213 protein-coding genes and 2 tRNA genes (2 of these 215 running past the window's edge) are annotated in these 230686 nt (G+C 62.9%); 93 read left to right on the top strand and 122 right to left on the bottom strand.

What is annotated here, in order from left to right; genetic code table 11:
- Nucleotides 1-1177 carry the 5' portion of a hypothetical protein gene (locus tag FEZ59_RS20640; RefSeq protein WP_141488671.1) on the bottom strand. 53 nt of this gene lie to the left of the window's left edge, so only the first 1177 of its 1230 coding nucleotides appear in the window; the start codon lies at nt 1175-1177; the stop codon falls past the left edge of the window.
- Between the two features lie 104 nt (nt 1178-1281).
- On the opposite strand from FEZ59_RS20640, the gene FEZ59_RS20635 reads away from it, so the two are divergent.
- On the top strand, nt 1282-2628 hold the full coding sequence (locus FEZ59_RS20635) for a DUF5691 domain-containing protein (RefSeq protein WP_141488670.1): 1347 nt from the start codon (nt 1282-1284) through the stop codon (nt 2626-2628).
- Nucleotides 2629-2685: 57 nt separating this feature from the next.
- Here FEZ59_RS20635 and FEZ59_RS20630 read toward each other — a convergent pair whose 3' ends face one another.
- The 5 genes from FEZ59_RS20630 to FEZ59_RS20610 all read right to left on the bottom strand — a co-directional run bounded on the left by FEZ59_RS20630 (nt 2686) and on the right by FEZ59_RS20610 (nt 8934).
- On the bottom strand, nt 2686-3816 hold the full coding sequence (locus FEZ59_RS20630) for an acyl-CoA dehydrogenase family protein (RefSeq protein WP_172933100.1): 1131 nt from the start codon (nt 3814-3816) through the stop codon (nt 2686-2688).
- A gap of 8 nt (nt 3817-3824) precedes the next feature.
- On the bottom strand, nt 3825-5000 hold the full coding sequence (locus FEZ59_RS20625; RefSeq protein WP_007736177.1) for an acyl-CoA dehydrogenase family protein: 1176 nt from the start codon (nt 4998-5000) through the stop codon (nt 3825-3827).
- 107 nt (nt 5001-5107) lie between these two features.
- On the bottom strand, nt 5108-5554 hold the full coding sequence (locus tag FEZ59_RS20620) for a hypothetical protein (RefSeq protein ID WP_020970172.1): 447 nt from the start codon (nt 5552-5554) through the stop codon (nt 5108-5110).
- A gap of 67 nt (nt 5555-5621) precedes the next feature.
- A complete protein-coding gene (locus FEZ59_RS20615; protein ID WP_172933099.1) occupies nt 5622-8156 on the bottom strand; it encodes an FtsX-like permease family protein in 2535 nt (844 codons plus the stop codon).
- A 4-nt stretch (nt 8157-8160) separates the two neighbouring features.
- Nucleotides 8161-8934 carry an ABC transporter ATP-binding protein gene (locus FEZ59_RS20610; RefSeq protein WP_003945134.1) on the bottom strand — a complete coding sequence of 258 codons (774 nt, stop codon included), beginning with the start codon at nt 8932-8934 and terminating at the stop codon, nt 8161-8163.
- Nucleotides 8935-9194: 260 nt separating this feature from the next.
- On the opposite strand from FEZ59_RS20610, the gene FEZ59_RS20605 reads away from it, so the two are divergent.
- The 4 genes from FEZ59_RS20605 (at nt 9195) to FEZ59_RS20590 (ending at nt 13828) form a co-directional block, all read left to right on the top strand.
- Nucleotides 9195-10757: a long-chain-fatty-acid--CoA ligase gene (locus FEZ59_RS20605; RefSeq protein ID WP_019749300.1), complete on the top strand. Its 1563-nt coding sequence runs from the start codon at nt 9195-9197 to the stop codon at nt 10755-10757.
- A 22-nt stretch (nt 10758-10779) separates the two neighbouring features.
- Nucleotides 10780-11190, top strand: a complete 411-nt coding sequence (locus tag FEZ59_RS20600; protein ID WP_021344960.1) for a YchJ family metal-binding protein — start codon at nt 10780-10782, stop codon at nt 11188-11190.
- A 56-nt stretch (nt 11191-11246) separates the two neighbouring features.
- On the top strand, nt 11247-11837 hold the full coding sequence (locus tag FEZ59_RS20595) for a hypothetical protein (protein ID WP_019749302.1): 591 nt from the start codon (nt 11247-11249) through the stop codon (nt 11835-11837).
- 92 nt (nt 11838-11929) lie between these two features.
- On the top strand, nt 11930-13828 hold the full coding sequence (locus FEZ59_RS20590) for an ABC transporter ATP-binding protein (protein ID WP_133727802.1): 1899 nt from the start codon (nt 11930-11932) through the stop codon (nt 13826-13828).
- Nucleotides 13829-13929: 101 nt separating this feature from the next.
- Here FEZ59_RS20590 and FEZ59_RS20585 read toward each other — a convergent pair whose 3' ends face one another.
- Nucleotides 13930-15705 (bottom strand): DEAD/DEAH box helicase, encoded by a 1776-nt coding sequence (locus FEZ59_RS20585; protein ID WP_003945121.1) that lies wholly within the window; start codon nt 15703-15705, stop codon nt 13930-13932.
- A gap of 102 nt (nt 15706-15807) precedes the next feature.
- On the opposite strand from FEZ59_RS20585, the gene FEZ59_RS20580 reads away from it, so the two are divergent.
- From FEZ59_RS20580 to FEZ59_RS20565, 4 genes are all read left to right on the top strand, one after another.
- Nucleotides 15808-16635 carry a carbon-nitrogen hydrolase family protein gene (locus FEZ59_RS20580; protein WP_060939475.1) on the top strand — a complete coding sequence of 276 codons (828 nt, stop codon included), beginning with the start codon at nt 15808-15810 and terminating at the stop codon, nt 16633-16635.
- A gap of 55 nt (nt 16636-16690) precedes the next feature.
- A complete protein-coding gene (locus tag FEZ59_RS20575; protein ID WP_029255786.1) occupies nt 16691-17317 on the top strand; it encodes a phosphoribosyltransferase family protein in 627 nt (208 codons plus the stop codon).
- Nucleotides 17318-17443: 126 nt separating this feature from the next.
- A complete protein-coding gene (locus FEZ59_RS20570; protein WP_019749306.1) occupies nt 17444-18142 on the top strand; it encodes a hypothetical protein in 699 nt (232 codons plus the stop codon).
- Nucleotides 18143-18281: 139 nt separating this feature from the next.
- A complete protein-coding gene (locus tag FEZ59_RS20565) occupies nt 18282-20069 on the top strand; it encodes a long-chain fatty acid--CoA ligase (protein WP_019749307.1) in 1788 nt (595 codons plus the stop codon).
- A gap of 56 nt (nt 20070-20125) precedes the next feature.
- Here FEZ59_RS20565 and FEZ59_RS20560 read toward each other — a convergent pair whose 3' ends face one another.
- The 3 genes from FEZ59_RS20560 to FEZ59_RS20550 all read right to left on the bottom strand — a co-directional run bounded on the left by FEZ59_RS20560 (nt 20126) and on the right by FEZ59_RS20550 (nt 23268).
- Nucleotides 20126-21112: an NAD-dependent epimerase/dehydratase family protein gene (locus tag FEZ59_RS20560; RefSeq protein WP_060939495.1), complete on the bottom strand. Its 987-nt coding sequence runs from the start codon at nt 21110-21112 to the stop codon at nt 20126-20128.
- Nucleotides 21113-21199: 87 nt separating this feature from the next.
- Nucleotides 21200-22570 carry an FAD-linked oxidase C-terminal domain-containing protein gene (locus FEZ59_RS20555; RefSeq protein WP_060939473.1) on the bottom strand — a complete coding sequence of 457 codons (1371 nt, stop codon included), beginning with the start codon at nt 22568-22570 and terminating at the stop codon, nt 21200-21202.
- Complete coding sequence (locus FEZ59_RS20550; RefSeq protein ID WP_172933098.1) at nt 22567-23268, bottom strand: FCD domain-containing protein; 702 nt, start codon at nt 23266-23268, stop codon at nt 22567-22569. The genes FEZ59_RS20555 and FEZ59_RS20550 overlap by 4 nt, the downstream gene beginning before the upstream one ends.
- A 92-nt stretch (nt 23269-23360) precedes the next feature.
- Between FEZ59_RS20550 and FEZ59_RS20545 the strand changes: the two genes are divergently transcribed.
- A complete protein-coding gene (locus tag FEZ59_RS20545) occupies nt 23361-23978 on the top strand; it encodes an isochorismatase family cysteine hydrolase (RefSeq protein WP_042952418.1) in 618 nt (205 codons plus the stop codon).
- Between the two features lie 5 nt (nt 23979-23983).
- Here FEZ59_RS20545 and FEZ59_RS20540 read toward each other — a convergent pair whose 3' ends face one another.
- Nucleotides 23984-24625, bottom strand: coding sequence for an alpha/beta fold hydrolase (locus tag FEZ59_RS20540; protein ID WP_029255791.1), 642 nt, complete (start codon nt 24623-24625; stop codon nt 23984-23986).
- 83 nt (nt 24626-24708) lie between these two features.
- On the opposite strand from FEZ59_RS20540, the gene FEZ59_RS20535 reads away from it, so the two are divergent.
- Nucleotides 24709-28152, top strand: coding sequence for a TM0106 family RecB-like putative nuclease (locus FEZ59_RS20535; RefSeq protein WP_172933097.1), 3444 nt, complete (start codon nt 24709-24711; stop codon nt 28150-28152).
- Between the two features lie 45 nt (nt 28153-28197).
- On the opposite strand, the gene FEZ59_RS20530 is transcribed toward FEZ59_RS20535, so the two are convergent.
- The gene (locus tag FEZ59_RS20530) at nt 28198-29373 is read right to left on the bottom strand and encodes an amino acid deaminase/aldolase (RefSeq protein WP_020970184.1); all 1176 of its coding nucleotides are present in this window, start codon (nt 29371-29373) and stop codon (nt 28198-28200) included.
- 70 nt (nt 29374-29443) lie between these two features.
- The gene (locus FEZ59_RS20525; protein ID WP_172933096.1) at nt 29444-30091 is read right to left on the bottom strand and encodes a TetR/AcrR family transcriptional regulator; all 648 of its coding nucleotides are present in this window, start codon (nt 30089-30091) and stop codon (nt 29444-29446) included.
- A 78-nt stretch (nt 30092-30169) separates the two neighbouring features.
- Here FEZ59_RS20525 and FEZ59_RS20520 point away from each other — a divergent pair, with 78 nt between their 5' ends.
- Nucleotides 30170-31483 carry a D-arabinono-1,4-lactone oxidase gene (locus FEZ59_RS20520; protein WP_019749315.1) on the top strand — a complete coding sequence of 438 codons (1314 nt, stop codon included), beginning with the start codon at nt 30170-30172 and terminating at the stop codon, nt 31481-31483.
- Nucleotides 31484-31486: 3 nt separating this feature from the next.
- Here FEZ59_RS20520 and FEZ59_RS20515 read toward each other — a convergent pair whose 3' ends face one another.
- The 4 genes from FEZ59_RS20515 to FEZ59_RS20500 all read right to left on the bottom strand — a co-directional run bounded on the left by FEZ59_RS20515 (nt 31487) and on the right by FEZ59_RS20500 (nt 35344).
- Nucleotides 31487-32452 (bottom strand): adenosine deaminase, encoded by a 966-nt coding sequence (locus FEZ59_RS20515; protein WP_019749316.1) that lies wholly within the window; start codon nt 32450-32452, stop codon nt 31487-31489.
- A gap of 7 nt (nt 32453-32459) precedes the next feature.
- Entirely contained in the window at nt 32460-33221 is a 762-nt protein-coding gene (locus FEZ59_RS20510; RefSeq protein WP_172933095.1) for a crotonase/enoyl-CoA hydratase family protein, read from the bottom strand.
- Between the two features lie 35 nt (nt 33222-33256).
- A complete protein-coding gene (locus FEZ59_RS20505) occupies nt 33257-34450 on the bottom strand; it encodes an AMP-binding protein (RefSeq protein WP_031332046.1) in 1194 nt (397 codons plus the stop codon).
- 93 nt (nt 34451-34543) lie between these two features.
- A complete protein-coding gene (locus tag FEZ59_RS20500; RefSeq protein WP_021344976.1) occupies nt 34544-35344 on the bottom strand; it encodes an enoyl-CoA hydratase/isomerase family protein in 801 nt (266 codons plus the stop codon).
- Between FEZ59_RS20500 and FEZ59_RS20495 the strand changes: the two genes are divergently transcribed.
- Nucleotides 35343-36743, top strand: coding sequence for an FAD-binding oxidoreductase (locus FEZ59_RS20495; RefSeq protein ID WP_141488664.1), 1401 nt, complete (start codon nt 35343-35345; stop codon nt 36741-36743). The genes FEZ59_RS20500 and FEZ59_RS20495 overlap by 2 nt on opposite strands.
- On the opposite strand, the gene FEZ59_RS20490 is transcribed toward FEZ59_RS20495, so the two are convergent.
- Both FEZ59_RS20490 and FEZ59_RS20485 read right to left on the bottom strand, forming a co-directional pair.
- Complete coding sequence (locus FEZ59_RS20490) at nt 36703-38187, bottom strand: DHA2 family efflux MFS transporter permease subunit (RefSeq protein WP_172933094.1); 1485 nt, start codon at nt 38185-38187, stop codon at nt 36703-36705. The two genes, FEZ59_RS20495 and FEZ59_RS20490, sit on opposite strands and share 41 nt — an antisense overlap.
- A gap of 2 nt (nt 38188-38189) precedes the next feature.
- Entirely contained in the window at nt 38190-38813 is a 624-nt protein-coding gene (locus FEZ59_RS20485) for a PadR family transcriptional regulator (RefSeq protein ID WP_019749322.1), read from the bottom strand.
- 144 nt (nt 38814-38957) lie between these two features.
- On the opposite strand from FEZ59_RS20485, the gene FEZ59_RS20480 reads away from it, so the two are divergent.
- The gene (locus FEZ59_RS20480) at nt 38958-39647 is read left to right on the top strand and encodes a GNAT family acetyltransferase (protein WP_172933093.1); all 690 of its coding nucleotides are present in this window, start codon (nt 38958-38960) and stop codon (nt 39645-39647) included.
- A gap of 35 nt (nt 39648-39682) precedes the next feature.
- Nucleotides 39683-40717, top strand: coding sequence for a glutathione S-transferase C-terminal domain-containing protein (locus FEZ59_RS20475; protein WP_029255797.1), 1035 nt, complete (start codon nt 39683-39685; stop codon nt 40715-40717).
- Between the two features lie 10 nt (nt 40718-40727).
- On the opposite strand, the gene FEZ59_RS20470 is transcribed toward FEZ59_RS20475, so the two are convergent.
- Nucleotides 40728-41138 carry a VOC family protein gene (locus FEZ59_RS20470; RefSeq protein ID WP_019749325.1) on the bottom strand — a complete coding sequence of 137 codons (411 nt, stop codon included), beginning with the start codon at nt 41136-41138 and terminating at the stop codon, nt 40728-40730.
- 154 nt (nt 41139-41292) lie between these two features.
- Between FEZ59_RS20470 and FEZ59_RS20465 the strand changes: the two genes are divergently transcribed.
- The 5 genes from FEZ59_RS20465 (at nt 41293) to FEZ59_RS20445 (ending at nt 51665) form a co-directional block, all read left to right on the top strand.
- On the top strand, nt 41293-42042 hold the full coding sequence (locus tag FEZ59_RS20465; protein ID WP_003945111.1) for a hypothetical protein: 750 nt from the start codon (nt 41293-41295) through the stop codon (nt 42040-42042).
- Between the two features lie 68 nt (nt 42043-42110).
- On the top strand, nt 42111-43112 hold the full coding sequence (locus FEZ59_RS20460; protein WP_020723663.1) for an ATP-binding cassette domain-containing protein: 1002 nt from the start codon (nt 42111-42113) through the stop codon (nt 43110-43112).
- Entirely contained in the window at nt 43109-43882 is a 774-nt protein-coding gene (locus tag FEZ59_RS20455; RefSeq protein ID WP_019749328.1) for an ABC transporter permease, read from the top strand. Before FEZ59_RS20460 ends, FEZ59_RS20455 begins: the two co-directional genes overlap by 4 nt.
- 36 nt (nt 43883-43918) lie before the next feature.
- Nucleotides 43919-47728, top strand: a complete 3810-nt coding sequence (locus FEZ59_RS20450; protein ID WP_097387138.1) for an ABC transporter ATP-binding protein — start codon at nt 43919-43921, stop codon at nt 47726-47728.
- 175 nt (nt 47729-47903) lie between these two features.
- Nucleotides 47904-51665, top strand: coding sequence for a multifunctional oxoglutarate decarboxylase/oxoglutarate dehydrogenase thiamine pyrophosphate-binding subunit/dihydrolipoyllysine-residue succinyltransferase subunit (locus FEZ59_RS20445; protein WP_019749330.1), 3762 nt, complete (start codon nt 47904-47906; stop codon nt 51663-51665).
- Between the two features lie 99 nt (nt 51666-51764).
- On the opposite strand, the gene FEZ59_RS20440 is transcribed toward FEZ59_RS20445, so the two are convergent.
- Nucleotides 51765-52394 carry a TetR/AcrR family transcriptional regulator gene (locus FEZ59_RS20440; protein ID WP_007736130.1) on the bottom strand — a complete coding sequence of 210 codons (630 nt, stop codon included), beginning with the start codon at nt 52392-52394 and terminating at the stop codon, nt 51765-51767.
- Between the two features lie 71 nt (nt 52395-52465).
- Between FEZ59_RS20440 and FEZ59_RS20435 the strand changes: the two genes are divergently transcribed.
- The 3 genes from FEZ59_RS20435 (at nt 52466) to FEZ59_RS20425 (ending at nt 55872) form a co-directional block, all read left to right on the top strand.
- The gene (locus FEZ59_RS20435; RefSeq protein WP_172933092.1) at nt 52466-54040 is read left to right on the top strand and encodes an NAD(P)/FAD-dependent oxidoreductase; all 1575 of its coding nucleotides are present in this window, start codon (nt 52466-52468) and stop codon (nt 54038-54040) included.
- Nucleotides 54037-54867 (top strand): SDR family NAD(P)-dependent oxidoreductase, encoded by an 831-nt coding sequence (locus tag FEZ59_RS20430; protein ID WP_019749333.1) that lies wholly within the window; start codon nt 54037-54039, stop codon nt 54865-54867. The genes FEZ59_RS20435 and FEZ59_RS20430 overlap by 4 nt, the downstream gene beginning before the upstream one ends.
- A gap of 63 nt (nt 54868-54930) precedes the next feature.
- Nucleotides 54931-55872 carry an alpha/beta hydrolase fold domain-containing protein gene (locus FEZ59_RS20425; RefSeq protein ID WP_019749334.1) on the top strand — a complete coding sequence of 314 codons (942 nt, stop codon included), beginning with the start codon at nt 54931-54933 and terminating at the stop codon, nt 55870-55872.
- 51 nt (nt 55873-55923) lie between these two features.
- Here the strand turns inward: FEZ59_RS20425 and FEZ59_RS20420 are convergent, their stop codons facing one another.
- Entirely contained in the window at nt 55924-56808 is an 885-nt protein-coding gene (locus FEZ59_RS20420; protein WP_070384947.1) for an ABC transporter substrate-binding protein, read from the bottom strand.
- Nucleotides 56809-57011: 203 nt separating this feature from the next.
- On the opposite strand from FEZ59_RS20420, the gene FEZ59_RS20415 reads away from it, so the two are divergent.
- From FEZ59_RS20415 to FEZ59_RS20400, 4 genes are read left to right on the top strand one after another with little or no spacing between them, the layout of a single operon-like run.
- A complete protein-coding gene (locus tag FEZ59_RS20415) occupies nt 57012-57950 on the top strand; it encodes an ABC transporter substrate-binding protein (protein WP_172933091.1) in 939 nt (312 codons plus the stop codon).
- A 4-nt stretch (nt 57951-57954) separates the two neighbouring features.
- On the top strand, nt 57955-59100 hold the full coding sequence (locus FEZ59_RS20410) for an ATP-binding cassette domain-containing protein (RefSeq protein WP_172933090.1): 1146 nt from the start codon (nt 57955-57957) through the stop codon (nt 59098-59100).
- 4 nt (nt 59101-59104) lie between these two features.
- Nucleotides 59105-59788 carry an ABC transporter permease subunit gene (locus FEZ59_RS20405; RefSeq protein ID WP_019749338.1) on the top strand — a complete coding sequence of 228 codons (684 nt, stop codon included), beginning with the start codon at nt 59105-59107 and terminating at the stop codon, nt 59786-59788.
- On the top strand, nt 59785-60474 hold the full coding sequence (locus FEZ59_RS20400; RefSeq protein ID WP_003945081.1) for an ABC transporter permease: 690 nt from the start codon (nt 59785-59787) through the stop codon (nt 60472-60474). The genes FEZ59_RS20405 and FEZ59_RS20400 overlap by 4 nt, the downstream gene beginning before the upstream one ends.
- 70 nt (nt 60475-60544) lie before the next feature.
- Here the strand turns inward: FEZ59_RS20400 and FEZ59_RS20395 are convergent, their stop codons facing one another.
- From FEZ59_RS20395 to FEZ59_RS20380, 4 genes are all read right to left on the bottom strand, one after another.
- Complete coding sequence (locus tag FEZ59_RS20395) at nt 60545-61738, bottom strand: NADP-dependent malic enzyme (RefSeq protein ID WP_003945072.1); 1194 nt, start codon at nt 61736-61738, stop codon at nt 60545-60547.
- A 432-nt stretch (nt 61739-62170) separates the two neighbouring features.
- Nucleotides 62171-62545 (bottom strand): hypothetical protein, encoded by a 375-nt coding sequence (locus FEZ59_RS20390; RefSeq protein WP_020908450.1) that lies wholly within the window; start codon nt 62543-62545, stop codon nt 62171-62173.
- A gap of 3 nt (nt 62546-62548) precedes the next feature.
- Nucleotides 62549-63160, bottom strand: a complete 612-nt coding sequence (locus tag FEZ59_RS20385) for a MarC family protein (protein ID WP_003945093.1) — start codon at nt 63158-63160, stop codon at nt 62549-62551.
- Nucleotides 63160-64014 carry a PHP domain-containing protein gene (locus tag FEZ59_RS20380; RefSeq protein ID WP_019749340.1) on the bottom strand — a complete coding sequence of 285 codons (855 nt, stop codon included), beginning with the start codon at nt 64012-64014 and terminating at the stop codon, nt 63160-63162. The genes FEZ59_RS20385 and FEZ59_RS20380 overlap by 1 nt, the downstream gene beginning before the upstream one ends.
- A gap of 158 nt (nt 64015-64172) precedes the next feature.
- On the opposite strand from FEZ59_RS20380, the gene FEZ59_RS20375 reads away from it, so the two are divergent.
- Complete coding sequence (locus FEZ59_RS20375) at nt 64173-65243, top strand: magnesium and cobalt transport protein CorA (protein WP_019749341.1); 1071 nt, start codon at nt 64173-64175, stop codon at nt 65241-65243.
- A gap of 133 nt (nt 65244-65376) precedes the next feature.
- Entirely contained in the window at nt 65377-65823 is a 447-nt protein-coding gene (locus FEZ59_RS20370; RefSeq protein ID WP_007736117.1) for an SRPBCC family protein, read from the top strand.
- A 25-nt stretch (nt 65824-65848) separates the two neighbouring features.
- Here FEZ59_RS20370 and FEZ59_RS20365 read toward each other — a convergent pair whose 3' ends face one another.
- Complete coding sequence (locus tag FEZ59_RS20365) at nt 65849-66433, bottom strand: suppressor of fused domain protein (RefSeq protein WP_019749342.1); 585 nt, start codon at nt 66431-66433, stop codon at nt 65849-65851.
- Between the two features lie 71 nt (nt 66434-66504).
- On the opposite strand from FEZ59_RS20365, the gene FEZ59_RS20360 reads away from it, so the two are divergent.
- Nucleotides 66505-67203, top strand: a complete 699-nt coding sequence (locus tag FEZ59_RS20360) for a metallophosphoesterase (RefSeq protein WP_003945097.1) — start codon at nt 66505-66507, stop codon at nt 67201-67203.
- A complete protein-coding gene (locus FEZ59_RS20355) occupies nt 67193-68056 on the top strand; it encodes a hypothetical protein (protein WP_003945080.1) in 864 nt (287 codons plus the stop codon). The genes FEZ59_RS20360 and FEZ59_RS20355 overlap by 11 nt, the downstream gene beginning before the upstream one ends.
- On the opposite strand, the gene FEZ59_RS20350 is transcribed toward FEZ59_RS20355, so the two are convergent.
- The gene (locus FEZ59_RS20350; protein WP_172933089.1) at nt 68049-69155 is read right to left on the bottom strand and encodes a winged helix DNA-binding domain-containing protein; all 1107 of its coding nucleotides are present in this window, start codon (nt 69153-69155) and stop codon (nt 68049-68051) included. The genes FEZ59_RS20355 and FEZ59_RS20350 overlap by 8 nt on opposite strands.
- Nucleotides 69156-69165: 10 nt before the next feature.
- Nucleotides 69166-70431, bottom strand: a complete 1266-nt coding sequence (locus FEZ59_RS20345; RefSeq protein ID WP_031331091.1) for an ATP-binding protein — start codon at nt 70429-70431, stop codon at nt 69166-69168.
- Nucleotides 70432-70557: 126 nt separating this feature from the next.
- Between FEZ59_RS20345 and FEZ59_RS20340 the strand changes: the two genes are divergently transcribed.
- Complete coding sequence (locus FEZ59_RS20340) at nt 70558-70794, top strand: hypothetical protein (protein ID WP_202022982.1); 237 nt, start codon at nt 70558-70560, stop codon at nt 70792-70794.
- A 3-nt stretch (nt 70795-70797) separates the two neighbouring features.
- Here FEZ59_RS20340 and ugpC read toward each other — a convergent pair whose 3' ends face one another.
- From ugpC to FEZ59_RS20310, 6 genes are all read right to left on the bottom strand, one after another.
- A complete protein-coding gene (ugpC, locus tag FEZ59_RS20335; protein WP_020908458.1) occupies nt 70798-71967 on the bottom strand; it encodes a sn-glycerol-3-phosphate ABC transporter ATP-binding protein UgpC in 1170 nt (389 codons plus the stop codon).
- Nucleotides 71968-71971: 4 nt separating this feature from the next.
- Entirely contained in the window at nt 71972-72802 is an 831-nt protein-coding gene (locus tag FEZ59_RS20330) for a carbohydrate ABC transporter permease (protein WP_019749348.1), read from the bottom strand.
- Between the two features lies 1 nt (nt 72803).
- On the bottom strand, nt 72804-73685 hold the full coding sequence (locus tag FEZ59_RS20325; RefSeq protein ID WP_044480569.1) for a sugar ABC transporter permease: 882 nt from the start codon (nt 73683-73685) through the stop codon (nt 72804-72806).
- Nucleotides 73686-73765: 80 nt separating this feature from the next.
- A complete protein-coding gene (locus FEZ59_RS20320; protein ID WP_024487780.1) occupies nt 73766-75103 on the bottom strand; it encodes an ABC transporter substrate-binding protein in 1338 nt (445 codons plus the stop codon).
- 226 nt (nt 75104-75329) lie between these two features.
- Nucleotides 75330-75824: a general stress protein gene (locus FEZ59_RS20315; protein WP_003945065.1), complete on the bottom strand. Its 495-nt coding sequence runs from the start codon at nt 75822-75824 to the stop codon at nt 75330-75332.
- A gap of 106 nt (nt 75825-75930) precedes the next feature.
- The gene (locus tag FEZ59_RS20310; protein WP_020908461.1) at nt 75931-76893 is read right to left on the bottom strand and encodes a CoA ester lyase; all 963 of its coding nucleotides are present in this window, start codon (nt 76891-76893) and stop codon (nt 75931-75933) included.
- A gap of 72 nt (nt 76894-76965) precedes the next feature.
- On the opposite strand from FEZ59_RS20310, the gene FEZ59_RS20305 reads away from it, so the two are divergent.
- The 5 genes from FEZ59_RS20305 (at nt 76966) to FEZ59_RS20285 (ending at nt 82501) form a co-directional block, all read left to right on the top strand.
- Nucleotides 76966-78252: a CBS domain-containing protein gene (locus tag FEZ59_RS20305; RefSeq protein ID WP_019749352.1), complete on the top strand. Its 1287-nt coding sequence runs from the start codon at nt 76966-76968 to the stop codon at nt 78250-78252.
- Entirely contained in the window at nt 78249-78791 is a 543-nt protein-coding gene (locus FEZ59_RS20300) for a DUF1003 domain-containing protein (protein WP_003945067.1), read from the top strand. Before FEZ59_RS20305 ends, FEZ59_RS20300 begins: the two co-directional genes overlap by 4 nt.
- A 130-nt stretch (nt 78792-78921) precedes the next feature.
- On the top strand, nt 78922-80331 hold the full coding sequence (locus FEZ59_RS20295; protein WP_052740950.1) for a lytic murein transglycosylase: 1410 nt from the start codon (nt 78922-78924) through the stop codon (nt 80329-80331).
- 145 nt (nt 80332-80476) lie between these two features.
- Nucleotides 80477-81340 (top strand): lytic murein transglycosylase, encoded by an 864-nt coding sequence (locus tag FEZ59_RS20290; protein ID WP_003945171.1) that lies wholly within the window; start codon nt 80477-80479, stop codon nt 81338-81340.
- A 24-nt stretch (nt 81341-81364) separates the two neighbouring features.
- On the top strand, nt 81365-82501 hold the full coding sequence (locus tag FEZ59_RS20285; protein ID WP_003945178.1) for an Mrp/NBP35 family ATP-binding protein: 1137 nt from the start codon (nt 81365-81367) through the stop codon (nt 82499-82501).
- Nucleotides 82502-82564: 63 nt separating this feature from the next.
- Here the strand turns inward: FEZ59_RS20285 and tatB are convergent, their stop codons facing one another.
- The 4 genes from tatB to sigE form a co-directional block, all read right to left on the bottom strand.
- Nucleotides 82565-82957: a Sec-independent protein translocase protein TatB gene (gene tatB, locus FEZ59_RS20280; RefSeq protein ID WP_003945177.1), complete on the bottom strand. Its 393-nt coding sequence runs from the start codon at nt 82955-82957 to the stop codon at nt 82565-82567.
- Between the two features lie 74 nt (nt 82958-83031).
- The gene (locus tag FEZ59_RS20275) at nt 83032-84510 is read right to left on the bottom strand and encodes a trypsin-like peptidase domain-containing protein (protein WP_029255811.1); all 1479 of its coding nucleotides are present in this window, start codon (nt 84508-84510) and stop codon (nt 83032-83034) included.
- Nucleotides 84511-84609: 99 nt separating this feature from the next.
- Nucleotides 84610-84969: a hypothetical protein gene (locus FEZ59_RS20270; protein ID WP_020970204.1), complete on the bottom strand. Its 360-nt coding sequence runs from the start codon at nt 84967-84969 to the stop codon at nt 84610-84612.
- A gap of 52 nt (nt 84970-85021) precedes the next feature.
- Nucleotides 85022-85618 (bottom strand): RNA polymerase sigma factor SigE, encoded by a 597-nt coding sequence (gene sigE, locus FEZ59_RS20265; protein WP_029255812.1) that lies wholly within the window; start codon nt 85616-85618, stop codon nt 85022-85024.
- A gap of 330 nt (nt 85619-85948) precedes the next feature.
- Here sigE and FEZ59_RS20260 point away from each other — a divergent pair, with 330 nt between their 5' ends.
- Complete coding sequence (locus FEZ59_RS20260) at nt 85949-86584, top strand: O-methyltransferase (RefSeq protein ID WP_007736091.1); 636 nt, start codon at nt 85949-85951, stop codon at nt 86582-86584.
- Here FEZ59_RS20260 and glgC read toward each other — a convergent pair.
- Entirely contained in the window at nt 86581-87795 is a 1215-nt protein-coding gene (glgC, locus tag FEZ59_RS20255) for a glucose-1-phosphate adenylyltransferase (protein WP_003945185.1), read from the bottom strand. The genes FEZ59_RS20260 and glgC overlap by 4 nt on opposite strands.
- Before the next feature lie 132 nt (nt 87796-87927).
- Here glgC and glgA point away from each other — a divergent pair, with 132 nt between their 5' ends.
- The gene (gene glgA / locus FEZ59_RS20250; RefSeq protein ID WP_070386685.1) at nt 87928-89100 is read left to right on the top strand and encodes a glycogen synthase; all 1173 of its coding nucleotides are present in this window, start codon (nt 87928-87930) and stop codon (nt 89098-89100) included.
- 6 nt (nt 89101-89106) lie between these two features.
- Here the strand turns inward: glgA and FEZ59_RS20245 are convergent, their stop codons facing one another.
- From FEZ59_RS20245 to dapE, 10 genes are all read right to left on the bottom strand, one after another.
- Nucleotides 89107-89946, bottom strand: a complete 840-nt coding sequence (locus FEZ59_RS20245; RefSeq protein WP_020970207.1) for a putative RNA methyltransferase — start codon at nt 89944-89946, stop codon at nt 89107-89109.
- Nucleotides 89947-90061: 115 nt separating this feature from the next.
- Nucleotides 90062-90229 (bottom strand): DUF3117 domain-containing protein, encoded by a 168-nt coding sequence (locus tag FEZ59_RS20240; protein ID WP_003945169.1) that lies wholly within the window; start codon nt 90227-90229, stop codon nt 90062-90064.
- A gap of 151 nt (nt 90230-90380) precedes the next feature.
- A complete protein-coding gene (locus tag FEZ59_RS20235; RefSeq protein WP_019749361.1) occupies nt 90381-90950 on the bottom strand; it encodes a DNA-3-methyladenine glycosylase I in 570 nt (189 codons plus the stop codon).
- Complete coding sequence (locus FEZ59_RS20230; protein ID WP_020970208.1) at nt 90950-91327, bottom strand: DivIVA domain-containing protein; 378 nt, start codon at nt 91325-91327, stop codon at nt 90950-90952. Before FEZ59_RS20230 ends, FEZ59_RS20235 begins: the two co-directional genes overlap by 1 nt.
- Nucleotides 91328-91359: 32 nt before the next feature.
- Nucleotides 91360-92301 (bottom strand): glucosyl-3-phosphoglycerate synthase, encoded by a 942-nt coding sequence (locus tag FEZ59_RS20225; protein ID WP_019749363.1) that lies wholly within the window; start codon nt 92299-92301, stop codon nt 91360-91362.
- Complete coding sequence (gene folP / locus FEZ59_RS20220) at nt 92298-93197, bottom strand: dihydropteroate synthase (protein WP_134999199.1); 900 nt, start codon at nt 93195-93197, stop codon at nt 92298-92300. Before folP ends, FEZ59_RS20225 begins: the two co-directional genes overlap by 4 nt.
- Nucleotides 93198-93227: 30 nt before the next feature.
- Nucleotides 93228-95000 (bottom strand): long-chain-acyl-CoA synthetase, encoded by a 1773-nt coding sequence (locus FEZ59_RS20215; RefSeq protein WP_133727821.1) that lies wholly within the window; start codon nt 94998-95000, stop codon nt 93228-93230.
- A 112-nt stretch (nt 95001-95112) separates the two neighbouring features.
- Complete coding sequence (locus tag FEZ59_RS20210) at nt 95113-95670, bottom strand: TIGR00730 family Rossman fold protein (RefSeq protein ID WP_020908470.1); 558 nt, start codon at nt 95668-95670, stop codon at nt 95113-95115.
- Nucleotides 95664-96467: a TIGR00730 family Rossman fold protein gene (locus tag FEZ59_RS20205; RefSeq protein ID WP_003945176.1), complete on the bottom strand. Its 804-nt coding sequence runs from the start codon at nt 96465-96467 to the stop codon at nt 95664-95666. Before FEZ59_RS20205 ends, FEZ59_RS20210 begins: the two co-directional genes overlap by 7 nt.
- A 16-nt stretch (nt 96468-96483) precedes the next feature.
- Complete coding sequence (dapE, locus tag FEZ59_RS20200) at nt 96484-97554, bottom strand: succinyl-diaminopimelate desuccinylase (RefSeq protein WP_021332795.1); 1071 nt, start codon at nt 97552-97554, stop codon at nt 96484-96486.
- Between the two features lie 49 nt (nt 97555-97603).
- Between dapE and dapD the strand changes: the two genes are divergently transcribed.
- Both dapD and FEZ59_RS20190 read left to right on the top strand, forming a co-directional pair.
- Nucleotides 97604-98557 (top strand): 2,3,4,5-tetrahydropyridine-2,6-dicarboxylate N-succinyltransferase, encoded by a 954-nt coding sequence (gene dapD, locus FEZ59_RS20195; RefSeq protein ID WP_019749368.1) that lies wholly within the window; start codon nt 97604-97606, stop codon nt 98555-98557.
- Nucleotides 98557-99939: an amino acid permease gene (locus tag FEZ59_RS20190; RefSeq protein WP_020908472.1), complete on the top strand. Its 1383-nt coding sequence runs from the start codon at nt 98557-98559 to the stop codon at nt 99937-99939. The genes dapD and FEZ59_RS20190 overlap by 1 nt, the downstream gene beginning before the upstream one ends.
- A 9-nt stretch (nt 99940-99948) precedes the next feature.
- On the opposite strand, the gene FEZ59_RS20185 is transcribed toward FEZ59_RS20190, so the two are convergent.
- Nucleotides 99949-100707 (bottom strand): ABC transporter permease, encoded by a 759-nt coding sequence (locus FEZ59_RS20185; RefSeq protein WP_172933088.1) that lies wholly within the window; start codon nt 100705-100707, stop codon nt 99949-99951.
- Complete coding sequence (locus FEZ59_RS20180) at nt 100707-101681, bottom strand: ATP-binding cassette domain-containing protein (RefSeq protein ID WP_172933087.1); 975 nt, start codon at nt 101679-101681, stop codon at nt 100707-100709. The genes FEZ59_RS20185 and FEZ59_RS20180 overlap by 1 nt, the downstream gene beginning before the upstream one ends.
- Before the next feature lie 211 nt (nt 101682-101892).
- Here FEZ59_RS20180 and FEZ59_RS20175 point away from each other — a divergent pair, with 211 nt between their 5' ends.
- Nucleotides 101893-103113: an HNH endonuclease signature motif containing protein gene (locus FEZ59_RS20175; RefSeq protein ID WP_242459858.1), complete on the top strand. Its 1221-nt coding sequence runs from the start codon at nt 101893-101895 to the stop codon at nt 103111-103113.
- A gap of 15 nt (nt 103114-103128) precedes the next feature.
- Here FEZ59_RS20175 and FEZ59_RS20170 read toward each other — a convergent pair whose 3' ends face one another.
- From FEZ59_RS20170 to FEZ59_RS20135, 8 genes are all read right to left on the bottom strand, one after another.
- Nucleotides 103129-104730, bottom strand: coding sequence for a substrate-binding and VWA domain-containing protein (locus tag FEZ59_RS20170; protein WP_172933085.1), 1602 nt, complete (start codon nt 104728-104730; stop codon nt 103129-103131).
- Between the two features lie 213 nt (nt 104731-104943).
- Nucleotides 104944-106356 carry an acyl-CoA synthetase gene (locus tag FEZ59_RS20165; protein WP_029536792.1) on the bottom strand — a complete coding sequence of 471 codons (1413 nt, stop codon included), beginning with the start codon at nt 106354-106356 and terminating at the stop codon, nt 104944-104946.
- Nucleotides 106357-106368: 12 nt separating this feature from the next.
- Nucleotides 106369-107049: a rhomboid family intramembrane serine protease gene (locus FEZ59_RS20160; protein WP_020908478.1), complete on the bottom strand. Its 681-nt coding sequence runs from the start codon at nt 107047-107049 to the stop codon at nt 106369-106371.
- Between the two features lie 64 nt (nt 107050-107113).
- The gene (gene dapC, locus FEZ59_RS20155; RefSeq protein ID WP_070795992.1) at nt 107114-108217 is read right to left on the bottom strand and encodes a succinyldiaminopimelate transaminase; all 1104 of its coding nucleotides are present in this window, start codon (nt 108215-108217) and stop codon (nt 107114-107116) included.
- 5 nt (nt 108218-108222) lie between these two features.
- The gene (gene fdxA, locus FEZ59_RS20150; RefSeq protein WP_003945248.1) at nt 108223-108546 is read right to left on the bottom strand and encodes a ferredoxin; all 324 of its coding nucleotides are present in this window, start codon (nt 108544-108546) and stop codon (nt 108223-108225) included.
- A 146-nt stretch (nt 108547-108692) separates the two neighbouring features.
- Nucleotides 108693-109451 (bottom strand): hypothetical protein, encoded by a 759-nt coding sequence (locus tag FEZ59_RS20145; RefSeq protein WP_172933084.1) that lies wholly within the window; start codon nt 109449-109451, stop codon nt 108693-108695.
- Nucleotides 109451-112009, bottom strand: coding sequence for a bifunctional FO biosynthesis protein CofGH (locus tag FEZ59_RS20140; protein WP_020970220.1), 2559 nt, complete (start codon nt 112007-112009; stop codon nt 109451-109453). Before FEZ59_RS20140 ends, FEZ59_RS20145 begins: the two co-directional genes overlap by 1 nt.
- A gap of 118 nt (nt 112010-112127) precedes the next feature.
- Nucleotides 112128-112316, bottom strand: coding sequence for a hypothetical protein (locus tag FEZ59_RS20135; protein WP_003945217.1), 189 nt, complete (start codon nt 112314-112316; stop codon nt 112128-112130).
- Between the two features lie 82 nt (nt 112317-112398).
- On the opposite strand from FEZ59_RS20135, the gene FEZ59_RS20130 reads away from it, so the two are divergent.
- Together FEZ59_RS20130 and FEZ59_RS20125 are read left to right on the top strand one after the other, a co-directional pair.
- Nucleotides 112399-112902, top strand: coding sequence for a PH domain-containing protein (locus FEZ59_RS20130; protein ID WP_020970221.1), 504 nt, complete (start codon nt 112399-112401; stop codon nt 112900-112902).
- Complete coding sequence (locus FEZ59_RS20125; RefSeq protein ID WP_019744519.1) at nt 112899-114470, top strand: PH domain-containing protein; 1572 nt, start codon at nt 112899-112901, stop codon at nt 114468-114470. Before FEZ59_RS20130 ends, FEZ59_RS20125 begins: the two co-directional genes overlap by 4 nt.
- On the opposite strand, the gene FEZ59_RS20120 is transcribed toward FEZ59_RS20125, so the two are convergent.
- The 6 genes from FEZ59_RS20120 to typA form a co-directional block, all read right to left on the bottom strand.
- The gene (locus FEZ59_RS20120) at nt 114430-115275 is read right to left on the bottom strand and encodes a uroporphyrinogen-III synthase (RefSeq protein WP_019744520.1); all 846 of its coding nucleotides are present in this window, start codon (nt 115273-115275) and stop codon (nt 114430-114432) included. The two genes, FEZ59_RS20125 and FEZ59_RS20120, sit on opposite strands and share 41 nt — an antisense overlap.
- Nucleotides 115276-115326: 51 nt before the next feature.
- The gene (locus tag FEZ59_RS20115; protein WP_019744521.1) at nt 115327-115743 is read right to left on the bottom strand and encodes a hypothetical protein; all 417 of its coding nucleotides are present in this window, start codon (nt 115741-115743) and stop codon (nt 115327-115329) included.
- A gap of 92 nt (nt 115744-115835) precedes the next feature.
- Complete coding sequence (locus tag FEZ59_RS20110; RefSeq protein ID WP_019744522.1) at nt 115836-115994, bottom strand: hypothetical protein; 159 nt, start codon at nt 115992-115994, stop codon at nt 115836-115838.
- Between the two features lie 107 nt (nt 115995-116101).
- Nucleotides 116102-116986 (bottom strand): N-acetyl-1-D-myo-inositol-2-amino-2-deoxy-alpha-D-glucopyranoside deacetylase, encoded by an 885-nt coding sequence (mshB, locus tag FEZ59_RS20105; protein ID WP_134999193.1) that lies wholly within the window; start codon nt 116984-116986, stop codon nt 116102-116104.
- Nucleotides 116983-118767, bottom strand: coding sequence for an ABC transporter substrate-binding protein (locus tag FEZ59_RS20100; RefSeq protein ID WP_172933083.1), 1785 nt, complete (start codon nt 118765-118767; stop codon nt 116983-116985). Before FEZ59_RS20100 ends, mshB begins: the two co-directional genes overlap by 4 nt.
- 151 nt (nt 118768-118918) lie before the next feature.
- Nucleotides 118919-120826, bottom strand: coding sequence for a translational GTPase TypA (gene typA / locus FEZ59_RS20095; protein WP_019744525.1), 1908 nt, complete (start codon nt 120824-120826; stop codon nt 118919-118921).
- Between the two features lie 324 nt (nt 120827-121150).
- Between typA and FEZ59_RS20090 the strand changes: the two genes are divergently transcribed.
- Nucleotides 121151-121327, top strand: coding sequence for a hypothetical protein (locus FEZ59_RS20090; protein WP_019744526.1), 177 nt, complete (start codon nt 121151-121153; stop codon nt 121325-121327).
- Here FEZ59_RS20090 and FEZ59_RS20085 read toward each other — a convergent pair.
- Nucleotides 121305-121730 (bottom strand): (deoxy)nucleoside triphosphate pyrophosphohydrolase, encoded by a 426-nt coding sequence (locus FEZ59_RS20085; protein ID WP_024487314.1) that lies wholly within the window; start codon nt 121728-121730, stop codon nt 121305-121307. The two genes, FEZ59_RS20090 and FEZ59_RS20085, sit on opposite strands and share 23 nt — an antisense overlap.
- A gap of 16 nt (nt 121731-121746) precedes the next feature.
- On the opposite strand from FEZ59_RS20085, the gene FEZ59_RS20080 reads away from it, so the two are divergent.
- The 3 genes from FEZ59_RS20080 to FEZ59_RS30100 all read left to right on the top strand — a co-directional run bounded on the left by FEZ59_RS20080 (nt 121747) and on the right by FEZ59_RS30100 (nt 123544).
- The gene (locus tag FEZ59_RS20080) at nt 121747-122049 is read left to right on the top strand and encodes a 4a-hydroxytetrahydrobiopterin dehydratase (RefSeq protein ID WP_029255826.1); all 303 of its coding nucleotides are present in this window, start codon (nt 121747-121749) and stop codon (nt 122047-122049) included.
- A gap of 271 nt (nt 122050-122320) precedes the next feature.
- Nucleotides 122321-123064: a hypothetical protein gene (locus tag FEZ59_RS20075; RefSeq protein WP_029255827.1), complete on the top strand. Its 744-nt coding sequence runs from the start codon at nt 122321-122323 to the stop codon at nt 123062-123064.
- A 78-nt stretch (nt 123065-123142) separates the two neighbouring features.
- A complete protein-coding gene (locus FEZ59_RS30100) occupies nt 123143-123544 on the top strand; it encodes a hypothetical protein (RefSeq protein WP_232253247.1) in 402 nt (133 codons plus the stop codon).
- Here FEZ59_RS30100 and FEZ59_RS20070 read toward each other — a convergent pair.
- Nucleotides 123535-123999: a MarR family winged helix-turn-helix transcriptional regulator gene (locus FEZ59_RS20070; RefSeq protein WP_041815101.1), complete on the bottom strand. Its 465-nt coding sequence runs from the start codon at nt 123997-123999 to the stop codon at nt 123535-123537. The two genes, FEZ59_RS30100 and FEZ59_RS20070, sit on opposite strands and share 10 nt — an antisense overlap.
- 81 nt (nt 124000-124080) lie before the next feature.
- Here FEZ59_RS20070 and FEZ59_RS20065 point away from each other — a divergent pair, with 81 nt between their 5' ends.
- Both FEZ59_RS20065 and FEZ59_RS20060 read left to right on the top strand, forming a co-directional pair.
- Nucleotides 124081-125526, top strand: coding sequence for an MFS transporter (locus tag FEZ59_RS20065; RefSeq protein WP_060939502.1), 1446 nt, complete (start codon nt 124081-124083; stop codon nt 125524-125526).
- 235 nt (nt 125527-125761) lie between these two features.
- A complete protein-coding gene (locus FEZ59_RS20060) occupies nt 125762-126262 on the top strand; it encodes a nuclear transport factor 2 family protein (RefSeq protein ID WP_007726289.1) in 501 nt (166 codons plus the stop codon).
- Here FEZ59_RS20060 and FEZ59_RS20055 read toward each other — a convergent pair.
- The gene (locus FEZ59_RS20055; protein WP_020908491.1) at nt 126249-127031 is read right to left on the bottom strand and encodes a DUF1906 domain-containing protein; all 783 of its coding nucleotides are present in this window, start codon (nt 127029-127031) and stop codon (nt 126249-126251) included. The two genes, FEZ59_RS20060 and FEZ59_RS20055, sit on opposite strands and share 14 nt — an antisense overlap.
- 888 nt (nt 127032-127919) lie before the next feature.
- Between FEZ59_RS20055 and FEZ59_RS20050 the strand changes: the two genes are divergently transcribed.
- Entirely contained in the window at nt 127920-128150 is a 231-nt protein-coding gene (locus FEZ59_RS20050) for a PLD nuclease N-terminal domain-containing protein (RefSeq protein ID WP_029536799.1), read from the top strand.
- Here FEZ59_RS20050 and FEZ59_RS20045 read toward each other — a convergent pair.
- The 8 genes from FEZ59_RS20045 to FEZ59_RS30290 all read right to left on the bottom strand — a co-directional run bounded on the left by FEZ59_RS20045 (nt 128138) and on the right by FEZ59_RS30290 (nt 135499).
- The gene (locus FEZ59_RS20045) at nt 128138-129079 is read right to left on the bottom strand and encodes an antibiotic biosynthesis monooxygenase (RefSeq protein ID WP_172933082.1); all 942 of its coding nucleotides are present in this window, start codon (nt 129077-129079) and stop codon (nt 128138-128140) included. The two genes, FEZ59_RS20050 and FEZ59_RS20045, sit on opposite strands and share 13 nt — an antisense overlap.
- A gap of 1 nt (nt 129080) precedes the next feature.
- Nucleotides 129081-130481, bottom strand: coding sequence for an amidohydrolase family protein (locus tag FEZ59_RS20040; protein ID WP_172933081.1), 1401 nt, complete (start codon nt 130479-130481; stop codon nt 129081-129083).
- A gap of 69 nt (nt 130482-130550) precedes the next feature.
- Nucleotides 130551-131249: a CPBP family intramembrane glutamic endopeptidase gene (locus tag FEZ59_RS20035; protein ID WP_060939530.1), complete on the bottom strand. Its 699-nt coding sequence runs from the start codon at nt 131247-131249 to the stop codon at nt 130551-130553.
- Nucleotides 131250-131417: 168 nt separating this feature from the next.
- Nucleotides 131418-132380, bottom strand: a complete 963-nt coding sequence (locus FEZ59_RS20030; protein WP_242459857.1) for an iron-siderophore ABC transporter substrate-binding protein — start codon at nt 132378-132380, stop codon at nt 131418-131420.
- Nucleotides 132381-132490: 110 nt separating this feature from the next.
- A complete protein-coding gene (locus FEZ59_RS20025) occupies nt 132491-132970 on the bottom strand; it encodes a VOC family protein (RefSeq protein ID WP_007726307.1) in 480 nt (159 codons plus the stop codon).
- Nucleotides 132971-133055: 85 nt separating this feature from the next.
- Nucleotides 133056-134042 (bottom strand): alpha/beta hydrolase family protein, encoded by a 987-nt coding sequence (locus FEZ59_RS20020; protein WP_241896014.1) that lies wholly within the window; start codon nt 134040-134042, stop codon nt 133056-133058.
- Nucleotides 134039-135043 (bottom strand): alpha/beta hydrolase family protein, encoded by a 1005-nt coding sequence (locus FEZ59_RS20015; protein ID WP_031331070.1) that lies wholly within the window; start codon nt 135041-135043, stop codon nt 134039-134041. Before FEZ59_RS20015 ends, FEZ59_RS20020 begins: the two co-directional genes overlap by 4 nt.
- A 330-nt stretch (nt 135044-135373) precedes the next feature.
- Nucleotides 135374-135499, bottom strand: a complete 126-nt coding sequence (locus FEZ59_RS30290) for a hypothetical protein (protein WP_019744544.1) — start codon at nt 135497-135499, stop codon at nt 135374-135376.
- A 272-nt stretch (nt 135500-135771) separates the two neighbouring features.
- Here FEZ59_RS30290 and FEZ59_RS20010 point away from each other — a divergent pair, with 272 nt between their 5' ends.
- Nucleotides 135772-136893, top strand: a complete 1122-nt coding sequence (locus tag FEZ59_RS20010; protein WP_172933079.1) for a winged helix DNA-binding domain-containing protein — start codon at nt 135772-135774, stop codon at nt 136891-136893.
- Nucleotides 136894-137007: 114 nt separating this feature from the next.
- Complete coding sequence (locus tag FEZ59_RS20005) at nt 137008-138705, top strand: fumarate hydratase (protein ID WP_003945198.1); 1698 nt, start codon at nt 137008-137010, stop codon at nt 138703-138705.
- A gap of 60 nt (nt 138706-138765) precedes the next feature.
- Here the strand turns inward: FEZ59_RS20005 and FEZ59_RS20000 are convergent, their stop codons facing one another.
- The 7 genes from FEZ59_RS20000 to FEZ59_RS19970 all read right to left on the bottom strand — a co-directional run bounded on the left by FEZ59_RS20000 (nt 138766) and on the right by FEZ59_RS19970 (nt 143439).
- Complete coding sequence (locus tag FEZ59_RS20000) at nt 138766-139116, bottom strand: hypothetical protein (RefSeq protein ID WP_020908500.1); 351 nt, start codon at nt 139114-139116, stop codon at nt 138766-138768.
- 53 nt (nt 139117-139169) lie between these two features.
- Nucleotides 139170-139733 carry a mismatch-specific DNA-glycosylase gene (locus FEZ59_RS19995; protein ID WP_019744548.1) on the bottom strand — a complete coding sequence of 188 codons (564 nt, stop codon included), beginning with the start codon at nt 139731-139733 and terminating at the stop codon, nt 139170-139172.
- A gap of 20 nt (nt 139734-139753) precedes the next feature.
- A complete protein-coding gene (locus FEZ59_RS19990) occupies nt 139754-141082 on the bottom strand; it encodes a WS/DGAT domain-containing protein (protein ID WP_172933078.1) in 1329 nt (442 codons plus the stop codon).
- A gap of 32 nt (nt 141083-141114) precedes the next feature.
- Nucleotides 141115-141609, bottom strand: coding sequence for an SRPBCC family protein (locus FEZ59_RS19985; protein WP_019744550.1), 495 nt, complete (start codon nt 141607-141609; stop codon nt 141115-141117).
- A gap of 75 nt (nt 141610-141684) precedes the next feature.
- Nucleotides 141685-142050, bottom strand: a complete 366-nt coding sequence (locus FEZ59_RS19980) for a VOC family protein (RefSeq protein WP_019744551.1) — start codon at nt 142048-142050, stop codon at nt 141685-141687.
- On the bottom strand, nt 142047-142433 hold the full coding sequence (locus FEZ59_RS19975) for a phage holin family protein (RefSeq protein WP_019744552.1): 387 nt from the start codon (nt 142431-142433) through the stop codon (nt 142047-142049). Before FEZ59_RS19975 ends, FEZ59_RS19980 begins: the two co-directional genes overlap by 4 nt.
- Nucleotides 142434-142473: 40 nt before the next feature.
- Nucleotides 142474-143439, bottom strand: coding sequence for an L-lactate dehydrogenase (locus FEZ59_RS19970; RefSeq protein WP_172933077.1), 966 nt, complete (start codon nt 143437-143439; stop codon nt 142474-142476).
- Between the two features lie 107 nt (nt 143440-143546).
- Here FEZ59_RS19970 and FEZ59_RS19965 point away from each other — a divergent pair, with 107 nt between their 5' ends.
- Both FEZ59_RS19965 and FEZ59_RS19960 read left to right on the top strand, forming a co-directional pair.
- A complete protein-coding gene (locus FEZ59_RS19965; RefSeq protein ID WP_172933076.1) occupies nt 143547-144404 on the top strand; it encodes a PE-PPE domain-containing protein in 858 nt (285 codons plus the stop codon).
- Between the two features lie 95 nt (nt 144405-144499).
- Nucleotides 144500-145564, top strand: a complete 1065-nt coding sequence (locus FEZ59_RS19960; RefSeq protein WP_346343238.1) for a glycerophosphodiester phosphodiesterase family protein — start codon at nt 144500-144502, stop codon at nt 145562-145564.
- A gap of 300 nt (nt 145565-145864) precedes the next feature.
- Here FEZ59_RS19960 and FEZ59_RS19955 read toward each other — a convergent pair.
- Nucleotides 145865-145937: transfer RNA gene (locus FEZ59_RS19955), tRNA-His, on the bottom strand.
- Nucleotides 145938-146125: 188 nt separating this feature from the next.
- Between FEZ59_RS19955 and FEZ59_RS19950 the strand changes: the two genes are divergently transcribed.
- Nucleotides 146126-147094: a pseudouridine synthase gene (locus FEZ59_RS19950; protein ID WP_031333683.1), complete on the top strand. Its 969-nt coding sequence runs from the start codon at nt 146126-146128 to the stop codon at nt 147092-147094.
- A 785-nt stretch (nt 147095-147879) separates the two neighbouring features.
- Nucleotides 147880-149637, top strand: a complete 1758-nt coding sequence (locus FEZ59_RS19945) for a DUF262 domain-containing protein (RefSeq protein WP_021345030.1) — start codon at nt 147880-147882, stop codon at nt 149635-149637.
- A 1106-nt stretch (nt 149638-150743) separates the two neighbouring features.
- Here FEZ59_RS19945 and ychF read toward each other — a convergent pair.
- Together ychF and FEZ59_RS19935 are read right to left on the bottom strand one after the other, a co-directional pair.
- Nucleotides 150744-151823, bottom strand: coding sequence for a redox-regulated ATPase YchF (gene ychF / locus FEZ59_RS19940; protein WP_019744568.1), 1080 nt, complete (start codon nt 151821-151823; stop codon nt 150744-150746).
- A gap of 70 nt (nt 151824-151893) precedes the next feature.
- Entirely contained in the window at nt 151894-152397 is a 504-nt protein-coding gene (locus FEZ59_RS19935) for a CD225/dispanin family protein (protein WP_019744569.1), read from the bottom strand.
- An 89-nt stretch (nt 152398-152486) separates the two neighbouring features.
- Between FEZ59_RS19935 and FEZ59_RS19930 the strand changes: the two genes are divergently transcribed.
- The 3 genes from FEZ59_RS19930 (at nt 152487) to FEZ59_RS19920 (ending at nt 156661) form a co-directional block, all read left to right on the top strand.
- On the top strand, nt 152487-154064 hold the full coding sequence (locus FEZ59_RS19930) for an FMN-binding glutamate synthase family protein (RefSeq protein ID WP_029255844.1): 1578 nt from the start codon (nt 152487-152489) through the stop codon (nt 154062-154064).
- 111 nt (nt 154065-154175) lie between these two features.
- Nucleotides 154176-156458, top strand: a complete 2283-nt coding sequence (locus tag FEZ59_RS19925) for a carbon starvation CstA family protein (protein WP_019744571.1) — start codon at nt 154176-154178, stop codon at nt 156456-156458.
- Nucleotides 156459-156460: 2 nt separating this feature from the next.
- Nucleotides 156461-156661, top strand: a complete 201-nt coding sequence (locus FEZ59_RS19920) for a YbdD/YjiX family protein (protein WP_019744572.1) — start codon at nt 156461-156463, stop codon at nt 156659-156661.
- Between the two features lie 6 nt (nt 156662-156667).
- Here the strand turns inward: FEZ59_RS19920 and FEZ59_RS19915 are convergent, their stop codons facing one another.
- A complete protein-coding gene (locus tag FEZ59_RS19915) occupies nt 156668-157072 on the bottom strand; it encodes a hypothetical protein (RefSeq protein WP_021345035.1) in 405 nt (134 codons plus the stop codon).
- A gap of 152 nt (nt 157073-157224) precedes the next feature.
- Here FEZ59_RS19915 and FEZ59_RS19910 point away from each other — a divergent pair, with 152 nt between their 5' ends.
- Nucleotides 157225-158418 (top strand): AI-2E family transporter, encoded by a 1194-nt coding sequence (locus FEZ59_RS19910; protein ID WP_003945249.1) that lies wholly within the window; start codon nt 157225-157227, stop codon nt 158416-158418.
- Here FEZ59_RS19910 and FEZ59_RS19905 read toward each other — a convergent pair whose 3' ends face one another.
- Together FEZ59_RS19905 and FEZ59_RS19900 are read right to left on the bottom strand one after the other, a co-directional pair.
- A complete protein-coding gene (locus FEZ59_RS19905) occupies nt 158419-161397 on the bottom strand; it encodes an AAA family ATPase (protein WP_172933074.1) in 2979 nt (992 codons plus the stop codon).
- Nucleotides 161394-162569 (bottom strand): exonuclease SbcCD subunit D, encoded by a 1176-nt coding sequence (locus FEZ59_RS19900; protein ID WP_031333684.1) that lies wholly within the window; start codon nt 162567-162569, stop codon nt 161394-161396. Before FEZ59_RS19900 ends, FEZ59_RS19905 begins: the two co-directional genes overlap by 4 nt.
- Nucleotides 162570-162786: 217 nt before the next feature.
- Between FEZ59_RS19900 and FEZ59_RS19895 the strand changes: the two genes are divergently transcribed.
- The gene (locus FEZ59_RS19895) at nt 162787-163743 is read left to right on the top strand and encodes a DUF6542 domain-containing protein (RefSeq protein ID WP_172933073.1); all 957 of its coding nucleotides are present in this window, start codon (nt 162787-162789) and stop codon (nt 163741-163743) included.
- Nucleotides 163744-163810: 67 nt separating this feature from the next.
- On the opposite strand, the gene FEZ59_RS19890 is transcribed toward FEZ59_RS19895, so the two are convergent.
- Nucleotides 163811-164824: a 4-hydroxy-3-methylbut-2-enyl diphosphate reductase gene (locus tag FEZ59_RS19890; RefSeq protein ID WP_003945273.1), complete on the bottom strand. Its 1014-nt coding sequence runs from the start codon at nt 164822-164824 to the stop codon at nt 163811-163813.
- A gap of 153 nt (nt 164825-164977) precedes the next feature.
- Between FEZ59_RS19890 and FEZ59_RS19885 the strand changes: the two genes are divergently transcribed.
- The 3 genes from FEZ59_RS19885 to FEZ59_RS19875 are packed head-to-tail and all read left to right on the top strand — an operon-like array spanning nt 164978 to nt 167060.
- Nucleotides 164978-165577: a lipid droplet-associated protein gene (locus FEZ59_RS19885; protein ID WP_141488630.1), complete on the top strand. Its 600-nt coding sequence runs from the start codon at nt 164978-164980 to the stop codon at nt 165575-165577.
- The gene (xseA, locus tag FEZ59_RS19880) at nt 165574-166839 is read left to right on the top strand and encodes an exodeoxyribonuclease VII large subunit (RefSeq protein ID WP_003945258.1); all 1266 of its coding nucleotides are present in this window, start codon (nt 165574-165576) and stop codon (nt 166837-166839) included. The genes FEZ59_RS19885 and xseA overlap by 4 nt, the downstream gene beginning before the upstream one ends.
- Entirely contained in the window at nt 166836-167060 is a 225-nt protein-coding gene (locus FEZ59_RS19875; RefSeq protein WP_019744579.1) for an exodeoxyribonuclease VII small subunit, read from the top strand. Before xseA ends, FEZ59_RS19875 begins: the two co-directional genes overlap by 4 nt.
- A 21-nt stretch (nt 167061-167081) precedes the next feature.
- Here the strand turns inward: FEZ59_RS19875 and FEZ59_RS19870 are convergent, their stop codons facing one another.
- A complete protein-coding gene (locus FEZ59_RS19870; RefSeq protein WP_029255848.1) occupies nt 167082-167651 on the bottom strand; it encodes a DUF4245 domain-containing protein in 570 nt (189 codons plus the stop codon).
- A gap of 180 nt (nt 167652-167831) precedes the next feature.
- Between FEZ59_RS19870 and glpX the strand changes: the two genes are divergently transcribed.
- Together glpX and FEZ59_RS19860 are read left to right on the top strand one after the other, a co-directional pair.
- Nucleotides 167832-168866, top strand: coding sequence for a class II fructose-bisphosphatase (gene glpX, locus FEZ59_RS19865; RefSeq protein ID WP_019744581.1), 1035 nt, complete (start codon nt 167832-167834; stop codon nt 168864-168866).
- Between the two features lie 101 nt (nt 168867-168967).
- A complete protein-coding gene (locus tag FEZ59_RS19860; RefSeq protein WP_172933072.1) occupies nt 168968-170371 on the top strand; it encodes a class II fumarate hydratase in 1404 nt (467 codons plus the stop codon).
- A 49-nt stretch (nt 170372-170420) separates the two neighbouring features.
- On the opposite strand, the gene FEZ59_RS19855 is transcribed toward FEZ59_RS19860, so the two are convergent.
- Both FEZ59_RS19855 and FEZ59_RS19850 read right to left on the bottom strand, forming a co-directional pair.
- Entirely contained in the window at nt 170421-171140 is a 720-nt protein-coding gene (locus FEZ59_RS19855) for an NAD(P)-binding domain-containing protein (protein ID WP_172933071.1), read from the bottom strand.
- Between the two features lie 59 nt (nt 171141-171199).
- Nucleotides 171200-171655, bottom strand: coding sequence for a nitroreductase family deazaflavin-dependent oxidoreductase (locus FEZ59_RS19850; protein ID WP_020908518.1), 456 nt, complete (start codon nt 171653-171655; stop codon nt 171200-171202).
- A gap of 340 nt (nt 171656-171995) precedes the next feature.
- On the opposite strand from FEZ59_RS19850, the gene FEZ59_RS19845 reads away from it, so the two are divergent.
- From FEZ59_RS19845 to FEZ59_RS19825, 5 genes are all read left to right on the top strand, one after another.
- Nucleotides 171996-172562, top strand: a complete 567-nt coding sequence (locus tag FEZ59_RS19845; RefSeq protein ID WP_003945239.1) for a TetR/AcrR family transcriptional regulator — start codon at nt 171996-171998, stop codon at nt 172560-172562.
- A gap of 97 nt (nt 172563-172659) precedes the next feature.
- A complete protein-coding gene (locus FEZ59_RS19840) occupies nt 172660-174231 on the top strand; it encodes an MFS transporter (protein ID WP_020970254.1) in 1572 nt (523 codons plus the stop codon).
- A 97-nt stretch (nt 174232-174328) separates the two neighbouring features.
- Nucleotides 174329-175942, top strand: coding sequence for a serine hydrolase (locus FEZ59_RS19835; protein WP_172933070.1), 1614 nt, complete (start codon nt 174329-174331; stop codon nt 175940-175942).
- 17 nt (nt 175943-175959) lie between these two features.
- Nucleotides 175960-176385 (top strand): limonene-1,2-epoxide hydrolase family protein, encoded by a 426-nt coding sequence (locus tag FEZ59_RS19830; RefSeq protein WP_019744587.1) that lies wholly within the window; start codon nt 175960-175962, stop codon nt 176383-176385.
- Between the two features lie 30 nt (nt 176386-176415).
- Nucleotides 176416-176820: a carboxymuconolactone decarboxylase family protein gene (locus FEZ59_RS19825; RefSeq protein ID WP_019744588.1), complete on the top strand. Its 405-nt coding sequence runs from the start codon at nt 176416-176418 to the stop codon at nt 176818-176820.
- Between the two features lie 60 nt (nt 176821-176880).
- On the opposite strand, the gene FEZ59_RS19820 is transcribed toward FEZ59_RS19825, so the two are convergent.
- The 5 genes from FEZ59_RS19820 to FEZ59_RS19800 form a co-directional block, all read right to left on the bottom strand.
- A complete protein-coding gene (locus tag FEZ59_RS19820) occupies nt 176881-178248 on the bottom strand; it encodes a PhoH family protein (RefSeq protein ID WP_003945274.1) in 1368 nt (455 codons plus the stop codon).
- Nucleotides 178249-178523: 275 nt separating this feature from the next.
- A complete protein-coding gene (locus FEZ59_RS19815) occupies nt 178524-179240 on the bottom strand; it encodes a LuxR family transcriptional regulator (RefSeq protein WP_134999181.1) in 717 nt (238 codons plus the stop codon).
- A gap of 26 nt (nt 179241-179266) precedes the next feature.
- Nucleotides 179267-180700, bottom strand: a complete 1434-nt coding sequence (locus tag FEZ59_RS19810) for an amidase family protein (protein WP_019744590.1) — start codon at nt 180698-180700, stop codon at nt 179267-179269.
- A 152-nt stretch (nt 180701-180852) separates the two neighbouring features.
- Nucleotides 180853-182160 (bottom strand): serine hydroxymethyltransferase, encoded by a 1308-nt coding sequence (glyA, locus tag FEZ59_RS19805; RefSeq protein ID WP_003945195.1) that lies wholly within the window; start codon nt 182158-182160, stop codon nt 180853-180855.
- Nucleotides 182161-182236: 76 nt separating this feature from the next.
- A complete protein-coding gene (locus tag FEZ59_RS19800; RefSeq protein WP_020970259.1) occupies nt 182237-183433 on the bottom strand; it encodes a hypothetical protein in 1197 nt (398 codons plus the stop codon).
- 172 nt (nt 183434-183605) lie between these two features.
- On the opposite strand from FEZ59_RS19800, the gene coaA reads away from it, so the two are divergent.
- Nucleotides 183606-184538, top strand: a complete 933-nt coding sequence (gene coaA, locus FEZ59_RS19795; RefSeq protein WP_003945270.1) for a type I pantothenate kinase — start codon at nt 183606-183608, stop codon at nt 184536-184538.
- A gap of 6 nt (nt 184539-184544) precedes the next feature.
- Here coaA and FEZ59_RS19790 read toward each other — a convergent pair whose 3' ends face one another.
- Nucleotides 184545-185312, bottom strand: a complete 768-nt coding sequence (locus FEZ59_RS19790; protein WP_003945211.1) for an isoprenyl transferase — start codon at nt 185310-185312, stop codon at nt 184545-184547.
- 172 nt (nt 185313-185484) lie between these two features.
- Here FEZ59_RS19790 and FEZ59_RS19785 point away from each other — a divergent pair, with 172 nt between their 5' ends.
- Nucleotides 185485-186153: a hemolysin III family protein gene (locus tag FEZ59_RS19785; RefSeq protein WP_020970260.1), complete on the top strand. Its 669-nt coding sequence runs from the start codon at nt 185485-185487 to the stop codon at nt 186151-186153.
- Here FEZ59_RS19785 and FEZ59_RS19780 read toward each other — a convergent pair.
- From FEZ59_RS19780 to mca, 3 genes are read right to left on the bottom strand one after another with little or no spacing between them, the layout of a single operon-like run.
- On the bottom strand, nt 186120-188147 hold the full coding sequence (locus FEZ59_RS19780) for a thioredoxin domain-containing protein (protein WP_172933069.1): 2028 nt from the start codon (nt 188145-188147) through the stop codon (nt 186120-186122). The genes FEZ59_RS19785 and FEZ59_RS19780 overlap by 34 nt on opposite strands.
- Before the next feature lie 19 nt (nt 188148-188166).
- Nucleotides 188167-188481 (bottom strand): hypothetical protein, encoded by a 315-nt coding sequence (locus FEZ59_RS19775; protein WP_007726381.1) that lies wholly within the window; start codon nt 188479-188481, stop codon nt 188167-188169.
- A complete protein-coding gene (gene mca, locus FEZ59_RS19770) occupies nt 188478-189356 on the bottom strand; it encodes a mycothiol conjugate amidase Mca (RefSeq protein WP_020908526.1) in 879 nt (292 codons plus the stop codon). Before mca ends, FEZ59_RS19775 begins: the two co-directional genes overlap by 4 nt.
- 303 nt (nt 189357-189659) lie before the next feature.
- Here mca and FEZ59_RS19765 point away from each other — a divergent pair, with 303 nt between their 5' ends.
- Together FEZ59_RS19765 and greA are read left to right on the top strand one after the other, a co-directional pair.
- On the top strand, nt 189660-190085 hold the full coding sequence (locus FEZ59_RS19765) for a DUF4307 domain-containing protein (protein WP_021345049.1): 426 nt from the start codon (nt 189660-189662) through the stop codon (nt 190083-190085).
- Between the two features lie 227 nt (nt 190086-190312).
- The gene (gene greA / locus FEZ59_RS19760) at nt 190313-190807 is read left to right on the top strand and encodes a transcription elongation factor GreA (RefSeq protein WP_007726385.1); all 495 of its coding nucleotides are present in this window, start codon (nt 190313-190315) and stop codon (nt 190805-190807) included.
- 86 nt (nt 190808-190893) lie between these two features.
- On the opposite strand, the gene FEZ59_RS19755 is transcribed toward greA, so the two are convergent.
- Nucleotides 190894-191994, bottom strand: a complete 1101-nt coding sequence (locus tag FEZ59_RS19755; RefSeq protein WP_051636488.1) for a C40 family peptidase — start codon at nt 191992-191994, stop codon at nt 190894-190896.
- Nucleotides 191995-192199: 205 nt separating this feature from the next.
- On the opposite strand from FEZ59_RS19755, the gene FEZ59_RS19750 reads away from it, so the two are divergent.
- Both FEZ59_RS19750 and FEZ59_RS19745 read left to right on the top strand, forming a co-directional pair.
- Nucleotides 192200-192445 carry a hypothetical protein gene (locus FEZ59_RS19750; RefSeq protein WP_153211881.1) on the top strand — a complete coding sequence of 82 codons (246 nt, stop codon included), beginning with the start codon at nt 192200-192202 and terminating at the stop codon, nt 192443-192445.
- Nucleotides 192442-193236 (top strand): FAD:protein FMN transferase, encoded by a 795-nt coding sequence (locus tag FEZ59_RS19745; RefSeq protein WP_060939517.1) that lies wholly within the window; start codon nt 192442-192444, stop codon nt 193234-193236. The genes FEZ59_RS19750 and FEZ59_RS19745 overlap by 4 nt, the downstream gene beginning before the upstream one ends.
- Nucleotides 193237-193242: 6 nt before the next feature.
- On the opposite strand, the gene ilvA is transcribed toward FEZ59_RS19745, so the two are convergent.
- The 3 genes from ilvA to FEZ59_RS19730 form a co-directional block, all read right to left on the bottom strand.
- Nucleotides 193243-194406 (bottom strand): threonine ammonia-lyase, encoded by a 1164-nt coding sequence (ilvA, locus tag FEZ59_RS19740; RefSeq protein WP_223257899.1) that lies wholly within the window; start codon nt 194404-194406, stop codon nt 193243-193245.
- Nucleotides 194407-194541: 135 nt separating this feature from the next.
- Nucleotides 194542-195714 carry a cystathionine gamma-synthase gene (locus FEZ59_RS19735; protein WP_007728802.1) on the bottom strand — a complete coding sequence of 391 codons (1173 nt, stop codon included), beginning with the start codon at nt 195712-195714 and terminating at the stop codon, nt 194542-194544.
- A gap of 44 nt (nt 195715-195758) precedes the next feature.
- Nucleotides 195759-197144, bottom strand: coding sequence for a cystathionine beta-synthase (locus FEZ59_RS19730; RefSeq protein ID WP_003943292.1), 1386 nt, complete (start codon nt 197142-197144; stop codon nt 195759-195761).
- 80 nt (nt 197145-197224) lie between these two features.
- On the opposite strand from FEZ59_RS19730, the gene FEZ59_RS19725 reads away from it, so the two are divergent.
- Together FEZ59_RS19725 and FEZ59_RS19720 are read left to right on the top strand one after the other, a co-directional pair.
- Nucleotides 197225-198187 carry an SGNH/GDSL hydrolase family protein gene (locus FEZ59_RS19725; RefSeq protein ID WP_170320380.1) on the top strand — a complete coding sequence of 321 codons (963 nt, stop codon included), beginning with the start codon at nt 197225-197227 and terminating at the stop codon, nt 198185-198187.
- Nucleotides 198188-198308: 121 nt separating this feature from the next.
- A complete protein-coding gene (locus FEZ59_RS19720; RefSeq protein ID WP_134999178.1) occupies nt 198309-199526 on the top strand; it encodes an acetyl-CoA C-acetyltransferase in 1218 nt (405 codons plus the stop codon).
- 66 nt (nt 199527-199592) lie between these two features.
- Here the strand turns inward: FEZ59_RS19720 and FEZ59_RS19715 are convergent, their stop codons facing one another.
- The 8 genes from FEZ59_RS19715 to FEZ59_RS19680 all read right to left on the bottom strand — a co-directional run bounded on the left by FEZ59_RS19715 (nt 199593) and on the right by FEZ59_RS19680 (nt 209971).
- Nucleotides 199593-200348: an enoyl-CoA hydratase/isomerase family protein gene (locus FEZ59_RS19715; RefSeq protein ID WP_172933068.1), complete on the bottom strand. Its 756-nt coding sequence runs from the start codon at nt 200346-200348 to the stop codon at nt 199593-199595.
- Nucleotides 200349-200468: 120 nt separating this feature from the next.
- Complete coding sequence (locus FEZ59_RS19710; protein ID WP_029536818.1) at nt 200469-201320, bottom strand: Bax inhibitor-1/YccA family protein; 852 nt, start codon at nt 201318-201320, stop codon at nt 200469-200471.
- Nucleotides 201321-201497: 177 nt separating this feature from the next.
- Nucleotides 201498-202634: a methyltransferase gene (locus FEZ59_RS19705; protein ID WP_046378940.1), complete on the bottom strand. Its 1137-nt coding sequence runs from the start codon at nt 202632-202634 to the stop codon at nt 201498-201500.
- Nucleotides 202635-202707: 73 nt separating this feature from the next.
- The gene (locus FEZ59_RS19700) at nt 202708-203394 is read right to left on the bottom strand and encodes a nitroreductase (protein WP_021345059.1); all 687 of its coding nucleotides are present in this window, start codon (nt 203392-203394) and stop codon (nt 202708-202710) included.
- A gap of 68 nt (nt 203395-203462) precedes the next feature.
- Nucleotides 203463-204368, bottom strand: coding sequence for a TIGR03619 family F420-dependent LLM class oxidoreductase (locus FEZ59_RS19695; RefSeq protein WP_070795961.1), 906 nt, complete (start codon nt 204366-204368; stop codon nt 203463-203465).
- Between the two features lie 3 nt (nt 204369-204371).
- On the bottom strand, nt 204372-205223 hold the full coding sequence (locus tag FEZ59_RS19690) for an SDR family NAD(P)-dependent oxidoreductase (RefSeq protein WP_070795959.1): 852 nt from the start codon (nt 205221-205223) through the stop codon (nt 204372-204374).
- Between the two features lie 46 nt (nt 205224-205269).
- Nucleotides 205270-207675 (bottom strand): EAL domain-containing protein, encoded by a 2406-nt coding sequence (locus FEZ59_RS30445; RefSeq protein ID WP_172933067.1) that lies wholly within the window; start codon nt 207673-207675, stop codon nt 205270-205272.
- Complete coding sequence (locus tag FEZ59_RS19680; protein ID WP_242459855.1) at nt 207668-209971, bottom strand: EAL domain-containing protein; 2304 nt, start codon at nt 209969-209971, stop codon at nt 207668-207670. Before FEZ59_RS19680 ends, FEZ59_RS30445 begins: the two co-directional genes overlap by 8 nt.
- A gap of 297 nt (nt 209972-210268) precedes the next feature.
- Between FEZ59_RS19680 and FEZ59_RS19675 the strand changes: the two genes are divergently transcribed.
- The 3 genes from FEZ59_RS19675 to FEZ59_RS19665 all read left to right on the top strand — a co-directional run bounded on the left by FEZ59_RS19675 (nt 210269) and on the right by FEZ59_RS19665 (nt 212666).
- Nucleotides 210269-210946: a tellurium resistance protein TerA gene (locus FEZ59_RS19675; RefSeq protein WP_007728823.1), complete on the top strand. Its 678-nt coding sequence runs from the start codon at nt 210269-210271 to the stop codon at nt 210944-210946.
- Nucleotides 210947-211236: 290 nt separating this feature from the next.
- A complete protein-coding gene (locus tag FEZ59_RS19670; RefSeq protein WP_020908540.1) occupies nt 211237-211431 on the top strand; it encodes a hypothetical protein in 195 nt (64 codons plus the stop codon).
- A gap of 548 nt (nt 211432-211979) precedes the next feature.
- Nucleotides 211980-212666, top strand: coding sequence for a hypothetical protein (locus FEZ59_RS19665; RefSeq protein WP_060939524.1), 687 nt, complete (start codon nt 211980-211982; stop codon nt 212664-212666).
- A 97-nt stretch (nt 212667-212763) separates the two neighbouring features.
- On the opposite strand, the gene FEZ59_RS19660 is transcribed toward FEZ59_RS19665, so the two are convergent.
- The 6 genes from FEZ59_RS19660 to FEZ59_RS19635 form a co-directional block, all read right to left on the bottom strand.
- A tRNA-Leu gene (locus FEZ59_RS19660) sits at nt 212764-212837 on the bottom strand.
- A gap of 34 nt (nt 212838-212871) precedes the next feature.
- Entirely contained in the window at nt 212872-213837 is a 966-nt protein-coding gene (locus FEZ59_RS19655; RefSeq protein ID WP_060939525.1) for a Ppx/GppA phosphatase family protein, read from the bottom strand.
- Nucleotides 213834-214379 (bottom strand): DUF501 domain-containing protein, encoded by a 546-nt coding sequence (locus tag FEZ59_RS19650; protein ID WP_020908542.1) that lies wholly within the window; start codon nt 214377-214379, stop codon nt 213834-213836. Before FEZ59_RS19650 ends, FEZ59_RS19655 begins: the two co-directional genes overlap by 4 nt.
- Nucleotides 214376-215107 (bottom strand): septum formation initiator family protein, encoded by a 732-nt coding sequence (locus FEZ59_RS30440; RefSeq protein WP_020908543.1) that lies wholly within the window; start codon nt 215105-215107, stop codon nt 214376-214378. Before FEZ59_RS30440 ends, FEZ59_RS19650 begins: the two co-directional genes overlap by 4 nt.
- Nucleotides 215108-215127: 20 nt before the next feature.
- A complete protein-coding gene (gene eno / locus FEZ59_RS19640; protein ID WP_019744628.1) occupies nt 215128-216414 on the bottom strand; it encodes a phosphopyruvate hydratase in 1287 nt (428 codons plus the stop codon).
- Nucleotides 216415-216628: 214 nt separating this feature from the next.
- Complete coding sequence (locus FEZ59_RS19635; RefSeq protein WP_020908544.1) at nt 216629-217441, bottom strand: lytic murein transglycosylase; 813 nt, start codon at nt 217439-217441, stop codon at nt 216629-216631.
- A gap of 140 nt (nt 217442-217581) precedes the next feature.
- On the opposite strand from FEZ59_RS19635, the gene efeU reads away from it, so the two are divergent.
- The 3 genes from efeU to efeB are packed head-to-tail and all read left to right on the top strand — an operon-like array spanning nt 217582 to nt 220910.
- Nucleotides 217582-218484 carry an iron uptake transporter permease EfeU gene (gene efeU, locus FEZ59_RS19630; RefSeq protein WP_021345071.1) on the top strand — a complete coding sequence of 301 codons (903 nt, stop codon included), beginning with the start codon at nt 217582-217584 and terminating at the stop codon, nt 218482-218484.
- Nucleotides 218485-218498: 14 nt separating this feature from the next.
- Complete coding sequence (efeO, locus tag FEZ59_RS19625) at nt 218499-219629, top strand: iron uptake system protein EfeO (protein WP_172933066.1); 1131 nt, start codon at nt 218499-218501, stop codon at nt 219627-219629.
- Nucleotides 219630-220910 carry an iron uptake transporter deferrochelatase/peroxidase subunit gene (gene efeB / locus FEZ59_RS19620; protein ID WP_019744632.1) on the top strand — a complete coding sequence of 427 codons (1281 nt, stop codon included), beginning with the start codon at nt 219630-219632 and terminating at the stop codon, nt 220908-220910.
- Here the strand turns inward: efeB and FEZ59_RS19615 are convergent.
- Nucleotides 220883-222019, bottom strand: a complete 1137-nt coding sequence (locus FEZ59_RS19615; protein ID WP_172933065.1) for a glycosyltransferase — start codon at nt 222017-222019, stop codon at nt 220883-220885. The two genes, efeB and FEZ59_RS19615, sit on opposite strands and share 28 nt — an antisense overlap.
- A 116-nt stretch (nt 222020-222135) precedes the next feature.
- On the opposite strand from FEZ59_RS19615, the gene FEZ59_RS19610 reads away from it, so the two are divergent.
- From FEZ59_RS19610 to FEZ59_RS19580, 7 genes are all read left to right on the top strand, one after another.
- Nucleotides 222136-223902: an alpha/beta fold hydrolase gene (locus tag FEZ59_RS19610; RefSeq protein ID WP_202022976.1), complete on the top strand. Its 1767-nt coding sequence runs from the start codon at nt 222136-222138 to the stop codon at nt 223900-223902.
- 11 nt (nt 223903-223913) lie between these two features.
- Nucleotides 223914-225320 carry an O-antigen ligase family protein gene (locus FEZ59_RS30090; protein ID WP_228117961.1) on the top strand — a complete coding sequence of 469 codons (1407 nt, stop codon included), beginning with the start codon at nt 223914-223916 and terminating at the stop codon, nt 225318-225320.
- Nucleotides 225248-226270 carry a glycosyltransferase family 1 protein gene (locus FEZ59_RS19600; RefSeq protein ID WP_228117960.1) on the top strand — a complete coding sequence of 341 codons (1023 nt, stop codon included), beginning with the start codon at nt 225248-225250 and terminating at the stop codon, nt 226268-226270. Before FEZ59_RS30090 ends, FEZ59_RS19600 begins: the two co-directional genes overlap by 73 nt.
- A gap of 7 nt (nt 226271-226277) precedes the next feature.
- Nucleotides 226278-227867 carry a flippase gene (locus FEZ59_RS19595; RefSeq protein WP_134999504.1) on the top strand — a complete coding sequence of 530 codons (1590 nt, stop codon included), beginning with the start codon at nt 226278-226280 and terminating at the stop codon, nt 227865-227867.
- The gene (locus tag FEZ59_RS19590) at nt 227864-228952 is read left to right on the top strand and encodes a glycosyltransferase family 4 protein (RefSeq protein WP_242459854.1); all 1089 of its coding nucleotides are present in this window, start codon (nt 227864-227866) and stop codon (nt 228950-228952) included. Before FEZ59_RS19595 ends, FEZ59_RS19590 begins: the two co-directional genes overlap by 4 nt.
- On the top strand, nt 228945-230030 hold the full coding sequence (locus tag FEZ59_RS19585) for a beta-xylosidase (protein ID WP_134999505.1): 1086 nt from the start codon (nt 228945-228947) through the stop codon (nt 230028-230030). Before FEZ59_RS19590 ends, FEZ59_RS19585 begins: the two co-directional genes overlap by 8 nt.
- Nucleotides 230031-230250: 220 nt before the next feature.
- Nucleotides 230251-230686, top strand: partial view of a cellulase family glycosylhydrolase gene (locus tag FEZ59_RS19580; protein ID WP_172933063.1) — the beginning only. 662 nt of this gene lie beyond the right edge of the window; 436 of the gene's 1098 nt are visible here — the first part of the coding sequence; the start codon lies at nt 230251-230253; its stop codon lies off the right edge, out of view.

The raw sequence follows: 230686 nt of genomic DNA, 5'->3' as shown, positions 1-230686 counted from the left end.
GAGCCGCCCGGTGAGCGAACATCAGTTCTTCCACACCGTCGAATTGATCCCCGACGTAGTGCGTGTTGGCAGCCGAAAGTTCACGTGAACCAGAGCGCGCGAGGAGGTCGTCGATCCGGCTGTCGAGGCTCGCTGCATGCGCAACCGCACGCTGCGAACTCAACTGATCCTCGGCCCGTGCGACCAGGTCACCGATCCGCGCGAGCGCCGCGACGCGCTCGACCAGCTGGTCCCAGACCGTGCCGAGCGCTTCCCTTCGCGAAGCGATTCCGGCTCGCGTTCCCTCGTCGCGTGCCAGCGCAGCCGCGTCGTCCAGCTCTGCGAGTATCGAACGCAGCGCTACGGTATCGACCGCGATCTGCGTGATCTCGTCTGCCAAGTCCAGTTGATTACGTTGAATGACGAAGTGATCGGAATGCCACGCGCTGGAACTCTCGATCCGGTCGAAAAGATTCCCGGCGAGGTAAAGCAGTGCGTCGTACTCACCGGCGCGTCCTTCGGGTTCGGAATCGACCAGTCCGTCGAGGACTTCCGCGATACGTCTTCCGGCATCGGCGACGACACCGGTTCCCTGGACCTTCCCGAACTGGGCGGCGAGTTTGTCGAGTGCTGCGTTTCCACTGCTGGCCACGACACCGAGACCCACCGGCAGCTTGGCCGGAACCGGCGTGCGGGTGAGCCCGGCAAAGAGAGCCTCGCGCTGCTCGACGTCGAGATGGAGACCGTCGCGGCGGTCCTTGCGGATGGCACGGACGCTGCTCGCGAAATGACGATTGGAATGCACGATCGCCGATCGCATCGACTGAACGCGCTTGTCCAGCGTCTGCACCCGCCGTTCGAGGACAACCTGAACGGGACCGATGCGTGTCGCGAGCAGTCGACGCCTGGTGCGGGCCAGCTCGTCGGTGAGATACCTCAACTCGGAAAATCCGCCGATCTCCGGGAACGAACGTCCGACAGTGCGCCGGTTCGCCAGGATCGACCGCGTCGACTCGTCCGCATAGCCGCCGGCGATCAGCAATGCGACATCGTCGGACAACTCCGGCCGGTTCGACTCGACGGTCCCCGCCGCACACCACTCCCTGACTCGGGTGGAGATGAGCGTTCGCCGTTCGGTCACCGACGCCACGACAAAGACGTCGCCATTTCCGTCTGCCATCTCACGGCCATCCGTCATCTCACGCCTCCTGCTGGGTGCCGGTTACCACTGTTCCAGAATCTGCCGACACGCGCCCGACCCCTGCTCCCGAAGCCGACGCACCTCTGCCATACCGTAGGCGGGTGACCTCCCTGCGATCAGACGCGCAAGCAGGTCACTCGCGCGCACCGCGGACTCCTCCAGCGGTTCAACCACTACTTCCCGATCTCGCGATCGAACAACTCCAGTCGTTGTTGCAGGTACGTTCCTGGACTCTCGCGGAATGGTTCGCGATGGCCGACCAACGCGGATTCCTCGCGCCCGCGGCCAGTGTTCCGCTCTTCATGGAAGCCGCGCTGAAGTATCCCGAGCACCGCGAGGCGCTCCTTCGCCTCGCCGGCCGACGCGGGCAGTACCTGGCGGAGCAGAATCCCGATTGGGCCCAATTGCGGCGGATCGGGTCACGCCGGGACGAACTGTGGCTATCGCCCGATCCGAACGACCGTACGGCCTGGTTCGATTACATACGTACGGTCGACCCGGAACTGGCGAGCGAGGAGCTCGAGATCGCCTGGGACGACGAGCCCACCGCAAACCGCCTGCACTTCCTCGATCACCTCGAGGTCGGACTGGGTGAACACGATCACACCCTCCTCGAGCGTGCACTCGACGATCCAGCCGTGCGGGTTCGTGAGCGTGCAATTCAACTACTACGGCAACTCCCCCGATCTCCTTTTGCCTCTCGCATGGTCACTCGGGCTAAGTCGTGGGTCCGGCTCGAGACGAAGCCGTTGCGACCGCGCCTTGCCGTCCGATTGCCGGGCTCGCTCGACGACCTCGCATTTCGTGACGGCATCGAAGACGTCCACTACAAGAACAAAGGCATCCGGCGCTGGTGGTTACGGCAAGTCGTGACCGCCACTCCACTGACGCTGTGGGAATCGATGGCCGGTTCGCCACGCGAGGCCCTCACCATCCCCATCGAGAAGCAATGGCGCACCGTGATGATCGAATCATGGACTGCTGCAACAGTTCTTCAGAAGAACACAGCGTGGGCGTCGGCATTTCTGGAGCGGGACGGGCGCACGACCGACCGGAGAATCGTCGCCATCGCAGACCCACGCGAGCGCGTCGAATACATCGTTGCCGGCCACGCGGACGAATACCTTCTGGGCGTCGACGGCAGCGCACTACTCGACGGCATCGACCGTCCATGGCCCCTCGCCGTCGCCGAAAAGTTGTTGAACGCCTTGGAGAACGAAGCGATGGAGCATGCTGCGACGGGTGAGGACTTGGGCATTCACTCGCGGCACAGTCACTTTTCCACTCTGCGAAGCGTGCAGGCGCGCTTCCCTTTCGATGCCGTACCGCTTCTGCAGGACGCGGCGGCACGAACGAGTGACCCCGGGTGGCAACAAGCATTCACCGACAGCGCCGTCAACATCGAGCAGCGTCAACTCCGCTTGGACGTCTTACGCTCTCACCGCTGAACGACGAAGGGTCGCACTCCGCGAACGGAATGCGACCCTTCGGTTGATCGTGAAAGATCAGACGACGCTGACCATCTCGTGATCAGCCACGCCGGCGGCCAACACCCGGAGATGGTCTTCGGTGCTGCCGAGGGTGTGCTCGATGGCGACGAGTCGGCTCACGTAGTGACCCACCGGGTACTCCGCGGTCATACCGATGCCACCGTGCATCTGGATCGCTTCCTGGCCGATGAGCCGAGCCGAACGCCCGATCTGCAACTTCACCCGCGAAGCGATCACCGGATCGACGACGCCGTCGGCAAGGGACATCGTTGCGTACAGACTCATGCTGCGTGCCAACTCGAGCGAGACGTACAGGTCGGCGGCGCGGTGCGTCAGCGTCTGGAACTTCGCGAGCGGAACACCGAATTGCTTACGCGTCTTGAGGTATTCGGTGGTCAGACGCAGCGCCTCTTCCATTGCTCCGACAGCCTCGGCGCACAGCGCGGCCTGCTCACGGATCTGTGCGGCCTGGATCAGAGCAGAAGCGTCTCCGCCCTCACCGAGCGCTTCGGCGGGAGTATCGGTGAACTCGATCTGCGCCCCGCGCAAACCGTCGTGAGTGGCGTAGGACTTGCATACCAAGCCGGAGGCATCGCTCTTGACGAGGAACAGTCCGACGCCACCGCCGGGGAGTGCAGCGCTCACGACCAGGATGTCCGCAGTCGCACCGTGGCCAACGGGATTCTTGATACCGGTGATGGTCCAGCCGCCGTCGACCTGCGCCGCCGCGGTGGCCCGTTCTGTTGCCGGCCAACGGATTCCGGGTTCCTGATCGGCGAACGCGAGGAACGTGGTGCCCTCGGCCACTCCGGGAAGAATCGACGAGCGCTGCTCTGCGCTGCCGCCTTCGGAGATAAGCCCGCCCGGCGTCACGACCGCGTCGAGTAACGGTTCGGGGGCCAAGCGTCGACCGATCTCGGTCATGACCGCACCGATTTCCACCGGGCCCGCGTCCATGCCGCCGTCGTCCTCGGAGAACGTCAGGCCGAGCAAGCCGACCTCGGCCAACTGCTTCCAGACCTGCGGACTCCACCCTGGATCGGAGTCGATGATCGCGTTGCGCTTTTCGGCGTCGTAGCTACGCGAGAGGAGGTCCTTGGTGGTGTCGCGGAGAAGCTTCTGTTCGTCGTTCAGTTCGAAGTCCATGCCACGCCTCACAATCCGAGGATCGAGGAGGCGATGATGCTGCGCTGCACTTCGCTCGATCCGCTGTAGATGGATACCTTGCGGTAGTTCAGGTACGTCGGGGCAGTGTGCTGTGCCCAGCTCGCGGAGGCGATGTCGCTGCCCGCGTCGTACGGCAGTGAATCAGGGCCGGCCACGTCCATCAGCAATTCGACGCTCGCCTGCTGCAATTCGGAGCCACGAAGCTTGAGCAGAGACGACGCCGGGTTCGGCTGGCCGTCAGCGGAACTGGCGACCACCCGGAGCTGAGTGAGCTCGAGGGCAAGCAATTCGTTTTCGAGTTCGGCGAGGCGAGCAGCGAAGAGCGGATCTTCGAGCAGGGTCCCGTTACCGACCTTGACCTCGGCAGCGCGGGCCTTGGCCTGGGCCAGACGAACCTTCGAGAAACCGACGCGGGTGACACCGGTGCGCTCGTTGCCGAGCAGGAACTTGGCGTAGCCCCAGCCCTGGTTCTCTTCACCGACCAGGTTCTCTCCCGGAACGCGGACGTCCTCGAAGAACACTTCGTTGACCTCGTAGCCGCCGTCGATCAGCTTGATCGGGCGGACCGTGACTCCAGGCGTCTTCAGGTCGACCAGAATGAACGAGATACCTGCCTGGCGCTTGGGCGCATCGGGATTGGTACGCACGAGGCAGAAGATCCAGTCGGCGTACTGTCCCAGCGTCGTCCAGGTCTTCTGACCGTTGATGACCCAGTCGTCGCCGTCGCGGACCGCGCGGGTCTTGAGCGAAGCGAGGTCGGAGCCGGCCTCGGGTTCGGAGAATCCCTGGCACCACCAGATGTCGAGGTTCGCGGTCGCGGGAAGGAACTTCTCCTTCTGCTCCTGCGAGCCGAAGGCTGCGATGACCGGACCGACCATGTTGGCGTTGAACGCCAACGGTTCGGGGACCGACGCTAGCTGAAGTTCGTCGAGCCAGATGTTGTGCTGGACCGGGGTCCAGTCCTTGCCGCCCCACTCGACCGGCCAGTGCGGTACCGCCAGACCGTGAGCATTGAGGATCTGCTGCGCCTCGACCATACGGTCGCGCCCCAATTCCTCGCCGTGGGCGTACGCCTCCCTGATGTCCGCGGGGATTTGCGTACGGAAGAACGTCCGCATCTCGTCGCGGAACGCTAGTTCCTCGTCGGTCAATGCCAGGTTCATCGGGATTCCTTCGCACTCGAAACCGGATTCATGTTCGGTTCGACCGTACCCCGACGACCCTGGAGGCGGAACAGGTACCGCGAAAGACGGCACTCGGAACCGAGCTACTACACGGTTTTGAGGACCAACAGGTAACCCCCACCCGCGGCGTCGATGCTCGTTTCCACGTTCAGCGACGGAGCCAAACGTGACAACCGGTCGATCAGCCAGTCCGACGCTTCCTGGGCGTCGTCCTTGCCGGGACAGCGAGCGACGGCGACGCGGCCACCCTTGCGCTCGAGTTGCTCCACGACCCCGATGATCGGGGCGGGATCCACGACGAACAGCCGATCCGGCCACTCCACAACAGGTTTGACCGCACCCTTCTTGGTGTTGCACGCGCGGTGCGCCAAGCGTTCGACGCCACCTTTGGTCTTGCCACCCTTTTTCGCGGTGTTGATGCTGTCGATACTCGGGCCGCGCGGATCGTTGACGGACATGTCGGGATCGACCGGTTCGTCACACAGCCAGCAGCGCCAGGATTCACGTTCGCCGACTTCTTGAAGGGTGCTCATGTGGCAACGGTACCGTGCGCACTTTCGGCTGCTTCCGCTACCAAAAGTGCGCACGGGGCCGAAGGCCCTACATGTCTGCAATCGCCTCCAGCGGCTTCGTCTTGGCCGCTCGGTTGGCCGGCCACAGCGCCGCCAAGACACCGACCACACCCGAGCCGATCAGCATTCCGACCACCTGACCCCACGGGATCGTGATCTTGTCGAGGCCCTGATCCGCGAGAGTGCTCACGAAGGCCCAACCGAACGCGATGCCGAGAACAACTCCGACCGCCGCGCCGTACACCGCGATGAGCACCGACTCGAGGTAGATCGTGCGTCGCATCTGTCCGCGCTGCATGCCGACAGCTCGCAGCATTCCGATTTCTCGTCGCCGCTCGACCACCGACAGTGCCAAGGTGTTGATGATGCCCAGGATTGCGATCACGACCGCGAGTGCAAGCAGTCCGTAGAGGATCGCCAACAAGGTGTTGATCTGCTGGCCCTGAGTTCCCTTGAACTCCTCACGATCCTGCACCTGGACGACGACGTACTTCTCCGTGGCCGTTTCCAGCTCGGATCGCAGCATGGTCAGATCCGCACCCGGCTTCGCCTTCACCAGCACCACGAAGTCCGGGAGACTCTCGGCCGGCATCAGTTTCCGGTACGCCTCGTCCGAGACGATCCACGAGCCGATCAGCTGGTTGTCCTCGAACACTCCCGCGACAACGGTCTGGTACTCGACGCCGCCAGGACCGGTCAACGTCTGGGTCGAGCCGACAGTCCAGCCCTTGTCATCCGCAGTCGACTTCGAGACGAGCATGTTGTTGCCGGTCAGATCGACCGTGCCCTCGAGGATCTTGTACTCGAGCACGCCTTCGATCGGTCCGTCGAACGAAGCGCCTTGCTCGTCCTCACCGTCGACCTTCGCGCGCACCCCGTGCAAGGACGTCGCGCTCTGTACGTCGGGTACCTGCCGGACCGCGTCGGCCGCACCTCGCGGCACACCGATCGCGTTGGGACCGGTCAGGATGCAGTCGGCCGAGACACCCACGTCCACAAGAGCATTGATGCTCGCCTTGGCCGAGGAACCGAACACTCCGATGACCGTCACCAGCATCAGACCGAGAGTCAGCGCGAATGCCGTTGCGGCCGTACGGCGAGGATTACGCACCGCATTGGTACGGGCCAATCGCCCGATGGCGCCGAACGGCTTGGCGAACACGGCACCGAGCGCACCGACGATCGGTCGCGACAGCGCCGGAGCCCCGAGAAGAACCGCGATGATCAACGAGAACGCACCGAGTCCGACTATCAACGCAGCCCCACCACCGGTACCGCGAGAGCCGAACACGAGCAGTGCCACACCGATCACGCCGAGAATCGCACCGATCAACGTCCGCACTCGCAGTGAGTCACCGGTAGAGGCGAACTCCTCACGCATGGCCGCTACCGGCGGGATCTTCGACGCACGACGAGCCGGGGCGTAAGCGCTGAGCGTCGTGACGACGACGCCGACCACCAACGCGACGATGATCGTGCGGGCACCCACCTGGAGCGGGCCTTCCGGCAGACCGACGTCGAATGTGTTGAGCAGACTGCGCAATCCGTAGGCGAGACCGATACCGCCGAGCAGACCGATGATGCTGCCGATGAGTCCGACCACGAGCGCCTCGGTGACCACCGAACGGCCGACCTGCGCTCGGCTCGCACCGATCGCGCGCAGCAGCGCCAGCTCACGAAGTCGCTGCGCCACGATCATCGAGAAGGTGTTGTAGATGATGAACGTTCCGACGAGCAGAGCAATCGCGCCGAACGCCAACAGGAAGTAGTTGATGAAGCTCAGCGCCGAGTCGACCTCGGCCTTGGTCTCCTCACGAACCTGGTCGCCGGTCTGCACCTTGAGATCGGGGAAAACCTGCTCGACGCGTTGCTGCAGTTCCGTCTGCGACACCCCGTCGCCCGCGACGTCGATGTACTCGACGTGTTGGCCGTCGGTGAAGAGTCCACGGGCCTGCTCGTCGGTGAAGAGCGCGCCGATGAACCCGCCGGTGTCACTGCCCGCCCCCTCGTAGATGCCGGACAACGTCACGTCCACGATTCCGCGGGCCGGTGCCAGAACCTTGGCGGAGTCCCCCACCTTCAGTCCGGCTCGCTCGGCGGCGCTGGTGTTCAGCGCGACCTGACCGGTCTGCGTCGGAGGCGCGCCCTCGACGAAGGTGTCGGGTTCGGCAATCGCCTGGCCCGGCGGTAGGTAGGACTGCCCGATACTCGGCGCGCCGCCGGTCTGAACAGCGCCGCCGTCTGCGTTGATCAGGACGATCTGTCCGCTGACGGCCGGGGCTACCGCTCGGACACCGTCGACTGCGGCAAGTTTGTCGACATCCTCGACCGGAACGCCACTGGTGTTGCGCTCTTCCATCGATACCCGGACGTCGACGCCCTGGGCGGTGTTCTCGAAGATCGAATCGAAAGTCTTCTGGAGGGTGTCGGTGAAAACGAACGACCCCGCGACAAAAGCCGTGCCAAGCACCACGGACAGAACCGTCAGCGCAAGTCGCACCTTGTGTGCCGCCAAGTTGCGCAGGGAAACCTTGCGCATCGGCGAGTTGCTTACCGAAGCCATGTGCTCAAGCCCCGGCTTCCACGTTCACGACCGCCTGCGGAGCGTCCAGACGCTTCATCCGGTCGAGGACCGAATCCGCCGTAGGTTCGCGCAATTCGTCGACGATCTTGCCGTCCGCGAGGAACACCACTCGGTCGGCATACGCCGCTGCCCGCGGATCGTGCGTCACGATCACCACGGTCTGGTTGAACTCGTCGACGGCCGCCCGCAGGATCGAGAGCACCTCCCCGGAGGACTTCGAATCGAGGTTTCCGGTCGGCTCGTCGCCGAAGATGATCTCCGGCTGACCCGCCAGCGCACGCGCACACGCCACACGCTGCTGCTGACCACCCGAGAGCTCTCCCGGCCGGTGATCGAGGCGATCCCCGAGACCCAGCTTGGTCAGGACGCTGTTCAGCCAGGTCGGGTCCGCTTTGCGTCCCGCGATGTCGAGCGGCAACGTGATGTTCTCGAGCGCCGTCAGCGTCGGCACCAGGTTGAACGCCTGGAAAACGAAACCGATGCGATCGCGTCGCAATTGGGTCATCTGTTTGTCGGAAAGCGTCGTGAGTTCCGTGTCGCCGATGAGAACGGAACCCGAACTTGCGGAATCCAGACCGGCGAGGCAATGCATCAGCGTCGACTTACCGGAACCGGACGGCCCCATGATCGCCGTGAACTCACCGCGGGCGAAATCTGCGGACACCGAACTGAGTGCGTGCACCTGGGTATCTCCGGTGCCGTAGGTCTTGGACAGGCCGACTGCGCGGGCCGCGACATCCTGGGCGTGCGAACTCATGATCGCCTTTCCTGTTCACTTCGGTACTACTTGTGGGCGTGACGGGCGCCCGTGAAAACACGGACGCCCGCAATGGTTGGTTCCATCCTGTCGGGTGTCGGGCGCGCTCGCCATCGGGGACCACCCTGATATCTGCAGCCGAGCCGGTCAGGGTCGCGGGAATGTGCTCTCTCTGCTTGTGCGCATTGACGAGAAACAGCGATACGAAGACCGGGCGCACATTAACCTTGTGACACCAATCACACGAGAGAGGCGGCCGAATGTCCGACGCCACCGCTGGAATCATTTTCGATCGGCTAGAGCACTGGGCGACGGTCAAGCCTGATCAAGCAGCGATGACCTTCCAAGGGACCGAATACACGTGGGCCCAGTGGCGAGACCGCATCTTGCGTATCGCCGCCGCCCTCGCCGAATCCGGCATCGGCGCCGGCGACACTGTCGCGTTCGTCGACAAGAATCATCTGTCCTGCCTCGAAGTCACCTACGCCGCCTCACTGCTCGGCGCCGCGAATGTCATTCCCAACTGGCGACTTTCGGGCGAAGAGCTGGATTACGTCCTCGCGGACTGTGGCGCTCGCATTCTGTTTGTCGGCAGCGAACTACTCCCCCAGATCGTCGCCATGCGCGACCGCTTGACGGCCGTCGAATCGATCTTCGCCGTCGGCGGGGAACACGACGAGTTCGAACCGTGGATCGACGAGGTCGCACCGCTGCACTCCCGCCCCGAGGTGAGCCCCGATGCCACCGCTCTGGTTCTCTACAGTTCCGGGACGACCGGTCGCCCCAAAGGCGTACAGCTCACGCATCGAAACCTGTTCGCGCACAGCAACAATGTGCTCGAAATCCTGCCGGCCCACGAGGATCACCGATTCTTGATCGCGATGCCGATGTTCCACGTCGGCGGAACGTGCTACGCCATCATGGCAATTCACACGGGAGGGCGCTGTTACTTCACGAGAGAAGCCGACGGACCGTCGATCTTCGCCGGTCTCGCCGCCGGAGCCAACATCGCCTTTCTCGTCCCACCGGTCATTGCCGGAGTCCTGGCCGCAGGCGAGCAGGCCGTCGCCGCCTTCAAGGCATTCAAACGCATTACCTACGGCGCCGCCCCCATGCCCCTTCCGTTGTTGCGAGCAGCACTCGCGGCTTGGCCGGACACCGAATTCGTCCAGGTCTACGGCATGACCGAAATGGCAGGTGTCATTACCGCGTTGATGCCGGACGTTCACCGCGACGAGTCGCAGGTCGAGCGCATGGCATCAGCAGGCACGGCGATCCCCGGCGTCGAGATGCGTGTGGTGGACCCCGTCACGCTCGAGGACGTGCCCACCGGAACGACCGGCGAACTGTGGTGGCGATCCGAACAGTGCACCCCCGGATACCTGGGCAAGCCCGAGGCGACGGCCGAAACGATTACCGCAGATGGGTGGCTGCGAAGCGGCGACATGGGCCGCGCCGACTCCGACGGCTTCGTCTTCATCGAGGACCGCCTCAAGGACATGATCATCACCGGCGGCGAGAACGTCTACTCCCCCGAGATCGAACGAGTACTGGTGGAGCATCCGGCAATCGCCGAGGTCGCGGTCATCGGCGTTCCCGACGACCGTTGGGGTGAAACCGTCAAGGCAGTCGTGGTTCTCACTGCCGAAGCGCAGATCGACGAAGCCGAACTGATCACCTACACACAGGAACGCCTCGCAAAGTTCAAGTGCCCGACCAGTATCGACGTCGTCGAGATCCTTCCCCGCAATCCCACCGGAAAGATCCTCAAGCGCGACCTCCGCAAACCGTACTGGGACAACCGCGAACACAAACTGGTCTGAGTTCGCGTGCTGTAATGGGGCGGTGACTTCGCGCCGCCCCACCACACCCAATCCGACCGATCCGTGCCCGTGCGGCAGCGGCAACGCGTTGGCCGAATGCTGCGGAAAGTACATCAGCGGCGAAGCGCACGCACCGACTGCCGAAACCCTGATGCGTTCGCGTTACACGGCCTTCGCTGTGATGGACGACGAATATCTCACGCAGACTTGGCATCCCGCCCATCGGCCCACCGAACTCGATCTCGACCCCGACCAGACATGGCTCCGGTTGGAGATCCTGGACACCGAACGGGGCGGGCTGTTCGATTCCGACGGCGTCGTGGAATTTCGCGCTCACTACACATTCGGGCGCGAGCGGGGAATGCTCCACGAACGCAGTCGATTTGCGCGAACAGAGGGTAAGTGGCTCTACGTCGACGGCGATATCGGTTAGGTAACTCCGGGCACCGCCGCCGCGGATCCCGATAACGCGAGCCCTACGATCGAGTCATGACAACGAACCGGACGAGATCATTTGCCGCTGTCGCTGCCATCGCAGTGGGCGTGAGCCTGACTGCCTGTTCGCAGGACGCGGAGACCACTCCCACGGCAGCCACCTCGGCCGTCACCTCGACCTCGAGTGCAGCAGCGTCGACCACAGAACCAGTCCCGACGGACAGCTCCGACAAGACGTCGGCTGCGGGCACCGAATCCAAGCTCACCGTCGTCGACATCCGAGTGGGCGAGCACGACGGATTCGATCGTGTCGTCTACGAAATGGGCGGAACCGGCACACCCGGATGGCGCGTCAAGTACGTCGACGCGGCGACACAGGAAGGCAGCGGTAAGCCCGTGGACATCAAGGGTGCCGCAGTGATCCAGGTCCTGATCGACGGTTCCGCCTATCCCTTCGACAGCGGAGTCGAGCAGTACTCCGGCCCCAACCCGGTCCCCGGCGTCGGCGGAGTCGTGACCGAGGTCAACGGGTCCAACGTCTTCGAGGGAGTCACCCAGTCGTTCATCGGCGTGACTGAGAAGCAGCCGTTCACGGTCACGACGCTCAGCGACCCTCCGCGAGTGGTGGTCGACGTGGCCCGCTGAGGCCGCACTTGACCTGAAGTTTGGTTGAGGTTCTACCTTCGTGTCGTACCGGCCACGTAATCTTCGTGGCCGGCGACTGGAGGGGCGAAGTCATGAGTATGGAAGTCACCGCGTGGAACGCGATGTACAACGCGATGCACGCGCAAGAAGATCGGCGCCCGTTCTCGAAGGCGACACTGAAGCGGATCGCGACGTTCGCGGTTCCGCAGAAACGTAACCTCAGCTGGTACCTCGTACTGAGCGTCGTCACCGCTGCACTTGCCGTGGCAACCCCCGTCCTGGCCGGGCGCGTGGTCAACGCGATAGTCGGCGGCGACGCCGTCGACGTGGTCGTCAAACTTGCCGCACTGATCGCACTGGTTGCACTTCTCGAAGCCGCTCTGGGCCTGTTGACCCGGTGGCTTTCGGCCAGCATCGGTGAAGATCTGATCCTGCATCTGCGCACCACCGTCTTCGATCACGTCCAGAAGATGCCCATCGCGTTCTTCACCAGAACTCGAACCGGAGCACTGGTCAGCCGGCTCAACAACGACGTCATCGGCGCACAGCGCGCCTTCAGCGACACCTTGTCCGGAGTGGTCAGCAACCTGGTCACCCTGGTGATCACGCTGATCGTCATGCTCGGGATCTCTTGGCAGATCACCGTCCTCGCGTTGTTGCTTCTCCCCATCTTCGTCATCCCCGCTCGGCGGATGGGTGCAAAACTTGCAGCACTCAATCGTGAAGCAGCCAACCATAATTCGCTTATGAGCACCCAGATGACGGAACGGTTCTCCGCTCCCGGAGCGACTCTGGTCAAGCTGTTCGGTCGCCCGTCGCAAGAGTCTGCGGAGTTCGCGGTTCGTGCCAGGCGTGTGCGCAACATCGGAGTCCGGACCGCAATGCTGCAGTCCGTCTTCGTCACAGCGCTGACACTGGTCTCGGCCCTGGCTCTTGCCCTCGTCTACGGACTCGGCGGCTTCTACGCGCTGCGCGGACAGTTGGACGCAGGCGCCGTCGTTGCGATGGCGTTGTTGTTGACGCGCCTGTACTCGCCGCTGACCGCACTGGCCAGCGCGCGGGTGGACGTCATGAGCGCTCTGGTCAGCTTCGAGCGGGTATTCGAGATTCTCGATCTGGCACCGCTCATCACCGAGAAGCCCGATGCACGCACGGTGCCGCAGGGCCCGGTGTCGGTCGAGTTCAAGAACGTCACTTTCGCGTACCCGTCAGCGGACAAGGTGTCTCTCGCCTCTCTGGAGGAAGTCGCGATCCTCGACACTCGCGGCGGCGAGGACGTGTTGCACAACCTGTCTTTCCGCACCGAAGCAGGACAGATGGTCGCCCTGGTCGGCACGTCCGGCGCCGGAAAGTCGACCGTTGCCCAGATGATTCCGCGTCTCTACGACATCGATTCCGGATCGGTCGAGTTGGGCGGCGTCGACGTCCGCGACCTCAGTGCCGATTCCATCCGCGAGACCGTCGGCATGGTCACGCAGGACGGGCACCTGTTCCACGAGAGCCTTCGATCCAACCTGCTCCTTGCGCGACCGGATGCCACCGAAGAAGATCTGCGCGAGGTTCTGGAGCGAGCACGGCTCACCGACCTGGTTGCGTCGCTGCCCGACGGACTGGAGACCGTGGTGGGTGAACGCGGTTACCGCCTCTCGGGCGGCGAGCGCCAACGCCTGACCATCGCACGACTGCTCCTGGCCCAGCCTCGCGTCGTCATCCTGGACGAGGCCACCGCGCATCTCGACTCGACGTCGGAAGCCGCGGTTCAGGAAGCACTCGGCGAAGCACTCGCCGGGCGGACTGCGGTGGTGATCGCTCACCGGTTGTCGACGATCCGTTCCGCCGACCTGATCCTCGTCGTCGAAGCAGGCCAGATCGTCGAGCGCGGCAACCATGAGGAACTGCTCGCGCACGGTGGCCGCTACGCCGAGTTGTACCGCACGCAGTTCGACACCAACGCCCGGAAGAACGGCGCCCTCGCACCGACGCCGATCTGATACCGCGCAGCGCCTTGCCCTCCACACAGAAAACAGGCGCTGTCCTCCTCGCGGAGGGCAGCGCCTGTTTCAGTCTTTATGTCAGTCGTTGAAGCTGTAGGTCAGTCGTTGTAGCGATCGCGTCCGCCACCGCGGCGGTCGTCACGTCCACCGCGATCGTCCCGGCCACCACGGTCGCCACGGCCACTCGGACGTCCCTGCGGCGGGCCGAAATCAGGCTGCAGCTGGATCAGGACGCCGGAGATGCGTGTGCGACGCAAAGCTTCGAGAGTCTCGTTGGAGAGGTCGGCCGGCAGCTCGACGATGCTGTGATCCGGGCGAATGCTGATGTGCCCGAAGTCGCTTCGACGAAGTCCACCCTCGTTGGCGATGGCACCGACGATGGCACCCGGAACGACGCGGTGACGCTTGCCGACTGCAATGCGGTATGCAGCCAACTCCTGGCCCTCGGGTCCACGCGAGCGAGGAGCCGGGCCGTCGTCGAAACGACGAGGGGGACGCGGTTCACGCGGCTCGCGCTCACGGCGCGGCGGTGCCGGCGGCTCGGGAGAAAGTAAGAATGCTTCGCCGTCGCGCGACTGCAATGCCAGAGCGGCAGCGATGTCGATGAGCGGAACATCGTGTTCCTGGTCGTAGTCCTCGATCATCTTGCGGAACATCGCGAGATTCTCCGAGGCCAGGCTCTCGGTGATGGAGTCACCGAACTTGGCCACGCGCTGGGCGTTGACGTCGTCGACACTGGGAAGCTGCATCTCCGCAAGCGGCTGACGCGTCGCCTTCTCGATGGACTTGAGCAGATGACGCTCACGCGGAGCGACGAACAGCAACGCGTCACCCTGACGACCGGCGCGGCCGGTACGACCGATGCGGTGAACGTACGACTCCGTGTCATGCGGGATGTCGTAGTTGACGACGTGGGAGATTCGATCGACGTCGAGGCCTCGAGCGGCAACGTCGGTCGCGACAAGGATGTCGAGGGCGCCGTTCTTGAGCTGACCGATGGTCCGCTCACGCTGTGCCTGGACGATGTCGCCGTTGATCGCGGCAGCCGAGTGCCCGCGGGCCCGCAGCTTCTCCGCCAGGTCTTCGGTGGCCTGCTTGGTACGGACGAAGATGATCATCGCCTCGAATGCCTCGACCTCGAGGACTCGGGTCAGTGCATCGAGCTTGCGCTGATGAGCAACCTGAATGTAGCGCTGCGTGATGTTCGAAGCGGTCGACGTCTTGGACTTGACGGTGATCTCGACCGGATTGTTCAGGTACTGCTTCGAGATCCGGCGAATCGAGCCGGGCATCGTTGCGGAGAACAGGGCAACCTGCTTGTCGCCGGGGGTGTCGCGGAGGATGCGCTCGACGTCCTCCTGGAACCCCATCTTGAGCATCTCGTCGGCCTCGTCGAGAACGAGGTACTTGAGATTGGTCAGATCCAGGGTGCCCTTTTCGAGATGGTCGATGACACGACCCGGGGTACCGACGACGACGTGTGCGCCGCGGCGCAGGCCGGACAGCTGGACGCCGTAGCTCTGGCCACCGTAGATCGGCAGCACGTTGAGTCCGGGGATGTGCGCGGAGTACTTGCCGAATGCCTCGGCAACCTGAAGCGCCAGCTCACGCGTGGGAGCAAGCACCAGCGCCTGGGTCTGCTTGATCGACGTGTCGATCCGCGACAGGACTGGAACTGCGAAAGCTGCGGTCTTGCCGGTACCGGTCTGTGCGAGACCGACGACGTCCTTGCCTTCGAGCAGCGGCGGAATGGTGGCAGCCTGAATGGGCGAGGGCGACTCGTAGCCCACGTCTGACAGTGCCTTCAGTACCCGATCATCGATGTCGAGGTCGGCAAATGTTGGGGGTTCGGGGTCACGCTCAATATCACTCATTTGACCAGCAGTTTAGCGGATAGAGTATAGACACGACGACATACCGGGGGTGCATTTACGACAGATCCACCCTCCCAGCGGGTTTCGCCTAGCGTATGGAGCATGACCGAAGCCACCGTTGCCACCCCCGCCCAGACCGTTGTCGCGATTGCCCAATTCGCCCCGGGGACGGACAAGAAAGCCAACCTCGAATCACTGCGATCACTGGCTTCCGATGCAGCAGCACGGGGCGCGAAAGTTGTCGTGGCGCCGGAATACTCGATGTTCACCGCACCGAAGACGGATGAACGACTGATCGAGTCCGCGGAGGACCTGGACGGCGAATTCGGTTCGGCATTGGCGGCGGTCGCCGCGGAGTTCGGAATCTTCCTCGTAGCGGGAATGAACGAGCGGATCGACGACGTGAGCAGAATCTCCAACACCCTCGTCGCGATGGACCCGAACGGCGAACTGGTGGCGACCTACCGGAAGCTGCATCTCTACGACGCATTCGGTTACCAGGAGTCGGCCGTGATCCGTGCCGGCAACATCACGGAACCGCAGACTTTCGGGTGCGACGGCCTGACCTTCGGCCTCCAGACCTGCTACGACCTGCGCTTCCCGGAAGTCACCCGGCGCATCGTCGACGTCGGCGCGGACATCCTGCTCCTGCCCGCCCAGTGGGTGCCCGGGCCACTCAAGGAAGACCACTGGACCACTCTCGTACGCGCCCGGGCCATCGAGAACACGATGTACATCGCAGCGGCTGACCAGAGCGCGCGCGGCGGCGCGGGTGCCAGCATGATCGTCGACCCGATGGGCGTCGTGATGTGTTCACTGGGCGAGCAGGTCGGGGTTGCCGCCGCGACTGTTTCGGCCGCTCGCATCGCCGAAGTACGCGAGAAGAATCCAGCTCTCGCGCTGCGGAGGTTCACTGTCTCGTCGCGGTGACCTGCAGCGGGTAGCGTCGAACAGGTCGGGGTTCGAGCTTCTCGAGGACAACGCAGTGACCCAGTATCGGGATCGATCTTCCGCCGGCAAATTTCTGGCCGGGCGGCTCGAGTCTTTGCGTCTCGACAAGCCTGTCGTTCTCGGACTCCCACGCGGCGGAGTACCGGTCGCAGCCGAGGTGGCTGCGGCACTGAACGCTCCGCTGGACATCGTGGTGGTGCGCAAGCTCGGCAGTCCGTACAACCCGGAACTGGCGATGGGCGCCATCGGTGAGGGTGGCGTGCGGGTCCTCAATCACGACGTCATCGCAGCGGTTCGCGTCTCGAAAAGTGAACTCGCCGCCGTCGAACGCGACGAACGAACCGAATTGGAACGGCGAGCGCGGCTCCTGCGCGAGGGACGGACCCCGGTTTCCCTCCACGGACGCACAGCAGTGATCGTCGACGACGGAATGGCCACGGGTGCGAGTGCCGCCGTTGCCTGCCGCTGCGCGCGCACCGCGGGTGCTGCCTCCGTCATCGTCGCTGTCCCAGTTGCCTCCCCTGAAGCAATGAGAGTGATCGCGTGCTCAGCCGATCGGGTCGTCTGCCCCTTCGTTCCTGCCCTGCTGGGCGGCGTCGGTGCTGCATTCGAGGACTTTCATCAACTCAGCGACGACGAAGTGCTGACCTTCCTCGCCTGAGAGGACACCCCTCCAGCCTGAGCGCAGTCCAAGAGATCTCTGAGAATTTGTGATGTGTGCAACATTTCGCTCCTCGGTGCCGATAGCCCAAATGGAACAAAAAGAATTCGGCTTTCTGGAGGAACCGTGACCATCTCGACCGATACCGTCGACGCCGTCGCAGCTGCGTGCCGTGACCGCCTGGGCGACCCTTCCGCCTGGGTTGCGTCAGACGCTTATCGACAGAGCCTCGCCCTGTGCATCATCGAATCCGTTCAGTCCACGTCGGGTCACAGCGAAGTGACCGTCGTAGATCGCTACCTGGCCTACCGGAAAGCCCGCGAAGACAAACCCGTCACGGACGGCGCACGCGAACTACTCCGCACCTTCGAGGAAGCCGGGAGTTCGGACCAGTGGGCAGGCAAGATCGGCTCGTACAAGCGTCGCTACACGGCGACGGGTGTCCCGATCGAGGCGCGTCACATCCAACAGGTCGCCGAGAAACTCCATCACTTGCGGATCAACAGCGTCGAGGACCTGCTCTCTGCTGCCGATTCCGACAACGCTCTCGATGCGGTTCACCTTGCCTGGGTGGACGCCTGCGGAGACGGTTCCGAAGTGACCTGGGCACACCTGTTGATGTTGGCCGGAATTCCACACACCGATCTGGGTACCGCTGCCGACACGTTCATCAGCGCAACACTCGGCACCACCGAGTTACCAGGAGACACCTCGGAGATCCTTGCAGCTACTGCAGAGCAACTCGGAGTGGATCCGGACCGATTGGACTACGCAATTCGCCGGTGGTTGTCCGTGCACGGCCGCATGCTCCAACACGTCGCCTGAGTACCTGTAAACAGGCGGTCACACTAAACTGCAGGTCAGCGCCCGACCAGTTCTACCGAATAGTAACGACAGTGCAAAATGACGACTAATGTGATGCAATGCACATCAGAAATGTCAGTAGTCACTGGAGGGGTCAATAGTGCGCGAGTTCTCAGTTCCACAGTCGTTCTCAATTCCGGAGAACGTATCCATGGCCGACTCCGTGTTCCGTCACGCCGAAGAAGACCCCACATTCGTGCCGTTCAAGAGGCCGTCGAACGGTGGATGGGTCGACGTCACTGCAGCTGAATTCGCGAAGCAGGTCTCCGCAGTTGCCAAGGGCCTGATCGCTTCGGGCGTCGAGCTCGGCGACCGCGTCGCTATCCTGTCAGCAACTCGCTACGAGTGGGTCGTTCTCGACTACGCCATCTGGACTGCCGGCGGATGCACCGTCGCGATCTACGAGACCTCCTCCCCTGATCAGGCGCAGTGGATCCTCGAGGATTCGGCGACAACACTTCTGGTCGTCGAAACGGCCAAGCACGCGGAAACTCACAAGGAAGTCACCGACGGTGCAGAAGCCCTCCGCGAGGTTCTGGTCATCGAGTCAGGTGCTATCGACGAGCTGTCCAGTCGCGGATCGGCAATCACCGACGAAGAACTGCACACTCGTCGTCACCAGGTCACCGCTGCCTCGCCCGCGACCCTGATCTACACCTCCGGAACCACCGGACGCCCCAAGGGTGTCCAGCTGACGCACTCCAACTTCTACGCCGAGTCCAACGCCTGCCGCCTGGCGATGCCGGAGTCGATGGTCCCCGGCAAGAAGACGCTGATGTTCCTGCCGCTCGCCCACGTATTCGCGCGAGCTATCTCCTTCGGCGCTTTCGACGCCAAGGTCACCGTCGCCCACACGTCGGATCTGACGACGCTCCTCGAGCAGTTCGCCGGTTTCAAGCCCAACTTCATCCTCTCGGTACCGCGCGTGTTCGAGAAGGTGTACAACTCGGCTCGCCAGAAGGCAGTCGACGGCGGTAAGGGCAGCATCTTCGACAAGGCTGCCGCCACTGCCATCGAATACAGCGAGTCCCTCGAAAAGGGTGGCCCCGGGCTGGCACTCAAGCTCAAGCATGCGGTATTCGACAAGCTCGTCTACTCGAAGTTGCGCGCAGCTCTGGGCGGCGAGTGCGAGCGTGCAGTCTCCGGTGGCGCCGCCCTCGGCGCGCGTCTCGGCCACTACTTCCGCGGCGTCGGCATCCCGATCTACGAGGGCTACGGACTCACCGAGACCAGCGCCGCAATCACCGTCAACACCTCGAGCGCGCAGCGCGTCGGCACCGTCGGCAAGCCGATCAACGGCCATGCAGCACGGATCGCCGAGGACGGCGAACTCCTCCTGCAGGGCCCGGTCGTCTTCGCCGGCTACTGGCACAACGACAAGGCGACGGCCGAATCGATCGTCGACGGCTGGTTCCACACCGGCGACCTCGGATCGATCGACAACGAGGGCTACGTCTCCATCACCGGGCGCAAGAAGGAAATCATCGTCACGGCCGGAGGCAAGAACGTCGCACCGGCAGGCCTCGAGGATTCCCTGCGTGCGCACGCTCTGATCAGCCAGTGCCTCGTCGTCGGCGACGGTCAGCCGTTCATCGGTGCACTGATCACCCTCGATCCGGAGACTCTGCCCGGTTGGGTCGAGCGCAACGGCCTGCCCGCCGGCACCGCGATCGCGGATCTGGTGAAGAACGCCGACCTGATCGCCGAGATCGACTCGGCCGTTGCCGACGCGAACAAGAAGGTCTCCAACCCCGAGCAGATCAAGAAGTACACGATCCTCGAGGTCGACTTCACCCAGGAGACCGGTGAATTGACGCCGACGCTCAAGCTCAAGCGCAACATCATTCACGAAGCTCACAAGACCAAGATCAGCGACCTGTACGCCTGATCGATCGTCTTTCACGAGTCTGGCCCGGTTCGAATGCGAACCGGGCCAGACTCGTTTCACTCCCCGGCGGAGAGTAGTTCCTTTTCGATCTCGGATGGAAGGCCGTGCACCGCACGATCCTCCCGCTGGGTCGGCAGAGTTTCCCGCTGCATCCACTCCCAGGTATCGCGCACGGTGTCTTCGACGGGACGGCACCGCAACCCTGCCCGCGCCGCCTTGGCAGTGTCGGCTTCGAGGAAACCCGCGAACTCGCCCTCTTGCGGGACCCAACACGGCAGTTGTGTCCACGGTTGCGCTCCCGCTACTGCAAGTCGGTCCTCGTCGATCCACACCAACTCCGCACCCGAACCGGTGGCGTCCACGCACGCCTCGAGGAGCCCGGAGGTAGTGGTGTGCCCGGACGCACTGATGACGTCGTACGTCCCGCTGATTTCGGCCGCCAGTCCGGACAGGACAAACGATGCGATGTCGCGGGCATCGACGTACTGCAACGGTCTGGTCGGCGCTCCGGGAGCAACGACGCGTCCGCCCTCAGCGATGCGCTGCAACCACCACGGCAACCGCCCGATGTCCTCGTGCGGACCGAGGATCAACCCTGCCCTCGCGAGCAGCGCGTCCGGGAAGGATTCCAGGACAGCGAGTTCGGCCCCGCGTTTGGCGGACGCGTAATCGCTGTTGTCATCGGACGTCGCAGATGCGGCAACCACCGGCGAGCCCTCGTCCACGTGCAAGCCCCATTGGTAGACGGATCCACTGGAGATGTATGCGTACCGGTCGACGTGACCGTGCAAGACGCGTGCATTCTCACCGACCACTCGGGGGCTACCCGACCAGGTGTCGACGACAAAATCCCATCGACGATCACCGAGCGCCTCAACCATCGCTCGCTGATCGGTACGATCCGCGAACAGAACCTCCGCGGTAGGTGGTGGCGCTCCGGTGAGCCCCCGATGGAGCACTGTCACTTCCCAGCCCCGCGCCAGGGCGTCGTCGACGAGGGCACGGCCGAGGAACCGTGTTCCTCCGAGCATCAGCAGCTTCATGACGGCCATCGTCACTCGAAAAGCGTCGTGCAGCAACAAGTTCGTCTGGTAGCGCAATTTCCGACGAGTGAGGGTCGGACGAAGCGCTCAGATACCCCGTCCGGGATTGAGAATGCTCTTCGGATCGAATGCGGCCTTCACCGCAAGCATCAACTGGCGTTCGGTCTGGCCGACCATATCTGCCATGTACGGCGCTTTGAGAACCCCGATACCGTGTTCACCGCTGATCGTTCCGCCCAACGCCAGTGCGCCGGCAACGATGTCGTCGAAAGCTCCGCGTGCACGATCCTGCGCTCCCGTTTCGGCAGCGTCGAACACGATGGTCGGGTGGAGATTGCCGTCGGCGGCGTGGCCGAAGGTTCCGATCGTGACACCGTGGCGATCGGCCGCTTCACGAATGCATTCCAACATGGACGGCAACGCCGGCACCGGCACCGCGACGTCGTCGAGAAGTACCGTGCCCAACGCCTCGAGAGCTGGCAACGCCATCCGGCGGGCGGCAGTGAACTCTTCACCTTCCACGGGATCGTCGGTGTGGAAAACCTCTCGAGCCCCGGCACTTTCGCACGCCGCGGCGCAGTCCGCTGCCTCGGCGGCCGCCGACCTACCGTCGCACTGGATGAGCAGCATCGCCCCGGCCGATTCGTCCAACCCCATCTTCGTCAGCCGATTGACCGCGCCGATGGTGACGTCGTCCATCAACTCCATCTGACACGGTTCGGCCACTGCCGACACGGCGAGGACGGCATCGATCGCGGACTCCGCGGAATCGAAGAAGGCGACGACGGTGGTCGCCGCAGTGGGCGCCGTACGCAATCGCATCGTGGCTTCGACGATGACCGCGAGCGTTCCCTCCGAGCCCACGAGCAGATGTGTCAGGTCCAGCCCCGCAACATTTTTGCGCGTCCGTGCACCGGTACGGACCACACGCCCGTCGGCGAGTACCGCCGTCAGGGCCGCGACGTGATCACCGGTGACGCCGTACTTGGCGCAACAGATGCCGCCTGCATTTGTCGCCAGATTGCCGCCGATACTCGAGATGGCCCGACTTCCCGGATCCGGTACGTACCAAAGACCCTGCTGTGCAGCAGCTTCCGCCAGGTCACCATTGATCACTCCGGGCTCCACCGTGGCGGTGCGCGCGGCAGGATCGATCTCGAGAATGCGATCCATGCCCGCGACGCTCAAGACGATGCACCCGTCGAGCGCATTGGCAGCGCCGGCCAACCCGGTACCTGCCCCTCGTGTCACCACCGGAACGGAGAGTTCGTGCGCCACTGTCATAACCGCGACGACGTCGTCGACCGTCTTCGCCTTGACCAGCGCGGCGGGCCTTCCGGCTGCAGTGAGCAGTGATTGATCCCGGACGTACGCGCCCATCCGGTCGGGATCGGTTGTCGCCCTGTCCCCCACCGCTTTCTGCAAGCGTTCGCCCAACAGATCGATACTCGTGGTCATTCCGTTCGTCCTTCGTAGAATCCGCGCACATGGCGCTCGACCAAATCGGCGGCCTCGTCAGCTGCGCCGCGCTCGATCGCGTCGGCGATACCCTCGTGCTCGGCCAGCAGTGAGCCAAGCGTGGCCGCCGAGTTCTCGCGCGAGTCGAGTTCGCTCAGCAGGTAGCCGGCGATGCTGTCGCGGAGAACCGTCATGACCAACCCGAACGCCTTGTTTCCGCCCGCTCCGGCGAGCGCAACGTGAAAGTCGACGTCGGCGTCGTGGAATGCGACCGAGTCGTCGGCCCGGGTTGCGATGCGCATTCGCTCGATCGCAGCCCGGGCGTCCTCTGGCACGGCGGCGACGGTTCGTAGCGCAGCAGCTTCGAGCAGCACTCGCAATTCGACAAGATCGCCGAGCGGAACCGCGCCCACTTGCAGTGCCGTACTGAGAGCGGTGGCCGCAGAATCGGCGGTGTGCTCGTGCGTCACCCGAGGCCTGGCAGTAGAGGTGGTGTCCGCGCCGGTCAACAATCCCTGTGCTTGCAGGACACGAAGTGCCTCGCGGACCGTCGATCGTCCCACCGAAAACGTCTGCGCGAGTTCCTGTTCGGTCGGCAACGCCTCGCCGACGGGAAGCGAGCCGTCGAGTATGGCAGCACGGATTCTTCCCGACACGGCAAGGCTGAGCGGCATGCGCGACAACGGAGTCGTATCCATACCGCGACGCTACCACCCCTTGCCTGCTTGTCTGACAAACTGTTTAATTGAGGAGATTCGTGACCCGGACCACAACAGACAAGGTGTCGACCATGACCGACAAGCTCGAATTGGATCCAGCAACCACAGCCGTCGTGCTCATCGAGTACCAGAACGACTTCACCACCGAGGGCGGTGTTCTTCACGAGGCCGTCGCTCCGGTCATGGAATCGAACGGACTCCTCGCGAACACCACTGCGCTGGTCGATGCGGCTCGGGCGGCAGGTGTCACCGTGATGCACGCACCGATCACCTTCGCCGAGGGATACAACGAAATCACCTCGCATCCGTACGGCATCCTCAAGGGCGTCGTCGACGGCAAGGCTTTCGTGAAGGGTTCCTGGGGAGCTGCGATCGTCGACGAACTCGCCCCGAAAAACGGCGACATCGTCATCGAGGGCAAGCGCGGACTCGACACTTTTGCCAGCACCAACCTCGATTTCATTCTGCGCAGCAAAGGAATTCGCACGATCGTTCTCGGCGGCTTCCTGACCAACTGCTGCGTCGAATCGACCATGCGCACCGGATACGAGAACGGTTACCGGGTCATCACACTCACCGATTGCGTGGCAGGCACCTCGGTCGCCGAACACGAGAACGCGATCACCTACGACTACCCGATGTTCTCGCACCCCGTCACGTCGAAAGAGGTGCTCGGCGCGCTCTCCTGAGAGGACTACCTGGAATGCGCGAGAAGGAATTCACGGCTGACGTTGGTGACACTGGCGTGAACCTTCTCGTGCAGCAGGTCGTGACCGGCGTCCTCGAACTCGCGCATTTCGACGTTGCGCAGCGTCCGCGCCCAGTCTCGGACGGGATCGACCGGGGCGATCCGGTCGTCGGTACCGTGAACGACCAGGACTGGGATGCCCGCGTCGGAGAGTTCCGCCCACCCGTGTTGCTCCACCGCGCTGCGCGGAATGCCGCACAACACCGCGGACGCGAATTCGTGATCGCGATGAGCCAGCACCGTCAGCGCAGTCACAGCACCTAACGAATGACCCATCACCGCCTGCGGAACGTCGGGCAGTTCCGCCAAGGCGATGTCAGCCAGCGCGGCTGCATCGGCAGCAAGATCGGAGAGCGGAGCCCCGACTCCCGGATCACCCTCCGACAAACCGTGCCCGGTGTGATCGATCGCCCACACGTCAATCCCCGACGCCGTCATTGCGCTCGCGAAACGGTGATACTGCCCGCTGTGCTGACCGAGGCCGTGCAGAAAGACCAAAGACACAGTGGGCACTGCGCCCCCTGCCGCCGGCCAATGCCGAAAGTGCACCTGACCGGTTCGTCCGTCGAAGAAGGGCATGCTCGTCATTCTGCACTCTCCTACGGGTATCCGCGGGCGGTGGGCGATTACTGGTGGGTTGCCTTGTCGGTGAGCGATGGCACAATCTCCGTGTGTTCCTACTCGATGATCAGATCGTCTACAGCGCCAGTGACCTCTCGGCCGCGGCCTCGTGCGAGTTCGCACTGTTGCGGCAACTCGACGCCCGAACCGGTCTGATCTCAGCCGAGGCGGCCGAGGCGGATCCGATGCTCGAGCGGACGTCGAGCCTCGGCGACTCGCACGAGCGCGAACAGCTTCAGAAGTTCATCGATCAACACGGAGACGGCGTCGTCGTCATGCCGCGACCGGAACACTCACGCGCAGGCCTGACCGCCGCCACGTTGGCCACCGTCGAGGCAGCCCGATCGGGCGCGCCAGTCATCTATCAGGGAACCTTTTTCGACGGCCGATTCCTCGGGTTCTGCGATTTCCTCGTCCGCGAAGGCGACACCTACGCGGTCTACGACAGCAAGCTCTCCCGGCACGCCAAGGTGTCGGCACTTCTACAACTCGCCGCATACGCGGATGCGTTGGAGCGCAATGCAATTGCCGCCTCCGATCAGGTTCATCTACTGCTCGGCGACGGCAGCACGTCGTCGCACGACATCGGAGACATCGCGCCGGTATTCGCAGCACGCAGAGCTGAACTCGAACGAGTCCTCGACGAGCACCGTGCTGAGGGGAAACCGACACAGTGGCTCGACGATCGGTACCTGCGTTGTGGTCGGTGCAACACCTGCAGCGTCGAAGTCGAAAGCCATCGGGACCTGCTGCTGGTTGCGGGCGTCCGCGGCCATCAGCGTGAACAACTGATCGTCTCGGGGATCACGACAATTGACGAACTCGCCGCGAGCACCGGCCCTGTCGAGGGAATTCGACGGGAAACACTCGACAAACTCCGTGCACAGGCCGCGGTTCAACTTCGTCAGGAACAATCCGGCGACGCCGAATTCGAGGTCTACGAACCCTCGGCGCTCGGCGGACTACCCGTCCCCGACGACGGCGACATCTTCTTCGACTTCGAGGGCGATCCCCTCTGGGCCGAGGACGGATCCACCGACTGGGGGTTGGAATACCTTTTCGGTGTGGTCGAAGGACCGGCGGACGACTACGTGTTCAAGCCGTTCTGGGCACACGATCGCGACGGTGAACGCCAAGCACTCCTCGACTTCCTCGACTACGTCACCGCGCGCCGAGAAGCTCACCCCGGCATGCACATCTATCACTACGCCGCGTACGAGAAATCGGCGCTGTTGCGCTTGGCCGCACGTCACGGTGTCGGCGAGCAAACGGTGGACACGCTGCTCAGCGAGAACGTGCTCGTGGACCTGTACCCGATCGTCCGTGCCTGCCTGCGGATCGGACAACGCTCGTACAGCATCAAGAAACTCGAGCCGCTCTACATGGGTGAGCACGGCCGCGACGGCGACGTGACCAATGCCGCCGCTTCGGTTGTCGCTTATGCCGACTACTGCCAATTGCGCGACGGCGGACAAGCCGACCAGGCCAGGGAACTTCTTCAGGGCATCTCCGACTACAACGAGTACGACTGCGAATCCACTCTGCGCCTGCGCGATTGGCTTGCCGAGCGCGCCGCAGAACACGGCGTCGAACTTCGTGAGCCGACCGGGCAGATCAAGATTCCACTCGAGGAGCTCACCGAATCGGAGATCGCGCTCCGCGAATTCGCAGGACACAAGGCAGGTTCGGCGCGTACCCCCGATCAGCAGGCAGCTGCTCTACTGGCTGCTGCGGTGGGGTACCACAATCGTGAGCGGAAGCCGTACTGGTGGGCCCACTTCGACCGATTGGTCACACCGATCGAAGACCTGGTGGACATCCGCGACGTCATGGTGGTCGAACAGTCCGAAATCGAGGCGGACTGGCACAAGAGCACCCCACGTCAGAAGAAGTTCCGTCGACACATTCAGCTGACCGGAAGTTTCGGCACCGGAACGTCTTTGAGCCCGGGCAGTGATCTGTTCGCTCTCTACGCAACCCCCTCCCCCGATGCTGTTGCCAGCGAGAACCCCACCCAACGCGGCACCAGCAGCGTCAAGGTCACGGCCGTGGTCAAGTCCGAAGGACTCGACGTGGTCACCGTCGAAGAACTGCTCGGCGGTGACGAATACCTCGATGCTCCAGTCGCATTGGCACCTGGTCGTCCGATTCCCACCGGACGCATGGAGAAGTCCATCGCCGCTGCCGCATCCGGCGCCAGCGAGATCCTGCCCGAACTGCCACCCGTAGCAGCGGTCGACATTCTCCGGCGCAGCACCCCGAGGACACGCTCGGGTTCACCGCTCCCGCCCGTCGGCACCGACAACAACTACGCGGACGCCATCACCGCCGCACTTCTCGACCTCGATGATTCCTACGTGGCAGTACAGGGTCCCCCTGGTACGGGCAAGACCTACACGGGTGCTCGTGTCGTCAAGACACTAATCGAACAACATCAGTGGCGAATCGGAGTCGTGGCTCAGTCACATTCGGTGGTCGAGAACATGCTCGGCGGCATTCTGAAGGCCGGCGTGGACCCTGCACTGGTCGCGAAGAAGGGCAGCCGCAGCAAGACCGCAGAATGGCAGGACATCGCATCCGAAGAATATGCGGGATTCATCGCCGAGGCCGAAGGCGTCGGCTGCGTCATCGGCGGCACTGCGTGGGACTTCGCGAACACCGATCGTGTTCCGGCGGGCAGCTTGGACCTGCTCGTGGTCGACGAGGCGGGCCAGTTCGCGCTCGCCAACACCATTGCCGTCGCGATTTCCGCGCGAAACCTGTTGCTGCTGGGCGATCCGCAGCAGTTGCCGCAGGTGAGCCAAGGTACTCACCCCGAACCTGTCGACGAATCGGCGCTCGGTTGGCTCGCCGAGGGACACGGCGCACTGCCACCCGAACTCGGCTATTTCCTCGAGAAGACTTGGCGGATGCACCCGGATCTGTGTGCGCCCGTGTCCGCACTGTCGTACGAGGGCAAGCTCCATTCTCAGGAAACCGTGAGTGCGGCAAGAAAACTCGACGGACTCGCTGCCGGAGTGCACACGGTGTTCGTCGATCACCGCGGCAATTCCACGTACTCCCCGGAAGAGTCCCAGGAAATCGTTCGCCAGATCCAGGGCCTTCTCGGTACGCCATGGACCGATCCGAGCGAGTTCGAGGGAACCCGGCCCCTGGAGCAGTCGGACATCCTCGTGGTCGCGGCATACAACGCCCAGGTCGGCACCGTCGAGCGCGATCTCACCGAAGCCGGTCTCACGGAGGTCGAGGTCGGGACCGTCGACAAGTTCCAGGGCCGCGAGGCCGCGGTGGCAATCGTGTCGATGGCCGCATCTGCCGTCGAGGACGTCCCGCGAGGAATGTCGTTCCTCCTGTCGCGGAACCGCCTCAATGTTGCTGTCTCCCGCGGCAAGTGGTGCGCGATCATCGTCCGATCACACGCGTTGACGCAGTACATGCCGAGCACGCCCGCAGGATTGGTGGAGCTGGGCGCGTTCATGAGGTTGACGAGCTAGCCGAATGTTTTCACACCCAAAGCCTGTCCTACCCGAAACACTGTCCTACCCGAAACACTGCCCTTCGCCGCGGTAGGTGGGAACCGAGGTTCGGGTGCCGTCGGCTTCGACCACATACACGCGGTCGAAGCGCTCGCACAGCTCGCCGGCTTTGGCGTGACGGAACCATACGCGGTCGCCGATCGCGATGTTTCCGGCTTCCTTCCCGGTGACCGGCGTCTGGACTTCGCCGGCTCCTTCGTTGCGGAGCAGTTTGAGACCAGCGGGCCAGACCGGTGACGGAACGCGGGTGGCTCCGGCAGGTCCCGACGCGATGTATCCGCCGCCGAAAAGGGTCGTGACCGACGGCGTCGGCTTGCGCACGGCCGACAGCGCGAAGAACAGCGCCGGATCGGGACGGAAGGCTCGGTAGCGGTCGAACAGGGTCGGTACGTACAGTCCGGAGCCTGCTGTTACCTCGGTCACCACAGGATCGGCCGAGCTGACCTCCAGCGACCCCGTACCGCCGCTGTTGACGATCTCGAGTGCACCCACGGCATCGGTGACGGCCGCGACCACAGCGCCCCTTCTGGACGCCAGTTCGCGTGCAGAGGCCTTCTTGACCCAACCGATCGGAGCGCTGGTGTCCGGGAGGCCGGCGATCTGGGCCTCGTAGAACATCACTCCGACAACTGAGAATCCGCGCTGGCGAGCACGGGCCGCGAGTGCGGCGACCGCGGCAGGTTCGCGCAGCGGCGAGCGTCGTACACCCAGATGGATCGGACCGATCCGAAGTGACGCATCGACGTCGAGACACACCCGGACAGGCGCATCTCCCGTCGACGCCGAACGAATGAGATCCAACTGCGCATCGTCGTCGACCATCAAGGTGATCGATTGGAGGGCGGTGTCATCGGCAGCGAGATCCGCGATGGCGCCACGATCGGCGGTCGGGTATCCCATCAGGATGTCCCGTGCGCCGAGCCCGACCAGCCACAGAGCCTCGCGCAGTGAGTACGCCATGATTCCGCGGAACCCGCCGGATGCAGTCAGTGTGTCACCGAGAGTTTCAGTCAGAACCGTACGACAACGAACCGATTTGCTCGCCACTCGCACCGGGGTTCCACCGGCGCGGCGCACCAGGTCGGCTGCATTACTGCGCAGTGTGGTCAGATCCAGAGCAGCCAGAGGCGGGTCGAGTTCTCGCGTGGCAGCAGTGAGTCGATCGAGGGTCCTGGTCACAGATGATCCAATCGTCGCGGCGTGCGACCAGTCAATCACCAATCCTGGACGTATGTCCAGGATGGCGGTTCTACTGAAGCGCAACCACTGCTTTATTGGCGATTACCTGAACCATTTCTCCGAACTCGGCAATGGTCGCGTCGGAGTCGCGATCGACCAGCCATCGCAGAACAAGGCCGTCGATCATTGCAAGACTCAGTCGCGCAATCGAACTCAACGGCTCCGTCCACACCGTGCCCGATATCTTGGCGCACTCTTCGAGAAACGACACCGCGAGCTCATCCATGATTCGGTACTGCTCAAATGCAACTGCCCCAGCACGTTCGGCTCCGAGATTGCGACTACGCAGTGCCTGCGCGGTAATTTCGTAGGTCAACAACTGGCGATCCGGGGTTGCTTCGATGGTCGGCCACATTCCGGTCAGGCCGATATGCAGCAATTCCCTGAGCCCCTGCACGCCACTGAGATCCGGCGCATGGCGGACCTGCGCGAACGCATACTGCATCGACGCACTGAGCTGCAGAATGAGCGTTTCACCCATTGCCGCGATCAGCGCTTCCTTGCTCTCGAAGCAGTAATGAACGACGCCGAGCGATACGCCGGCCTCCTCTGCCACCGCCCTTACCGTCACAGAACTGACACCGCGCTGTTCCGCAATAGACAAAGCGGACTCGACCAATTGTGTGCGGCGTTCGTCCGCCGGAAGCCTGTTCAGCATCCAATGATCGTAGAACGCAAATGACAAAATCTTCGCGCAATACTTGCCTGGACGACCGTCCAAGTACATTATTGCGTAATGGCTTCGGACACTTGGCAGAACTGGGCGGGCACTCAAAGTGCCGCGCCGCGTCGCTTTGCGACGCCGACAAATACCCGTGAACTTTCGTCGTTGGTCGCCGAGGCCGCGGCGCGCGGCCAACGCGTGAAGGCCGTCGGCGCCGGCCATTCGTTCACCGGTGTCGCGGTCACCGACGGTGTCCTCGTCAGCCTGGACAACTTGAGCGGAATCGACTCGATCACGCCGACCGACGACGGTGCGCTGGTCACTGTTTTTGCAGGCACTCGCCTTCATGCTCTCAACGACGCCTTGTGGCAACGCGGATATGCGATGGCCAATCTCGGCGACATCGACGTCCAGTCACTGGCCGGCGCGACGTCCACCGGCACACACGGCACCGGCGCACGATTCGGCGGTATCGCCACACAGATTCGCGGAATCGAGATCGTTCTCGCCGACGGATCCGTCGTTACCGCAAGCGCAGACGAAAACGTCGAATTGTTCGAAGCAGGCCGCCTCGGATTGGGCGCAATCGGCATCATTTCGAAGATCACTCTCGCCTGCGTCCCGCGATTCACACTTCGCGCAATCGAGGAACCCGACACGCTGTCTCACATACTGGACACCCTCGAGAGCGATCGTCTGGGCTTGGACCACTTCGAGTTCTACTGGTTTCCGCACACCGACCGTGTCCTGACGAAGAGCAATACGCGACTGCCCGGAGATACCGAACCCGATCCAGTGGGCAAGGTTCGCGCGTTCGTCGACGACGAACTCCTCTCGAACACACTCTTCGAAGGTGTCAACCGCGTTGCCACCCTGGCACCGGCCGCGATCCCGAGAATCAACAACGTGTCGTCTCGATTGCTCGGCGCCCGGGAGTTCACCGATCGCAGCTACCGAGTATTCGCGTCTTCGCGCCGGGTGAAGTTCAAGGAGATGGAATACGCGATTCCCCGCGAACACGTCACCGAGACACTCCACGAAATCGATCGCTGGATGAAGAAGTCCGGAACAAACGTCGCATTCCCCGTCGAAGTACGTTTTGCTGCCGCCGACGACCTCTGGCTCTCGACTGCTCACGGCCGCGACACCGCATACATCGCTGTACACCAGTACCACCGACGACCCGAAACCGAATACTTCGCCGCAGTGGAAGCCATCGCGCGCGCCGTCGACGGCCGGCCGCATTGGGGAAAAATGCACAACCGGACCGTCGACGACCTGCGTCCTACGTACGACCGACTCGACGACTTTGTCGCTGTGAGAGACAAGTACGACGCGAATCGTGTGTTCGACAACGAATACTTGCGTCAGGTGCTGGGCGACTGACGGTCAGCGCCGCAGCAGTTCCGCTTTTCGCGCATCGCTCGCAAACGAGGCTTTGATCGAGTTCCGGGCGAGGGTGTCTCGCTCGGCCTCGGTCAGACCCAAGGCTCGGCCCAGTTCGGTGAAATTGTCGTCGACGTATCCCCCGAAGTAGGCCGGGTCGTCGGAGTTGACCGTGACGATCAAACCCATCTCGAGCATCGATCGAAGCGGGTGATCCGACAGCGAATCGAACACCCGCAGACGAACGTTCGACAATGGGCAGACCGTCAGTGGAATCTCCTCGTCGACCAGACGCTCGATCAGGGCAGGATCCTCGAGTGCCCGGACTCCGTGGTCGATCCGCTCGGCGCCGAGAATGTCGAGCGCCTGCCAGATGTACTCGGGCGGTCCCTCCTCGCCGGCGTGAGCGACGACGTGCAAACCCTCGGCACGCGCGCGGGCGAACACGTCCTCGAACAGTGACGGCGGGTTGCCGACCTCCGCGGAGTCGAGTCCGAGCCCGACGATCGGAGCCTGCAGGCGAATTATCTCGGAGAAGATCTCCTCGGCGTCCTTGACGGGCTGATCTCGGAGGATGGCGGCGATTGCCGCGCTGCTGAGCCCGAACTCGCGCTCGCTCGATGCCACCGCATCCATGATCCCGTCCAGGACCTCGGTCAGCGGAACACCACGGACTACGTGCGCCTGTGGATTGAAGAAGAACTCGGCATGCGCGACGCCGGCCGCAGCCGCCCGGCGGAAGTACGCTCGCGTCAGGTCGGCAAAATCCTCCGCGGTGCGCAGGACGGCCATGTTGGCGAAGTAGAGATCGAGGAACGACTGCAAGTCGGTGAACTCGTACCTCGACTTCAGATCGTCGATGTCCTTGTACGGCAGATCCATTCGATTGCGCTCGGCAAGTCGGTAAATCTGTTCGGGCTCCAGAGAACCCTCGATGTGCATGTGCAGTTCTGCGACAGGTGTAGCCATGTCGGTGTTACCGCCCCTTCCAGACCGGGGCGCGCTTCTCGGCGAACGCCGTCGCACCCTCGCGTGCATCTTCGGATGCGAATACCGGCGCCATGACCTGCAACTGCTTCGCGAAAGCTTCATCGTCGGACCAACCGCCGGCCTTGACGATGATCTCCTTGGTGACCGCTACCGCGAGCGGTCCGTTGCGGGTGACTCGATCAGCCAGCTCCAGTGCGCCGTCGAGCGCCTTGCCCGGTTCGGTCAACGTGTTCACGAAGCCGTAGCGGTATGCCTCCTCGGCGGTGAAACTGTCGCCGGTCAGCGCCAGTTCCAGAGCCTTCTGGTACGGAATCCGCTTGGGCAGGCGCAACAATCCGCCGCCACCTGCAACCAGTCCTCGCTTGACCTCCGGGATACCGAACTTCGCTTCGGACGACGCCACCACCAGGTCGGTGGCAAGCACGAGTTCCGTGCCGCCTGCCAACGCGAAGCCCTCGACCGCCGAAATGATCGGCTTACGCGGTGGCCCTTCCGTGAATCCGAGACCGCGTCCCGGCACGAGGACGTTCTCGCCGGCCACGAATGCCTTCAGATCCATACCGGCACAGAAGTTTCCGCCGGCTCCTGTCAGCACGGCCAAGGACAGATCGTCGTCCGCATCGAGCTCTTCGACCGCGGCGGCCAACGCGTGACTGACCGCCGAGTTGATGGCGTTACGCGCCTCGGGCCGGTTGATGGTGATGATCAGTGTCCGCCCGCGCCGCTCGGTGAGAACCTCGTCCGCCATGATGTCCCTCTCGTTTGTCGACCACGCTCGCGTGACTACGCGACGTTGCGTTCGACAATACGGACGAAGCCATCGGGGTCGATCTGCGCGGTGTCGTGAGTGCAGAACCACCCCTGGGTGAACCTCGTCGAGGTCGCTTGCGGCGAGTTCCAATACCGACGCGTGACACTCGGTCCACGGCACAACAACTCGCCGAAACCACCTGGCGCATCCGGGCCGTACAACGCCACTTCCATTCCACCGAAAGCGATTCCGACGCTTCCGAGGTGGGTGGGCGCCGACTCGGTTGGCAGAATGAGACCAGCCCCACAGGTTTCGGTTTTACCCCACCCGATCACATGCCGAGCGGCCGGGAACAGAGTCAGCAGCTTGGATTCCTGTTCGGCCGTGATCGGCGACCCGCTGCAATCGATCCACTGCACCGACCTCGAACCGGCACGTGCCGCCGGTCCGAGCGTGAGCAACCGTGGCTCGAGCAAGTCCTCGGGCCGCCCGGTCACGATGTCGACGGTATGCACACTCTCACGCCAGAAGTCCCCGGCGAGGACCACCGTTCCACCGACCACCAACGTCGCGAGCACGTGCACGAACTGCCGCACCGACTTGAAGTCGTTGTCCACCAGCAGATTCCGCACACCTTCGACGCCGTAGTCACGCGAGTGCAGAATTCCGACGATGGCAGAAAGCACGTTCTCGTTACTCAACTCGACGCCAAGCATCTCGCCCGAAGAATCCGCGGTGTACGCGAGGATCGCCATCTCGTCCGGGGCGGCGCCGTCGTCGATGAACGGAACACCGTGCGGGAGTTCCCCGTCGAGCACCAACACCGAACCACTGTCCGCGATGACGAAGTCCGCCGCGTCATCACTCAAGTGCACACCGACGGAGACCGGAACGCCGCCGGCGAGGATGACGCCGAGGCACGCCTCCATCCATCTCACCCCAGCGGCGACACGAATGGCCACACGGTCACCGATCTCGACGCCTCGCGACTTCAGCCCTCCCGCGACCCGCGACGCCTCGGCCCACAGCTCCGCGAAGGTGACCTGCTCGCCGTCGACCTCCTCGACCGCGACGCGCGAGGAGAACCGATGGACGGCGATGTCCAGTAGTTCGGACAACGACGGGTCCAGTTGGCTGTACCGAAGCACCCCGTCACCGGCGCGGGTGACGCGGGCGTCGGCGAGGAGCTGATTCGAACACGGGTATTCCACAAGCGTCGACCGCATCGATACCTCCACGTCACTGACAACCCACCGGCCATTCGACTATATGACGTGGATCACAGTTCGTGGAGGTCTCTGGCGATAATCGTCGCAAACTTACTTTCCGGAGTAGACCGCTTTGCCCGGTCCGACGTCGAGGAAACTGCGGACAGCGCCGCGTAGGTCATCGGTGGCGAACAGCGCACCGGACACCCCGGGGGTCACCGAATCCGCGTGGGCGATCCCGCCGGAACGCCAGGCCGCGACGATCTGTTTGGTGGCGTCGTGGGCTCGCGTGGGTCCGTCCGCCAACCTGGTCGCCAGGGCACGCGCCGCAGCATCGACATCGTCGTGAACTGCATTGACGACGCCCCACGAGTGCAGGGTTACGGCGTCGTAGAGATCGCCGGTCATGACCAACTCCCGAGCCCGTCCGGAACCGGCACGCTCGGCCAAACGCTGCGGTCCACCCATGGACGGCGTCAGACCGACCACTGTCTCGACCAGTCCGAACTTCGCCTTGGGCGCCGCGAGGATGATGTCGCAAGCCAAGGAGATCTCGAATGCAGCAGTCAGCGTCAACCCGTGCGCCGCATAGATCACCGGGCACGGCAATGCCTCGAGCGGATGGCAGATCTGGGCGAACAGTTGGCGCCACAACTCCGCGCCCTGCTCCGGGTCGAGGCCGTCGAACACATGGACGTCGACGCCGGCCGAGTTGACCTTGCCCTCGGCGCGCAGAAGCACCGCGCGCGGTGGGTTTTCGGTCAGCGCCGCAACATCGGCGATGACCGCGTCGAACATGGCCTGATCGAACAGATTGAGTGGTCCGTGCGCGAACGTCAGGACAGCCACCTCGGCACCACCATCGGTGGTGAAGCGCTCGAGACGGGTGGGATGCGATTCGGGAGCAGTCATGCCGCCACACTGCCACATCGAACCGGCCTACGATCGTCGGGTGGACGGTCTGAGAAATGCGCTCGCGGACGTTGTGGGACACCGGTTCGTCGTCACCGACGCCGACGTGTTGACGACCCGTTCCACCGATCAGACAGGGCGGTACACGGGCCGTGCCTGCGCCCTGGTCCGACCGGCCGATACAGCCGAAATCGCTGCACTGCTGAACGTGTGCCGCTCCCGCGGTGTACCGGTCACCGTTCAGGGCGGGCGAACGGGCCTGGTCGCCGGCACGGTGCCCGAACACGACGACGTCCTGCTCTCCACCGAACGCCTCGCGGCGATCGGCGACGTCGATCTTGCCGCCGGGCGGATCACCGTCGGGGCGGGAGTGACACTCGCGCAGGTACATTCCGCGGCGGCCGCCGCCGGTTTGAAGTTCGGTGTCGACATAGCCTCGCGGGACACTGCGACGATCGGCGGCATGGTGTCCACCAATGCCGGTGGCCTGCACACGGTTCGATACGGGAACATGGCCGAACAGGTGCTCGGACTCGAGGTGGTACTCCCCGACGGAACTACTGTGCGCCGGTCACCGAAAGTGCTGTCGGACAACTCCGGATACAACCTGCCCGCGCTGTGGGTCGGTAGCGAAGGAACTCTAGGGGTGGTCACTTCCGTCGACCTGAAATTACGGAAGATACCGACCTACCGCGTGACGTCGCTGATCGGTTTCGACGCACTCCAGGACGTCGTCGAGGCGGGGCGAGTGTTGCGCGCTCTCGACGGCGTCGACGCACTCGAATTGTTGGACGGGCGCGGTCTCGAACTGGCCGCACGCCATTTGAACGCCGCGGTTCCGACGGGGCGACCGTGGTACCTCCTCGCCGAGGTGTCCGCGGCCCACGATCCGCTGGAAGACCTGGCCGAGCTGCTCGAACGCATCGGCCCACCGCAGACCCCGGCCGTGGCGGTCGACGCCCCCGGCTCGACGCGCTTGTGGGCGGCACGCGAATGCTTCGCCGAGGTGGTCGGATTGTTCGGTCCCCCACTGAAATTCGACGCGGCGCTACCGCTGGACTCGCTTGCCACCTTCACCGAGGACGCAACGGCGGTGATCGCGAGCCGAGCGCCCGAGGCAATTCCGATCCTGTTCGGACACGTCGCCGAGGGAAACATCCACCTCAACGTCCTGAACTGTCCGAACGCCGACACCGTGTATCGCAGTGTCCTCGAGCTGGTTCGCGATCACGGCGGAAACGTCAGTTCCGAGCACGGGGTGGGCTCGCTCAAACGCAACTATCTGGACCTGGCCCTCTCGGCGCAGGACATAGCCACGATGTGGGCGATCAAGCGAGCCCTTGACCCGAGCGACTATCTCAATCGCGCAGTGATGTTTCCCGACGCGCTTCGGCACTGACGGCCATCGCGTCGTCGTGCGCGTCCCCGCGTAAAGGCCGGGCGAAGCACACCGACGCGACGAAACCGATGAGCAGCACACCCGCAGGTAGCCAGATCGACTCCGACATCGCCGTGCTGAACGGTTCACGGACGAACTCGGGGAGGTGACCCACGCCGGCTTCCGAACTGCCGCCGGTCAGTCCCTGAGCCGCCAATCGTGCAGTGATCAGAGCGCCGATCGCAGCGCTGCCGAGAACTGCACCCACCTGCCGGGTGGTGTTGTAGACGCCGGCGCCCGCGCCCGCCTGCATCGGAGGCAGGTTGTGTGTGGCGGTGGCCGCGAGCGGAGACCAGATGCACGCGTTGGCGAAGCCGATCAGGCCGATCGGCAGGAGCAGTTCCCAGATCGCGACGTCGGGAGACATCACCAGTGCCAGCCAACCCAAGGCGACGGCGAACAGCAGGAAGCCGGTGCCGGCGATGTAGCGCGGATGTGTCTTGTCGACGAGCTTGCCGATGATCGGGGCGAAGATACCGGTCAGCACTGCCATCGGAACGAGCAGCAACGCCGACTGCGTCGGGGAGAGGGCACGAACTGCCTGTGTGTAGAACATCAGCGGAAGGACCATCGACGTGATCGCAAAGCCCATCGCGGTGATGGCGACATTGGCGAGTGAGAAGTTGCGATCCTTGAAGAGCTCCAAGGGAAGCAAGGGTTCGTTCTTGTTGCGCGACTGGTAGAACACGAACACCGCGAGCAACACCACACCGGCGCCGATCAGGCTCCAGACGAATCCGTTCCAGTCGTACGAACTGCCTTCCTGGATTCCGAACACCAGAAGGAACATGCCTGCGGCACTGAGAATCACGCCGGGGATGTCGAACTTGTGCTCGCTGGTCGGCAACGACGGAACGAGCTTCCACGCGAGCAGGAAGGCGATGACACCAACCGGGACGTTGACGATGAAGATCCATTCCCAGCCGAGATTGTCCACCAGGACGCCACCGGCAAGCGGACCCACCAGGGTGGCAACACCGGCAACGGCGCCCCACAGACCCATTGCGGCGCCACGCTTGTTCGGCGCGAACGTGCGTGTGATGACGGCCATCGTCTGAGGCGTCATCATTGCAGCACCAAGACCCTGGAAAGCCCTTGCGACGATGAGCATCTCGACGCTGCCGGACAGACCGCACCACAGTGATGCGCCGGTGAACAGTACGAGGCCGATCATGTACAGGTTCTTCGGACCGAACCTGTCACCGAGTCGGCCCGTGACGAGCAGCGGCACCGCGTACGCCAGCAGGTACGCGCTGGTGACCCAGACGACCTTGTTGATGTCGGTGCCGAGGTCCTCCATGATCGCGGGGTTGGCGACAGCGACGATGGTGCTGTCCACCAGAATCATGAAGAACCCGATACACAGCGCCCACAGCGCGTGCCAGGGATTGACCTGCTTTTCCATCTTCAGTCCTTAGGTAGTGCGGACGAGCCTGCGGAGCCGGCCAGCCGGTCGAGAAGTTCTTGTGAGAGCCAGGGCATTTCGCCGCTCTCGATGTCTGTCACCAACGCGCCGATCCACTCTCTTTCGGCGACGGTCAGTGCGTGGGCGTAGTCCGCGCCCACCGTGAAGATTCGTGGTTTCTCCGCGGCCTTCACCGCTTCGTAGTCGACCTCGAATTTCGCAATCGTCTTGTCGAGGTGCGCGAGACGGATCCGAAGCATCTGACACGCAGTCGATGCGGAGAGGTTGTGCATCTCGGCAAGAGCGAGCGGCAACCGCGGATACTCCCGCACCGGAACCGCCAACATCTCGCGTAGTTGATGTTCGAGGGCATCACGGCCGCGGGCAGTGATCTCGTACGTCGTCCGCTCCGGGCGGTTGCCCTCACGATCGGTCCCGATCGAAGCCAGAAGTTCCTGCTTCTCCAACCGGGAAACCGTGTGATAGAGCGATCCCGGCTTGATTTTCACCAGCTGATCGCCCCGCCGCACCGAGGCGAGTTGGTACATCTCGTACGGGTGCATCGAACGCTCGGACAGCAGGCCCAGCACGGTGATTCCCAAAGGCGTCAGTGACACGTCACCCATGAGTCCCCCTCCCTGACAAGCCGCAGTTGCCTGACGAAGCCTAATTGACCATTTCTTGACTATTCCACCCGAAATAGTCCACATGGAATATACGACCTCCGTCCGTCTCGATCAACCCGTTCGAATCGGACTAGCCTGTAGCGAGTGGACGATCATCACCTCGACATCATCCGACTTGCCTGGGCGCGTGAGCTGGGACTCGGCGACTCGGCACTGCGTCCGGCGCACACGGCCCGGGTCGTCGGGGACGACATCCACGTTCTCGATCTGGCAGGCTCCGGTGCGATCGTCGGGCCACAGTGGTTCATCGAGCGCGCAGAGGACATCTCCGTCGACGCACTACTGCAACCGGCGCGTCTCCTCGAGATCGCCGGCGATCACGGCGGCCGAATCACCGGTCCCGTCGATCTCGCTTTCCTCGGCGACTACACGGACGCGCCACCCGACGAGCAACTGCTGATTTCCCACGAGGTCGACGACGCCCTCGCCGTCGCTGCGCTGTGCCCACCCGACGACAGCACCACGGCCGACCTCGGGAACCGGACGCGATGGTTCACCGCCGTCACCGATTCCACCGAGGTGCTCGGATGCGCGGCGTACTCCGAATTTCAGGGATTCGTGGCAGATCTCACGACCCTGACTGCTCCTGCGCATCGCCGTCACGGAATCGGCTGCGCAGTAACGCGTCTCGCTGCGGAGGACGCTCTCGATTCCGGGTTGATCCCGCAGCTACGCACGGGTCGCGGCAGCGCGATCGCCGCGACGCTTCCACGTAAAGCCAAATTCGACGTTCTGGGGGCATACGCTCGGGTACACGTGCACCTGCCCAGTTGACACTCGAAATGACACTCGAACGAGAGGGACCGCAGATGAGTACGGAAGACGGCGCGAGCGAACCGACATTCGTCGAAGAGGGTCGTGAATTCAAACGCGACACCAACTACATCCCGACCCGGATCACCGAGGACGGTCGCGACGGTTACCCCGTCGAACCGGGGCGATACCGGTTGATCGTGGCACGTGCCTGCCCGTGGGCAAACCGCGCCATCATCGTCCGCCGTCTACTCGGCCTCGAAGACGTACTGTCGATGGGCATCTGCGGTCCGGTTCACGACAAGCGAAGCTGGACTTTCGATCTCGACCCGGGCGGCGTCGATCCCGTACTGAAGATCCCGCGACTACAGGACGCGTACTTCGCCCGAGATCCCGAATACCCCAGGGGAATCACGGTGCCCGCCATGGTGGAGATCGCGACGGGCAAGGTGGTCACGAACGACTACCCACAGATCACCCTCGACTTCTCGACGCAATGGAAGAAGTACCACCGCGAAGGCGCACCGGATCTGTACCCGGAGCCTCTGCGAAACGAAATCGACGAAGTGGCCGAGTACGTGTTCCGCGACGTCAACAACGGCGTCTACCGCTGCGGTTTCGCCGGTTCACAGCAGGCGTACGACGAGGCATACGACACGCTGTTCGCCCGCCTCGACTGGCTCACCGAACGTCTTGCCCGGCAACGCTTCCTGGTGGGAGACACCATCACCGAGGCCGATGTGCGCCTGTTCACCACGCTGGCGCGATTCGATCCCGTCTATCACGGCCACTTCAAGTGCAACAGAAGCAAACTCAGCGAGATGCCGGTGCTGTGGGACTACGCACGCGATCTGTTCCAGACTCCCGGATTCGGTGACACCATCGACTTCACACAGATCAAAGCGCACTACTACATCGTGCATTCCGAGATCAATCCCTCCGGAATCGTGCCCAAGGGACCGGAATTGACGCACTGGCTCGAACCGCACGGCCGCGAACAGTTGGGTGGCCGACCGTTCGGGGACGGCACACCGCCTCACCCGCCCATCCCCTCGGAAGTGGTTCCAGCAGAGCACTGGGCCACCAGATAGGTCGCGGCGGCTACTCCCCTGCGTACGTGCCGAAACTCCAGTACACACCTTCGGGATCACGGCAGGTGAACCCCCGCGAACCGTAGTCCTCGTCGCGCAATCCCTGCGTGATCGTGGCGCCCGCCGCGACAGCGCGTTCGTGGAGTGCATCAGCTGCGTCCGCGTCGTCCACGACGATGTACACCGAACCGATTCCAGGCGGCAGGCCGGCGATCGCCGAATCGGTGCGCGGCGAACCCAGCATGATGCCGCCACCGCCCGGCCAGTCGAGTTGGGCGTGGTCCACCACGTCTCCCTCGCCGTAGACGACCTTCTCCACGAAACCGAAGGTGCTCACCAGAAAGTGGATTGCAGCCCGGGCGTCGAGGTAGCGCAGTGTCGGCCAGATGGTCGTCGAACGAGATTCCGAAGTGGCGGTCATAACACTCGAACTCCTGCCTGGGAAAACTCACGAAGAAAACCGAGTCTCGTACGAGCCTATGGCCCCTGCGATCACCGCCGCTACCGAAAACTTCACCTATTCTCGAGATACGGTCCACCTCGCTTCAGAGGAGGACAACTGTGGAGGGGCAGCAATGAGCAAGTCGACGAACAACGACAGCGGGCGTATCGAGAAGGTCCTCGTTTCCGTTCTCGACAACGGAAGCCGCCTGCAAGCGCCCGCAGTGGCCAAATACGTCAACCACGTCCGTAAGGCGCACCCCGACGAGTCACCTGCTCAGATCGTCGAGCGGATGGAGAAGATGTTCATTCTCGCCGTGACCGGAAGCGGCAGTGCCGTCGGCGCCACGGCCGCGGTGCCGGGCGTCGGAACAGTCGCGTCCATCGCTGCAGTCGGTGCGGAATCGGCTTTCTTCCTCGAAGCGTCGGCGCTGCTCACATTGGCAATCGCGTCTGTGCACGGAATCTCCGTGCAGGATCATCAGCAACGACGCGCCCTGGTCCTGGCAGTCGCACTCGGCGAATCCGGCATGGAGATCGTCCAGAAGGCCACCGGGATCACGGCCAAGAACTGGGGAACGGCAATCACGAGCAAGATTCCCGGACCCACGATGAGGGGAATGAACAGCACCCTCGTGCGGAAATTCGTGACCAAGTACGCCGCCAAGCGCAGCGCACTGATCCTCGGCAAGCTCGTTCCCGCCGGAATCGGTGCGGTCATCGGCGGTGCGGGTAACCGTGCCATCGGCAAGGGCGTCGTCAAGAATGCGCGCGAAGCCTTCGGACCGGCACCGGCCAGGTGGACCGATCACCTGATCGTGATGCCTGCCGACGATGCCGCAGTGCTTCCCCAGACGGAGACACGCCGGGCCATCCGCAGATAGCCGTCCGGGCCGTAGGCTCGCATCACGTATTCGCCGCCGACCCGGGAGCAGCATTGACGAACACCGCAATGGGATCCTTCTCTGCCCCCATCGAAATTCGTGGGTTGACGAAGACGTTCAAAGCGGCGCGCGCGGTCAACGACCTGAGCTTCGACGTTCAGGCGGGCTCGATCACCGGGTTTCTCGGCCCGAACGGTTCGGGCAAGACGACCACGTTGCGGATGCTCCTCGGACTGGTGTCACCGACGTCGGGATCGGCCACGATCAACGGCACCCCGATGCGTTTGCTGCCCAACCCGGCCCGGACCGTCGGCGCAGTACTCGACGTCGGCAGTCTCCATCCGAAACGAACGGCGCTCGGACACCTCGAGATCTACGCGGCCGCTATCGGCATGCCGACTCAGCGCGCGGCGCAGGTGCTGGACATGGTCGGTCTGAGTTCGGTCGGAGCCCACAAGACCGGCACCTTCTCGCTCGGGATGCGCCAACGCCTGATCCTTGCCACCGCGATGCTCGGTGATCCCGAGATCCTCGTGCTCGACGAACCCGCGAACGGACTCGACCCCGAGGGCATGGCGTGGCTACGTCAGTTCCTGCAGACCTTCGCCGGTTCCGGCCGAACGGTTCTGATCTCGAGTCACGCGCTTCGTGAAGTGGAAGCGACCGTCGACAGCGTGGTCATCGTCAGCGCCGGCTCACTCGTCTACCAAGGGACCATGGACGAACTTCGTCGCTCCCAGCGCAGTCGACTGCTCGTCTCGTGTTCCAACCCAGCGCTCCTCGCCACGGCACTGGCCGCTCGGGGAATCATCGACGCCCAGATCACGCAGGACGGACGGCTCGCCGTGGGCGGCACCGACACGTCGGTGCTCCCACCGGTGGCGTCGGCGGCCGGTGTCACGATCTTCGGTGTCGCGACCGAAGGCGCAGATCTCGAGCAACTGTTCCTCGCGATGACAACACCGCAGTACGCGGTTCCCCAGGTCGGATACCACCGCCCACCCGGTCCCGGTTCCGGACCGGGCTATTACGGCCCTGCCGCATACGGACCTTCCGGAGGACACAGATGACCACGCTCGTGCGCGCGGAGACACTCAAAGTTCTCACCTTGCGCTACTGGTGGGCACTGGCCATCGCACCGGTGGTCGTGGCCGTGCTGATTGCTGCCTCGACTCGGACGTTCGTCGAAGTTGTGGCCGATTCGGCCGACACCACTTTCGACGTCGATGTCGTGTCCACCGGCGTCAGCCTCGGTGTCTCCAACACGCTTGTCCTGGTGTTCGCGGCCGTCTTCGGAGCGCTCACCGCCGGATCCGAATTCGGCTACAAGACTCTCACCACAACGTTCCTCACAGCTCGCGGCCGCGACGGAGTTCTCGGCGCAAAGCTTGCCGTCGTCGCGGTATTCGCCGTCGGCTACGCACTGGCGGTCGAAGTAGTCAGCATCGGCGCGATGTTGCTCTTCGGCCGGGACTTCAGCTTCACCACCGATCTCTTCGCCATCTGCGCCGCAGGCATTCTGGCGTGTGCGCTGTGGGCACTACTCGGCGCCGGGGTGGCCCTGCTCACCGGTTCGTCGATGGCCGGTGCCCTCTCGGTCATCCTGTGGTTCGTCTTCGGTGAATGGATCGTCCGCGCCGTGCTGCTCGCGATGGATCTCGGTGGGATCGGGGCCGCGCTTCCGGTATCGGCCACGATCGGCACGATCGTCAATGCGGCCCCGTCGATCGACGTCGACGCGTTTGCGTCCTGGCCGAGCGGCCCGATGATGCTGGCCGCTTGGGTAGTTCTGTTCTGTGGGCTCGGTTGGCTACGGACCAGGACCCGCGACATCACCTGAAAAAGCTGTCTGGGGCCGGGTCTACCGTGGATCTCGATGAACACGATCAACACGGACAGTCCGGTAGCTGGAGAGGTGGATCGAGCTCCGGGCTGGATCCGACGCTTGGCCCACGCATGCTGGTTGCACCGAAGAGTTGCGATCGGCGCGCTACTCGTTACGGTCATCGCCTCTGCGATCGACATCTCGTTTCCTCTCCTGACCCGCTATGCGCTCGACGCCGCAAGCCAGGAGAACCCGGGCAAGGTGATCGGGTTCGTCGCGTTGGCGATCGCGTTACTCGCGATCGTCCGCTTCGCGTGCCAGTACGGCCGACGGATGCTTGCCGGCCGACTCTCGCTCGACGTTCAACACGACTTGCGGCTCGCCCTGCTCGGTTCGCTGCAACGCCTCGACGGACGAGGGCAGGATCAGATCCGCACAGGCCAGGTGGTCTCCCGGTCCATCACGGATCTGCAGCTCGTCCAGGGTTTGCTCGCGATGGTGCCGATGTCCGCGGGAGCGCTCCTGCAATTCGTGCTGGCGATCGGCATCATGGCGTGGCTCTCGCCGCTGTTGACTCTCGTCGCTGTCGCCGTCATCCCAGCAGTAGGGCTGGTGGTGTTCCTGATGCGACCGATGCTCTTCGCCGCAACATGGTCCGCGCAGCAGCGTGCCGCCGACCTCGCCCAACACGTCGAGGAAACCGTCACCGGCGTTCGCGTCGTCAAGGGATTCGGGCAGGAACAACGAGCCGTCGACCAGCTGGAGGAACATAGCCGCACGCTGTACTCCGAGCGCCTTCGCGCCGCGTGGTTGAACGCGAAATTCGCGCCAACCATGGCCGCCTTGCCCCAGCTCGGGCAGGTGGGAGTGATCGCTCTCGGCGGGTATCTCGCACTGCACGACAAGATCACCGTGGGAACGTTTCTCGCGTTCGCCACCTACATCGTGACGATGACCGGAGTCACCCGAACTCTGTCGTCGGTCATCGTCATGGCGCAGCTGGCGCGCGCCGCTGTAGAGCGTGTCTACGACGTCATCAACGCTCAGCCGGACATCGCCGATCCAGACCATCCGGTGGACCTGCCCGACGGTCCTCTCGGAGTCACCTTCGACGACGTGGCATTCGGATTCGACACCGAACGCGACGTCCTGACCGGGCTGAACCTCCGCATAGAACCGGGCGAGACCGTCGCCGTCGTGGGTCCGGCCGCGTCGGGCAAGACCGCGTTGTCCTTGCTTCTCCCGCGGTTCTACGCACCGACTTCGGGTGCGGTGACAGTCGATACCGCCGGCGAGACGTTCCCCATCGGCGAACTGCGCAGTGAGCAGCTTCGTGCCGCCGTCAGCCTCGTCTTCGACGAACCGTTCCTGTTCTCGGACACCATTGCCGCCAACATCGCACTTGGCCGCGAGGACGCCTCCGACGAGGACATCCGCGACGCAGCAGCACTGGCACAGGCAGATTCGTTCATCGAGGCACTCCCGGACGGATACGACACCGTTGTCGGTGAACGAGGTCTGACGCTGTCGGGCGGCCAGCGTCAGCGCATCGCACTTGCCAGGGCACTGCTCGTCGACCCACGGATTCTAGTCCTCGACGACGCGACCTCCGCAGTCGATGCGGCTACCGAAGCCGCGATCTTCGACGCGTTCCGGGCCAGACGGCGCCAGACCACGCTCATCCTCGCTCACCGGCGGTCCACCCTGACGCTCGCAGACCGGGTCGCGGTTCTCGACGGCGGACGGATCATCGACTCCGGAACCGTGGACGAACTGGAAGCGCGATGTCCGCTCTTTCGTGCCCTGTTCTCCTCGCCGCCGGAACTACCGGCCGAACTCGACGACGTCGACTCCGATGCTTTCGGACGTGACCGCAGCGAGCCGACAACCGAGCAGTTGTGGCCGCAGGCACCGGAATCCGAAGCCGACAGCACAGCCGCTACGACGCAGGGTGCGGGCGGACCGATGGCCGGAGCGCTCAGCGGAATCGCGGTGACGCCGTCCCTGCGGGCAGCAGTCGACGCTCTCCCACCCGCACGCGAAGACCCCGGAATCGCTCCTGAGAGCCTGCGCGAATCGAATCCACAGTTCTCACTCCGACAGATCTTGACGCCGGTCCGCTGGGTTCTACTGGCGGTTGTCGTGTGCCTTGCGCTGGACTCCGCAGCGGCGATCGCATTTCCCTCCCTCGTCAGATACGCGATCGACCACGGAGTCGTGACCGCGGACAGCAGCACGCTCTGGATAGCGACGGCATTCGGCGCGCTCCTGGTCGCCGCGGACTGGGTCGTCGTCGCGGTCATGACGGTGCTCACCGCCCGGGCCGGCGAACGCGTGTTGTTCGGGCTCCGCGTACGCAGCTATGCACACCTGCAGCGCCTGGGCCTGGACTACTACGAACGTGAATTGTCCGGGCGCATCATGACGCGCATGACCACCGACGTCGACGCGCTGTCGTCGTTCATCCAAACCGGCATGTCGACGGCGATCGTGAGCGTTCTGACCGTCGGCGGAATTTCGATCGCACTCCTGGCGACCGACGTGACGCTCGGACTGGTGGCGCTGGCCGTCATCCCACCGCTCGTGGTTGCGACCGTGATCTTCCGCAAGATCTCCTCGGTTGCCTACAGCCAGTCCCGCGAACGGATCTCGCTCGTCAATGCCGACTTCCAGGAGAACATCGCCGGTCTGCGAGCGGCTCAGGCCTACCGCCGCGAAGAAGGTGCGGCGCGTAGGTTCGCAGAACGCTCCGAAAGCTACCGCCGATCGCGGATGCGGTCGCAGCGAGCCATTTCGATCTACTTCCCGTTCATCTCGTTCCTGTCCGACCTCGCGTTGGCCGCAGTGGTGTTCGTCGGCGCGCACCAGATCGCCAACGGGTCGACGTCACCCGGCGTACTGATCGCTTTCGTGCTCTACCTGGGACTGCTGTTCGGACCGATTCAGCAACTCTCACAAGTGTTCGATGGTTACCAACAGGCAAACGTCGGATTGCAACGAATCGGTGACCTTCTGCGTACTCGGAGTTCGATCGAAACAGCCGACAGCGAGGATCTGATCGCGATCTCCGGACGGCTCGACGGCGCCGTCCATCTCGACGGGGTCGGGTTCCGGTACTCGGGTGCGGACGTCGACGCCCTCTCCGATTTCGATCTGCAGATTCCGCCGGGCACGACGGTTGCCCTCGTCGGCAGAACCGGTGCCGGGAAGTCGACGGTGGTGAAGTTGCTCGCCCGCTTCTACGACCCGACGTCCGGATCCGTCGACGTGGACGGAACCGACATCCGGAACTTCCACCTCTCGCAGTACCGACGCCGCCTCGGCGTGGTCCCGCAAGAGGCGCATCTGTTCACCGGCACGGTCGCCGACAACATCGCGTACGGGAGGCCGTCGGCGTCGCACGCGGAGATCGAGGAAGCGGCGCGTTCCGTCGGCGCACTGAATTCGATAGCCGACATGCGTGGAGGCATGAATCATCCCGTCGGCGAGCGCGGCCAGGGGCTCTCGGCGGGCCAACGCCAACTGATCGCATTGGCCCGTGCCGAACTGGTCGACCCGGACCTTCTGCTCCTCGACGAGGCGACCGCGACGCTCGATCCCGCGACCGAACGAATGGTGCTCGAAGCAAGTCGGTCGGTCACCCGGAAACGGACTTCCGTCGTCGTAGCTCACCGCCTCGCGACAGCTGCCCGAGCGGACCTCGTTGTCGTAGTTGACCGGGGACGTATCGTTGAATACGGCCCGCACGATGTTCTGCGGTATGCCGGTGGTCACTACTCGGGACTCTGGGATGCATCGCAGGCGCGTGAGGGGAATAATCTGACGTCGAGAACTGTCATCGAAGGCAACCCCGTCGCGTGACAGTCGGCACGGATTTGTACCGCCGAGAGGTAGTGCGCGATCGCAAGATCACGGACTTCCGTGAGACAGCTCACAAATTGTGTGCCGCACAATTGCTCGTCACAAGCTCGGGCTAATCTCATGTATATAGGCGCTCTGATCGGGTACCGAAATAGAAACGAGGCGAACACCTGCCGTGAGCAGCAGTTCTACATCCCAATTCGGACAGAACCAGTGGCTGGTTGACGAGATGTACCAACGCTTCCAGGACGATCCGTCGTCCGTGGATCCCAGTTGGCACGAATTCTTGACCGATTACTCGCCGGACTCGGCGAACACGGGAGGTGGAAACGGGACTGCCTCGAACGGCAACGCGGCTGCACCCGCCGCTGTTGTAGCTCCGCCTGCTGCTCCCAAAGCCACGCCTCCCGCCCCCAAGACCGCACCTCCTGCGCCGCCTGCCAAGGCTGCCGCACCGGCCCCCGCGAAGACGGCAGCGCCCGCCGCGAAGGCCGCCCCGGCCAAGCCTGCAGCAGCCAAGCCCGCGGCCGCTCCCGCGAAGCCCGCTCCCGCCGGCGGAGCCGAGGAAACCAAGGTTCTCCGCGGCGCCGCAGCAGCGGTCGTCAAGAACATGTCGCTCTCGCTCGAGATTCCGACAGCAACCAGCGTGCGTGCCATCCCCGCGAAGCTGATGTTCGACAACCGCATCGTCATCAACAACCACCTCGCCCGTACCCGCGGCGGCAAGATCTCGTTCACCCACCTCCTGGGTTACGCGATCGTCCAGGCAGTCAACGCGTTCCCCAACATGAACCGGCACTTCGCCGAAATCGACGGCAAGCCGAACGCGGTCACCCCCGAGCACACCAATCTCGGACTCGCGATCGACCTTCCCGGCAAGGACGGCAACCGCTCACTGGTTGTTGCCGCCATCCGGAACACCGAGTCGATGAACTTCGTCCAGTTCCACGCGGCGTACGAGGACATCGTCCGACGCGCCCGTGAAGGCAAGCTCACCGGCGAAGACTTCACCGGCGTCACCATTTCGCTGACCAACCCGGGCGGCATCGGCACGGTTCACTCCGTTCCTCGCCTGATGAAGGGCCAGGGCGCCATCATCGGTGCCGGCGCGATGGAATACCCCGCCGAGTTCCAGGGCGCCAGCGACGAGAAGCTGGCCGAGATGGGCGTCGGCAAGTTGATGACCCTCACCTCGACCTACGATCACCGCATCATCCAGGGTGCCGAGTCGGGCGATTTCCTGCGCACGATCCACAACCTGCTGATCAGCGACGAGTTCTACGACGAGATCTTCCACGCGCTCGGCAACCCGTACGAGCCGGTGCGTTGGCGCAAGGACGTGCCGGAAGGCGCTGTCGACAAGAACACCCGTGTTCTCGAACTGATCGCTGCATACCGTGACCGCGGCCACCTCATGGCCGACACGGACCCGTTGCAGTTCGTCAAGGACAAGTTCCACAGCCACCCCGACCTCGACGTCATCAGCCACGGCCTGACGTTGTGGGATCTGGACCGCGAGTTCAAGGTCGGCGGCTTCCACGGCCAAGAGAAGATGAAGCTGCGCGACGTGTTGAGCGTGCTGCGCGACGCGTACTGCCGCCACGTCGGCGTCGAGTACACGCACATCCTCGAGACGGATCAGCGTCAGTGGATCCAGGACCGCGTCGAGGGCCATCACGCCAAGCCTTCGGTCGCTCAGCAGAAGTACATCCTGAGCAAGCTCAACGCCGCCGAGGCCTTCGAGACGTTCCTGCAGACCAAGTACGTCGGCCAGAAGCGCTTCTCGCTCGAAGGCGCCGAAGCCGTCATCCCGATGATGGACGCCGTGATCGACCAGGCCGCCGAGCACCAGCTCGACGAGGTCGTCATCGGAATGCCGCACCGTGGCCGTCTCAACGTGCTTGCCAACATCGTCGGCAAGCCGTACTCCAAGATCTTCACGGAGTTCGAGGGCAACATGAACCCGGCAGCCGCTCACGGCTCCGGCGACGTGAAGTACCACCTGGGCGCCAGCGGAACGTACATCCAGATGTTCGGTGACAACGACATCGCTGTCTCCTTGACCGCCAACCCGTCTCACCTCGAGGCCGTCGACCCGGTTCTCGAAGGCCTGGTCCGCGCAAAGCAGGACATCCTCGACAAGGGCGAAGAAGGCTTCACCGTCCTGCCGCTCATGCTGCACGGTGACGCTGCATTCGCCGGTCAGGGCGTTGTCGCCGAGACGCTGAACCTCTCGCTGCTTCGCGGCTACCGCACCGGCGGCACCGTACACATCGTCGTGAACAACCAGGTCGGCTTCACCACCGCGCCGGAACATTCACGCTCGTCCGAGTACTGCACCGACGTCGCGAAGATGATCGCCGCGCCGGTCTTCCACGTCAACGGCGACGACCCCGAGGCGTGCGTCTGGGTTGCTCAGCTGGCCGTCGACTTCCGTGAGAAGTTCGGCAAGGACGTCGTCATCGACCTCATCTGCTACCGCCGCCGCGGTCACAACGAGGGCGACGATCCGTCGATGACCCAGCCGGCGATGTACGACGTCATCGACACCAAGCGCAGCGTTCGTAAGAGCTACACCGAGTCCCTCATCGGCCGCGGTGACATCTCGCTCAAGGAAGCCGAAGACGCACTTCGCGACTACCAGGGCCAGCTCGAACGGGTCTTCAACGAGGTCCGTGAACTCGAGAAGTTCCAGCCCGAACCGTCCGAGTCCGTCGAACTCGACCAGACTCCCCCGGCTCGCCTGACCACGGCTGTCGCTCCCGAGGTCCTCGAGCGCATCGGTGATGCGTTCGTCAACGTCCCCGACGGCTTCACCGTTCACCCGCGCGTCAAGCCGGTTGCCGAGAAGCGCCGCGAAATGGCCCGTGAGGGACATGTCGACTGGGCGTTCGCAGAATTGCTCGCGTTCGGCTCGTTGGCCGAGCAGGGTGCCTTGATCCGCCTCGCCGGTCAGGACTCCAAGCGTGGAACGTTCACGCAGCGTCACTCGGTCCTCATCGACCGCAAGACCGGCAACGAGTACAGCCCGATCGCCAAGATCGCTGCCGACGCCGAAAACGGCGGCAAGTTCATGGTCTACGACTCCGCACTCACCGAGTACGCAGGTCTGGGCTTCGAGTACGGATACTCGGTGGGTAACCCCGACGCTCTGGTCCTGTGGGAAGCGCAGTTCGGTGACTTCGTCAACGGCGCGCAGACCATCATCGACGAGTTCATCTCTTCGGGTGAGGCCAAGTGGGGTCAGCTCTCCGACGTCGTGCTGCTCCTGCCACACGGTCACGAGGGTCAGGGTCCGGACCACACCTCCGGTCGCATCGAGCGTTTCCTTCAGCTGTGTGCAGAAGGCTCGATGACCGTCGCGGTTCCGTCGACTCCGGCCAGCTACTTCCACCTGCTGCGTCGCCATCACCTCGACGGCATCCGCCGTCCGCTGGTGGTCTTCACGCCCAAGTCGATGCTGCGTAACAAGGCTGCAGTCAGCAACGTCGAGGACTTCACGACGGGCAAGTTCCGTTCCGTCTTCGAGGAGCCTGCATTCGAGAGCGGCGAAAGCGCCCGCGAATCGGTCAAGCGGGTTCTGCTGGTCAGCGGCAAGCTGTACTGGGAGCTTCTGGCGAAGAAGCACAAGGACGAGCGTGACGACATCGCAATCGTGCGCATGGAGCAGCTCTACCCCGTGCCGAAGCGTCGTCTCAAGGAGACCCTGGACCGTTACCCGAATGCGGATCAGTTCCGTTGGGTTCAGGAAGAGCCCGCAAACCAGGGTGCGTGGCCGTTCCTCGGACTGGCTCTGCCGGATCTTCTGCCGGAGACCTTGACCGGCATCAAGCGCATCTCGCGTCGTCCGATGTCCGCTCCCTCTTCGGGATCGAGCAAGGTGCACGCGGTGGAGCAGCAGGAGATCTTGGACGAGGCGTTCCTGCCGACCAACTGAGCAGTGGCGTTCCTGCCGACCAAGTAAGCAGTGGCAGTACCCAAAGGCCGGGCCCCACATTCCGCAAGGAGTGTGGGGCCCGGCCTTTCTGCGTTCACGTCAATTCGATTGCAGCAGACCCAGATCCGGCCCGGCATCGAAGCCGACGGCGGCCAGTGCCAACGCGGGCAACGACTGAACCGTCAGGTCGATCAGTTCCTCGCGGGTGATTGCGGGCGCGCGGAGCCAACTGATGGTGGCTTCCTCGACAAACGCGATCCAACCTCGAACGGCCAACTCCACCTGAGGCGTTCGAGTCAGGCCGATCTTGGGGAGCTGATCGAGGGTTCTCTTGGCCATGATGTCGCGAGTCTGCTCGAACACCTCACGCATCTGCGGATCCCCGCTGGCGGTCCCCCGGAGCAGCGAGACGTAGGTATTGCGGTTCTCGGTCACGTAGTCGACGTACGACGCCAGCACCGATCGGAGGGTGAGCATCGGATCGTCCGACTCGCTCGGCTCCGTGCGCTGGAGCATCTGTTCACTGCTGTGTCGGACGATGGCGAGATGGAACTCGCTTTTCGACGCGAAGTAGTGGAACAGAAGCCCACGCGACACCCCCGCTTGATCGGCGATGTCCTCGACGGAAATCTGCTCGAGCGGCCGTTCGGCCAGCATGCGCGCCCCGAGATCGATGAGTTGCGCTCGGCGTTGCGCAGGGTCGAGCCGCGTTCGCTTTACTGCGTCCATGCCCAATAGACTACTGAATATCCGTCAATAAGCTATTGACCGTGACTCAATAAAGGCATATCGTTCCCTACATGAGTCTTCCAGTTACAGATACCTCAGCACCTGCCGCGGATACTCGCCACGTCGGCACACTGATCATCGGCAGCGGTTTCGCCGGTCTCGGTGCGGCGATCAAACTGGCACAGGCCGGCATCACCGACTATGTCGTTCTCGAGCGCGGCAACGACGTCGGTGGAACCTGGCGTGACAACAGCTACCCGGGCGCCGCGTGTGACGTGCCGTCGCATTTGTACTCGTACTCTTTTGCACTCAATCCGGAGTGGACGCGCTCCTTCTCCACCCAGCCCGAGATCTACAAGTACATCCAGTCGGTGGCCAACCGCCACAAGGTGCTCGACAAGCACATCTTCGACTGCGACGTTCTCTCAGCCCGCTGGGACGAGTCGTCGGCTCATTGGCACGTCAGCACCAACAAGGGTGAATTCGTCGCAAAGATCGTCGTCTCGGCCGTCGGCGCACTGTGTGAGCCTTCACTTCCGGACATCAAGGGCATCGACGGATTCAAGGGCGAAATCTTCCACTCCTCGCGCTGGAACCACGATGCCGATCTGACGGGCAAGCGCGTGGCCGTCATCGGAACCGGCGCCTCCGCCATCCAGATCGTGCCCGCTATCGGCAAGAAGGTCTCACACCTCGACGTGTACCAGCGCACGGCGCCGTGGATCCTGCCCCGCGCAGACCGCGAGTACACCAAGATCGAGCATCTCGCGTTCAAGTACCTCCCCGGCTTCCAGAAGTTGTGCCGCACCGGTATCTACTGGATGCGAGAGACGCAGGTCGTCGGCCTGGCCAAGGCGCCGGTCTTCATGAAGCCGCTGCAGTTCGCCGCCGAGCGTCACCTGAAGGCTCAGATCAAGGACAAGGATCTTCGTAAGAAGGTCATGCCCAACTTCCAGATCGGCTGCAAGCGCATGCTGATCTCGAACAACTACTTCCCCACCCTCGCCCAGGACAATGTCGACCTGGTGACCGAAGGCATCGAGGAGGTCACCGCCAACGGGATCGTCTCGAAGACCGGCACCACCCGTGAGATCGATGCCATCGTCGTTGCGACCGGATTCCACGTCACCGACTCCCCCACCTTCGCGGGAATCTTCGGCAAGGACGGACGCTCGCTCGCCGAGGTCTTCGAAGAGACCGGCATGCAGGGATACAAGGGCGCGGCAGTTGCCAACTTCCCCAACATGTTCTTCCTGGTCGGCCCCAACACCGGCCTCGGACATTCGTCGATGGTCTTCATGATCGAGTCGCAGATCAACTACCTGGTCGACGCGATCGCCACCATCGACAAGTACGACATCGGCACCATCGAGGTGCGCAAGGACAAGCAGGACAAGTACAACAAGGACCTGCAGGCAGCTATGTCCAAGAGCGTGTGGAACAACGGCGGTTGCGCCAGCTGGTACATGGACAAGCACGGAAACAACACCACCCTGTGGCCTGGCTTCACCTTCCAGTTCCGCAATGCCACCAAGCATTTCGACCTCGCGGCATACCGTAGCGTCGCCACCTCGGATCTCGGCGCCGTCGGCACCGCGACCACTTCACAGATCGACCTCGACGACGAGAAGGCAGTAGCACAATGAGTGATTTTGCAGGCAAGGTCGTAGTCATCACCGGAGCGGGATCGGGCATCGGTCGCGCACTCGCACTGAACCTGGCCGGCCAGGGCGCCAAGTTGGCGATCTCCGACGTGGACACCGTCGGGCTCGCCGAGACAGCCCGTCTGGTGGAGGCCATCGGCGCCGAGGTGAAGTCGGACCATCTCGACGTCACCCAGCGTGAAGCGGTTCTCGAGTACGCCGACGCGGTTGTCGCCCATTTCGGCAAGGTCAACCAGATCTACAACAACGCCGGAATCGCGTACCACGGCACCTTCGAGAAGTCCGAGTTCAAGGACTTCGAACGTGTCATGGACGTAGACTTCTGGGGAGTTGTCAACGGCACCAAGGCATTCCTTCCCCACGTCATCGCCTCCGGTGACGGGCACATCGTGAACGTGTCGAGCCTCTTCGGTCTGCTGTCGATGCCGGGTCAGAGCGCCTACAACTCGGCCAAGTTCGCCGTTCGCGGTTTCACCGAGTCGCTTCGCCAGGAAATGCTGATCGCCAAGCACCCGGTGAAGGTGACCTGTGTGCACCCGGGCGGAATCAAGACCGCCATCGCACGCAACGCCACCGCAGGTCCGGGCGAAGATCTTGCGGTCTTCTCCGAGTTCTTCGACCGCAAGCTCGCGCGCACCACTCCGGAGGACGCCGCCAAGACGATCGTCAACGGTGTTCGCAAGAGCAAGCCGCGAGTTCTCATCGGGATGGACGCAATCGCACTCGACGCCTGGGTTCGCCTCGTAGGATCGGGCTACCAGCGCATCGTCGCGATCGTCGCCGGCCGAATGATGCCCAAGTCCAGCTGAGTTCGTTTCACAGCGTCGTTCGTTTCACAGCGCAGTTCGCATAAAGAGTCAGGAGCCCTGCCGGTGAGCACGTTCACCCTTCCGCTGCCCGTGGTCGCATTCTTGTTGAAGCCGTACTTCCGTCTGGCTTTCAACTCGCGGCTGCCGTATCGGATTCAACGTCTGTTGCTCGAGGCCGGGGCACCGCTACAGCAGGTTCCAGCGGGCGCCGTCGTGCGCCCGCTGGAGCTGGCTTGCCGACCGGCTGAGAAGATCACCGTCGGCGCAACCGAGCGCCCCACCGCAGTTCTCTACCTGCATGGCGGGGCGTACACGCTGGGTTCGCTTGCCACACACCGTTCTCTCGCAGCTCATCTCGCCCGTGAGTCGTCCAGTGCGGTCTTCACCTTGGACTACCGTCTCGCGCCGGAGAATCCGTATCCCGCCGCTCTCGACGACGCGGTCTCAGCCTTCATGCAGTTGGTCACCGAGTTCGACTATTCGGAAGACCGCGTTGCCATTGCCGGCGATTCGGCCGGTGGCGGTCTGGCCGCGGCGACCGCTCTGCGTCTGATCGAGCGTCACGGCGTGACCCCCGGCGCGCTCGCACTGATCTCGCCGTGGGTCGATCCCGGCGATCGGGGTGCTACCAAAAAGGCCGACCTGGTGGTCAACACAGCTTGGTCCTTCGATGCCGCCGACGCTTACCTTGCCGGCGGCGACCGTACTGATCCTGGCTACGCGCCGATGCACGGCAAGCTCGACGGGTTGCCGCCCACCAGGATTCACGTCGGTTCCGAGGAGGTCCTCTACCCGCAGATCATGACGTTCACCGACAAGCTCTCCGCTGCCGGCGTCGACGTGTCCCTGGTGGAGTACGCACGACTGTGGCATGTGGCTCACGCACAGGCGTCACTGGTGAAGGAAGCAGCAGACGCCGTTGCCGACCTCGGCCAGTTCATCGCATCGAAACTGATTCGTGCCAAGGATGATTCGAGTTCAGCAGTGGGATCGAACAGTCACTGACGGGTGGCCCACTCCGTCCATGTCACTGACGGGTGGCCCACTCCGTCCATGTCACTGACGGGTGTCCCACCAGGTTCGTGCCACTTCCGAGGCTGACGCCTTGCCGGTCCGCACCTGCTCGATCATTGCGGCGAGATCGGTGGTGGACAGTTCACCCGCAACGACGCTGAGCGCCTTGACAGCCGAATCTCCCAGTGCGCCCGCTCGAAAGAGCGGAACGACATTCTGCGCAGCCAGAACGTGATTCGAATCAGCGAGCACTGTGACGGCATCGGATTGTGCCAGCGCTGACAGCGTCGTGGTTCCGAATACCTGTGCACCGGGTACGTCTGCCGGCGTTGCCTGATCGACACCGGCGAAGACACACTCGGCGCCCTCGGCCAACTGTTCCACTGCCCCGTCCTCGACGAATCTCGCGGAGACGAGCGGCGTCGCCGCGGCACACGAAGGAGCAAAGGCTTCTATCGTCTTCGCTCCCAACGACTGTGCGTATCCGGTGTCGAGTGCGAGGACCGCACGATCTTCGGCCATCGCATAGTCGGAGACCGAAAGACCCTCCGGCAGAGAGCGACTCAAGGCTTCGAAGACGTCGTCGGCCTTGCGGGCCGGGGATGACGGGTCGTAGTGATCGAGCAGCGCACCGGTGAACTCGGGCACCAAGGTGACTCGCGCTGCGTCCAGAGCCTCGAGTGATTGGGTTCTGCCTCCACCCACCGATTCGACGCGAGCCGACAGACCGGAGGATGAGAGCACCGTCGAATACACCTCGGCCAACACCGAACTCTCCACTGATGCGTCAGCAGCCACCACGATCTGGTCACGAGACTCCGCTCCGGCGCTCTCTACCACCGAATCACCGTTTGCGCATCCGCTGAGAATTGGCAGGACCATCAGTGCTGCAACAACAGTCGAATACTTCGTGCGTGTGCTCTTCACCGAAATCCTCACATCCAATCCCATGGATCGAAAACCGTGCCATGTCGGTACCTATCGTTACACTTGTCGGGCGATGCGCGGTAACCAGTCCTGACGCAGCCACTCGGTGGCGGCGCCGTCGAAGCCACTCGGGTGGCTTCGCCACAAGGGGATGGTTTCCGACGCCCGAAACACGGGACGCCCGAAAAACCGGAAGGACGCTCATGCGCACCTCACGATTTCGTTCCAACCGTTGGCTCGTAGCCGCGGCAACCGTTGTCTCTCTCACTGCACTGACAGCGTGCGGTAGCAGTGACGGTGACTCCAACAGCGATCCCAACGCGATCGTCGTCGGCTCCGCCAACTTCACCGAATCCGAGACTATCGCCAACATCTACGCCGAAGCACTGCGTGTCAACGGGTTCGATGTGTCCACGTCGTTCAACGTCGGCAGCCGTGAGGCGTACATTCCGGCGCTCAAGGACGGGTCGATCAGCGTCATTCCGGATTACACGGGAAATCTCCTGCAGTACTTGGATCCCGACAGCACGGCCACCAGCTCCGCTGACGTCCTCGCTGCTCTTCCCGCAGCTCTCGGGTCGGAATTGGCCATTGCGACGCCTGCATCCGCCGAGGACAAGGACGCCGTCGTCGTCACGAAGGAAACCGCTGACAAGTGGAACCTGAAGACGATCGCCGATCTGGCTCCGCATTCCGCCGAGGTCAAGTTCGGCGCTCCGGCCGAGTTCCAGGAACGTCCAGCCGGATTGCCCGGTTTGAAGTCCAATTACGGTCTCGACATCTCGGCAGCCAACTTCGTCCCGATCGCCGACGGCGGTGGACCGGCAACAGTGAAGGCTCTCTCGTCCGGCGACATCACGGCGGCAAACATCTTCACGACGTCTGCCTCCATCCCGGCAAACAACTTCGTGGTTCTCGAAGACCCGAAGAACAATTTCCCGGCTCAGAACGTGGCGCCGGTGCTGCGCGCGTCGAAGTCTTCCGACAAGTTGAAGACAGTCCTCGATGCGGTGTCCGCCAAGCTCACCACCGAAGAGTTGTTGGCACTCAACGTCCAGGTGTCCGGCGACACCAAGACGGAGCCGGCAGCGGCGGCCAAGGCGTGGGTGACGGCGCAGGGCCTCGACAAGCCGGTCTCGTAGTCACGTGATCACATTCGAGGGCGTCACCAAGCAGTATCCGGACGGCACCACCGCCGTCGACCGTCTCGATCTCACCATCGAGGCCGAGTCGTTCACGGTGTTCGTGGGGCCGTCCGGGTGCGGCAAGACGACGTCGATGCGCATGATCAACCGGATGATCACACCGACGTCGGGCAAGATCTTCGTCGACGGTCGTGACATCGCCCAGACCGACGCGGTGAAGCTGCGTCTCGGCATCGGGTACGTCATCCAGAACGCCGGCTTGCTTCCGCATCGCACCGTGATCGACAACGTCGCAACAGTTCCGGTACTGCGCGGTGAGTCCCGCCGCGCAGCGCGCAAAGCCGCGTTGGGGGTACTCGAACGAGTCGGTCTGGACATCTCCCTTGCCACCCGCTATCCCGGGCAACTCTCGGGTGGGCAGCAACAACGTGTGGGAGTTGCGCGAGCATTGGCTGCCGATCCGCCGATCCTGTTGATGGACGAGCCCTTCAGCGCCGTCGACCCGGTGGTGCGTGAGGATCTGCAGACCGAAATGCTCCGTCTTCAAAGCGAACTGAAGAAGACGATCGTCTTTGTCACCCACGACATCGACGAGGCAGTCAAACTCGGTGATCACATTGCCGTCTTCGGTCCCGGCGGGCGGCTTCAGCAGGTTGCGGCACCTCGCGACGTGTTGGCCGCACCGGCAACGGATTTTGTCGCCGGATTTGTCGGACGCGATCGCGGATATCGGGGATTGTCGTTCCGCGCTGCCGACGAGGTTCCGTTACACCCCGTACGCACGGCCGTCGAGAACGAATTGAAGGCTCTGCGTCTCGAATTGGGCGAGTGGGTTCTCGTGGTCACGGACAGCGGAAGTCCACAGGGATGGATCGACGTGACCGGCGTCGAAGGCCTGCGCTCGGGACGCACTATCGCGCAGTCGACGTCGGCCGGTGGTTCGTTGTTCTCCCCCGGCGGTGATCTACGCCAAGCACTCGATGCGGCAATCTCGTCCCCTTCCGGTATCGGCGTTGCCGTCGACGGCGAGGGAGCGGTCATCGGCGGGATCCTCGGGTCCGAAGTCGTGGCGAAATTGGCAGATCAGCGTCGACGCGAGGACGAGGAACGCAACCGAGTCGCCTTCACCGAGGGATTCGGGGCGTAGCGGCATGCGCTGGCTCATCGACAATTTCTCGACGGTCGTGGACTACTCGAAGACCCATCTGTATCTGGCGCTGCTGCCCTTGCTGATCGGTCTCCTGATTGCCGTTCCGGTCGGAACAGCGATCCGCAACGTCAGATGGCTGCGCCGAATCACGTTGACCCTGGCGAGCATTGCGTTCACGATTCCGTCGCTCGCGCTGTTCGTCACCATCCCCCAGCTGTTCGGACTCAAGACCCTTGATCCGCTCAACGTCGTGATCGCACTGAGCGTCTATGCGACAGCACTGCTCATCCGGGCCGTGCCCGAAGCACTCGATTCGGTGCCGGACAACGTCATCGACGCTTCCACCGCCGTCGGGTTCACACCGCTACGACGCGCCCTGACGGTCGAGTTGCCGTTGGCACTGCCGGTGATGATCGCGAACATCAGAGTTATTGCCGTTACCAATATTTCGCTGGTTTCGGTCGGATCGCTGATCGGAATCGGCGGGCTGGGAGTTCTGTTCAAACAGGGCTACGACCGCGACTACCCGGACCAGATCGTTGCCGGCATCATCGCGATTGTCGTGCTGGCCCTGGCGCTCGACCTGATCCTGTATCTGATCGGCCGATTCCTGACCCCGTGGACCAGAACATCGACCTCGTCGAAGGTCCCCGCCGTCGTGGCTGCCGAGGGGGAACCCGTATGAGCATCTTCACCGGAGCCTGGGACTTCATCGTCGATCCCGGAAATTGGAGCGGCGACACCGGAATCGGCACCCGCATCCTCCAGCACCTCTGGTACAGCGTTCTGGCCGTGGCGCTTTCGGCTGTGATCGCGGTGCCCATCGGATTACTCATCGGCCATCTGCGTCGCGGTGAGATCGTGGTCGTCAGTCTCGTCAACGCACTGCGGTCGCTGCCCACTCTCGGCCTGCTGACCTTCCTCGTTCTTCTCATGGGACTCGGGGTGATGCCGCCGATTCTCGCCCTCGTCATCCTCGGCATTCCCCCACTACTCGCCGGCACGTACGCCGGAATTGCCAGCGTCGACCGCGGCGTCGTCGAGGCCGCGCGGGCGATGGGTATGACCGAACTCCAAGTGCTCTTCCGCGTCGAGATACCCAATGCGCTGCCATTGATTCTCGGCGGACTGCGTAACGCGACACTGCAGGTGATTGCCACGGCAACGGTCGCCGCCTACGTCAACCTCGGCGGCCTCGGCCGGTACATCTTCGACGGTCTCGCGCTCTACAAGTACGACCGAGTGGTCGTCGGCGCAATTCTGGTCGCGGTTGTGGCTCTGGTCGTGGACGGCTTACTGGCGCTGGTGGTCTGGGCATCGGTTCCCGGGACCGGCAGGCTGCGCCGAACACCCGACCTCACTCGTCTGTAGATCGGTACATACGAAAAGCCCCGATCGGAACCTTGTGTGCGGGTCCCGATCGGGGCTTTCGTAGTCCCTCTTAGCTGGTCACGCCCTCAGCATGCGCTGCGGCCGCGACGGCTTCCGCTACTGCGGGTGCCACGCGAGGGTCGAGTGGGCTGGGGACGATTTTGTCCGCCGCCAACTCGTCGCCGACCACCGACAGGATTGCCTCGGCGGCAGCGAGCTTCATACCTTCGGTGATGCGACGGGCGCCGGCGTCGAGCGCGCCCTTGAACACACCGGGGAAGGCGAGAACATTGTTGATCTGGTTCGGGAAATCACTGCGACCCGTAGCCACGATCGCCGCGTACTTCGACGCGGTTTCGGGGTGAATCTCCGGGTCCGGGTTGGAGAGCGCGAACACGATCGACTCGGGAGCCATCGAAGCGATGAGCTCCTCGGGGATCTTGCCCGCCGAGACACCGAGGAACACGTCGGCACCTTCGAGAGCCTCGATGGCACCACCGTGCAGGTCGCGGGGATTGGTGCGGGCCGCGAGTTCTGCCTTCACGTCGTTGAGGTCGCTGCGCTCGCCCGAGATGATGCCCTTCGAGTCCAGCACGATGACGTCGCTGATTCCGGCGGCGAGCAGGATGTTCGCGCAGGCAACACCCGCAGCACCGGCGCCGGAGATGACGACCTTGAGTGTGGTGATGTCGCGGCTCTGGACCTTCACGGCGCCCTTGAGGGCAGCGAGGACCACGATGGCGGTTCCGTGCTGATCGTCGTGCATGACGGGGCAGTCGAGGGCTTCGATGACGCGCTTTTCGATCTCGAAGCAACGCGGCGCCGAAATGTCCTCGAGGTTGACCGCGCCGAAGCTCGGGCGCAGACGGATGAGCGTCTCGACGATCTCGTCGGGATCCTTGGTGTCGAGAACCAGCGGAATGGAGTTCAGTCCGGCGAAGTTCTTGAACAGTGCCGACTTGCCCTCCATGACGGGCAGCGACGCGCGGGGGCCGATATCGCCGAGTCCGAGAACCGCGGTGCCGTCGCTGACCACGACGACGAGTCGGTTGGTCCACGTGTATCGATCGGCGAGGGTTTCGTCTGCAGCGATGGCGCGGCTCACCTGAGCAACACCCGGCGTGTAGGCGATCGAGAGGGCCCGCTGCGTATCGAGCGGCGCGGTGGTCTCGACCGAGAGCTTGCCACCGACGTGAGCGGCAAAGATTTCTTCGTCGGTCAACTCGACCTTGGGTACGTTGATGGCTTCAGTCACGAGGGACACGATGACACTCCTGATTAGTCCAGCCTCAAGCGGGGCTGGGTTACTGGGAAGTAATCCTTCGGACCGCTGCGAAACTACGTTCACAACGGTCAGAGATCATTTCTTCCGCGAACGACTACTGAGAAGAAGAGCATTCGGCGTGCGCGAGAAAGTGGGCCGCAATACATCCGAAGCGTCATGGTGTGGGGCGGGTGAGCCCTGGCGTATCCATGCAATCTAGGTTTCGGGAGAAATTCTGACGAAACCTGCACTTCGGGGCCGGGCTGTGGCGCCGCCTCGAAGTAACTCCAGTTTGCCACCAGAGTCGGATCACAATCAAATCCTCCAAGCGGTCGGATTCCTCACCACACTCGAACCCGAGCCGTCATCCCCACCGTGTCATCCCACCGTGTCATCCCACCCAGTCATCCCCACCGCGTCATCCCCACCGTGTCATCCCCACCACTGCGTCACCAACAACAGCCCCGCCACCACGAGCACGACCACCGACCCGGCAACCGCCGCGATACCCCGCCTGCGGTCGCACCAGATCTGCGCGGCCAAAGCAACCACCGAGGCCGCAATGTGCGCGGTGATCGACGTTGTTCCCGGACCCGGGAATCCGCGGTTGCCGCCCAGATATGCCGAACCGATGATGACGAGTGTCAAGACCACGATTCCGGCCGCCACGGTGCCGCTCAGGGCGCGTAGAGCGCGAACCAGCAGCCATTGTCGTTTGTCGGCGGGATAGTCGTAATCGTCTTCGTACTGATAGTCCTGATAATCCTGGTACCGGTAGTCGTCCTCGTACCTGTCGTCGTATGTCATCTCTTACGCTCCCGCGACGAATCCGCGGACTGATTCCGCAATGAGTTGAACTGCGATGGCGGCGAGCAAAAGACCGGCGATGCGTGCCAGCAGGCTGATGCCACCCTCACCCAGTATCCGGATCAGTGCCGTCGAGAAGCGCAGGACCACGAACAGCACGAGGTGGATGGACAGAATCGCCAACGCGATCGCCAGATACGACGCCGCTTCACCATCGGCCTGGGCGACAAAGACGATGACAGCCGCAATTGCACCGGGACCGGCCATCATCGGCGTTCCCAGCGGAACGAGTGCGACGTTGACGTCGTCGGCTCCCTGCGGACGGTTGGAGGCCTTCCCGGTCAGCAGTTCGAGTGCGATGAGAAGCAGCAGTAATCCGCCTGCGCCCTGCAACGCCGGAATGCCGATGTGAAGGTAGTTGAGTATCGCCTGACCGCCGATGGCAAAGACCGAGATGACCGCAAGGGAGACGGCGGGGGCCTGCCATGCCGCTCGGTTGCGATCTTCACGGCTCTTGCGGCCGACCAGTGACAAGAACACCGGGATGACTCCGGGCGGGTCCATGATCACGAACAGCGTGATGAACACGGTGAGGTAGAGCGTGGTGTCGAGCATCAGCGCCCAAGTACCTCCACGCCGGTGGCAGCCGAGACGAGTTTGTCGAACTCGGCCTCGTCCGTCAGCTCGTCGCCGAGTCCGATCGTCTTGTTCTCGCCGTGGTAGTCCGAGGATCCGGTGACTGCCAAGCCCAGGTCGACGGCCAGGCTGCGCAGGACGTCACGATCGTCGCTGCGATGGTCCGGGTGATCGACTTCGAGACCCCCGAGACCCAGATCGGCCAGATCACGGATGTGGTCGAGCGCAAGCAATCCGCCGCGCGAACGGGCCCGTCCATGCGCAAGGACAGTTACTCCCCCGGCCGCTGCCACCAGTTCGACGGCGTACTCGAGCGGAGTGTCGTACTTGGGAACGTCGTATCGCCCTCGACTGGACAACAGGTCGGAGAAAGCCTCACTGATGCTCGACACCACTCCCGCTCGCATCAGGGCCGCTGCGACGTGCGGGCGTCCGACGGACGGACCGGCGTCAGCCAGGATCTGATCGGGATCGACGGGCAGACCGTCGCGCGCCATCATGGTCGTCATCACCCGGATACGTTCGACGCGTTCGGCGCGCAGTCGCTCACGTTCTTTGGCGAATTCGGGATGCGTCGGATCGAACAGGTACGCCAGAAGATGAACAGCGACCGGCCAACCACGCTCACCTCGACCTTCGCACGACATCTCCATCCCACGAACCAGGCTGACGCCGGCCGGCAAGGCGTGCGCCGCCTCGGCCCAGCCCGAAGTCGTGTCGTGATCGGTGATGGCGACGACGTCGAGTCCGGCGTCGGCTGCGGCGCGCATGAGGGCAGCCGGGGTATCGGTGCCGTCCGATGCGTTGGAGTGGGTGTGAAGGTCTATTCGCACTGTTCCAGTGTGTCAGCAATCGGCAACTTCATCGCGCTCCGGTGGGCGAGCCGGAAGCTGACGTACGATTACGCCGCAGCGGCAGCGCAATTCGATCACGTGTCGCCGCAGTGCCGTTCCCCTGCACTACAGACCGAGAAGGAGCGAGCGTGCCAACCATGCCGTCACTGCCGAATTGGTCGAACGGCAAATCGACGCAAGCCGATGCGCCCAAGATCCCCGTTCCGGCAGCCCGCGCGATCGTCGACTGCGCGGTCTACGTTGACGGCGTGCGGTTGCCGGGCAAGTACACGCACCGCGCCGCGTTGGCCGAGGTCCGTAGTCGAGACAACGCGTTCGTCTGGGTGGGCATGCATGCACCCGACGAAGGCCAGATGCAAGATGTCGCAGCAACTTTCGGACTCCACGAGTTGATGGTCGAGGATGCCGTCCATGCACACGAGCGCCCGAAACTCGAACGCTACGACGACGTCATGTTCCTGGTGCTGCGCACGGTCGTCTACGTACCGCACGAGTCCGTCGCGACGGCGAGCGAGATCGTCGAAACCGGCGAGATCATGGTGTTCGTCGGTCCCGACTTCGTGGTGACCGTCCGTCACGGGGATCACTCCGAACTGGCAAGCGTGCGCAAGTCACTCGAGCAGAATCCCGAGCGTCTCGCCATGGGCCCGTTCGCGGTGTTGCACGCGATCACCGACCACGTCGTCGACAGCTATCTCTCCGTCATTCAACTCGTCGAGCAGGACGTCGACAGCATGGAAGAGTTGGTGTTCAACCCGCGGAACACCGTTGCCGTCGAGCATATCTACCTGCTCAAACGTGAAATCGTCGAACTACGACGCTCGGTCACTCCACTCGGATTGCCACTGCTCCAGCTGACCCAGCCCGCGGGCGGCCTCGTCCCGAAGGAGATCCGGCGATACTTCCGTGACGTAAGGGATCACCACACGATCGTGGCCGAACGTATCTCGGAATACGACGAGGTGTTGAGTTCTCTGGTCGATGCCGCACTCGCGAAGATCGCGGTGCAACAGAACACCGACATGCGCAAGATCTCGGCTTGGGTCGCTATCGCCGCCGTGCCGACGGGCGTTGCCGGTATCTACGGAATGAACTTCGAGAACATGCCGGAACTCGGTTACAAGTACGGCTATCAGTCCATCCTGTTCCTCATCGCGTCGGTGTGTGTCGGCTTGTTCTTTCTCTTCCGTCGCAACAACTGGCTGTGAACCTCGCACGCTGACTCCCTGTACTTGCCACCGTCGCAGGCGGACAATGGATATGGGTACGCATTTTCATTCCGTTCCCGAAATTCATTTTGCGACAAGCAAATTCAGATCCAGGAGAGATGGAGGAACAACCATGCCTACAGTCGAGCAGTCTGTAGAGATCGCGTTGCCACCCAAGGACGTCTGGGAGTACATCGCCGTCGCCGAGAACTGGCCCAACTGGGAGAATTCGATGGTCGAGTGCAAACAGATCACCGACGGCCCGATGGGCGTGGGAAGCCGTTGGCACGGTGTCTCGAGAATCCTGGGCAAGCGTCTCGAGTGGACATCCGAATTCACCGAGTACGACCCACCGAGATCGTCGAAATCGACGTCCGTCGAAAGTCCGGTCAGCTTCTCGCAGACCACGACCTGCGAAGAAGTCGGTGACGGCACTCGGGTCACCTACCGACTCGACAGCGAAAGCGGACTCGGCGGCGTATTCGGCAAGATGGCAGACCCGATCGTGACGAAAGCATTTTCACGGACCGTTCGGGTAAGTCTCGAGAACTTGGCGGACATCCTCGTGCACGCCGAATGATCTGACGGACAAAGCGCCGGCGCAGCTAGAGCGAGGCAGCGGAACGGTGCGGATCGCGAATGTCGATCCCCGCCTCGGTCCACGCTTCCCGCAGCGCCTCCGCGCCGCGCAGACGCACCCAGGCGGCTTCGGTACCGGTCAGGGGGACCACGCCAAGGAAGCGCACCGGATCGAACGGCTCCGGCAGCGTCAGGTCGGCGATCCCGCTGTCACCGAGAAGCACCGCCGTGAACGCAGTGTCCTTCCACAGCGGCTCGCCCAGGTCCAACAGTGCGTCCTCGAGCAGCACGACCCCTTCGACGGACGGCGCCGCAGCCAGCACCGCGAGCGTCCTGGCCACACCCGACGCGACACCCGTGCCACCGCGCAGGGTGAGCACCAACTCGGCGCGAGGACCGCGTGTGGGGTCTGCGACCAGTTCGTTGGGGTCGCCCATCGGATGACGCGAGCACCCCAGTGTGACGTAGCGGACCAGGCCGTCGGGTGATTCGAAACGCAGCACGTCCAGCGGTTCGACACCGAGGAACGTCACTGAGGCCGCGGTGGGGTCCGGCCCCTCGATGCTGCTGACGAGATGGGCCCGGACGGAAGATACGACGCTGTCTGACACTCGTCCATCTAAACACCGTGCCCGCGAGGTTCGCAGCGCAGATACCTCGCGGTGGCGGTAGCGTCGTCGAAATGGTCTCCGTTCTCGCTGTCAGCGACGAGACCGTCGAATTCCTGTGGAGCAGTCAAGTTCGTTCACTCGGAGTCGACGTGATCCTGGGCGCGGGCGATCTGCCGTTTGCGTATCTGGAGTACCTGTCTGACCAACTGAATGCGCCGTGCGTGTTCGTTCCCGGAAACCACGACGTCGATCTGTCCGGATATTCGAACAAGAGATCCGGTTGGATGCGGGCAGGTATGCCGGCGCAGTGGCCCGGCCCGACCGGAGCAGTCAACGCCGACGGACGCATCGTGACCGTCGCCGGTCTGCGGATCGCGGGCCTCGGTGGTTCCATCCGATACAACACGGGTCCCAATCAGTGGTCCGAGCGCCAGCAGAGCCGACGCGCCCGCTCGCTCACCTGGCGAAACGCCTGGCAATCGAGGCTTCCCGGCGGCCGGGCGGGCGTGGATGTGCTGCTCACCCACAGCCCCGCCCGCGGTGTCGGCGACGCCGAGGATCGGCCACATCGTGGGTTCGAATGCTTCACCCCCTTGATCCGCACCCTCGATCCGACGGTCATGATTCACGGACACATCCACCCGCACGGGCGAACACCTCTCGATCTGGAGGTAGGCCGGACTATCGTGCTCAATACCGTCGGCTTCACGCTGATGGAGATTTCCCCAGGTACTCCGCCGACGATCGTGAGGCGCCGACATGGCTCGTGACACCGGATTTCCCACAGCCGACGCGGAAAACGACTTCGCTCGTCAGCGTCGACGCGCCGACGTTGCCCGTCTGGTCAGTTGGCTACGACGCGAACCGGACGACGTCAACGCGATCCTGCCGTTCGACGAGGTTGTCGCAGCACTCGGCAAGGTTGGTGAGAAGTCTCTGGGTCTACAGGTTGTCACCATCGAATCGATAGTCGGAAGTGTCGACCGCACAGGTGATTTCGACAGGTACTTCCGTCCGACGTCCACTCACTCGCGCGCTCGTTGGGAGCGACTTGCGGTGGCGCAACGACGCGGCGAATCGGTGCCACCCGTTCAGTTGTACCGTGTCGGCTCCATGCATTTCGTGATCGACGGACACCACCGAGTGTCCATTGCGTGTGCGATGCACCAGAAGACAATCGACGCGTACGTCACCGAGATCATCACGCGCATCTCGCCGGAAGGCATCACTCAGCGCGCCGATCTGCTCATCAAGGACCATCGCCGACTCTTCCTCACTCGCGTTCCGCTGCAGGGCTCGCAACGCGAAGCTGTCCAGGTCACCGACCCGTGGGAGTACGCCGAACTCAGTGAGTGCGTGGAGGCGTGGGGTTTTCGGCTCATGCAGGAAAAGGGTGAGTTCCTCGGCCGAGACACGGTCGCCCGGCGCTGGTTCGGCGAGGAGTTTCTCCCCGTCGTGCGAATGCTGAGGGGCGCCGACATGTTGCCCGAGCACACCGACGCCGAGGCGTACTTGTGGATCGCCCGGGAGCGGTACCGACTGGTGCGGCGGCACATGTGGAATGACGAGATCGTGGCCGAACTACGCGATCGAGCACCGCGAAAGCACAAGCCCGCTACGTAGCGACAGCGAACCGCACCTCTCGGGTCGGGATCTTCGGGTGCATGAACTTCAGCAACGAACGCGCTTCTTTCTCGATGGACGCGAGCGCGGTCTTCGGTTGCTGCGCAAACAGAGTCGCGCTCAACTCGACGGTCTCCTTGGCCGGCGTCACCGTCGCGAATCCCACCACCTTTCCGCGCACCAGGATGGCGGGCCTGATGATGCCGTTGACGGTGAAGACGCGAGTTCGATACTGCTCGTCCATGATTCGCGAGCGGTCGGCGTGCGAGAGCAGGATGTTGTCGAACGGAGCAAGGATTCTGACCGGCGGTGTTCCGGAGGTCGGTCGTGGCGCATCCGGCAGGTCGAAAACCTCGGCCCCTTTCGCGTTGACAAAGGTGATCAAGCCGGGACGTAGCCTCTCGAAGACTTCGGCGAGTCTCGTGAGCCCCGACCACGCTTGCGCATCCTTCACGCTCGCGGGCCCGAAGGCAGCCAGATAGCGCAGCACCATCGCGTCGGGATCTGGAGTTGAACTCACCTCTGCGCCAAGCCAATTCTCCAAGGTCGTCAGTGCCGGCGCTCCGGATCGTCCCCACAAACCTCGCGGTGGGACCTGCACCATCGGCAGTAGCCCTCGAACTCCGTGCGCCAGTCCCTCGGCCGCGTGGCCGGGAAAGCGCTCTGCCAGTATCGGTCTCATCTGCATCTGAGTAAGCGGCCCGTCCGCTACCAGGTCACGCCCCGCCTGCGCCAGCGCGTCGAGATCCAACCCGGTGAGCGCCGCACGCTGAGTGCTGTTGGTGTGGAGGTCGCGTTCCATGATCGTCTGAACCGTGGCACGGAAGGGACCCGCATCGGCGGCCGAGAGGGCAAAGACCGTGCCCCGCATGGCAACCAGCCGCACCACCTGGCGCTTCTCGACAAGGGTGGAGAGGTCTTCTGCCGCAAAGTTCTTCAGCCGCGCCCACAGTGCCAGGTAGGGCGGATTCGGCGCCTGGGCCTGCAGACCTGCCAGATGCTCGATCGCATCCAACGCGCTGACCTCGGCCCGCCGCAGCAGGAACTGCCGCGCCAGAGTCGCCAGGTTGAGCTCGCGATCGGTGATCAGTGCAGACATCGACAACTCCTCAACGATCGTGGTCAGGGGCGGTGACGATCTCGAACGGTATCTCGACTCGCGCGAGCGTTCCGGACTCTTCACCCGGTCCGACCGAGAACGAGCCACCAGCGGCAACCACACGCAGTTCGTGCGAGAGCAGTCCGATGTGCCCGGCGGCCCGTCGTTGGGCAATCCGATCGGCGCTGATCCCCCGACCGTCGTCCGAGACCACGAGCACCGCACGGTGGTCCAGTCGTGCAAGCTCGATCCGGACATTCTGCGCGCCGGCATGTTTGACGACGTTGCCCAGAAGTTCTCGGGTGGCGCCGAACAAGACCTCGTCGGCAGACGTGCGTAAATCGTCGTTCCAGCCCGAAGTGTCGACGTCGACCACCACTCCGCCGCGTCCCTGCGCCGAGCGCGCGAGGTCCCCGATCGCGCGGGCAAGGCCAACGTGGACGAGAACTGTGGGATGCAGTTCCGAGACGGACGACCTCAGCAGCGTTGTCGCTTCACCAAGCGCTTTCCCAGCTCGCGCCAATGCGACGGGTTCCGCACTGCCTGCCAATTCGTCGAGATCCATCCGCGCCGCGAGAACGTACTGGAGCGCCCCGTCGTGCAGTTGCTCGGACAGTTCTGTGCGCTCACGCTGCTCGAGCCCCATGAGTTCGGCCAGAAGACTCGTGCGGTGGCCGACGAGGTGCCCGATGGTCAACACTCGTGATCTTTGAATCCGAGTCAATCCGATTGCGCCCGCACCCACCCCGGCCAAGGCCATGGTACTCAGCAGGATCGACGGCCACGGCTCGGAATTCGAAGTCATCGTTGCCCAACTGGAAGCAAAAAACACACCGATCGTGCAGGCAACGACGCCGACACACACGTCCGTCCGCAGTTGCGTACACGCAAGAACCGGAATCACGAAGAGCCCGTTGCTCAAGATGTCGGCGGTCCAACTCTGCTCGGCTGCGAGACCGGTCAGCAATGTCAGAGTTGCGAGCACGGCGAGGTCGACGAACAAGCCGAGCCAGATCATCGTCACCGGGCCGGTGCCGCCTCTGCGGATCCACAGCGCCACGGCTGCCGACCAGAGGGCATAGGCGCCCAGAATCGCGAAACACCATCCCGCGTCGTTCATCGGCGGGACGAAGATCAGCGTCAGGGCGATGAACAGCACCAGAGCGCCGCGCACCGTCAGTTGGAGGTACGCACCGCGGTAGGCGTGTTCGCGCATGATCCGTTCGAGGTCCGGGCCGCCGGGCAGGTGCTCGGTTCGTACCGAGGATTCGTTCATCTGTCCTCCTGTGCCGCCCATCCCAGTTCCCTGTGAATGAGCTTCGCACACGAGATTTCACAATCAACCCGCAATACCGTGAATGGCACAGCATTCACCGAACCTCGAAACCACGCAGGAGTGCTCATGATCTCGACCCGAGCAAGCAAGCGCCGCATCGCCACTCGATTTGCCGTCGCCGGCGCCCTGGCAGCGGCGCCGATCGCCGTGGTGGCCGGGACAGCGCAAGCCGCCCCGGCCTCCACCCATCACGAACAATTCGGCCGCCTGATCCCCCTACCCGAGCCGGCCGACGCAGCGCCCGGCCCCGAACAGGTACCGCTCCCCTGGGGCGCGACGTATTCGGTCACCTTGCCCGGGTAACGGTCACAGCAGCAGATTGGCTCCCGTACCGCCGTCGAACACTGCGATCTTGGCGGGATCGAACCACAGATCGATAGACCTGCCCTGGGCCACGGTGGACTCGGACGAGAGCCTGGCAACCAGTTGACCGCCACCAGCGACGGCCGTTCCCGAATCGGCGGCGAGTTCCTCGAGTTCACGAGAATTGACGGCGGGGCCACCAGCGAGGAAATACGCGTACTTGTCGGAACCCATCGATTCCAGCACGTCGACGTCGACTGTGAACGTCCCACCGTGTGGCTTCTGCGATGCATCGACCAGCGCCACGTCCTCGAAATGTTCCGGCCTGATACCGACCACGACGTCCTTGCCCGAGCCGCTGCCCGAGATCTTCGACTGCGCCGCCGCGGGCAGGCGAACATCGCCGATCGGCGTGCTGACGCCGTCCGCCGTCAACTGTCCGGGGAAGAAGTTCATGGACGGGGACCCGATGAACCCCGCCACGAACAGATTGTTCGGACGATCGTAGAGTTCCTGCGGCGCACCGATCTGTTGCACGATTCCGCCGCGCAGCACGACTACCCGATCGCCGAGCGTCATCGCCTCGGTCTGGTCGTGGGTCACGTAAATCGTTGTCGTACCCAGTCGCTGCTGCAGACGGGCGATCTCCGTCCTCATCTGCACGCGCAGTTTGGCGTCCAGGTTGGAAAGCGGCTCGTCCATGAGAAACGCCTTCGGGCTGCGCACGATTGCGCGTCCCATCGCGACACGCTGACGCTGACCGCCCGACAGGTTCGCCGGTTTGCGATCGAGATGCTGGGTGAGGTCGAGCACCCGCGCTGCGTCGTCGACCTTGGCGTTGATCTCGTCCTTGGACATCTTCGCCAATGTCAGTGGGAACGCGATGTTCTGGCGCACCGTCATGTGCGGATACAGAGCATACGACTGGAACACCATCGCGATGTCGCGGTCCTTGGGGGCGCGTTCGTTGACGCGTTCACCCGCAATCCTCAGCTCGCCGGTCGAAATGTCTTCCAGCCCGGCAATCATGTTGAGGGTCGTGGATTTTCCACAACCGGACGGGCCCACGAGAATGATGAATTCTCCGTCGGCGATGGTGATGTCGACATCACTGACCGCCTTGGCTCCGTCCGGGTACAGCTTGGTCACCTTGTCCAGCACGATCTCGGCCACAGGCTTATCCCTTCACTGCGCCGGAAGTAAGCCCGGCCACGATACGACGTTGGAAGAACAGAACAAAGATGATGATCGGAATGGTGATGACCATGGCGGCCGCGGCGATCGACCCGGTGGGCTCCTCGAATTGTGAAGCGCCGGTGAAGTTCGCGATGGCCGCAGGGGCGGTGATGGAGCGTTCAGTCGACGTCAACGAGATCGCGAACAACAGATCGTTCCAGCAGAAGATGAAAACCAAGATACCCGCAGTGACGATACCGGGCGCGGCCAGTGGAGCCACCACCTTCCGGAACGCCTGACCCGGCGTCGCGCCGTCCATCTGAGCCGCCTTCTCGAGTTCCCACGGAATCTCTTTGAAGAACGCCGAGAGCGTATAGATCGCCAACGGCAACGCAAAGGTGATGTACGGCAAAATGAGTCCGGCCCAGGTGTCGAAGAGTCCGAGCCGTCGTTCGATGTCGAACAACGGGCTCACCAATGAAATCTGCGGGAACATCGCGATCAGCAGTGCAACACCCACCAGCAGCTTCTTGCCCGGAAAATCCAGGCGCGCAATGGCGTACGCCGCCATGGTCCCGATCACCACGGCGATGACCGTCGAGATGAGTCCGATACCGATGGAGTTGATCAGAGCACTGGTGAAGGCGCTGGTGTCGAAGATTCCTCGGTAGTTGTCCAGGGTCCACTTCTCCGGAATGAACTTGCCGTCCTTGATCGTTCCGGCCGGTTTGAAGGACAGGCTGGCGATCCACAGGACGGGAACCAGCGCGTACAGCAAGACCAGAAGGTTGACGACGGACCAGCTGATCTTGAGTCTGGGAGTCACGGTCATGTCAGCGTCCTTCCGTATCGGATCCGGGAGCCGAAGCACCGAAAAGTTTGATGAAGATGAACGCGATCACGGCCACACACACGAAGATCAGCACGCTGATCGCGGATCCGATGCCCAGGTTGAACGCTTTGAACAGATTGTCGTAACCCAGAATCGACACCGACCCGGTGTCGTTCGCTCCCTTCGTCAGCACGTAGATGTTGTCGAAGATGCGGAACGCGTCGAGTGTGCGGAACAGCAGAGCGACGAGGATGGCGGGCTTCATCAGCGGAAGGATGATGCGTACCAACCGGGTCCACGCGCCAGCGCCGTCCACCTGAGCCGCCTTGAGAAGGTCATCGGGCACGAGCGCCAAGCCGGCCAGCAGGAGCAGCGCCATGAACGGCGTCGTCTTCCAGACCTCGGCAAGGACGATGATCGCGAGCGACGGGATCTGGTCGGTGAGCGGCGCACTGCCGTCGGGCAGGAGATTGGCGAGGTAGCCGGTCCCCGGCGTCCACGCGTAGTACCAGCTGTATGCCGCCGCGACGGTGACGATGCCGTACGGGATGAGCACAACGGTGCGGACGAGCCCCTTGCCCACGATCGTTCGGTGCATCACCAGTGCGATGGTCAGTCCGAGAACGAACTCGATGACGACCGAGACGACAGTGATCGACGTCGTCACCGCGAACGCTTGCCACCAGTAACCGTCGGTCAGCACCGACACGTAGTTGTCGAACCACACGAACTTTCGTTGATCCGGGAAGCGCAGGTCGTAGCGCTGCAAACTCAGCCAAACGGCGTAGACCACCGGATATGCGGTCACCGCGATCATGAGAATCGCGGCCGGGGCCACCAGCCAGAGACCGAGGCGACGCTCGGCCGCCTTTCCGTCCGACATCTTCGACTTCGCGGAGTGCTTCGGCTCCGGCGAGGGCGTCGCGACTGTTGGTGCAGCTCCCGAATTTTCGCTGTCGATCGTCACGGAATCAGCCCCTCGGAATTGACTGCCTTGCGTACCTGCTCGGCAAGATCGTTCACGGTCGATTCCGGATCGATGTTTCCTACAGGGTTCAGCGTGGCAGTGATGAGCGTCGAAATACTCTGATAGGCAGGAGAAACCGGACGAACCGAAGCGGTGTCCAGGCTGTCGCGAACCTCACGCCACGCCGGGTACGCCTCCTGGAACGCCGGGTCGTCGTACAGGCTCTCGAGAGTCGGCGGAACGCCACCAGCTACCGCGTTGTTGCGCTGATTCTCCTCGTTACGCAGACAGGTGAGCGCCTCGAACGCGAGGTCCGGATGCTGGCTGGTCTTGGCCACCGCTACGTTGAAGCCGCCGATCGTGACCTCGGCCGGCTTACCCTCGATCACCGAGGGATACGGAGCGGCAAGGAAATTCCGTTCTCCGTTCACCGTGAGCACCGTGTTTCCGGTGTTCTCACTGGTGACGTTGCCCTTGTCGTCGATGTACGGCAGATCGCCCTTCTCGGCGTTCTCCATGATGCCGGGCAGCACGAACGGCCAGTTGACCTGGAAGGCAGATTTGCCGCTCTCCATACCCAGTCGCGACGACGCTTCATCCCCCTGCGAGATCGAGGGATCCGCACCCTTCGCGGTGGCGACGCGTTTCATGACGGTCAGCGCCTGCTGGGCAGCATCACCGTCGGCCACCGTCACGGTTGTTCCGTCGGGCCCCACCACCGATCCGCCGGCACTGGCGAGAAGGGTGTTGAACCAGACCATCAATCCTTCGTATTGCTTGCCCTGCACACCGATCCAGCTGGGGCGCCCCTCCGCGGCCAGGCCTTCGGAGATGTCGATCATCTGATCCCAGGTTTGGGGTGGTTGCCCGTCCGGCATCAAATCCTTTCGATACCAGAGCAATTGGGTGTTGGTGTTCAATGGCGCCGCATAGAGCTGGTCCTGCCACTTCGCCGACTCCAGCGGACCCTCGAGAGTCCCGTTGCTGACCTCGGACGCCACGTCGTCAGGAAGCGGCAATGCCCATCCGGCTTCGGCGAATTCGGCAGTCCACACCACGTCGAGCGTCATCAGATCGAGCGACTTGTCATTACCGGTCAGACGCCGGGCCAACTGAAGTCGCTGGTCGTCGGCACCCTTGGGCAGAGTTTTCTGCTCGACCCGGTACGCGCCGTTCGACGCCGCCGAGCAATTGGCGGCGGCCTCCGCATACTGCTCGGCGCCGTCGGCGGCGGTGTAGAAGGACAGCACCACGCCGTCGTCATTGTCTGATCCACACGCACTGAGCAAGGGCGCCAACAACAATGTCGCCGCGCCGAGCAGCCCCACCCTCAATTTCTTCTTCTGCCCCGCCTGCAATCTCTTGTTCTGCACAGCCGTCCTCCTCGGGCGGCGAGACGGCGCAGTCGATTCGGCTGGCCGACGCACCACACATCGGCACTTTTGCCGGAGAAGGGACCTATTTCCTTGTCCGGCAAACGGTCACGGGAAGGAGTACTGCCTCGCCCGCGTGTACATAAAGTAACCGAGATCACACAAGTTGGCAGCCCGAGCGAGAATGTCAGATGGCGAGCTTGGCGAGCAGGTCGCGCGCCGACTCCGCCGTCTTGGGCTCACACAGTACGTCGTAACGTCCGGCGACCAACTGCATCGTCGAGGCGAAGTCCCGCTGCCCACGCGTCGCGGCGTACGGGATGGTCGTGGAGATGACACCGAAGATGATGCCGCCCACGATGCCCGCGATCAGCGGAGCGAGGAACCCGCCGGTGACGATTCCGAGCACCAGGCCGAAGAAGACACCGAGCCAGGCACCGGAGACGATGCCACCACCGATCACCTTGGCCCACGTCAACCGGCCGAGAACGCGCTCGACCTGCATCAGGTTCACGCCGACGATCGTGACGTCCTGAACCGGGAATTCTTGATCGGAGAGATAATCGACTGCGCGCTGCGCCTCGGCGTAGGTGGGATACGACCCGATGGGCCATCCCGAAGGCGGTGTCGGCAACGCTCCACGGCGCGACCCATTCGACGATTGACCGAGCGGATTGGACATGGCTGGCAGCGCTCCTCTTTTCGGGCACGTCATCCACGCGGATGACGCAAGTACATCTACCCCTATTGTGCCCTTTACAGACCTGATTCGTTCGGCTATGCGAGCGTCAGGCGTGTTCGGGCGGCGTGAATTCCGACGTGCGCGTCATCCCCGCGGCGCGGCCCTTGGCCGAAATCACCAGTGCCATCTTGCGACTCGCCTCGTCGATCATCTCGTCGCCGAGCATGACGGCGCCCCGCCCTCCTCCGGCGGCCGAGGTGTGGAACGCGTACGCGTCCAAGATGAGTTCTGCACGGTCGTAATCGGATTGGCGCGGACTGAACACCTCGTTGGCCGCCTCGATCTGCGTGGGATGCAGAACCCACTTGCCGTCGAAGCCGAGCGCTGCCGTCCGCGCCGCCGACCGAGTGAAAGCCTCGACGTCGCGAATCTGGAGGTACGGACCGTCGATCGCCTGGACGCCGTGTGCACGTGCGGCCATCAAGATGGTCATCAAGATGTGGTGATACGCGTCACCGCGGTCGTAGCCGTCCGGTTGCTCACCGACGACCAGAGTTCGCATGTTCAAGCTCGCCATGAAGTCGGCCGGGCCGAACACGAGTGCCTCGACGCGGGGGCTCGCGGTGGCGATCGCGTCGATGTTGGTCAAGCCGATCGCGTTCTCGATCTGCGGCTCGATTCCGATCTTGCCGACCTCGAGACCGTTGGCCTTCTCGACCTGCGTCAACAACAAATCGAGTGCCTGGACGTGACTCGCGTCGGGAACCTTGGGCAGCAGAATGGCGTCCAGATGCGCTCCGGCGCGGCCGACCACCTCCACGACGTCGGCATACGTCCATTCGGTGGTCCAGTCGTTGACTCGGACGACCTTGACCTGTTTGCCCCACCCGTCCTCGGCCAGCGCGTCGCCGATCGACTCTCGTGCCGCCTGCTTCGCCAACGGCGCCACCGCGTCTTCGAGGTCGAGGAAGATCTCGTCGGCGGGCAATCCCTTCGCCTTGTCGATCATCTTCCGACTGCTGCCGGGAACTGCCAATACCGATCGACGGGAACGGTTGCGTGAAGTCATTGCGGACTGCCCTTCTCGATTTTCGGTGGCGCCGTTGCAGATTTTGACGCTGGACGAATTAGCCTTGCAATCATGGCAGCAGCAGGCAAGGTATTTGCAGCCAGGCTTGCCGGCCTGGTTGTACTCGGCCCGGACGGCGAATCGATCGGTCGTGTGCGCGACGTCGTCATCACGGTCCGTATCGGACGCCAGCAACCGCGGGTTCTCGGTCTGGTGATCGAAATGTTCACGCGCAAACGCATTTTCGTTCCGATGCTCCGCGTGACAGCCATCGAGCCGAGTGCGGTCACCCTGACCACGGGCAACGTCAGTTTGCGGCGCTTCAACCAGCGGCCGGGTGAAGTACTCGCGCTGGCGCAGGTACTCGATTCGCATGTGCGCGTGGACGACCCGGAACTCGAGGAGCTTCACGGCGTCGACACGATAGTCGTCGACCTCGGGATCGAATCGACGCGAACGCGAGACTGGGTCGTCTCGAAGGTCGCCGTTCGCGGCCATCGCGGACGCCTCGGTCGACGCGCGGCGATTCACATCGTCGACTGGCAGCACGTCGCCGGCCTCACCCAGAGCGATCTCTCGCTCCCCGGCCAGGGCGTAGCTCACCTCCTTCTGCAGTACGAAGGGATGCGACCCGCCGATGTGGCCAACGCCATGCGCGAACTGCCGGAGAAGCGCCGCCACGAACTGGCCGTGGCACTCGACGACGAACGCCTCGCCGACGTCGTGCAGGAACTGCCGGCGGACGACCAGACCGATCTGCTGATGCACCTGGAAGTCGAACGTGCCGCCGATCTACTCGAAGCGATGGATCCCGACGACGCCGCCGACCTGTTGGGCGAGCTGCCCGAGACCGAAGCCGAATCACTGTTGCAGTTGATGGACCCGCAGGATTCCGAACCTGTTCGACGCCTGCTCGAGCACTCCCCGGACACTGCCGGTGGTCTGATGACGCCCGAACCGGTGGTACTGACGGCCTCGACGACCGTCGCCGAGGCCCTTGCCCGCGCCCGCAACTACGACGTGACCCCGGCGCTGTCGAGCATGGTCTTCGTCGTACGTCCGCCGACGGCGACTCCGACCGGGCGGTATCTCGGCTGCGTCCACTTGCAGAAGCTTCTCCGCGAGCCTCCCGCCAGCCTGGTGGGCGGAATACTCGACACCGACATGCCCCGGTTGGCGCCGGACGACTCGCTGGCGTCGGTCACCCGATACTTCGCGACCTACAACTTGGTATGCGGGCCGGTCGTGGACGACGAGAACCACCTGATCGGGGCCGTGACAGTCGACGACGTGCTCGATCACCTCCTGCCGGAAGACTGGCGTGAGGATTACTCCGACGACGAGGAACTACTCCGATGAGCGAACGGGCGTCGAGCACGACCGCACGGCAACGACTGGAAACGCCTCGCGGAAGCCGCCGGTTCAATCTCGATTTCGACGTCGAAGCTGTCGGGCGCGTCAGTGAACGCATCGCCCGCTTCCTCGGTACCGGGCGTTATCTCGCGATCCAGACGATCATCGTGATCGTCTGGATCCTGATCAACGTGTTCGCGGTGGCGCTGCAGTGGGACCCGTATCCGTTCATCCTGCTCAACCTCGCCTTCTCCACCCAGGCCGCCTACGCGGCGCCGCTGATCCTCCTGGCCCAGAATCGTCAGGAGAATCGCGACCGGGTCTCGCTCGAGGAGGACCGCTCACGCGCCGAGCAAACCAAAGCGGACACTGAATTCCTCGCTCGCGAACTCGCAGCGCTGCGCATCGCCGTCGGCGAGGTCGCCACCCGCGACTACCTGCGGCGGGAGCTCGAGGAGATCAAGTCGATCCTTGCCGCCGACGGCGAACCGACCCCGAAGAAGAAGCACCGTGACTCGAATACTGCGAAACAAAGTCACAACTAGCTGAGCGTTCGCTGAGTTTTGCTGCACGCACCGTGACCGATATGTAACGTAAGTCACAGCAGGATGGATTATCACGGTGGGTACTCCGAGGCGGGAGCACCAGCAAAGGGGAATCGTGCGAGTACGCGGAATGATTGCAGCATCCACACTGGTGGGGGGACTGCTTGTCGTAACAGGTCCAGCAGCCCTCACGGCCGGAAGCGCACCATCCGGCGGGTCGCAGGTCCCCATCGCCCTCGCAGGCTCCGCCTCCGTTGCGCAGCCGGACTCTGTCGACTTCCTCCCGACGCCCCGCACCGTCCGAACGCAACGATCTGCCCCACCCAGCGATACGGTCGCCGGCGCTCCGGCAGCGCCCAACGCTGCGGCCGTCGTCCTCACCTCTCTGGGCATCCCCGAGATCGTTCTGAACGCGTACCGCTCCGCAGAACTGGTGATGATGACCGAGGCGCCAGGTTGCGGCATCCCCTGGCATCTCCTGGCCGGCATCGGACGCATCGAATCCGGTCACGCCAACGGCGGCAAGACGACGTCGGTGGGTACGACGGTCACCCCGATCCTCGGCCCTGTCCTCGACGGACGGCTGGCAGGCAACGAAGTCATTCGGGACACCGACAAGGGAGCGATCGACGGAGACCCGACCCACGACCGCGCTGTCGGGCCGATGCAGTTCATTCCGGCCACCTGGGCCGGTTATGCCAGCGACGGCAACGGGGACGGAATCAAGGACCCCAACAACGTCTTCGACGCGGCGCTCTCGGCAGCGAAGTACCTCTGCAGCGGCGGCCTCAACCTGCGCGATGTCGCTCAGGAAACCAAAGCTGTTCTGCGGTACAACAACTCGGCCGCCTACGCGGCAAACGTGATCATGTGGTCGACGGCATACAAGAACGGTGTCATTCCTTCCGGCCAGCTCCCGTACACCACCGGCATCAACACCGGCAGCTCGGCGATCAACGCCGCCGCCTCGGCAGACTCCGCCGCTTCGGCCGTTCTCGCCGCTGCTGCAGCTACCGACCCGGCGGCAGGTGACAAGGAATCTGCGTCGACGACGCCGACTCCGACCACCACCCCTCTCTTCCCAGGCCTGCCCGACATGCCCGCGCTCTCACCCGAGATCCAGGCACTGATCCCGCCGGGAGTAACGCCGACCAGCCCCACTCCGGGACCCAACGCCGCCCGGAACGCGGCTCCCGGTCCGATCATCCCGCTCCCCGTCCTCACCTCACGGGGTCTCGTCTGGCCGATTCTGACGGCTGAGGGATGGCGCTGGCCCGACGACATGTGCGTGATCCTTCCGGATCCAGCAGCACTCGACGCCTTGCAGGACGGCATCCTTCTGCCGTGCACGGTCCCAGGAATGGCAGTAGCCGCCACGGCACCCGCCACCACCGACGCAGCGCCCGCGGAATCTTCGCCGCCGGCTGCCCCGTCGCCTGAGCCCGCTCCGTCACCCGCACCGGCCCCCGCACCGGAACCGGCCCCGGCTCCGGCATTCGCGCCGTTCTTCCCGGGCCTTCCCGGCATGCCCGCTCTGTAACCAAAAAATCACGAAAGAACAGTGCATATGCCCCAAACTGCCCTTCCAGATCACGGTTGAATAACGGAAGCGCAACAAATCAGGTAGCCTCGACTCCGTCAGTTGAACGGAAAACCTCCTCGCGGAGGTTCAGGAGGCATACACAGTGGGTCGGCACAGCAAGAAGACAGATTCGCACATCCGTCGAAATTCGGTCATCGCGCTCACCGGACTCATCCCTATCGGACTCGTCACCGCAGCCAACACGGCCGGCGCCGCTCCCAAGGTTCCGTTCTTCAACACCAGCTCCGCCGAAACGGTGGACACTGCCGCGCAAGCCACGCAGGAACCGCAAGCGCAGATTCTGCCCGCCGTCGAAGCAATCGCCGAGCCCGCTCCCGCCCCCGCGCCGGAACCCGCGCCGTTGGCTCCCGTGCAGGCGACTCCCCCGCTCCCAGCCTCCATGGCCGAGGGTGCACTCGGAATCCCGAGCGTGAGCGTCGCCGCATACCAGAACGCCGAGCGGATCCTCGCCGTCGAGAAGCCCAACTGCAACATGCACTGGACACTCCTCGCCGGTATCGGCCGCGTCGAATCCGGCCACGCCAACGACGGCAAGGACGCCGACGCGAACGGCAACCTCTACAAGCCCGTGATCGGCCTGCCACTCAACGGCAGCCTTCCCGGCCAGGCCGTCATCATGGACACCGACGGCGGCGCCCTCGACGGCGACACCGTCTACGACCGCGCAGTCGGCCCGATGCAGTTCATCCCGTCCACCTGGAACCAGTACGCCGGCGACGGCAACGGTGACGGAATCGCCGACCCCCAGAACCTCTTCGACTCCGCACTGACCACCGGCAAGTACCTGTGCGACGGCGGACTCAACATGCAGGACGTCACCCAGGTTGCCTCCGCGATCCACCGCTACAACAACTCGGCCGCCTACGTTGCCAATGTTCTGGCCTGGTCGCTCGGGTACTCCACCGGCATCGTGCCCGCCGCATCGGACCTGCCGCGCATCCACTGACCTACCTGGACTTACCATGGAGTCATGTCTGTACTGACCGAGTCCGACGTTCGCTCCGCGCTCGCGCGAGTTCTGGACCCAGAGATCCGCAAACCCATCACCGAGCTGGGGATGGTCAAGGGGATCTCCCTCTCCAGTGACAACAGCGTCGACATCGGCATCTATCTCACGACCGCCGGTTGCCCGATGCGCACCGAGATCACCGAACGCGTCACCAAGGCCGTCGCCGACGTCGCCGGGGTCGGTGCGATCCGCGTCGAACTCGACGTCATGGACGACGCCCAGCGGACCGAGCTCCGCAAGTCGCTTCGCGGCGATTCCGCCGAACCCGTCATCCCGTTCGCCCAGCCGGGTTCACTCACCCGCGTCTACGCCGTAGCCTCCGGCAAGGGTGGCGTCGGAAAGTCCAGTGTGACAGTCAATCTCGCGGCAGCAATGGCCGCGCGCGGACTGTCTGTCGGCGTACTCGACGCGGATATCTACGGTCACTCGATCCCCCGCATGCTCGGCACCGACGCCAAGCCCACTCAGGTCGAGCGCATGATCATGCCGCCGGTTGCACACGACGTGAAGATGATCTCCATCGCGCAGTTCACCCAGGGCAACACTCCTGTCGTCTGGCGCGGACCGATGCTTCACCGCGCACTCCAGCAGTTCCTCGCCGACGTGTTCTGGGGCGATCTGGACGTGCTGCTGCTCGATCTGCCGCCCGGCACCGGTGACATCGCCATCTCGGTGGCTCAGCTCATCCCGAGCGCCGAGATCCTGGTCGTCACCACACCGCAGCAGGCCGCTGCCGAGGTCGCCGAGCGAGCGGGCGCCATCGCCCTGCAGACCCGCCAGCGCGTCGCCGGCGTCGTCGAGAACATGTCGTGGCTCGAACTTCCCGACGGCACCCGCATGGACGTCTTCGGCGAAGGCGGCGGGCAGACCGTCTCCGATCGCCTCACGAAGGCCGTCGGCGCCAAGGTTCCGCTTCTCGGACAGATTCCGCTGGACCCGTCCGTCCGCGAGGCAGGCGACGCCGGGACGCCGATCGTCCTCAGCGCTCCCGATTCACCCGCGGCCATCGCACTCAAGGACATCGCCGACAAGTTGGCCGTCCGTCAGCGCGGGCTGGCCGGAATGTCGCTCGGTATCAATACGGTTCGCAACTTGTAGAACCCCGCATGCGAAAGGGCGCCTGTCACCGATCGGTGAGAGGCGCCCTTTCGTATGTCGAATCTAGGTTGCGTCGAAGTCCACAGGAGGACGTTCGCCCGCGGTGAGTGGCTTGTCCTTCGACAGCGTCTTCGGCTCCTGCACTCCGCTCTGCGGCTTTTTGTCGAAGTTGCCTGTGAAGATGGAGTCGTCGCCGTCGAGGAGGTGCTGGGTGATCACAGCGCGCGGCGTCATTCCGCGCAGCTTGTTCAGATCTGCGAGTGGTTTACGCAGATCCTCGAAATCGGTGCCCAGTTCTTCCTTGAGCTGATTGGAAGCGCCCGAAGCATATTCGCGCACCTGCCTCAGGGACTTCGTGACCCAGGAGACCGCACCAGGAAGCCGCTCAGGTCCCAAGATGACCAGAGCTGCTACGAGGAGGATCATGAACTCGCCCCAACCGATGTTGCCAAACACAGGGTCAGCCTACTGTGTGCTCGCTCGGTGCGCGCATGTCCGGATCAACCTCACAGGAAGATCGCAGGGTCCGATCAGTCGGACACAGGCGTGACCGAAATGTCGACCTGCCGTCCGTCGCGGATCAACTGGACGTTGACCGGCTGATCGACGGTCGTCGCGTTGACCGCAACCACCAGTTCGTCGGCACTCGTCACCGGTCGGTCACCGACCTTGACGATGACGTCACCCTCGACGATCCCCGCACGCTGAGCTGGGCTGCCGTCGCGGACGTTGGCCACCGCAGCACCGCTGGTCGCGTCGTTGACCGCGGTGCGGGCATTCACGCCGATGTCGGGGTGATGAACCTTGCCGTCGCGAATGATGGTCTGCGCCACCTCGGTGACCGTATCGATCGGGATCGCGAAGCCGAGCCCGACCGAACCACCGGACTCGCTGAGCATGGCCGTGTTGATACCGATGACGCGGGCTTCGTCGTCGACGAGTGCACCACCCGAGTTGCCGTGGTTGATCGCCGCATCGGTCTGGACGGCGTCGATGACGGCGTTGGTGTCGGTGCCTTCACCCGACAAACGCAGAGGCCGGTTCAGCGCACTGACGATCCCGCGGGTGACGGTCTTGCTCAATCCGAGCGGTGAGCCGACGGCGACGACGTCGTCGCCGACCTGAACATCCTCGGATTTTCCGAGCTGAGCGACCGTCAGATTGTTGGCCGACACCTTGAGCACCGCGAGGTCTGTCTTGACGTCACGTCCGACGATCTGGGCGTCGGTCTTGGTTCCGTCGGAGAAGATCACCTGGATCTTCGCGTCCTGAGCAGGCGGTACGGCCGAGGAGATCACGTGGTTGTTGGTGACGATGTATCCGGCGCCGTCGATGACCACACCGGAACCCGTACTGCCCTGGTCACCGACGGCGACCTGAATCGACACCACGGAAGGCAACACTGCGTCGGCGACCTTCGCCACCTGCGACTCCGGCTGTTCCCCGCCGCCGGATTGAACCAGCGTGACACGTGAGCTGGTGAGTGAACTGCGGTCGGCGGTGATGACAGTGGCGAGCAAGCCACCGACAAGAGCGATGACAAGTGCCATGCCCGCAAGCGCGGCCAGTGCGGAGGGGGCGACCTTGCGACCGAACAACAGCTCACGCACGTCGAGCTTCTGGGCGGGAGGCAACCGCACCGGCGCCTCGGACTCTGCAGGCTTGCCCAGCGAGACCTCGGATTCAGGATCGCGCCACGGATCACGCGAGGGTTCTTCGTCGGGTGTGTTGTTCGCCGACGCCTCGGGATCGCGACCGATCGACTCGGTGGCGTCTGCCGGTCGACCGAACGCTTCGGCCAGAACCGGGTCCGGATTCCCGATCACGACATCGGAAGACGGGGTCGATCGCGTGGCAATCGGAGTGAACGAGCCCTCGACTCCACTCGGCCGACCGAACACCTGGCGCGAGGCCGGATCGATCTGAGGTCGGTACACCGGCCGGGGGTCGAGCACCGGCGCATCTGCCGGTCGATCCGCAGAACCGCTTGCCGAAGAATCCGCGCTCACTCCGGAGTGCCCCCTCTTTCCGTCAGTCACGTTGTCCAGTATCACTGATCCGTGCCGGGAAGCTGGCGCGCGGCGTCATTTGCGCCAGCGCGCGCGGCGTCATTTGCGCCAGCGACGGGACAACCGCTTGCTGATGGTGGAAAAGCCTGCGGGCTGATTGCCGACGGAACCGTCGGCATTTTCCGAATTGGGTCCGGTGGTCGGACTGTTGCACGAGGGAATCTGACTGAGAAGTCCAACCAGGGACAACGGCATCGTCATCTCGCCGCTTCGACGCAGCGCACCACGTGCCTGCTGCTGAGCATCGACGGCCGCAGCGCACTCGGCGCAGATCGAGATGTGATGCGAGGCCCGCAAGTAGGCCTGCATTCGGAGTTCTCCGTCGACGTAGGCAGCGATTGCCTCGCTGGCCAGATGTTCGGTCGAACCGAACTGGCGATGTGCCCGCGCCTCCGTCATTCGTCCCTCCAGGTGATTGACCACGTCCCGCTCTGTAGCTCGAACCCGACCGTCAGAAACCGACGAGTTCGGATTCGGCTGCGCGCTGCGCTGCCAGATGATCACGAATCGCCTGTCGCCCACGATGGATACGGCTACGAACCGTTCCGAGCTTCACTCCCAGTGTGGCACCGATTTCCTCGTACGACAGACCTTCGATGTCACAGAGCACAACAGCGGCGCGAAATTCAGGTGCGAGTGAGTCGAGTGCGGCCTGCAGACCTGCGTCGAGGCGCGCGTCGTGGTAGATCTGCTCGGGGTCCGGACCGGGTGAGGGAACGCGGTCGTAGTCCTCGGGCAGCGCTTCCATACGGATACGGTTGCGTCGGCGAACCATGTCGAGGAACAGGTTTGTGGTGATGCGGTGCAACCAGCCCTCGAAAGTTCCGGGCTGATAATCGGAGAGCGAGCGGAACACCCGAATGAAGGTGTCCTGCGTCAAGTCCTCGGCGTCCTGGGCATCGCCTGACAACCGGTAGGCCAGGCGGTACACCCGGTCACCGTGCTGACGCACGAGTTCGTCCCAAGACGGCATGGAGGACTTCTCACCAGTTGCATCGAACACAGCAGTGCCGATCAATTCGGAATCCACAGCCGATTCCGTCGTCAAAACTTCCGACTCTCGAGGGCGAGGCTCGTCGTTGACCTGGTAAATAAGTTGATCCTCCTGCTCGGGATCGCGTAGTTCGATCACCGCGTTGTCCGAATCACGTAGTGCGCGATATTCGGGAGAACCAGCCGTTGCTGTGATTTGTTCCCGATCACCGAGCTGCGAAAGACCAACTTGGTAAAAATCGATACCGCCGTGCGATCTTCGATCCGGCGATGTATACACCTTTTCTCATCGCGGTGTGCACGCCATATGAGGAGCCTGAGGGATTCCTGAGAATCCTGGTGACTGCGCGCCTTGCAGCGACAATCCGAACCGCCCGATAACCTCATGAGCGTGACCCACGCCGAACAGATACTCCGCCACGTCGAGGACGTAGTTTCCGAGGACGAGATTTTGACCGCGGCGCGAGATCGAGCGCTGGATCTCGGAGCCCATCCGGTGACGCCCGCCGTCGGTGCGACGCTCGCGATGTTCGCGAGGATGCTCGACGCGAAGACGGCCGTCGAGGTGGGTACCGGAGCCGGCGTGAGCAGCCTGTGGCTTCTGCACGGCATGCGCGACGACGGCGTCCTGACCACGATCGACAGTGAGCCCGAACACCAGCGGGCGGCCAAGCTGACCTTCCGCGAAAGCGGAATCGCTCCGGCACGCACTCGCCTGATCAACGGACGGGCTCTCGACGTACTTCCCCGGCTCGCAGACGGCGGCTACGACCTGGTGTTCGTCGACTGCGCCGCGATCGACCACCCCCACTACGTCCGCGAAGGTGTCCGCCTGCTGCGCTCCGGCGGTGTCATCGTTCTGCACAACGCCCTGGCCGACGGCCGCGTTGCCGACAGCTCCGCTCGCGACGCGACAACGGTTGCGGTCCGAGAAGCAGCAAAGGCCGTGACCGAGGACGAGCGACTCATTCGAGTCCTCCTCCCCCTCGGCGACGGCCTCCTCTGCGCGAGCAAGCTCTAGATCCAGACGCCCTTACCGATGGCGACGACGCCACCCTGACTGACGGCAAATCGTTCGCGGTCACGTTCGAGATCGACGCCGATGATTTCGCCGTCACCGACCACGACGTTCTTGTCGAGGATCGCGCGCCGCACGACGGCGCCCTTGCCGATGCGCACACCCGGCATCAGCACGCTGCCCTCGACGGTCGCACCGTCCTCGATCATCACGTTGGAACTGAGTACCGAATTGCGCACGGTCGCCGCGGACAGGATCGACCCCGCACCGACCACTGATTCCTGAGCGAGTCCGCCCTTCACGAACTTGGCGGGCGCGAGATTCTCGGTGGCGCCGCGGATGGGCCAGCGACGGTTGTAGAGATTGAAGATCGGGTGCACCGACACGAGGTCCATATGAGCGTCGTAGAAGGCGTCGAGGGTACCGACGTCACGCCAGTAACCGCGGTCTCGATCGGTGGCGCCGGGAACGACGTTGTCCTTGAAGTCGTAGACCGACGCCTCACCCGCGGCGACCAAGGCGGGAATGATGTCTCCGCCCATGTCGTGGTCGGAATCGGAGTTCTCGGAATCGGCGCGGATGGCGTCCACGAGCACCTTGGTGGTGAACACATAGTTACCCATGGACGCGAACGTGGAATTTGGGTCGTCCGGTGTGCCGGGAGGATGGGCGGGCTTTTCCAGGAACTGCGTGATGCGTCCGGACTCGTCACTGTCGATGCAGCCGAAAGCGAAAGCCTCACTTCGCGGTACACGAATACCCGCGACCGTCACGCCTGCCCCGGATTCGATGTGGTGCTGCACCATCTGTTCCGGATCCATCCGGTACACGTGGTCGGCACCGAAAACCACGATGTACTCGGGGTCCTCGTCGTAAACGAGATTGAGCGACTGCAGGATTGCGTCGGCACTGCCGGTGTACCAGCGCGGCCCGAGCCGCTGCTGGGCCGGGACCGGAGTGATGTACTCACCCGCGAACCCGGACAATCGCCACGTCTGCGAAATGTGACGGTCGAGTGAATGTGACTTGTATTGCGTCAACACACAAATACGCAGATATCCCGCGTTGACAAGGTTGCTCAACACGAAGTCGATAAGTCGATATGCACCTCCGAAGGGCACTGCGGGCTTCGCTCTGTCCGCGGTCAGCGGATACAAGCGTTTGCCCTCGCCCCCGGCGAGCACGATTCCAAGCACATGCGGCTGGCTTCTCACACCGCTAACCTATCCGCACTGGTGAACTCCCGCTAGCGAAGCAGTCCGAGAGGTCCGATCGTGTCCCCCTCCGAACGGTCGGGGATAACGCGATCGGTAGCCGGATCGACCACGGGCGGTTAGGTTTAGCGCGTGCGAGTCGCAATGATGACCAAGGAATACCCGCCGGAGATCTACGGCGGTGCAGGAGTACACGTAACCGAGCTCGTCGCTCAGATGAAGCGGTTGTGCGAGGTCGACGTGCACTGCATGGGCGCCCCGCGCGAAGGCGCGATCGTCCACTCTCCCGACCCCGCTCTCGCCGGATCCAACCCAGCCTTGACGACGCTCTCCACCGAGTTGCGGATGGCGGACGCCGCGGCCGGTGTCGACATCGTCCACTCCCACACCTGGTACACCGGACTGGCCGGGCATCTCGCGTCGGCTCTCTACGACGTGCCGCACATCCTCACCGCTCACTCACTCGAGCCCAGACGCCCGTGGAAGGCCGAACAGCTAGGCGGCGGCTATCGGATCTCGTCGTGGTCCGAACGCAACGCCGTCGAGCACGCAGACGCGATCATCGCCGTCAGTTCCGGTATGCGACTCGACGTCCTCGACGCGTACCCCGCCGTCGATCCGAGTCGCGTTCACGTAGTGCGCAACGGAATCGACACCGAGGTATGGCATCCCGGGGGATCTGCGCCGGGAGCGCCGTCCGCACTCGCGTCGATCGGCGTCGACCCCGCAAAACCCATCGTGGCCTTTGTCGGACGGATCACTAGGCAGAAGGGCGTCGGGCACCTCGTCGCGGCAGCACACCACTTCGACCCGGAGATTCAGCTCGTGCTGTGCGCCGGCGCTCCCGATACGCCGGAGATCGCCGCCGAAACGGAGAAGGCAGTGGCCGAACTCGCCAGACATCGGGGCAATGTCTACTGGGTGCGCGAGATGCTCCCGACCGAGCAGATCAGGGAAATACTCTCGGCAGCAACGGTATTCGTCTGCCCTTCGGTGTACGAGCCCCTCGGAATCGTCAATCTCGAAGCCATGGCGTGTGAGACCGCCGTGGTCGCTTCCGATGTCGGCGGTATCCCCGAGGTGGTCGCCGACGGCGTCACCGGTCGACTCGTGCACTACAACGCCTACGAGCCGAACGCATTCGAGGAATCACTCGCTGCCACCGTCAATGCCGTTGTCGCCGACCGAGAAGGCGCCGACGCGATGGGTCGTGCGGGCAGAATCCGTGCTATCGACGAGTTCTCCTGGGCCGAAATCGCCAAGCAGACGCTCGAGGTCTACGCGGACGCCGTCACGAGACGCTGATCCGCGTCAGATCTTGCGATAGGTCGAGACCGTCGCCGACGCGGTGACGGTGCTCGGCTGCGGCAGCTTCGCCACGGCGGCAGCCAGATCGGCCGGCGTCAGGTGCCTCGCCGACGGCCCCATCCCCACCAGGTCGAGAACGTCCTGGTGTGAGAGTGACATCGTGAACTCGACCTCGTCGCTGCTCACGCGCTCGAACAAGCCGGCCATCGACGATTCGAGACGTTCCACCTTACGATCGTCGACCTTGACCATCTCGAGAATGTCGATCAGCTCGCGCAGATGCCTGTCGGTGGGCGTCAGGACCACCAGAACGCCGTCATCGGCGAGAACTCGATGGGACTGCGGACCGTTGCGTGGAGCGAACACACAGAGCACGTGGGAGAGCACTCCGTCTCGAATCGGAAGTGGTTGCCAGACGTCCGCGACGATCGAGCCGATCCTTTCGTGGATCTTCGCCGCTCGCCGTGCCGCGAACTTGGACACGTCCAAGGCTATTGCCCGAGAATCAGGCAGCGAATCCACGACGTGTGCGAGGTATTGTCCTGTGCCTGCACCGATTTCGACGATCCGCGCAGGATCCGCCCCTGCCGTCGTCGCGCAGGCCCGGGAAACGGCATCCATCAGCGGGCCGAAGTGGCCGGCGCCGAGAAGTCGTGCACGCGCGGCGATCATCTCGGCACTGTCGCCGGTGAACTTCGTGGCACCGCCACTGATCAGGCTCACGTAACCCTGGCGAGCCACGTCGAATCGATGTCCGCGATCGCACTCGGCGGCGCCGTCCACCAATTCCAGCTCTGCGGCGCACTGCGGACAGGACAGTAGATCGACCACGGCGGCAAGCATTGATCCGTCCTTTCGGCTACCGGCGGTGCGCACACTTCAGGCCCCGTACCGAAACGGATACGGAGCCTGCGTGCAATCACGTGCTGTTGTTCGTACTGCTACAACCTGGACCCGACTAGCTGGTGACGTTCGTGAGTTCCACACCGAGCGCTGCAGCTTCATCCGGGGTCAGCTCGACGACGAGGCGTCCGCCACCCTCGAGTGGAACCCGCATGACGATTCCTCGTCCCTCTTTGGTTGCTTCGAGGGGACCGTCCCCGGTCCGGGGCTTCATGGCCGCCATCCTCTGCTCCCTCCAGATCTGCGCTGCATTGCTCTGCGCCTCGACTAACGGTGCGCCCCGCCAACAATCAGCGAGGCTCGTACCCTCCATTGTTCCCTATGGATGCAGGAACCGGGAATCTGAGTCACATTTAGGAGTGTTCAGTCGACCGTCACACCTGCGCCGGAACCCAGCAATCAGCCACGTGATCGTCGACCATTCCGGTAGCCTGCATGAGCGCATAAGCCGTGGTAGGACCCACAAACTTGAACCCGCGTCGCTTGAGTTCCTTAGCCATGGCAGTCGACTCGGGAGTGACCGCCGGAACCTCTGCAATTGATGTCAGTCGTCTGGTGCGTCGAGGCGGCGAGAACGACCAGAGTAACGAATCGAGGTCCAGATCGGGTGAATTCACGAGCACTCGGGCGTTGGAAATCGTCGCCTCGATCTTCGCGCGATTGCGGACGATCGCGGCATCGGAGAGCAATCTCTCCACATCCGCAACTCCGTACGCTGCGACCTTGTCCGGATCGAACCCGTCGAAGGCTTCGCGGAACGCCTCGCGTTTGCGCAGAATCGTGATCCAAGAAAGCCCCGATTGGAATGCTTCGAGGGCGAGCCGTTCGAACAGTTCGTCGCGCCCGTGCAGCGGACGCCCCCACTCCTCGTCGTGATAGTCGCGGTACAGCGAGTCACCGGGCGTCTCGACCACCCAGCCGCACCGAACCAGTCCGTCTGCCATCAGCCCTGGGAATCCTTCGCTTCGGATTCGGTCTCAGGCGCCTCCCGCGTTGCTTCGGCCTTGGCCGGAGCATCCGCCTTCACCAGAACCTCGGACTTCTCGTCACGGCCCAGTTGCGCACGCAGAGAATCGATTTCCAACCCGAGGCGATGCAGGGCCCAATCCACTTCACTCGCCTTGTATCCACGCAACACCTGCTGAAAACGAAGAGCGTCGACATCCGCCCCGGTGACGTCCTCTGCCGGGAGTACGGTCGCCGTCGTGCCAGGAGGCAGCGGCGGCAGCTCTTCCGAGCGCCCGAACACAGCGCTGGCGGCGAGGAAGATCATCGCGCCGACCAGTGCCATGACAATCAGGTACAGGAGGATCGTCATCATGAACCGATACTCCCATACCCGAGTGTGAGCGGTCAGACCCCCGCGGTGCGCACTATCGAATTCATCGGGGGTCGATCGAGTAGCGAAACCTCAGTGGTCTCGGGCACGAAAGAATCGCCGTCGACCAGGAATTGGGTCAACCCGGCACCCGAATCCTCGATCCCGCACCGCCGGAGCATCGTTCCGATGATCTGCCGGCTCATCACGCCGAGGTCGGCGAGCGGCCGGTTGCGATGCTTGCGCACACCGAGATTGACCTGACCGATCGCCGCCAGCCCCAACGTGTCGTACGTGTCGAGCAGAAGGCCGATCTCGACGCCGTAGCCGGGCGCAAACGGAACAGCCGACAGCAGCTCACGGGTGCCCGCGTATTCACCGCCCAATGGTTGCAGTACCGACGTGAGTTCGGGCCGCAGCGCAGCCAACATGGGCCGCGCAACCAATTCCGTGACTCGTCCGCCGCCGTTGGCGTCCTCCGTGCCGCTCACGCGCAGCGGACGGCGGTAGTAGCCCTTCACCAGATGGATGCCGTCCACCGTGAGCAGCGGCCCCAGCAGTTTCGGCACGAACGCTGGATCGGGATTGATGAGATCGGAGTCGACGAATGCGATCAGATCGCCGGTCGTTGCGGCGACCGAACGCCACAACACTTCACCCTTGCCCGCGGTCGGCGGGATGGACGGGACTGCGCTCTCACGACTGATCACCGTCGCCCCCGCCGCGCGAGCACGCTCGGCGGTACGGTCGGTCGAACCGGAATCGAGAACGATCAACTCGTCGACCAAACCACCGAGCAACGGGTGAATGGTGTCGACCACCGCAGCAACGGTGTCCTCTTCATTGAGCGCGGGCAACACCACCGAGACGGTTCGGCCACCCTTCGCCCGTTCGAGTTCGGCGACCGTCCAACTCGGATGGTCCCAACTGTTGGCTTCTGCCCATACGCGGGTCGGGCCCGCACCGGTGATGCTCATGCCAGACCTCGAACCGTACGTACCGGGGCACGGCGTCCTTGGATCGCGGCCACCATGTCGACTACTCGACGGGTGGACGCCACCTCGTGAACACGGAACACCCGGGCGCCGCCAGCCGCGGCCATTGCTGTCGCTGCCAATGTTCCCTCCAACCTCTCGGAAAGCTCCACACCAAGAGTCTCCCCGATGAAGTCCTTATTGCTCAGCGCCATCAGCACTGGCCACCCGGTGTTTACAAGAACGTCCACTTTTCGCAACAACTCGAGCCCGTGGAAGGTGTTCTTACCGAAATCGTGAGTGGGATCGATCAGAATCGCGTCACGCGGCACTCCGAGTGCCAGGGCGCGTTCTGCCGCCGGCACGACCTCGGTGACCACATCTGCGACGACGTCGTCGTAGCGGACACGGTGCGGGCGGGTGCGCGGAACCGCACCACCCGTGTGCGAGCAGACGATCCCGGCACCAGTCTCGGCGGCAACCACAACGAGTTCCGGATCCGCACCCGCCCACGTGTCGTTGATCAGGTCGGCGCCTTCGCCGCGTGCCAACCGCGCGACGCCGCTCCGCCAGGTGTCGACGCTGATGATCAGCTCGGGGTACTTGGCTCTGATCGCGGCGACAAACGGAACCACCCGCCTGACCTCTTCGTCGGCGTCGACGAGGTCACCTGGCCCGGCTTTCACTCCCCCGATGTCCACCAGATCGGCGCCCTCGTCGACGGCCCTGTCGACGGCAGCCATCGCTGCCGAATCCGAGAACGTCGCGCCCTGGTCGTAGAAGGAATCGGGAGTGCGGTTGACGATCGCCATCACCAATGCACGGTCGACCGCGACCGGACGCCCACACAGGGTGGGCGCCGGACCTGGCTGCGCGGTAGAACCGGAGAGTGAAGACATGCCACTCATACTGGCATGACGGAACTCGGTCTAGCCCTTGGGTACCGAGCCCGCCGCGACCTTTCCGACGTATTCGTCGTACGAGTCCACATAACCACCCTCGCGGCCTTCGAGAACGTGCAGAGTGTCGGCGCCGACGTCGTAACCCTCGTTGCGCAATTCCACCTTGCGCGACTTGAAAGTGCTGGTGTGTTCGAGTGAGTCGACGATGCGGATGAACAGCGGGACCGCGTAGTTGGGAAGCTTGCCGTAGAGGTGAGCTGCAACTTCGCTTCCCTCGAAGCTCTGCCCGTCCCGCAGCTTGACCGCCGCCATTCCCGCGCGACCGTCGGTGCCCGGGATCTCGACGCCGTAGACAACTGCTTCCTCGACGGCCGGGTGCGAACTCAGCGCGCCCTCGACCTCCGTGGTGGCAACGTTCTCGCCCTTCCAACGGAAGGTGTCGCCGAGACGGTCGACGAAGGCGACGTGGCCCCATCCCTGCTTGCGCACCAGGTCTCCGGTATCGAACCAGGTGTCGTCGTCCTTGAATCCGCCGCGCACCAGCTTGCTGTTGCTCGCGGCTTCGTCGGTGTAACCGTCGAAAGGCGCTCGGTCGGTGACCTTCGACAGCAGGAGCCCGACCTGACCCGTGGACACCTTGCGAAGGCGACCGTCGGCTCCACGCAACGCTTTTCCGGTGTCCTCGTCGAACTCGACGACGGCGTGCGGCAACGGACAGATCCCGGCCGTCTTGTCGACGTTGAGTGCGTTGACGAACGCGATGTTGCATTCGCTCGCACCGTAGAACTCGGCGACGCGGGGAATGCCGAAGCGCTGGGTGAATTCGGCCCAGATCTCCGGGCGCAGACCGTTACCCACCATCAGCCGAACAGCATTGTCGCCGTCGGTCGGCTTGACCGGTTGGTTGAGCAGATAGCGGCACAGTTCGCCGATGTAGGTGAACGCGGTCGCCTTGTTGAGTGCGATGTCGTCCCAGAACCGCGAGGCGGAGAACTGACGTCCGATCGCGATTGTCGCACCGGACGCGAGCACCGAGGACAACGAGACCGTCAACGCGTTGTTGTGGTAGAGCGGCAGGCAGCAGTACAGAGTGTCCGAGCCGCGCAAGCGCACGCCCATCAACCCGAGGCCCGACATCGACTTCAGCCAACGGAAGTGAGTCATCAAGCTGGCCTTGGGCATTCCCGTGGTACCCGAGGTGAAGATGTAGAACGCCTTCTCCTTCGCGAGCACCTCGGCGGTGACCGCCGGGTTGGCGGCATCAGCCGTCTTCGCCAGATCCGCGAGTTCACTGACGAGAAGTTGCTTCGGTCCGGTAAACCCCGCCGGCAAGGATTCGAGGGCCTCTTCGCACTCGTCGGCGACCACCAGGACGCGCGCGTCGAGCAGCGTAAGGCTGTGTGCCAGAACGTCGTCGCGCTGGTTGTAGTTCAACATGCCCGCAGCCGCGCCGAGTTTGACGGCGGCCAACGCGATCAGCAGGGCTTCGGGGGTGTTCTTTGCCAGCACTCCGACGACGTCTCCGCGATCGACTCCTCGTCCGCGGAGGACGTCGGCGTAGCGGTTCACCAGTTCGTTGGCCTCCGCGTAACTGGTCGCGTGGCCCTCGAACCGGATGAACGGGCGCGACGGGTGCGCGTGCGCGGCCTTCTGGAAGATCAACCCGATCGATTCCTTGGCCGAAGGCTTGCGGGTGAGCCCGGCGGCCCCCCGCGCCAGGATCGGCACCTCGGTGATCATCGACGGCAGTTTTGCCGCCAGATCCAGCAGGCCGACGGTCGAACGGGCTTCCGAACTCATGGCTCCCCTAACACGTATCCGGCGCCCATTCGGCCGCCCAGTCTGCGGCCACCTTACTGCACGGTAATAAAGCCCGCCATGCCCCAGGTCAGGGTTTCACGCAGCCGTCTGATCAGGATCTGACGCACGCGTCGAGCGCAGCCTCGACGTCCGTCCGCACCAACAGAGTGTCCAACGCCTGACGCCCGACGAAGCCGGTCCCGTCGAGCTTGTTCAACCACTCGAGCAGGCCGGTGAAGTGCCCGACGGGATCGAGCATCACCACTGGTTTCTCGTGCATTCCGAGGTAGCCGGCGGTCCACGTCTCGAACAGCTCTTCCAGCGTCCCGATTCCGCCCGGCAGCGTGATGAACGCGTCGGCGTGATCTTCCATCAGCTTCTTGCGCTCGCGCATGGTGTCCGTGACGATCAGTTCGTCGGCATCGACGTCGGCTACTTCCTTGTGCACCAGGGCCTTCGGAATGACGCCGACGGTCCAGGCGCCCGCCGCGCGAGCGGACTCGGCGACAGCGCCCATCATCGAGACGTTGCCACCGCCCGAGACCAACTGCCATCCGCGTCGACCGATCGCGGTTCCCACCTCGGCAGCCAATGCCAGGAACGATTCGTCCACCGGACCGGACGCGCAGTAGACGCAGATCGAGTACTTCTTGTCGGAATCGGTCACCATTCTTCTTCTTTCCCCAGATCTGCGGCCTCGTCGACGCCCTTGTCGGCGTTGAGGACGATTCGTACTGCTTCTTCCACGCTGTCGGTGACGTGCAGCAGATTCACGTCGCCCTCGGAAATCTTGCCGTCACGCTCGAGGGTGCCGCGAATCCAGTCGACGAGTCCGGACCAGTACTCGGTACCGAACAGGACGATCGGGAAGCGCGTGACCTTGTGGGTCTGCACCAGGGTCAGTGCCTCGAACAGCTCGTCGAGTGTTCCGAAGCCGCCGGGCAGGCAGATGAATGCCTGGGAGTACTTCACGAACATCGTCTTGCGCGCGAAGAAGTACCGGAAGTTGATTCCGAGATCCACCCACTCGTTGAGACCCTGCTCGAACGGCAGCTCGATGCCGAGACCGATCGAGTATCCGCCGGCCTCGCTGCAACCGCGGTTGGCAGCTTCCATGACTCCCGGTCCACCGCCGGTGATGACGGCGTATCCGGCTTCGGCCAACGCCGTTCCCAGCTCACGGCCGGATTGATACTCGGGATGATCGACCGTGGTGCGGGCCGAACCGAACACCGTCACCGCACGCGGGACCTCGGCGAGTGCGCCGAAACCTTCGATGAATTCGCTCTGGATACGCAGCACACGCCACGGATCGGTGTGTACCCAGTCCGTGGGTCCGCGCTTGTCGAGCAAGCGCTGATCGGTCGTGGTCTTCTCGTCTTTGCGCTTGCGTCGAAGCTGAACGGGCCCGCGGTGCTTGATCGACGAGCTCTGCTTCTTCGAAGCCGAATTCTTCTCTGGTGCCATGCGGCAAGGCTAACGGTCAGGCCGACAGATACTTCCTCAGCACGGCCGCGACGTCGGTGATCTGCTGCACCGGAACGTGCTCGTCGCGCTTGTGTGCGAGGTTCGGATCACCCGGTCCGTAGTTCACGGCAGGAATGCCGAGCGCCGAGAACCTGGACACGTCGGTCCACCCGTACTTCGCACGGAACTGACCACCGGCCGCCTCGATCAGGGCGGCAGCGGACGGGTTCGCCAAGCCAGGCAGCGCGCCGGGCGAGGAGTCGGTGACCTCGAATCCGAGGCCCAGGCCGTCGAACACTTCGCGCACGTGCGACTCGGCTTGCGCCTCGCTGCGATCGGGCGCGAATCGGAAGTTGACGTCCATCTCGGCTTCGTCCGGGACGACGTTTCCGGCGACACCGCCAGAAATCCGCACCGCCGACAAACCTTCGCGGTAGCCGCAACCGTCGATGTCGACCGAGCGCGGCTGGTAACTCGACAACCGCTCCAACGCACCGCCGAACTTGTGAATGGCGTTGTCCCCCAGCCAGGACCTGGCCGAATGTGCGCGAGTTCCCGAAGCTGTCAACCGAACCCGCATCGTGCCCTGGCATCCGGCCTCGATGAAACCGGCCGTCGGCTCACCGAGAATTGCGACGTCGGCCGCGAGCCATTCCGGGATCTCGCGTTCGATCCGTCCCAGGCCGTTGAAGGTTGCGGCGATCTCTTCGCAGTCGTAGAAAACCAGGGTCAGATCGTGGGCCAGGTTCTCGATGGTTGCCGCCAGGTGCAGAAAGACCGCGTCGCCCGACTTCATGTCCACGGTCCCGCAGCCGTGCAGGATGTCGCCGTCACGCCGCGAAGGAACATTGTCCGCGATGGGCACCGTATCCAGATGTCCGGCAAGCATGACGCGACTGGGCAAACCACGCGAGGTCCGCGCCAACACGGCGTTGCCGTTGCGGATGATCTCGAAGCCCGAAGTCTGCTCACGCAGCGCATCCTCGACGGCCTGCGCGATGACGGATTCGTCGTGCGAGACGCTGGGGATGTCGACCAGGGCGGCCGTCAAGTCGATGGGGTCCGAAGCAAGATCGAGGATGCTCACACGCACCAGCCTAGGCCGGTGCACCCACCACCCAGTAATCTCTAGTCCCGTGAGCGCACAGGGAGCAACAGCAGTAGGTATCGCCAACGTGACCGCGGACGGAACCGTCCTCGACACCTGGTTCCCGGCACCGGAGCTGGGAACATTCGACAAGACCGGTACCGAGAACGTCGAGGGAACAGACATTCCTTCCGATCTTGCACTGCTGGCAGGCACTGACGACGCTCGCGAGGTCTCGCAGGTCGTCGTCCGCACCACCATCGCCGATCTCTCCAAGGCGCCGGTCGACGCACACGACGTCTACCTGCGCCTCCACCTCCTCTCGCACCGTCTCGTCGCACCCCACGGCGTCAACCTCGACGGCCAGTTCGGCCTGCTCAGCAACGTCGTGTGGACCAACTTCGGCCCGTGCGCCGTCGAAGGCTTCGAGCAAGTTCGCTCACGTCTGCGCATCCGCGGCGTCGTGACCGTGTTCAGCGTCGACAAGTTCCCCCGCATGGTCGACTACGTCGTGCCGTCCGGAGTGCGTATCGGTGACGCGGACCGTGTCCGACTCGGTGCGCACCTCGCCAGCGGAACGACCGTCATGCACGAAGGCTTCGTCAACTTCAACGCCGGCACCCTCGGTAACTCGATGGTCGAAGGCCGCATCTCCGCGGGCGTCGTCGTCGACGACGGATCCGATGTTGGCGGCGGCGCCTCGATCATGGGCACCCTCTCCGGCGGCGGCAAGGAAACCATCTCCCTCGGCAAGCGCTGCCTCCTCGGCGCAAACGCCGGCCTCGGCATTTCACTCGGCGACGACTGCGTCCTCGAAGCGGGCCTCTATGTCACCGCGGGCACCAAGGTCACCGGCCCGGACGGAACCGTCGTCAAGGCCAAGGAACTCAGCGGCAAGTCGAACCTTCTCTTCCGTCGTAACTCGGTCTCGGGTGCCGTCGAGGTCGTGCCGTGGAAGGGCACCGGCGTCGAACTGAACGCTGCTTTGCACGCCAACGACTGATGACTGACACCGACGTCTCCGACGGAACAACCACTGCTCTCGGCCACGGTCTCAAGGTCCGCCATCTGACGATGATGGGCCTGGGCTCGGCCATCGGCGCCGGCCTGTTCCTCGGAACCGGCGTCGGTATCGCCAAGGCCGGCCCGGCCGTCCTGATCTCCTACATCCTTGCAGGCGCCGTCGTGGTGTTCGTGATGCGCATGCTCGGTGAGATGGGAGCTGCGATCCCGGCGAGCGGTTCCTTCTCTCACTACGCGCGCCTGGGGATCGGCGAGTGGGCCGGCTTCGTGATGGGCTGGCTCTACTGGTTCATGCTGATCATGGTGCTGGGCGCCGAGATCACCGGAGCCTCGGCGATCGTGAACGACTGGGTGCCGTCGATCCCGCAATGGGTTGTCGCCCTGGTCTTCGTGGTGTTCTTCGCCGTGGTGAACCTGGCGAAGGTCAGCAACTTCGGTGAGTTCGAGTTCTGGTTCGCCGCAATCAAAGTCACCGTCATCATCGCCTTCCTCGTCATCGGCGTCTTGCTGGTGTTCGGCATCCTCCCCGATACCGATCCGGTCGGTACGAGCAATCTGTTCGGGCAGGGCGGCTTCATGCCCAATGGGTTGTCCGGCATTGCCGCAGGACTGCTCGTCGTGGCGTTCGCCTTTGGTGGGATCGAGATCGTCACCATCGCCGCAGCCGAATCCGAGAATCCGGAACGCTCCATCGCCGTCGCTGTCCGCTCCGTGGTGTGGCGCATCAGTGTCTTCTACATCGGTGCCATCTCGATCATGGTTCTGGTGCTGCCCTGGAACGACCCCGAACTCGAGAGCGGCCCGTTTGTGGCCGTCTTGAACAAGGCGAACATTCCGGGTGTTGCCGGGTTCATGGAACTCGTCGTAGTGGTGGCGTTGCTTTCCGCGTTCAACGCCAACATCTACGGCACCTCTCGCATGGCGTTCTCACTTTCGCGCCGCGGCGACGGACCCGCTTTCATGGCGAAACTGTCGAGCACCGGAGTTCCGACCAATGCCGTTCTGCTGTCGGTGTTCTTCGGCTTCGTCAGCGTCCTGCTCAACTGGCTGCTCCCCGACGACCTGCTCGGCATCCTGCTCAACGCAGTCGGCGCCGCGCTGCTCGTCATCTGGATCTTCATCGTCGTCTCGCATCTGCGACTGCGCAAACAACTCGAAGCGTCGGGCAAGCTGACAGTTCGTATGTGGCTGTTCCCGTATCTGAGCTACGCGACTCTCGCGATGCTCGGCGTCTTCGTCGTCCTCATGCTCTTCGACGCCGATGCCCGTGCACAGTTGATCTCGACCACCGTGTTGTTCCTGGTGATCGCGGCATTGGGTTTCCTGAACGCCCGCTGGCGTAAGCAGAATCAGCCCGCCTGATCCGTGTGCCTATGCATCCCGCCTGTTCACGACGACGATGCTGAGGCCGAATACGACGAGCACGAAGAGGGCGAAGTAGACCAGGCTGCCCCAGGGTCCCCAGTGGAAGTCGACGCTACCGCCGGAACCGAGAAAGTTGTTGGCGTTCATGAACGGCAGGAACGGCATGATCTTCTCGCCGATACTTCCGAACAGGTTGAAAAGATTCTCGATCAGCAAGGGCCACAACAGCAGTAATGCGATCGCACCTGCAGACTGCCGGAGCAACGCGCCCACTCCTACGGCTAGAACTACGCAGAAGAACGCGTAGATCGGTGTTCCGTAGACGACCCGCCAGTTATCGTCGCCAGACAGAGTCAGGAATCTTCCGGCGTCACCTGATGTGGCCTTCGTGAGAGCGAAAGCGCCGAATGACAATACGAGAGTCAGTACCGCTCCGAAACCACCGATGAGGCCCGCTTTGGCGATGAGCACCGAAGCGCGGTTCGGAACTGCCTGGAAGGTGGTGCGGATGGTCCCGAAGCGATATTCGCTGGTGATCGCGAGAGCCGCCATGATCATCAGAACCAACACACCGAAGCCGGTCACTCCACTGAGCGCCCCCGACACTGTCGGCATCATTGCACCATTGGGGCTACTGAGCGACGACTTGGCGCTCAGTCCGAAAACCGTAGCGAGTCCCAACCCGAGCACGATGATGATGACCGAGCACCACAACGGTGATTTGGTTGTGGTGATCTTGATACGTTCAGCACTGAGAACAGCCATTACAGTGCACCTCCCATAGCCTGCTGTGTGTATGCGTTCTGAGTTTCGGGGGCTGCTTCGATACCGGATGCGTGGTACTGGACATCGTCTCCGGTCAACTTCATGAACGCATCCTCGAGCGAACCCTGCTGAGACGCCAACTCGTACAACACGATTCCCTGCGAACCAGCCAAACCACCGATCACATCAGTCGTCGAATCCACGACCACCAACGCCGGCGCAACACCGGAACCGTCCTCACGCACCGTCAACCCCTGCGAGAGCAACACACTGCGCAACGCATCGAGCTGAGGACTACGCACGCGCACCGTCGACTCCGACGAACGATCCACGAACTCCGCCACCGTCGAATCCGAGATCAACCGACCCCGACCGATCACCACCAACTGCTCCGCCGTCAACGCCATCTCCGAGAGAAGGTGACTCGACACCAGCACCGTGCGGCCCTCGGCGGCCAACCGCTGCATGAACTTACGAATCCAGACGATGCCCTCCGGATCGAGACCGTTGACCGGCTCGTCGAACAACAACACCTTCGGATCCCCCAACAACGCACCCGCCAACCCGAGACGCTGCGACATACCCAACGAGAACCCGCCGGCCTTCTTGCCCGCCACCTCGGACAATCCGACCAACCCGAGCACCTCGTCCACGCGGGACTTCGGGATCCCGTTCGAAGCAGCCATCCACTGCAGATGCGCCCGCGCACTGCGATTGGGATGCACCCACTTCGCATCCAACAACGCGCCCACCGTCCGCAGCGGTGTCTTGAGCTCGCGGTACGGCTTGCCGTCGATCAACGCCGCACCCGACGTCGGCTGATCCAAACCCAGAATCATCCGCATCGTCGTCGACTTACCCGCACCGTTGGGGCCCAGAAAGCCCGTCACGATGCCCGGCTTGACCGTGAACGACAAATCGTCCACCGCTTTCGTCGGTCCGTAAACCTTGGTCAATCCCCTCAACTCGATCATGAGGACCAGTCAACCATGAAAACCGAACTGTCGGAACTTTCGGACGCCAACAGAGAAAGCCGTTGCGTGCGTTCACCGTCGGCGCTAGTATCGAATGTATGTTCGACACTACCGGGGGGTAAAAGTGACGACGAGAGTATCTGAACAGGCGATATCCAAACAGACGATATCCGAAGAGACGATCGGACAATTCCGAGCGTCACTCGTCAGCATGGATCGTTCCATCGACAACGCAGCTCGCGTGGATCTACTACGCGCACTGGAAGAGCTGAAGGCCAGTTGCGCTGGGGCCCAGGCATTGCTGGCTGCCGATCTCGACACGGTAACCCGCAAGGACCGCGGCGAACGGGGAGTTCCGCGCTCGTACCAGGGCCGTGGAATCAACGCGCAGATTGCCCTCGCACGGCGAGAGTCGGCATGGTTCGGAACTCAGCATCTCAACCTGGCCCGCGCACTGAACGACGAGATGCCGCACACACTTCGACTACTCGTCCGTGGCTCCATCAGTGAGCATCAAGCGACAATTCTCATGCGTGAAACTGCGTGTCTCACAGTCCAGGATCGCGCTGCATTGGATCGCGAGTTCTGCTGCGACGCTGCGATCTTGGACGGATGTGGCACCCACCAACTGACAGAAAGAATCCGCGCACGCACTGCCGAAATAGACGCAGACAGTGTTGCGAGACGAGCACGCAAAGCCGTACGAGACAGACGTGTGACGTCTCGGCCTGCGCCCGACACGATGTGCTGGCTCAATGTCCTACTTCCCGCTGCCGCGGGTACCGTCGTATATGCCACGCTCGGCCGCGATGCAGATTCCGTACTTGCCGGCGGGGACGAGCGCACGCGAGCTCAGATCATGGCTGATCTCCTGGTGGAGCGGGTCACCGGAATCGGCCGCGCCACACCGACACCCGTCACGGTGAATCTGATTGTCTCCGACCAGTCGCTACTCGGCGACGGTTCCGACCCTGCCCACGTCCACGGGTACGGACCTGTTCCAGCAGCCATCGCACGTGAATGGATCACCTTGTCCGGCGAGGACTCCGAAACCATGACAACGGTTCGAAAGCTCTACGCACGCCCCGATACGGGCGCACTGACCGCAATGGAATCCACCGCGAGAACCTTCCCGAAGGGGTTGGCACGATTGATCGAACTCCGGGATCGAAGCTGCCGCACTCCGTGGTGCGACGCGCCGGTTCGCCACCGCGACCACATCCGCGATCACTCCAGGGGTGGCCTCACCAGCGCAGCCAACGGTGCCGGGTTGTGCGCGGCATGCAACTACGCGAAACAGGGCTCGGACTGGTCTGCCGAACCTGTACCAGGTACCCGGCACACCTTCACCACGACGACATCTACCGGGCACCGATATTCGTCTGAGGCTCCGCCACTTCCGACGCCCTGGGCCGGTCCCGACGCGGCCTGAGGTCCTCGGCGTGGCTCACGATCCTCGGTGAGCAAGTGCGTTCACAAACACCTCGGAAATCTCCGAGGGGTCTCGAGCGATGTACGTCGAACCGCCCGTCACGCGGGAGATATCGGCGAGTGCCGCCGCATCGGCGTCATCGGTGATGCCGATGGTGACGATGATGACCGGACGCGCCGGATCCTGCTCGCGTGCAAGAACATCGAGCAGCTGTTCACGGCTGATGCTGTCGGGATCTTCGTTGGCACCGTCGGTCAAGATGATGACGCTGTTGACCGCTCGCGGATCGTACGATTCCTGCACCTTACGGAAGGCGGCCAGAGTCGTGTCATACAAACCGGTGGCGCCACGCTTGAGCTCGGTGAGACGGTTCGCCTGATCAGCCATCAACTTTCGCTGAGTCATGCCGTCGACGATGGTGTCGTAGCGCCTGATCGGCACCAATTCCTGAAAGTCCTGGGTTCCGTTCATACCTTGGGAGAACGCCCAGAGACCGGCAGCGACACTGTCCGGGAAGACCTGATTGCCGGCGAGAGCAGCAGCAGTGGTCAACTGCATGCGCGTCTTGCCGCCTGTCGCCGGGTAGTCCATCGACGCAGACACGTCGATCGCAACGAGTGTCCGGATCGGCTTGGCCATCAGAGCCCAAGCGCCCAGCGTTTGATCGGCCACCGACTGTTCGGAGACCGTCAAGGCCGTCACGTCACCAACTCCGCCTTCGACAGCCCCACCGGCGGAGGTACGGAAACCGCTGCGTGTCAGCACTTCCTGAGCAGATTCACTGTGCAACAGCTCAGCGATGGCGTCACTCTTCTTCGCTGCCGCGTAGTGCCGATCCGGTGCCGACGCACTGACCACCAGGGGGTAATCCATGATCATGGTTCCCGTCGCCGGTACTGTCGCGGAAATCTTCGACTCGGCTTTCGTGAACTCGACTACCTGCTGCTCGGTCGAAACACCGACCTTCCCGGAGCTGACCAATTCGGTGAGCATCTTCTGCCCTACCGGCTGATCTTCGGTACGAACGCTCTCTGCTTGGGCATGGGGTACGAGTGCCGCTCGAACCGATTCGGAGGTGGCCCCGGTCTCCGCGAGGGCTCCGAGAATGGGCGCCGACGCAACCCCGGTGAACAACGGATTGCCCAGCGCGAGATCGGGAACCTGAAGCGCCGTGAGCCAACTGGCAAACTGCTCGCCACCGCCGGACGCGAGGACGACAGGCGAGGTGGCGATCGAACCGCCGGCGGCAGCGACCGGCCCCTTGGCCGTCAGTGCAGCTTTGCCAACCCACGCTGTCGAATCCGGTATCCACATGTCCGGTGCGTCCACGCCTTTGCCCAGGGTTCCCGCTACGTCGCCTGGCAACGCGGAGGTGACCGTGATCCGCGAACAGCCTGTCTGCTCCGGCGACGATTCTGCGAGGATCTCCGTGACTGCAGGCGCGATCGCAGGATCTGCTGCCAGCGAGTACTCGTCGACGCTCTCGCAGGAATCGGACTGTGTTGCCTTGAAGACCACCACCCCGGTAGCGACTACCGCGACGGCAACCAACCCACCCACTGCGTAGAACCCGATCGATCGCCCGCTGTCAGGACTCGAATGCCGTCCGCCCGCCATGAAATCTGCCCTTCCGAGGCCACTCGCACTAGGACATACCGACGGCATGCGTGCGACTGGAGCTATCCCTACCGGGCGGTAGTGTAGCCAAGAACACAGAAATTCCAACTAGCGCTGAATCGTCGGAGAACCGACGAGCCCATATTCCGGGACAGCCCGACCGAAGTCACGAACCTTCAAGCGTCGCAGCGACTTTTCAGCAAACCGCTCTTCTCAGAAGAGCTCGCGCTTCTGGACCTTGCCCATCGCGTTACGCGGCAGAGTCTCGGCGAAGCGAACCTCACGGGGACGCTTGTGCGCCGACAACTCAGCCCCGACCAACTCGACCAATTCAGCTTCGGTGACCTCGGGGCTCCCGGGCTTACGGACTACGACGGCGATGATCCGCTGACCCAGATCGGCGTCGGGGACACCGATCACCGCAACTTCGGACACCGAAGGGTGCCCGAGGATGGCGGTCTCGATCTCGCCGGCGCCGACTCTGAATCCACCGGTTTTGATCAAGTCGATGGATTCGCGGCCGACGATTCGGTGGAACCCACCCTCGTCGATGACGGCGACATCACCGGTCTTGAAGTAGCCGTCCTCCGTCCAGGACTCGGCGGTTGCGTCTGGACGGTTCAAGTAGCCGTCGAAAAGCATCGGCCCACGTACCTGTAGACCGCCGATACTCTCGCCGTCGTGTGGCACGTCGTTGCCCTTCTCGTCACGAAGACGAGTCTCGACTCCGCGCAGTGGCACGCCGACCCACCCTGGGCGTCGCTCGCCGTCGAAACGTGTGCTCAGAGTCAGCATCGTCTCACTCATGCCGTAACGCTCGATGGGCGTCAATCCTGTTCGCTCCCGCAGCTTTTCGAAGACAGGCACAGGAAGCGGTGCACTACCGGAAACCAGAAGTCGGGCACCGGACAACGCGCGGGCAGCTTCTTCGTCCTCGGCGATACGCGACCAGACAGTGGGAACACCGAAGTAGAGGGAGCCTTTCGCCCGGGCGTAATTTTCCGGCGTCGGCTTGACGGTGTGGATCACCCGGCTGCCGATCCGGAGGGGGCCGAGGATTCCGAGGATCAGTCCGTGCACGTGGAAGAGCGGAAGCCCGTGGACGAGCGTGTCTCGCCACGTCCAGTCCCAGGCCTCGGCGAGCGCGTCGATCCCGGCTGCGATGGCCGAGCGACTGAGCAGAACGCCCTTCGGTGGGCCAGTGGTTCCGGACGTGTACAGGACGAATGCTGTGGACTGCGGTGCCGGTTCGGGATAGCTGTGCCACGAGCGAGCGTGCAACCGGACGGGAACTACCGGCAGAGTGTCGCAGTGGTCGTCCGTTTCACCGAGCCACGCTTGAGCACCCGAGTCACGCAGAATGTGCTCCCGCTCAGCCTTCCCCGAGTCCGGCGGGACCGGCACAACGGTGACACCGGCAATCAATGCCCCGACGACGGCGAGAATCGTTTTTGCTGTGGGAGTTGCCAATACGGCAACCCGATCGGCCTGCGCCACTCGTTCCGCGACCGAGGTCGCGGCACCAAGAATGGCACTCCGCGAGAGAACCGTGTCACCGATCGTCACGGCGTCGTCGAGGTCGTCACCGCGGGCGACAGCAAGGGGGTTCAGTGATCTCAGCAGCACCACGACAGCATCTCACAGGGCCGATGGTCGCAAACTTTCTCCTGCCCGACGCGCGTCTATCGAGTGCGGAGGGAACAGCGTCACCAGCGCCGCCCCCAAGAGCGCCCCGGAAAGAACGGCGAATCCGTGCGCATCGTCGACCGTCACCAGGGTTGCGCCGCCGACGACAATCACGGCCGTCAGAACAATCTCAGGCATTCGCGGGCGCACCAGAACACCGATCCCCGCGGCCGCCGCTGCCAGAGCAAGTGTGGCACCGGAGTTACCTGCGCCGGTCGACGGAAAGACTGCGGTGGTGAGCAAACCGAATAACAGTTGACCGAACAGGAAGAGAGCCCAGCCACGTGCGGCGCCCCAGAGCCGGAACGCAGGCGGTGCAACCACGGCCAGCGTCACGAGATTGGTGACGGTTCCTGCGACCCCTCCGTCCTGGACGAGCACGGAGGTCAGAATGCGCCACCATTGACCGTCGCGAATCAATGCGGGATCACGACGAAACATCTCGAGTAGTCCTGGTATCAGCGCCTGCAGGATGGACGGCACTGCAACCATCAGCCAGAGGAGAGCTGCCGAGAGTGGGAACTCTCCGAAAACTCGACGACTTTTCAACCACACGAGCATCAGTGCAACCGAGGCAACAACGACAGCAAAAATCAGTACCGCGTCCAAGCCGCCGGTCCCTGAGGTGGTCACAGCGCGACCTTACATCGGACCGATACCGACATCAGGGAACCTGACACCTGGGAAAGGACACAGTTCAGGCGGAGAGGCGCTTTGCTGCCGCGGCGATTCGTTCGTCTGTTGCAGTGAGCGCGATCCGCACGTGCTTGCTCCCGCTCGGACCGTAGAACTCACCGGGGGCAACGAGAATCCCACGATCGGCGAACCAACTGACCGTCGCTCGACATTCCTCGCCGCGCGTCGCCCAGAGGTACAGACCCGCCTCGGAATTGTCGACGGTGAATCCGGCGCCTCGAACAGCTTCGATCAACACGCTGCGACGCTCGCGGTACCGCTCGCGCTGGATGTTCTCGTGTTGGTCGTCGCCCAAAGCTGCGGTCATCGCCGCCTGGATCGGCAGCGGCAGGATCATGCCCGCGTGCTTACGCACCTCGAGCAGCTCCGACACCAAAGCCGGATCACCGGTGACGAACCCCGCGCGATAGCTCGCGAGATTGGACGTCTTCGAAAGTGAGTGGACCGCAAGCAAACCGGTCAGATCGCCGTCGTTGACCCGGGGATCGAGAATGGAGAGCGCATCCGATTCCCACGTCAATCCGAGGTAGCACTCGTCGGAGACGACGATCGCGCCCCGCTCGCGCGCCCAGGCCACGACCTTCTGCAAGTGCTCGAGGCCGAGCACTTTGCCGGTGGGGTTCGACGGCGAGTTCACGAAGATCATCGCCGCCGACTCGGGACCGAGCTTGTTCAAGCCGTCGGCGCGCAGGACGCGAGCGCCTGCCAGCTTCGCCGCGACCTCGTACGTCGGATATGCCAACTCCGGAATGACCACCAGATCGTCGGCTCCGAGACCGAGCAATGTCGGCAGCCACGCGATCATTTCCTTCGTGCCGATCGCCGGCAGGACCGCTGCCGGATCGACGTCGGGAATGTTGTAACGGCGATCGAGTGACTCCGCTACGGCCTCGCGAAGTGCGAGCGTGCCGTGCGTCGTCGGATATCCGGGTATCTCGGCAACAGAAGACAAAGCCTCCTGTATCACCGGATCAACGGGATCAACCGGCGTTCCCACGGACAGGTTCACGATGCCGTCGGGATGAGAGTGCGCCTTCGCCGTGACGTCGGCGAGCGAATCCCACGGAAAATCAGGAAGCCCAGCGGCCACCGGAGTACGAGACAAGATCTCTATTCCTCACCCATGGGAGGCAGCGCCTTGATGAACGGCGTGTCGTAGTCGACCTTGCCGAGCTTGGCCGCTCCACCCGGCGAACCGAGATCGTCGAAGAAATCGACGTTCGTGCTGATGTACGCGTTCCACTGGTCCGGGACGTCGTCTTCGTAGAAGATGGCTTCGACGGGACAGACAGGCTCACACGCGCCGCAGTCGACACACTCGTCGGGGTGGATGTAAAGCATGCGTCCACCCTCGTAGATGCAGTCGACAGGGCATTCTTCGATGCACGCCTTGTCCATCACATCTACACACGGTTCAGCAATCGTGTAGGTCACTGCCGATCTCCCTGCCTTCCTGTCGTGCATCGCCGCCGCAACACGCAGTTGCAAGGGGCCGAAAATCCGATACGACTCTCACGTACCGCGGGAACAGCCTATTATCCCCCTGCCAACCGACTCTGAGCAGGCGGGGGTAACACATTTCAGCCTACTGCGGTGATGTTCCTCGACCGAATCGCGATCCACTTCTCCCCCGCGGCAGCCGCGCGGACCAAAGCGCCGCGCTCACCGAGATAATCCGCCACGACGCCGACCACCGGAATCTTGCCGAAAATCTCGTACGGTTTTGTCCGCGACGGCCGCTTGTGCAGCTCGTCCGTGATGGCACGAAAAGTCTTCGACGTGCGCCACAAGGTGCCGATGAGCGCGAACGGGCGCCAGGTCTCGTCGGCACCGCTGACCGACTTTTCGGCGAAATCCTCACCGGCGAGCAGATCTCGGGACTTGGTCTCACGCCGGCACAGCACCGACGCCAGGAGGTCCACCTGCTGATCCCGCTCCGTCGCTCCGTGTTCACGGGCAACCGCAACGAGCACAACGGCCTGATTCGCGAATGCCAAGAGGTCCTGGATCGGCAGCCGATTGAGGAGGACGCCGAAGATGCCGGGGAACGCGACGGCAACGGTGTTGAGTGCACCCAACCGAGTCGTCCACCACTTCGAGCGCTGCTCGTCGGTCATCACCGACCACGCCGCCGTCCCGGGGAACTTGACGACGTCGAGGACCCAGGCCGCCGCGTCCAACACCATCGCTGCGGCATTTCGCTCGGGATCGGTCGGCTCGAAGGTCCGACGCTTGATACCGAGCGGATCACTGTAGGCGAGATCGAGAACCGGGTTGATCCCCCACACCGCTCGATCGAGAACCTCGACGACCTTGCGGTCCCCCAGAACATCGGCCATCAGGCAATCGCTCCTTCGCGTCGTGCATGTGTGGTGGTTCGTTCGCGTGCCGGACGTCCGATTCCCTCGGCGATGGCGCGCAGTTCTGCGACGGTCTTCTCGGACCCGTGTTCGGAGCCAGCCATCCGCGAGATCGTCTCCTCCATCAGCGTCCCACCGAGGTCGTTGGCTCCGCCGTTGAGCATCATCTGCGTTCCGGTGATCCCGAGCTTGACCCAGCTGGTCTGGATGTTGGGGATACGACCGTGCAGCATGATGCGTGCCAGTGCATGCGCAGCGCGGTTGTCCCGGTTGGTCGGCCCTGGCCGTGAAGCGCCCGCCAGGTACAGCGGCGCGCTCTGGTGAACGAACGGCAGCAGCACGAACTCCGTGAATCCACCTGTACGGTCCTGAATTCCGCGAAGAACATTCAGGTGCCCGACCCAGTGGTGCGGCTGATCGACATGCCCGTACATCATCGTCGAACTCGACCGCAGCCCCACCTCGTGGGCCGTGGTGACCACTTCGATCCACTCCGCCGTCGGCAGTTTGCCCTTGGTGAGGATCCAACGCACCTCGTCGTCGAGGATCTCCGCTGCCGTACCGGGAATGGTGTCCAGGCCCGCCTCACGCAAAGCGGTCAGCCAATCCCTGATGCTTTCACCGCTGCGCGATGCACCGTTGACGATCTCCATCGGCGAGAACGCGTGGACGTGCATCGACGGCACGCGCTTCTTGACGGCCCGGACCAGGTCGGCGTAACCGGTGACGGGAAGTTCCGGATCGATACCGCCCTGCATGCACACCTCGGTCGCGCCGGCGACGTGCGCTTCCCACGCACGGTCGGCGACCTGCTCTGCCGACAGCGTGAAGGCGTCGGCGTCGCCCTTGCGCTGCGCGAATGCACAGAACCGGCAGCCCGTGTAGCAAATGTTGGTGAAGTTGATGTTCCGGTTCACCACGTAGGTGACGTCCTCGCCGACGGCATCCTTGCGTAGCGCATCCGCCAGTGCCACAACAGCTTCCAGGCCCGGGCCCTCCGCCGTGGCAAGGGCCAGGTACTCGTCGTCGGAGCATCCGGCCGGGTCGCGTTCGGCACTGCGCAGCGCAGCCAGCAGATCGGTGTCGACGCGAATCGGAGCACTCAGCTCGAGGACCTGTTCGCGCACGGTCTCCCAGTCGCCGAACGCACTGCCCAGGTCACTGCGGGTCTCGGTGTTGCGCCCGTCCGTGTCGATCTCGGTATTGAGATCGACGCGTCCGCTCGATTCCCACGACTCGTCCGGTTCCTGCCACGGCCGACCCACCGGCTTGGTGTCGGGCAGGGCGAGGCCGGTTTTGGGGTCCGCCAGTGCCTGCACGTGGCCCGCAATGCGCGGATCGATCCACGGAGCCCCGGCCAGGACATATGCCGGCTGAGCCGCAGTGCGTTCGGTCAGGGTGAAGCCGCCTTCGGCGCTGATCTCCGCCAAGGTCTCGAGATTCGGCCACGGACGCTCCGGGTTGACGTGATCGGGGGTCAACGGTGACACCCCGCCCCAGTCGTCCACACCGGCGCCGAGCAGCGCGAGGCACTCGCTGTTCGAGACGAGATTCGGCGGACTCTGAATCCGCATCGTCGGCCCGAGCAGCAGGCGTGCGACGGCGATGGCCGCGAGAAACTCGTCGAGTCCTGCATCAGGGGTATCGCGCATCGCGGTATCAGGTTTGGCCAGGAAGTTCTGGATGATCACTTCCTGGATGTGCCCGAACGCCTTCTGCGACTTGCGTATCGCCATGATCGATTCGGCACGCTCGAGGAAGTTCTCCCCGATGCCCACAAGAATTCCCGTGGTGAACGGGATGTTCAGTCGGCCTGCGTCGGTCAGGGTGCGTAGCCGAACCGCCGGGTCCTTGTCCGGGCTGCCGTAGTGGCATTCGCCCTTGTCGGTGAACAGGCGGGTTGCGGTCGTCTCGAGCATCATGCCCATCGACGGCGCAACGGGCTTGAGCCGCGAGAGTTCCTGCCAGCTCATCACACCGGGATTCAGATGCGGGAGCAGTCCGGTCTCCTCGAGTACCCGGATCGACATCGCCCGCACGTAGTCGAGGGTGGAGTCGTAGCCGCGTTCGTCCAGCCACTGCTTTGCTTCCGGCCAGCGTGCCTCGGGGCGATCACCCAGCGTGAACAACGCTTCCTTGCAGCCCAATTCGGCGCCTGCCCTGGCAATGTCCAAAACCTCGTCCGGCTCCAGGAACATGCCGTGCCCAGCGGCACGCAGTTTCCCGGGCACCGTGACGAACGTGCAGTAGTGGCACTTGTCCTGGCACAGACGGGTCAGCGGAATGAAAACCTTCCGCGAATACGTCACGGTGTTCGGCCGACCCGCTGCCAGCAGCCCGGCATCGCGAACCTTGGCTGCCGAGGAACACAGATCGGTCAGATCGGTTCCCCGCGCCTGCAGCAGCGTTGCCGCCTCGTCGACGTTCAGGGTTGCTCCATCGCGTGCGCGACGGAGAACTCGCCGCATCGCCGACGCTGACGGGCCGGGCGACGGACTGGACGAGGCGGACGCGGAAATACCTGGCATCGGAAGCATGGTGGGTTTGCCGGAGTCATCACCAGTTCGGTTCACCTAGCGATCATGCGCCATGTGGGACGACTAGTGCCACCCGGTGCCAGAAGTAGGAGGCCTTACCGCCCCGACACGGCCTCGATCACGACGGCCGGTAGTCGTCGTCGACCGCGACCTCGACTCGTTGATCCACCACGTCAGCCACTGGCGCGTCGAGTGGAATGTCGGTCAGATCGGGTTCTTCGGGGGCGTTCGGATCTACGGGTGTCGATTGTTCGAGCGCATCTGATTCCGGAGCCTCCGGGTCGAATGTCGCATCTTGTTCGGTCATCACGTGCTCCCTTCGCAGTCGCCACACTCCACGATAGGGCCGATGTCGACAGATCGCCCCTCACTCGACCAAAGTAGTGCCCATGACTGCCCCGCAACCGCTGACCATGGCCGACCCGTTATGGCGACCCAGCGCCAAAGCCCCGAGGCTGTGGGCAATCACTGCCTCGCTGTTCTGGGTACCCGTCATCGTCGCCGAAATCGTCTGTGCCGTCTTGATACCCGGAATCCCGTCCTGGGTGGTGGGCCTGGTCTTCGCAGTCACCGTCCTATTCGCGGCCACCTACATTCTGATGGTTCCGGCGTGGCGGTATCGCGTCCACAGATGGGAAATCAGTGACACTGCGGTGTACACACGCACGGGGTGGTTCACCCAGGAACGACGGATCGCACCGATATCGCGCGTGCAGACCGTGGACACCGAACGCGGACCGATCGACCGCATGTTGGGTCTGGCAACCGTGACCGTCACTACGGCGTCGTCGGCCGGGGCTGTGAAGATCTCCGCGCTCGACCAGGAAATCGCCGACCGCACAGTGGCCCAACTGACGGAGATCGCGGGCACCAACGTGGGAGACGCAACGTGAACGAGAAGCAGTTGGGCGACCCGACCGCGATCGAAATCCCGGTCGAGGCGGAAACGGCAGCTGCCGAGGCAGCCGAGGAGGAACAGCCATGGCTCCGCCTCGACCGCCGCATGCTTCTGGTCCACCCCGTCAACGAAGTCGTCAAACTGCTCCCGGTCCTGCTCGTCTCCGTAGTTCTCGGCAGCCAATCCGGAAACCACTGGTGGGGACTCGGCGTCGTCACTCTGCTCGTCGTCTTCGGTCTGTTGCGGTACTTCACCACCACGTACCGAATCGGGCCCGTTCACGTACAACTGCGCACCGGGGTATTCCAGAAAAAGCTGCTCTCCGTCCCGCGTAGCCGCATCCGATCCGTCGACGTCGAGGCCGGGGTCATGCACCGACTGCTCGGGCTGTCGATCGTGCGCATCGGGACCGGCCAGCGCGCCGGGATCGGCCACGATTCGAACAAGTTCGAACTCAATGCCCTCTCGACTGCCCTGGTTCCGGACCTACGTGCCGCACTGTTGGCCGGCGCGCAACAGGCACGGCGACTGGAAACCCCGGGCACACCGGTCGAGAACATCGCCGAACCGGTCGACACCGAGATCGGTCACTGGGAGCCCAGTTGGGTTCGCTACGCTCCCTTTTCGTTCACCGGAATCGCCATCATCGCAGCGATCATCGGCATCTCGTTCCAATACGGCATCGGCACTGCCGTCGCGAAATCGTCGGCAGTAAGCGACAGCTTCGACTCACTCGAGAGCCTGGGCATCGCGCTGATGGTCGTCATCGCACTCGTCGTGCTGCTGGTGCTGTCGAGTGCACTCGCCTGCGTCCAGTACCTGATCGCGTTCGGCAACATGAAACTCACCGACAACGGCCGCATCCTGCATGTCAGTCACGGCCTGTTGAAAACTCGGCAAACCACACTCGACCGCGCCCGCCTCCGCGGCACGACGCTCAAGGAACCGCTTCTACTGCGATTGGCCCGCGGCGCGCGGCTCGACGCCATCATGACCGGGGTCAGCGCCGAGAAGAAGGAATCTTCGCTGCTGCTCCCGCAGGGACCACGCAGGGAAGCCGAGCGAGTGATGGCCACCGTCATCGGTGATTCACGTCAGGCGTCCGCCCCGCTGATCCCGCACGGCCCGGCCGCGCGGCGTCGCCGGTACACCAGGGCACTGTTTCTCGCGACAGTGGCGTTTCTGGTCTGCGTGGCGTGCACGGCTTCTGGTCTGGATGTACCGATCTACGCGTGGTTCGGGGTCGCCGTACTCGCCATCGCTGGCGCTGCCCTCGCCTACGACCGATACAACGGCCTCGGCCACGCAGTCCTGCCGGGATGGTTGATCACCCGAAGCGGCTCGCTCGATCGCCAGCGCCACAGCCTCGAATCCGAAGGTGTCATCGGATGGACGGTGCGCGAGACGTTCTTCCAGCGACGCGCAGGCGTGGCAACCGTCATCGCCGCGACGCCAGCAGGCACCGGAAGCTACGAGGTGATCGATCTCCCCGCCGAGAACGCGTGGGCATTGATCGAAGCCGTCACTCCGGGCGGTGGCGACGTTTGGGCAGGTCGTCGATGATGAGCCTCGCCAGCGAACCGAGACGCGATCGCTCCGGCTGGATGGTCGGAACGCCGAGCAACTCCAGCGGGGCGGCCGTCACCGGTCCGACGCAGTAGGTCGGTACCGGTCCGCGCATAGCTGCGACGAACCGCTCCAGCTCGCCCATCTCTTTGGCCGTGCTGAGCATCGAGGAGACCGCGGGGGCACTGGTGAAGGTCAGTGCGTCGATTGCACCGGAACGAACTGCAGCGACCAACGCGCGGACCGGTGACTGATCCGGCGGCCGGATCCACCGATAGACCGACACCGGGGTGACAACCGCGCCGATGTCGGCGAGGGATGCGCTCAGGTCCGTCAACGGCTCCCATTCGGTGATGGTGCCGTGCAACTGGACCGCGACGCGTAAGCCTGCCACTCCCTCGCTTCCGAGGTGCGCCAGAACTTCCTCGGACGACTCACCCGAAGGCGACCATTCCTCACGCAGTCCGGCGCCCCGGATGGCGCCCGTCGCCTTGGGGCCGCGGGCGATGATGCGCGTGCGGGCCAGAGCTCCGAGGAACTCGTCGGTCAAACCCCACGACGCGACGGCGTCGAGCCAACCCCGAAAGCCGATTCCGGTGCTGATCACGACCAATTCCGGCGGATCGGCAATCAACGCGGACGTCTGAGTACGCAGGTCCCGATCGTCCACCAACGGCAGCACATGGATCACCGGTGTCCGCACGATCTCCGCGCCTCGACGTTCGAGGAGCGTCGCAAATTCTTCGACACGCCGTTCTGCGGTCAAGGCGATAGTCGCGCCCGCCAGATCATCTTCAGCCACAGGCTGAGTGTCCCTTATGGATGGGTTACTTTCCTACGCGCGCGCCGAGAACTATTGCGAACTGAGGGTGGCAAGCCTGTTGATCGCTACTTTGAAGAGGAAAACCGCGGCCGGAGCGATTGCGCCGACCAGCAGTAAGAACGTCAGAGGGGACGAGAGCACCAGCACGTCGCCGCCCGGACCGCCGACCATGCACACCAAGAACCCGACGATCCAACCGGCGAGCGGCAATGCGGCCATACCCGGCGTCGTAACCGTGCGGGCGGCAATCACCAATACGAGGTTCGCGGTCGCTGCAACGAGAATGCTGATCGGAAATGCCGTCGTACCGAGATGAGTCGGCAAGAACAGGACAGACAACACCGCGCACAAGAACCCGTCGAAAATCAGGACACCGAGGATGATGGGGTCGAGCCACGACAGCGACGTTTCTGTCGAAGCGTCTGTGTTGTTCTCGGCCGTGATCATGGTTTTGATAGTGGTCTATCGACGGCCAACGCGCGAGCGCGGGGTCCCTCCCGACAAGCACCCCGGCTCGCGCCCGAAAAGTACGAAGTCGATCAGGGAACCGGCGGGAACCCGAGCAGCGTCAGCAGATGACTTTGCTGATCTGCAAATGCGTAGAGCGATCCGTAATACATGTCGTGGTAGTAACCGGCCATCGGACGCAACGAATCGACGAAGGCGACGATCTGGTTCTGCAGGTCCCAGTTGTACATTTCTTCAGCCCCCAGGCTTTGCTGTTACCGAAAGGACCACCCATCCGGTGACACGCATCACACACCACTACGGCGTCGATCGCAATGCCTGTGAGCCGACGCCCAGGTCAGCTGTGCAGCCCGCCGAACAGATCGCGCTCGCGACCGTCCTCACCCACTGGACCGAGCGTGCCGGCGGCCAATACGAAATGCTCGACCGTCAGGATCGGTTGGACCACGTTGTTCGACAACGCGAACTCGGCTCCACTCGGGGCTACCGTCACCTGAGTGGCGTGGGCGCTCAATGCCCTCGCCTTCGCATCGATGACGCCTCGAACATCGATTGCCGTCGTCACGTCTGCGTCCTCGACGCTCGGCGATTCACCGGGCTCGGGCAGACGCCAGTTCTCCGGGAACTCGGAAATCGCCGCGATGCCGCGTTCTAGTCCGCTGCGCTCGGTCACGGTCCAGTAGAACTTCGGAGTCGACCACGGCTCGCCGGTCTCGGGATATGCGGTCGTTGCTGCAGCTTCCACGGCCGCTGTCGTGATCGCGTGTGCCTGGATGTGATCCGGGTGCCCGTAGCCTCCGTTGGGGTCGTACGTGATCACGACGTGCGGCCGAATCTCACGAATGACGGCGACCACCGCGCCGACTGCCTCGTCGAGTCGAGCATTGACAAAGGCACGGGGATTGGAGGCCGAAGGTGTGCCGATCATTCCGGAATCGCGATACCGACCGGCACCGGCGAGGAAGCGAGGAGCGGCACTGCCCAAAGCCGACAAAGCAGCGCTCAATTCGGCGATCCGGTAGCCCCCGAGTTGATCGGCCTCGGCAGCCACGAGCCCTGCCCACGCGTCACCGATCACTTCGCCTTCCTCCCCCAACGTGCAGGTGAGGACCGTGACGTCGGCGCCTTCGGACGCGTAACGCGCGATAGTGCCACCGGTGGTGATCGTTTCGTCGTCCGGATGTGCGTGCACCAACAAAAGTCGCTTCGCCGACGCGGTCACTTTGCCACCCTCACCCAGTCCGTAGCGTTTCCGAATATCCCCACCTGCACCGGCCCGTCGAGGACCACGCCCTCGACTCCGGTCCCGACTGCAACCAGCGCTCGGCTCTGCACGATCGGCAAAACCGCCGCAAGATCCCACAGCTTGGGTTCCGCATCGGCGATCAACGACCCGAGATCCCCGATGCCACTGAGCGCTTCGTCGATCCGACCTTGCAACGCCGGATCACACAGCCCGGACAGGTTGCTCGGAGCCTCGACGCTTGTCGTTCGGACAGGCTCCGGAGACTGCGACGGCGTGGGTGTGGGCACCGCCGAACCTGTCGCACGAGTGGAAGGCGCTGTAGGGCAACTGAACCGGGAGGCCAGCGAAGTTGCGGTGTCAGCGCCTGCTCGGCTCCAACCGACGATCATGTCGACGCGTCCTGTGGTCAGATCCTCGCCGTAGAGCTCCTCCGGCGGCACCGATTCGACGGTCGCCAGGATCCCCACGTCACGCAATTCGTCGGCAGCGGTGTTTGCCACGGCGATCGCGATGTCGTCGTTTTCGGGAGCGCCGATCAGCAGCGTCAACTGAGCGCCGTCCCGGACGATCGATCCGACCGTTCCAGTGCCAGTGACGATTCCGGTGGGCGGCGCTGTCAAGTAGCCGGCTGCGGTCAGCTCGCCCAGCGCCTGCTCTCTCGTCGGTTTCGGCGGCGCGGTTGGCGCATATCCCGGATCCGACGGAGCGAGGATCTGAGCTTTCACCGGGGCCGACGCCGATTCACTCCCGGCCGCCACTACGGCGAGCAGGTCCGGATCGAGCAGTCCCAGAACACCTTTACGCACCCGAACGTCCGCGAAGTTCTTACTGCGCCCATTGACGTTGATGTCGAGAGTGCGCGGAACGTAGGAGAATGCCGTACTGACACCCGGGATTGCAGAAAGCTGAATATCCGTGGCACTACCCGAATGAACTTGCGCCACTTGAGCATCGTCGGTACGCAGTGCATCCGCCAACTGCGAAGCCGTTCCTCCGCGTCGCAGAACTATCTGATCCGGATCTGAGGGCTTGCCCCAGAATCGGTCGTTGCGTTCCAGCACGATTTCGTCTCGACCACGGTCGACCGAGCGCACGTGAAAGTGGGCTCCAGACACCGGAATCCCCTCACTCAAACCGGTGCTGAAACCGCCGGGAGTGTCCTTGATCAGGTGGGACGGAAGAATATCGGTGAATAACTCTCGCCACGCCGGATACGGCGCACGCATCACGACGTTGACCGTCTTGCCACCGCCGGACGAGTTCACGTCGTCGATCATCTGATAGCCGGCGGGGTTGACCACACCGGGAACCGAGATCATCTGCTGCCAGAGATAGCGAAAGTCCTCTGCCGCAATGGGAGCGCCGTCCGACCATTGGGCTTCGTTGCGCAGTTGGTAGCGAATAGTGAACGGAGCCTCTGACGTCACTTCAGCCGAAACGAGAAAAGAATCGTCGATCGCCCACTCCGTCGCACCAGGCTGCGTCGGCGAATTGATCGGGCGAAACGCACTGGGCAACACGAGGTTGCCGACTGCGGAGTTGACCGGCGACTGATCCGCGAGCAGGTGCGGGTTGAATCCGCCTCCCACCTCGTCGATCGCCACAGTGACCTGCTTCATCGCCGGAACGACCGGAGTCGGTGTGGGCTTGACGGTTTCGGTGCTCTCGACCGGAGGCGGCGGATCGGCCGTACACGCAGTCAGCGACAACGCCGTCACTGCCACTGCCAACGCCAGGTAGCGACGTCCTGAGGCCACAGACAATTCCTTCCGTACGGGGCCGCGTCGCCCCTTCGCACTCGATTTCCGGGCAGAACTTTCGCCCGGAAACCATGAAGGCGAATGTACCTTTCCGCCGAAAACTCGGCTGAAAGGCACATCCGCCTGTCAGGTGGTAACCGACGAAAGACTACAGAGCAGCCTTGTCGCGAGACTTGCTACGCGAACGCTCGCGAGCGCGCTCGGTTGCATTGAGATGCACCTTGCGGACGCGGACGTCCTCGGGGGTGACCTCGACGCACTCGTCGCCGGAGCAGAATTCCATGGCCGCTTCGAGCTCGAGCTTGATGGGCTTCGCGAGGGTCTCCATCACGTCTGCGGACGACTGACGCATGTTGGTCAGCTTCTTCTCGCGGGTGACGTTGATGTCGAGGTCTTCCTGACGGGGATTGATACCGACGACGTGACCCTCGTAGGTGTCTGCGCCGGGCTCGACGAAGAAGGTTCCGCGGTCAGCCAGCTGGATCATGGCGAACGGCGTCACCGTGCCGGAACGGTCCGACACGAGAGAACCGGTGTGGCGTGCACGAATCTCGCCGGCCCAGGGGCCGTACCCGTCGAAGACGGCGTTGGCGATGCCGGTTCCGCGGGTATCCGTGAGGAATTCCGTACGGAAGCCGATAAGACCACGCGAAGGAACGATGAACTCCATACGAACCCAGCCCTGACCGTGGTTCGACATCTGAACCATCTTGCCCTTGCGGTTTGCCAGAAGCTGAGTGATGGCACCGAGGTACTCCTCGGGGCTGTCGATGGTCAGCTCTTCGAAAGGCTCGTGGATCTTACCGTCGACAGTCTGAGTGACCACCTGCGGCTTTCCGACGGTCAGTTCGAAGCCTTCGCGACGCATCTGCTCGACGAGGATGGCGAGCGCGAGCTCTCCACGACCCTGGACCTCCCACGCATCGGGACGTCCGATGTCGAGGACCTTGAGCGAGACGTTACCGACCAGCTCCTGGTCCAGGCGAGCCTTGACCATGCGCGAGGTGAGCTTGTGACCCTTGACGCGGCCGACCAGCGGTGAGGTGTTGGTACCGATCGTGACCGAGATAGCCGGCTGATCGACAGTGATGCGAGGCAGCGCAACCGGGTTGTCGAGGTCGGCAAGCGTGTCGCCGATCATGATGTCCGGGAAGCCCGCAACAGCGCAGATATCGCCGGCAAGCGCAACCTCGGCGGGAACACGCTCGACACCGATGGTGGTGAGCAGTTCGGTGATCTTGGTCTTGGTGATGACGGGCTCGCCGTCGACCTCGCGGCACCAGGACACGGTCTGGCCCTTGCGCAGCTCGCCGTTGTGGATGCGAACCAGCGCGAGGCGACCGAGGAATGCCGACGCGTCGAGGTTGGTGACGTGAGCCTGAAGCGGCGCGTCGACCGTGCCCTTGGGGGCCGGGACGTACTCCATCAGAACCTGGAACAGAGCGGTAAGGTCCTCGGCGTCGGGCGCCTGACCGTTCTCGGGCTGCACCGTCGAAGCCTTGCCCTCGCGGCCGGAGGCGTAGAGAACCGGCAGCCCGAGCGCAAGCTCGGCGGCTTCGGCGGCCTCGTCGGAGAGATCGGACGCGAGGTCCAGGAGCAAGTCCTGAGCCTCGGAGACAACCTCTTCGATGCGAGCATCGGGACGATCGGTCTTGTTGACAACCAAGATGACGGGCAGTGAGGCAGCAAGTGCCTTACGCAGCACGAAACGCGTCTGCGGAAGCGGGCCCTCGGACGCATCGACGAGCAGGACGACGCCGTCGACCATGGACAGACCGCGCTCGACCTCGCCACCGAAATCGGCGTGGCCCGGGGTGTCGATGACGTTGATGACGGTGACCGAACCATCCTCGTTGCGCTTGTGCACCGAGGTGTTCTTCGCGAGGATCGTGATGCCCTTCTCGCGTTCGAGGTCGCCGGAGTCCATGACGCGATCGACCAGCTCGGCGCGCTCCTCGAACGCGCCGGACTGACGAAGCATGGCGTCGACGAGGGTGGTCTTGCCGTGGTCGACGTGTGCGACGATGGCAACGTTACGGAAGCTGGTGGTGGTCACGCGATGGCTCTCCTGGCTGAGTTGATTCGGCCACGCGAAAGTCAAGTCGCACGGCTCTTCTGGTGGCCGCTGCACGAGTGTGTGATCCGAATCAGGGCACGAATCGCCTGAATAGGCACCGCGGCCTAGTAAATACTACTCGCTCCGAGCGGATACTCCTGCATTGTGCGGCCTCTATCACCGCCCCCACCAGCCAATAGTGATCTGCACCACGCTGAAGCGAGTAGGATTACGACCTGGAGAAACAGGGTGTTTAAGGGTACGCTAACCTCGTTCCAAGAGCGGGCTCTCCGCCGTAGTGAAACAGGAAAGCCGCAGCGTCACATGGGAAAAATCAAGGCAAGCAAGGTCTCGAAGCTCAAGCCGAAAAAGAAGTGCTGCCGGAAGAAGACACGGTGCATCAAGTGCCCCGTCGTCATCATGCGGATGAAGAAGCTCGAGAACGAGGGCGCATCCAAGAAGGAACTGAAAGCCGGTCTCAAGAAGGCCCGCGCGGCGTAAGCGCCCTCAACTCCTCGAGCAATTCGGGGATCCAGGCTCGATCGTTGTCGACCAGATCCATCGACAAGAGTTCTTCGGCATCGACCCATGCCAACTGAGCGTGGTCGAGCGCGACCGGTTCGCCGGACACCAACTCCGCCCGGTACGCCCGCAGGACCAACCCGGCCGACAGTTGCACGTCGACGCCGATTCTTGTTCCGCATCGAACCTCTACCGCAAGCTCCTCGCGCAACTCGCGGGCCAACGCAGCCTGCGGCGTTTCGAACTCCTCGACCTTCCCGCCCGGCAGTTCCCAGCGACCGGCCAACGCCGGCGGACTCGTCCGCTGCGCGAGGAGCAGCCTTCCCCCACGGAAGATCGCACCGGCGACAACTTCGCGATCCCTTGCAGGCACATCACTCATCGCACCATGATGGAGTATGGCCACTTTGTTGTCCGACTCCGCGATCCAAAGCGCTCTCGACGAACTGCCGGCCTGGCAGCTGTCGCCGGGCTCGATCACTCGTACCGTCGATTCCGCGACTTTCCCGGATGCGATCGCGCTTCTTCAACGCATCGCGGCTGTCGCCGAGGCCGCAGATCATCATCCTGACATCGACGTTCGCTGGCGAAAGGTCACGTACACGCTTTCGACACACTCGGCGGGCGGTCTCACGGAACTGGACTTCGACCTTGCCCGTCGAATTGACGTACTCGTCGACGATTCGGTCCGTTTCGACTGATCTCCGAGTAAACAAACCTCGCAATCTGACGTAACAGTTGCATCAACTTTCACATAGATCACTTCAGTCACAGGTATGGTCGCCGTAAATCACGATCGAGGCCGGTCATGCCATAGACTCCCCCCGGTGCGTAGCTGCTCAGCAACTGAACAGCTGTACAACCCGGGGGCTCTGTACATAGAGTGACCCCTCGAGCCGTCAAACGCGGAGCTCGCCTAGGCGCCCGCGCGGTATGACTAAGGATGGGGAAACAGTGCTTCGAACCCGAGGTATGCGAAAGGCGTTCACCGCCGTCGCTATTGCCGCAGTAGCAGGACTGGCATTGCCGGCACAGGCAATGGCCGATCCGGCAGCACCGCCCGCACCCGAAAGTGTGCCGATCGAGTTCCTCGCATCGTTTGCGCCCGCCATCATCGGCGCCGCTGCAGGTCCGGCTGACGTCGCCGGCGGCCCGCAGCAAGCGTTGCTCGACCAAGCTCGCGCGATCCTGAACTCTCCCGGCATTCCGCCCGAGATCAAAGCCACCCTCGAGAAGGTCATCACCTTCCTCGACGGCAGCGGCGGCGGCGGACCGGAAATCCCGAACGAGAACGCCCCCGTCATCGCGCAGTTCCTCTACCCGACGCTTGGCAAGGGCTGCATCTCGGCCACCGCCGATTCGGTCGGAACCGCGCTTGCTGTTCCGGGCCCGGCTCACCTGCCCCCTCCCGGCCCCGCTGCCGGTCAGGCCGGGTTCGTCTTCACCGCTCTCGGTACGGCTCCCGCCGTCGACGACCAGCCGGTGCCGATGACCGTGACGTGGGTCAACATCGACAACCAGCGCAGCGCCACCCAGAACCTGACCAACGCGTCGCGCATCAACCCGGATGGTCCCGCCACCTTGTCGGCTATTGCCGATACGGGTCCGGGACGCGTCCTCTCGGTGATCAGCGGTTCGCTGACCACCCAGCCGGAAGGCGCAGATCGCATCACCTGCAGCTTCCTCCCGACCGTGGGTATGTTCGCGGTCGCTTGATCGAAGTCTTGTGAAAGGGACCCGCCGAATTCCGGCGGGTCCCTTTTGCATCTCCGATCACCGTGATAGACCCGATAGATGGGACATCTACGAGTGGACATCACGCATGGCCGTCCAGAGCAGACGTCAAGGCCAGACGACCAGTCGATACGGTCTCACAAGTCGAGTCGATCGATACTGTCCATCCGATCCGAGGGGTCCATTCTCTCGATCGGATCGGCGTACTCGATTCTCTCGATCGGTAGCGTCGGCTCTTTCCTTTCGATCGGGAGCATCGGGTCTACGGCATCGGTGCTGAGTTCGGGCTCGTTCGCCAGCCTCGGGTCGGCACTGTCCGGACTCTCACGCTGGTCACTGCTTTCCTGGCGGGGAAATCACACCGCCCCCGAGGAACATCCGAAACTTGTTGTCATTGCGCCGGAATCGGATTCGAGCGATCCGGACCGATCACTGCGGTCCGTCTCGCACTCTCAGACCTGATTCGGTCGCGGCCATTCGCGGCCTTCCAAGGACTCGACCGAGGTATTGAATTGCCGCAGTAGGTCACCGAGCGCGAAGCGCTGCTCCGGCGTCCACTCACGCAGCGCCTTTGCGACTCCTGCTGTCGAATGTGCGCGGTCTGCACGGAGTTTCGCCAGACCCTGCGCCGTCGGCCGAACTTTTCGAGCCAGCCCACCGTCCGGATCCTCCACCCGCTCCACCAGACCCTGCCGCCTCAGAGCGCCGATCTGCCGGTTGATGGTCGAAATGTCGAGCGAGAAAGCACAAGACAGTTCCTTGAGGCTCATGGGCTGCTGCAATTCCAGTCGTCCGAGCAACAGATACGCGGACCGGTCCAGAAGAAGTTCGGCTCTTTGAGCCAGCGCGTGGTAACGCGAGAGCAGGGTCAACTCGTACTCGATGTTCACCAGTTCGGGTTCTCGATCCATACTCATATTGTGCAGAATACACACGATGTGTAGCGTGCACATTGGGGCGAACGCACCAAATCAGAAACAATCCATGGCGGGAGCCGCATGTCCGTGCACGCAGATTCGTCGAACGTCGACGAGAAATCCCCGGACAAGAAAACCACGGTCACGAACTACGCCCCTTCGGGTCCCGTGCTCACAGTCCTCGGACTGTGCGGAATCGTCGTCGCACTGATGCAGACACTGGTAGTCCCGATCATCCCGCAGTTGCCTCACCTACTGAATTCCACCCCCACCGACACCTCGTGGGCGGTCACCGCAACACTCCTCGCTGCCGCGGTGATCACGCCGATCAGCGGGCGGCTCGGCGACATGTTCGGCAAGAAGCGAATGCTGCTCGTCAGCCTCGGATTGGTCGTTCTGGGCTCGGCCATCTGCGCGATCGCACCTTCACTCGTGGTGCTCATTATCGGACGTGCACTTCAAGGAGCATCTATCGGGGCGATTCCATTGGGCATAGCCATCATTCGCGATGTACTGCCGCCGAAAAAGGTAGCCGGGGCAATGGCGGTCATGAGCGCCACCCTCGGCGTCGGTGGTGCGATCGGATTGCCCATCGCCGCGGTGATCGCTCAGCATGCCAACTGGCACTTCCTCTTCGTCACTGCGGCGGCACTCGGATTGATCTGCGTCGCACTTGTTGCGTTCGTCATTCCCGAATCAACGGTACGACGCCCGGGCCGTTTCGACTTCGTCGGAGCCCTCGGCCTCACAGTCGGCCTGATCACTCTGCTGCTGCCCATCACCAAAGGCGGGACTTGGGGATGGGGCGACGCAAAAACGCTCGGGCTCTTGGGCGTATCCGCCCTCAGCTTCCTGGTTTGGGGATGGTGGGAGCTTCGACGCAACGCACCTCTAGTGGACCTCCGAGTATCGGCCCGGCCGCAGGTTCTCTTCACCAACTTCGCGTCGATCGCCGTCGGATTTGCCATGTACGGCCACTCTTTGACGCTCCCCCAACTCCTCATGGCACCGACATCCACCGGCTACGGACTCGGATTGTCCATGGTCGCAGCAGGACTCGCGCTGGCTCCCGGTGGACTCGTCATGATGGCACTCTCACCTGTGTCCGCTCGAATTTCGGCGTGGCAAGGCCCGCGAATCACGCTGATGCTTGGCGCGCTGATAATCGGATTGGGTTACACCTTTGCGTATTTCACGGTTTCGAGCGTGTGGCAGGTCTCCGCTGCCGGAATGATCATCGGCGCAGGCGTCGGACTGGCGTACTCGGCGATGCCCGCCCTCATCATGGGCGCTGTGCCCATCACGGAATCTGCGGCCGCAAATGGACTGAACTCCTTGATGCGATCGATCGGCACGTCGACGTCTGCCGCGATCGTGAGCGTCGTTCTGGCCGGAATGACCATCACCGTCGGCACCGCAGTGATCCCCTCGTTCGAGGCGTTTCGTGCCACGTTCCTGATTTCCATCGCAGCCGCCGTTGTGACGATGGTGTTCGCCGGATTGATTCCCAAACAGAAAGTCACGTAAGGGAATCAACCCGGCAGAGGACTCACTTCTCCGAAGAGCCTTCGATGCTGCCAGTCTGCAACTTCGACAAAAGTGTGTAGATGAAACTGATGATGGTATCCACGCGTTGCCCTCTCACATATTGGGTCCCCGACCCGTCAACGACGGTACCGCAGAACTCGTCTGCATCGAATCGCCGACAATCAATTCTGCAACGTGTTCTAATTTGAGGCGACCACTACCCGAGGAGCCTTTCATGACCTGGACGCGTACCGAACTCGAAGACGCCTTCGCGGGGTACCAGAACACCGTTGTCGAGTGCACTCGTTCCGGCGATTGGAACGCCTTCGCGGACATGTTCACCGAGGACGTCGTCTACGTGGAACACGCTTTCGGCACCCTCAATGGCCGAGAGGCTGTACGCAAGTGGGTCACTCGCACAATGACAGAGTTCCCGGGGCACCGCATGACCGAATTCCCGGCCAACTGGTTCGTCGTCGACGAGCAGCGCGGATGGATCGTGTGCGAGATCGACAACCCGATGGAGGATCCGGGCGACGGATCCAAGCACGGAGCCGCCAACATCACGATCCTGCATTACGCCGGCAACGGATTGTGGTCTCGCGAAGAAGACGCCTACAACCCGATGAACTTCCTGTCGATGGCAAAAGCATGGTGCCTCGCCGCCGAAGCGGCGGGCACCCTCCCCGATGACGCCAAAGCCTGGCTCGCCAAATTCGGCGCTATGGTGCGATAGATCCTGTCGGCAACGAGGATCCGACGGGCTGGACCGGACCGACCGCACCGGCCAACGACCACTGGCCGTAGTCGCGAGTGAGGATCGAGTTCAGATCCACGCCCACGCCGTCGACCTTGCGCTTGTCGATCTCGAACTGGTGCAGGTTTGCCCTCGGGTGCACATATCCTGCGGGCGACCCCCAGTTGTGCTGCCAGAACCAGGTTCCGACGCCGGCGCTGATCATTGCGTCGATCACGCGAGTGTTTCCGTAGATACCGAGTGCTCCGTTGCCGACGACCGAGGCCCACCCCTCGAGGTACGGCGCGATCAGGGTGGTGATTTCGGTACTGGTCGGGTTGTCGTCGATCGACGCGTAAATCGGCCGACCGGACGGCCCACCGGCCGCAGCATGTAGTTCGAGGCCACGGGAAGCATGACGCTTGCCTGCCTCGCGAGCCCCGCGCCAGTCCGCCGTTCCGCCCTTGCCGAATTGATAGCAGGAAACGACTTGGAGTCCGGCCGCCGTCAACGCGTCGGTTTCCCGCGCCAGTACGGGCTTACCGACCATCCAATCGGCTCCCGGGCGCCTGTCCGAGACATATCGAATGGCGCCTGCATACCCGGCGGCCTTGATTGCCTGAGCGGACGGCACACCGGCGGCGTAATCGAGCAGGGTCCCTAGTGAACCGGCATTGGCCACCGACGTCGTACCGCTCAATGCAGCGAGTCCGGCAGCTGCCGATCCAGCAGCTGCGTACTTGAAGAGGTTTCTTCGCGAGACGTGCACAAAGCTCCGATCATCGGCGTGTCCCGCTGGAAGTGGCGGGCAGGCAAGCTATCTTCTTTCGCTCGCATTCCACCACAGTCACATCAACCCCGCCATGCACTTGGCCAACAATGCTCACATTGTCACCAAATTGGACGTTAGACAGATAGTCAGACAGACAACAGTGGCCCCCGAAGACATCGTCTTCGGGGGCCACTGAGTCGGCCTAGCGGCCGGAAGCTATCAGCTGAGCGAGGTGAAGAAGCTCAGAGCGCTGAAGAGATCAGACGCGTTGCTGAAGAAGTCGTTGAGGAAGGTGAAGGCATCCGAGAATTCTGCGCTGCTCATGCGATGTGCTCCTGTCGAAGATACGGTCCAGAGGATTGCCGCCACGTGAGTGGCTGCTGGCGATAAGAGTAGAGGTCTTCCGTTACTTCCGCGACACCAAATGTGTCCGGGACGTTACATTTCGACCCCTTCGGGACACGGACATACACACAGGTGACGCCCACCGGCAGTGATCAAACTGTCACCTACGGACGATTTATTGACGTATTCCGAACATCGTTCCCGATAACAGCTATCTCGCAGCATCAAACCTGTAGGCGGACCACAAGATTGGCAAGCCTTACTTAACAGCGAGGGCGTTGCTCCCGCTAGAGCGCGTACCAGCAGATTGGCCAAATCCCCCGCGGCAATGTGGCCACGCGAGCTTAGTCCGGGCGCAAACATTCAGCCACAGTTCGAGTTAGCGAGATCTTTACGCCGAAAACGACCATCCCGACTGACCGCGGGACCGTACCTAGCGGTCATCATGGTGACGCTATTCACACCGATTTGCGGAACTCCAGGCACCGATAGCAGCCCTATCTCGACACCAATCGGACGTTCGAGGGCACAGTGGAGTTCATGAACCTCACAAAAAAGAAATCCTGGAGTGAGCTGTCACCCGCGCAGCGCCGCGTCGCCGCCCTGCTCGCAACGATTCAGTCTCTGTTGGCAATCGCCGCGTGGACAGACCTGGCGCGACGCCCTGCCAATACGGTCAATGGCAGTAAGAAGAAGTGGGCGGCGATCATCTTCGTCAACTTCTTCGGACCGCTCACCTACTTCCGCCGAGGCCGGATTCAGTCGAAGTAGTCCCAGAACTGCAGCCACTTCACGGAGGCGAAGAGCGTCAGAGTCACGACGTACACCGCAATTACCGCTGCGACACCGCGCCAGTTGGTGCGGGGAACGGCGCCGTCGACCGGGTCGAGCCAGTGGCGGAACCACCTGGTGACCGTCGGCATCAGGAACCACGTCATCGCGCCGACGCTGACTATCTGGCTCAACCACATCGACAGCCATGGAGGCGCTCCGATCCCGTCGAGCAGCGGACCGAGAAATCGTGACAGCGTCATCACTGTCGGATAGAGAACGAGCAGGATGATCATCGCCGTTTTCCAATTCGGCGTCGCACGGGTCTGCCCGTTCTCCGTGCGCAGAATGGTGCCGAACGGTGTCGACCGCGTGGTCTCGGTGAAGTCCTCGGCCAACTCGGCTCGCAGTTTCGGCAGTGCCGCGGCCCTTTCGGGCGACCCCATCCACACCGCCAACTGCTGTTCGGTCCGAAACCTGAGGACTGACTTCCACTGGGTGGAGTCGGTGACCGACCGCAACAACATCACCGACTCGTAGCCGGAGAATCGCAAACTGAGATCGATGAGATGGCGTTGCGTTCGCAGAAACTCGTTCTCCTTACCCACGACGACGACGTGGTCGTACACGCCGATACCGGGCGGCGGCAGAACTCCGTCGACGAGGACCAGATCACTCGTCTGTGCCAGAATTCCCGTTGCCGCAGCGGCTCTTTCGAGATCGCGGCGATCACTCGACTCCAGCCAACGGTGAAGATCGTCGGCACTGTCGAATGTGACAGACATGCCGTGCGACACCGGTTCCGGTTGATCACTGATGCCACAGCTCAGGTAGCCGTCGAATCGACCGGCGGTCTCGGCCGCACGCTCGACCCACGCCCGGAATCCCGAACTCGTTCGGTGATACCCGGTGATGGCGGTTGCCGACACGTCAGCCCGACACCCGGCGCCCTTGCACGTATACGTGTGCAATCGCGGGCTCGCGCATCGCCATCAGGAGGCCGAAGAGCGTCTGGTCGCGGGCGAGTATCGGATCATCCGAACGCGTTCCGTGGTTGACGAGCCCGGCGAGCGGCGGCCACCCGGAGGGATCGATCACCAGGAAGTCGGCCTCTTTGCCCTCGTCGAAGTTGCCGATCCGGTTCTCCATGTCCAACGCGCGAGCACCGGCGAGTGTTCCGGTGAACAGCAGTTCGGCGGGGTGCATCGACACTCCGTCGTCGCCGGCTTCGGAGATATGAACCTTGAAGGCGTCGCCGAGGACTCGGGTGAGCAGGCACTCGTCGCCGCCGCCGAAGTCCGATCCGATCGCGATGTTGACCCCTGACGCAACGGTTCGTTTCCACGGCATGGTGCCTGAGCCGAGAAACTGCTGGGACGTCGGGCAATGTGCGATCGAGGTTCCGGTCTCGGCCATGCGTGCGAGTTCGGAGTCCTGGCAGTGCACCGAGTGCGCGAGTATCGCGCGCGGACCCAGAAAGCTCTTTCCGCCGACCTGTGAGCCGGGGAGGAACTTGCCGTCGTACGTGTCGAGATAGGTCTCGACCTCGTACTCGGCGAGTGTGGTTGCCACCTCGCCGGTTCCCGGCCGATTGTTCTCATTGAGGTGACTGTGGAAGTAGACGCCTCGGTCACGGATCGAGTCGTACAACTCCCCCAAGTCTTTCAGCGTCCGTGTTGTCACCGCGAGGGAGAAGCGGGGAACCACTGCAACGTGAATGAGTGCGGTGTTCACGTCGCCGGTGTCGGCCGCGTGCCACTTGTCGATCTCCTCGCGGGTGAGTCTGATCGCGTCCTCTTCCGAGGTGATCAGCGCGGCAGCGGACGCCGGGCCGGTGGTCTGAATCCCGCGGCCGCTGACCACTCGAAGGCCGCGATTCAGAGTTTCACTGAACAATGCGTCCTGCGCGTGCGGGAAGGCTGATCCGAACACCATCGCGGCCGTCGTTCCCGTGGCGATTCGGCGAGCGCAGAAGGCCTCGGCAGCGTGCTGGGCGAACTCCGGATCAGCGAATCTCGATTCGGAGGGAAAGACGCACAGGTCGAGCCACTCGAGGAGTTGGCCGCCGCCGTACGCATCGCCGGCGTAGGTCTGCGGGAAATGAATGTGGGCATCGACGAATCCGGGCAGCAGGAAACCCGGTCGATGATCGTGAGTTTCGCCGCCCGCGAGGTCTCCGGGGAGCGATTCGAATTCTCCGCAGTAGACGATCGTTCCGGCATCGTCGATCGCCAAGACGCCGTCGGGGATCGAGACGAGCGACTGCGCCGCATCCTCAACCGTCGGACGACCTGAAATGTGGAAGACATGGCCTCGATGAAGGTGCGTCACTTACTGAGCAAAGCACAAAACTACCCGGCGCCGCGCGGCGAATGCTGTCCTTTTTGTCAGATATTGGGATCAAGCAAGAGTTGCATGCCAAACAAGAGCAGCAGCCAGTGCACCTGCACCATTCAACGACCAATGCAGAGCAATCGGCGCAATCAGGCTGCCGCTGCGATGACGAAGCCAGGTGAATACGAGACCGGCCGCAGCGGTGGCGAGAACGGCTCCGAGGATGCCGGCGACCTGGCCGACCACTCCGGTACCGAGAAAGCCTGACAGCCCTTCGTTACCGCTGGTCAAACCCATCGACGACGCGATGTGCCACAGTCCGAACATCAGAGAACCGGCAGCGGCGACGCCGCGGAATCCACTGACCCGGTTCAACGTGCCGTGCAGGACGCCACGGAAAGCCAACTCTTCGGGAATGACGGTCTGCAGCGGGATCACGATCATCGACGCGATGATCGCGCCGGAAATAGTGGCGTAGCGATCCGCCATGAAGAAAGCACGTGTGAGCGGAAGCAGAGCGCCGACGGCGACAACGGTCAGGACCAGGCCGACGGCAGCAAGCGCGTACTTCGAACCTCGCCGCAGGTCACGAGGGGACAGCCCCAATTCCGCCCAACCCATTCCCCGGCGCTTGGTGAGCGCCAACAGGACGAGAGCAGAGATGGGTACCGTCGCGATGCTTGCCCAGGCGGTGGTGAAATGCGCGATCAGATTGGTTCCCACCAGCACCACGATCACAACAGCGATATCCACGTATGCATGCATCCGCGGAAAACGAGGAGCGGTCGCTTCGATCTCCACTGGAGCGATCTCCACTGGGCCGCCGCTCGTTAGCTGAAAGTTCACTTTTTCCAGTGTACTGACGCACGAGAACTGCCCGCCACTGTTTGCGAACACGCTCACAGTGACGGGCAGGTCCCGAAACACCTCTGATCAGGCGCCGAGCGTGCTCGCAAACTTCGGAACGGCGTTGTCGATTGCGTAGGTCAACCCCGGTACCGAGCCACTCGAGAACGCATTGACGAGTGCCGGATCATCGAGGATCAACAGATGTCCCTCCTGGGCCGACGGGATTGCGCGCAGCAGCGGATCGTTCGCAAACGCACTGCTGTCGAGGAAGATCGGAAACAGAACCGTGAGATCCGCGTCGAACAAGTTCAAGTTCTCGTTGGCGACCGGGATGTAGAAGTTTCCGGTGGCTTTTTCGGTGATCGCCGTCGGGATCGTGAAGCCGAGGCGCGTCATGAAGTCTGCGCGTGCGTCGCCGGGTACGTACGCGCCGTAACCATCGGAACTGTAGGCGCCGACGGCCGCTGTCTTACCCGCAAAGCTCGGATTGGCGGCAATTGCAGCATCGAACTTGGCGTCGAGGCCGGACAGTAGCGCCTTTCCTTCTGCTTCCTTGCCGAGAGCCTTCGCGACGAGTTCGGTCTGCTGCTCGACCGTCGTCCCGTACGCAGTGGCCAGACCCGGAGGCGGCCCGACCGTCGGCGCGATGGCGCTGAGCTTGTCGTAGGTGGCCTGCGTGTTGTCGGTTCTCGTCCACAAAATCAGGTCCGGGTCGAGAGCAATGACGTCCTCGATGCTCAGGTCCATGGTTCCGAGGATCTTCGGGTCCGTGGTGAACTCGTCCGCAATCCAGGGTCCGACACCCTTGCCACCGAACGCCATCCAGTCCGCGACACCGACCGGCTGTGTTCCGAGGGCAAGTGCCGTCTCGGCGTCCGACCAACCGAGCGCGACGACGCGCTGCGGGTTGGCCGGGACCTCGACGTCGCCGAACATGGTCGAGACGGTTGCTCCCGCCTCCGCGGGTGCGTCAGCGCTGTCGCTGCTGCAGCCGGCAAGCCCGGCGACGGCGAGCGAGGCCGCCAAGGCGGTGACTGCAATCTTCATTCGAGAGACTTTGATTCGCATGGTTACCAGCACTCCTCCAACGCTCCAGCGAGAATTAGGGAAGGCTAGCATCAGCTAACGAAGGCTGTCGCCCATCGGCCAGATCGTGTTCAGGACGCGTCTGCGGCCCGTTCGAGCTCCGCGATGTCGATCTTCTTCATCTTCATCATCGCGTCCGTGGCGCGTTGTGCCTTGGCCCGATCCGGATCCTTCATCAGTTCGAGAAGACGATTCGGGACTACCTGCCAGGACAATCCGAACTTGTCCTTGGCCCATCCGCACGGGCCCTCTTCCCCACCTTCGGTCAGCCTGGACCAGTAGTGATCGACCTCAGCCTGATCGACGCACGGAATCTCGAACGACACTGCTTCCGAGAACGTGAACATCGGTCCGCCGTTCAATCCGGTGAATCGCTGACCGCCGAGCTCGAAGCTGACGGTCATCACCGATCCCGCCGGCATTCCGGAAGGCGATCCCTCGACGTATCTTTCGATTCCCAGGATCTGCCCGGAACCGAACACCGAGATGTAGAAGTTCGCTGCTTCTTCTGCTTGGTTGTCGAACCACAAACAGGGAGTGATGGAAGGCATGTTCTGTCCTTGTCGATGAGGTTACGAATCAGGTGTACAGGGTTATAGACCCGGCCCGAAGCGGAAACTCATCGCAAGGAATTACTCAAGCCGACAACGCAGAGTCGAGCATCGGCCAGGAGCGAACGAGTTCGTCGCGCCAGTACGGCCAACCGTGCGTCCCCACCGGTTGAGCGCTGCGGGTGACATCGACTCCGCGATCGCGCAACACCTGCGCGATCTGGTCGGTGCACAGGTTCGATCCCAGTTCCATGACCCCGCCAACGACCAGTACCCGGCCCAGGGCAGGAGTATCGAGAGTTTCGTGCGGGCCTGGTAGTCCCGATCCCGAGGCGAGATACACCTTGGTGCCGCGCAGCTTGTCGGCATTGGCGAAAATGTCGTGCTCTTGCCAAGCCTCACTGCCGGCCGGACCCCACATCTGCTCCGAACGGGCATTTCCGTTGATGACCACAAGATCGGTCAACGCCTTGCCGAATCCTCCGACGGTTGTGTAGCAGCCGCTGTAGCCCGCGACCGCGTCGTACAACCCGGCCGAGCGTTGGGCCAGGATCAGCGCGGCCTCTGCACCCATCGAGATCCCGCCGATTGCGTTGTGCCCGTTGGTTGCGAACCTCGTGTCGATCAGTGAGGGAAGCTCTTTCGTCAGGAACGTCTCCCATTTCAGACGACCGAATTTCGGGTGGTCTTCCTGCCAATCGGTGTACATGGTGCCGGTTCCACCGATGGGGAGTACGACGTTCACGTTTTTGTCGGCAAAGAACGGGACGATATCGCCGTTAGCCGGAGCCAGCCAGTTGTTCTCTTCGATCTGCCCGGAATTGCCGTCCAGGAGATACAGCGTCCCGCGCGGTTCCGAGCGATCGGCAGGAAGCAGTACTTTCACCTGCATGGTGCGCCCCATGGCGGGACTCGCAACGTCGAGAAGAACCAAGCGCGAGGACAGTTCGGTGACACTCGTTATCTTCGGGGTCTCGTCGGCGAGCGCGGTCGAGGGCAACGCAAGTAGTGAAATCAAGGCGAGCGCGCCGACGAGAACGACGCTTCGAAGGCTTGCTCGATTGGGCCTCACACGCCGAGCGACGCGGCGATCATCGGCCACGAGTCGTGTAAGTCGTCTTCCCAGTATCCCCATGAATGCGTTCCTGCCGGCTTGAAGTTGTAGCGAATGTTGTTCATACCCAATGCGTTCGTCCTGTCCGCAAGCTGGGTGGTGCAGTAGTGAGTTGCCGCCTCGATTCCGCCACCGAGTACAAGCTGCAACGCCAAATCTGTGACGTCGTTGTCGATCCGTGGATCGGCAAGCGTGTCGTACGGACCCGGAATCCCGGTTGCGGTAGTGATGTACATCGGGATTCGAGGTAGCTTGTCCGCGTTGACAACCGGATCGTGAGCCGGCCAACCCGGGCCATCGTACGGACCCCACATGTTCTCCGCGTTGCCACCACCCACTGCGACCACGAGTTTCACGAAGTCCTGACCGATGCCTGGACTCGTCATCGCACACCCGCTGAAGGAGCCGACACTGTTGTACAGCGCGGGCGCCGCCATAGCCAGATCCAGTACCGACGTGCCTGCCATCGACAAGCCGGCAAGTGCGTTCTCGCCGGTCGTTCCGAACGTCGAATCAATGACTGGCGGTAGTTCTTCCGTCAGGAACGTGGTCCACATGTTGACCCCGTTGTTGTTGCCGGATTTCGCGAGGCCGGGGTCCGGCCGCTCCCAATCGGTGTAGTAGCTGAATGCTCCACCGAGAGGGGTGACCACGTTGACGTGCTTGTCCGCGAAGAACTTCGGTGCATCGGTCCGCACCGACCACGTCGCGTCGTCTTTTCCTCCGTCCACTCCATTGAGTAGGTAGAGCGTCGGAGCGGGCGTCGAGGTATCAGCCGGCCGCAAGACCTGCAACGGAATGTCGCGCCCCATCGACGGTGAGTACACCGAGATGTCGACCAGCCTGCTGTCCACCGACTGAGCGTGACCCGGTGCCGTGAGGACCTGGAGCCCACATACTGCCGTGGCCAACGCCACGAAGACGCGGAAAACCGTTCGCAAAGCACGAGTCTCGATCATCCGGGTCACTCTCTTCGGCAGCGGAACCTTTCGAACGGTACCGGCTGAAAGAGGCAAACCCGACGTGATCGGAAAAACTCGATCCGGTCGACCTAGTTCCGATCGACGCGGAAAGGCTCACGCACCGAGTGCGTGAGCCTTTCTCGTCAGACGACGCTTACTTGGGCGTAACCGTGCCGCCGCTGAGCGTGGTCAGTGCGTCGACGAGACGCTGACCGAGGTTGTTGACGCTTCCGATGGCTTCACCGAGAGATCCCATGAGTTTCCTCCTGCAGTTTGTCGAAATTGAAGTAACTACACCCGGAGCGGGCGTGGCAATGTCGCGCTGAATTAGGGGGTGGGGTCTTTGGAGATGGTCTCTACCGATCCCATGAAGGTCTTGAGCAGACCGTCAGCGCTGAACAGTGATCCCAGGCCCTGAACAACAGCGCCGAGAATTCCTTCCATTGAACCCATGCGAATCTCCTTGAGAGGTCAGAGGTCAGCTGCCGAAAAGCACCCGACAGTGCTGTGACAGCTGCGTCACATCTGTAATGTATCCGTGACGTGGGTAACAGTAATCATACGAACGACCAGTTGGCAAAGGATTCCGACAATGGGGTCATTATTTCGACTAATAAGGTCTGCTACTGAAAAAATTCCGGACAATCGGTCGAATTTCACCAATTCTGTCGTCGCATTGATCAACTGTCCCAAATCCTGCGGTTACCCACCAGTAAACTGAAATCATGTCTAGCGCAACCTCACTCACGCAGGTAGCTAATTTCCGGTGGCACCGCCATCAACTCGACCGAGCGGCTGCCGGTGACGCCGATCACAGCGATTGCAGCATTCTCGATCTCGGGATTCAGAACACCGGACCTGACGGAGCCGCCTGGGCCCTGCGGATCCGCGGCGTCCGCGGCGACGTCACCGAGCTCGCTCTTGCCTGGACGTTGCGCGGCGCTCCCCACTATTACCGTCGGGGCGACCTGCCTGCCATCGCCGTCGCCACGTCGCCGTTCAGCGAAGCCGATGCAGCCAAGCGCATTTACGACGCGAATCGGCCCCTGAAGGCCGCTGGCATCCCGACGCTGAGTGCCCTGCAAACAGTTGCTACTGCGATGCGGGACATCGTCTCGAAACCAACCGTCAAGGGCGAGATGTCCGCGCAATTGACCACGCGGGTCACCGAGCCCTTTCTGAGATTCTGCCGCCCGTGCAACGCCACTCATCTGTACGAGATGCCGTTCCGGCTCGCGGCACTTCAGGCAGGCCTCGAGCTACAGCCGGGCACATCTCCCCCAGTGCTCGAACGCATTCCGGGTTGGCGCCGACGCCCGTACACAGCCTCAGGTTCAGACGCCGATCCCCGCTTCGACGTGATTCGCGGGTATCTGCGCTTCTACGGCCCCGCCACTCCTGCTCACGTCGCGTCGTTTCTCGATGCCCCGGTCAAGGACGTCACAGCCCACTGGCCCGTCGATGCCGAGGAGATCGAGGTGAACGGCGAGAAGCGGTGGATTCTCGAACAAGACCGCGAAGACTTGCTCGGCTCCCCCTCCGATTCGAGTACGCGCTTGCTCGGGCCTTTCGATCCGTATGTACAGCTCAAGGATCGGGAGACCCTGGTGCCCGATCCGGCCGCTCAGAAGACGGTGTGGCCGACCCTCGGGCGACCGGGCACGGTGGTGGTCGGCGGCACGATCACCGGACTGTGGCGACCGCGGGCGTCCGGAAAAAAGCTGAAGGTCGCGATCACCCCGTGGGGAACGTGGTCACGATCGGCCCGTGCAGCAGTGGCCGAGCAGGCCGAAATACTTGCCGAATTTCGCGGCGTCGAGCTCTCCGAACTGGTCGAAGTATCTTGATCGAGCCAGTGGCATCCGGATAATTCCAGCTCACACCCGCCCCGATTCGGAGAAGGAAACCCCCAACGATAACCTGAATGCGACCTTCGCACGCACCCTTGTTCAGGAGAGATGATGGCCGACTTCCTCTATGAGGACCTGTTGCCGATCGGTGATGACACCACCGAGTACCGATTGCTCACCACCGAAGGGGTGTCGACAGTCGAGGGACCGGACGGCCGCACCTTCCTTCAGGTCGAGCCGGAAGCGATGCGCTTGCTGACCGAAACGGCGCTGCACGACATCTCTCATTACCTGCGCACGGATCACCTGACGCAGCTCGCGAGCATCCTCGACGATCCCGAAGCGTCGAACAACGACAAGTTCGTCGCGCTCGACCTGCTCAAGAACGCCAATATCGCCGCTGCCGGCGTTCTGCCGATGTGCCAGGACACCGGAACCGCCATCGTCATGGGCAAGCGTGGACAGCACGTACTCACCCCCGGCGACGACGAGAAGTCCATTGCCCGCGGTGTCTACGACGCATACACGCGTCTGAACCTGCGCTACTCGCAGAACGCCCCCATCACGATGTGGGACGAGAAGAACACTGGCAATAACTTGCCCGCGCAGATCGAGCTGTACGCCGATACTGCTGCCGGACATGAGAACTCGTACAAGTTCCTCTTCATGGCCAAGGGCGGCGGCAGCGCCAACAAGTCCTACCTGTACCAGGAAACCAAAGCGATCCTGAACCCCGACTCGATGATGCAGTTCCTCGAGGCAAAGATCCGCTCGCTCGGTACCGCTGCCTGCCCGCCGTACCACCTTGCAATCGTCGTCGGCGGCACGTCGGCCGAGTTCGCGATGAAGACAGCCAAGTACGCGTCCGCGCACTACCTCGACGAGCTCCCCACCGAAGGCGCCATTACGGGCCGCGGCTTCCGCGATCACGAACTCGAGAAGAAGGTCTTCGAGCTCACGCAGAAGATCGGCATCGGCGCACAGTTCGGCGGTAAGTACTTCTGCCACGACGTCCGCGTCGTTCGACTCCCCCGCCACGGCGCTTCATTGCCCGTCGCCATTGCGGTGTCGTGCTCGGCCGATCGACAGGCGAAGGCCAAAATCACGCCGGAGGGCGTGTTCCTGGAACAGCTCGAATTCAACCCGGGCCGTTTCCTGCCCGAGGTCACGGACGCTCAGCTCGACGAAGAGACCGATGGCATTTCGGGTACCGGCAAGGGTGCTGCGGTCAAGATCGACCTCACCAAGCCCATGGCCGAGATCCTCGCCGAGCTGTCCAAGCACCCGGTGAAGACGCGTCTGTCGCTCACCGGTCCGCTCGTCGTGGCACGCGACATCGCACACGCCAAGATCAAAGAGCGTCTCGACGCAGGTGAAGAGATGCCGCAGTACCTCAAGGATCACCCGGTGTACTACGCCGGCCCAGCCAAGACGCCCGACGGTATGGCGTCCGGTTCGTTCGGCCCGACCACGGCCGGCCGTATGGACTCGTACGTCGAGCAGTTCCAGGCCGCCGGTGGCTCGATGATCATGCTGGCCAAGGGAAACCGTTCCAAGCAGGTTACCGACGCCTGCAACACCCACGGAGGTTTCTACCTCGGATCGATCGGTGGACCGGCGGCTCGTCTGGCACTCGACTGCATCAAGAAGGTCGACATCCTCGAGTACGCCGAACTGGGTATGGAAGCCGTCTGGAAGATCGACGTCGAGGACTTCCCCGCGTTCATCGTCGTCGACGACAAGGGCAACGACTTCTTCGCCCACACCGGTGAAGTGACCCTGACGATCGGCAAGCGTCCGGGCCTGTAGACGCGTCAACAGCAAAGAGCCCCGGCGAGTTTCGATCGCCGGGGCTCTTTTGTGTCTTTGTCAGGTCCAGAGCGCGGCCACGAATACGGTTACGATCGACAACCCGCCGACGACGTGCACCAGATTCGGATTGGGTTGCCCCTTCTTCTGCTTCGCCCGGGTGATCTCGGCCAGCGCCACGATCACCAGCGAAAGCACCAGCTTCACAGCGATTTTCGCGTGAATGTAGTTCTTGTCCAGCGCGCCTTCGCCCAAGCCGACGATGATCAGGCCGGACACGAACTGCATCCTGGCACCCCACACCATGACCTCGGTGATCGAAGGAGCCTTGAGGACGGTGAAGTAGCTACCGACCAGGGCAGCCATACCGAGTAGGTGAATCACTACAAAGATGTTGTAAAGAACAGACATACGATCACTCTATCCCGTACTTCGTTCCAGGCGAACGGAACTGAGAGTTCCTGTCAGAATATCCCGGCTTCGGCTGCAGCAGAACGGTATTTGGCGGCCAACGTATCCACCGTCTCGTGTGCGTTCAGCCCACTGGGATTGGGCACGATCCACAGAGCAGCATCTTCGAAAGGCTGATCTTGCCGCCCCGCTTTGGCTCGTTTGTCAGCGAAAGCAGTGCGATAGGCGGTGATTCCGGCGAAGGCAACCACTTTCGGTTTGGTCGAACGCACGACTGCCCGCACCCGCACTCCTCCGGCGGCAAGTTCCTCTGCATTCAACTCGTCGGCTCTGGCCGTCGCGCGAACGGCGAGATTGGTGATACCGACGCCGCGATCGATCAGGTGCTGCGTATCGGCGTCCGACATACCCGCGGAAGGATCGATCGGACGCTCGATGATGCCTGCCCTCAGCAGTGCCGGGTAGAACCGATTACCCGGCCTGGCGAAATGCGCGCCGGTCGCCGCCGTCCACAGTCCCGGATTGATACCGACGAACAACAGACGACAATTCGGCCCGATCAGATCCTCGATCTCGGCGTCTCGGAACGATTCCAGTTCGGCGCGCGTGAATCCCATGCTGCCAGTACATCAGGCCGTCACGACAGCGCTTCGCGTACCTCGTCGATCGCGTCGTGCATCATCTGCTCGTACACGTCGATGTCCGCGATCGAGGCCGGACTGCTGGTGATGCTGATCGTCACCGTGTCCCCGATCCCGTGTACACCGTGGGTCAAGGACATGACCGGTGACAAACTCGGGAAGCCCGCTGTGAACCGAACGACGCCGCCTCCGAGCACCAGATCCGCGTCACCGCGCGCGACACTCGACACCACGGTGTTGCCGGTGACCTCGTCGGGCACTGCCGTGAAATCGTATTGCTGCACGCCCCAACGGACCAGCGGGCCGGGAACCGCGTTCAGCGCGAGATCCGAAGCTGCGCTGGACGGATGGGATGCCCGTGCGCGACGCTCGTCCATCGACGCCTTGATCCGTTGAGCTCGCTCACGGAGGTCATCGATATCCGGGAACAGTCCGACACCTGCATTGCGGAAGTGGTTGCGCGCCGTGGGTGTACCCGCCTTGGCGATGGTCACCTCGGCTCCCAGTTCCGGCGGTACCGAGCCGTCTCGCTCGGTGAGGTAATTCGCCATCGCTACCGAGATGGCTGTCATCGCTCCGACTGTGACGGATACGCCGTCGCCACGGAAATCTGCGCTGTCCCGCACGACCATGCGCACCAGTCGGTGAGGTCCAGGCGGGATGTTGGAGCGCACCTTGGGACGGCTCGCCGCCTGCGGCGCAACAACTCCCGATTCGGTGTCCAACTGCAGCTGTAACTGCGCTCGGTGCCCAGCCCGTCCGTCGCGGAACAGCGAAACGAGCTGACCCGGCAGGCGCAAGGCGGCGCGGCCCAGAATCTCGGCTGATCCGCTACGCCGCACGTCCGTCTTCTGCTGCGCGGGCGGTTGCGGCGAGAACAGCTGGCGAGCAATCGCCGACGCGCGTTTGCCGTCCGCCAGAGAATGAGCGACCTGCAGAACTGCGATCAGCGCCGGGCCGCTACAACGCGGCGCGCCGGTGACGCCGTGGAACAGGTGAAGCGTCCACGGGGACTCACGCGGGTCGACGTGGTTTTCGAGAAGCTTTTCGATTCCGTGAATACACGATGGCCACGAGTCATCCGGCAGCTCATGCACTCTCACCAACGAGGCATCGACCGGCATGGGATCCCAGAGCGGATAGTCGAGATGCCACGGTGATTCACGAATCCGAACATTGAGATCCGGAATGAGCGACGCTCGTTCCACCACCGAGCGTCGTAGCTCGTCGATCGACTGGCTCTGCCCGTCGAAACAGTAGAGCAGTAGTTGATCGTTGGGGATCTTCTCCGAAATCCAGAAGGTTTGGGCATCGGTGGGCGTCATCCGTAACACCGGGAGACGGTACCACCGGCTCGTCAGCCCTTTTCGGCAGCAGCTTTCAGCTGGGACAGGCCCTTCTCGAAATCCTTTCCGACGAGCTTGTCCATGCTGAAGATGAAACCGAAGATCTTGAAGAACAGATTCTTCTTTCCAGTCATCTTCCACGTCACCTGAACTTCACCGGCATTGGGAGAGGCACCGGCATTCGGAGAGATGAGAAAGGTGGTGACGTTCTGTGCCTTGAACGGCTTGAGGAAGGCCAGGTCCAAAACTACGCGTTCGTCTGGGACGGATTCGGTTATCACCATCGAACCGGAGCCTGCCTTCTTGTTTCCGGCCCAGGCGTACGAAGCCCCGACGCCCGCGTCAGGACCCGCGTACGTGCGCTGCATTGCCGGGTCGAGACCTTCCCAGGGCGACCACTGCGTCCACTGGTGGAAATCGTTGATCAACGCGAAGACGACCGATGCTTCTGCCTTGACGATCGTCGTACGTTCTACCAGGAATTCGTCGGAATTCTGCGAAGCCATCGTCGATCTCCAATTCTCGGGCGTGACAAGTGTTCGGAATTATCCACGGTCGACGAGATCGGGGCGAGTCGACACTCAGTCGCGCAGACACAGGCAGAAGTGGTGACCGACCGGGTCGCGGTAGACGCGGAAAGTCTGATGCTCCGGGATGCCGGTCACCCGCTGCGCACCCAGGCTGATCACCCAAGCCTCCGCGGGGTCGAGAGAATCGACGAGCAGATCCAGATGGATTCCGACGCCGGATGTCGGCCAGTCGACCGGAACAAAATCCGGAGCAAGCTGAAACGCGAGCCGCTCGCCGGCGGGTCCTTCGATCACGTGCCAATCATCTTCGTCCCGAACGCTTTTCCAGTCGAGGACCTGGACGTAGAAGTTGGCCAATGCAGCCGGATCCGGGCAGTCCAAGACTGAGTAGTCCATACCGATGTTCGGACGCGTCACTGAGCCTTCTTCTCCTGAACTTTCTTACGCACGAACAACAACGGAAGCACCAGCGTCGCAAGTGCTGTTACCAGCCACACGACGACTGTTCCCAGAATCCACGTCGAGACACCGGAGATCGACAGATTGGAGAAGAGCGACGCCACCAACAGAGCGACAAACGTCGACACCAATCCGATTCCGCCGAGAAATGCTGGTGCGTGGCGCTTTGCCACTGTCGCGATGAACGGCGCCAGGACCGACTGCGCTATCGCAAAGATCACGACCGCAACGATGAATCCGGATGTGGGCGCCGAGAAGCCCGAAAGAATCAACGACGCAACAAGAAGCCCGACAGCGGCAGAACCCAGGAAGATCGCGGCGCGAATCAGGAAGCTGATCATTTGTTGATCCTATATGTCGGAAATCGAGCAGAACAGATATTCACAATCCCAGAGATTCCTGCACCTCTCGCAATGTACGGGCCGAAGATCGGAGCCCCGAAGCCTCTTTTTCTGAAAGCGGTACTTCGAGGACTCGACCGGCACCCGCACGACCAACCATCGTGGGAAGGGACAGGCAAACGCGCTCGAGTCCGTGGACACCGGTCTGCAAGGTCGATACCGGAAGAACCCGTTGTTCGTCCCGCAACACGACTTCCGCGATGAATGCGCTCGACAATCCGATGGCGAGGTTGGTCGCACCCTTTCCTTCGATGATCTCGTAAGCACTCTCGACCACAGACTTCGCGACATTCGCGCGTAAGTCGGGGCCGAGGACGCCGCCCGACGGTCCCACGAACGAGGTTGCCGGCACCCCGCCGATGGTTGCGCTCGACCAGAGCGGAATCTCGGAGTCCCCGTGCTCGCCGACGATGAAGGCATGGACGTTCTCGACCGCGACTCCGAGTTCGGTGGCCAGCAGGAATCGCAATCGGGCCGTGTCGAGCACCGTCCCCGATCCGAAAATTCGGCTGCGGTACGACGGTCCCGCAGCCTGGATCGCTGCGTAGGTCGCCACGTCGACCGGGTTGGTGACGAAGAGTAGAACCGCGTCCGGTGACACCGCCAACAGTTGTTCGGTCAGAGTCTGTGCAATCTTGACGTTCACCGCGGCAAGTTCGAGCCGCGACTGGCCGGAATGCTGTTTTGCGCCCGCGGTGACGACGACCAAGTCGGATCCCGCGGTGACCGAGATGTCATCACCTCCCTCGACGGTGCACGGCGGTGTGAACTGGGTTCCGTGGTTGAGATCGAGAACTTCGGCGCGGACCTTTGCACTGTTGGTGTCGTAGAGGGCGAGCGCGTCGGCTGATCCGCGTATCAAGCACGCGTACGCAATCGCAGTGCCGACGCTTCCCGCACCGACAACGGACACTTTTCGCCTGGATGAACGATTCGGCGTCGTCATGGGTAAATGGTGCTCGCTCGATAACGATTTCGCAGCACAACGGATTGCCAGCCTCTTCTCAGGGTTTGGATGCCGGCCTCTCAGAATCGACGTGGATCATCGCTGGCATGGCTGAGGTAACCGTTCTTGCAGTTGGCGGCACCGGCGAATCCCACGTCGGCGACCACGGCACGCGTGTGCGCGGACTCCTCAGTGCCGTCACCGACGAACTCGACAGTCGATTCGATTCTCGCTGGGTCGCCTATCCCGCGTCGTATGGCCCGGTCGCCGACGGCGGCCTGAGCTTTCGGCACAGCACCGCGATGGGTGTGAAGGCCCTCTCGACCGCAATCGCAGAGACAGACGGCCCAGTCATGCTGATCGGATACTCACAGGGATGCACCGTGATCCGCGCGGCTCTTCCGACATTTACGTCTCCGACGCTGAACGGCGCCAACATCATCGGAGTCGGACTGATCTCCGATCCACAACAACCGACCGGCGTCATCGAAGGTTGCGAGGGACACGGAGTTGCCGGCGACGGACCCGAAGTCCAGCCGTGGATTCCGGTCAAGTGGATCGGGCACCCACAGGACATGATCTGTAATGCCAGCGACGACAGCTACATTCGCGACATCGCAGACTTGACGCGCTGGATGTCCTTCTCCCAGGCACGCGTGTGGGCACAAAAAGTTTGGGAACTACTTCGTAGCAATGCTTTCCAGAATGCGCAGAAGACTCGTTTCAGTCCGAAACAGTGGCGCACCGATCTACGACGCATTCGCACCGCGTTCCTCGAAGTCCTCGGCTATCTGCCGACGCGGTTGAACCTGAACCGCTTTCAGCTGGAGAACCCTCGCGGCGGTAGACACATCAGCTACGCGATCGAACCTCTCGACGAGAGCGGACTGACCGGGTGCGAGCTTCTGGCGTCGTGGATGAAGGTCCAGGCAAACGGCGTCGAGCAGCGCGTTCACGCAGCCTGACCTTTACCGTTAGTTTACCTAACGAACCCCGGCGAGCCATTCGACGCCCTTACGTCCCTTTCATGCAACTGAGCAGAATATTGTCGTGTGCCGCCGTGACCGTCGCACTCCCCCTCACCGCCCTGGCGACCCCGGCCGGCGCATCGCCAACCGGCAGTCTCGACTGGTCCGGTTCGTTCGGTAGTTCAGCACCCCAGCCGGTTTCGACGTTCGACGTCCAAGCCCACCGCGGCGGGCTCGGCCTGTACACGGAGAGCAGCCTGGCCGCGTTCTCCAATGCTCTCGAAATGGGCGTCAGCACACTGGAACTCGATACCCAGATCACCGAAGACGGGATCGCTGTCGTCACGCACGATCGTAAGATCTCGAACAAGAAATGCCTCGACACCGAGCCCGCCACTACCGGCGACCCGGAGTTCCCGTACGTCGGCAAATTCGTCAACACGCTGAACCTGCAACAGATCAAGACCATGGACTGTGGCACGCTCCCCCTTGCCGGATACCCTGAGCAGCAAAATGTTCCGGGAGCGAATATGCAGACACTCGAAGAAGTGCTCGCTCTGGTGAAGTCGTACAACGCACCCGGAATCAAGCTGAACATCGAGACCAAGGTGGAAGCGGGAGCGCCCCACGAGACCGCCCCGCGTGAGCAGTTCGTCTCTGTAGTCCTCGATACGATCCGGGCAGCCGGATTGTTGGACAGCGTCACCATTCAGAGCTTCGACTGGGGCTCGCTCATGCTCACCCGTCAACTCGCGCCGAGTGTGCCCGTGGTCGCGCTCACCAACGGTGACTTTCTCCAGGTAGGCAAGGACGGAGCGTCACCGTGGCTCGGCGGTCTGGACATCGATGATTTCGGTGGCGACGGCATCGCGGCGGTGGCAACCTTCGGCGCCTTCGCCTACTCCCCTGTCCAAGGAACTCCCCAGGGCGGAAAGGTCGGCGACCCCGGCTTCGCCTTGTACCCGACAGCCGACATGATCGCGAGCGCACATGCGCGTGGCATGAAGGTCATCCCGTGGACCGTCGATGATCCCGCCACCATGCACGCCCTCATAGACCTGGGTGTCGACGGAATCATCACCGATTACCCCGACCGTCTCCGCGCCGTCCTGTCCGAGCGCGGTACGCCGCTACCAGCGCCTGCGGTCAAGAAGTAACCTCCACCGCGCACCGAAGCAGGTACCTGAACAGGTACTTCGGCCGATGTCCGCGGGGTGTCGCCGGACGCATCCTGGACAGGTACTTGCTCGGGTGATCGGAGGTGAATTCTGATGATGTCCTTGAAGGATCAGTTGGACAACTGCGAATACCTACTTGCCGACGCGGAAATGGCGGGTGACTGGAATGCTGTTCGGCGATTCAGGGAATACCGGCTGAGGCTCGTTCGACAACTGTGCAGGCAAAGGGCTGCCGGTCTCTGCGCCTAGAGTCCTCACGTCAGCCGTATCTGAACTGAGTCCCCCTGGGCGGTTACGATCCGCCGTCGCCCGAGTCACAGTCGGGTGCTCTCACCAATTGAGCTACAGAAGGTATGGACCGCAGTGCTTTTCGACCGCGATCGTGTGTGTCGAAACCATACGGAGCCTTCCGTGGTCCGCGCTACTGATTTTCCGACTCGACGATCTCTGGTGATCACCGGTCCGAGTTGGCCCCCACGTCCCCGCGGGGACGTCTCCGGCAAGGCCGCACCGAATCACCGCTGACCAGCAGTCGATGGGATGATTACCTGTGTGTCCATGTCCCCACCGCTGCCCGTCAAGAACGGGGTTGGCCCGACGCGCCTACGCATCCCGCTCTCTGGGCCGTGGACGACGATCGCCGATTACGTCGTAGCCAAGTTCGACCATCTGGACGCCGAAAACCTGTATCGACGGTTCGACGACGGCGAGTTCGTGGGTATCGACGGCCACCCGATCTGCCGGAGCACCGAGCTCAGCGCGCACCGGTTCGTCTGGTACTACCGCGAGTTACCGGCGGAGGACCCGGTGCCGTTCCGCGAGGAGATCCTGCACCTCGACGACGATCTCGTCGTGATCGACAAACCACATTTTCTCCCGACCACCCCCAGCGGGCGTTACCTGCGCGAGTCGGCGCTCGTCCGACTGCGGGTCCGCCTCGACAACCCAGATCTGACCCCGATCCATAGACTCGACCGCGGCACCGCAGGCGTGGTGATGTTCTCGGCCCGCCCCGCGACGCGCGGCGCGTACCAGTCACTGTTCGAGAAGCGGCAGGTCACGAAGGTCTACGAGGCGGTGTCGGCGCGACCGTCCCGGTGGGACCAGGATGCGCCAGCGCTCGACGTCCCTCTCGTTTACCGCAACCACATCGAAGCTCGACGCGGCGAGTTGCGAGTCGTCGTCGACGACAGCCGTGAACCCAACTCCGAGACCATGATCGAGGCGCGAGGGACGGGCGTGAGCGCCTCCGGACGTGCTGTGCTGCACACGGTTCTACGTCCGCGCTCCGGACGGATGCACCAGTTGCGGGTGCATCTGGCAGCTCTCGGCGCCGGGATCCTGGGCGACCGGCGATACCCCGACCTGCTTCCCGACGCCCCGGACGATCATTCCCTCCCACTCCAATTGCTCGCGAGGGAACTCGAATTCACCGACCCGTTGACTGGGAGAGCGCGGCGGTTTGTGACACGTCGGACGCTCAGCGAGATGCCCTCGCCTGGCTGCTGAGCGCCCGCTGCCGTCAAGCACCTGGAGTCGTGCACTGTCCCGGCATCCAGGCGAAGTCGTGCTGGCGGATCGACGGCGACCGGACTGCTCGGGACACTCGCGAAGAACGTTCAGCTATTCACCGACGCCTTCGATAAAGCGGCGTGATTGTTCCCGGTGTGAACGGGCACCACAGATTCTCATACGCGGACGGCAAAACTCGCAGGCCTGCAGACGAACTGTTCCGTGTTTACGCGGGTTATGAACGGATGATCCAAAATGAGCTGGTGCGGTGGCATTTAGGCGTTGAACCTGAATTCAACGATGTCGCCGTTCCAACCAACCTGCTGTGGTTACGGAATGCGGATGAGTTGCCCTCCCAGTATTCCGAACCGCCAACCCACTGCCGAAAGCCTATGTTCAATTGGCCCGTCGCCGTCATCAAAGCCTGATCAGCAGTACGTTCTGTTCAGCTGCGTAAGCATTCCGCGGACAGCCCGTTGGCAACCGTACGCAAATTCACCGAGTATGCGGCGACTTCACGAGCGAGCATTCGTCCAGCACAAGCTTTTCTAGTGACACACGGCCAACGCCGGCATCTGATACGCAGGGTCCGCAGTTAAGGATAAACAATCTGGATACGCTGCTCGAGGTCGATCGGCTGCTGTCGCTATGATCCGGAGTGGGTATGGTCACTCGCAACTTGTCGGTGCCCATGGCGAGACCTCGCGCACCAATGTTCTGCAGCTTCAGCCGTAGGGCAGCAGCGCCTTGGAAGCCCCCAATCAGAGCAGGGAGCAGAGCAGTTGCAGATTGACGCGCACAAAAGGACGTTAGGCCAGGTTCTGCAGCAAGGGCAGCACATCGTGCCGCGGTATCAACGCCGATACGCATGGGAATCGCAAAACATCAAGGATTTCTGGAGTGACATCACCGACACCACCGAACCGCACTTCCTCGGCAGCATGGTGACGAGCGGCGCAACTTCCGCTCCACGAGAAGTGATTGATGGTCAACAACGACTGACCACTACGATTATCACTTTGTGCGTGCTCCGCGACCTTTATCAAGAGTTCGGAAACACAGCGCGCGTCACCGGCATTAAGGAGTATCTTGAGTACATCGACCGTGACGGCCATCGAAATCACCGCTTGAAGAACAGGGACGCAAGCGCAGCGGGCCGCCTCAATGACAATATCCTTCTGGATAGAGAGCACCGTGCAGTCGCGCCCGGCTATGATCCGGGCGCGCTGGAGTCGCAAGCGTATGACACCTTCGAGAGGCTCGCGCGCGATCTGCTGCAAAACGCACCAGACAAGATCCAACAGCTTGACGAGATTCGTGACGCAATCCTCGAATCAGAGGTCGTCTACATTAACGTGGAGGATCGCAAGAACGCATTCACTATCTTTGAGACACTGAACGATCGCGGAAAAAGCCTGACGGTGCTCGATCTCGTCAAGAATTTGCTGTTCGCGGAGATCGCATCGAGCGATGAGGACAGTTCCGAGCGCGCGTGGTCACAGATACTTGAGATGCTCGACGATCTGACATTCGAGGGAATGACACCAGACGTTTTCTTGTACTACGCATGGAATTCAAAGCATCACGCCAGAAATTCAAGCGCCGACACAGTTGAACAAGCTCGACTACGTAGATCAATAGCGGATCAAATCGAATCGTCAAATGATCGCGATGCCGCAGCCAGAGATCTGATCATCGGCCTCCAGACCGACGCTAAGATTCTGGCTGGTCTGAATCAAACGCTGTCGAGCAACGGTTCCCCCGACCCGTGGCGTGGACTCGATACCACCTGGCGGCGGGACAAGTACGAAGATATCTGTGATCGGCTTTATGGGGTGCTAGTCGCCGGATCAAGCCAACCATTCCCGCTGTTGCTATCCCTAATGCGCGCATATCTCAGCGAGCATAACGCGATTCCTCGCAAGACGCTCATTGAGTTCCTCGACGCTGTGGAGAGTTTCCAATTTCGATGGAGCATCGCGCAGAAATCTTCCACATCGACGATCCGCCGTATATACCGGCAATCTGCTTCACTAGTTTCAGCGAGTACTTCGAAGCCGGACTTCGAATCCGCTATCAAATCTTTCGTCACCGGCGCTTCCAAGATCGATGCATCCGACGCACAATTCAGGGACGGGATCAGTCGTCTCGCATATTCACGCACCCGGTCGAAAGACTCATTTAAAATTCGACATATCCTGACGCGTATCGAGAAGTCGTACCAAGAGACCAAGCTGGATCTCAGTCGACAGCTATCTATGGAGCATCTTCAGGGTTTGGAAGGCCGCTCCGAGGTCACACCGCGGAACTCATGGATCTTTAAGATCGGAAACCTTGCCCTCGTTCCGCCGGAAATCAACTCCAACCTCCCAAAGACATTTCCCGACAAGTGCGACGAATTACGCAATTGGATTAACGGCGAAGACAAGCAGTTGGTCGAAGCTATCGACAGCAAGGTCTGGAAAAGCGAGCAGGCAAACGAGCGGCATGGTGCCATCATTCATCGAGCACTTGAGCTTTGGCCCAGAACTCAGATCTGACCTGTACTGAGGGATTCGGCTGGGGCACAAGCCGGTAACAGTTCCATCGCAAAGCGCGCCCTCCTCAGAGGTGGGCAAGCGAGCCTTGTCCTCTCGACAAACTCCACACTGTAACTGCGACGCTACCCGGCCCGCGGGGGATCACCCGGCCCGCAGGCCTGCAATCCCCCGCGGGGCAATGCTCATATGTCAAAACGGAACTCCAGCTCGTCCCTGAGGCTGGCACGGAGTGCTTCCATGAGTGGCCATGGGGATCCACCGCTTTTGGTCGAAACTTCCGACAAGACATGCTCAGCCATCGCAATCTCACACCGATACCCCAAGGCACTATGTCTGATGTCGCAAGCTCCGCCCCACGAACCTAGTCCGGCGTCACGATAATCCGGTCCCCAGAATCCTCCGGCCGCCGGTAAGCATCGATGAGATATTGAACCTGAAGCGAACGCCTTTGATTTAGTGCATCCCGAGACTTCTGGGAAGAGGTTCACGAAGATTCCACCCGTGAGCGCACCAAGAAACGCAGATTCGAAAGAGTCCGCCCGAGAGGCCATATCCATGTTGCGATGCTGCACGTATTAGCGAAAGGTGAAGAGTGGCGCATCAAAGCGACCTACCCCGGAGACCTCGTCAAACGCATCGTCAACGAGCCGGCATCCCCAGGCACGGAGGACCACGCATCAATGCACGAATCCTGGTGAACGCCATCGTGTAACGCGCTGACATCGACATCCAATCGCGCGACCTGCCACCGGGGCTCGGATCGTGGCAGACGGTGTTTCGTCGGCACCGTCTGCTCGTTGCGAGCATTCAGCGGGACGAGATAGCCGAATACTGGCCGAACTCGACTCATAAGAATTACGCTCTCGCATTTGAAACAAGATGATACTTGAGTCAGGAATCTCGTTCGCAAGGACGATATATAAAGCGAATCATTGCTCCTGAGGACTCCTATTCTCGAGCAGAAGAGTTCACCTCGGCAATCCGCGCCCCCGCGCTTACCTACGATACGTCTGCCGGAGACTTGCCTCGACGTCGCTTGCAATCTAATCCAGGGTAGGAACGCGAGCTGCGTCCGCCAGATTCACAAGACGCTGGAATGTCAGGGTTTATACATTAAATCTAAATTCGACCACATCGCCGTCGGCCATGACGTATTCCTTGCCCTCCATGCGGACCTTGCCTGCAGCCTTGGCTGCGGCCATGGAACCCGCCTCGACGAGGTCGTCGAAGGACACGATTTCAGCCTTGATGAAGCCACGCTCGAAGTCGGTGTGAATGACGCCGGCAGCCTGGGGCGCGGTGTCACCCTTGTGGATGGTCCAGGCGCGAGCTTCCTTCGGACCAGCCGTCAGGTAGGTCTGCAGTCCGAGGGTGTGGAAGCCGGTGCGCGCGAGAGCGTGCAGGCCCGGCTCGGTCTGACCGATCGAGTCGAGCATTTCCTGGCGGTCTTCCTCGTCGAGCTCGAGGAGTTCCTGCTCGACCTTCGCGTCGAGGAACACAGCGTCGGCCGGTGCGACGGATGCGCGCAATTCCGCAACCTTCGCTGCGTCGGTGAGCACAGACTCGTCGGCGTTGAAGACGTAAAGGAAGGGCTTGGTGGTGAGCAGGCTCAGTTCACGCAGCAGCGAGAAGTCGAGCTTGTCCTTGACGCTGAACAGCGTCGTACCCTCGTTGAGGAAGGCCTGAGCCTTGAGTGCCTCGTCGTGCGCCGGCTTGAGCTCCTTGTTCTTGCGAGCTTCCTTGTCCAGACGCGGGAGAGCCTTCTCCAAGGTCTGCATGTCGGCGATCACGAGCTCGGTCTCGATGACTTCGATATCGGAGGCCGGGTCGACCTTGCCGTCGACGTGGATGACGTCGTCGTCGGCGAAGACGCGAACTACCTGGCAGATGGCGTCCGCTTCACGGATGTTGGCCAGGAACTTGTTGCCAAGGCCTGCGCCCTCGGACGCGCCCTTCACAATTCCCGCGATGTCGACGAACGACACGGTCGCGGGGAGGATGCGCTCGGACCCGAAGATCTCGGCGAGCTTCTGCAGCCGCGGATCGGGCAGCTCGACCAGGCCGACGTTGGGTTCGATGGTCGCGAACGGGTAGTTCGCTGCCAACACGTCGTTGTTGGTCAGTGCATTGAAAAGGGTGGACTTGCCGACGTTGGGCAGTCCGACGATTCCGAGGGTAAGGCTCACGGTCTGTGGATTCTACGGCCTCGCCGCGACGTGACGGGTACTCGCCCCACCGTCACGTCGCGGCAGGTGATCAGTTGTAGGTATACGAATCGACGGACGACACGATCGCAACCAGGAAGATGACGTAGAACGCGATGAACAGCACCCAGCAGATGACGGCTATGAGGAGCGAGATCTGACCGAGCTTCTTCACCCGCTCGGACGCGTACTGCGCGCCCTGGTGATCGCCCATCGCCCACTTCGGGTAGATGTCGTGGAGATGGTTGAACGCGGCGAACGCGATAGGCCAGAAGAAGATGATCGACGCGACGGCCCATCCCGCGTTGGACTTCGGCGGACCGTACTGAGGCGCCGCGTACGTGGGTGCGGCGCTGTACTGCTGGGTCGCGCTGTACTGCTGACCGGTCGGATACTGCTGTCCGGCTGAGTACTGCGGGTCGGTCGGGTACTGCTGGCCCGTCGGATACTCCTGGCCGGCTGAATATTGCTGACCGGCTGAATACTGCTGGCCCGCCGGATACTGCTGCTCCTTCGGATCCTGCGGGTCGGTCGGATATTGCGGTTCGGTCATCATTCCCCCAAAGAGTCGGATTCGGTTCTCTATCGCAGAACCTAGTGGAGACTTACCGCTGCCGTGTCACAGTGGGCGCCTACGCTCTCGAGGTGACTCGGATGCTGATCGTGCTCTTGATATGGATAGTGGGTCTCGGCACCGCCGCGCTCGCAATCGTCGCCTCGCCCGGATGGTGGGTGATCGCTGTCGTCACTCTCGCGCTGGCGGCGATGGGCACCTATGACCTCACTCAGAGGTCCCACAGCATCCTCCGTAACTATCCGGTCCTGGGGCACGCGCGATTCCTCCTCGAGAAGATTCGACCGGAGATCCAGCAGTACTTCGTCGAATCATCCACCGATGGAATGCCATTCGATCGCGAAACGCGAGATCTGGTTTACGAGCGGGCAAAGGGAACACTGGCGGAAGAGCCCTTCGGGACCGAGCGCGACGTCAATGCGATCGGCTACGAGTTCATGACGCATTCGATTCGCGCACGGACCGCCCCCGACACCGTTCCGCGAGTTCGCCTCGGCGGACGCGATTGCACGAAGCCGTACGACATCGCTCTCTTGAACGTCTCCGCGATGAGCTTCGGGTCGTTGTCCGCCAACGCAATCGAGGCCCTCAACGCCGGCGCCGCCAAAGGCGGCTTCGCCCACGACACCGGCGAAGGCGCGATCAGTCCGTATCACCGCAAACACGGCGGCGATCTGATCTGGGAAATTGCCTCGGGATATTTCGGATGCCGAACCGAGGACGGCCGATTCGATCCTGACCGGTTTGCCGAGCGTGCCGGCCTCGATCAGGTGAAGGCCATTTCGATCAAGCTCTCGCAAGGTGCGAAACCCGGGTTGGGTGGCGTGCTTCCCGGAGTCAAGGTCTCCCCCGAAATCGCCGAAACCCGCGGGGTACCCGTCGGCCAGACCGTGATTTCGCCACCCGCGCATACCGCGTTCAGCACCCCGGTCGAACTGGTCGATTTCATCGCGACCCTGCGAAAACTGTCGGGCGGCAAGCCAGTCGGTATGAAACTGTGCGTCGGCTCGCGTCGCGAATTCCTCGGAATCTGCAAGGCGATGATCGAACGCGGCATCACGCCGGACTTCATCATCGTCGACGGTTCCGAAGGCGGCACCGGCGCAGGTCCGGTGGAATTCGAGGACCACATGGGCATGCCGTTGACCGAAGGCCTGATGCTCGTGCACAACGCCTTGGTGGGAACCGGTCTGCGCGCTCTCGTGAAAGTCGGCGCTTCCGGAAAGGTGGCGAGCGGTTCCGACATCGTCAAACGCATCATCCAAGGCGCAGACTTCACGATGGCTGCCCGCGCAATGATGTTCGCAGTGGGCTGCATTCAGGCCCAGATGTGCCACACAAACCGCTGCCCGGTCGGCGTTGCCACTCAGGATCCGGCGCGCACCCGCGCACTCGACATCCCCGACAAGAGCGAGCGCGTCTACCGCTTCCAGAAGGCAACTGTCGCCAGCGCACAACAGATGATCGCGTCGATGGGCATCGATTCGTTCGACCAACTGCAACCGGGAATGCTCAACCGCCGCGTCGACGGTCTCACCACGCGTACCTATGCCGACCTGTTCGACTGGCTGATGCCGGGCGAACTGCTCGACTCCCCGCCGCAGAGCTGGCTCACCGATTGGATCGACGCCGACGCTCACCGATTCTGACGCCGGTCGACTCCCGCGCCACAGATCGCGCGGATTCACCCGTCTGGTCCTACAGTGACAGATGGCCCGCTGTGACGGCGGCCACACTGCACTAGTGGACGGAGTTCGACGATGAGCTTGACGACTGCGCCGGAACCAAATGTCGAGTACCTGAAAACCGATCCTGACCTGCCACCTGTCGGCGTCATCGACAAAACACCCATTTCCACCACTGCGCGCGTCGTCTTCCTCGTTCTCGGACTGGTCGGCGCGGGCTCCTGGTACATGATTGCGATCGTCCGCGGTGAACACATCAGCGCCGTGTGGTTCGTGTTGGCCGCAATCTGTACCTATCTGATCGCCTACCGCTTCTATGCGCGGTTGATCGAACGCAAGATCGTCAAGCCTCGCGACGACGTCGCAACTCCCGCCGAGATCATGGAGAACGGCGCCGACTACATGCCGACCGACCGTCGGGTGCTGTTCGGTCACCACTTCGCGGCAATCGCCGGTGCCGGTCCCCTGGTCGGACCCGTCCTGGCGGCGCAGATGGGATATCTTCCGGGAACGATCTGGATCATCGTCGGCGTGGTGTTCGCCGGGGCGGTGCAGGACTTCATGGTCCTGTGGATCTCGTCGAAGCGCCGCGGGCGCAGCCTCGGTCAGATGGCTCGCGAAGAACTCGGCCTCGTCGGCGGCGTCGCCGCATTGATCGGCGTGTTCGTCATCATGATCATCCTCATCGCCGTTCTCGGACTTGTGGTCGTCAATGCGCTCGCCGAGTCCCCGTGGGGTGTGTTCTCGATCGCGATGACCATCCCCATCGCCCTGTTCATGGGCGTGTACCTGAGGTATCTGCGGCCGGGCAAGGTTTCCGAAGTCTCCCTGATCGGCGTCGTCCTGCTTCTCCTGGCCATCGTCTCCGGTGGTTGGGTAGCCGATACCGGTTGGGGCGCAGACTGGTTCACACTCTCGAAGGTCACCATTGCGTGGCTGATGATCGCGTACGGATTCGCCGCTTCGGTGCTGCCGGTCTGGCTGCTCCTGGCACCGCGCGACTATTTGTCGACGTTCATGAAGGTCGGCACCATCGCGCTGCTGGCCATCGGAATTCTGGTCGCACGACCCGCGCTGAACATGCCTGCAGTGACGCCGTTCGCCTCCAACGGCGAAGGCCCGGCCTTTGCCGGTTCACTGTTCCCGTTCCTATTCATCACCATTGCCTGTGGCGCACTCTCGGGCTTCCACGCGCTGATCGCGTCCGGCACGACGCCGAAGCTGCTCGAGAAGGAAAGCCAGACCAAGATGATCGGTTACGGCGGCATGCTGACCGAATCGTTTGTCGCGATCATGGCTCTGGTCACCGCCTGCATCCTCGATCAGCACCTGTACTTCGCACTCAACGCTCCCGCGGCGCTGACCGGTGGAACACCGGAAACCGCAGCCGAATACGTCAACAATCTGCCCCTCGGCACCGCCCCCATCACACCGGACGTGCTGACGCAGGCAGCCGAGGCCGTCGGGGAAGAATCGATCATCTCGAGAACCGGCGGCGCCCCGACGCTCGCGTTCGGCATGTCCGAAGTGCTCAGCGACGTCTTCGGCGGCGACTCGCTGAAATCGTTCTGGTACCACTTCGCGATCATGTTCGAGGCTCTCTTCATCCTCACCACGATCGATGCCGGCACTCGCGTCGCTCGATTCATGCTCTCGGACTCGCTCGGCAACTTCGGCGGTCCGGCAAAGAAGTTCAAGGACCCGTCGTGGCGCATCGGCGCGTGGCTGTGCTCGCTGATCGTCGTCGCTGCGTGGGGCGCGATCCTGCTCATGGGTGTCACCGATCCGCTCGGCGGAATCAACACGCTCTTCCCACTCTTCGGCATCGCCAACCAACTTCTGGCCGCGATCGCACTGACGGTGGTCATGACGATCGTCATGAAGAAGGGCCTGTTCAAATGGGCCTGGATCCCCGGCGTGCCATTGGTGTGGGACCTGGTCGTGACTATGACCGCGTCGTACCAGAAGATCTTCTCCGACAACCCCGCGATCGGTTACTGGGCTCAGCACAACGTGTTCAAGGATGCGAAGGCCGCAGGTGAGACGGCGCACGGTTCTGCGAAGACTCCGGAGGCCATCGATGCCGTCATTCGCAACACCTTCATTCAGGGCACGTTGTCGATCATCTTCGCGTCACTGGTGATTGTCGTCGTCATCGCCGGGATCATCGTATGTGCCAAGGCAATCCGAGCGGGCGGGCTGCCGACCACCGAGTCCCCGGAGGAACCGTCGAAGATCTTCGGTCCCGCAAGCTTCATTCCGACGCCCGCGGAGAAGGAAATCCAGAAGGAATGGGACGAGCTCATCAAAGCCGGGAAGGTCCGAGCACCCGGCGCCGCGCACGGAGGTGGGCACTGACCATGACCATGACGGCAAAACTCACCACAGCGTTCCGCGGAACGCTGTGGTGGGTTCGCTCGGTGATGGGTGATCTCGACTATCAGCGCTACGTCGAGCACACCCGACGCCACCACGCCGACTCACCGGTGATCAGCGAACGAGAGTTCTGGCGCCGCCGGCATGCAGCAGCCGACGCCAACCCGGGCGCCCGCTGCTGCTGAATCCGGTCAGGGGCAGGTGGCCTTCGCGAGTTCGTAAATGTGGCCGGCCTGCTCGTCGGTGGGCTTGTTGCCGTTGTTCTCGGCCAGGTCGGTGATCTTGGACTTGACCTCCGCCTCGTCCGTGCCGTTGGCGACCTCCGTGCACGTGGCCGTCAAGATCTCCTCGATGTCTGCGTCGTCGCGGTTCTCCGCCAACGGTCCGTAAGCCCCACGGAAGGTGGCGACGAACAACGCCGTCTTGCCCTGGTCGATGGCGTTGCCCGCTGACTGCTTCGCCGTCTCGAGCGCCTGTTGCCCGCTCGTGACTGCCTCGCTGATCTTGTTCTGCGCGTTGTCCTGATCCTCGGTGCTACACGCGGTGAGCCCGAGAACGACGATTGCTGCTGCCCCGACTGCTGCTGCGATTCTCATGACGGAAATGTTAGTCCGGTCGGCATGCTTCAAAACACAGAATTGCATCGCAACACACGAGTTATCGCATGCAGTCGTTACGATCAGCTCAGCTAGATCACCGGATTCTCACATCGGCGAGGAGATCCCTGCGCCGACGGAAAGGACGATCAGTGAGCGAGCAAGACAAGGGGACGTCCGCAGGGGTGCGAAAGCGCGACCGCGGCGAGATCATCGGGCAAGGGGGTATGTGGCTCGCAAAGTGGTCGTTGGTGTTGGCGTCGATTTCGCTGGGCGCCTGGATTTTCGGTTGGCTGATCGAAAAGCTCTGGGTCATCATCCTGCCGGTGGCTCTGGCAATCGTCGTTGCGACAGTCATGTGGCCACCGACCCGCGGAATGATCAAGCGCGGTATGCCACCGGCCGCGGCAGCCGGCATCACCCTGGTCCTCTCGATCGGAATCTTGGCCGGTGTGATCGCAGGCATCGTTCCGTCAGTGGTCAGCCAGGCCCCCGAGCTCGCGAACAAGACCACCGAGGGCATCAATCAGGTTCAGGACTGGCTCCAGGGTCCGCCACTGAATCTGAAGGACGACCAGATCGACAACGCAGTCCATGCCGTCATCACGAAGGTGCAGGAAAGTGGAACCGCCATCGCTTCAGGCGTTTTCAGCGGTGTGAGCACGGCGAGCTCGTTGTTGGTCACGCTCGGTTTGGTCCTGATTCTCGCCTTCTTCTTCATCAAGGACGGACCGAGGTTCATCCCCTGGCTGCACGCTGTCGGCGGCGGCCGCGCCGGTCGGCATCTCGAAGAGGTCCTCACCCGCATGTGGGACACGCTCGGCGGATTCATCAGGACTCAAGCACTGGTGAGCCTGATCGACGCGGTCTTCATCGGCGCCGGACTGCTGATACTCGGGGTCCCGCTGGCACCGGTGCTGGCAATTCTGACGTTCATCGGTGGATTCATCCCGATCGTCGGTGCGTTTGTCGCCGGCGCCCTGGCCGTGTTGGTCGCGTTGGTGGCAAACGGCCTAACCACCGCCATCATCGTGCTGATCATCATCCTGGCCGTTCAGCAGATCGAAGGAAACGTCCTTCAGCCTGTGCTGCAGAGCAAGTCGATGAAACTCCACGCCGTCATCGTGCTGCTTGCCGTGGCCGCCGGTAGCTCGCTGTACGGCATCGTCGGCGCCTTCCTCGCAGTGCCCGTCGCCGCGGTGGCAGCAGTTGTCATCCGCTACATCGGAGAGCAGATCGACGAACGCGCAAGCGACAACGAGCCGATGCCCGCCGGCGATGCCTCGGACATCCTCGAAGATCAGGACGACGACGCCGAGTCAGAGGTAGAGAACAAAAAGGCCTGATCAGCCCGCGATAACCTTTACCGAGGAGCCTGCACGTCCGCGAATGACGTGCAGGCGACTCGGGATTCGCTGCCTCATCTCGTCCACGTGACTGACGATGCCCACCACTCGTCCTCCGTCGCGAAGCTCGTCCAACACAGCCATCACCGAGTCGAGGGTGTCGGCGTCGAGGGTGCCGAATCCTTCGTCGATGAACATCGTGTCGAGAACGATTCCGCCGGACTCCGCCGCAACCACATCGGCGAGTCCGAGCGCCAAAGACAATGACGCCAAGAATGATTCACCGCCCGAGAGCGTCTTCGCCGAGCGAACGACGCCCGTGAAGTCGTCCCGGATGTCGAGTCCCAGACCGCCGCGGCGACCCCGAGATCCTGCCTCGTCACTGTGCACGAACTCGTACCGTCCCCCGGACATCCGCTGCAGACGAACCGATGCCGACACGGCGATCTCTTCCAACCGCGAAGCGAGCACATACGCTCGCAGCGACATCTTGCGACTGTTCTGACCTTTACCGGCGATCACGTCTGCGAGGGCAGCGAGTTCGTCGTGCAGTTCACGCTCAGGCGCAACCGCCTCGTAGGCCTTCTCGAGTTGTCCGCTGAACCGTTCGAGATCCGACACACGGTTCTCGGCCAGGGAAGCGGCCGCAACAGTCGCGTTCACTACCTCGGCGCACTGAAGCGCGAGGCCGCGAGGGCCGTCCACGTCGACGGTCTCGACTTCACCCACCGCAACAACCTCGGGGTCGTCGAGGACAGTCCGGGCGGCAACCTCGAGGTCACGCGCCTTGGCGAGTTCCGTTTCGATCGCCGCGATTCGGGCAGGCGCTCTCACCCCTCCGATCGCAGCCTCGACCGAATCGAATCCGGCAGCGGCCGCCGCAGCGGCCAGTTTGGCCGACAGTTCCGCCGATCGGGCCTGCGCACGAACGGCGTCGTCGCGCATTTCGGACGCCGCCGTGGCAGCGGAGGCAAGGCCTTCGAACCGTGAGCGCCGAGCAGCGATGGTCGAATCTTCTCCCACCGCAGCAACGATCGCCGCTCGAATCTGCTCGACCGTCGCTGACAGAGTCGTCCTACGCTCGGCAAGGGCCGCCAATTCGGCTGTCAGAGAAGCGGATTCCTGTTGCAGTTCGGTGTCACGCCCATTGAGTTGCGCAAGTTTTTGTGCCAGCACTCCAACCTGACCGGCAGAGTGTGTCGCCTCGTCGACGGCGTTCCGTGCCTCGGCGCGGAGCCTGTCGAGTTCTTCGGAATCGCCGTCTCCGCCGCGCGCGATCACCCGGTCGATGTCACGTTCGACGGTTACCTGGCGATCGGCCACCTTGCTGAGGGCTTTCTCGGCCGCACGCTCGGCCGCTGACGCGGCTTCCAGATCGGGCTCGGTGACCGTGACGACATCCGACTGAGCCAGCGCAGGGTGTTCACGCGAACCACACACCTGGCATGGGTCACCAGGCGCGAGTGAACTCGCCAACTCCGCCGCCATGCCCTCGATACGCTTCTGTACGAGGTCGAGCCAGCGCCCGCGAGCACTCTGATGGGCGTCGCGCGCATCCAACACCTGCACACGAATCTTCTCGGCTTGCGCACGCAGAGAAACGATTTCATGGGCCGCTGCCGCAGCATCCGACGCTTTTACGAGTGCAGCCTCGAGGCCAGGCAGAGCCGCGTGAGCGCGTTGCGCATCCTCCAGTCGTTGGCCGGCCGAGCGCACCATGTCTGGCAGTTGTGTGCGTTCAACCGCGATGGCATCGATGCGCTCGGACAGAACGTCTCGCCGAACTCCGAGTTTCTCGATCTCGGCTTCTGCCGCATCGGCTCTGCGAGCGTCCTCCGCCATTGCGTCCAGGCGAACGATCTCGTCACGCCAGGTCCGGATCCGAGCTACGACGCGTTGACGCTCATCGTCGGCGGGTGGCCACACCTCCGGCACAAAAATCTCCGGACCATCGAGTGCGGAGTAGGTCGACATCGCTGTAGTCATCGATTCGAGTGCGGCAGCGAGGTGCAAGCCGGCAGCGTCCACATCGCCGGCGACAGCGGCCACCGGCAGTGCGCGCTTGGCGGTCTCGAGTTCAGCGCCGATCACAGCTCTTTGGGCGGCACCCGTATTGAATGCTGCGAGCTCAGCGGTCGCACGATTACGGCGAGCTACCAGATCTGCGGTTCGCTGCGCCGCCGACAGAACCCGATTAGCCTCGGCTGCTGCATCTTTCGCGGTCACCAGCTCCGCAAGACTTGCATCGCGGGTGTCCTGAGCCTCGGCGAGGAGTTTGCGCGACCATTCCAGTGGGTGTGCCTCGGCGCCTACCTCGAGTCCCGCAGCTGTCTCGACCTTCGCGAGCAGCAGCCGCACGGATTGCTCCCTGGCCGCGAGCGCGGTCGCACTTGCCTTTCGCTTGGCGTCGAACCATGCCTCGACGGAGACAAACCGCTTGGTGTCGAACAGACGCTCGAGCAGTTTGCCTCGCTCGTCGCTCTCGGCACGCAAGAATTTGGCGAACTCACCCTGCGGCAAGAGCACCACCTGGAAGAACTGATCAGCGCTCATGCCCATGAGGCGGTTGATTTCGTCACCGATGTCAGGGATGCGCGAAAGGTTTTCGCCGCGGCCGTCCAACCACGTCAGTGTGGCCTTTGCATTCTCTGTGATCGAACCGGTGCCACGCTTCTTCGGGCGCGAATACTCTGGACTACGAACAAGTTTGATTCTGCGACCACTGATGGTCGCTTCGAGTTCCACGCGCGGCACCGAACCGGCAGGCGCATGATCGGACAGTAGCCGTTTACCCTCGTTGCGCGCACCCGGAACCCGCCCGTACAGGGCAAAGGAAACCGCGTCGAGGATCGTGGTCTTGCCTGCACCGGTGTCGCCGTGCAGAAGGAACAGCCCGTCTGCACCCAATCGGTCGAAGTCGACCTCGACAGTGTCGGCAAAGGGCCCGAAAGAGCTGACTTCGAGTTTGTGAAGCCTCACGCGGTTTCACTCAGTTCTACCGTGGACTCCTCGGCGCGCGCGGCAGCGCTGAGCGCTTCGGCCATCAACGTGACCTCTCGCTCGGACGGGTCACTACGCACGGCCGAGACAAAGCCACGGGCGATCTCCATGTCGGTTCGACCCCGTACCGCGTCGCGATACTTGAGATCCGATTGTCCTTCCGGCCTTTGCCATTCGAGGTGAACGGCAAAGGGGAAACGTGCCTGGAGCTGCCTCATGGCATCGACGGGACGAACCGGATCAGTGAGCAAAGCGGAGACGTAGCACTGCTCGGAATCGGCGTACTTCGACTCGGTGAGAAGTTCCTCGAGAGTTCCCGTCACCTGGCTCAGCCCTCGAATCACCGGAAGATCGAGGCGCTGCGCCGACGACAGACCGGCTGCGTCGAGTTCGATCAAAAGCGCAGCCTTGCGGTGGCTGCGCTCACCGAACGAATACGGCAACGGTGAACCTGAGTAGCGAACGCTCTCCGAGAGCATCTGGGGCGAATGCAGATGCCCCAGCGCAACGTAGTCGACACCGGCAAACTCGCCCACTCCGACAGTCTCCACTCCGCCGACCGAAATGGAGCGTTCCGATTCAGACGCCTCACCGCCCACGACAAAGGCATGCGCGAGCAGTACCGACCGAGTCGACGGATCGGTAGCTGTTCGTTCGGCGAGGTCTCGCCGAACACGCGACATTGCCGCACCGAGGATGTCGGAATGAGTACGAGCCCGGGGCACGTCCAACTCGACGCGCGTGATCTCCGGCTCGAGATACGGAATCCCGTAAAACGCGACAGGTCCGAACTGATCACTGAGCGTCACCGGAGTACCGATCTGGCCGACTCGGGTGATCAAGTGCAATCCGCCGGCAGCTGCAAAGGACGCCCCGGCACCGAGCCGCACCGCGGAATCGTGGTTGCCGGACGTGGCGACGATGACCGCTCCGGCCGCCCGGATTGCCTCGAAGCCTCGATTGCACACCGTGACCGCGTCGGAACTGGGAATTGAGCGGTCGTAGATGTCACCGGGCACGACCACGACGTCAACACCGTGTTCGCGGACGGAATCCGCGATGGAACCGAGCACACTCGCCTGATCGGCCAACAGATCGACGCCGTGAAACGTGCGACCTATGTGCCAATCGGAGGTGTGCAGAATCTTCATGAATCCGACGGTAGAGCAGCCCACCGACACTGCCGATCTCCCACGCTGACGGCTTCGACGGTGTGCCCCAACCCACGAACGTCCGGTGACCCTGCACACAATCCGTCCGGTTCGTTTGGCGAAGAACCCGAAACCATCGCGCCATCGCGCCGATAAATGCGCCAGCCACGACCCGCACAAACACGGCCGACAACGCAAGAACCGCTAATGTCGTTATGTGTCTGCAACCCAACGTGCTCGCTCCGGGGTACCGCTGGACAAGCGATCGCTCATCGTGACCGTCCCCGGCCTGCCCTGGTGGGGAGTGATCCTGCTTGCTGCCGGTGTCACCGCCGTCGGCGTACTGATCGATGCAACCGGAGGCGGCGGCGAGCTCACCGCGGTGTTCTCGACGTTCTACTTCCTGGGCTGTCTCTTCGCTGTGGTTGCCGCTTCGAACAAGGCTCTTTTCACCGCGATGGCCCAACCTCCGTTGCTGCTCTTCGCTGCGGTGCCGATCGGGCACACGCTCATCGGCAAGGACAACAGCACCGCACTGCGCGACATCGCGATCAACATCGCGTACCCGTTGGTCAACCGCTTTCCGATCATGTTGGCCGCAACCGTCGTCGTGCTGATAATCGGCGGTTTCCGGTACTTCCTGCTCAATCAGCGTCCCACCGGGCCTGCGCGCTCGACCCGCTCCCGCCGCTCGGCGACCGCCACTCGAGACTCCTCTGCGGCTGCCACGCGAGAACAATCCGCACCCGAGACCGGGCGTCGCCGCAGAGTCTCGGACGCGCCCGTCCCCGGGCCCCCGCGTCGCCGCGCCCCCGAGGTGGACGAACAGCCCGCTTACCGAAGCGCTCCCCGGCGCGAACCGATCGAAGACGATCGCCCGCTGCCGCCCCGGAGAAGCCCACTGCCGCCCAGGGTCGATCGCACGCACCAACCGCCTACGCGTCGCCCTCAGCCGGACAGCAGACCGACAGCAGACGACGACTACCCGTCGTACGGTCGCCGCCGTGCGCCCGAGCCCGCTCCGTCGCCCAGGCGTGAGGAGCGGATGGAGCCCTTCTTCGCATCGGGTGACGACGTATCGCCGCCGCTGCCCCCTCGCCGCCGCCCACCCGGAGTCGATCTTCCGGCGTATCCGCCGCCGCGAGTTCGGTACCGCGATCGCGAAGAGCCCTGACAGACGAGCCCAGCAGCAAAAAATGCGGGGCACCTTCCAGATGGAAGGTGCCCCGCATTTTCTTGTTCTAGGACGTGCGCGCTGCTCGCAATTCACGGGGAAGAGCGAACACCAAGGTCTCGTTGGCTGTGGTGACGGGCTGAACGTCGTTGTATCCATGCTCGGCAAGAAGTTCGATCACGCCGCGCACGAGCACCTCGGGCACTGATGCGCCCGATGTGATGCCGACGGTCTGGACACCCTCGAGCCACGCGAGATCGACCTCACGGGCGTAGTCGACCAGGTACGACGCGGCAGCGCCCGCCCCGAGCGCGACCTCGACCAGGCGAACCGAGTTGGACGAGTTCCGTGAACCCACCACGATCACGAGATCGCACTCGGGAGCCATCGCCTTGACCGCGACCTGACGGTTCTGCGTGGCGTAGCAGATGTCGTCGGACGGCGGGTCCTGCAGATTGGGGAAGCGCTCACGCAGGCGCGCGACAGTCTGCATCGTCTCGTCGACGCTCAGTGTGGTCTGGGAAAGCCAGATGACCTTCGACTCGTCACGAACCGTGACCGCGTCGACCGAATCCGGGCCGTCGACGATCGTGACGTGATCGGGAGCCTCACCTGCGGTGCCCTCGACCTCCTCGTGGCCTTCGTGGCCGATGAGGAGAATGTCGTAATCGTCGCGAGCGAATCGCTTTGCTTCCTGGTGCACCTTCGTGACCAGGGGGCACGTAGCGTCGATCGTGCGCAGGTTCCGCTCGGCAGCCGAGTCGTGGACGGCCGGAGACACACCGTGCGCTGAGAACACGAGGAGTGATCCTTCCGGAACCTCGTCGGTTTCGTCGACGAAGATCACGCCTTGATCTTCGAGCGTCTCGACGACGTGGCGATTGTGGACGATCTCCTTACGCACGTAGATGGGTGCGCCGTGCTTCTCGAGCGCCTTCTCGACGGTCTCGACCGCGCGGTCGACGCCGGCGCAGTAGCCGCGAGGCTCGGCGAGGAGCACGCGCTTGGCGCTGCCCTTGCGGGTGGACGGCGAATCAGCCGAGTGCGCGATACCGAGATTGAGAGGAACAGCCGAAGACATGTGACCAGCCTACTGGCACCTCGAACGTGAGACACTCCGGCAAACGTGAACACCTCGGTTTCGGGCTCCGATCGAAGGTTCCGAAGTAAACGAGTACGGCCGTCACAGGCAAGTCGGCTACCGATTGTCGGAGCTTTGCGGCAAGCTGTGGGAATGATCCGACCACCGTTCGTGGCGCGCGTTGCCGCGGGACTCGCCGTCACCGCGATGGAAGAGGCAAAGAAGTTGCCCACCACCGCTGTCGCCCTGCCGATGACCGCCGTGAGCCAGATGCTGCAGACAAGCATGCGCGTGCAGCAGTCGATCACCTCGTTGGCGATCAAGGGCGATCAGGCATTTGCACTGATCAACTGGTCTTCCGAGGACGAACAGCCCGAGTGGGCGGTCTTCGACGAAGACGCCGACGCTCCCGCGGACTCGGCGTCTTCCACCGGGTCGACCACCGCTGACACCCCGACCAACGCCGGACGCTTCGCGCTCTACTCGCTCGAGCCGACTGCCCCCATCGAGGAGCCCGCACCCGGCGCCGAGTCCGAATCCGCGGCAGCTACGACGGACGGACCTGCCGATGAGCCCGAGATCGTCACCGAACTCGACTACCCCAACCTCACACTCGCACAGCTCCGTGCGCGCATCCGGACGCTCAGCATCGACGAGCTGACCGCCGTCCTGGACTACGAGAATGCGACGCTCGCCCGCGCACCGTTCCAGACCATGCTCACCAACCGCATCACCACAGCCAAGGCAAAGTGACTTCCGCAACGCCCCCCGCTTCATCGCAGCGATCGTCCGGCGCCAGCAGCGCTGAGCAGCCGTGGCCGGTCCGCACGGTTTCCGCCAAGGTCGCCGGCTGGATCGATCGACTCGGCAGCATCTGGGTCGAAGGTCAGATCACACAGATCAATGCACGCCCCGGTACCCGGACGGCCTTTCTCGTTCTGCGTGATCCGTCGGCAGACATGTCGCTGTCGATCACATGCTCACCACAGTTGTTGCACAACTCTCCGGTGCCGTTGACCGAGGGCTCGCGTGTGGTGATGTTCGGCAAGCTCTCGTTCTACACCGGACGCGGAACGGTGTCGTTGCGTGTCACCGAGATTCGCGCCGTGGGAATCGGTGAGCTGCTGGCCCGCATCGAGAGACTGCGCGCCTTGCTCGCCGCGGAGGGCTTGTTCGATCCGAGACTCAAACGGCCTCTTCCGTTTCTGCCCGGCACGATCGGCCTGATCACGGGCCGAGCCAGCGCGGCCGAAAAGGACGTCGTCTCGGTCGCCCACCGTCGCTGGCCCGCAGTGGCTATCGCGGTGCGTAACACCGCCGTGCAGGGCCCCACTGCTGTTCCCCAGATCATCGAAGCGCTGAAGGAACTCGACGCCAACCCAGTAGTCGACGTCATCATCCTCGCTCGCGGCGGCGGTAGCGTCGAGGATCTCCTGCCGTTCTCCGACGAAGCGCTGTGCCGCGCCATCGTGGCCTGCACGACGCCGATCGTCAGTGCCATCGGCCACGAGCCGGACAGCCCGCTCAGTGACCACGTCGCCGACCTGCGCGCAGCCACACCCACCGACGCGGCCAAGCGCGTCGTACCCGACGCGGTTGCGGAAGCTGCTCTGGTTGCCGATCTTCGTGACCGCAGCGCTGCGGCACTGCGCAGCTGGGTCAAGCGTGAGTCTCATCTGATCGAACAGTTGCGCACTCGACCGGTCATGGCATCACCGCTGCTCGCGGTGGACCGTCGCGCCGAAGAGGTCGAAAGGCTCCAGGCCGCCGGGCGACGCGATGTGACTCGGTTGATCGACTCCGAGTCCCGAACGATCGAGCATCTGCGCGCCCGGCTCACCACTCTCGGCCCCGCCGCGACGCTGGCCCGCGGGTACGCAGTCGTGCAACGTGTTGTCGCCGACGGCGATCCGGAGGTTCTGCGCTCGGTCGAGGACGCGCCACCCGGAACCCAGATTCGAGTTCGACTTGCAGACGGCGCCGTTCGCGCCGCAGTGATGGGAAGAGAAAAATGAGCAACGCCACCGACACCGACACCGACATCAACGAACTCGGCTACGAAGCAGCCCGCGACGAATTGGTGAGCGTCGTGAAGATTCTCGAACAGGGCGGCCTGGACCTCGACGCGTCACTCTCACTGTGGGAGCGAGGCGAAGCGTTGGCCAAGCGCTGTGAAGAGCATTTGGCCGGCGCCAGGGCTCGCGTCGAAAAGGCTCTGGCCGAAGCGGACGAGTAACGTCCGCTCCGACCGGAAATCCTATGGCGTGATCGGCTGCGCTGCGCCGACCTTCTCGGCAAGAATCCGGAACTCGTCCGGCGTCGCCGCGCCCGTGAGCAACAGGCGAACATCCCCGACGTCCGTGACCCAGATCGACTCGACACCTTCGCCGCCGAAGACGTTCCACGTATCGGCGCCGACGGTCTCGACTCCGGTCGCGAATCGCTGTCCACCGGCAACGTGTGACACCAACGGGAATTCCTCGGCGTTGCTCTGTGTCAGCTGAATGTAGCGACCGCTGGTCGTGATGAATCCCACAGTGCTCGAATCTCCGCCACCGTCGCCGGAGATGATTTTGCGACTGCCGGAGTTCGGGGTCCACCCGTCCGGAACACCGGGATTACGGATGGGAAATCCGAGTTCCTTCGCGTCGTAGTTCAGAGCAGCGTCCACGTCGACGCTCGGGATAGGCCCCTGCGTCGGGCCGCCAGGACTGAACGTGCACTGGCTGGCGATGCCCGCAATGATGATGCAGAACAGCACCAACGGTACGAGAGACCAGACCATGTCTTTGTTGTCTTCGAGAATGCGGGGTTTCTTCGATGCCACACCCCCAGTATCCAGGTACTGCGCAGTAGATACGATTCCCGGTCCCCTTCGAGCGAGACAAAACGTCGCAGCGGCGACCCGACAGCGCACGTAGCCGCTCCCATCTGGGACAATGACGCCTGAAGAAACCACTGCGTCGACACACCCCGTCGACCGCGACCGCGCCAGGAGGCACCGCACATGACGGCCAGCAGCACTCATCGTGAGACCCCGGACCGTAACCTCGCACTCGAATTGGTCCGAGTCACCGAAGCCGGTGCTATGGCTGCCGGCCGCTGGGTAGGCCGCGGCGACAAGGAAGGCGGCGACGGAGCAGCCGTCGACGCTATGCGTCAGCTCGTCTCCTCCGTCTCGATGCGCGGCATCGTCGTCATCGGTGAGGGCGAGAAGGACGAAGCGCCGATGCTGTTCAACGGCGAAGAGGTCGGAAACGGCGACGGCCCCGACTGTGACTTCGCCGTCGACCCGGTCGACGGCACCACCTTGATGTCCAAGGGCATGCCCAACGCGATCTCCGTTCTGGCTGTTGCCGAGCGCGGCGCGATGTTCGATCCGTCGGCCGTGTTCTACATGGAGAAGATCGCTGTCGGACCGGATGCTGCAGATGTCATCGACATCAGCGCACCGATCGCCGAGAACATCAAGCGCGTCGCCAAGGTCAAGAAGGCGTCGGTCTCCGACATCACGATCTGCATCCTGGACCGCCCGCGTCACAACCAGCTGATCCAGGACGTGCGCGACACCGGCGCTCGTATCCGTCTGATCTCCGACGGTGACGTTGCCGGCGCCATCGCCGCAGCGCGTCCCGAGTCCGGCACCGACATGCTCGTCGGCATCGGCGGAACGCCTGAGGGCATCATCGCCGCAGCAGCCATGCGCTGCATGGGTGGATCGCTGCAGGGCAAGCTCGCACCCACCGACGACGAAGAGCGCCAGAAGGCCATCGACGCCGGTCATGATCTCGATCGGATCCTGACCACCGAAGATCTCGTCTCCGGCGAGAACGTATTCTTCTGCGCCACGGGCGTCACCGATGGTGACCTGCTGCGCGGTGTCCGCTACTACGGCGGCGGCGCCAGCACGCAGTCCATCGTGATGCGTAGCAAGTCCGGCACCGTTCGCATGATCGACGCGTACCACCGTCTCGAGAAGCTGCGTGAGTACAGCTCCGTCGACTTCGACGGCGAAGAGGGCGCGGTTCCCCCGACGTTCTGATCGGCTCCGCCCCGTGAGCGGTTAGGGAGTCCCTGCACTCCTTAACCGCTCACGGGGGACGTAGTCCCCTACCCGCCCTCCAAAAGTGGCAATGTGGAGCCATGACGGAGAGCAACGATCAACAGTTCCGAATCGAACACGACACCATGGGCGAAGTTCGGGTGCCCATCGACGCGCTGTGGCGGGCACAGACGCAGCGTGCAGTCGAGAACTTCCCGATCAGCGGGCGCCCACTCGAGCGCACCCAGATCCGCGCAATGGGCTTGCTGAAAGCAGCGTGTGCGCAGGTCAACAAGGACCTCGGACTGCTCGACGCGGACAAGGCCGACGCAATCATCGCCGCCGCGAACGAGATCGCCGAAGGCAAGCACGACGATCAGTTCCCCATCGACGTCTTCCAGACCGGCTCGGGAACCAGCTCGAACATGAACGCCAACGAGGTCATCGCATCCATCGCGAAGGCCGCCGGTGTAGACGTACATCCCAATGATCACGTCAACATGTCGCAGTCCTCCAACGACACCTTCCCCACCGCCACGCACGTCGCAGCCACCGAAGCAGCGGTCACCGATCTTGTTCCGGCACTGGAACATCTGCACGCTGCACTCGCCACGAAGGCGACCGAGTGGAAGACCGTCGTCAAATCCGGACGCACCCACCTGATGGACGCTGTGCCGGTCACGCTCGGTCAGGAGTTCGGTGGCTACGCACGTCAGATCGAGGCCGGCATCGAGCGCGTCAACGCAACACTCCCCCGCCTCGGCGAGCTGCCGATCGGCGGAACAGCAGTCGGCACCGGTCTCAATGCTCCGGATGGATTCGGCCCCAAAGTTGTTGCCGAGCTGGTCAAATCGACAGGCGTCGACGCGCTGACTCCAGCGAAGAACAGCTTCGAAGCACAGGCCGCGCGTGACGGACTGGTCGAGGCATCGGGCGCGCTGCGGACCATCGCAGTCTCACTGACGAAGATTGCCAACGACATTCGGTGGATGGGATCGGGTCCGCTGACCGGACTCGGCGAGATCGCACTCCCCGATCTGCAGCCGGGTAGCTCGATCATGCCCGGCAAGGTGAACCCGGTCCTGCCCGAGGCAACCACTCAGGTTGCGGCTCAGGTGATCGGAAACGACGCCGCCATCGCGTGGGGCGGCGCTGCCGGAGCGTTCGAACTCAACGTCTACATCCCGGTCATGGCACGCAACCTGCTGGAGTCGTTCACCTTGCTGGCCAACGTCTCTCGACTGTTCGCCGACAAGTGTGTCAGCGGACTGGTCGCGCACGAGGAGCACCTCAAGACACTCGCCGAATCGTCACCGTCGATCGTGACGCCCCTCAACTCGGTGATCGGTTACGAGGAAGCCGCGGCCGTCGCGAAGCAGGCGCTCAAAGAGAAGAAGACGATCCGCCAGGTCGTCATCGAGCGCGGACTCGTCCCGGACAAGCTGAGCGAGGAAGAACTCGACAAGCGTCTCGACGTTCTGGCGATGGCGAAGGTCAAGGACTGAACAAACAAAAGAGTGGCGGTTTCCACTTCGGAAACCGCCACTCTTTTCCCTACACCGTAGTGGTTGCGCGCCATTCGTCGGTGCGATCGGGGCTCGCCTCGGCCAATGCCTTCAACGTCGCTTCACGATCGAAGTCCTTGCCGTACACCGGAGTTCCCGGCTGCTGACGCCAGGAATCGTCGATCGTTCCCGCATCGACAGGATCGAAGCCCAACTGATTGATCAGATCGAACACGACCTGCTTGTTCGCGTCGTCGTCGCCGGCGATGGGTAGCGCAATGCGCCCCTCTGCACCTTCGGGAAGCCCCTTCTCGAGGAGATGCTTCCACCAGATTCCGTTGAACGCCTTGAATACCGGTACACCCAGGCGCTCCTGCACCCATCCGCTTTCGGTCTGTCCGTCCTCGATGGCCGAGATCAGACCGTCACGCTGTTGCGGGTAGTAGTTGTTGGTCTCGATGACCGGGGCACCGGCGACCGCACCGCTGAGGATCCCCGCCGGTAGATCGACCACGTTCTTCTGCGGAATGCTCACGATGACCAGCTCGGCGCCCTCGGCGGCCTCGGTGCTGCGGACTGCCTTCGCGCCCGTCTCCACTTCCAGTTCTGCAAGGGTGTCCGGTGTCCGCGAATTCGAGACGCGCACGTCGTGACCGAGCGCAGCGAGCCTACGTGTGAGCGTGCCACCGATCTGACCGGCTCCGATGATTCCGATGCGCATGACCCTGCTCCTTCGTCGTGTGCAGTGGCGATCGCGCCACCGCTGCATTCGTCAACGACGAGAACGCACCGGGTCATTCCGTACCGACTACTTCAACTCCCGTTGATTCAATCGGTTGACGGATCGAGTTCGAGCCTGATGCGAACACTGACCGGATCGGTCTGCAATCCGCGAAAGGCAGAGGCCGTCAGCGCCGATCTGAACTTCCCCGACGTGAATGTCTTCACCCGCGCCGGGACGTCGTCGTCCGGCATGATCTGGGCCTGTCCGTCCACCCACTCGCCGCGGCGACGGATCCGAACCTTCGGCGTCGCAGAGATATTGGCGCCCCAACCCCTGTCGATGCCATGCTGCGCGATGACCCACGCCTCGTCGCCGTCGTAGGTGATCGCAACGGGCACTCGGCGGGTCAGACCGGTTCGGCGTCCAACCGTCTCGATCTCGGTCATCAACGACGGCATCAAACCGATCCGATTCAATCCGGTGACCAGCGGATTGGCGAAATACTTCCCGACTGCGACTTCGATTCTTCGTTTTCGTGCAACTGACGTCGGTACCGGCATGCCGTTTCCTCTCCTCCGGAGCTGGCGCTCGAAGCAACAGCTCTATACCGCACGATATAACCACTGATCCGGGAGTTTTGCCACCATGAATATCGATCAATACCCACTACCTGCACACAACACTTGACTGTGTCTGTCGGTTACATCTAGTCTCAGATTCGTTCCTATACCGATCGACATACTGGGAGGCAGTGATGAACACACCTCGAGACACCTCGTTGCCATGACCGGCCCGCAGACGCGTTGTCCGATCGCCGCAGCGCGTCGCAAGTGGGGAGTACCAAGAGAATCAGCGGCACCAGATGAATCGAACAGCTCTGCGATTGCATACGATGGCGGGATGGCCGACTCCGATTCCCGCACTCTGATGCTGGTCGGCGCCATCAATGCCTTCCGTGAACACGGGATCGCGACGACCTCGCTCACCGAGATCGTCGAACGCTCGGGAGCTCCCCGCGGGTCGGTGTACCACTACTTTCCCGAAGGCAAAGGACAGCTGGCCGGCGAAGCAGTTGCCTACTTCGGCCGAGGCGTCAGCGCCGCCATCAGTTCGATGATCGCTCAGTCTTCCCCACCGGAGATCATCGACGCGGTTGTCACAATATTTCGAAACAGCTTGGTAGAGAGCGATTTCACCTCCTCCTGTCCGGTCGCAGCCGCGGCGGTGGAGGGCGCGTCGACGCCGGCGGCATTAACTGCTGCGGGCGAATCCTTCACCTCGTGGGAATCGCTTCTCACATCGTTCTTCTGGCAGCAGGGACAGCCGTCCGAGACTGCAGCACAGTGGGCAACCGTCGTGATCGCGTCGATCGAAGGCGCGACTCTGATGGCAAAAGCTCAGCACACCACCGCGCCTCTCGATCGGATCGGCGCGCACCTCAAGGCTCTGGTCTCGGCCCCGAGCTGACCAACCCCTCTACTTCCAACCGCTGCTGCCGTCCGCGCAGGAGCAGAGATGGCGTACAAACATGTCTCACACACTTGCACCGGCGCCCTCGGCGCCTATGATGACCAAGTCCCGTCGATTCACTGCGCTGATCTTCATCTGCCTCGCCGAACTCCTTGTCGTGCTGGACAACACAGTGGTCAACGTCGCACTGCCGACGATGAGCGTCGACCTGTTCGCCAGCGTCAGTGACCTGCAATGGATCGTCGACGCGTACACGTTGACCTTCGCCGGGTTCCTACTCACTTTCGGCCACCTGGGTGACCGCTTCGGACGCCGCCGAGTGATGATCATCGGTCTGATCGGCGTCGGCGCGATGTCGCTCGTCGGCGCTTTGGCTTCCAACCTCGAACAGGTGATCATGGCGCGCGCTGCCATGGGTGTCTTTGCCGCAGCGGTCTTTCCTGCCACCCTGGCCATGATCACGAACATCTTCACCGACGCCAGAGAACGAGCCATCGCCATCGCTGCCTGGACCGCAATGGCCGGCTTCGCGATTGCCATCGGCCCGACGGCAGGCGGTTGGCTTCTCGAGCACTTCTCCTGGCACTCGGTGTTCTGGATGAACGTTCCGGCTGCGTTGCTGGTCATCGTCGGTGTGCTGCTGGTTGTTCCGGAATCGAAGGCGCTTCACGTCGGCCGATTCGATTTCGTCGGAACAATCTTGTCGCTCCTCGGCATCGTCATTCTGGTGTGGACCATCATCGACGCACCACATCGCGGATGGGTGTCGCCATTCAGCATCACGGGATACCTCTCCGCAACAGTGTTGTTGGCGGCATTCGTCGCATGGGAACTGCGCACCGATGCGCCGATCCTGAACATGAATCTCTTCCGAATCCGGCGGTTTTCATTCCCCGCCTTGGCTATTGCGGTCAGCTACTTCAGCATGTTCGGGTTCTTGTTCCTGATCACGCAGTACTTCCAGGGCGTTCGCGAATACTCGCCACTCGAATTCGGCATCCACTCTTTGCCTTTCGCCGCCGCTGTTGCGGTGGGCGCCCCAGTTGCCACCTTGGCGGCACAGAAACTCGGCACGACCGCAGTGATGGTGTTCGGCCTCCTCGTCCTCAGCGGCGGCATGTTCCTGGCCGGCCAGACGACCGTCGAGACGCCCTACCTCGGACCCGTCGTGATCTCGATGGTTCTCATGGGCTTGGGCCTCGCAATTGTCCAGGGACCGGCTACCGACTCCATCATGTCCTCGGTGCCCCTCGACGAAGCCGGCGCAGGCTCGGCAGTCAACGACACGACGCGTGAACTCGGTGGGACCCTGGGCGTCGCCGTCATCGGCTCGATCGTCGCCTCGTATTACACGTCCAAGGTGGCTCCGATCGTCGACGCCATTCCCGACGCCGTGATGTCGGCACAGGAGAAGGGCTTCGCTCGTGAGTCGGTGCTCAGCGTCATCGAGATCCGCTCGCGCGACATCAGTCCGCTCTTCGAGCAGCAGAAGGACAGTCTGATCTACACGATGAAGACCGCGTGCCTGGAAGGCTTCGCCATCGCGTCGTACTTCACGGTCGGCGCAGCACTGATCACCGCGCTGCTGGTCGCGTTGTTGCTCCCCTGGAAGCCGGTCACAGAAGGCTCCATTCTCGGCAGTCTGGCAACCAAGACCCCGAAGTAGCTACAGGGTTTCCCGATTTGTCCGTATCTCAGCCCGCCGTTCCCCGATACTGGATTGACCGAGTGGTACCGACGACAGCCCTGCTAGGGAGAATCTCGTGTCCATCACCAGTAGAAACATCTCGCGACTGTCGGCTGCGGCGGTTCCGGTAGTACTGACGGTCGCCCTGCTCGCCGGATGCTCGTCCGATTCAGACACCACCTCAGCGCCCGGGCCGGTCGTCAGCGACGCCAGCCCCGGTCTCGACGCCGGGGTGCCGATCCCGGACGGGCAAATCGACGACGCGGTCGGGAAGCTCGACGGCCTCGCGAACGATCTCATGGCAAGTTCGGGCGTCCCCGGCATGGCTGTGGCCGTGGTGCACGGCGGTAAGACTGTGTATGCAAAGGGATTCGGGGTTCGCGAGTTGGGTAAGAGCGCCACCGTCGATGCCGACACCGTGTTCCAACTGGCATCGGTGTCGAAATCGGTAGGAGCCACGGTGGTCGCCCACGAAGTCGGAATCGGGACCGTCGACTGGGACACTCCGGTGATCTCGAAACTGCCGGGGTTTGCGCTTGGCGATCCGTGGGTGACCGACCACCTCACGATCTCCGATCTCTACACGCATCGGTCGGGATTACCGGACCACGCCGGCGACGGGCTGGAGGACCTGGGCTACAACCGGGCCCAGGTGCTCGAGAAGCTTCGCCAACTACCGCTCAATCCATTCCGAATCACATACGAGTACACGAACTTCGGCGTCACAGCCGGCGCTGAGGCCGTTGCAGCTGCGGCGGGCACCGATTGGGAAACGCTGTCGCAGAACACGATCTACGGCCCGCTCGGTATGACATCGACGTCTTCGCGGTTCGCCGATTACCAGGCCCGAGAAAATCGAACAGTGGGCCACATCCTCGAAGACGGAAAGTACAAGGTAGGGCCGGTTCGGGACGCCGACGCCCAATCCCCCGCCGGTGGAGTCAGCTCCTCCGCGAACGACTTGGCCAAGTGGTTGGACATGGTGCTGTCCGGCGGTCAGTATCAGGGGCAGCAGGTCGTTCAGACGGATGCGCTCGTGCCCGCAGTGAACCCGGAGATCGTCTCGCGCCACGCGCAGGAAATCGGGGAACGCTCCGGCTTCTACGGCTACGGGTTCAACGTTTCCGACAGCGCCGCAGGCCGTGTCACCGCCAGCCACTCCGGCGCCTTCCTGGTCGGAGCCGGGACAAATTTCGTGACGATTCCCTCCGCTGACGTCGGCATCGTCGTTCTGACCAACGGCACGCCCACCGGCGTCGCGGAGACCTTGACCGCCGAGTTCGCCGATCTGGTGCAGTTCGGGAAGATCACCCGCGAGTGGCGCCCGCTGTACGAAGCGGCGTTTGCCTCACAAGCCGATCCCGAGGGCGAACTTGCCGGGAAGACACCGCCGACCTCCCCCGCGCCTGCCCCACCGACAAACCAATTGACCGGCGACTACGGCAACCCGTACTGGGGTCCCGCACTCGTGACACAGCAGAACGGTGCGCTGACCTTGACGATGGGTCCCGCGGCGGTGACGTATCCGCTGACCCACTGGGACGGAAACACCTTCACGTTCCCGCTCAGCGGCGAGAACGCACCGGCCGGGACGGTCTCGAAGGCCACCTTCGACGGAAACTCGCTAACCTTGGAGTACTTCGATCACGATCATCTCGGTACCTTCATCCGGGCAACACCGGCCGAATAATCAGCCAAGGACACCCCATGAGTAGTTCGACAGCCACGGTGAACGCAATGTTCGCGGCCCTCACCGATTTCGACGTGGACGCAGCAGCCGAATTGATGACAGACGACATCGTCTGGCAGAACGTCTCGCTCCCCACTCTGCGAGGCAAGAAGACCGTCGTGCGAGCGCTTCGTCTGGTCACCAAGCCTTCACTGAAATTCGAGGCCGAGATGCACCACATCGTCGGCGACGAGTCCACGGTGCTCACCGAACGCACCGACATCCTGACCGTCGGGCCGCTGCGCATCGAATTCTGGGTGTGCGGAACTTTCGAACTGCGCGACGGCAAGGTCTCCGTCTGGCGTGACTACTTCAGTCTGCGAGACGTCGCGTGGGGTGTGGTGACCGCGGTCGGCCGTGCAGTCGTCGGGAGCGGGACACGAAGTAGGCTTGCTCCGGCCTGAAATCACCTGCCGAAAGCGAGCGAACCTGCCATGCCCGAGAACACCACGCCTGACTCCTTCGACGCCGGCTTGGCTGTGCGCACCGAAGTCATGGGGGCCGATTTTGTCGACGCCGCCTTCGAGCGCACCCGCGGCACCGACAGCGAAGAACTGCAGAACTTCGTGACGGCCAATGTCTGGGGTTCGGTATGGACGCGTCCCGGACTGGATCGCCGCAGCCGCAGTCTGATCAATCTGGGGATGCTGATCGCGCTGCGCGCGGAGAACGAACTCAAAGGCCACGTACGCGGAGCACTACGAAACGGCTTGACGCGCACCGAGATCGTCGAAACCGTGATCCACGCGAGCGCGTACTGCGGCGCGCCGGCGGGGCTGGCGGCAATGCGTGTGGTGCAGGAAGTTCTCGACAACGAACTCGGACCGCTGCAAAACTGAACTACTGAAAACCCAAGAATCTCCCCGTGCAGACCGAAGTCCGCACGGGGAGATCGCTTCTCAGGAAGTAGGGCCGAACTCCTCGAGCATGTCGGTCACCAACTCGGCGATCGGCGACCGCTCACTGCGCGTGAGTGTGATGTGCGCAAAAAGCGGGTGCCCCTTGAGCTTCTCGATGACGGCCGCAACTCCGTCGTGCCTGCCCACACGCAGGTTGTCACGCTGCGCGACGTCGTGCGTGAGAACCACCCGCGAGCCGGTTCCCAGACGAGAAAGCACTGTCAGCAGAACATTTCGTTCGAGTGACTGCGCTTCGTCGACGATCACGAACGAATCGTGCAGCGACCGACCGCGAATGTGCGTCAGCGGCAGCACTTCCAGCATTCCGCGGGCGAGAACCTCTTCGAGAACCTCTGGCGAAGCCAACCCGTCGAGAGTGTCGAAAACGGCCTGAGCCCACGGGCCCATCTTCTCGCTCTCACTACCGGGAAGGTAGCCGAGTTCTTGTCCGCCAACGGCATACAGCGGACGGAAGACGACAACCTTGCGCTGGGTGCGGCGCTCGAGAACGGCTTCCAAACCTGCCGTCAGAGCCAAGGCCGACTTACCGGTGCCTGCCTTGCCGCCGAGAGAGATGATGCCGATGCTCTCATCCATGAGGAGATCGAGCGCAATGCGCTGCTCGGCGGAGCGGCCGTGCAGCCCGAACGCCTCACGCTCACCGCGCACCAACTGAATGCGCTTGTCGGGAGTCACCCGACCGAGGGCGCTCGACGAGCCACCGAGCAGACGAAGACCCGTGTGACACGGCAGATCTCGTGCTTCGTCAAGGTCCAGGAAACCCTCGTTGAACAGCTCGTCGATGTCCGTCGAGGCGACGTCCAGCTCGGTCATGCCCGTCCATCCGGATGGCACGACGTCGTGAGCGTGGTACTCGTCGGCAGGTAGTCCCACCGCGCCTGCCTTCACACGAAGCGGTATGTCCTTACTGACGAGGACTACGTCCTTGCCCTCCGCCGCGAGGTTCAGCGCGCACGCCAGAATCCTCGAATCGTTACTGTCCGTGCGGAATCCGACGGGTAGGACCGCAGGGTCGGTGTGATTGAGTTCGACCTGCAGTGTCCCGTTCTCGGTGCCGATCGGTACCGGACGGTCGAGGCGGCTGTATTCGATCCGGAGATCGTCGAGCATGCGGAGCGATTCTCGGGCGAACCATCCCAGTTCGTGGTGGTGTCGCTTGCCTTCGAGTTCGCTGATCACGACCAGTGGCAGTACCACGTGGTGTTCGGCGAATCGAGTGACAGCCCATGGATCGGACAGTAGTACCGAGGTATCCAAGACGTACGTGCGAAGTGCATCTCCCGAATGATTCCCGGCTGATAGATCAGCCCGGGCCGAGTGGGCAGAGACGGAGCGTGATGCAGTCACGTTGGGCTCCTAGGTCTGCGCGGCACCCGCGCAAACTCAGCTCGCTGGGCCGGACGGCTCTGGTGTCAGGTGACGCTGTGTCAGCTGAAACAAGGGCCGGGCGCCGGCCCTCTCGTACTGAGTGTTTCAGTCACGATCAGAACCTCCCGCACAAGTAACTTCTGGTTACTCGTTACTGCCGACGGTACTGCGGATCGGACACTCGCGCCACGGAACGAGCCGCACATCTGGTGAACGCCAGGTAACAAAATGCCACTCGTGTGATTCAGCGTCACTCAGGACTCGATCAGACCCCACTTCGCGGCGCGCACCGCTGCCTGAACCCGCGAATTGGTTCCGGTCTTGACGAAGATGTTCTCGAGGTGGGTGGCGACGGTGCGACGGCTGACGAACAACTCCTCGGCGATCTCGACATTGCCCGCGCCCCTGGCCACCAATTGCAGTACTTGGATCTCCCGTGGGCTCAGATGGACACGATCGAGCGCCACCTGGTCCCCCACGACGCGCGAGCAGGCCGCGCTGGACGCCGCCACCACCTCGCGCACGCGATCGACGACGCCGGAATCCGCGAAGCTCATGTGCAGCAATCCGGTCACCTCACGGCCGGAGAACCCCAGTGCGACCGACGCGCCCTCGGCGTACCCGGACGGCCGCAGAACATCGGTAACCATCTCGACCTGCTCGAATCGTGGCACGTCCTGCCAGAACACCGGCACGCCCGAAGCCTCGCGAATGATGCCGAAGAGATTGCGATCGGCGACGAAGTCGTCGAGCAGGAACTCGAGCACCCTGGCGTCGTATCCGGAACTCGCCAGAGCCCGATGCCGTCCGCTCGACGGGTCCCGGTACGTGACCGCCGCAGCCGAGTACGCGAGTCCACGTGCGCGGAGTTCTTCGGCGCACAGGCCGAGAATGCCGTATGCCCCGGCCGCCGGCGATCGCGGCGCGAACATGTCAGGTCCAGCGCCGCGATCAGGCAGTACAGGCGTCATCACACCAATCTAGCCAATCGTGTGAGCTAGGCCACCACCAGTGAATCGGCCGGCTTCCTGTCCGCCCACGGACGCACCGCTTCGAAGTTCGCGGCAGTCCGCAGAACCAGTGCGTCCTGGCGGTGGCGTGCGGCGATCTGCAGCCCCACCGGTCGACCGTCGGCGGTGAATCCAGCTGGCACGGTGATCGCGGGGTTGTTGAGCATGTTGTACGGGTAGGTGAAGAGCCAATCGAGCAACTGCTCACGCAACGACGCACCTTCGAGCCACGACGGCGCGAACTGACTGAGCGGGAACGTGGCCGAAGCCAAGGTCGGCGAGACCAACACGTCGTAGTCGTTCATGAACGTGGTCCACGTGTCCCACATGACGCCGCGGAATGCGTCGGCCCGCCCGACGTCGACACCGGTGAGCCGCTCGGCCTCGTGCATGATCTCGATCAGGTTGTCGTCGACCTCGCCGCGCTGGTTCTCCCAGTCGAGCAAGTCGTATTCGGAAGCGAAACCGGGAACCCAGATGCCGTTCCACATCGACTCCGACGGATTTCCCCACTGCGGGGTCGCCTCGGTGATCTGGGCACCCAATTCCTCGAATGCCGCCAGCGCGTCGAGGCACACTGCCAGCACCTCCGGATCAACATGGCCGAGGCCGAGATTCGTCGACCACGCGACGCGAAGCCCCTTCACGTCACCCTTCGCCGCTTCGACGTACGAGGTCTCCGCACGCTCGATCGAGAGCGGATCCGCATTGTCCGGCCCGGCCATGATGTCGAGCATGAGCGCGTTGTCGGCGACGGTCCTGGTGATCGGACCGTGGTACGCCCAGTTGTAGAACCGCCCGGCCAGAATGGTCTGCGGAATGACGCCGGTGGTCGGTTTGAGCCCGACGACCCCGCAGAGCGCCGACGGGATACGCACCGATCCGGCGCCGTCACTGCCCTCGGCCAGTGGCCCGAGGCCTGCAGCCACAGCAGCCGACGCACCGCCACTGGACCCGCCCGCGCTGTTGCCGAGCTTCCACGGGTTGTGCGTCGGCCCGTACAGGTGGTTGTCCGTGCCACCGTAGTAACCGCTTTCGGGAGTGTTCGTCTTTCCCAGGAACAGTCCGCCGGCGCCGCGCAGCCTGTCCACGACGACGGCATTTCCCGTCGCGATGTTGTCGGCCATCGGCTTCATCCCGAACGTGGTCGGCAGCCCGTCGACTGCCGTCAGATCTTTGATCGTGAATGGAACGCCGTGCAGCGGGCCGAGTTTCTCGCCCGATTCCTGTTGCCGTGAGAGTTCGGCCGCGTCGCGCGTGACCTGCTCGCGATCGAACTGCACTATCGCGTTGATCGACGGATTGACGGCGTCGACGCGCTGGATCATCGCTTCGGCAATCTCGTTGGGCGAGAGACTGTTCGACGCGACCGACGCCGCCATCTCGGTAGCGGAGAGCCAATGCAGATTCTGTTCGGTCATGGGGTTTCCTTCGCCGGAGGGGTGATGCTCTCAGGCTAGGAAGCGCCGAACTCGGCCACCATCGGTCATGTGACCGATGCCACAATCCGCGACTGGCAAAAAACCAGCGGCCCGGCCCCTCGAAAGGGACCGGGCCGTCGGTGAAGGAATACCTAGACGTTCTTGCTGAGCAGGCCCCAGTTCTCGAGACCGTCGTACAGCGGAAGGTCGAGGGCGAGCTTGGCGACGCGCGCACGCAGCGCCGGCAGATCCGCGTTGCCGGCCAGAGCGGTACCGATGATGTCGGCGACCTCGGTGAACTCGGCATCGCCGAATCCGCGGGTGGCCAACGCTGCGGTACCGATACGCAGACCGGAGGTGGTCATCGGCGGGCGGGGATCGAACGGAACAGCGTTGCGGTTGACCGTGATGCCGATTTCGTGCAGAAGGTCCTCACCCTGCTGGCCGTCGAGCTGCGAGTTACGCAGGTCCACGAGAACGAGGTGGACGTCTGTGCCGCCGGTCAGGACACTGATGCCCTGGTCTGCGACGTCCTTGTTGCCCAGACGCTCGGCAAGGATGCGCGCACCGGAAAGGGTGCGTGCCTGACGATCCTTGAACTCTTCACCGGCAGCGATCTTGAAGGTGACTGCCTTGGCCGCGATGGCGTGCATGAGCGGTCCACCCTGCTGACCCGGGAAGACAGCGGAGTTGAGCTTCTTGGCCCACTCCTTCTTCGCCAGGATCAGGCCGGAACGCGGTCCACCGAGTGTCTTGTGGACGGTCGAGGAGACGACATCCGCGTACGGGACGGGCGACGGGTGCAGGCCTGCGGCAACCAGTCCGGCGAAGTGAGCCATGTCCACCCACAGGTACGCCCCGACCTCGTCGGCGATCGCACGGAACGCCGCGAAGTCCTGCTGACGCGGGTACGCGGACCAACCGGCAACGATGACCTTCGGCTTCTCGGCGAGGGCGATCGAGCGCACCTCGTCCATGTCGATGCGGTGATCTTCCTTGCTGACGCCGTAGGACGCGACGTCGTACAACTTGCCGGAGAAGTTCAGCTTCATGCCGTGCGTGAGGTGACCACCGTGTGCAAGGTCGAGGCCGAGCAGCTTCTCACCCGGGTTCATCAGTGCCATCAGAACAGCAGCGTTGGCCTGTGCGCCCGAGTGCGGCTGAACATTCGCGAACTCTGCACCGAAGAGTTCCTTCGCACGGTTGCGCGCCAGATCCTCGATGACGTCGACGTGCTCGCAACCGCCGTAGTAACGACGTCCCGGGTAGCCCTCGGCGTACTTGTTGGTCAGGACGCTGCCCTGAGCCTGCAGAACCGAGCGGGGAACGAAGTTCTCCGACGCGATCATCTCGAGCGTGTCGCGCTGACGAGCCAATTCACCAGCCATCGCCTCGGCGACTTCGGGGTCGAGTTCGGCGAGTGATGCAGAGTTGACGTCGGAGCCGGGCACAGCGGTCATCGAGGAATCTCCAAGCTGGATGCGGAAACGAATGCGTCCAGTCTACGAAGTTCGCTCCCGCCGTCTCCACCCGGCACTAGGCAGCACGCAGAGAGCTGGGGACCAGCGGCTCGTCGAGCAGCCTGCGGAAGCGTTCGGTGCGCTCTGCGCCCACCGGCACCTCGTCCAGCCAGCCCCCGAGCAGCCGGTATCCCTCGACATACGTGCTGGTGTACGCCCGCCACAGCGGCGAAGACAGGAACTTGAGCGATTGGCGAGCGCGTTCCGGCGTCGACAGCGACCACCGTTCGAGGAACAGCGCCACGTCGTCGAGGCTGCGCCCCTCGTCGTGCAACATCAGAGCGGCATCCTGACGAACACTCAGCAGTTGCCCCGACGCGGCGGAGAGCCGTTGCGCCTTTTCCCCGTCGAAAGACAAGCCGAGATCGGCGTAGATGTCCTGCGCCCACAAGCCCCACTCCGGACCGACGATCGCTTCCAGCGCCAGATCTGCGAGGCCTTCGGCCATGATGCACTGCGGCGTGTTGACCAGGAACAGTGTCTGCTCGAGCTGACCCGAACCGACCAGACCGGCTTCCTTACGGCAATGCTCGGTGTGATGGCCGGGGTAGGACTCGTGCGCGATCAGCCGCGGCAGGTTGGCCATGAACTGCGGCAGATCCGAATTGATCGCAACCTTGGAGCGGTAGTCACCAAGGTAGTAGTTGAAGCCGGACCACGGCTTGTCCCCCACCACTTCGTATTCGACGGTTTCCGACGCCGGAAGCCCGAACGTGCCGCGGACCAGATCGCGCAGCGCACTCGACATTGCCTCGACGCACTCGTTCAGTCTCGCCGCGGGGATCTCGTCGGCCTTGCGATGCGCCTGCACTCGCTGCGCCAGCGGTCCCGGACCGGGCAGAACTTCACCCATCAACCGGTGAGCGTCGCTGTAGGCGTCCTCGTTTCCCTTTTCGATTCGTACGTCGAAGTACGCCTCCACCTCGTCCACGAAGCCGATGTCCTCACCCGCGAACTTGCGCCCGGAGCATTCCAGCGCGCGAAGGTGAACGTCGATGAAGTGAGCGCGCTCGGCATTCAGACCACTTCCGGCCAGCTCGCCCCGCAATTCACGTGCCGTGCGGGCAAGTTCACGCGGATCGGGCTTCGGGGCGCTCTCGATCTGCTTACGCAGCGCGGGGTCACCGGTGAACGCGTCGACGAACCCGTCTTCGAGACGGTCGAAACCCAGTCCGAGCAGCAGATATTGGCGAACAAGTGTGTCTGGATCCATAACGACCGAGCCTAGCCGCTCGCTCCGGAATGCCACCCGGCGAAAGTCCCGGACGTGGCACCGAGCACAATCCGACTATGCACTCGGATCGTGCGCACACGCGCCTGGCTTGCTCGCATAGCTGTTTCGTCCGCCGGGCCCCGGGTTCACTACATGCCGGTGAGCTGGGCTGATGGCGCGCACCAACGAATCGAGTCCCTACGTCGAGTTCGACCGCAAGCAGTGGCGGACACTGCGTAAGTCGACGCCGCTGGTGTTGACCGAGGACGAGTTGTACGGCCTGCGTGGTCTCGGCGAGCAGATCGATCTCGAAGAAGTTGCCGAGGTTTATCTCCCCCTCGCACGTCTGATCCACCTGCAGGTGGCGGCACGCCAACGGCTGTTCGCGGCCACCGCGACGTTCCTCGGTGAGAAGCATCCCGATCGTCAGGTGCCCTTCGTCATCGGTGTCGCCGGTTCGGTCGCGGTCGGAAAATCCACGACTGCTCGTGTGCTGCAAGCTCTCCTGGCCCGCTGGGACCACCATCCACGCGTCGACCTCGTCACCACGGACGGATTCCTCTATCCGACCAGGGAACTCCAGCGTCGGGGCATCATGCACCGCAAGGGTTTTCCCGAAAGCTACGATCGCCGCAAGCTGTTGCGCTTCGTCACCGAAGTCAAGTCCGGGGCGGAAGAGGTAGCGGCGCCGGTCTATTCGCATACGTCGTACGACATCATCCCGGGCCAGTACCACCTGATCCGCCAGCCTGACATCCTCATCATCGAGGGCCTCAACGTCCTGCAGACCGGCCCGCGTCTGATGGTTTCCGATCTGTTCGACTTCTCGATCTACGTCGACGCCCGCATCGAGGACATCGAAGCCTGGTACATCCAGCGGTTCCTCGCGCTACGCAACACGTCGTTCGCCGATCCGAACGCTCACTTTCACCACTACTCCGGCCTCTCCGACCGTGACGCGACTATCGCGGCGAAGGAAATCTGGAACTCGATCAATCACCCGAACCTGGTGGAGAACATTCTCCCCACCCGCCCCCGCGCAACCCTGGTGCTGCGCAAGGACGCCGATCACACGATCAACCGGCTCCGACTGCGCAAGCTCTGAGCCGGCTCAGGCGCCGAACCGGCGGTGCCGCGCCGCGTAGTCACGCAAGGCTCGAAGAAAGTCGACTCGACGGAACTCGGGCCAGTACGCCTCGGTGAACCAGATCTCGGAATAAGCGCTCTGCCACAACAGGAATCCGGAGAGCCGCTGCTCGCCGGAGGTGCGGATCACCAGATCCGGATCGGGCTGTCCCGACGTGTACAGATGACCGTCGATGCCGTCGACCGTGACGGCCTGGATCAGTTCGTCTCCGCTGAGACCCGCACCGATCTTGTCACGCAGGAGCGATTGGACGGCGTCGGCGATCTCCTGACGTCCGCCGTATCCGATCGCGACGTTGACATGTGTCCCGGTTCGGCCACTGGTCCCCGCCGCCGCTTCCCGCAAGCGCCTGGACTGCTCGGGGGGCAGAAGATCGAGAGCACCGACGATCTGCACACTCCAGTTCTTGCCGGGCCCGGAGATCTCTTCGACGACGTCGGTGATGATTTCGAGGAGGGTGTCGAGCTCTTCCGGCTCGCGGCGCAGGTTCTCGGTCGAGAGCAGGTAGATGGTTGCCATCTCGATTCCGGCGGCGTCGCACCACTCGAGCAATTCGGCAATTTTGAGCGCGCCCATGCGGTGCCCGTGACTGACATCGGTGAAGCCGTTCTCGCGAGCCCATCGCCGGTTTCCGTCACACATCACGGCTACGTGCCGTGGGTGCGCGAGACCGTCGAGATGACTGAGGAGCCGTCGCTCGTAGATGCTGTACAGCAGTCCGCGCAGATTCACCGTGACATCACCATGGTGTCAAAGACTACGCCCGGCAGTGACAGCCACATGCGAGCGCCGTCACGCTTTTTGTACGCGTCGAAAACCCGCAGGTAGGTTATGCTACTGGTGCGTAACCTACGGTACCGTAGGTTACGCAGTTCGCAACAGCATGGAACGAGAGGGGTTGCACATGACGGCATTCGGGCTCGACGAGCTTCCGGTCAAACCACGCATGCGCGGTTGGATCCATCTGTGGGCGCTCGGTGTCTCCGTCGTCGCGGGCATTGTTCTCGTCTCCGTAGCCGGCGCTCAGGTGGGCGCCAAGGCGGCTTGGGCAACCGCGATCTACAGCATCACGATCTGCGGCCTCTTCGGCATCAGCGCGACGTATCACCGCATCCAGTGGCAGACCGTCAAGGGCCGTACGTGGATGAAGCGTGCTGACCATTCGATGATCTTTCTCTTCATCGCCGGCAGCTACACACCGTTCGCCATGCTCGGCCTACCCACCCACACCGGCAAGATCATTCTTGCGATCGTGTGGGCAGGTGCACTGGCCGGCGTTGCCCTCAAGATGCTCTGGCCCACCGCACCGAAATGGGTAGGGGTACCGCTCTACCTTCTCCTCGGCTGGGCGATCGTTCCTGTGGTCGGTGAACTGACACACCAGGTCGGTGTGGCGCCGATGGTGCTGCTGCTCGTCGGCGGAATCTTCTACAGCGTCGGCGCAATTCTGTACGCGACAAAATGGCCCAACCCGTGGCCGACGACGTTCGGGCATCACGAGTTCTTCCACGCTGCCACTGTCATTGCAGCGATCTGCCACTACATCGCGGTATGGCTCGTCGTGTTCAACTGATTCGCCAGTTCCACCACCGTCGTCACCGGCCGATCACACACGAATCCCCGACAGATGTACGCGGCTTCACCGTCGTCGACAAGGGGGCGATCTGCAAGCAGCGGTGAAGAATCCGGCGCTCCGCCGACAACTACTGCACCACCCGGGGCAAGCCGGCGGGCATCGGCCAACAGCGAACCTTCCCCGACGACGGCCACCTGTATCGGACCACGCAACGACGCTTCCGCCACTGTGAGCCAGTGTCCCGCCGACCGGGGCGCACGCTCGAGCGGCAGCGTGGCCCTCGCCAACGCGTCCGCCGCGGCCTGGGCGTAACGAGAGGATCGACCGGCATCGGTCAACGCCGCCGCGGTCAACAGAGCCTCCGCGACGCTCGACGCACCGGACGGCGTCGCGCCGTCCAACGGGTCTCGGGGCCGTGTGACGAGGGACTCCGCGAAATCGGCCGTGTCGAACCAGCTTCCCGGCTCGGCCGGATCGGCGAAGTGGTCGAGCGTGACGTCGAGCAACTGCTGCGCCGCATCGAGCCACCGCGCGAATCCCGTTGCCTGGTAGAGAGCCAGGAGGCCGGTGGCCAACATTGCGTAATCCTCGAGCACTGCCGTCGGGGTGCCGACAGCCCCGCCGAGGGAAGCCCGACGCAAATGACCGTCCACCAGGTGAAGGTCGAGAAGAGCGCCAGCGCACTCGGCCGCCGCCGCGATCCAGTCGGGTCGATCCAGGGCAAGTCCCGCTTCCGCCAAAGCCGTGACGGTCAACCCGTTCCAGGCCGTCACCACTTTGTCGTCGCGGCCAGGCTGTGGACGCTGAGCCCGGGCGGCGCGTAGAGCGTCGGAGACCTTCTGCCAGCGCGACCAGTCGTCGGGGTCACGGAGCAATTGCAATACCGACGCACCCTCTTCGAAGGTTCCGGTATCGGTGACCCGGAACAAGTCCGCCGCCCACTGCGCGTCCTCCGCACCGAGTACCTCGACCAGCTGCGTCGGCGTCCATACGTACGTGAGGCCTTCGACGCCGTCGGTGTCGGCATCGAGAGCCGAAGCGAAGCAACCGTTCTCGGTCAGCAAATCGGAGAGCAAAAACCCTGCGGTCTCACTGGCGACGCGGGTGGCCAGGTCCGATCCGGTTCGCCGCGCCCAGTGCGCGTAGAACCGCAGGAGCAACGCATTGTCGTAGAGCATCTTCTCGAAGTGCGGAACCACCCACTCGGCATCGACCGAGTAGCGCGAGAACCCCCCGCCCAACTGGTCGTAGATACCGCCGCGTGCCATTGCTTCGGCGGTGCGCTCGATGCCGCCGAGGATCTCGCCCGCACCCGTTCGCTCGAACTGTCGGAGCAGCCCCTCCAGTAGTGCCGACGGTGGAAACTTCGGTGCCCCACCGAATCCCCCGCGCGGGATGTCCTCGTCACCGAGGATCGATCGACCCGCCGCGTTCAGCAGCTCGGCGTCGATAGGCGCTCCGCCGTACGGAATTCCGCCAGACGCGCGCTGAAGTTCCGTGACGATCGACTGTGCCGCGTTGTCGACCTCGTCGCGCCGATTCGTGAAGGTGTCGGCTATCGCTTCGAGAAGCTGTGTGAACGACGGCATTCCGCCGCGAGGCGTCGGCGGGTAGTACGTGCCGCAGTAGAACGGTGAACCGTCGGGAGTCAGAAAACAGGTCATGGGCCAGCCGCCCTGACCGGTCATCGCGACCGTCGCATTCATGTAGACGGCGTCGATGTCGGGACGTTCTTCGCGGTCCACCTTCACACAGACGAAGTTCGCGTTCATGACGGCCGCGATCTCGTCGTTCTCGAACGACTCGTGCGCCATGACGTGGCACCAGTGGCACGCCGAGTATCCGATCGAGAGAAGGATCGGCACGTTGCGCTCGCGCGCCCAGTCCATCGCCTCTTCACCCCACTGTTGCCAGTGGACCGGATTGTCGGCGTGCTGACGCAGGTAGGGGCTCGAGGACCCACCCAGGTTGTTCCGCAGCCGTGGGTCCATCGTCGCTACCTCGTTTGTCTCAGGATTCTTGCTTCGGCTTCTTCTCGGTAGAGACGTTCGGTTCCGCCGGGCTCGGAGCTGTGATCGCTCCCCGGTCGGTGCCTTCGTCTGCCTGCTGATCGAGTTCGGGATGATCCGGTTCGAACGTTTCCGGCAGCTTCTTGAGCTGGCGATTCATCGACCGAACCAAGAGGATCACACCGATGAGCAGCGCAAGAATCACCAGCAGGCCGACCGGAGACGACTTTCCGAACTCCGGACCGGATGGGTTACTCGGGGTCTGAGCAAGAAATTGTGTGGTGCCGAGAACTACCTCGGCGGACAGAGCATTCACTTCTGAGCGTCCTCTTCGAGACCTGCGAACAGGTCGGTTTCCGGAATGGACGTGGTGACCCGCGTCTTGGCGAGCTCGAATTCCTCGGTGGGCCAGATCTTCTGCTGAATATCGAGCGGCACAGCGAAGAACGAACCGTTGGGATCGATCTGCGTCGCGTGCGCACGCAGAGCGTCGTCGCGCTGGGGAAAGTAGTCGCCGCACGTGACCTGAGTGGTCACCCGGACCATCATGTCGCCGCGCTCGGTCTTCCACTTCTTGAGCCAGTCCGCCATCGGGAACGGCTCACCGCGACGCTCGTACTCCTCCTGGAAGAGTTCGAGGCGCTTACGGATGAATCCGTGCGAGTAGTAGACCTTCTTGATTTCCCACGGCTGACCGTCCTCGGGGAAGTACTCGGGATCGGCAGCGGCCTCGTAGGCAGCCATCGACACCTCGTGGCACCGGATGTGATCCGGGTGCGGGTATCCGCCGTTCTCGTCGTACGTCGTGACGACGTGGGGACGGAACTCGCGAATCACCTTGACCAGAGCGCGCGTCGACTCTTCGAGCGGAACGAGGGCGAAGCACCCTTCGGGCAGCGGAGGAAGAGGATCACCCTCAGGGAGCCCGGAATCGACGAAACCGAGCCAGCGCTGTTTCACGCCCAAGATGCGAGCGGCCTCGGCCATCTCCTCCTGGCGAACTTCGCTGATTCGATCGCGGACACCGGGAACGTCCATGGCCGGGTTGAGAATGTCGCCACGCTCACCCCCGGTGAGCGTCAGGACCATCACTTCGTGGCCTTCGGCTGCATAACGGGCGGTGGTGGCCGCACCCTTGCTCGACTCGTCGTCGGGATGGGCATGGACGGCCATGAGCCGGAATCCGCTCACGTGTTCGTTCACCTCAACTTCACCTGTAGCCGTTGCCGGCAGTTCACTTGTAGCCGTCACCGGCAGTTCACCTGTAGCCGTCACCGGCAGTCTTCGAGTCACACGCTGTGCACCGCTCGGATTACTCCGGGTGGTTGCCGTCAAACGTACCGACTGCCGACAAACCTACCGACGGCGCGACGGGACACGTCCTCTATAGTTCCACCCGAGAGTTCCTGGCGCAGCCGTGACCCCTTCGGTAATTCGGCGGGACACAGTCAGTTGCTGCACGACACGTGAACTCGAGTCTTCGAGAGCAGAGTGATGAGCAAACCGCTTCCCCAAGATCGGTACCCGAGCACAACTCGCACGAGCAGTCCCCGCAAGTGGATGGTGTGGGCTCTGACCGCACTCGTCATCGTGGTAGGCGGCGGAATCGCGTACTACGCGTACGGAAAATTTGCGGTCAAGGAAATCGAGACCGAGACCATCTCGTTCGACATCGCCAACGACTCCACGGTGAAGATTCGCTTCACCGTCACACGCGACGACTCGTCACGTGACGCGATGTGCATCGTGCGCGCTCGCTCGAAGGACGGATCCGAAACCGGACGACGTGAGGTCTACGTCCCGTCCTCCGAGCATCAGACCCTCGAGTTCAACACCGAGGTCAAGACGTCCCAGCCGCCAGGCATGGCCGACGTCTACGGCTGTAGCTTCGACGTTCCGGAGTACCTGACCAAGAGCTGACCTCGGAACGCATCCACCCTGCCGGACGTTTGGCGCCGGACAGGGCGGGTAGTCATGCGTGATAGAATTGCCCGATACACGGTTCCGGGTGGAACCGTGTATTGCTGCATTGACGCAAGGTTTGACGGCAAGGTTGCATCCCTGGTGGTGCTTCCGAGTCGTTGTTCGCTGCTGTTGCAGCGATCGTCGAGGGAGCCCCCGGCTCCGACTACTAGGGAGTGATCGAGATGACCGAGACCCAGGTGACCTGGCTTACCCAGGAATCACATGACAGGCTCAAGAACGAACTCGACCAGCTCATCGCCAATCGCCCGGTCATCGCCGCCGAGATCAACGAGCGTCGCGAAGAGGGTGACCTGAAAGAGAACGGCGGCTACCACGCTGCCCGCGAAGAGCAGGGTCAGCAGGAAGCCCGCATTCGCCAGCTCCAGGAGCTGCTGAACAGCGCAAAGGTCGGCGAGGCCCCCACTCAGTCCGGTGTTGCACTGCCCGGATCCGTAGTCAAGGTCTACTACGACGGCGACGAGAGTGACACCGAGACGTTCCTCATCGCTACCCGCGAAGAAGGCGCACGTGACGCCAAGCTCGAGGTCTACTCCCCGAACTCACCGCTGGGCGGCGCGCTGCTCGAAGCCAAGGTCGGCGACACGCGTGAGTACAACCTGCCCAACGGCAGCACCATGAAGGTCACCCTGCTGAGCGCGGAGCCTTACCACAGCTGATCGGCTGTACCAGCTCTGAAAAGAAGCGCCACCCGACTCGGTCGGGTGGCGCTTCTTGCTCTGTCGGCGTTGCAGTTCCGGCCCACTCACACCACGCGGCGAGCCTTCATGCCTGCGAAGATCGGGCCGACCTTCACCACGTCACCGAATGTGGGTGCGTGAAGCATCTGTCCGTTCCCGACATAGATCGCCACGTGGCCGGGACCGCCTGCCTGCCAGTTGCCGAACAACAGGTCACCGGGCTGCGCCTGATCCAGCGGGACCTCGACGCCGACGCCCCACTGTGTCTCCGAGGTCCGGGGCAGAGTCACTCCGGTGGCCGCGTGGATCGCGTACGACGTCAGACCCGAGCAGTCGAACCCGCCCATCGAGGGCCCGTTGATGTTTCCGCCGCCCCACACGTACGGCAATCCGAGAAACTTCAGACCGGCCTCGACGACGCCGCCAACGGCAGCGGCGAGGTTGTTGTAGTCGAAGGGTGCGAGCATCAGAGCGAACGAGTCCTGCAACGATTTGATCTGTGCGACAAACGGAGCGGCGACCGCCTGCTCCGCGGGAACCTCGCCCGCCTTGTCGGCGGGGACGCCGCCCGCTTCGCGAACTGCGTCCGGCCCGACGTCGTAGGCAGCGAGCGCGAGGTCGACGGTATCGCCCTCGACCTCACCGGACTTCTGCCAGGACTGCGCTTGCTTCACGAGATCGCACAACCGGTATCCGGTTGTCATCACCGGATCGGCAACGCCCAGGATGTCCATCTTTCCGTCGCCGTCACCGTCCTTGCCGTATGCCGTCCACGCTGCGGTGGTGAAGCGGCCAGGCCCGCGCCCACCTTCCGGTGAGATGTCGGTATCGGGTCCGTACTTGAATCCGTTCTCGACCGAGTACAGCGAAGCGATCACCGCGGGCGTGATCTCCGAGCACAGAGCACCGGCCTTCTTGATCCACGGCGCGAACACCGCCACCGCTCCAACGGGCGCCAATGTCGCTCCCGGAAAGTTGGAGGGTACGGAAGGCACGATTCCCTCAGGTGTGTCCTGAGTTCGTGCCGGTCCGTTCCAGGCTGCAAGTGAGACTGCAGCATTCGAAGACTCGTTCTTCTCGACTTGTGCGGGCGCTCCGAGAGTTCCACTCATCACGCCCAGTGCGGTGCCGATCGACACAGCGATCGCCAGGACACCGACTGCCATCCGAACCTCCGATAAACCTCTGAAAATCTACGTACGTGGTCGTACCCGAAACTTGTCGGTGCGAACATCTACCCTTTCGAACATGCATTCGACACGGCTCAGTCTCGCGACTCCTGTAACCAATGTCTCATTTATCTCGGTGGGCGTTACGCAAATGACTACAGACACCAAGGCTTTTCTCAGGTTCGGCGTGCAAGCTGAGTGCATGAGCGACGATCGGCCACGACCCGCCCGGGGACGCACTACGGTGTATCGACCCGTTCGCCTCGCCCTCGCAGCCACGGCTGTGGCGGGAGCGCTCGCAAGCGGCGGACTTTCACTCGTTTCTTCTCCCACTGCCACGGCACTCGCGCCGGACACCTCGGCTTCTCACACCAAGAATCCCGTAGCGAAGCGGCCCGTCGTGGTCGCCGGATTCGGAACCCCGGACGCCGTCTCCAACGGTTCGTGAGCACTCCGCGCTCGGCCTCCGAGTGGCTCACGTGGGGTGTGCAGGCCCGGGTTGTCGTCACCGACCCTGATGTCCTTCCCTCCGCGGCCAGCCTGGTTCGCGGATACCTCACCGCTGCCGACGCTGCCACCAATCGAGATCGTGCCGACTCCGAGATTCGTACCTATGTCAGCGCCGCGAGCAACGTCGACGGCGTCGCCGTGACTCCGATGTTCGCGCACTTCCTCGAAGACGCGTTGGCCGTCGCACGACTGACCGACGGCAAACTCACGCCGACGGCCGGGTCGGCAGACCCTCACTCCTGGTGGAAGATCCGCGTCGAGAACAACCGCGTGTACAGCCCGGACGACGTCGTTCTCGATCTGTCCGCGACGGCCCGCGCCAGTTCAGCGGACCACTGCGCGGCATCGACCGCCACGCTTCTCGGGTGCGGAGTACTGGTCGGCCTCGGCGGGGACATCGCGGTTGCCGGCCCGGCGCCGGAAGACGGCTGGCAGATTCAGGTTCAAGACCTGCCCGGCGACCCGACGTGCCAGGTAGCGCTTCCTTCCGACTGCGGGATCGCCACGGCCAGCACCGTCAAACCACTGCACCGCGAATCGACGGCGACGCCGATGTGGCGCACGGTGTCGGTGATTGCATCTTCCTGCGCCCAGGCCGCCGCATTCAGTCGGGTTGCGGTCGGCATGGGCGGTTCGGCCATCGACTGGCTACATCAACTCGACGTACCCGCCAGGCTGGTCGACCAGGAGTACCGCGTAACGGTTCTGGGCGGCTGGCCTGACGAGTAAGTCGCGTCAGTTCTGCAGTCGTACGGCGTAGCCGGCACGGTCGAAGGCGGTGAGAAGTTCCGCCTTGTTGTCCGGACCCCGCGTCTCGACGGTGAGGAAGACTTCCACTTCGTCGAGCGCGAGTTCGCCACCGGTACGGGAATGGATGACGTCGACCACGCTGGCGCCGTTCGCTCGAACCACTTCGAGCAACGAGACCAGTGCGCCCGGCCGATCGTCGATGGTGATGTGAACGCCGAGGAACCGTCCGGCCGCTCGCAGACCGTGCGAGATGACGTGCGTGAGAAGCAGCGGATCGATGTTGCCGCCGGAAAGCACGGCGCACACCGGCCCTGTCAGTCCCAGCTCCTCCGGAGAGCAGGTCATCAAGGCCGCAACGGCCGCAACGCCGGCCGGTTCGACGATGAGCTTGGCGCGTTCGAGGCACAGCAGGAGCGCTTTGGACAGCGCTTCCTCGCTGACCGTCACCACGGCATCGACATGGGCGGCAACTTCGGCGAACGGAACCTCGCCCGGGCAGCCAACGGCGATACCGTCTGCCATCGTGGACATCGACGCCAAGGCGGTCGGCTTCCCGGCTGCCAACGACGCCGGCCAGGCAGCCGCGGTCTCGGCCTGCACTCCGACGATGCGGACCTGCGGGCGTACAGCTTTGACTGCTGCGGCCACTCCGGCGATCAACCCGCCGCCGCCGGTGGGGACGAGGATAGTGCCGACCTCAGGCAGTTGCTCGAGGATTTCGAGCCCCACAGTCCCCTGCCCCGCCACGACGTCCTCGTGGTCGAAGGGGTGGACCAGAACTGCTCCCGTCCGGTCCGCGAATTCGCGAGCGGCCACGAGCGCTTCGTCGACAGTCGAACCGTGCAGGTGGACCTGAGCTCCATATGCCTTGGTGGCCACCAACTTCGGCAGCGGCGCACCCGTCGGCATGAAGACGGTCGACTTGATTCCCAGTTCTGTTGCAGACCAGGCAACTCCCTGCGCATGGTTACCGGCACTGGCCGCCACCACGCCCGCTGCCCGTTCCTCTGCGGAAAGATTGGCAATGCGGTTGTACGCACCGCGCGGTTTGAAAGAGCCGGTGCGCTGCAGGTTTTCACATTTCAAGCTCACGGCGAAGCCGGTGGTTTCGGACAACACTCGCGAGGCCACGACCGGGGTGCGTCGCATGACCGGGGCGAGCAGTTGCTGTGCAGCCTTTATCTGTTCGAGATTCACGCATGCCTCCAGAAAGTGCGCCTCCACACCCTCGTGAGGTGTGAAGGCGCACTGCAGATTCGAAGTCGAATTACTGTAGAGCGAAGATCAGGACAGCGCTTGCTCGATGTCGCCGACCAGATCGGAGGCGTCTTCGATGCCGACCGACAGGCGAACCAGATCGTCGGGAACCTCGAGAGCGGAACCGGCCGTCGAGGCGTGGGTCATCGCGCCGGGGAACTCGATGAGAGATTCGACGCCGCCGAGAGATTCTGCCAGCGTGAAGATCTCGGTGCGCGAGCACAGGTCGAGAGCTGCCGCCTTGCCGCCCTTGAGGCGGACGGAGATCATGCCGCCGAAGCGTCGCATCTGCTTGGCCGCGACCTTGTGTGACGGATGCGAAGCCAGGCCCGGGTAGATGACGCTGGCAACCGCGGGGTGGCCGTCGAGCAATTCGACGACCTTCTCCGCGTTGTCACTGTGACGCTCCATGCGCAGCGCCAATGTCTTGATTCCGCGCAACGTCAGGAACGCGTCGAACGGGCCGGGAACGCCACCGGATCCGTTCTGCAGGAACGCAAACGCGGTATCCAGTTCTTCGTCGTTGCAGACGAGAGCGCCGCCGACCACGTCGGAGTGTCCGCCGATGTACTTGGTCGTGGAGTGCAGCGCGATGTCGGCACCGAGCTGCAGCGGCTGCTGCAGGTACGGCGACGCGAAGGTGTTGTCCACCACGATCTTTGCGTTGCCCTCGTGGGCGACCTCGGCAAGGAGCTCGATGTCACCGATATTGAGCAGCGGGTTCGTGGGCGTCTCGACCCAGACCAGCTTGGTGTTGGACTTCATCGCCGCGCGCACCGCATCGACGTCGGACACCGGAGCCGGGGTGTACTCGATCCCCCACTGCGTGAACACCTTGTCGATGAGACGGAAGGTTCCGCCGTACGCGTCGTCGGGGATGACCAGGTGATCGCCCGGTCGAAGTACCGAACGGAGCAGGCAGTCGGTGGCCGCCATTCCCGAACTGAACGCTCGGCCGTAGGTTCCGGATTCGAGCGCGGCAAGGTTCGCCTCGAGCGGGCGACGGGTGGGGTTGCCCGTTCGCGCGTACTCGAAGCCACTGCGCATTCCACCGACGCCGTCTTGGGCGAAGGTGGAACTTGCGTAGATCGGCACGTTGACCGCACCGGTCAGCGGATCGGGTTCGTAACCCGCATGCACCGCTTTCGTGGAGAAACCCTGCCAGCTGATGTTGTCGGCCTTGCTGCGTTGCTCACTCATGGTCCCCAGCCTAATGGCGCCGGCACCGGCGCAGGAATCCGAACTCAGGAATCCGAACTCAGGAAACCCAGGAGATCGTGGCGCGTGATGACACCGACCGGCTTGCCGTCGTCGACGACCATGAGTGCGTCGGTGTCACCGAGCGCCTTCGTGGCAGCCGAGACCGGCTCGCCGGAACCGATGAGCGGGAACGGCTTGCTCATGTGCTTCTCGACGGAATCCGCAAGGTGCGCACGGCCTTCGAATACCGCGCTCAGCAGATCTCGCTCGGACACGCTTCCGGCGACCTCGCCTGCCATGACCGGCGGTTCCGCACCGACGACGGGCATCTGGGACACGCCGTACTCGCGCAGGATCTCGATCGCGTCGCGCAGAGTCTCCGACGGGTGAGTGTGAACGAGGTCCGGCAGCTCGCCCGACTTCCCGCGCAGGACGTCGCCGACGGTGGGGACGTTGGTCTTGCCGTCGAGTGGGGTGCGCAGGAATCCGTACGACGCCATCCACTGATCGTTGAAGATTTTGGACAGGTAGCCGCGGCCGCCGTCCGGGAGGAGGACGACGATCAGAGCGTCGGGGCCTTCGCGCTTGGCTACTTCGAGGGCAGCGACGACTGCCATACCGCAGGAACCGCCGACCAGCAGTCCCTCTTCGCGGGCGAGGCGACGCGTCATCTCGAAGGAATCGGCATCCGAGACGGCGATGATCTCGTCCGGGATGGACGGGTCGTATGCCGACGGCCAGAAGTCTTCGCCGACGCCTTCGACCAGGTACGGGCGACCGGTGCCGCCGGAGTAGACGGAGCCTTCGGGGTCTGCGCCGATGACCTTGACCTTGCCGCCCGAAACTTCCTTGAGGTAGCGGCCGGTGCCGGTGATGGTGCCGCCGGTGCCGACGCCCGCGACGAAGTGCGTGATCTTGCCGTCGGTGTCGGCCCAGATCTCGGGACCGGTGGTCTCGTAGTGGCTCTCCGGTCCGCCCGGGTTGGAGTACTGGTTGGGCTTCCAGGCGCCGGGGATCTCACGGGTGAGGCGGTCGGAGACGCTGTAGTAGCTGTTCGGGTTGTCCGGTGCGACGGCCGTGGGGCACACGACCACCTCGGCGCCGTAGGCACGCAGGACGTTGCGCTTGTCTTCGCTGACCTTGTCGGGGCAGACGAAAACGCACTTGTATCCACGCTTTTGCGCCACGAGTGCCAAGCCGATTCCGGTGTTGCCCGAAGTCGGCTCGACGATGGTGCCGCCGGGCTTCAGTTCACCCGAAGCCTCGGCTGCGTCGATCATCTTGACGGCGATGCGGTCCTTGGAGCTACCGCCAGGGTTGAGGTATTCGACCTTGGCTGCCACCGTGCCGAAGTTTTCGCCCGTGACGGACGTGAGCTTGACGAGTGGGGTGTTGCCGATGAGGTCGACGACGTGTTCCGCGATGCGCATTCGTCCATGTTCCCAGATGAAAGAAAACGGTGCGCGCGGACGTCGGGCGAAGGTGGTGCAATCCGGCTAGATTGGCAAGTGTGAGTCGAACCGGACTGAAAGCGTCGGTGGCCACGGTGGTGGCCGGATCGAGTGCAGGCACGCTCTCCTGGTTGGGCTACAACTATCTGATGTCGCAGGCGGGGGCGGCCCGTGGGGTGATCGGTCGCAATATCGCCAAGCCACCCGAGGCGGACGGGGTGTACGCACCCGGCGCCGACAACCCGGAACTCTGGTGGCGGGCCGTGCCCTTCGATCTCCACTTGATGATCTTCGGCGATTCGTCTGCGGCCGGCGTCGGCGCGCTGACGGCGTCGGAAGTTCCGGGTGTGCAGGTCGCGAAGCTGCTTGCGAGTGAAACCGGGAAGCGAATCCGTTTGAGCACCAAGGCCATCGGCGGCGCCACCTCACGCGGGTTGAGTGGGCAGGTCGACGCCATGTTCGTCGCCGGCCCTCCCCCGGATGCTGCCGTGATCCTGATCGGCGCCAACGACGTCACGGCGAAGAACGCAATTCATGCTTCGGCAAAACGCCTCGGCGACGCGGTACGACGGCTACGCGAGAGTGGCGCCGTCGTTGTTGTCGGCACCTGCCCGGATCTGGGGGTGGTCACGGCTATCCCGCAACCACTGCGCTCCGTGGTGCGTGAATGGGGTCATCGTCTCGCGCTCGCCCAGGCGTCCGCGACCAGAAACGCCGGGGGTCATCCCGTTCCACTAGCCGACCTGCTGGCCAAGGAATTCCTGGCCTCGCCCGACACGATGTTCTCGGCTGATCGTTTCCACCCGTCGGCGGCCGGCTACGAGCTCGCGGCGAAGCAGATCGTCCCGGTTCTCGCGTCGGCTCTGGGTGAGTGGCAGGGTGGCCCGCTACCCGAACTTCCCCACGTCTCGGAGGCGGCGCAAGCTCGCACCGTCGCGGCCCGACTGACGGCAGCGGCAACTCAGTGGAAAGCCTTCGCGAGACGCACCAAACCCGCAGTTCAGCGCCCCGACGTCAACTGAGTGAGACTGCGTGACCACCATCTGGGAGCGGCAACGTAAATTGTAAGTCGAAGCTGCATTCAACTTGCCCTGCTCGACGGCGTTTCAAGCCGCCCACGAGCAGTACACAAAAGGAGTTTTCATGCCCGAGGCAGTAATCGTCTCAGCAGTACGGTCGCCCATCGGCCGCGCAATGAAGGGTTCGCTCAAGGACATCCGCCCGGATGACCTCGCAACTCAGATGGTTGCCGCCGCGTTGGCAAAGATCCCCGAGCTCGACCCCACCGAGATCGACGACCTCATGCTCGGTTGCGGCCAGCCCGCCGGCCAGTCGGGCTTCAACATCGCCCGCGTCGTCGCCGTTCAGCTCGGCTACGACTTCCTCCCCGGTGTGACGGTCAACCGTTACTGTTCCTCCTCGCTGCAGACCACCCGGATGGCATTGCACGCCATCCGCGCAGGCGAGGGCGACGTCTTCATCTCCGCCGGCGTCGAGTCCGTCTCCAGTTTCATCACGGGCAACGCCGACGGCCTACCGGGCACCAAGAACCCGCTCTTCGACGCAGCGCAGGCTCGTAGCGCCAAGCTCGCCGAGGGTGGAGTCGCCTGGACCGATCCTCGCGAAGAAGGCCTGATCCCCGACGTGTACCTGGGCATGGGCCAGACCGCCGAGAACGTCGCTTCGGCCACCGGCATCACCCGCGAAGACCAGGACCGCTGGGCAGTTCGCAGCCAGAACCGCGCCGAGGAAGCCATCGCTCGCGGCTTCTTCGAGCGTGAAATCACGCCCGTCACCCTCGCCGACGGCACCGTCGTCTCCAAGGACGACGGCCCCCGCGCCGGCACCACCTACGAGGGCATCAGCGGCCTCAAGCCCGTCTTCCGCCCCGACGGCACCGTCACCGCCGGCAATGCCTGCCCGCTCAACGACGGCGCAGCCGCACTGGTGATCATGTCCGACACCAAGGCGAAGGCACTCGGCCTGACCCCGCTGGCTCGCATCGTCTCCACCGGCGTCTCGGGCCTGTCCCCCGAGATCATGGGCCTCGGCCCGATCCAGTCCGTCAAGAACGCCCTGAAGATCGCCGGCAAGTCGATCTCCGACATCGACCTGTTCGAGATCAACGAGGCATTCGCCGTGCAGGTCCTCGGATCCGCTCGCGAACTGGGCATCGAAGAGGACAAGCTCAACATCTCCGGTGGCGCGATCGCCCTGGGTCACCCCTTCGGCATGACCGGTGCCCGCATCACCAACACCCTGATCAACAACCTGCAGGAGCAGGACAAGACCTTCGGCGTCGAGACCATGTGTGTCGGCGGCGGACAGGGCATGGCAATGGTGATCGAGCGCCTCAGCTGATCCCCTGAGCACGTCGAAAGCGGCCGCCCGGCTTCTGCCGGGCGGCCGCTTTCGTGTAGTCGTGTTTCAGGTAGTCGTGAATTTCCGAGCAAAACTCCCCAACTCGCGAATCAACGCTCGTGCAGCGTCGTCCTCACGCTGCACAGCGGCGCGGGCTTCGTCGGCCCAACCGTGGCGGAGCAGTCGCTTGGCGGCAAGGACTGCCGGTCCGATGTTGGCGGCAATCTGCTCGGCACTCTCGCGGGCACGTGCCTGTACCTGGTCGGCCGGTACGGCGGCTGTCGCCAGTCCGTAGGCGGCAGCTTCGACGCCGCTGAGCCACCGGGCCGACAGGATCAGCTCGGCGGCTCGCTGCGTTCCGATCACCTTGGGCAGCAACCAACTACTGGCAGCTTCGGGAGCTGTACCCAGCGACGTGAACGGTGCCCGCAGGCGTGCGTTCTCGGCAACGTAGACGACGTCGCAGTAGAGCAGCATGGTCAGGCCGATGCCGACGGCAGCGCCGTGCACCGCGGCGATCAAGGGCTTCGGGAACTCCACCAGCGCAACGATCAGCGGCGCGAATGCGTGGCCGAAGTCGGCGTTGTCTGCGCCTGGTTCGGCGAGTGCGCGTAGGTCGACGCCACTGGAAAATGCCTTGCCTGCGCCCTCGACGATCACCACGGCCACGGCTTCGTCCGACGCCGCGTCGTCAAGCGCCTTGGTCAACGCTCGAAAGCCGGCCGCATCGAAAGCGTTCAGGCGGCTCGGATTGTTGAAGGTCAGCGTTCGCACTGCTCCGGCATCCGCCACCAGCACGGGTTCGGTGGTGTTTGTCGACATTCGCTCCCCTTCGCTCCAAACCAAGCAGTTGCTAGGTATCCAAGCACCGTAACCGCCCACAGACGACAAAAGAAGGGCCCCTCGCGGGGCCCTTCTTCGTGTTACGGAACGACTCGAGAACTAGTCGTTGTTGAAGTAGCTCAGCAGACGCAGGATCTCGACGTACAGCCAGACCAAGGTGACGGTGAGGCCGAATGCGACGCCCCAGGCTGCCTTCTCGGGCGCCTGTGCGCGGATCAGCTGATCAGCGGCATCGAAGTCGAGCAGGAAGCTGAAGGCTGCGATGCCGATGCAGACGAGGCTGAAGATGATGGCGAGCGTTCCGCCGTCACGCAGTCCCAGCCCGCCGTCGACGAAGAAGCTCGCGACGAGGTTGCCGAGCGCCAGAACGACAACGCCGATCAACGCGCCGATGATCATTCGCGTCAGACGCGGAGTCACCCGAATCGCGCCGGTCTTGTAAACAACGAGCATGCCGAAGAACACGCCGAAGGTGCCGAGGACTGCCTGCGCGATCAGTGCCGATCCGCCGACGCCACCGAATTGAATATCGGTGAACATGAACGACAGCGCACCGAGGAACAGACCTTCGGCGACGGCGTACGCCAACACGATTGCCGGGTTGTCCATCTTGCGGCCGAACGTCGCGACCAGAACCAGAACGAGGCCGACGAGACCGCCGCCGATGACCAGCGGGGTAGCGAGGTCGGCGTTGTTGTTGACGAGGAAGTACGACACCAGTGCCGAGATCGTCAGCACGCCGAGCGTGATGCCCGTCTTGGTGACGACGTCGTCGATCGTCATGGCCCGCGAGGTGGGACCGGTCTGGTACGGCTCGGCCGGAGCGTACTGCGGCTGACCGAACTGCTGGGTTGCCTGCGAGGCGCCCGCCGTCGCAGATCCGAACGAGGCGTATCCGTTGCCCTCTTGCTTGGGCAGATTGCGGAACACCGGGTTGCTGGTGGTGCGCACCGTGATCATCCCTTCATCGTGGTGGCCTACGACGGGTGCGTCGCGGGTTCGCCGTACGGATCCGAGTTTCCGACACGGTCCGTGTACCTAACTAAAAGTAAAGCACTCGTAATTTACAACGTCGAAGCGTCGGTTGTAGTTCCCGGCGCATTTCCGGAAGATCAACACTCTTCGATACTAGGACGGTTTGACCGACTTCATCACGATGAACTTCGCGTTCTTCGCCATCGCTTCGCTCGGTCCCACCGCGGCTTTCAGCGGTTCGCGATACCCCAGATGCGCGTTGTGAACAGTCCACAACTCGCCACCCGGACGCAGGACGCGACCGGCGGCTTCGAACATCTTGAGTGCTCCGCCGGTGTGCACCGCCGCGCCGACGTGGAACGGCGGGTTCAACAGAACCAGATCGGCACTCGCACTGGGCAACGAACTCACGGCGTCGTCGCGCAGGCCGCTCACCCGATCGCCGACGCCGTTAGCAGTTGCGGTCGCCAGAGCCGAAGCGACGGCTGCCGAGGACTGATCCGTTGCGATCACGTGGACATTCGGGAATTTACGCGCGATCGCCGCCGCGAGAATGCCGCTGCCACAACCCAGATCGATCACGTCGCTCAGCGGATCGACCGCAATCTTTCCGAGGTTCTCCAGGAGCAAGCGGGTGCCGATATCCAGGCTCGCACCGGCAAACACGGCGCCGTGAGCAACGACGTCGAGGTCGAACTCGTCGAGGCGTTCGGTCATCGGGAACGTGATGGCAACATCGGCCTTCGGTTCCGATGCCTTGAGTACGCGGGACTTCTGACGCCCACGCGAGGCGCTGACGTCGGAAAACGATTCGCCGAGAACCTTGTTCATCGCCGGGGTGATGTGCTTGTCACGCCCACCGGCGAAGACACGAACCGCCGGGTCGGCGTGGAGCGCGATCAGCTGAGCGATCTCGGCAAGTTCGGCGAGGCTACGCGGCAATTGCATGAGCACGACGCGGGCGCCGCTGAGCAACTCCTCGTCCAGTCCGTGGGAGGTGAAGGCGTCACTGAAACCGAGTTCGCGCGCATTGTTCGCGAGGGCCAACTCTCCGGTGAGCGGATCCTGGTGAACCCGCACGCCGGCGATTCCGTGAACGAGCGCAGCACCGGCGGTCAGCGCACCGTAGTGATCGCCGATCACGACGACGGTGCCCGCCGGTGCCACGGCAAGAGCGTCGGCGGCCTCGTCGAGGATCAGACGATCAGCCGCGTCGACGGCAAAGAGATTGGGTGCCTCGACATCGGGGAATCGGCGCAGACGATCGAACAGTTCGGGTGTGTCGGACATGCCACCAGTCTTTCAGGTGAATCAGCTCAACACTCAATCCCTGGAAGTGCAGGTGATCAGTTCGACATCCACATCAGTTCGACATCCACTGCACGACGTTGTCGACGGTTTCGCGTTCGGTGCGGAATCCGTTCACCGGGTGGTCGGTGTCGGGGTACCCGAACGAGATCGCGCACACGACCTTGCGCGTGTCGTCGATGCCGAAGTGCTCGTGAATGAACTTGGAGCTACCCGCGAGCGCCGCCTGCGGAATGGTGGCCACCCCCAGGCTCTGGGCCGCGAGCAGGAAGCTGTTCACGTACAACCCACAGTCGACGGCGCCGTAGGTGCCCAATGCCTCGTCGGTGGTGATGATCGCGACGTGGGGAGCGCCGAAGAGCTCGAAGTTCTTCATCGTCTGTGCCGCGGAACCGGCGCGGTCACCGTGCTCGATTCCGACGCTCGAATAAAGCGCCATCGCACAGTCGAACCGACGCGACTTGTAGATGCCCTGGTACTCGCGGGGGAACTCGAAGTCCGACTCCTGGGCGTTGGCCATCACGTATTCACCGAGCCCGGCGCGGAATCGCTCTGTGCCCTCCCCTTCGGTGATCGCAACCTGCCACGGTTGCGTGTTGCACCACGACGGCGTCTTCTGCGCCAGCCGAAGGATCTCCTCGATCACCTCACGTGGCACCTGACGGTCCTCGTAGGCGCGGCAGCTGATCCGGGCATCGAGCAACGCTTCCAGGCTCGTATCCACGACGATGCTCTCGGTCATGTGTTCTCTCCTCGATCAGGCTGCACTACAACACTTCGCACGATAGAACTATCGCTTCAACGCAATAGTCATCGGGTCACCTTTGCGAAGGCCGACACCAGCTCGCCGAACTCCGACATCGCCGTGTCCGGATCCGGATCAACAGCTGCCAGCGCGACCAGCACATCGGTAGCACCGGATTCGAGCAGCTGTTCGGCACCGATCATCGTCGCCGGGAGATCGATCGAACCGTCAGCCCCGCGAACAACGGTCAGTCGCCCACGGACCTGCAATTCCGCTGGATCGCGTCCGAGATCCGCCATGGCCTTCCCGATGACATCGATCCCTTCACGTAGGTCGTCGTCCGCGGCGCCCATGATCGGAATCCACCCGTCACCCCAGGTTGCGACGCGTCGTACGACGGCTTTGGAGAGCGAACCGGATACCCAGATCGGGATTCCAGCGACTGGACGGGGCGCGCAATACACGTCGTCGAACTTCAGACGAGGAGTGTCGATGCTCGCCGGCGCCGAACTCCACAGGGCCCGGCACACAGCGAGAGCGTCGTCGAGCAAGGGTCCTCGTTTACCGAAGTCCATACCGACCGCGTCGTATTCGCGTTGCTGCCAACCGGTTCCGACGCCAAGGTCGAGGCGGCCACCGGACAGCAGATCGAGTGTCGCGGCAGTCTTGGCAAGTACCGCTCCCCCGCGAAGCGCCGCGATGACGATTCCGGTCCCCAAGCGAATTGTCTTCGTCTGTCCGGCAACAAAAGCCAGGACGGTCAGCGGTTCGAGCCAGTTGGCGTCAGGCTCGGTGGGGAACGCCGACCACGTATATGCCGAGTTGTCCGAGCCCATCACCACATGATCGGTGACGAGGACCCGGTCGAAGCCGGCAGCTTCCGCGCTCTGACAGACCTGCACGAGTTTCCCGTAGGAGTTCTCCGCGAGAGTGGTGCCGAAATTAGGAACGTTCAGACTGAAAGTTGTCATGTGTCAAGCCTTTCGGGGCCGGTTGGTCCAGCCGCCTTCTTCGGTGGGGAACCAGCCTCCGGCAGCGTGCGAGCCGCCGTCGACGTGGATGACGGTTCCGGTGATGTATCTCGCCAGGTCTGAAGCCAGGAACAGCGCGGGGCCGGCAATGTCGACCGGCTGGCCCGGTCCACCCAGCGGCGCCCACCCCTGCCACTTGTCCCAGTCGTCGGCAGGGACGATCCTGCGATACGGCACCTGTACCGACTCGATCAGATCCGGGGCAATGGCGTTGACGCGCACTCCGGTTCGACCGATCTCCACACCAAGACTTCTGGTGAACTGCGTCAGCGCGGCCTTGTATGCCGAGTACATGGTGTGGCCCGGGATCGCTCGATGCGCCTCCACCGTCGTCAGGTTCACGATCGATCCACCGACTCCGCGATCGATCATGCCGGGAAGCAGGGCATGGGTCAGGCGCACGACGTGATCGAAATTGATGTTGCCCGCCTCGGACCAGAATCCTGGATCCGTACCGGTGAACGCCGTCGGCGGGTTCAGGAAATGACCCACATTGTTCACCAGAACGTCCGGCGCGAACTCGGTCAACGCGACGGGGACTTCCTGCGCACGCACGTCGTACTCGAGATGGTTGATCGAACCACCTGCAGCTGAGTCGAATTCGACCTCGCCCAGCGGTGCCATGTCCACAACCAGAACTGACGCGCCATGCGAGGCAAATGCTCGAACGATCGCTGCGCCGATTCCCTGGGAACCGCCTGTGACCACTGCCTTCTTACCCACCAACATCGGCCCTGGGAAGTACGCCGATCCGACCACCACGAAGACACCCTTCTGCAGTTCGATGTGAATCACTTCGGCGTACCGTCACACATCGATCGCCAAAACGGGCGCAAAGTTCTCACTCAGTGGTAGCCGCGACACCCAGCCTGCTCGGACCGCCTGGTCGCTCATTCAAATAGTCCGGAATCTCGGCTGCCCGTATCGGCAATCCCTCCAGGTACCCCTGGATCACGTCACATCCGCACTCCGTCACTATCGCGCGCTGCCTCTCCGTCTCCACGCCCTCGGCGACGGTGTCCAGCCCGAGAGATTTGGCAATCGCGATGACGGCTCGCAGGACAGCGAACCTCGAATTCGAGGGATCCGCGTCCAGCGGTGCGACGAACGCCCGATCGATCTTCAACCGATCGAGCGGCAGCCGGGCCAAGCTGGCAACCGAGGAGAACCCTGTACCGAAGTCGTCCATCGCAATCGCGATTCCGAGCGCCGAGAGCTGTACCAACACATCTCGGTCGGCATCGTCGATGACCAGCGATTCGGTCACCTCGATCTCGAGTCGGCTGGGGTGGAGGTTCACCTCGTTCAGTGTCTGGCGTACCGATTCGACGTATCGACTCGAACGCAGTTGCACCTGAGAAACATTGACGGCAACCCGAATGTCCTCCGGCCACGTTGTCGCTGCCGTGCAGGCAGCCCGCAAAACACCTGCACCGATCGGCACGATCAAGCCAGTTTCCTCGGCGACCGAAATGAAGTCTCCCGGCGAGACGAGACCTGAAGTCGGATGGTTCCACCGCAGCAGAGCCTCGAACCCGACAACAACTCCCGTCGCGGCTGAAACCTGCGGTTGATAGACCAACTCGAACTCTTCGTCGATCAACGCACGACGAAGATCCAACAGTGCTCTGGCCCGACCTGTCGCACGATCCCGCAAAGTCGCATCGAAGGCGCGAATCTGGTTCCGACCGCTCTCCTTTGCGTGGTAAAGCGCGAGGTCCGCAACAATCACCAGGTCTTCGAGGCTGTCGGCGTCGTCGGGCATCGAGCCGTACCCCAGACTGGCACGAATGCGAATCTGGTTGCCGACCAGTGAAAATGGTCGTTCGAATGAGTCGAGAATCGTTTGGAATCGTTCCTCAACCTCATCTGCACTCGCGATGTCGTCGAAGGCGGAGTCGTCGAAGGCGGAGTCGTCGAAGGCGATGGCAAACTCGTCACCCCCCAGTCGCCCACAGATCTCGTTCGATCGCAGAACGCTGTGCAGCCTGCTCGCAACATCGCGAAGCACGTCGTCTCCGACGTGGTGTCCCAACCGGTCGTTGATCGACTTGAAGTTGTCCAGGTCCAGAATCGCCAACCACACTCTGCGTCCGTCCCGAAGCCTCGACGAGAGCTGAGAGTTGAAGCTGTACCGATTCTTGAGCCCGGTCAGCGAATCGACTTCCGCCAGTCGCAAGATATTTTGACGCTGGTGATAAGAGTGCGTGATATCGGATCCGACACCGCGCCACCCGTAGTCCGCCCCGTCGCCGCTGGCGGGGTGACCTGACATCGACCACCAGCGAGTATCGCCCCGTACGACAACTTGCATGGTGAGGTCCCGAAACGCCGTCCCGGCTTGAAAATTCGCGGTGAGAAGATCAAGGGACTTCCTGCCCGCATCTGTTCGAGATGCGCCGATCCCGATCAGGATCTCGTGCATGGTGCGGCCCCGAATCTGCGCTGCCGGTAAACCGACCTGCTCGGCAAATCGATACGACACGGTACTGGCGATACCGCGCGAATCGGTTTCCCAGAGCCAATCCTGCGCTCCGTCTTCGAGATCGTTGAGCAACAATTCGACGAGATCTCGTTCGTCCTCGGCTACGAGTTCGGCGCGTAGCCGTCTCTCGAAGAGGTTGGCCAACAGCAAAGTTCCGCTGTAGAGCGAACCTACGAAGATGACCAGCACCCCGATCAGCACGAAACGCGATGTGCCCGGTTCCGTCCAGAACGCCCCGGCAAGCCCGACTCCCACCAGGCTGATCCAGACGACAGTGATTCCGCGAAACATCATGGTGGGAAACACGCCGACCGCGATCCCACCGATCAACGTCGAGCTCAGTACCAATTCGTCACCAGGATCGAGCATCGGGAAGAGAACGAGAGCCAAGCACGCCAGGAGCACTCCCCAGACGATGATTTCGACTGTGAGCACCACCAATTCGGTGGTCTGGGACTCTGAGACTCCCATACGCGAGCGCCGGAGCCAATAGACACTGAACCCAGCGCTCGACAACAACATGACACTCGACCAGGCGAAGCTGAACCATCCGGCATCCACCGGCAGGAGCACCACGATCGCTGACAACGCAACCGCCGCAGTCAGAAACGACCACGGAAGTACGCGCGCGGTGAACCGCAGGCGTCGATCGAGTAAGCGGCGGCGATCGTAATCCGAGAGGTTTTGTTCCGTGCCGCTGCGACCGAGCTTGCGCACAGACGTCTCGACACGACGCCTACGGAGTACCGCCGGGTCATCCACGTCGGCCTGCTACCGCCGCTGCGACCGCGTCGACCGACATGACCCCGCCGGCGATGTATCCCTGAACAGTCCTCACCCCTGCAGCGGCCACGGACTTCAAGTCCTCCTCACCGTCGACTCCCGAGACGACGACCTCCATTCCCAGCGCGTCGACCAGATCCACGACAGCTTCGAGAATCGGCCGTCCACCAGGCGCCGCACCCGAAATGGAGCGTTCTATCCGGACTCGGGTGAACGGAAGGCCGGACAGTGATGCGAGCGAGGAGAATCCGGCACCGAACTCGTCCACGGTCAGCGCGATTCCCATGTCTGCAATGGCGTGCAATGCAGACTTGGACTCGTCGGTGATCGCCGAGGATTCGTTGAGTTGAAGCTCGAGCTGATGTGCGCTGGCGTCCGATCGTCGAAGCGAATCCCCTATCGAGTCGACAAAGGAATCCGATTCGAGCTGACGCGTCGATACCGCGACGGCTACCCGCAGGTGATCAGGAAGACGCGACGCCGCCTCGCACGCCAGCTCGAAGACGGTCGTTCCTAGTGAATAAGCCAAACCGGTGTCGTCTGCGACGCTCATGAATTCGGCGGACGTCACAGCTCCGAGGCGGGCGTTGTGCCAGACCACGCGGACCTCCACGGCAACGATCTCGCGGGAGAGCACGTCGATCCTGGGCAGCAGCTCGAGTTCGAGGTCCTTCTCCGCGACGGTGTTTCCCAGATCTTCGAGCAGGCGGGCCCGCCGATCGGCCACGGACTTCATCGAGTCTCGATATTCACGCACGGCCCCGCGCCCGGATTCCTTTGCCGCGAACAACGCGAGGTCCGCAGCGCCCATCATTTCGTCGGCGGAGGACGGCAGTTCGGCGGGGAGGTAGTACCCGATGCTGCATCCGATCTCCAACCGCGTGCCGGCCACTGTGATCGGCTCATGCAGAGTTTCGATGTAGCGGCCGAGCAGAGTACGAACTTGCGAACTGTCACCTACATCGGTGAAAAGAATCGCGAACTCGTCTCCACCCAGACGTGCGAACAGCTGTGACATCCCGCCGGCCTCGGACAGGCGATCCGCGACCTCTCGCAGAACCGCGTCGCCAACGGTGTGACCCAGTGTGTCGTTGACCGATTTGAAGTTGTCGAGGTCGAGCATCGCCAACGCGAGACCACTTTCGATTGTGTACGGATCACGCAGCAGTCGCTCGAGCTCGGTCCAGAAGCTGTGCCGGTTCGGCATGCCGGTGAGTGCGTCCACCCGACCCATCCGCACGATCTCGTCACTCTGCAGTTTCACTTCCGTGACGTCGGAACCGACTCCCCGCCAGACGAACTCGTCAGGCGTGCGGCCGGGGCGCGGGCGTCCGGAGATCTGCCACCACCGGATTTCACCGTGCACTCGGACCGGAACGAGCACGTCGACGAATGCGGTCTTCGTGTGGCGGGCTTTCTGCAACTCCATGAGCGCATCGATTCCGCCGGGGATCCGTAGGGTGCCCAACTCCATGAACAGGTCCTGCCACGCCGTTCCCTGCAACTCGGTGGAGTCCAGCCCCGCTTCGACCGCGAGCCGCGTCGGGATTCGGTTGAACTTGCCTTTCTGGTCCGTCTCCCACACGAAGTCTCCCGCGTTGCCTTCGAAATCTTCGAGAAGCATCTGCACAACCGATCGTTCCGACGCGGCGCTCAATTCAGCTCGGTAGCGAGATTCCAGGTTGCCCGAGACCACTATCGTGCCGCCGATCAGAGCTGCGCCGTAGGCGATCATTCCAATGAGAATTCGTTCGAACTCGGGCCCCGGTTGAAGCCAGAATGCCACCCCGAGGATGACCATATTGGACAGGATCCAGGTGACCCCCACCATCCGCAACATCGCGGTGGCCACGGCTCCGGCACCGGTGATGGATGTGGTGACCGCTATCAGGATCAGGTCGCCGGAATCGTCCAGGATCGGGTACAGGACCAGGGCGAGCGAGGAATACAGGATCCCGACTACAGCAAATTCGACGATGAGAAACGCGTAGGACATCCGGTACGTGGGTGCGATCAGGTTGAAATGAATGGCGAGACCGACGCACATCCCCACCAACCCGATCACTCCGGACAGGAATGGCCACAGGCGCGGCAACGGTCCGCTGTCCGGCGGAATCACATACAACGTCAGCCCGAGTGTGACGACTAGGTGGACAGCAGCGGCCCACGGCAGCACGCCGAAGGTGACGGCTATCTGCTCACGAGTGACGTCATCGCGCTGCGCGGGCGTCAATCTTTCTCTCTGGTGGGGTTGCAGAAGAGACAGGACCGACATCACTTACCTCCCGCTCCCACGACTCAATTCGAATCGGACGTCCGACTCAGCAATTCTCTCGTAATTAAGCACTGCGCTGCCAACCAGTACGTCCGACCTATTTCGGAGTCAGGTCTGCCCACAGACACAGTAATCAGCAAACTACTGGTCTGCCGGTAGTTGGTGCGGCAAGTTTGATGCGGATGGGTTGAAATCAGACATGAGGGACAATGGCCGGAGATCGCCGATCACGTCGGTGGAGATTCCTCGACGGGTAACACGATCGGACTCATTCGAGTTCAGACAAGGACTATCACGATGGCAATCGACTACACCCGACGTTCCGGCGAGTCCACTCCGTCGCAAGCACCGGTCAGCCTGAGCAAGATCACGCTCACCAAATCGGCACCGACGGTCAACCTCGCGAAGGCGGGTGAACGACAAGGCAATATGCGGGTGAACCTCAACTGGTCGCAGGGAGCACCACCGAAGAAGACCGGTTTCCTCGCCAAACTCGCCGGCGCAGGTTCTGGCGCGGTCGACCTGGACCTCGGATGCCTCTACGAACTTGCCGACGGGTCCAAGGGAGTAGTTCAGGCCTTGGGCAACAGTTTCGGTTCACTGACTTCTCCGCCCTACATCTCCCTCGACGGCGATGACCGCAGTGGCGCGAACACCGGCGGCGAGAACATGCACGTCAATCTTGGTGACCCAAGCGCTTTCCGGCGAATCCTGATCTTCGCGATGATTTACGACGGCGCCCCCAACTGGGCGGCCGTGGACGGCGTCGTCACCCTGTATCCCACCAACGGCCCCGAGGTGGAAGTGCGGCTCGATTCGGCCAGCAACCAGGAGCGGTTGTGCGCAATCGCTCTCATCCAGAGTTCAGGTCAGGGCGTGACGGTGACCCGCGAAGTTCAGTACATCAACGGCAGTCAGTCAGATCTCGATCGGGCCTACAACTGGGGAATGAAATGGGCGGCTGGACGAAAGTAGGTGTCGCGGGCGGGGTGTCCCCCATCCGAATGACAATGTCCGAATCGTCCACAATGTCGCAAGTTACTGGATAGTGTCGAGAAGTGGGGTCGGACATGAGGGGTCACGCTCGACACCGATAGTGGGTCGGTGACGCTATGTGCTTGGCGACACCGACGTTCGACCGGAAAGGCCCTCGATTTCCCCCGAGATCGAGGGTCTTTTCGTATCTTGCGTCACTGTTCGGACCCGTTTTATTAGTTGATCGTTAAACTAAGCGTTCGTCCAACATGTACCGATGGAGAACGTGAATGTCCACGAATTCAGATCGACGCCCGCGCCTGCCCGTGAAAATCGCCTACCTCACCGCGGGAGTTCTCTTTGTCGCCGCCATGCTCCTGCTGGCAAGCGTCGTCAACCCTGACCGGGACCGCGATTTCTCCATGAACCACGTCCCCGCGGGGACGTCGGTGACCTCCGTCGTCGCCACCACTGACCTCGGCTAACGAAGGTACTGGTACGTAAGTGGCGCGCGTCACGAACTGTGGGTACCTTCAACGCCAATGGTTCGCCGTAGGTCGGTATTGAGAGGGACGGCCAACCACTGCCCTGCCTGGTTGCCCCACCCAAGCAGGCAGGGCACCCCTTCAACTCCATCGACTTTTCTGCGGATCCACGCCGACACACTCTGGCGTCCGGACAGTTTCACCGCAGCGCCTGCAGTAATGGGTCCGATGCCCGCCATTCTCGGTCGAGGCACACCCGCACACCTCCCAGCCGACGAGGCACGTATTGCCCGTCAGCGGGTGTCCGTTCGGGCAGCGGTCCGGGGATCGCTCGGTTAGCCGCATCTCCACATTTTCGCACACACGTTCGATGCCTTGGTGCTGCACACTGCAAATTCGATTGCACCGGCCGCTTCCGGTCAGCCCGAGCGCAACTATCCCTTCTGTCACTTCGGTCTGCTTTAATACGAAGGCTTTGTCGGGGGTTTACCAATGTCCGAAGTTGTCGAGTTTCTGCGAGCACACGCAGGCGAACACGGGGTTGAACTATGGGTTTCTTCAAGAAGGCGGCTGTGACTGCTCTAGCGGTCGCTGCAGTCGGAGCATCAACAGGGATCGCATCAGCTGATCCGTCAACCGACGTGAACTACGAAGCGAAGATCGTCGACAAGTCGATCGTCACCACTATCGACGCCGGGCTGTTCAAGGTATCCGGCGACGGCCACTCCGTCGTCTTGCAGGACAGCAAGGGAGCCGACCTTGTTTCGCTGCCTCTCGCATACAACCTCGGGGATCTGCAGTTCCCCTTCGATCGCACGATCAGTGAAGACGGTAAGACCCTCACACTGACACCGATTACCGATTCGGCGAAGGCAACACCTCGACCCGAGAGTGCGCCTGCGGCAAAGGAATGGACGCCGGTAGCCTCGCCCGAGGAGAATGATCGGGCGATTGCGCACTTCCAGAGTCAACTCGGTCTCGGCACTCAGGTCGGCAGCCTGCTCGGCACCATCGTCGGCGCCGGAATCGGTTGCGCTGTCGGCGCTCCGCTGGGCTTGACCATCGTCGGACTCCCCGTCGCTGCGGCACTGTGCCTGGGTGGCCTCGCAACAGGAGCCGGAATCGGCGGTGTCGCCGGAACCATCCTCGGTGGCGGCGGCGCGGCTGTCGTAGCCGGCATCGATCTCGTCAACACACTGAATGCGCCTGCCGGAACGACCGTCTGGGCCCAGTAGCCACTTGGTGAGCAGTCGTTGCTCCACGAAAACCCCGCCCGTCCGTATGAGGACGAGCGGGGTTCTTCGATATCGCACCGAATGTTGGACTACGCGGTGCCCCCAGTCGGACTCGAACCGACACTTGACGGATTTTAAGTCCGTTGCCTCTGCCAATTGGGCTATGGGGGCCTTGACGCACCCGACTGGTCGGGTGCGTCGGGAATCAGACTATCGGGTGGGTCTGAGCTATCGACATCGCGATGCCGTCGAGGATGTCGTGTTCGCTGACAACCAGTTCGGTGATCCCGGCTCTGGCTTCGAATGTCTGAGCCAGCACCGTGGTGATGATCGCTCCGCCGCCGATGACGTCCACCCGCCCCGGATGCATCGGTCCGAAGGCGGCGCGATCAACCCGAGGCATGGCGGTAAGTCGCTCGCACACGTCGAAAAGTTGCTTGAACGGAATCCTCGACAGGTGCACCTTCTCGGCGTCGTACTCCGGGAGTTCCTGAGCAATCGCGGCCAGCGTCGTCATGGTTCCAGCGACACCCACCCAGGTGTGCGCCTTCTCGACGGGCACGGCCTCGAATGCCTCGGCCAATTTCGCGGTCGCAAAAGCCGTCGCCTCGGAAACCTGCTCTGCCGTAGGCGGATCCGACGGTAGGCATCGCTCAGTGACGCGCACACAGCCGATGTCGGTGGAGTACGCAGCCTGGACGCCCGACGCGTCGCCGAGGACAACTTCGGTGGACCCGCCGCCGAGATCGACTACCACGAAGGGGCCCTCGGAGGGATCAAGTTCTCCCACAGCACCACCGAACGAGAGTCGCGCCTCTTCGTCGCCGGTGATCACCTCCGCTCCGGATCCGGGAATCACCGCACCGAGCACGTCCCGCGTCATCGTGAAGAAGTCTTCCCGATTCGCAGCGTCGCGAGTAGCCGACGTCGCGACCATTCGAACGGCGGTTGCTCCGGCATCGGCGATCATCGACGCGTACTCGACCAGCGCGACCCGGGTGCGTTCGATGGCCTCGGGCGCGAATGTCCCTGTCGCATCAACACCTTGGCCCAGTCGCACGACGCGCATCTCGCGCCGGACATCCACCAGACGGCCGTCGGCGCCGACGTCGGCGATCAGCAGTCGAATGGAGTTGGTACCGCAATCGACTGCGGCAACACGGCGAGTCACCGGTCGGCGGTGTCGGCATCGTCGATGCCAGGCCAGTCCGCGGGAATTGCAGTTCCGCGGAGCTTTCCGTGGCCGGCCAAGGCAACGGACTCGTCACCGAGCGGATTGACGCCGGGACCCTTGGCAAGCGAATGCGCCATCAGCACGTGCAAGCACTTGACGCGATCCGGCATCCCGCCACCGGCAAAGTCGGTTCCGAGAGATTCGATCGCGTCCCGCTCGGCAAGGTACGACTCGTATGCCCGCCGGTAGGCCGCGGCAAGTTCCGGATCCTGGGTCAGGCGTTCGGTCATTTCACGCATGACGCCGGCGGATTCCTGACGGCTCGCTTCGGCAGTCAGTCGCGGGTCGGTTAGGTAGTACAGCGTCGGGAACGGTGTTCCGTCCGGAAGTTTGGGGGCAGTCTTGACGACGCCGGGCTGACCGTCCGGGCTGCGGTACGCGATCTCGATCACTCCGCGTGGCTCACGGCCCAATTGAGCGGCAACGGCGTCGAGATCCGCTTGTGAAACCTGTGGGGAATTTTCGGACGTGTTGCTCACCCGGTGGGTACTCCTTGTTCTTCTGGCTCTATCGGCGCCAACGGCATCGGGGCCGGTGTCGTCGTCTCGGGAACCACTGGCGGTTCCGAAATCGTTTGCCACAGATCGCGATACCACGGACCTGTCAGCGGTGTTTCCTTTTCCTGCTTCTTCTCGGGTTCCTTGTAGTCGCCGGGAAGCTGAACCTGAAACGGGGTCTCGCCCGGTTTGACGTACCGAAGGCGTTCTCGTGCAAGAGCTTCGATGTACGCAGGGTCGTCGAAGCGCGCGTTCTGGCCTTGCAGCTTTCGCAGTTCTTCCTCGAGCACCTGACGTTCGGCCGCCACCTGCGCGGCATCCGAACGCTGGCTGATGTACGTACGCAGCGGCACTGCCAGTGTCAGCGCCAGCATGAGCACAACCATCGCGAGCACAACGGCCCGACTGGTGGACAAGCCGAAAATGGTGTTGTCCGACTTCGGAAGCCGAGACCAGAACTTGTTGGTTCCGCTCTTCCCCCGGGCCGACTTCGACCCACGCGCCGACGCTTTCTCGGCGGAGACCCCCGGTTGCGCGGGGTCTGTCGCAGCGGAATCAACTGCTGCCGGATCGACCGAAGATGCCGGTTCCGACGCGCGTGGGCGTCGAGCGCTGTCACGACGCGCACGCGACGGTGTGTCCCCACGACGGGAACCACGACCCCCCGGACTTCCGCCGGGGGATCGTGGCTTACCGCGCTGTGCAGACACTACTGAATCTTAGATTTCCGTCAGGCCTCGAAAGCGAAGCGCGGGAACGCAACCTCGCCGGCGTAACGTGCTGCGTCGCCGAGGTTCTCCTCGATACGCAGCAGCTGGTTGTACTTGGCGACGCGCTCGCTGCGTGCCGGAGCACCGGTCTTGATCTGGCCGCTGCCGACGGCAACTGCGAGGTCGGCGATGGTGGTGTCCTCAGTCTCGCCGGAACGGTGGCTCATCATCGTCTTGTAGCCGTTGCGGTGAGCGAGATCGACGGCGTCGAGGGTCTCGGTCAGAGTGCCGATCTGGTTGACCTTCACCAGGAGTGCGTTTGCCGCACCCTTGACGATGCCTTCTTCGAGGCGCTCGGGGTTGGTGACGAAGAGGTCGTCGCCGACGAGCTGGACCTTGTTGCCGATCTGATCGGTGAGTGCGACCCAGCCGTCCCAGTCGTCTTCGTCGAGCGGATCCTCGATGGAAACGAGCGGGTAGGCGTCGATGAGCTCGGCGTAGAACGCCGCCATCTCGGCCGCGGTGCGGTTCTTGCCCTCGAACTTGTAGCCGGTGCCGTCGGTGTAGAACTCGGTGGCGGCGACGTCGAGAGCGAGCGCGACGTCGGTGCCCAGCTTGAGGCCGGTCTTGTTCACGGCGATCGTGATGAGGTCGAGTGCTTCCTTGGTGCCCGCGACGTCGGGAGCGAATCCGCCTTCGTCACCGAGACCCGTGGAGAGGCCCTTCTCCTTGAGGACCGACTTCAGGGAGTGGTAGACCTCGGCACCCCAGCGCAGCGATTCCTTGAAGCTCGGTGCGCCGATGGGAGCAACCATGAACTCCTGGACGTCGACACCGGTGTCTGCGTGCGCGCCACCGTTGAGGATGTTCATCATCGGGACAGGGAGAACGTGAGCGTTGGGGCCACCGACGTAGCGGAACAGCTCGAGGCCCGAGGACTCGGCAGCGGCGCGAGCCACGGCAAGCGAGGCACCGAGCAGAGCGTTTGCGCCCAGACGCGACTTGTCCGGGGTGCCGTCTGCGTCGAGCAGCGCCTGGTCGACCGTGCGCTGCTCGGTTGCGTCGATGCCGATGATGGCCGGAGCGATCTCGCCGAGCACAGCCTCAACGGCCTTCTCGACGCCCTTTCCGCCGTAGCGTGCGCCACCGTCGCGCAGTTCGACGGCTTCGTGCTCACCGGTGGAAGCACCGGACGGCACCGCAGCCCTGGCGAAACTTCCGTCTTCGAGCAGAACCTCGACCTCAACCGTGGGGTTGCCACGTGAATCAAGGATCTCGCGAGCTCCGACCTGCTCAATACTGGCCACTGTGTGGTTCTCCTTCGAATGGGCTTCGCATTGGGGCACGCTCTGCGTGCTTGACACTTGGGCTCCGACCCCTCCGGTCGAAAGAGGACCACGATCGCGGCTGGGCCTCTGCAGTGCCAGCACCTCTGTAGTGCCAGCACACAGCCTAACCGCACGGGCCGAAGGCTTCTTTATCGACGCGCGGTCACGGGCCCGACCTGCGGATCGATCGCCGTCAGTCCGGCCGTACCCCGACTGAATACGCCGACGCACGATCACGAACGAGCGCGAGATAGTCGCCCGAGAGGTTGTACGCCATGAGCGCCTGCTGCCACCCGGCAGCGGCAGTGAGGTCTCCCCCGCGTGCACACAGGTAACGGGCGGCGGTGAGGGCAGCGTCGTCGATGTTGTCCGGGTCCACCCGGCCGTCGCCGTTGGCGTCGACTCCCCATTTGAGCCACGTCTCAGGGATGAACTGCATAGGCCCCATCGCACGGTCGTGCACTGGATCGCCGTCCATCGCCCCGCCGTCGGTGTCGGGGATCTCGGCAACTCCCGGGCCACCGTCCAGAGGGATTCCCCGAATGGCCGGGGCGACCTGGCCGAACGCATCGACCGACGAACCGTCGTAGGTCCCGTGGCGGCTCTCGACGCTGCCGATACCGGCCAATGTCGTCCACCCGATTCCGCAGCTGGGAAGCGTCTCGGCCATGACCGCAGCGGCGTACCCGTACGCCTCGAGTGCCGTGGTCCCGATCCCGATGTCGTCCGACAATCCCGCGGCCCAGTCGGCGAGTTGATCAGCACTGCGGCCGGGGGCATTGATGTCGATCGGTGGCGTCGGAGAGCCGGTACCTGGGGGTATGCCCTCCGGAATGGCTACTTTCGGTTCGTTCGATCCACACGCCACGATGCCTGCGCCCAGCAAGGCTGTTCCGGCAGCTACTGCGGCTACGACTCTCGAGAGACGCCGGGGACTTCTGCGGGCTGCGGGAGTTCGGTACACCCTTCCATCATCCACATGCGAGCGAAGTACTCCCGAACCCATTGGTAAAGAACAGCAAAAGTACAGGTCAGGGCGTGGTTCACCACCGATTGTGGAGTATCTTCTTCTGAGTTAAGGCTGGCCTAGCCTCATAAGTTCGTCAGAAGCTGTCGCACTCACTCAGTCAGGAGTCGCCCGTGCCCGTGTCGGTACTCGCTGCCGCGAGCACACCATCAGTTGCCACCCAGTTATTCGGCAGTGGCCTGATCGGTCTGCGCGAAGGCCTCGAAGCGGGCATCGTGGTGATGATTCTCGCTGCCTACCTCGTGAAAGCTCAGCGCAGGGATGCACTCAAATGGGTGTGGCTCGGCGTCGCGATCGCCGTCGCAATGGTGGCGATCATCTTTTTCGCGATCCACTACGGAACGTCGACGGTCGACGGCCTGACCGCAGAGATCATCGCGGGCGTTGCCTCCCTGGTCGCCGTCGTCATCGTCACGATCATGGTCCTGTGGATGCGCACGGCTGCGAAGAACATTTCCGGCGATCTGAAAGCGGGGATGGAGAAGGCGTTGATCGCCGGCCCCGTCGCCATCTTGTCGCTGTCGTTCTTCGCGGTCGGTCGTGAAGGCGTCGAGACAGCGTTGCTCATGGTCGGTTACGCCGAGAACACCGCAGGCAGCTCCTGGCCGTTGGTCGGACTGCTCCTCGGAATTCTCCTGGCCGCCGTCTTGACCGTCGCCATGTACTTCGGAGCCCTCCGTCTCAACCTGACGACCTTCTTCCGGTACACGGCGATCTTCCTCATCGTCGTAGCCGCCGGAATCCTCTCGTACGGTGTTCGCGCTCTACAGACCGGAAATGTGCTTCCGGGCGGTTCGAATCTCGCGTTCAACCTGACGCCCGGCTACGACCCGTCGACCTGGTACGGCACCGTCCTCGCCGGAATCTTCAACTTCCGCCCGGATCCGACGGTCCTGCAAGCCGTCGCGTGGGTCGTCTACCTCGTAGTCGTCCTAGCACTCTTCCTGCGTCCCCTTCCGTCGAAGCCAACCGAGCCGACGGCCCCGCCTGCGCACGACACACACGTTCCCGAAAAATCCTGAGAGGCATTGCCGACATGCGTAAATCCACCCTCGTACTGGCCACGGCTGCGGTACTTCCCTTCTCCCTCGCCGCGTGCACCGAGAAGACGACGGCGAGCGACGGCGACATCGTCGTCACGGCCACCGACGATTCGTGTGACGTCAGTGCCACCACCGGGACCACTGGCAGTTCGACGTTCCAGGTGACGAACAACGGCTCGAAGGTCACCGAGTTCTACGTCTTCGCCGAGGGTGATCGAGCGATGGGCGAAGTCGAGAACATCGGCCCCGGCCTTACCCGGCAGCTGATCGTCTCCCTCCCCGAGGCTGCGACCTATCAACTCGCGTGCAAGCCGGGCATGGTCGGAACCGGCATCCGCCAGGACTTCGTCGTCACGGGCGATTCGCAGGCGGCCACCGACGAGAGCGGACAACTCGCCGAAGCTGCCGACGGCTACCGGCGGTACATCCGCAGCCAGATCGTCGCGCTGCAGGACACCGCAGCTCAGTTCGTCGCCGCCGTCCAGTCCGGCAACGTCGACCAGGCGAAGGCACTGTTCCCGATCGCACGTACCTACTACGAGCGCATCGAGCCCGAAGCCGAGAGCTTCGGCGAACTCGATCCCAAGCTTGACCTGCGCGAAGCGGACCTGGAGCCCGGTCAGGTCTGGACGGGATTCCACCGCCTCGAGAAGGATTTGTGGGTTACCGGACTTCAGCCGGATACCAACGCAGTCGCCGATCAACTGCTCGAAGACATTCAGTATCTTGCTGATCAGGTGAACGCCGAGGACTACGCGATCGATCCAACCAAGATCGCCGGCGACGCCCAAGGACTGCTCGACGAGATCTCGACCTCCAAGATCACCGGAGAAGAAGACATCTTCTCGCACACCGACCTGTGGGACTTCCAGGCCAACGTCGACGGCTCACAAGCGGCGATCGCGGCACTGAACCCGATTCTGCAGGAACGTAATCCCGAGCTCGCCCAACGCATCGCGGACCGCTTCGCCGACCTCGACGCCGCTCTGGCGCAGTTCCGCGTCGGCGACGGATTCGTGTACTACGACACCGTCACCGAAGCGCAGCGTCAAGAACTCTCGCGTAAAATCGATGCTCTGTCCGCCGAGGTCAGCCAGGTCCAGGAAGTAGTCGCGGGACAGTAGATGACTGATTCACCAGAAGGCACACCCGCTGCGGAAAACGCAGCACCGCATGCGGTCTCACGGCGCCGACTGTTCGGCGCCGTGGGGGCCGGCGCCGTCCTGGCCGGTGCCGGTGCCGTCATCGGGCGGGTGACCGCCGACGAGAATTCCGGCACCGATCACGCAGACGTGGTGGCATTCCGCGGCGAGCATCAAGCAGGCATCACGACGCCGGCCCAGGATCGCATGCACTTCGTCGCTTTCGATGTGACGACGAAGTCGCGCGACCAACTGATCACGCTGCTGCAGACGTGGACGGCGATGGCCGAACGAATGACGGCGGGTCAGGAAGCAACCGAGGACGGAGCGACCGGCGACGGTCCGTACGCGCCACCGAGCGATACCGGTGAGGCACTCGATCTCGCGCCGTCGCAACTCACCCTGACCATCGGATTCGGACCGTCACTTTTCGACGACCGTTTCGGGCTCGCAGACAAGAAACCTGCTGCCCTGCTGGATCTCCCCCACTTCCGCGCGGACAACCTCGATCCGAATCGCAGCGGGGGCGACATCGCCATCCAAGCGTGCGCCAACGATCCCCAGGTTGCCGTCCATGCGATCCGCAATCTCGCGCGAGTCGCTTTCGGGACCGCGTCGGTCAAGTGGTCACAACTCGGGTTCGGGCGAACGTCCTCGACCTCGACGACGCAGGCGACACCACGAAATCTGTTCGGGTTCAAGGACGGAACAGCCAACATCAAGGCGGAAGATCCAAACGCACTCGCCCAGCACGTCTGGGTTGATCCCACTGACGATCAGGCCTGGATGGCAGGCGGCTCATTCCTCGTCGCCAGACGAATCCGCATGCTGATCGAGCAGTGGGATCGCGCAGTACTCAAGGAACAGGAAGCCGTCATCGGCCGCTCCAAACGCAGCGGAGCACCACTGGGCGGCAAAGACGAGTTCGACGAACTCGATCTCGATTCCAAAATGGGCCACGACTTCGTCATCCCGGAGGATTCACACGTGCGCCTGGCCTCTGCCGAGGAACTCGGTGGGATTCAGATCTTGCGCCGCGGATACAACTTCACCGACGGCTCCGACGGCTTCGGCCACCTCGACGCGGGACTGTTCTTCGTTGCGTACTGCCGGAATCCGGTCGAGCAATTTGTTCCGATGCAGCAAAACCTTTCACGACACGATGCGCTGAACGAATACATCCAACACGTCGGTTCTGCCGTCTTCGCGTGCCCCGGCGGTCTCGCCGACGGACACTACTGGGGCGAAACACTGTTCGCGTAGCCGAACACCGGAACACCGGTCCAGGTTGCGATCTCGGAACGAAATCTGCGCACGGAGTACTTCTCGTACGAGCGTGCACCATTCACATCCACCGCGGCGACATCTCGGATGCACTCGGCCACCGATTCCCAACTGTCGTCGTGGAAATGGAGTCCGTCGACACCAGGTGTCACGGTTTCCGAAGCTCCACCAATGCTGTTCGTAATCACGCGCGCACCCGCAGCCATCGCCTCCACCGGCATGATTCCGAAGTCTTCGATCGCCGGAAAGACGTATGCGAGTGCCTGCTGATACAGCGCAAAAAGCAACGCATCCGAGGGGCGACGAACAATTCGAACGGGAACCGACGCAGAGTCAGCCATCGCGCGGAGCCGATCCTCTTCCGGGCCCGACCCTGCGATGACAGCAGCCGTCCCGGCCCGCTCGGCTGCCCGGATCACCCAGTCCAAACGCTTGTACGGAATGAACCTCGAGGCACCGAGAACGAATGGTGAGGGCAAACTGGATAGTAGCTGAAGTTCGTTTTCGCTCAAACGGGACCGCCAATCCTCGACGGCGGAGATCCGGTCGACGTCCACCGGGGGGTGGATGACCCGTGACTGCACGCCCCAGGCGCGCTCAACCCGTCGACTGACGAACTCACTGTTCGCTGCGAACGAGGCCCCCTCCGACGCTCTCTTGCGGTCGATTTTGCGCAGAATGGGTGATCCCAGCCTCGCGAGTGGCGAGTTTCCACGCTCGTCCAGTTCGGGGTTCCACACGTACCTGGCGGGGGTGTGCACATAGACGAATTTCCGGAATCGCGCAGACTGCTCCCTGAATGTTGCGTGATGGGCAAACACGTGGGAGCTGATCAGCGCGAAGTCGTAGTCGCGGTTCTCCAACCCTCGCCAGGTGAACGGCATGACAGGCAATGAGAGCGCTTTGCTACGACGCAATGGCGTTGCAGCGAGCACACTTTCGTTGACATCGGTTGTCGAGTAACGCCCGGGAGCATCGTTCCACAGACAATGCAGGTCAGCGTCCGGATAGCAGTTGACGAACTCGTCCAGCACCTTCTCTGCGCCGCCCGAACGCTCTATCCATTCATGGACGAGTACACCTGACATTTTCGGACTCCTATGCGCTTTTTTGGCGCTCCACAAACCTAGAGATTGCCGGATCGGCACCAAACAGACTACTGGTATGTTTACTAGCAACATACAGGCAACCGATCTTGACCGGAGTGATCACCATCGAGACTCAACTGGCCACGTGGTTCGGGTCGGCAGACAGGCCGTTGCTCGGATTCGTTCACGTGCCCTCTTCAGGAACTGTCCGAGAAGCCGTGGTCATGTGTCCCCCGCTGGGCAAGGAGCACATCGACACCTATCGCGGCATGCGACTTCTCGGCGAAAAACTCGCGGCACAGGGTATGGCCGCTTTTCGTTTCGAGTACGCGGGAGTCGGCGACTCGGCCGGTGCCGAAGACGATCCTGACGCTCTCACCCTCTGGCTGAAGAGCATCGTCAGCGCTGTGGACTATGTCCGACGAGCGGGCGCGGAATCCGTCAGTATCGTCGGACTGAGAGTTGGGGCCCTCCTGGCAGCGTCGGCATTGCAGGAGTGCGGAGCCGTCAACTCGATAGTCCTGTGGGACCCAATTCTGACCGGCCGCAACTACCTCAGGGAACAACGTGCGTTCTACGCGATCAGCGTCGGAGAGGACGATCCCGCCGACTCACGTGTGTCGATCATGGGTGGCGTGCTGGCACCCGAATGCGCCGACCAACTGTCACGTCTCCGCATCACCGGACCATTTCTCGGACGTCCACGCACCCTTCTGGCCGTGAAGTCTTCGGTACTGGACAGCAGGGCTGTCGCCGGGCTCGCAGCAACTCTTGATCCCGAGATGATGATCTTGGAGAACCACGACGCGTTCACGTCGCCTCCCAGTTTCTACGTCGACATCCCCTACACACACATCAGCGAAATCGCACAGTGGTTGGATCGCCACGCGCCCACGAGTTCCTCCGCGTTCACTCCCGCGATCACCACCACAGCTCGCGTCGCGATCACCGAAGTCGGCGAGGAGGTGTTCGAGACGTTGGAACGATTCGGTGCTCAGGAGCTCTTCGCGATCCGCACGCATCCCGCAACTTCTCCCGAATCCGAGGCAGGCAACATATCGACCACCGATGCGCCTCCCGAGCGCGGACTACTGTTCTTCACTACGGCAATCGAGCATCGAGTCGGGCCTGGCCGCTCGTGGGTGACCATCGCTCGTGAGGCCGCGGCTCTCTCGGTCACGAGTCTCCGATTCGACCGACGAGGGGTCGGCGACTCGGGCCCGATCGACGCCGACAATCCGACGTCGGTCTATTCACACGCGGCAGACGAGGACGCACGTACTGCCGTTGCTGCACTCGGCGCAGATCCGAGAAACCTCGTGATGACCGGATTGTGTTCTGGGGCATGGACCTCAGCGTCCATGGCGCTCGAGATGGGTGCGAGATCGACAATACTCGTGAACATGATTCTGTGGTCGGTGAGGCGCAAGAAGTCCCTGATGGATGCTGTCTTGCCGGAGGCTCCTCGAATCGATCCAGGTGCCGAAACCACGAAACTTCCCCTCCGCGGACGGGTGAAAGGCGTACTGCAGTCCCGTCTCCCCTATCCAGCGTGGAAGCTTCTGGGAATCAGGGGAATCACGCAGGTTCCTGAGGTAATGCTGGAGGCACTCTGCAAGCGTGGGGTGGATACCACCGTCATCCTCTCCCCCGCGGACGCCGCATGGTTCGATCAGCAACGCGGACCCGAAGGCGTTGCCCGGATGACTCACCGAGGACAAACGTTCGACGCGATCATGCCACCGGTCGGCGATCACCCGTCCTACCATCGTGACCTCCGAAATATCGTGCAAACAAAGGCGATTTCTTCGATAGCGAAAGCATTCGGAATTACGACGGTCCCTCGGGCCGACACGGCGAATGCGAACCGGTTCATCGCGTGAACACATCATTCATGATTGTTGCTGCAATCTTCGCAGTACCCATCGTCGTTGCGATCTACCAGCGACCACAACGCGGCTTGCTGCTTGTTGCACTGTTCGCTCCGCTCCACGGTCTGTTGGCGATCATTCCCGGCGGGACATCGATGGCCGGTTGGAAGGAGGGGTTGCTCCTGCTCACGTTTGGATGCACCTTCGTCAGCCCCAATCGCCTTCGGGTAGAGCGCCCCTCGATGCCTTGGTGGCCTGCTGCCGCAGCCTGGGTAGCATTCGGTTCCGCGTCAGCACTGCTTCTGTCCGGTATCGCCGGGGTGACATCGATAAAGATCACCTACTTCTACATCTTGATACCCGTCATTCTCTGGCGCGCACCGTTCTCGCGGGACGACCGAGATCATCTCGTGTCCGTCTTGATGGGCATGGGGATATTGACAGCAGTCATCGGACTCCTTCAGCAAGCAGTAGGGCCTGCATACCTGGTGGATCTCGGGTACAGCTACACCGAGCAGATTCGAATCACCGGCTCGATCTTGCGAAGCTTCAGCACTTTCACCGGTCCGTTTGCGTTCGGCCTCTTCGTGATGCTGAGTTTGATCGTCGGCATTTCGGTCGCTCTCGCAGATCCGAAAAGGCTGCGCAACATTATCTTTCTGGCCGCAACTCCGATCATGGTCGTAGGCATGGGAGTCTCGATTGTGCGGGCCAGCTACATCGGGTTGGCTGTCGGGCTTCTCTGGATCGCCGTATACAAGTATCGGTCTATCTTGATGTTGTTCGGCGCGGCTGCCGCTGCCGTTCCCTTTGTACTTCTGTTGGCACCACCATCAATCGTCAAACCACTGTTCTCGTCGTACAGTCTCGAAGAACGCGGTAGCGGATGGTCGTCGACAATCAGCTCGCTGTTCGTGCATCCGCTCGGGCAAGGTTTGGGCGCAACAGGATCCGCGGCAGCAAAGGCTGCGGAAGCAGCGCAACCGATGCTCAACACGATGACGATCAAGGCCGCGACAACACTTGGGCTGATCCCCTATCAGCCTGACAACTACTACATGAAAGTCGCGGTCGAGCTCGGACCGATCGGCTTGTGGATTTTTGTCCTGGTCCTCATATCTTCCGGAGTGTCCGCGCTGAGGGCATCGCGGTTGCTTCCTGGCTCGGACGGCGCTTTGGCTCTCGGTGTCAGCGCCTCGATCGTCGCGGCCGCGGTCGCTTCTGTCGTCTCGACATATTTCGAGATATTTCCCCTCGACCTCTACTTTTGGCTACTGATTGGAACCGTGGGATGCGCACTGACTCAACACCACTCGGAGAAAGAAGCGATATCCGGTCACGAATCACCCTCGGAGCCATGGCACTCCGACCTGGTGGGGGCGGCGTCCAAACCTATGCACGCGAACTACTCCGAGAACTCTCCCCACTGATCAGCGAATCGACGAACCTCAGCGCAACAGTGCAAATCGACGCTGTCGATGAGATTCCAACCGGAGTGCGCGCCGTGACGCGCCCTGTCGCCTCCGGAGCACGCAGAGCAGCGTGGGCGATGGTGCCGGTCGCGGGCAGCGACTTGTTCCACAGCCTCGACGTCGACCTCCCGATCGGGCAAGGCGGCCTGAAGATCTCGACGTTTCACGACATGTCGGTATTCGACGTTCCGTGGGCCTTCAGTCGATATCGAGCAGCTGGCGAACGCCGACTCCTGTCCGCAGCGCTACGCAAGGCCGACGTCGTCATTGCAGTATCGGACTTCACCGCCGAACGAATATTCGCACTGAGCGGTCGGCATGCCGTTGTCACGCCGCTGGCACCCGCATCCTGGGCCACGATCCCCACCGAAGCTGCAGTGACCGAAGTTCGGCGGCGATTGAAACTACCGGAGCGATTCGTGCTGCAGGTCGGAACGATCGAACCTCGAAAAGATGTCGCTCTGGTCGCCGAAGCGTGCACGGAGCTGTCGATTCCTTTTCTGCTGGCGGGCTCCGGCTCGACGGGCCCCGACGCGCCCCGTTCCGCCCGAGGATTGGGTTACGTCGCGACAGAAGACCTTCCGGCACTCTATTCCGCCGCAACTGCTGTCGCTTACTCCTCCCACTACGAGGGGTTCGGTCTGCCGCCACTCGAAGCCATGGCGTGCGGCGCGGCAGTGGTTGCGAGTGCGGTCGGAGCACTGACCGAATTCGCCGACAACGCCGCCGTGCTTGTCCGCAAGCACGACAAGGCTTCCTGGTTGGCCGCTCTTCGCTCAGTCGTCCTGGACGACGATGTCAACACCGCACTCCGCATATCTGCGCCACGTGTCGCGGCCCGATCGACGTGGACCCGAACAGCCGAATACACGGTCGACGCGTACCGCACTGCAGGGCTGAGCGTGTGAGTTGCTCATGACGAATCGCAATTCGACGGGCACCGAGCCCGTATCGCCGCGAGAGTTCGCCGAATTGCGCCAGGCCGCTATCGACAAATTCGAGAAGGAACGTCGCGAGCGAGAGACGAAAATCCACGGGCCGGCCGCTCCGGATTTGACTGCGAACGATGCACGCCGAAGCACTGCGATCATGCTCGGAAGCCGGATCGCAGTGGCAGCGATGGGGTGGACCGGCTCGGTTCTGATCGCGCGTTCGATCAGCCCTGACGAATTCGGTCAGTTCTCCCTCATCTTCGGATTGCTCGGCTTGTTGTCCGTCGTCACCGATCTCGGCGTCGGCCGAGTGGTGCTCGCGAAGTTGGTCGAGTGCAATCCGTGGGAAGTTTCGCTGGTCACCACCGCGTTCATATCCCTACGGGTCGCCCTTGGTCTTTTCGGATACATCGTCGCGGTGGGTTATGTCTGGATTCTCCGCTACCCCGCAGAAGTGGTAGAAGCAACGGCGGTCGCTGGTTTGGTCGTTGTCGTTGCCACTCCCAGCCATGCACTTTCCGTCATGTACCAGAGCCGCCTGCGCATGACGTATGTCGCGATCGCCGAGGGCGTCGGGCAACTCGCCCAGCTTGTCGCGACCATCGTCGCGGTTTTGTGGCAGCCGATCCTCCTCGTTCTCGTCATCCCTGCGGTCATCAACGAAGTGGTCGCGGCCGTCGTGAAAGTGCGCGGTGTCCGAAAGGGCGTCGCCGGGCCAAGGCCGTCGTCACGAGTGCAGTTTCGTAGGTGGCGGGAAATGCTGATCGAAGCAATCCCTTTGAGCATCGGCTTCGCTTTGGTCACGCTTCTGTCCAAAGTGGATGTGCTGCTCTTGGGCAAGCTCGATACTTTCGATTCGGTCGGCTTGTACACCATCGGGTACAAATTCGCGGACCTTCTGCAAATCGTCGCAATCACCGTAGTCACCCCGGTAACAACACTTCTCGTGTCATATTGGCCCGACAGCGTGGGAGTGTTCCGCGAACGAAGCCGCGAAACATTCATCGTCCTGACAGTTCTCGGGAGCGCATCGATCGCCGCGTTCTGGCCTGCTGCCACCGGAGTGCTCACCTTTCTGTACGGAGAGCGGTTCGCAATTGCAGGGACCTCGACGCGACTGTTGGTGCTTGGCGCATGCTTCTCGATGCTCACCCAGTTGGGGTTGATGATCCTGGTTGCGAGCGGCCGGCATCGAATATATCCGTGGATTGCATTGGGCGGCTTACTCTTCAATATCGCGGTCAACATCGTGTTGATTCCTCGAATGTCATTCAACGGAGCGGCAGTTGCGACCGTATCGACCGAACTGCTTCTTTTCGTTGCAATTTGGATTGTAGTGCGGCAAAGTCTGCCGGTTCACAGAATGTTTCCGATGCTCCCGCTCGGAGCGGCCGTCGCCCTCTGCGCGGTGGTCACAGTGGCAGGAACGATCTGCGTCGAAAGGTTGAGCGTGCCATGGCCAGTCGTTTCGGTTCTCGCTCCACTTGGGACAGTCGGAATCTATGCACTTGTATCGCTCGCGGGCGGGAAGTCGCCACTCGCAATGGTAAAACCCGACAGGGAAGTAAAATGACACGAACGATCATTTTCGTCAGCCACACTGGAGAGATCTCCGGCGCCGAACTGGTCATGCTCCAACTGATGCGTTTGGCACACGAGCAGGGTTTCACGGTAACGTTGGCTTGTCCGGAAGGGCCGCTGAGGGATCGCGCACGCGCGTCAGTCGACTTCGAAACGGTCACGCTACCAACCCTGTCGCTCAGAGGCGAAGGGGGTCTGGCACGCGTCCTGGCGATTCTCGAAGTTGCAAAGAATTGGCGAATTGCCGGGCGCATCATTGCGTCTCGGGCTCAGTCGGCCAGCTCGACCGTGATAGTCAACTCACTGTTCGCATTGCCGGTGATCAGGCTCGGCCGCGTACCGCAACGTGCAACGTGGCTTGTCCACGACACTCTCTCGAGCACAAAACAACGAATCGTCGTACGGATTGCAAAACCCGGGATCCGACGAGCAGTCGCCGTCTCCGGACCGACCTCGCTTCCTGTTCTTTCGCTGGGAATTCCCACCTCGGTGTCACGACTTGGTGTTGTAGTTCCCACTGAGGTAACGGAAGTTCGATCACCGGCACGCCGAGTTGTCGGAATCATCGGGTCACTGACGCCGTGGAAAGGCCACTTGGTGTTGATGGATGCCATCGCCCGCACAGTAGACGTCCAACTCGAAATCGCCGGACTTCCGTTCCCGGGCGATGAAATGTACGCACAAGTACTACGTGAACGCGCACAGCAGTCGGATCTGGCGGGTCGCGTCACATTTCTCGGATATGTCGATTCACTGGCAACTATCAAAGGATGGGACATCGCGATTTCTGCGAGCACCTCTCCCGAAGCCGGCCCACTCGTGGCACTCGAAGCAATGAGCATCGGAGTGCCAGTCGTCGGAACCGATCTCGGCGGCACCAGCGAGCTGCTGGGGGACGGCGCCGGATCGCTCGTCGAGCCATCTGATTCAGTAGAACTCGCAGCCGAGATAACGAGACTGTTGGAGGACGGGAGTGCACGATCCGAATTGTCACGCATCGGCCGGCGGAAGGTAGAGGACCGATATGACATCCAGAAGAATCTTCCGGCTCTGCTGAAGGAGCTCATCGATGGCTAAGGCACGTCGAGTCGCCGCAGTCGCAGTGGTCTTGTTGATTGTCGGATTGGTAGTCCATTCTTCGATTACCGCAACCGGCGAACCTTGCGCAGTTCAACCTTCGTCAGACAATACTGGCATCGCACTTGGTTCCGGCTATACCGCAATGAGTGACGCCGAAATGGATCGAACGGTGGAAGCTATTCGATCATCGGGTTCGCACTGGGTCAGATTCGACATCGACTGGTCCGCCATCGAAAGTACCGAGGGCGCCTTCGACTGGTCCGGAACCGATCGCCTCGTGGACATCGCAAAATCTTCCGGGCTCGAGATTCTCGGTCTCATCACCTACACGCCTGCCTGGGCAAGAGATCCGGCAGCGACGAGTCCTGACACGCATACCCGTCCGGCCGACCCGGACGCGTTCGGTAGGTTCGCGGCGCTTGCCGCTGCCCGCTACTCGAATTCCATTTCGTCATGGGAGATCTGGAACGAGCCCAATCTCCAAACATTCTTCAATCCGACGCCGGATCCTGAGTATTACTCGAAGCTGCTCGCCGCATCGAGCGTAGCAATCGAGGCAGTGCAACCGGGCGCAACAATTGTCTCCGGTGGCTTGTCCCCCGCAACTGACAACGGCGCTGACATAAGCCCCACGACGTTCCTCGCGAACATCTACGAATATGGAGCTGGACAACACTTCGACGTTGTCGGAATGCATCCGTACACCTACCCGGCACTGCCCTCGGACCCGTTGACTCGAAACTGGAACTCTTTCTATCGAATGCGGCTGATGCACGACACAATGGTTGCAAACGGCGACTCGACCAAATCTATTTGGGCGACCGAATTCGGGGCACCAACAGGAACTGGTCTCGACGCTGTGACCGAGTCGATGCAAGCCGAGATACTGCGTGACGGATTCAACGAAGCACGTAGCCTCGGGTTCGTTCAGAAGGTCTTCGTTTACAGTCTCCAGGACCGCGGCTCCGATCCCGGTGATCGCGAACAAAACTTTGGCCTTCTGAATCTCGACTTCGAACCGAAGCCCGCTATGGCCGTGTTGCAAGATGCAAACGAAACTGGAGGATGCCTCTGAACTATTGATCATTTTCGACCACAGTCACCGAGAAAATCGGACAATACCAACCGGCGCATTTCGCAGTAGCACCCAACCGGACGGAAGTACTGCAGAACCGACTTCGAGACTGGTGCCAAGTGACCCAATTCATGCAATTCTTTGATTTGTCGGATTGGTCATCTAGTTCGGCTTCCAACTTGTCTGTCCCGCACCGGTTTCGAGTCACTGTGGAAAGAAGGTGGTCGACGTGAGTCGACTTCGATTGTCCCTCGCCTGCGCCCTGTTGACTGTCGGGTCATTGAGCGCGTGTGCACCGAGTCCAGTTCCAACAACAACCCCAACCCCGAACTCGACGTGCAGTTCCGTTGGTTTAGGGATCGCCGCGGGCGCCCCACTCAACGGTCTCTCTCAGAATGATCTCGATGCAGAACTGACCGCAATGAAGAATGCCGGCGCGACCTGGCTCAGGTTCGACGTCGATTGGTCCGCCGTCGAATCAACCAAGGGCCAACAGAATTGGAGCGCAACCGACCGCGTCGTCGATCGAGCACGTCTCCAAGGATTGAGCGTCTTGGGAATCGTTACGTACACGCCGGCTTGGGCTCGCGTCGCCGGGGTCAGCGATACCCACGGGTATCCATCCGATCCGGCCGCGTTTGCCAAGTTTGCACAAC

The sequence above is a fragment of the Rhodococcus sp. MS13 genome (assembly GCF_013277835.1).
Lineage (GTDB): Bacteria > Actinomycetota > Actinomycetes > Mycobacteriales > Mycobacteriaceae > Rhodococcus_F > Rhodococcus_F erythropolis.
This window is presented reverse-complemented; position numbering and strand designations above follow the sequence as displayed.

Excerpts from the sequence above, each read along its gene's own strand:
- glpX (WP_019744581.1), top strand. The coding sequence starts at position 167,832 with ATGACGGCCAGCAGCACTCATCGTGAGACCCCGGACCGTAACCTCGCA.
- FEZ59_RS20545 (WP_042952418.1), top strand. The coding sequence starts at position 23,361 with ATGACCGACAAGCTCGAATTGGATCCAGCAACCACAGCCGTCGTGCTC.
- FEZ59_RS19635 (WP_020908544.1), bottom strand. The coding sequence starts at position 217,441 with ATGGGTTCGGGAGTACTTCGCTCGCATGTGGATGATGGAAGGGTGTAC.
- FEZ59_RS20135 (WP_003945217.1), bottom strand. The coding sequence starts at position 112,316 with ATGACCGAACAAGATGCGACATTCGACCCGGAGGCTCCGGAATCAGAT.
- FEZ59_RS19985 (WP_019744550.1), bottom strand. The coding sequence starts at position 141,609 with ATGGCTTCGCAGAATTCCGACGAATTCCTGGTAGAACGTACGACGATC.
- FEZ59_RS20060 (WP_007726289.1), top strand. The coding sequence starts at position 125,762 with ATGACCTGGACGCGTACCGAACTCGAAGACGCCTTCGCGGGGTACCAG.
- FEZ59_RS19830 (WP_019744587.1), top strand. The coding sequence starts at position 175,960 with ATGAGTAGTTCGACAGCCACGGTGAACGCAATGTTCGCGGCCCTCACC.
- FEZ59_RS19665 (WP_060939524.1), top strand. The coding sequence starts at position 211,980 with ATGGGTTTCTTCAAGAAGGCGGCTGTGACTGCTCTAGCGGTCGCTGCA.
- FEZ59_RS20415 (WP_172933091.1), top strand. The coding sequence starts at position 57,012 with ATGCGCACCTCACGATTTCGTTCCAACCGTTGGCTCGTAGCCGCGGCA.
- FEZ59_RS19995 (WP_019744548.1), bottom strand. The coding sequence starts at position 139,733 with ATGGGATTCACGCGCGCCGAACTGGAATCGTTCCGAGACGCCGAGATC.
- FEZ59_RS20370 (WP_007736117.1), top strand. The coding sequence starts at position 65,377 with ATGCCTACAGTCGAGCAGTCTGTAGAGATCGCGTTGCCACCCAAGGAC.
- FEZ59_RS19585 (WP_134999505.1), top strand. The coding sequence starts at position 228,945 with ATGGCTAAGGCACGTCGAGTCGCCGCAGTCGCAGTGGTCTTGTTGATT.
- FEZ59_RS20375 (WP_019749341.1), top strand. The coding sequence starts at position 64,173 with ATGCCGTCACTGCCGAATTGGTCGAACGGCAAATCGACGCAAGCCGAT.
- FEZ59_RS19720 (WP_134999178.1), top strand. The coding sequence starts at position 198,309 with ATGCCCGAGGCAGTAATCGTCTCAGCAGTACGGTCGCCCATCGGCCGC.
- FEZ59_RS19715 (WP_172933068.1), bottom strand. The coding sequence starts at position 200,348 with ATGTCGACAAACACCACCGAACCCGTGCTGGTGGCGGATGCCGGAGCA.
- FEZ59_RS19825 (WP_019744588.1), top strand. The coding sequence starts at position 176,416 with ATGCCCGAGAACACCACGCCTGACTCCTTCGACGCCGGCTTGGCTGTG.
- FEZ59_RS19900 (WP_031333684.1), bottom strand. The coding sequence starts at position 162,569 with ATGAAGATTCTGCACACCTCCGATTGGCACATAGGTCGCACGTTTCAC.
- FEZ59_RS20460 (WP_020723663.1), top strand. The coding sequence starts at position 42,111 with ATGGGATCCTTCTCTGCCCCCATCGAAATTCGTGGGTTGACGAAGACG.
- FEZ59_RS20310 (WP_020908461.1), bottom strand. The coding sequence starts at position 76,893 with ATGACTTCACGCAACCGTTCCCGTCGATCGGTATTGGCAGTTCCCGGC.
- FEZ59_RS20620 (WP_020970172.1), bottom strand. The coding sequence starts at position 5,554 with ATGAGCACCCTTCAAGAAGTCGGCGAACGTGAATCCTGGCGCTGCTGG.
- FEZ59_RS20305 (WP_019749352.1), top strand. The coding sequence starts at position 76,966 with ATGGCAGCAGCAGGCAAGGTATTTGCAGCCAGGCTTGCCGGCCTGGTT.
- FEZ59_RS19755 (WP_051636488.1), bottom strand. The coding sequence starts at position 191,994 with ATGGCAGTCGGTGTCCTGGCGATCGCTGTGTCGATCGGCACCGCACTG.
- FEZ59_RS30290 (WP_019744544.1), bottom strand. The coding sequence starts at position 135,499 with ATGGGTTCAATGGAAGGAATTCTCGGCGCTGTTGTTCAGGGCCTGGGA.
- FEZ59_RS19860 (WP_172933072.1), top strand. The coding sequence starts at position 168,968 with ATGACGGAGAGCAACGATCAACAGTTCCGAATCGAACACGACACCATG.
- FEZ59_RS20555 (WP_060939473.1), bottom strand. The coding sequence starts at position 22,570 with ATGACCACGAGTATCGATCTGTTGGGCGAACGCTTGCAGAAAGCGGTG.
- FEZ59_RS19785 (WP_020970260.1), top strand. The coding sequence starts at position 185,485 with ATGACGGCATTCGGGCTCGACGAGCTTCCGGTCAAACCACGCATGCGC.
- FEZ59_RS19850 (WP_020908518.1), bottom strand. The coding sequence starts at position 171,655 with ATGCCGGTACCGACGTCAGTTGCACGAAAACGAAGAATCGAAGTCGCA.
- FEZ59_RS19735 (WP_007728802.1), bottom strand. The coding sequence starts at position 195,714 with ATGAGTGAGCAACGCAGCAAGGCCGACAACATCAGCTGGCAGGGTTTC.
- FEZ59_RS20070 (WP_041815101.1), bottom strand. The coding sequence starts at position 123,999 with ATGAGTATGGATCGAGAACCCGAACTGGTGAACATCGAGTACGAGTTG.
- FEZ59_RS20035 (WP_060939530.1), bottom strand. The coding sequence starts at position 131,249 with ATGCATGCATACGTGGATATCGCTGTTGTGATCGTGGTGCTGGTGGGA.
- FEZ59_RS20110 (WP_019744522.1), bottom strand. The coding sequence starts at position 115,994 with ATGTACAACTGGGACCTGCAGAACCAGATCGTCGCCTTCGTCGATTCG.
- FEZ59_RS20595 (WP_019749302.1), top strand. The coding sequence starts at position 11,247 with ATGACAACGAACCGGACGAGATCATTTGCCGCTGTCGCTGCCATCGCA.
- FEZ59_RS20230 (WP_020970208.1), bottom strand. The coding sequence starts at position 91,327 with ATGATGACGATCCTCCTGTACCTGATTGTCATGGCACTGGTCGGCGCG.
- glyA (WP_003945195.1), bottom strand. The coding sequence starts at position 182,160 with ATGACCGCTGTGCCCGGCTCCGACGTCAACTCTGCATCACTCGCCGAA.
- FEZ59_RS20215 (WP_133727821.1), bottom strand. The coding sequence starts at position 95,000 with ATGAGTTCGGAAGCCCGTTCGACCGTCGGCCTGCTGGATCTGGCGGCA.
- FEZ59_RS20180 (WP_172933087.1), bottom strand. The coding sequence starts at position 101,681 with ATGATCGAGTTGAGGGGATTGACCAAGGTTTACGGACCGACGAAAGCG.
- FEZ59_RS20630 (WP_172933100.1), bottom strand. The coding sequence starts at position 3,816 with ATGGACTTCGAACTGAACGACGAACAGAAGCTTCTCCGCGACACCACC.
- FEZ59_RS20505 (WP_031332046.1), bottom strand. The coding sequence starts at position 34,450 with ATGCGGTCGACGCTTGTGGAATACCCGTGTTCGAATCAGCTCCTCGCC.
- FEZ59_RS19765 (WP_021345049.1), top strand. The coding sequence starts at position 189,660 with ATGAGCAAACCGCTTCCCCAAGATCGGTACCCGAGCACAACTCGCACG.
- FEZ59_RS20615 (WP_172933099.1), bottom strand. The coding sequence starts at position 8,156 with ATGGCTTCGGTAAGCAACTCGCCGATGCGCAAGGTTTCCCTGCGCAAC.
- FEZ59_RS20485 (WP_019749322.1), bottom strand. The coding sequence starts at position 38,813 with ATGGGTGACGTGTCACTGACGCCTTTGGGAATCACCGTGCTGGGCCTG.
- FEZ59_RS19700 (WP_021345059.1), bottom strand. The coding sequence starts at position 203,394 with ATGACCGAGAGCATCGTCGTGGATACGAGCCTGGAAGCGTTGCTCGAT.
- FEZ59_RS30100 (WP_232253247.1), top strand. The coding sequence starts at position 123,143 with ATGGGACATCTACGAGTGGACATCACGCATGGCCGTCCAGAGCAGACG.
- FEZ59_RS19990 (WP_172933078.1), bottom strand. The coding sequence starts at position 141,082 with ATGACGCCCACCGATGCCCAAACCTTCTGGATTTCGGAGAAGATCCCC.
- FEZ59_RS20435 (WP_172933092.1), top strand. The coding sequence starts at position 52,466 with ATGAGTCTTCCAGTTACAGATACCTCAGCACCTGCCGCGGATACTCGC.
- FEZ59_RS20295 (WP_052740950.1), top strand. The coding sequence starts at position 78,922 with ATGATTGCAGCATCCACACTGGTGGGGGGACTGCTTGTCGTAACAGGT.
- FEZ59_RS20260 (WP_007736091.1), top strand. The coding sequence starts at position 85,949 with ATGAGCGTGACCCACGCCGAACAGATACTCCGCCACGTCGAGGACGTA.
- FEZ59_RS20490 (WP_172933094.1), bottom strand. The coding sequence starts at position 38,187 with ATGGAAAAGCAGGTCAATCCCTGGCACGCGCTGTGGGCGCTGTGTATC.
- FEZ59_RS20080 (WP_029255826.1), top strand. The coding sequence starts at position 121,747 with ATGGCCACTTTGTTGTCCGACTCCGCGATCCAAAGCGCTCTCGACGAA.
- FEZ59_RS20325 (WP_044480569.1), bottom strand. The coding sequence starts at position 73,685 with ATGTCGGACGGAAAGGCGGCCGAGCGTCGCCTCGGTCTCTGGCTGGTG.
- FEZ59_RS20580 (WP_060939475.1), top strand. The coding sequence starts at position 15,808 with ATGACCGAAGCCACCGTTGCCACCCCCGCCCAGACCGTTGTCGCGATT.
- FEZ59_RS20515 (WP_019749316.1), bottom strand. The coding sequence starts at position 32,452 with ATGGCTACACCTGTCGCAGAACTGCACATGCACATCGAGGGTTCTCTG.
- FEZ59_RS20170 (WP_172933085.1), bottom strand. The coding sequence starts at position 104,730 with ATGGCGGGCGGACGGCATTCGAGTCCTGACAGCGGGCGATCGATCGGG.
- FEZ59_RS20350 (WP_172933089.1), bottom strand. The coding sequence starts at position 69,155 with ATGTCTGCACTGATCACCGATCGCGAGCTCAACCTGGCGACTCTGGCG.
- FEZ59_RS20025 (WP_007726307.1), bottom strand. The coding sequence starts at position 132,970 with ATGCCTTCCATCACTCCCTGTTTGTGGTTCGACAACCAAGCAGAAGAA.
- FEZ59_RS20190 (WP_020908472.1), top strand. The coding sequence starts at position 98,557 with ATGACTGACACCGACGTCTCCGACGGAACAACCACTGCTCTCGGCCAC.
- FEZ59_RS20540 (WP_029255791.1), bottom strand. The coding sequence starts at position 24,625 with ATGACGAGCATGCCCTTCTTCGACGGACGAACCGGTCAGGTGCACTTT.
- FEZ59_RS19730 (WP_003943292.1), bottom strand. The coding sequence starts at position 197,144 with ATGCGCATCGCGGAACACGTCGTCGACCTCATCGGCAACACCCCACTC.
- FEZ59_RS19970 (WP_172933077.1), bottom strand. The coding sequence starts at position 143,439 with ATGACGACGCCGAATCGTTCATCCAGGCGAAAAGTGTCCGTTGTCGGT.
- FEZ59_RS20585 (WP_003945121.1), bottom strand. The coding sequence starts at position 15,705 with ATGAGTGATATTGAGCGTGACCCCGAACCCCCAACATTTGCCGACCTC.
- greA (WP_007726385.1), top strand. The coding sequence starts at position 190,313 with ATGACCGAGACCCAGGTGACCTGGCTTACCCAGGAATCACATGACAGG.
- FEZ59_RS20330 (WP_019749348.1), bottom strand. The coding sequence starts at position 72,802 with ATGACCGTGACTCCCAGACTCAAGATCAGCTGGTCCGTCGTCAACCTT.
- FEZ59_RS19935 (WP_019744569.1), bottom strand. The coding sequence starts at position 152,397 with ATGATGACCGAACCGCAATATCCGACCGACCCGCAGGATCCGAAGGAG.
- FEZ59_RS20210 (WP_020908470.1), bottom strand. The coding sequence starts at position 95,670 with ATGGTGACCGATTCCGACAAGAAGTACTCGATCTGCGTCTACTGCGCG.
- FEZ59_RS20500 (WP_021344976.1), bottom strand. The coding sequence starts at position 35,344 with ATGACTGCTCCCGAATCGCATCCCACCCGTCTCGAGCGCTTCACCACC.
- FEZ59_RS20315 (WP_003945065.1), bottom strand. The coding sequence starts at position 75,824 with ATGTCCAATCCGCTCGGTCAATCGTCGAATGGGTCGCGCCGTGGAGCG.
- FEZ59_RS20605 (WP_019749300.1), top strand. The coding sequence starts at position 9,195 with ATGTCCGACGCCACCGCTGGAATCATTTTCGATCGGCTAGAGCACTGG.
- ilvA (WP_223257899.1), bottom strand. The coding sequence starts at position 194,406 with ATGCGACGCACCCCGGTCGTGGCCTCGCGAGTGTTGTCCGAAACCACC.
- FEZ59_RS19810 (WP_019744590.1), bottom strand. The coding sequence starts at position 180,700 with ATGACCGAACAGAATCTGCATTGGCTCTCCGCTACCGAGATGGCGGCG.
- FEZ59_RS20475 (WP_029255797.1), top strand. The coding sequence starts at position 39,683 with ATGAGTACGGAAGACGGCGCGAGCGAACCGACATTCGTCGAAGAGGGT.
- FEZ59_RS20400 (WP_003945081.1), top strand. The coding sequence starts at position 59,785 with ATGAGCATCTTCACCGGAGCCTGGGACTTCATCGTCGATCCCGGAAAT.
- FEZ59_RS20610 (WP_003945134.1), bottom strand. The coding sequence starts at position 8,934 with ATGAGTTCGCACGCCCAGGATGTCGCGGCCCGCGCAGTCGGCCTGTCC.
- FEZ59_RS19680 (WP_242459855.1), bottom strand. The coding sequence starts at position 209,971 with ATGTCGGTCCTGTCTCTTCTGCAACCCCACCAGAGAGAAAGATTGACG.
- FEZ59_RS19750 (WP_153211881.1), top strand. The coding sequence starts at position 192,200 with ATGAGCGACGATCGGCCACGACCCGCCCGGGGACGCACTACGGTGTAT.
- efeB (WP_019744632.1), top strand. The coding sequence starts at position 219,630 with ATGACTGATTCACCAGAAGGCACACCCGCTGCGGAAAACGCAGCACCG.
- FEZ59_RS20440 (WP_007736130.1), bottom strand. The coding sequence starts at position 52,394 with ATGGACGCAGTAAAGCGAACGCGGCTCGACCCTGCGCAACGCCGAGCG.
- FEZ59_RS19675 (WP_007728823.1), top strand. The coding sequence starts at position 210,269 with ATGGCAATCGACTACACCCGACGTTCCGGCGAGTCCACTCCGTCGCAA.
- FEZ59_RS20385 (WP_003945093.1), bottom strand. The coding sequence starts at position 63,160 with ATGCTCGACACCACGCTCTACCTCACCGTGTTCATCACGCTGTTCGTG.
- FEZ59_RS20175 (WP_242459858.1), top strand. The coding sequence starts at position 101,893 with ATGGATCGTTCCATCGACAACGCAGCTCGCGTGGATCTACTACGCGCA.
- FEZ59_RS20285 (WP_003945178.1), top strand. The coding sequence starts at position 81,365 with ATGTCTGTACTGACCGAGTCCGACGTTCGCTCCGCGCTCGCGCGAGTT.
- FEZ59_RS20300 (WP_003945067.1), top strand. The coding sequence starts at position 78,249 with ATGAGCGAACGGGCGTCGAGCACGACCGCACGGCAACGACTGGAAACG.
- FEZ59_RS20520 (WP_019749315.1), top strand. The coding sequence starts at position 30,170 with ATGGCTTCGGACACTTGGCAGAACTGGGCGGGCACTCAAAGTGCCGCG.
- FEZ59_RS20405 (WP_019749338.1), top strand. The coding sequence starts at position 59,105 with ATGCGCTGGCTCATCGACAATTTCTCGACGGTCGTGGACTACTCGAAG.
- FEZ59_RS20625 (WP_007736177.1), bottom strand. The coding sequence starts at position 5,000 with ATGAACCTGGCATTGACCGACGAGGAACTAGCGTTCCGCGACGAGATG.
- FEZ59_RS20050 (WP_029536799.1), top strand. The coding sequence starts at position 127,920 with ATGAACCTCACAAAAAAGAAATCCTGGAGTGAGCTGTCACCCGCGCAG.
- FEZ59_RS19800 (WP_020970259.1), bottom strand. The coding sequence starts at position 183,433 with ATGGATCCAGACACACTTGTTCGCCAATATCTGCTGCTCGGACTGGGT.
- FEZ59_RS20145 (WP_172933084.1), bottom strand. The coding sequence starts at position 109,451 with ATGGCCGATGTTCTGGGGGACCGCAAGGTCGTCGAGGTTCTCGATCGA.
- FEZ59_RS20450 (WP_097387138.1), top strand. The coding sequence starts at position 43,919 with ATGAACACGATCAACACGGACAGTCCGGTAGCTGGAGAGGTGGATCGA.
- FEZ59_RS20240 (WP_003945169.1), bottom strand. The coding sequence starts at position 90,229 with ATGGCGGCCATGAAGCCCCGGACCGGGGACGGTCCCCTCGAAGCAACC.
- FEZ59_RS20225 (WP_019749363.1), bottom strand. The coding sequence starts at position 92,301 with ATGAGCATCACCGGTGCGGGCCCGACCCGCGTATGGGCAGAAGCCAAC.
- FEZ59_RS20340 (WP_202022982.1), top strand. The coding sequence starts at position 70,558 with ATGATCTCGACCCGAGCAAGCAAGCGCCGCATCGCCACTCGATTTGCC.
- FEZ59_RS20090 (WP_019744526.1), top strand. The coding sequence starts at position 121,151 with ATGGGAAAAATCAAGGCAAGCAAGGTCTCGAAGCTCAAGCCGAAAAAG.
- FEZ59_RS20085 (WP_024487314.1), bottom strand. The coding sequence starts at position 121,730 with ATGAGTGATGTGCCTGCAAGGGATCGCGAAGTTGTCGCCGGTGCGATC.
- FEZ59_RS20470 (WP_019749325.1), bottom strand. The coding sequence starts at position 41,138 with ATGACCGCCACTTCGGAATCTCGTTCGACGACCATCTGGCCGACACTG.
- FEZ59_RS20235 (WP_019749361.1), bottom strand. The coding sequence starts at position 90,950 with ATGGCAGACGGACTGGTTCGGTGCGGCTGGGTGGTCGAGACGCCCGGT.
- FEZ59_RS19705 (WP_046378940.1), bottom strand. The coding sequence starts at position 202,634 with ATGTCCGACACACCCGAACTGTTCGATCGTCTGCGCCGATTCCCCGAT.
- FEZ59_RS20130 (WP_020970221.1), top strand. The coding sequence starts at position 112,399 with ATGACTGCCCCGCAACCGCTGACCATGGCCGACCCGTTATGGCGACCC.
- FEZ59_RS19600 (WP_228117960.1), top strand. The coding sequence starts at position 225,248 with ATGGCACTCCGACCTGGTGGGGGCGGCGTCCAAACCTATGCACGCGAA.
- FEZ59_RS20005 (WP_003945198.1), top strand. The coding sequence starts at position 137,008 with ATGGCCGACTTCCTCTATGAGGACCTGTTGCCGATCGGTGATGACACC.
- FEZ59_RS20185 (WP_172933088.1), bottom strand. The coding sequence starts at position 100,707 with ATGGCTGTTCTCAGTGCTGAACGTATCAAGATCACCACAACCAAATCA.
- FEZ59_RS20525 (WP_172933096.1), bottom strand. The coding sequence starts at position 30,091 with ATGCTGAACAGGCTTCCGGCGGACGAACGCCGCACACAATTGGTCGAG.
- FEZ59_RS19615 (WP_172933065.1), bottom strand. The coding sequence starts at position 222,019 with ATGTCAGGTGTACTCGTCCATGAATGGATAGAGCGTTCGGGCGGCGCA.
- FEZ59_RS20590 (WP_133727802.1), top strand. The coding sequence starts at position 11,930 with ATGAGTATGGAAGTCACCGCGTGGAACGCGATGTACAACGCGATGCAC.
- FEZ59_RS20205 (WP_003945176.1), bottom strand. The coding sequence starts at position 96,467 with ATGGCACCAGAGAAGAATTCGGCTTCGAAGAAGCAGAGCTCGTCGATC.
- FEZ59_RS20390 (WP_020908450.1), bottom strand. The coding sequence starts at position 62,545 with ATGACATACGACGACAGGTACGAGGACGACTACCGGTACCAGGATTAT.
- FEZ59_RS20360 (WP_003945097.1), top strand. The coding sequence starts at position 66,505 with ATGGTCTCCGTTCTCGCTGTCAGCGACGAGACCGTCGAATTCCTGTGG.
- FEZ59_RS20355 (WP_003945080.1), top strand. The coding sequence starts at position 67,193 with ATGGCTCGTGACACCGGATTTCCCACAGCCGACGCGGAAAACGACTTC.
- FEZ59_RS20010 (WP_172933079.1), top strand. The coding sequence starts at position 135,772 with ATGTCTAGCGCAACCTCACTCACGCAGGTAGCTAATTTCCGGTGGCAC.
- FEZ59_RS19695 (WP_070795961.1), bottom strand. The coding sequence starts at position 204,368 with ATGACAACTTTCAGTCTGAACGTTCCTAATTTCGGCACCACTCTCGCG.
- FEZ59_RS20270 (WP_020970204.1), bottom strand. The coding sequence starts at position 84,969 with ATGACGGAGGCGCGGGCACATCGCCAGTTCGGTTCGACCGAACATCTG.
- FEZ59_RS19950 (WP_031333683.1), top strand. The coding sequence starts at position 146,126 with ATGATTACCTGTGTGTCCATGTCCCCACCGCTGCCCGTCAAGAACGGG.
- FEZ59_RS19890 (WP_003945273.1), bottom strand. The coding sequence starts at position 164,824 with ATGTCTTCGGCTGTTCCTCTCAATCTCGGTATCGCGCACTCGGCTGAT.
- FEZ59_RS19670 (WP_020908540.1), top strand. The coding sequence starts at position 211,237 with ATGTCCACGAATTCAGATCGACGCCCGCGCCTGCCCGTGAAAATCGCC.
- FEZ59_RS20510 (WP_172933095.1), bottom strand. The coding sequence starts at position 33,221 with ATGGCGGACGAGGTTCTCACCGAGCGGCGCGGGCGGACACTGATCATC.
- FEZ59_RS20075 (WP_029255827.1), top strand. The coding sequence starts at position 122,321 with ATGCGAAAGGCGTTCACCGCCGTCGCTATTGCCGCAGTAGCAGGACTG.
- efeO (WP_172933066.1), top strand. The coding sequence starts at position 218,499 with ATGCGTAAATCCACCCTCGTACTGGCCACGGCTGCGGTACTTCCCTTC.
- FEZ59_RS19875 (WP_019744579.1), top strand. The coding sequence starts at position 166,836 with ATGAGCAACGCCACCGACACCGACACCGACATCAACGAACTCGGCTAC.
- FEZ59_RS20560 (WP_060939495.1), bottom strand. The coding sequence starts at position 21,112 with ATGAAGCTGCTGATGCTCGGAGGAACACGGTTCCTCGGCCGTGCCCTC.
- FEZ59_RS19855 (WP_172933071.1), bottom strand. The coding sequence starts at position 171,140 with ATGCAGCGGTGGCGCGATCGCCACTGCACACGACGAAGGAGCAGGGTC.
- FEZ59_RS20140 (WP_020970220.1), bottom strand. The coding sequence starts at position 112,009 with ATGCTTCCGATGCCAGGTATTTCCGCGTCCGCCTCGTCCAGTCCGTCG.
- FEZ59_RS20065 (WP_060939502.1), top strand. The coding sequence starts at position 124,081 with ATGTCCGTGCACGCAGATTCGTCGAACGTCGACGAGAAATCCCCGGAC.
- FEZ59_RS20430 (WP_019749333.1), top strand. The coding sequence starts at position 54,037 with ATGAGTGATTTTGCAGGCAAGGTCGTAGTCATCACCGGAGCGGGATCG.
- FEZ59_RS20030 (WP_242459857.1), bottom strand. The coding sequence starts at position 132,380 with ATGAAGATTGCAGTCACCGCCTTGGCGGCCTCGCTCGCCGTCGCCGGG.
- FEZ59_RS19590 (WP_242459854.1), top strand. The coding sequence starts at position 227,864 with ATGACACGAACGATCATTTTCGTCAGCCACACTGGAGAGATCTCCGGC.
- FEZ59_RS19815 (WP_134999181.1), bottom strand. The coding sequence starts at position 179,240 with ATGACGCCTGTACTGCCTGATCGCGGCGCTGGACCTGACATGTTCGCG.
- FEZ59_RS19925 (WP_019744571.1), top strand. The coding sequence starts at position 154,176 with ATGAGCTTGACGACTGCGCCGGAACCAAATGTCGAGTACCTGAAAACC.
- FEZ59_RS20455 (WP_019749328.1), top strand. The coding sequence starts at position 43,109 with ATGACCACGCTCGTGCGCGCGGAGACACTCAAAGTTCTCACCTTGCGC.
- FEZ59_RS19915 (WP_021345035.1), bottom strand. The coding sequence starts at position 157,072 with ATGAGAATCGCAGCAGCAGTCGGGGCAGCAGCAATCGTCGTTCTCGGG.
- FEZ59_RS20550 (WP_172933098.1), bottom strand. The coding sequence starts at position 23,268 with ATGGATACGACTCCGTTGTCGCGCATGCCGCTCAGCCTTGCCGTGTCG.
- FEZ59_RS19965 (WP_172933076.1), top strand. The coding sequence starts at position 143,547 with ATGGCTGAGGTAACCGTTCTTGCAGTTGGCGGCACCGGCGAATCCCAC.
- FEZ59_RS20015 (WP_031331070.1), bottom strand. The coding sequence starts at position 135,043 with ATGATCGAGACTCGTGCTTTGCGAACGGTTTTCCGCGTCTTCGTGGCG.
- FEZ59_RS20000 (WP_020908500.1), bottom strand. The coding sequence starts at position 139,116 with ATGTCTGTTCTTTACAACATCTTTGTAGTGATTCACCTACTCGGTATG.
- FEZ59_RS19595 (WP_134999504.1), top strand. The coding sequence starts at position 226,278 with ATGACGAATCGCAATTCGACGGGCACCGAGCCCGTATCGCCGCGAGAG.
- FEZ59_RS20115 (WP_019744521.1), bottom strand. The coding sequence starts at position 115,743 with ATGATCACGGCCGAGAACAACACAGACGCTTCGACAGAAACGTCGCTG.
- folP (WP_134999199.1), bottom strand. The coding sequence starts at position 93,197 with ATGTCTTCACTCTCCGGTTCTACCGCGCAGCCAGGTCCGGCGCCCACC.
- FEZ59_RS19780 (WP_172933069.1), bottom strand. The coding sequence starts at position 188,147 with ATGGACCCACGGCTGCGGAACAACCTGGGTGGGTCCTCGAGCCCCTAC.
- FEZ59_RS20345 (WP_031331091.1), bottom strand. The coding sequence starts at position 70,431 with ATGAACGAATCCTCGGTACGAACCGAGCACCTGCCCGGCGGCCCGGAC.
- FEZ59_RS19975 (WP_019744552.1), bottom strand. The coding sequence starts at position 142,433 with ATGATCAGCTTCCTGATTCGCGCCGCGATCTTCCTGGGTTCTGCCGCT.
- FEZ59_RS19885 (WP_141488630.1), top strand. The coding sequence starts at position 164,978 with ATGATCCGACCACCGTTCGTGGCGCGCGTTGCCGCGGGACTCGCCGTC.
- FEZ59_RS20245 (WP_020970207.1), bottom strand. The coding sequence starts at position 89,946 with ATGCTTGCCGCCGTGGTCGATCTACTGTCCTGTCCGCAGTGCGCCGCA.
- FEZ59_RS19845 (WP_003945239.1), top strand. The coding sequence starts at position 171,996 with ATGGCCGACTCCGATTCCCGCACTCTGATGCTGGTCGGCGCCATCAAT.
- FEZ59_RS20495 (WP_141488664.1), top strand. The coding sequence starts at position 35,343 with ATGCCGCCACACTGCCACATCGAACCGGCCTACGATCGTCGGGTGGAC.
- FEZ59_RS20465 (WP_003945111.1), top strand. The coding sequence starts at position 41,293 with ATGAGCAAGTCGACGAACAACGACAGCGGGCGTATCGAGAAGGTCCTC.
- FEZ59_RS19840 (WP_020970254.1), top strand. The coding sequence starts at position 172,660 with ATGATGACCAAGTCCCGTCGATTCACTGCGCTGATCTTCATCTGCCTC.
- FEZ59_RS19920 (WP_019744572.1), top strand. The coding sequence starts at position 156,461 with ATGACCATGACGGCAAAACTCACCACAGCGTTCCGCGGAACGCTGTGG.
- coaA (WP_003945270.1), top strand. The coding sequence starts at position 183,606 with ATGGCGCGCACCAACGAATCGAGTCCCTACGTCGAGTTCGACCGCAAG.
- FEZ59_RS30090 (WP_228117961.1), top strand. The coding sequence starts at position 223,914 with ATGATTGTTGCTGCAATCTTCGCAGTACCCATCGTCGTTGCGATCTAC.